Origin of the sequence: Mycolicibacterium chlorophenolicum (assembly GCF_001044235.1) — a bacterium.
Classification (GTDB): domain Bacteria; phylum Actinomycetota; class Actinomycetes; order Mycobacteriales; family Mycobacteriaceae; genus Mycobacterium; species Mycobacterium chlorophenolicum.
Window position 1 is genome coordinate 1 of sequence record NZ_JYNL01000068.1, and the last position, 230686, is coordinate 230686.

Annotated in this window: 180 protein-coding genes, 5 tRNA genes and 3 pseudogenes (1 of these 188 cut by a window edge); 86 read left to right on the forward strand and 102 right to left on the reverse strand. The window is 68.9% G+C overall.

Annotated elements, in window-relative coordinates; all coding sequences use genetic code 11:
• Together MCHLDSM_RS28255 and MCHLDSM_RS28260 are read left to right on the forward strand one after the other, a co-directional pair.
• A partial coding sequence (locus MCHLDSM_RS28255) for an aldehyde dehydrogenase family protein (protein WP_048473143.1) occupies nt 1-408 on the forward strand: 408 nt, incomplete at its 5' end.
• A 185-nt stretch (nt 409-593) separates the two neighbouring features.
• A complete protein-coding gene (locus MCHLDSM_RS28260) occupies nt 594-1442 on the forward strand; it encodes a sugar phosphate isomerase/epimerase family protein (protein WP_048473144.1) in 849 nt (282 codons plus the stop codon).
• A 39-nt stretch (nt 1443-1481) separates the two neighbouring features.
• Here the strand turns inward: MCHLDSM_RS28260 and MCHLDSM_RS28265 are convergent, their stop codons facing one another.
• The 5 genes from MCHLDSM_RS28265 to MCHLDSM_RS28285 all read right to left on the reverse strand — a co-directional run bounded on the left by MCHLDSM_RS28265 (nt 1482) and on the right by MCHLDSM_RS28285 (nt 5961).
• Complete coding sequence (locus MCHLDSM_RS28265; RefSeq protein WP_048473145.1) at nt 1482-2255, reverse strand: sulfite exporter TauE/SafE family protein; 774 nt, start codon at nt 2253-2255, stop codon at nt 1482-1484.
• A 34-nt stretch (nt 2256-2289) separates the two neighbouring features.
• Nucleotides 2290-2703: a DUF302 domain-containing protein gene (locus MCHLDSM_RS28270; protein ID WP_048473146.1), complete on the reverse strand. Its 414-nt coding sequence runs from the start codon at nt 2701-2703 to the stop codon at nt 2290-2292.
• Between the two features lie 259 nt (nt 2704-2962).
• Nucleotides 2963-3322, reverse strand: a complete 360-nt coding sequence (gene trxA / locus MCHLDSM_RS28275; protein WP_048473147.1) for a thioredoxin — start codon at nt 3320-3322, stop codon at nt 2963-2965.
• A gap of 34 nt (nt 3323-3356) precedes the next feature.
• Nucleotides 3357-4559, reverse strand: a complete 1203-nt coding sequence (locus MCHLDSM_RS28280) for an NAD(P)/FAD-dependent oxidoreductase (RefSeq protein WP_048473148.1) — start codon at nt 4557-4559, stop codon at nt 3357-3359.
• A 22-nt stretch (nt 4560-4581) separates the two neighbouring features.
• Nucleotides 4582-5961 carry an MBL fold metallo-hydrolase gene (locus tag MCHLDSM_RS28285; protein WP_048473149.1) on the reverse strand — a complete coding sequence of 460 codons (1380 nt, stop codon included), beginning with the start codon at nt 5959-5961 and terminating at the stop codon, nt 4582-4584.
• Between the two features lie 205 nt (nt 5962-6166).
• Here MCHLDSM_RS28285 and MCHLDSM_RS28290 point away from each other — a divergent pair, with 205 nt between their 5' ends.
• The 4 genes from MCHLDSM_RS28290 (at nt 6167) to MCHLDSM_RS28305 (ending at nt 9167) form a co-directional block, all read left to right on the forward strand.
• On the forward strand, nt 6167-6757 hold the full coding sequence (locus tag MCHLDSM_RS28290) for a rhodanese-like domain-containing protein (RefSeq protein ID WP_048473150.1): 591 nt from the start codon (nt 6167-6169) through the stop codon (nt 6755-6757).
• A 5-nt stretch (nt 6758-6762) separates the two neighbouring features.
• Nucleotides 6763-7635, forward strand: a complete 873-nt coding sequence (locus tag MCHLDSM_RS28295) for a sulfite exporter TauE/SafE family protein (RefSeq protein ID WP_048473379.1) — start codon at nt 6763-6765, stop codon at nt 7633-7635.
• 58 nt (nt 7636-7693) lie between these two features.
• Complete coding sequence (locus tag MCHLDSM_RS28300; RefSeq protein WP_048473151.1) at nt 7694-7963, forward strand: metal-sensitive transcriptional regulator; 270 nt, start codon at nt 7694-7696, stop codon at nt 7961-7963.
• 118 nt (nt 7964-8081) lie between these two features.
• Nucleotides 8082-9167 carry a YncE family protein gene (locus MCHLDSM_RS28305; protein ID WP_048473152.1) on the forward strand — a complete coding sequence of 362 codons (1086 nt, stop codon included), beginning with the start codon at nt 8082-8084 and terminating at the stop codon, nt 9165-9167.
• A 5-nt stretch (nt 9168-9172) separates the two neighbouring features.
• Here the strand turns inward: MCHLDSM_RS28305 and MCHLDSM_RS28310 are convergent, their stop codons facing one another.
• A complete protein-coding gene (locus MCHLDSM_RS28310) occupies nt 9173-11350 on the reverse strand; it encodes a glutamine synthetase III family protein (RefSeq protein WP_048473153.1) in 2178 nt (725 codons plus the stop codon).
• A 192-nt stretch (nt 11351-11542) separates the two neighbouring features.
• Between MCHLDSM_RS28310 and fdhD the strand changes: the two genes are divergently transcribed.
• Nucleotides 11543-12367, forward strand: coding sequence for a formate dehydrogenase accessory sulfurtransferase FdhD (fdhD, locus tag MCHLDSM_RS28315; RefSeq protein ID WP_048473154.1), 825 nt, complete (start codon nt 11543-11545; stop codon nt 12365-12367).
• Between the two features lie 72 nt (nt 12368-12439).
• On the opposite strand, the gene clpX is transcribed toward fdhD, so the two are convergent.
• Entirely contained in the window at nt 12440-13720 is a 1281-nt protein-coding gene (gene clpX / locus MCHLDSM_RS28320) for an ATP-dependent Clp protease ATP-binding subunit ClpX (protein ID WP_048473155.1), read from the reverse strand.
• Nucleotides 13721-13983: 263 nt separating this feature from the next.
• On the opposite strand from clpX, the gene mmuM reads away from it, so the two are divergent.
• On the forward strand, nt 13984-14865 hold the full coding sequence (gene mmuM, locus MCHLDSM_RS28325; protein WP_234714229.1) for a homocysteine S-methyltransferase: 882 nt from the start codon (nt 13984-13986) through the stop codon (nt 14863-14865).
• Between the two features lie 6 nt (nt 14866-14871).
• Here mmuM and MCHLDSM_RS38640 read toward each other — a convergent pair whose 3' ends face one another.
• The gene (locus MCHLDSM_RS38640; protein WP_048473381.1) at nt 14872-15156 is read right to left on the reverse strand and encodes a hypothetical protein; all 285 of its coding nucleotides are present in this window, start codon (nt 15154-15156) and stop codon (nt 14872-14874) included.
• Nucleotides 15157-15291: 135 nt separating this feature from the next.
• Between MCHLDSM_RS38640 and MCHLDSM_RS28335 the strand changes: the two genes are divergently transcribed.
• The gene (locus MCHLDSM_RS28335; protein WP_048473156.1) at nt 15292-15735 is read left to right on the forward strand and encodes a TIGR03618 family F420-dependent PPOX class oxidoreductase; all 444 of its coding nucleotides are present in this window, start codon (nt 15292-15294) and stop codon (nt 15733-15735) included.
• 6 nt (nt 15736-15741) lie between these two features.
• On the opposite strand, the gene MCHLDSM_RS28340 is transcribed toward MCHLDSM_RS28335, so the two are convergent.
• From MCHLDSM_RS28340 to MCHLDSM_RS28360, 5 genes are all read right to left on the reverse strand, one after another.
• Nucleotides 15742-17118 carry a vanadium-dependent haloperoxidase gene (locus tag MCHLDSM_RS28340; RefSeq protein WP_048473157.1) on the reverse strand — a complete coding sequence of 459 codons (1377 nt, stop codon included), beginning with the start codon at nt 17116-17118 and terminating at the stop codon, nt 15742-15744.
• A 142-nt stretch (nt 17119-17260) separates the two neighbouring features.
• Nucleotides 17261-17920: an ATP-dependent Clp protease proteolytic subunit gene (locus MCHLDSM_RS28345; RefSeq protein WP_048473158.1), complete on the reverse strand. Its 660-nt coding sequence runs from the start codon at nt 17918-17920 to the stop codon at nt 17261-17263.
• Nucleotides 17917-18528 (reverse strand): ATP-dependent Clp protease proteolytic subunit, encoded by a 612-nt coding sequence (locus MCHLDSM_RS28350; RefSeq protein WP_082162111.1) that lies wholly within the window; start codon nt 18526-18528, stop codon nt 17917-17919. The genes MCHLDSM_RS28345 and MCHLDSM_RS28350 overlap by 4 nt, the downstream gene beginning before the upstream one ends.
• Nucleotides 18529-18643: 115 nt before the next feature.
• The gene (gene tig / locus MCHLDSM_RS28355; RefSeq protein WP_048473159.1) at nt 18644-20098 is read right to left on the reverse strand and encodes a trigger factor; all 1455 of its coding nucleotides are present in this window, start codon (nt 20096-20098) and stop codon (nt 18644-18646) included.
• Between the two features lie 40 nt (nt 20099-20138).
• Nucleotides 20139-20215: transfer RNA gene (locus MCHLDSM_RS28360), tRNA-Pro, on the reverse strand.
• A 149-nt stretch (nt 20216-20364) separates the two neighbouring features.
• On the opposite strand from MCHLDSM_RS28360, the gene MCHLDSM_RS28365 reads away from it, so the two are divergent.
• A tRNA-Gly gene (locus MCHLDSM_RS28365) sits at nt 20365-20438 on the forward strand.
• A 26-nt stretch (nt 20439-20464) separates the two neighbouring features.
• On the opposite strand, the gene MCHLDSM_RS28370 is transcribed toward MCHLDSM_RS28365, so the two are convergent.
• Both MCHLDSM_RS28370 and MCHLDSM_RS28375 read right to left on the reverse strand, forming a co-directional pair.
• Nucleotides 20465-21217: a glycoside hydrolase family 16 protein gene (locus MCHLDSM_RS28370; RefSeq protein ID WP_048473160.1), complete on the reverse strand. Its 753-nt coding sequence runs from the start codon at nt 21215-21217 to the stop codon at nt 20465-20467.
• 31 nt (nt 21218-21248) lie between these two features.
• Nucleotides 21249-21500: a hypothetical protein gene (locus tag MCHLDSM_RS28375; RefSeq protein WP_048473161.1), complete on the reverse strand. Its 252-nt coding sequence runs from the start codon at nt 21498-21500 to the stop codon at nt 21249-21251.
• Between the two features lie 165 nt (nt 21501-21665).
• Between MCHLDSM_RS28375 and MCHLDSM_RS28380 the strand changes: the two genes are divergently transcribed.
• Both MCHLDSM_RS28380 and MCHLDSM_RS28385 read left to right on the forward strand, forming a co-directional pair.
• A complete protein-coding gene (locus MCHLDSM_RS28380) occupies nt 21666-23135 on the forward strand; it encodes a DHA2 family efflux MFS transporter permease subunit (RefSeq protein WP_048473162.1) in 1470 nt (489 codons plus the stop codon).
• Nucleotides 23132-23884 (forward strand): dihydrofolate reductase family protein, encoded by a 753-nt coding sequence (locus tag MCHLDSM_RS28385; RefSeq protein WP_048473163.1) that lies wholly within the window; start codon nt 23132-23134, stop codon nt 23882-23884. The genes MCHLDSM_RS28380 and MCHLDSM_RS28385 overlap by 4 nt, the downstream gene beginning before the upstream one ends.
• Here the strand turns inward: MCHLDSM_RS28385 and MCHLDSM_RS28390 are convergent.
• Together MCHLDSM_RS28390 and MCHLDSM_RS28395 are read right to left on the reverse strand one after the other, a co-directional pair.
• Nucleotides 23881-25317 carry an APC family permease gene (locus tag MCHLDSM_RS28390; RefSeq protein ID WP_048473164.1) on the reverse strand — a complete coding sequence of 479 codons (1437 nt, stop codon included), beginning with the start codon at nt 25315-25317 and terminating at the stop codon, nt 23881-23883. The two genes, MCHLDSM_RS28385 and MCHLDSM_RS28390, sit on opposite strands and share 4 nt — an antisense overlap.
• A 40-nt stretch (nt 25318-25357) precedes the next feature.
• Nucleotides 25358-26455: an alcohol dehydrogenase catalytic domain-containing protein gene (locus tag MCHLDSM_RS28395; RefSeq protein ID WP_048473165.1), complete on the reverse strand. Its 1098-nt coding sequence runs from the start codon at nt 26453-26455 to the stop codon at nt 25358-25360.
• 113 nt (nt 26456-26568) lie between these two features.
• Between MCHLDSM_RS28395 and MCHLDSM_RS28400 the strand changes: the two genes are divergently transcribed.
• From MCHLDSM_RS28400 to MCHLDSM_RS28405, 3 genes are all read left to right on the forward strand, one after another.
• Entirely contained in the window at nt 26569-28017 is a 1449-nt protein-coding gene (locus MCHLDSM_RS28400; protein ID WP_048473382.1) for a PucR family transcriptional regulator, read from the forward strand.
• A gap of 137 nt (nt 28018-28154) precedes the next feature.
• On the forward strand, nt 28155-28325 hold the full coding sequence (locus MCHLDSM_RS38265; protein ID WP_156455025.1) for a hypothetical protein: 171 nt from the start codon (nt 28155-28157) through the stop codon (nt 28323-28325).
• A gap of 3 nt (nt 28326-28328) precedes the next feature.
• Complete coding sequence (locus tag MCHLDSM_RS28405) at nt 28329-29150, forward strand: hypothetical protein (RefSeq protein ID WP_048473166.1); 822 nt, start codon at nt 28329-28331, stop codon at nt 29148-29150.
• Here the strand turns inward: MCHLDSM_RS28405 and MCHLDSM_RS28410 are convergent.
• From MCHLDSM_RS28410 to MCHLDSM_RS28440, 7 genes are all read right to left on the reverse strand, one after another.
• Complete coding sequence (locus MCHLDSM_RS28410; RefSeq protein ID WP_048473167.1) at nt 29147-30835, reverse strand: cation:proton antiporter; 1689 nt, start codon at nt 30833-30835, stop codon at nt 29147-29149. The genes MCHLDSM_RS28405 and MCHLDSM_RS28410 overlap by 4 nt on opposite strands.
• Before the next feature lie 42 nt (nt 30836-30877).
• The gene (locus tag MCHLDSM_RS28415; protein ID WP_048473168.1) at nt 30878-31678 is read right to left on the reverse strand and encodes an Fpg/Nei family DNA glycosylase; all 801 of its coding nucleotides are present in this window, start codon (nt 31676-31678) and stop codon (nt 30878-30880) included.
• Between the two features lie 2 nt (nt 31679-31680).
• A complete protein-coding gene (locus MCHLDSM_RS28420) occupies nt 31681-32154 on the reverse strand; it encodes a ribose-5-phosphate isomerase (RefSeq protein ID WP_048473169.1) in 474 nt (157 codons plus the stop codon).
• A 15-nt stretch (nt 32155-32169) separates the two neighbouring features.
• Complete coding sequence (locus tag MCHLDSM_RS28425; RefSeq protein WP_048473170.1) at nt 32170-33129, reverse strand: isopenicillin N synthase family dioxygenase; 960 nt, start codon at nt 33127-33129, stop codon at nt 32170-32172.
• Nucleotides 33126-33569, reverse strand: coding sequence for a nucleoside deaminase (locus tag MCHLDSM_RS28430; RefSeq protein WP_048473171.1), 444 nt, complete (start codon nt 33567-33569; stop codon nt 33126-33128). The genes MCHLDSM_RS28425 and MCHLDSM_RS28430 overlap by 4 nt, the downstream gene beginning before the upstream one ends.
• Complete coding sequence (locus tag MCHLDSM_RS28435; RefSeq protein ID WP_048473172.1) at nt 33566-34957, reverse strand: purine-cytosine permease family protein; 1392 nt, start codon at nt 34955-34957, stop codon at nt 33566-33568. The genes MCHLDSM_RS28430 and MCHLDSM_RS28435 overlap by 4 nt, the downstream gene beginning before the upstream one ends.
• A gap of 65 nt (nt 34958-35022) precedes the next feature.
• Nucleotides 35023-35631: a mycothiol-dependent nitroreductase Rv2466c family protein gene (locus tag MCHLDSM_RS28440; protein ID WP_048473173.1), complete on the reverse strand. Its 609-nt coding sequence runs from the start codon at nt 35629-35631 to the stop codon at nt 35023-35025.
• A gap of 93 nt (nt 35632-35724) precedes the next feature.
• Here MCHLDSM_RS28440 and pepN point away from each other — a divergent pair, with 93 nt between their 5' ends.
• Both pepN and MCHLDSM_RS28450 read left to right on the forward strand, forming a co-directional pair.
• Nucleotides 35725-38310: an aminopeptidase N gene (gene pepN, locus MCHLDSM_RS28445; RefSeq protein ID WP_048473383.1), complete on the forward strand. Its 2586-nt coding sequence runs from the start codon at nt 35725-35727 to the stop codon at nt 38308-38310.
• A gap of 96 nt (nt 38311-38406) precedes the next feature.
• Nucleotides 38407-38796, forward strand: a complete 390-nt coding sequence (locus MCHLDSM_RS28450; RefSeq protein ID WP_048473174.1) for an HNH endonuclease — start codon at nt 38407-38409, stop codon at nt 38794-38796.
• A gap of 17 nt (nt 38797-38813) precedes the next feature.
• On the opposite strand, the gene MCHLDSM_RS28455 is transcribed toward MCHLDSM_RS28450, so the two are convergent.
• The 3 genes from MCHLDSM_RS28455 to MCHLDSM_RS28465 are packed head-to-tail and all read right to left on the reverse strand — an operon-like array spanning nt 38814 to nt 40201.
• A complete protein-coding gene (locus tag MCHLDSM_RS28455; RefSeq protein ID WP_048417758.1) occupies nt 38814-39290 on the reverse strand; it encodes a DUF5130 domain-containing protein in 477 nt (158 codons plus the stop codon).
• Complete coding sequence (gene ctaJ / locus MCHLDSM_RS28460) at nt 39277-39510, reverse strand: aa3-type cytochrome oxidase subunit CtaJ (protein ID WP_231508425.1); 234 nt, start codon at nt 39508-39510, stop codon at nt 39277-39279. The genes MCHLDSM_RS28455 and ctaJ overlap by 14 nt, the downstream gene beginning before the upstream one ends.
• A 25-nt stretch (nt 39511-39535) precedes the next feature.
• Nucleotides 39536-40201, reverse strand: a complete 666-nt coding sequence (locus MCHLDSM_RS28465) for an HNH endonuclease (RefSeq protein WP_048473175.1) — start codon at nt 40199-40201, stop codon at nt 39536-39538.
• A gap of 158 nt (nt 40202-40359) precedes the next feature.
• Here MCHLDSM_RS28465 and MCHLDSM_RS28470 point away from each other — a divergent pair, with 158 nt between their 5' ends.
• The 3 genes from MCHLDSM_RS28470 (at nt 40360) to MCHLDSM_RS28480 (ending at nt 44625) form a co-directional block, all read left to right on the forward strand.
• Nucleotides 40360-41517 (forward strand): catalase family protein, encoded by a 1158-nt coding sequence (locus MCHLDSM_RS28470; RefSeq protein WP_048473176.1) that lies wholly within the window; start codon nt 40360-40362, stop codon nt 41515-41517.
• 78 nt (nt 41518-41595) lie between these two features.
• Complete coding sequence (locus tag MCHLDSM_RS28475; protein WP_048473177.1) at nt 41596-44190, forward strand: helix-turn-helix transcriptional regulator; 2595 nt, start codon at nt 41596-41598, stop codon at nt 44188-44190.
• A gap of 45 nt (nt 44191-44235) precedes the next feature.
• On the forward strand, nt 44236-44625 hold the full coding sequence (locus MCHLDSM_RS28480; protein WP_048417754.1) for a globin: 390 nt from the start codon (nt 44236-44238) through the stop codon (nt 44623-44625).
• Nucleotides 44626-44642: 17 nt separating this feature from the next.
• Here the strand turns inward: MCHLDSM_RS28480 and MCHLDSM_RS28485 are convergent, their stop codons facing one another.
• The 5 genes from MCHLDSM_RS28485 to MCHLDSM_RS28505 form a co-directional block, all read right to left on the reverse strand.
• Nucleotides 44643-45284 carry a DUF8185 domain-containing protein gene (locus tag MCHLDSM_RS28485; protein ID WP_048473178.1) on the reverse strand — a complete coding sequence of 214 codons (642 nt, stop codon included), beginning with the start codon at nt 45282-45284 and terminating at the stop codon, nt 44643-44645.
• Nucleotides 45281-45643 (reverse strand): acyl-CoA thioesterase, encoded by a 363-nt coding sequence (locus MCHLDSM_RS28490; protein ID WP_407661903.1) that lies wholly within the window; start codon nt 45641-45643, stop codon nt 45281-45283. Before MCHLDSM_RS28490 ends, MCHLDSM_RS28485 begins: the two co-directional genes overlap by 4 nt.
• Before the next feature lie 50 nt (nt 45644-45693).
• Nucleotides 45694-50568, reverse strand: coding sequence for an NAD-glutamate dehydrogenase (locus MCHLDSM_RS28495; protein ID WP_048473180.1), 4875 nt, complete (start codon nt 50566-50568; stop codon nt 45694-45696).
• Between the two features lie 88 nt (nt 50569-50656).
• Nucleotides 50657-52330, reverse strand: coding sequence for an energy-dependent translational throttle protein EttA (ettA, locus tag MCHLDSM_RS28500; protein WP_048417750.1), 1674 nt, complete (start codon nt 52328-52330; stop codon nt 50657-50659).
• Nucleotides 52331-52417: 87 nt separating this feature from the next.
• Nucleotides 52418-52882 (reverse strand): single-stranded DNA-binding protein, encoded by a 465-nt coding sequence (locus MCHLDSM_RS28505; RefSeq protein WP_048473181.1) that lies wholly within the window; start codon nt 52880-52882, stop codon nt 52418-52420.
• A gap of 169 nt (nt 52883-53051) precedes the next feature.
• Between MCHLDSM_RS28505 and MCHLDSM_RS28510 the strand changes: the two genes are divergently transcribed.
• A complete protein-coding gene (locus tag MCHLDSM_RS28510; RefSeq protein WP_053083116.1) occupies nt 53052-53948 on the forward strand; it encodes an allophanate hydrolase-related protein in 897 nt (298 codons plus the stop codon).
• On the opposite strand, the gene MCHLDSM_RS28515 is transcribed toward MCHLDSM_RS28510, so the two are convergent.
• The 4 genes from MCHLDSM_RS28515 to MCHLDSM_RS28530 are packed head-to-tail and all read right to left on the reverse strand — an operon-like array spanning nt 53945 to nt 61464.
• A complete protein-coding gene (locus tag MCHLDSM_RS28515) occupies nt 53945-55963 on the reverse strand; it encodes a bifunctional copper resistance protein CopD/cytochrome c oxidase assembly protein (RefSeq protein ID WP_048473182.1) in 2019 nt (672 codons plus the stop codon). The two genes, MCHLDSM_RS28510 and MCHLDSM_RS28515, sit on opposite strands and share 4 nt — an antisense overlap.
• Before the next feature lie 34 nt (nt 55964-55997).
• Nucleotides 55998-58346: a glycerol-3-phosphate 1-O-acyltransferase gene (locus MCHLDSM_RS28520; RefSeq protein ID WP_048473183.1), complete on the reverse strand. Its 2349-nt coding sequence runs from the start codon at nt 58344-58346 to the stop codon at nt 55998-56000.
• Nucleotides 58343-59932: an HAD-IB family hydrolase/lysophospholipid acyltransferase family protein gene (locus MCHLDSM_RS28525; RefSeq protein WP_048473184.1), complete on the reverse strand. Its 1590-nt coding sequence runs from the start codon at nt 59930-59932 to the stop codon at nt 58343-58345. Before MCHLDSM_RS28525 ends, MCHLDSM_RS28520 begins: the two co-directional genes overlap by 4 nt.
• A 26-nt stretch (nt 59933-59958) precedes the next feature.
• Complete coding sequence (locus MCHLDSM_RS28530) at nt 59959-61464, reverse strand: wax ester/triacylglycerol synthase family O-acyltransferase (protein WP_048473185.1); 1506 nt, start codon at nt 61462-61464, stop codon at nt 59959-59961.
• A gap of 75 nt (nt 61465-61539) precedes the next feature.
• On the opposite strand from MCHLDSM_RS28530, the gene MCHLDSM_RS28535 reads away from it, so the two are divergent.
• Nucleotides 61540-61613: transfer RNA gene (locus tag MCHLDSM_RS28535), tRNA-Arg, on the forward strand.
• A gap of 92 nt (nt 61614-61705) precedes the next feature.
• On the opposite strand, the gene MCHLDSM_RS28540 is transcribed toward MCHLDSM_RS28535, so the two are convergent.
• Complete coding sequence (locus MCHLDSM_RS28540; protein WP_048473186.1) at nt 61706-64369, reverse strand: CocE/NonD family hydrolase; 2664 nt, start codon at nt 64367-64369, stop codon at nt 61706-61708.
• A gap of 244 nt (nt 64370-64613) precedes the next feature.
• On the opposite strand from MCHLDSM_RS28540, the gene MCHLDSM_RS28545 reads away from it, so the two are divergent.
• Both MCHLDSM_RS28545 and MCHLDSM_RS28550 read left to right on the forward strand, forming a co-directional pair.
• Nucleotides 64614-65348: a dienelactone hydrolase family protein gene (locus tag MCHLDSM_RS28545; RefSeq protein ID WP_053083117.1), complete on the forward strand. Its 735-nt coding sequence runs from the start codon at nt 64614-64616 to the stop codon at nt 65346-65348.
• Nucleotides 65349-65457: 109 nt separating this feature from the next.
• The gene (locus MCHLDSM_RS28550) at nt 65458-66798 is read left to right on the forward strand and encodes a PE-PPE domain-containing protein (protein WP_234714230.1); all 1341 of its coding nucleotides are present in this window, start codon (nt 65458-65460) and stop codon (nt 66796-66798) included.
• Nucleotides 66799-66801: 3 nt separating this feature from the next.
• On the opposite strand, the gene MCHLDSM_RS28555 is transcribed toward MCHLDSM_RS28550, so the two are convergent.
• Nucleotides 66802-67305, reverse strand: a complete 504-nt coding sequence (locus MCHLDSM_RS28555) for a DUF2505 domain-containing protein (protein WP_048473187.1) — start codon at nt 67303-67305, stop codon at nt 66802-66804.
• A gap of 410 nt (nt 67306-67715) precedes the next feature.
• On the opposite strand from MCHLDSM_RS28555, the gene MCHLDSM_RS28560 reads away from it, so the two are divergent.
• The 8 genes and pseudogenes from MCHLDSM_RS28560 to MCHLDSM_RS39915 all read left to right on the forward strand — a co-directional run.
• Nucleotides 67716-70688: an MMPL/RND family transporter gene (locus MCHLDSM_RS28560; RefSeq protein ID WP_048473387.1), complete on the forward strand. Its 2973-nt coding sequence runs from the start codon at nt 67716-67718 to the stop codon at nt 70686-70688.
• Between the two features lie 11 nt (nt 70689-70699).
• Nucleotides 70700-71542: a class I SAM-dependent methyltransferase gene (locus MCHLDSM_RS28565; RefSeq protein ID WP_048473388.1), complete on the forward strand. Its 843-nt coding sequence runs from the start codon at nt 70700-70702 to the stop codon at nt 71540-71542.
• A 505-nt stretch (nt 71543-72047) separates the two neighbouring features.
• Nucleotides 72048-72269 (forward strand): MbtH family protein, encoded by a 222-nt coding sequence (locus MCHLDSM_RS28570; RefSeq protein ID WP_048473188.1) that lies wholly within the window; start codon nt 72048-72050, stop codon nt 72267-72269.
• 189 nt (nt 72270-72458) lie between these two features.
• Nucleotides 72459-78716, forward strand: coding sequence for a sulfolipid-1 biosynthesis phthioceranic/hydroxyphthioceranic acid synthase (gene pks2, locus MCHLDSM_RS28575; RefSeq protein ID WP_048473189.1), 6258 nt, complete (start codon nt 72459-72461; stop codon nt 78714-78716).
• Between the two features lie 15 nt (nt 78717-78731).
• Nucleotides 78732-84476, forward strand: a 5745-nt coding sequence (locus tag MCHLDSM_RS38645) for a non-ribosomal peptide synthetase (protein WP_048473389.1), incomplete at its 3' end; no start/stop codon positions are given.
• 78 nt (nt 84477-84554) lie between these two features.
• Nucleotides 84555-87712: pseudogene (locus MCHLDSM_RS40700) on the forward strand (condensation domain-containing protein); the annotation flags it as partial.
• Nucleotides 87709-99813: non-ribosomal peptide synthetase (locus tag MCHLDSM_RS39910; RefSeq protein ID WP_234714231.1), on the forward strand; the 12105-nt coding region annotated here is incomplete at its 3' end. The pseudogene MCHLDSM_RS40700 and the gene MCHLDSM_RS39910, both read left to right, overlap by 4 nt.
• Before the next feature lies 1 nt (nt 99814).
• Nucleotides 99815-110035, forward strand: a pseudogene (locus MCHLDSM_RS39915) (amino acid adenylation domain-containing protein); the annotation flags it as partial.
• Here the strand turns inward: MCHLDSM_RS39915 and MCHLDSM_RS28595 are convergent.
• Nucleotides 110002-111702 carry an AMP-binding protein gene (locus MCHLDSM_RS28595; RefSeq protein WP_053083126.1) on the reverse strand — a complete coding sequence of 567 codons (1701 nt, stop codon included), beginning with the start codon at nt 111700-111702 and terminating at the stop codon, nt 110002-110004. The pseudogene MCHLDSM_RS39915 and the gene MCHLDSM_RS28595 overlap by 34 nt on opposite strands.
• 114 nt (nt 111703-111816) lie before the next feature.
• Between MCHLDSM_RS28595 and MCHLDSM_RS28600 the strand changes: the two genes are divergently transcribed.
• The 7 genes and pseudogenes from MCHLDSM_RS28600 (at nt 111817) to MCHLDSM_RS28635 (ending at nt 118507) form a co-directional block, all read left to right on the forward strand.
• Nucleotides 111817-112410, forward strand: coding sequence for a class I SAM-dependent methyltransferase (locus MCHLDSM_RS28600; RefSeq protein ID WP_048473192.1), 594 nt, complete (start codon nt 111817-111819; stop codon nt 112408-112410).
• 84 nt (nt 112411-112494) lie between these two features.
• Nucleotides 112495-113352, forward strand: an 858-nt coding sequence (locus MCHLDSM_RS39920; RefSeq protein ID WP_268782310.1) for a DUF222 domain-containing protein, incomplete at its 3' end; no start/stop codon positions are given.
• Nucleotide 113353: 1 nt separating this feature from the next.
• Nucleotides 113354-113947: pseudogene (locus tag MCHLDSM_RS39925) on the forward strand (HNH endonuclease signature motif containing protein); the annotation flags it as partial.
• 139 nt (nt 113948-114086) lie between these two features.
• The gene (locus MCHLDSM_RS28620; RefSeq protein ID WP_131722705.1) at nt 114087-116309 is read left to right on the forward strand and encodes a hypothetical protein; all 2223 of its coding nucleotides are present in this window, start codon (nt 114087-114089) and stop codon (nt 116307-116309) included.
• A 34-nt stretch (nt 116310-116343) separates the two neighbouring features.
• Nucleotides 116344-116949 carry a class I SAM-dependent methyltransferase gene (locus tag MCHLDSM_RS28625; protein WP_048473196.1) on the forward strand — a complete coding sequence of 202 codons (606 nt, stop codon included), beginning with the start codon at nt 116344-116346 and terminating at the stop codon, nt 116947-116949.
• A gap of 39 nt (nt 116950-116988) precedes the next feature.
• Nucleotides 116989-117741, forward strand: coding sequence for an acyl-[acyl-carrier-protein] thioesterase (locus MCHLDSM_RS28630; RefSeq protein ID WP_048473197.1), 753 nt, complete (start codon nt 116989-116991; stop codon nt 117739-117741).
• Nucleotides 117742-117754: 13 nt separating this feature from the next.
• Nucleotides 117755-118507 (forward strand): enoyl-CoA hydratase, encoded by a 753-nt coding sequence (locus MCHLDSM_RS28635; protein WP_048473198.1) that lies wholly within the window; start codon nt 117755-117757, stop codon nt 118505-118507.
• A 37-nt stretch (nt 118508-118544) separates the two neighbouring features.
• On the opposite strand, the gene MCHLDSM_RS28640 is transcribed toward MCHLDSM_RS28635, so the two are convergent.
• The 3 genes from MCHLDSM_RS28640 to pdhA are packed head-to-tail and all read right to left on the reverse strand — an operon-like array spanning nt 118545 to nt 121787.
• Nucleotides 118545-119684 carry a dihydrolipoamide acetyltransferase family protein gene (locus tag MCHLDSM_RS28640; protein ID WP_048473199.1) on the reverse strand — a complete coding sequence of 380 codons (1140 nt, stop codon included), beginning with the start codon at nt 119682-119684 and terminating at the stop codon, nt 118545-118547.
• Nucleotides 119681-120718, reverse strand: coding sequence for an alpha-ketoacid dehydrogenase subunit beta (locus tag MCHLDSM_RS28645; RefSeq protein ID WP_048473200.1), 1038 nt, complete (start codon nt 120716-120718; stop codon nt 119681-119683). Before MCHLDSM_RS28645 ends, MCHLDSM_RS28640 begins: the two co-directional genes overlap by 4 nt.
• A 1-nt stretch (nt 120719) precedes the next feature.
• Nucleotides 120720-121787, reverse strand: a complete 1068-nt coding sequence (gene pdhA / locus MCHLDSM_RS28650; protein WP_048473201.1) for a pyruvate dehydrogenase (acetyl-transferring) E1 component subunit alpha — start codon at nt 121785-121787, stop codon at nt 120720-120722.
• 325 nt (nt 121788-122112) lie between these two features.
• On the opposite strand from pdhA, the gene MCHLDSM_RS28655 reads away from it, so the two are divergent.
• Nucleotides 122113-122793, forward strand: coding sequence for a hypothetical protein (locus MCHLDSM_RS28655; RefSeq protein ID WP_234714232.1), 681 nt, complete (start codon nt 122113-122115; stop codon nt 122791-122793).
• 7 nt (nt 122794-122800) lie between these two features.
• On the opposite strand, the gene MCHLDSM_RS28660 is transcribed toward MCHLDSM_RS28655, so the two are convergent.
• The 5 genes from MCHLDSM_RS28660 to MCHLDSM_RS28680 are packed head-to-tail and all read right to left on the reverse strand — an operon-like array spanning nt 122801 to nt 128794.
• Nucleotides 122801-123619, reverse strand: a complete 819-nt coding sequence (locus tag MCHLDSM_RS28660; protein ID WP_048473202.1) for an HpcH/HpaI aldolase/citrate lyase family protein — start codon at nt 123617-123619, stop codon at nt 122801-122803.
• Nucleotides 123616-124104, reverse strand: a complete 489-nt coding sequence (locus MCHLDSM_RS28665; protein ID WP_048473203.1) for a MaoC family dehydratase — start codon at nt 124102-124104, stop codon at nt 123616-123618. Before MCHLDSM_RS28665 ends, MCHLDSM_RS28660 begins: the two co-directional genes overlap by 4 nt.
• Nucleotides 124101-125261, reverse strand: a complete 1161-nt coding sequence (locus tag MCHLDSM_RS28670; protein WP_048473204.1) for an acyl-CoA dehydrogenase family protein — start codon at nt 125259-125261, stop codon at nt 124101-124103. The genes MCHLDSM_RS28665 and MCHLDSM_RS28670 overlap by 4 nt, the downstream gene beginning before the upstream one ends.
• Complete coding sequence (locus tag MCHLDSM_RS28675) at nt 125258-127240, reverse strand: acetyl/propionyl/methylcrotonyl-CoA carboxylase subunit alpha (protein WP_048473205.1); 1983 nt, start codon at nt 127238-127240, stop codon at nt 125258-125260. The genes MCHLDSM_RS28670 and MCHLDSM_RS28675 overlap by 4 nt, the downstream gene beginning before the upstream one ends.
• Before the next feature lie 3 nt (nt 127241-127243).
• The gene (locus MCHLDSM_RS28680; protein ID WP_048473206.1) at nt 127244-128794 is read right to left on the reverse strand and encodes a carboxyl transferase domain-containing protein; all 1551 of its coding nucleotides are present in this window, start codon (nt 128792-128794) and stop codon (nt 127244-127246) included.
• A gap of 97 nt (nt 128795-128891) precedes the next feature.
• Between MCHLDSM_RS28680 and MCHLDSM_RS28685 the strand changes: the two genes are divergently transcribed.
• On the forward strand, nt 128892-129503 hold the full coding sequence (locus MCHLDSM_RS28685) for an SACE_7040 family transcriptional regulator (RefSeq protein ID WP_048473207.1): 612 nt from the start codon (nt 128892-128894) through the stop codon (nt 129501-129503).
• A gap of 10 nt (nt 129504-129513) precedes the next feature.
• On the opposite strand, the gene MCHLDSM_RS37475 is transcribed toward MCHLDSM_RS28685, so the two are convergent.
• The 3 genes from MCHLDSM_RS37475 to MCHLDSM_RS28695 all read right to left on the reverse strand — a co-directional run bounded on the left by MCHLDSM_RS37475 (nt 129514) and on the right by MCHLDSM_RS28695 (nt 131831).
• Nucleotides 129514-129669, reverse strand: a complete 156-nt coding sequence (locus tag MCHLDSM_RS37475; RefSeq protein ID WP_109777828.1) for a DUF6131 family protein — start codon at nt 129667-129669, stop codon at nt 129514-129516.
• 35 nt (nt 129670-129704) lie between these two features.
• The gene (locus tag MCHLDSM_RS28690) at nt 129705-129917 is read right to left on the reverse strand and encodes a hypothetical protein (RefSeq protein WP_048419522.1); all 213 of its coding nucleotides are present in this window, start codon (nt 129915-129917) and stop codon (nt 129705-129707) included.
• Between the two features lie 87 nt (nt 129918-130004).
• Nucleotides 130005-131831 carry an alpha/beta hydrolase family protein gene (locus tag MCHLDSM_RS28695; protein WP_048473208.1) on the reverse strand — a complete coding sequence of 609 codons (1827 nt, stop codon included), beginning with the start codon at nt 131829-131831 and terminating at the stop codon, nt 130005-130007.
• A gap of 134 nt (nt 131832-131965) precedes the next feature.
• On the opposite strand from MCHLDSM_RS28695, the gene MCHLDSM_RS28700 reads away from it, so the two are divergent.
• Entirely contained in the window at nt 131966-132757 is a 792-nt protein-coding gene (locus tag MCHLDSM_RS28700) for an MmpS family transport accessory protein (RefSeq protein WP_048473209.1), read from the forward strand.
• Here the strand turns inward: MCHLDSM_RS28700 and MCHLDSM_RS28705 are convergent.
• On the reverse strand, nt 132754-134073 hold the full coding sequence (locus MCHLDSM_RS28705) for an MFS transporter (protein ID WP_048473210.1): 1320 nt from the start codon (nt 134071-134073) through the stop codon (nt 132754-132756). The genes MCHLDSM_RS28700 and MCHLDSM_RS28705 overlap by 4 nt on opposite strands.
• 25 nt (nt 134074-134098) lie before the next feature.
• Here MCHLDSM_RS28705 and cmrA point away from each other — a divergent pair, with 25 nt between their 5' ends.
• Complete coding sequence (gene cmrA, locus MCHLDSM_RS28710) at nt 134099-134905, forward strand: mycolate reductase (RefSeq protein WP_048473211.1); 807 nt, start codon at nt 134099-134101, stop codon at nt 134903-134905.
• 75 nt (nt 134906-134980) lie between these two features.
• Here cmrA and MCHLDSM_RS28715 read toward each other — a convergent pair whose 3' ends face one another.
• Nucleotides 134981-136579, reverse strand: coding sequence for a helicase HerA-like domain-containing protein (locus MCHLDSM_RS28715; protein ID WP_048473212.1), 1599 nt, complete (start codon nt 136577-136579; stop codon nt 134981-134983).
• An 81-nt stretch (nt 136580-136660) separates the two neighbouring features.
• Here MCHLDSM_RS28715 and orn point away from each other — a divergent pair, with 81 nt between their 5' ends.
• From orn to MCHLDSM_RS28730, 3 genes are all read left to right on the forward strand, one after another.
• The gene (orn, locus tag MCHLDSM_RS28720; protein WP_048473213.1) at nt 136661-137308 is read left to right on the forward strand and encodes an oligoribonuclease; all 648 of its coding nucleotides are present in this window, start codon (nt 136661-136663) and stop codon (nt 137306-137308) included.
• A gap of 28 nt (nt 137309-137336) precedes the next feature.
• A tRNA-His gene (locus MCHLDSM_RS28725) sits at nt 137337-137409 on the forward strand.
• Between the two features lie 130 nt (nt 137410-137539).
• Entirely contained in the window at nt 137540-137821 is a 282-nt protein-coding gene (locus MCHLDSM_RS28730; protein WP_048473214.1) for a hypothetical protein, read from the forward strand.
• Nucleotides 137822-137876: 55 nt separating this feature from the next.
• Here MCHLDSM_RS28730 and MCHLDSM_RS28735 read toward each other — a convergent pair whose 3' ends face one another.
• Nucleotides 137877-139097, reverse strand: coding sequence for a L,D-transpeptidase (locus MCHLDSM_RS28735; protein ID WP_048473215.1), 1221 nt, complete (start codon nt 139095-139097; stop codon nt 137877-137879).
• Between the two features lie 157 nt (nt 139098-139254).
• Here MCHLDSM_RS28735 and MCHLDSM_RS28740 point away from each other — a divergent pair.
• From MCHLDSM_RS28740 to MCHLDSM_RS28750, 3 genes are all read left to right on the forward strand, one after another.
• Nucleotides 139255-139330 (forward strand) — tRNA-Lys (locus tag MCHLDSM_RS28740).
• Nucleotides 139331-139415: 85 nt separating this feature from the next.
• Nucleotides 139416-140645, forward strand: coding sequence for a serine hydrolase domain-containing protein (locus MCHLDSM_RS28745; protein WP_048473216.1), 1230 nt, complete (start codon nt 139416-139418; stop codon nt 140643-140645).
• Nucleotides 140646-140765: 120 nt separating this feature from the next.
• The gene (locus tag MCHLDSM_RS28750) at nt 140766-141371 is read left to right on the forward strand and encodes a Rossmann-fold NAD(P)-binding domain-containing protein (RefSeq protein ID WP_048473217.1); all 606 of its coding nucleotides are present in this window, start codon (nt 140766-140768) and stop codon (nt 141369-141371) included.
• A 12-nt stretch (nt 141372-141383) separates the two neighbouring features.
• Here MCHLDSM_RS28750 and htpG read toward each other — a convergent pair whose 3' ends face one another.
• From htpG to MCHLDSM_RS28765, 3 genes are all read right to left on the reverse strand, one after another.
• The gene (gene htpG / locus MCHLDSM_RS28755) at nt 141384-143315 is read right to left on the reverse strand and encodes a molecular chaperone HtpG (protein ID WP_048473218.1); all 1932 of its coding nucleotides are present in this window, start codon (nt 143313-143315) and stop codon (nt 141384-141386) included.
• A 69-nt stretch (nt 143316-143384) separates the two neighbouring features.
• Nucleotides 143385-144128 (reverse strand): MspA family porin, encoded by a 744-nt coding sequence (locus MCHLDSM_RS28760; protein ID WP_048473219.1) that lies wholly within the window; start codon nt 144126-144128, stop codon nt 143385-143387.
• A gap of 94 nt (nt 144129-144222) precedes the next feature.
• A complete protein-coding gene (locus tag MCHLDSM_RS28765) occupies nt 144223-144600 on the reverse strand; it encodes a hypothetical protein (protein WP_048473220.1) in 378 nt (125 codons plus the stop codon).
• A gap of 341 nt (nt 144601-144941) precedes the next feature.
• Here MCHLDSM_RS28765 and MCHLDSM_RS38655 point away from each other — a divergent pair, with 341 nt between their 5' ends.
• Nucleotides 144942-145112, forward strand: a complete 171-nt coding sequence (locus MCHLDSM_RS38655) for a hypothetical protein (RefSeq protein WP_168439985.1) — start codon at nt 144942-144944, stop codon at nt 145110-145112.
• Between the two features lie 5 nt (nt 145113-145117).
• On the opposite strand, the gene MCHLDSM_RS28770 is transcribed toward MCHLDSM_RS38655, so the two are convergent.
• Nucleotides 145118-145342 (reverse strand): DUF3618 domain-containing protein, encoded by a 225-nt coding sequence (locus tag MCHLDSM_RS28770; RefSeq protein ID WP_048419554.1) that lies wholly within the window; start codon nt 145340-145342, stop codon nt 145118-145120.
• A 105-nt stretch (nt 145343-145447) separates the two neighbouring features.
• Here MCHLDSM_RS28770 and bcp point away from each other — a divergent pair, with 105 nt between their 5' ends.
• A complete protein-coding gene (bcp, locus tag MCHLDSM_RS28775) occupies nt 145448-145921 on the forward strand; it encodes a thioredoxin-dependent thiol peroxidase (RefSeq protein WP_048473221.1) in 474 nt (157 codons plus the stop codon).
• Here bcp and MCHLDSM_RS28780 read toward each other — a convergent pair.
• From MCHLDSM_RS28780 to MCHLDSM_RS28810, 7 genes are all read right to left on the reverse strand, one after another.
• Nucleotides 145898-146275 carry a hypothetical protein gene (locus MCHLDSM_RS28780; RefSeq protein ID WP_053083123.1) on the reverse strand — a complete coding sequence of 126 codons (378 nt, stop codon included), beginning with the start codon at nt 146273-146275 and terminating at the stop codon, nt 145898-145900. The two genes, bcp and MCHLDSM_RS28780, sit on opposite strands and share 24 nt — an antisense overlap.
• Before the next feature lie 172 nt (nt 146276-146447).
• On the reverse strand, nt 146448-147842 hold the full coding sequence (locus MCHLDSM_RS28785) for an MBL fold metallo-hydrolase RNA specificity domain-containing protein (RefSeq protein ID WP_048473222.1): 1395 nt from the start codon (nt 147840-147842) through the stop codon (nt 146448-146450).
• A 63-nt stretch (nt 147843-147905) separates the two neighbouring features.
• Nucleotides 147906-149246 carry a dipeptidase gene (locus MCHLDSM_RS28790; RefSeq protein ID WP_048473223.1) on the reverse strand — a complete coding sequence of 447 codons (1341 nt, stop codon included), beginning with the start codon at nt 149244-149246 and terminating at the stop codon, nt 147906-147908.
• Nucleotides 149247-149267: 21 nt separating this feature from the next.
• Complete coding sequence (gene acpS / locus MCHLDSM_RS28795; protein ID WP_063840659.1) at nt 149268-149660, reverse strand: holo-ACP synthase AcpS; 393 nt, start codon at nt 149658-149660, stop codon at nt 149268-149270.
• A 22-nt stretch (nt 149661-149682) separates the two neighbouring features.
• The gene (locus tag MCHLDSM_RS28800) at nt 149683-158937 is read right to left on the reverse strand and encodes a type I polyketide synthase (RefSeq protein ID WP_048473224.1); all 9255 of its coding nucleotides are present in this window, start codon (nt 158935-158937) and stop codon (nt 149683-149685) included.
• A 558-nt stretch (nt 158938-159495) separates the two neighbouring features.
• Complete coding sequence (locus tag MCHLDSM_RS28805) at nt 159496-160221, reverse strand: DUF1906 domain-containing protein (RefSeq protein WP_048473393.1); 726 nt, start codon at nt 160219-160221, stop codon at nt 159496-159498.
• Nucleotides 160222-160309: 88 nt separating this feature from the next.
• Nucleotides 160310-161041 carry a MerR family transcriptional regulator gene (locus tag MCHLDSM_RS28810; protein WP_048473225.1) on the reverse strand — a complete coding sequence of 244 codons (732 nt, stop codon included), beginning with the start codon at nt 161039-161041 and terminating at the stop codon, nt 160310-160312.
• Between the two features lie 353 nt (nt 161042-161394).
• Here MCHLDSM_RS28810 and MCHLDSM_RS28815 point away from each other — a divergent pair, with 353 nt between their 5' ends.
• Nucleotides 161395-162651 (forward strand): MFS transporter, encoded by a 1257-nt coding sequence (locus tag MCHLDSM_RS28815; protein WP_048473394.1) that lies wholly within the window; start codon nt 161395-161397, stop codon nt 162649-162651.
• Here the strand turns inward: MCHLDSM_RS28815 and MCHLDSM_RS28820 are convergent.
• A complete protein-coding gene (locus MCHLDSM_RS28820; protein WP_048473395.1) occupies nt 162648-163871 on the reverse strand; it encodes a low temperature requirement protein A in 1224 nt (407 codons plus the stop codon). The two genes, MCHLDSM_RS28815 and MCHLDSM_RS28820, sit on opposite strands and share 4 nt — an antisense overlap.
• Before the next feature lie 105 nt (nt 163872-163976).
• Between MCHLDSM_RS28820 and MCHLDSM_RS28825 the strand changes: the two genes are divergently transcribed.
• Nucleotides 163977-164693: an IspD/TarI family cytidylyltransferase gene (locus MCHLDSM_RS28825; protein ID WP_048473226.1), complete on the forward strand. Its 717-nt coding sequence runs from the start codon at nt 163977-163979 to the stop codon at nt 164691-164693.
• Here the strand turns inward: MCHLDSM_RS28825 and MCHLDSM_RS28830 are convergent.
• The 6 genes from MCHLDSM_RS28830 to MCHLDSM_RS28855 all read right to left on the reverse strand — a co-directional run bounded on the left by MCHLDSM_RS28830 (nt 164659) and on the right by MCHLDSM_RS28855 (nt 171203).
• On the reverse strand, nt 164659-165330 hold the full coding sequence (locus MCHLDSM_RS28830) for an IspD/TarI family cytidylyltransferase (RefSeq protein ID WP_048473227.1): 672 nt from the start codon (nt 165328-165330) through the stop codon (nt 164659-164661). The two genes, MCHLDSM_RS28825 and MCHLDSM_RS28830, sit on opposite strands and share 35 nt — an antisense overlap.
• Before the next feature lie 21 nt (nt 165331-165351).
• Complete coding sequence (locus MCHLDSM_RS28835; protein WP_048473228.1) at nt 165352-165939, reverse strand: hypothetical protein; 588 nt, start codon at nt 165937-165939, stop codon at nt 165352-165354.
• On the reverse strand, nt 165936-166769 hold the full coding sequence (locus MCHLDSM_RS28840) for an Rv1363c family protein (RefSeq protein WP_048473229.1): 834 nt from the start codon (nt 166767-166769) through the stop codon (nt 165936-165938). The genes MCHLDSM_RS28835 and MCHLDSM_RS28840 overlap by 4 nt, the downstream gene beginning before the upstream one ends.
• Before the next feature lie 128 nt (nt 166770-166897).
• Nucleotides 166898-168394, reverse strand: coding sequence for a FadD3 family acyl-CoA ligase (locus tag MCHLDSM_RS28845; protein ID WP_060937601.1), 1497 nt, complete (start codon nt 168392-168394; stop codon nt 166898-166900).
• A 10-nt stretch (nt 168395-168404) separates the two neighbouring features.
• Nucleotides 168405-169595 carry an amidohydrolase family protein gene (locus tag MCHLDSM_RS28850; RefSeq protein ID WP_048473231.1) on the reverse strand — a complete coding sequence of 397 codons (1191 nt, stop codon included), beginning with the start codon at nt 169593-169595 and terminating at the stop codon, nt 168405-168407.
• Between the two features lie 63 nt (nt 169596-169658).
• Entirely contained in the window at nt 169659-171203 is a 1545-nt protein-coding gene (locus MCHLDSM_RS28855) for an AMP-binding protein (protein ID WP_048473232.1), read from the reverse strand.
• An 82-nt stretch (nt 171204-171285) separates the two neighbouring features.
• On the opposite strand from MCHLDSM_RS28855, the gene MCHLDSM_RS28860 reads away from it, so the two are divergent.
• From MCHLDSM_RS28860 to MCHLDSM_RS28890, 7 genes are all read left to right on the forward strand, one after another.
• Nucleotides 171286-172014, forward strand: a complete 729-nt coding sequence (locus tag MCHLDSM_RS28860) for an enoyl-CoA hydratase/isomerase family protein (protein ID WP_048473233.1) — start codon at nt 171286-171288, stop codon at nt 172012-172014.
• A gap of 59 nt (nt 172015-172073) precedes the next feature.
• The gene (locus tag MCHLDSM_RS28865; protein ID WP_174545791.1) at nt 172074-172529 is read left to right on the forward strand and encodes a Zn-ribbon domain-containing OB-fold protein; all 456 of its coding nucleotides are present in this window, start codon (nt 172074-172076) and stop codon (nt 172527-172529) included.
• On the forward strand, nt 172526-173680 hold the full coding sequence (locus tag MCHLDSM_RS28870; protein ID WP_048473234.1) for a thiolase family protein: 1155 nt from the start codon (nt 172526-172528) through the stop codon (nt 173678-173680). Before MCHLDSM_RS28865 ends, MCHLDSM_RS28870 begins: the two co-directional genes overlap by 4 nt.
• Before the next feature lie 81 nt (nt 173681-173761).
• On the forward strand, nt 173762-174517 hold the full coding sequence (locus tag MCHLDSM_RS28875) for a hypothetical protein (protein WP_048473235.1): 756 nt from the start codon (nt 173762-173764) through the stop codon (nt 174515-174517).
• Nucleotides 174514-175239 carry a hypothetical protein gene (locus MCHLDSM_RS28880; RefSeq protein ID WP_048473236.1) on the forward strand — a complete coding sequence of 242 codons (726 nt, stop codon included), beginning with the start codon at nt 174514-174516 and terminating at the stop codon, nt 175237-175239. The genes MCHLDSM_RS28875 and MCHLDSM_RS28880 overlap by 4 nt, the downstream gene beginning before the upstream one ends.
• Nucleotides 175236-175823 (forward strand): cytochrome c oxidase subunit 3, encoded by a 588-nt coding sequence (locus tag MCHLDSM_RS28885; RefSeq protein ID WP_048473237.1) that lies wholly within the window; start codon nt 175236-175238, stop codon nt 175821-175823. The genes MCHLDSM_RS28880 and MCHLDSM_RS28885 overlap by 4 nt, the downstream gene beginning before the upstream one ends.
• A gap of 4 nt (nt 175824-175827) precedes the next feature.
• The gene (locus MCHLDSM_RS28890) at nt 175828-176112 is read left to right on the forward strand and encodes a cytochrome C oxidase subunit IV family protein (RefSeq protein WP_322788658.1); all 285 of its coding nucleotides are present in this window, start codon (nt 175828-175830) and stop codon (nt 176110-176112) included.
• Here the strand turns inward: MCHLDSM_RS28890 and MCHLDSM_RS28895 are convergent.
• Nucleotides 176100-176723, reverse strand: coding sequence for a TetR/AcrR family transcriptional regulator (locus MCHLDSM_RS28895; RefSeq protein ID WP_048473397.1), 624 nt, complete (start codon nt 176721-176723; stop codon nt 176100-176102). The two genes, MCHLDSM_RS28890 and MCHLDSM_RS28895, sit on opposite strands and share 13 nt — an antisense overlap.
• 136 nt (nt 176724-176859) lie before the next feature.
• Here MCHLDSM_RS28895 and MCHLDSM_RS28900 point away from each other — a divergent pair, with 136 nt between their 5' ends.
• The 3 genes from MCHLDSM_RS28900 (at nt 176860) to MCHLDSM_RS28910 (ending at nt 179143) form a co-directional block, all read left to right on the forward strand.
• Nucleotides 176860-178149 (forward strand): cytochrome P450, encoded by a 1290-nt coding sequence (locus tag MCHLDSM_RS28900; protein ID WP_048473239.1) that lies wholly within the window; start codon nt 176860-176862, stop codon nt 178147-178149.
• Between the two features lie 123 nt (nt 178150-178272).
• On the forward strand, nt 178273-178728 hold the full coding sequence (locus MCHLDSM_RS28905) for a hypothetical protein (RefSeq protein ID WP_048473240.1): 456 nt from the start codon (nt 178273-178275) through the stop codon (nt 178726-178728).
• Nucleotide 178729: 1 nt separating this feature from the next.
• Nucleotides 178730-179143, forward strand: coding sequence for an Rv2576c family protein (locus MCHLDSM_RS28910; RefSeq protein WP_048473241.1), 414 nt, complete (start codon nt 178730-178732; stop codon nt 179141-179143).
• Nucleotides 179144-179147: 4 nt separating this feature from the next.
• Here MCHLDSM_RS28910 and MCHLDSM_RS28915 read toward each other — a convergent pair whose 3' ends face one another.
• On the reverse strand, nt 179148-179543 hold the full coding sequence (locus tag MCHLDSM_RS28915) for a hypothetical protein (protein ID WP_407661902.1): 396 nt from the start codon (nt 179541-179543) through the stop codon (nt 179148-179150).
• A gap of 177 nt (nt 179544-179720) precedes the next feature.
• Here MCHLDSM_RS28915 and MCHLDSM_RS28920 point away from each other — a divergent pair, with 177 nt between their 5' ends.
• The gene (locus MCHLDSM_RS28920; protein WP_053083124.1) at nt 179721-180230 is read left to right on the forward strand and encodes an Rv2253/PknI dimerization domain-containing protein; all 510 of its coding nucleotides are present in this window, start codon (nt 179721-179723) and stop codon (nt 180228-180230) included.
• 37 nt (nt 180231-180267) lie between these two features.
• On the opposite strand, the gene MCHLDSM_RS28925 is transcribed toward MCHLDSM_RS28920, so the two are convergent.
• Genes MCHLDSM_RS28925 through MCHLDSM_RS28980 form a run of 12 tightly spaced genes read right to left on the reverse strand, consistent with a single transcriptional unit; the run spans nt 180268 to nt 194927 of the window.
• The gene (locus tag MCHLDSM_RS28925; protein WP_048473242.1) at nt 180268-182019 is read right to left on the reverse strand and encodes an MCE family protein; all 1752 of its coding nucleotides are present in this window, start codon (nt 182017-182019) and stop codon (nt 180268-180270) included.
• A complete protein-coding gene (locus tag MCHLDSM_RS28930; RefSeq protein ID WP_048473243.1) occupies nt 182019-183413 on the reverse strand; it encodes an MCE family protein in 1395 nt (464 codons plus the stop codon). Before MCHLDSM_RS28930 ends, MCHLDSM_RS28925 begins: the two co-directional genes overlap by 1 nt.
• Entirely contained in the window at nt 183410-184879 is a 1470-nt protein-coding gene (locus MCHLDSM_RS28935) for an MCE family protein (protein ID WP_048473244.1), read from the reverse strand. The genes MCHLDSM_RS28930 and MCHLDSM_RS28935 overlap by 4 nt, the downstream gene beginning before the upstream one ends.
• Nucleotides 184879-185961, reverse strand: a complete 1083-nt coding sequence (locus MCHLDSM_RS28940) for an MCE family protein (protein WP_048473245.1) — start codon at nt 185959-185961, stop codon at nt 184879-184881. The genes MCHLDSM_RS28935 and MCHLDSM_RS28940 overlap by 1 nt, the downstream gene beginning before the upstream one ends.
• Nucleotides 185961-186986 (reverse strand): MCE family protein, encoded by a 1026-nt coding sequence (locus MCHLDSM_RS28945; protein ID WP_048473246.1) that lies wholly within the window; start codon nt 186984-186986, stop codon nt 185961-185963. The genes MCHLDSM_RS28940 and MCHLDSM_RS28945 overlap by 1 nt, the downstream gene beginning before the upstream one ends.
• Nucleotides 186983-188131, reverse strand: coding sequence for an MCE family protein (locus MCHLDSM_RS28950; protein ID WP_082169137.1), 1149 nt, complete (start codon nt 188129-188131; stop codon nt 186983-186985). Before MCHLDSM_RS28950 ends, MCHLDSM_RS28945 begins: the two co-directional genes overlap by 4 nt.
• Before the next feature lie 47 nt (nt 188132-188178).
• On the reverse strand, nt 188179-189036 hold the full coding sequence (locus tag MCHLDSM_RS28955) for an MlaE family ABC transporter permease (RefSeq protein ID WP_048473248.1): 858 nt from the start codon (nt 189034-189036) through the stop codon (nt 188179-188181).
• Nucleotides 189037-189045: 9 nt separating this feature from the next.
• Entirely contained in the window at nt 189046-189855 is an 810-nt protein-coding gene (locus MCHLDSM_RS28960) for an MlaE family ABC transporter permease (protein ID WP_048473249.1), read from the reverse strand.
• Nucleotides 189845-191014 (reverse strand): thiolase C-terminal domain-containing protein, encoded by a 1170-nt coding sequence (locus MCHLDSM_RS28965; RefSeq protein WP_048473250.1) that lies wholly within the window; start codon nt 191012-191014, stop codon nt 189845-189847. The genes MCHLDSM_RS28960 and MCHLDSM_RS28965 overlap by 11 nt, the downstream gene beginning before the upstream one ends.
• Entirely contained in the window at nt 191011-192186 is a 1176-nt protein-coding gene (locus MCHLDSM_RS28970; protein ID WP_048473251.1) for an OB-fold domain-containing protein, read from the reverse strand. Before MCHLDSM_RS28970 ends, MCHLDSM_RS28965 begins: the two co-directional genes overlap by 4 nt.
• Nucleotides 192187-192225: 39 nt before the next feature.
• Nucleotides 192226-193434, reverse strand: a complete 1209-nt coding sequence (locus MCHLDSM_RS28975; protein WP_048473252.1) for a CaiB/BaiF CoA transferase family protein — start codon at nt 193432-193434, stop codon at nt 192226-192228.
• Nucleotides 193434-194927, reverse strand: a complete 1494-nt coding sequence (locus MCHLDSM_RS28980) for an aldehyde dehydrogenase family protein (RefSeq protein ID WP_048473253.1) — start codon at nt 194925-194927, stop codon at nt 193434-193436. The genes MCHLDSM_RS28975 and MCHLDSM_RS28980 overlap by 1 nt, the downstream gene beginning before the upstream one ends.
• 269 nt (nt 194928-195196) lie before the next feature.
• On the opposite strand from MCHLDSM_RS28980, the gene MCHLDSM_RS28985 reads away from it, so the two are divergent.
• The 4 genes from MCHLDSM_RS28985 to MCHLDSM_RS29000 are packed head-to-tail and all read left to right on the forward strand — an operon-like array spanning nt 195197 to nt 198407.
• Nucleotides 195197-195898 (forward strand): SDR family NAD(P)-dependent oxidoreductase, encoded by a 702-nt coding sequence (locus MCHLDSM_RS28985; protein WP_048473400.1) that lies wholly within the window; start codon nt 195197-195199, stop codon nt 195896-195898.
• 17 nt (nt 195899-195915) lie between these two features.
• Nucleotides 195916-196776, forward strand: a complete 861-nt coding sequence (locus MCHLDSM_RS28990; RefSeq protein WP_048418191.1) for a mycofactocin-coupled SDR family oxidoreductase — start codon at nt 195916-195918, stop codon at nt 196774-196776.
• Between the two features lie 12 nt (nt 196777-196788).
• Entirely contained in the window at nt 196789-196983 is a 195-nt protein-coding gene (locus tag MCHLDSM_RS28995) for a ferredoxin (RefSeq protein ID WP_048473254.1), read from the forward strand.
• A gap of 41 nt (nt 196984-197024) precedes the next feature.
• Complete coding sequence (locus MCHLDSM_RS29000) at nt 197025-198407, forward strand: cytochrome P450 (RefSeq protein ID WP_048473255.1); 1383 nt, start codon at nt 197025-197027, stop codon at nt 198405-198407.
• A 91-nt stretch (nt 198408-198498) separates the two neighbouring features.
• On the opposite strand, the gene MCHLDSM_RS29005 is transcribed toward MCHLDSM_RS29000, so the two are convergent.
• Genes MCHLDSM_RS29005 through MCHLDSM_RS29030 form a run of 6 tightly spaced genes read right to left on the reverse strand, consistent with a single transcriptional unit; the run spans nt 198499 to nt 204952 of the window.
• Nucleotides 198499-199710, reverse strand: a complete 1212-nt coding sequence (locus MCHLDSM_RS29005; RefSeq protein WP_048473256.1) for a DUF1214 domain-containing protein — start codon at nt 199708-199710, stop codon at nt 198499-198501.
• Nucleotides 199710-200483, reverse strand: a complete 774-nt coding sequence (locus tag MCHLDSM_RS29010; protein WP_048473257.1) for a sugar phosphate isomerase/epimerase family protein — start codon at nt 200481-200483, stop codon at nt 199710-199712. The genes MCHLDSM_RS29005 and MCHLDSM_RS29010 overlap by 1 nt, the downstream gene beginning before the upstream one ends.
• Nucleotides 200476-201645: a sulfotransferase family protein gene (locus tag MCHLDSM_RS29015; RefSeq protein WP_048473258.1), complete on the reverse strand. Its 1170-nt coding sequence runs from the start codon at nt 201643-201645 to the stop codon at nt 200476-200478. The genes MCHLDSM_RS29010 and MCHLDSM_RS29015 overlap by 8 nt, the downstream gene beginning before the upstream one ends.
• Nucleotides 201642-202769 (reverse strand): LLM class flavin-dependent oxidoreductase, encoded by a 1128-nt coding sequence (locus MCHLDSM_RS29020; RefSeq protein WP_048473259.1) that lies wholly within the window; start codon nt 202767-202769, stop codon nt 201642-201644. The genes MCHLDSM_RS29015 and MCHLDSM_RS29020 overlap by 4 nt, the downstream gene beginning before the upstream one ends.
• Before the next feature lie 11 nt (nt 202770-202780).
• Nucleotides 202781-203956, reverse strand: coding sequence for an acyl-CoA dehydrogenase family protein (locus MCHLDSM_RS29025; protein ID WP_048473260.1), 1176 nt, complete (start codon nt 203954-203956; stop codon nt 202781-202783).
• On the reverse strand, nt 203957-204952 hold the full coding sequence (locus MCHLDSM_RS29030; RefSeq protein WP_048473261.1) for an acyl-CoA dehydrogenase family protein: 996 nt from the start codon (nt 204950-204952) through the stop codon (nt 203957-203959). It lies immediately after the preceding gene.
• Nucleotides 204953-205190: 238 nt separating this feature from the next.
• Between MCHLDSM_RS29030 and MCHLDSM_RS29035 the strand changes: the two genes are divergently transcribed.
• The 4 genes from MCHLDSM_RS29035 to MCHLDSM_RS29050 are packed head-to-tail and all read left to right on the forward strand — an operon-like array spanning nt 205191 to nt 208773.
• Nucleotides 205191-206291, forward strand: coding sequence for an amidohydrolase family protein (locus tag MCHLDSM_RS29035; RefSeq protein WP_048473262.1), 1101 nt, complete (start codon nt 205191-205193; stop codon nt 206289-206291).
• 26 nt (nt 206292-206317) lie between these two features.
• Entirely contained in the window at nt 206318-207472 is a 1155-nt protein-coding gene (locus tag MCHLDSM_RS29040) for an amidohydrolase family protein (RefSeq protein ID WP_048473263.1), read from the forward strand.
• Nucleotides 207473-207865: a Rieske (2Fe-2S) protein gene (locus MCHLDSM_RS29045; RefSeq protein ID WP_048473264.1), complete on the forward strand. Its 393-nt coding sequence runs from the start codon at nt 207473-207475 to the stop codon at nt 207863-207865. It abuts the gene before it with no gap.
• Nucleotides 207862-208773: an alpha/beta fold hydrolase gene (locus MCHLDSM_RS29050; RefSeq protein WP_048473265.1), complete on the forward strand. Its 912-nt coding sequence runs from the start codon at nt 207862-207864 to the stop codon at nt 208771-208773. The genes MCHLDSM_RS29045 and MCHLDSM_RS29050 overlap by 4 nt, the downstream gene beginning before the upstream one ends.
• Nucleotides 208774-208781: 8 nt before the next feature.
• Here MCHLDSM_RS29050 and MCHLDSM_RS29055 read toward each other — a convergent pair whose 3' ends face one another.
• Complete coding sequence (locus MCHLDSM_RS29055; RefSeq protein WP_048473266.1) at nt 208782-209258, reverse strand: hypothetical protein; 477 nt, start codon at nt 209256-209258, stop codon at nt 208782-208784.
• A gap of 47 nt (nt 209259-209305) precedes the next feature.
• On the opposite strand from MCHLDSM_RS29055, the gene MCHLDSM_RS29060 reads away from it, so the two are divergent.
• From MCHLDSM_RS29060 to MCHLDSM_RS29095, 8 genes are all read left to right on the forward strand, one after another.
• Nucleotides 209306-210586 carry an NADH-ubiquinone oxidoreductase-F iron-sulfur binding region domain-containing protein gene (locus MCHLDSM_RS29060; RefSeq protein ID WP_174545795.1) on the forward strand — a complete coding sequence of 427 codons (1281 nt, stop codon included), beginning with the start codon at nt 209306-209308 and terminating at the stop codon, nt 210584-210586.
• A gap of 8 nt (nt 210587-210594) precedes the next feature.
• The gene (locus tag MCHLDSM_RS29065; RefSeq protein WP_048473402.1) at nt 210595-210888 is read left to right on the forward strand and encodes a ferredoxin; all 294 of its coding nucleotides are present in this window, start codon (nt 210595-210597) and stop codon (nt 210886-210888) included.
• Nucleotides 210885-212540: a thiolase C-terminal domain-containing protein gene (locus MCHLDSM_RS29070; RefSeq protein WP_048473267.1), complete on the forward strand. Its 1656-nt coding sequence runs from the start codon at nt 210885-210887 to the stop codon at nt 212538-212540. The genes MCHLDSM_RS29065 and MCHLDSM_RS29070 overlap by 4 nt, the downstream gene beginning before the upstream one ends.
• 47 nt (nt 212541-212587) lie before the next feature.
• Complete coding sequence (locus tag MCHLDSM_RS29075) at nt 212588-213421, forward strand: alpha/beta fold hydrolase (RefSeq protein WP_048473403.1); 834 nt, start codon at nt 212588-212590, stop codon at nt 213419-213421.
• Entirely contained in the window at nt 213421-214242 is an 822-nt protein-coding gene (locus MCHLDSM_RS29080; protein ID WP_048473268.1) for an NAD(P)-dependent oxidoreductase, read from the forward strand. The genes MCHLDSM_RS29075 and MCHLDSM_RS29080 overlap by 1 nt, the downstream gene beginning before the upstream one ends.
• Complete coding sequence (locus tag MCHLDSM_RS29085) at nt 214239-215030, forward strand: NAD(P)-dependent oxidoreductase (protein ID WP_048473269.1); 792 nt, start codon at nt 214239-214241, stop codon at nt 215028-215030. Before MCHLDSM_RS29080 ends, MCHLDSM_RS29085 begins: the two co-directional genes overlap by 4 nt.
• Nucleotides 215031-215148: 118 nt before the next feature.
• Complete coding sequence (locus tag MCHLDSM_RS29090) at nt 215149-216351, forward strand: cytochrome P450 (RefSeq protein WP_048473270.1); 1203 nt, start codon at nt 215149-215151, stop codon at nt 216349-216351.
• Nucleotides 216348-216548, forward strand: coding sequence for a ferredoxin (locus tag MCHLDSM_RS29095; RefSeq protein ID WP_048418206.1), 201 nt, complete (start codon nt 216348-216350; stop codon nt 216546-216548). Before MCHLDSM_RS29090 ends, MCHLDSM_RS29095 begins: the two co-directional genes overlap by 4 nt.
• 10 nt (nt 216549-216558) lie before the next feature.
• On the opposite strand, the gene MCHLDSM_RS29100 is transcribed toward MCHLDSM_RS29095, so the two are convergent.
• The 3 genes from MCHLDSM_RS29100 to MCHLDSM_RS29110 are packed head-to-tail and all read right to left on the reverse strand — an operon-like array spanning nt 216559 to nt 218322.
• Nucleotides 216559-216843, reverse strand: a complete 285-nt coding sequence (locus MCHLDSM_RS29100; RefSeq protein WP_048418207.1) for a DUF1330 domain-containing protein — start codon at nt 216841-216843, stop codon at nt 216559-216561.
• 16 nt (nt 216844-216859) lie between these two features.
• On the reverse strand, nt 216860-217051 hold the full coding sequence (locus MCHLDSM_RS29105) for a ferredoxin (protein ID WP_048473271.1): 192 nt from the start codon (nt 217049-217051) through the stop codon (nt 216860-216862).
• Nucleotides 217048-218322 (reverse strand): cytochrome P450, encoded by a 1275-nt coding sequence (locus MCHLDSM_RS29110; RefSeq protein ID WP_048473272.1) that lies wholly within the window; start codon nt 218320-218322, stop codon nt 217048-217050. Before MCHLDSM_RS29110 ends, MCHLDSM_RS29105 begins: the two co-directional genes overlap by 4 nt.
• Before the next feature lie 136 nt (nt 218323-218458).
• Here MCHLDSM_RS29110 and MCHLDSM_RS29115 point away from each other — a divergent pair, with 136 nt between their 5' ends.
• The 5 genes from MCHLDSM_RS29115 to MCHLDSM_RS29135 all read left to right on the forward strand — a co-directional run bounded on the left by MCHLDSM_RS29115 (nt 218459) and on the right by MCHLDSM_RS29135 (nt 223373).
• Nucleotides 218459-219262: an Emopamil binding protein gene (locus tag MCHLDSM_RS29115; RefSeq protein ID WP_048473273.1), complete on the forward strand. Its 804-nt coding sequence runs from the start codon at nt 218459-218461 to the stop codon at nt 219260-219262.
• 54 nt (nt 219263-219316) lie between these two features.
• On the forward strand, nt 219317-219964 hold the full coding sequence (locus MCHLDSM_RS29120) for a TetR/AcrR family transcriptional regulator (protein ID WP_048473274.1): 648 nt from the start codon (nt 219317-219319) through the stop codon (nt 219962-219964).
• Between the two features lie 18 nt (nt 219965-219982).
• On the forward strand, nt 219983-221281 hold the full coding sequence (locus MCHLDSM_RS29125; RefSeq protein WP_048473275.1) for an acyl-CoA dehydrogenase family protein: 1299 nt from the start codon (nt 219983-219985) through the stop codon (nt 221279-221281).
• 95 nt (nt 221282-221376) lie between these two features.
• On the forward strand, nt 221377-222402 hold the full coding sequence (locus tag MCHLDSM_RS29130) for a phosphotransferase family protein (protein ID WP_048473276.1): 1026 nt from the start codon (nt 221377-221379) through the stop codon (nt 222400-222402).
• 5 nt (nt 222403-222407) lie between these two features.
• Nucleotides 222408-223373: an NADPH:quinone oxidoreductase family protein gene (locus tag MCHLDSM_RS29135; protein ID WP_048473404.1), complete on the forward strand. Its 966-nt coding sequence runs from the start codon at nt 222408-222410 to the stop codon at nt 223371-223373.
• A gap of 2 nt (nt 223374-223375) precedes the next feature.
• Here the strand turns inward: MCHLDSM_RS29135 and MCHLDSM_RS29140 are convergent, their stop codons facing one another.
• Together MCHLDSM_RS29140 and MCHLDSM_RS29145 are read right to left on the reverse strand one after the other, a co-directional pair.
• A complete protein-coding gene (locus MCHLDSM_RS29140) occupies nt 223376-223876 on the reverse strand; it encodes a hypothetical protein (RefSeq protein ID WP_048473277.1) in 501 nt (166 codons plus the stop codon).
• Nucleotides 223873-224523, reverse strand: a complete 651-nt coding sequence (locus MCHLDSM_RS29145; protein WP_048473278.1) for a TetR/AcrR family transcriptional regulator — start codon at nt 224521-224523, stop codon at nt 223873-223875. The genes MCHLDSM_RS29140 and MCHLDSM_RS29145 overlap by 4 nt, the downstream gene beginning before the upstream one ends.
• 178 nt (nt 224524-224701) lie before the next feature.
• Between MCHLDSM_RS29145 and MCHLDSM_RS29150 the strand changes: the two genes are divergently transcribed.
• A complete protein-coding gene (locus MCHLDSM_RS29150; RefSeq protein WP_048473279.1) occupies nt 224702-225589 on the forward strand; it encodes a phytanoyl-CoA dioxygenase family protein in 888 nt (295 codons plus the stop codon).
• A gap of 12 nt (nt 225590-225601) precedes the next feature.
• On the opposite strand, the gene MCHLDSM_RS29155 is transcribed toward MCHLDSM_RS29150, so the two are convergent.
• The 5 genes in view from MCHLDSM_RS29155 to MCHLDSM_RS29175 are tightly spaced (at most 24 nt apart) and all read right to left on the reverse strand, a layout consistent with a single transcriptional unit that may run on beyond the window.
• Complete coding sequence (locus MCHLDSM_RS29155) at nt 225602-226750, reverse strand: acyl-CoA dehydrogenase family protein (protein ID WP_048473280.1); 1149 nt, start codon at nt 226748-226750, stop codon at nt 225602-225604.
• Between the two features lie 15 nt (nt 226751-226765).
• Nucleotides 226766-227911: a thiolase family protein gene (locus MCHLDSM_RS29160; protein ID WP_048473281.1), complete on the reverse strand. Its 1146-nt coding sequence runs from the start codon at nt 227909-227911 to the stop codon at nt 226766-226768.
• Nucleotides 227912-228712: an enoyl-CoA hydratase/isomerase family protein gene (locus tag MCHLDSM_RS29165; protein WP_048473282.1), complete on the reverse strand. Its 801-nt coding sequence runs from the start codon at nt 228710-228712 to the stop codon at nt 227912-227914. It abuts the gene before it with no gap.
• Nucleotides 228705-229931, reverse strand: coding sequence for a CaiB/BaiF CoA transferase family protein (locus MCHLDSM_RS29170; protein WP_268782337.1), 1227 nt, complete (start codon nt 229929-229931; stop codon nt 228705-228707). Before MCHLDSM_RS29170 ends, MCHLDSM_RS29165 begins: the two co-directional genes overlap by 8 nt.
• A gap of 24 nt (nt 229932-229955) precedes the next feature.
• A protein-coding gene (locus MCHLDSM_RS29175; RefSeq protein ID WP_048473406.1) for an acyl-CoA dehydrogenase family protein crosses the window boundary here: on the reverse strand, nt 229956-230686 show its 3' portion. 436 nt of this gene lie beyond the right edge of the window; only the last 731 of its 1167 coding nucleotides appear in the window; its start codon lies off the right edge, out of view — the gene reads right to left on this strand; the stop codon is at nt 229956-229958.

Sequence of the window (230686 nt, forward strand, 5' to 3'; positions counted from 1 at the left end):
TTCTGGCTCGGCCCCACCCTGCTCGACCAGGTCACCCCCGACATGAGCGTCTACACCGACGAGATCTTCGGCCCCGTCCTGTCGGTCGTGCGGGTGGAAACCTACGACCAAGCCCTGGCACTGATCAACTCAAACCCCTACGGCAACGGCACCGCCATCTTCACCAACGACGGCGGCGCGGCCCGGCGCTTCCAGAACGAAGTCGAAGTCGGCATGGTCGGCATCAACGTCCCCATCCCCGTCCCGATGGCCTACTACAGCTTCGGCGGCTGGAAAGCCTCCCTCTTCGGCGACAGCCACGCCCACGGAATGGACGGCGTCAACTTCTTCACCCGCCAAAAAGCCATCACCGCCCGCTGGCTCGACCCCAGCCACGGCGGCATCAACCTCGGCTTCCCCACCAACTGAGCTCNGACGGCGTCAACTTCTTCACCCGCCAAAAAGCCATCACCGCCCGCTGGCTCGACCCCAGCCACGGCGGCATCAACCTCGGCTTCCCCACCAACTGAGCTCATCCCGCGAGCGTGCGTGTCTGCACAAGACACGCCGCTCGGGGGCGACAGTTCGCGCACGCTCGTCACGGAGGCCATGCGATGGCAGAACCCACACTCGTCGCCACGGCATGGACCAGCGCCGGCGACACCTCACCGATGCGGAGCCCGGCGACCAGCCCGGTGCCGATCTCTGACCGCATCGACGCCATCGCTGCGGCCGGCTACACCGGCATGGGCCTGATCGCCGATGACATTGCCGCCGTGCGTGATTCGATCGGCCTCGCGGCACTGCGCGACATGATCGCCGACGCGGGCCTGACCCACGTCGAGATCGAGCTGATCGAACGATGGTGGGTTCCGCGCGGCGACGCGGGCAACACCTACGCCGTCCGGGATCTGCTGCTCGACGCCGCCGAGGTGCTCCAGCCGACATTCATCAAGATCGGTTCGCGGACCGGTCCGGCGTTCACCGACCTGGACCACCTCGTCGCGCCGCTGCGCGAGCTGGCCGACCAGGCTCGGCAGCGGGGTACACGCCTGGCCATCGAGACGATGCCGTTCTCCGGCCTCGCCACCGTCCCGATGGGCGCCCAATTGGCGCACATGACAGGGCATTCCGGGGTCGGCCTGCTCGTCGATTCCTGGCACGTGTTCCGGGCAGGCACCCCGCTGACCGAGCTCGACGCCGCTCTGCCCGGGGAGATGGTCTTCGGCGTGGAACTCGACGACGCCGCAGCCGAGGTGGTCGGCACGCTGTTCGAGGACACCGTGAACCATCGAAAGCTCTGCGGCGAGGGCACGTTCGACCTTTCCGGACTCATCGACCTGCTGCGCGGTAAGGGCTTCGACGGACCGTGGGGCGTGGAGATCCTGTCCGAGTCGTTCCGTGTCCTGCCGGTACGCGAAGCCCTTACGTCGGCTGCCGAGACGGCGCTCGCTGTCCTCTGATGCTCGGCGTAGAGGTGCATGGGGCGCATTCCGATGGCGCTAGTGGATGAACACGGTGTCGACGAGCACGTAGGCCGCCACGGCGAAGACAAGGTAGGCGAACCACCGCTGGAGCCGCTGAGTGTCGAGCTTGGTGCCGTAGTGGCCCGCGACCAGCGACCCGATGATGGCGGTGCCGACGAATGCCCCGGTGATCGTCGAATCGATGCCGGCCGCACCCAGATGCGAGATCACTCCCGCGGCGGAGTTGACAACGATGACTAGCAACGAGGTGCCGATCGCGATCGGTATCTCCACGCCGAGCATCAGCACCAGTGCCGGAACGATCAGGAAACCGCCGCCGACGCCGAACAAGCCCGTCAGCAGGCCGACGAGGAATCCCGCGGGGATCGATCGCGGGGCGCAGCGACGCCAGTTGATCCCGGCGTCTTCCACCCTGCAGGCGGTTCCCGTGTCCCCCTTGGCCTGCAGCATCCGGATCCCCGCCACGACCATCACCAGCGCGAAGCCGGTCAGCAGAACCGGTTGCGGGAGATGCCTGCCGATGGCGGTGCCGAGGAAGGTCGCCGGGATGCCTGCCGCGGCGAAGATCGCGGCAAGCCGCCACTGTACCTGGTGTGCAAGCACTTTCGGGACGGCACCGACAGCGGAGGCGATACCGATCACAATGAGGGAGATCGGAATCGCCTGGCCGATATCGAGGCCCAGAACATAGACCAGTGCCGGCACGGCGAGAATGGATCCGCCACCGCCGAGCAGACCCAGCATCACGCCGATCACGGCACCCAGCGCGAGGGCGATCCCGATGGTCATCGCCGACCCTCTACGAGCACGTCCGGGGCCGTGATCACTCCTTCGGCGAAGACAAGGACAGTGCGTCGATGGCGGCGTGCAACCTGACCGCGGCGTCGTCGGCGACCTCACGCAGACCGGGTTGGTCGGCGACCTGGACCATGATCTGAGGGTCCATTGCGTCGACGATCACCACGCCGTCTCGCTTCGGGTCCGAGCGCACCACGACGTTGCAGGGCAACAACAGGCCGATCTGGCGGTCCACATCGACCGCCCGGTGGGCCAGCGCAGGATTGCACGCGCCGAGGATCAGGTAGTCCTCCATGTCCTCGTCGAGCTTCGCCTTCAGCGTGGCCTTGACGTCGATCTCGGTGAGCACTCCGAAACCCTGCTGGGCAAGCGCTTTCCGGGTCATTTCCACAGCCTCCTCGAAGGAGGCACGCAGTGTGGTGGATATCGCCAGTGTCATTGTCGAATTCCTTTCCAGGTTCTTGCGTCTGAGGTCAGCCTGCGCGTGTTCGCCAATCACGTGGCGCGAATGGCGAGCGCACCGGTTGTCATGTCTGTTTCCTTTCCTGTCGATCGTCGCCGGGAAAGCCCAGCTCGCACGTACATCTCTGGGCTGGGGGTATCGAGCGCATCACGTCATCGACGTGTTCACCGCAACCGGCCCAGCCGGTCATTCCACACCGGGGGCACTTCTGGGGGTAGCACACGGGATCTCCCTGTCAGCTCTCGGCGGCGATCTTCGCGTGCACGTCGGCCATGTCGAGCGCCTTGACCCTGGTGATCAGGTCCTCCAGCGCCGCCGCCGGCATCGCGCCCGGTTGGCGGTAGACAAGCACGCCGTCGCGGAAGGCCATGATCGTCGGGATCGCCTGAATCTGCAGCGCTCCGGCGATTTCCGGCTCCGCCTCGGTGTCGACCTTGGCGTGGATGACGTCGGGGTGTGACGTCGCCGAGCGGTCGAAGACCGGAGCGAAGGCGCGACACGGCCCACACCACGACGCCCAGAAGTCGACCACGACAACGGAGTTGTCGGCGATCGTGGATTCGAAGTTCGATGTTGACAGATTGACTGTTGACATTGCGGAGTCCTTTCTCTGTGCCGCAGTTGGCCTGTCAGGCAAGGCCCTTGAGCATCAGGTTCCAGTACATGAACGGGAGCCCGTACTTCTTGAGATACCAGTAGGCCCGGTGCGGCTTGGTCGGGTCGAGCACCGGGAACGAGGGCTCCAGGTTGAGGTCGTAGTCGAACTCCGCGAGCAGCATGGCGTGCGACGACGTGACGATCGGGCACGACGAGTACCCGTCGTACGACGCACGCAGCGGTTGGTTCGTCAGGACTGCGTCGATGTTGGCCACGACCACGGGAGCCTGCTTGCGGATCGCCGCCCCGGTCTTCGAGTTCGGCGACGAACCGGCGTCGCCGAGGCTGAAGACATTGGGGTAGCGCACATGCTGCATGGTGTGCTTGTCGATCTCCACGTAGCCGGCCGCATCGCCGGTCGACAACGGACTCGACTTGATCCAGTCCGGAGCCGACTGGCGTGGCACGGCATGCAGCACGTCGTACGGCAGCATCGTGTCGGTGCCACCGCCGCCGACGCTGGTGATGCCGACCTTGTGCGACGCCGCGTCGACGGAGGTCATCTCGGCCTCGGTGTGCAACGTGATGCCGTAGTCGGCGATGACCTTGTCGAGGCTGTCGGCGATGGCGGGAATTCCGAAGGGGCGTGCGCCCGGCATGACCAGGTGGACGTCGATATCCTTCAGTACGCCCTGCTTTCTCCAGTAGTCCGACGCCAGATACGCGATCTTCTGCGGAGCCCCGGCACATTTGATCGCCCCCGATGGCACCGTGAACACCGCGGTGCCGGACCGTAGGGTGCGGATGTAGTCCCAGGTGCGCGGCGCGAGATCGAACCGGTAGTTCGACGACACGCCGTCGCGACCCAGGGCGTCCTCTAGCCCCTCGGTGCTCTTCCAGTCGAGCTGGATGCCGGGGCACACGACCAGCACATCGTAGGCGTAGGTCGCCCCGTCGGTGCACGTGACCGTGTTGTTGTCGGGATCAAAGGCGCTGGCGCCATTCTTGATCCATGTCGCGCCTTTCGGCATCACCGAGGACTCGGGCCGCTCGGTCGACGAGGCCTTCGCCTGACCTCCGCCGACGAGCGTCCACAGCGGCTGGTAGTAGTGCGCACTCGACGGCTCGATGATCGCGACATCGGAGTAGCCCTTGCGAAGCAGCCGCGCCGCGACGGTGATGCCGGCGGTTCCACCGCCGACGATCAGGATCTGGTGTTTGGCCTTGGTGATCATCTACGTGTCTCCTGTAATCGAGTCAGGCGTTCTGGGTGGCTTCTGCCCAGGCGCCATAGCCGCCCAGGATGTCGCTGACATCGGTGAAGCCGTGTTGGCGCAGCAGGCTGGCCGCGACCGAGGACCGGTAGCCTCCGGCGCAGTACACGACGGTCGGCGTGGTGGGGTCGAGTTCACCCAGCCGGGCGGGCAACTGGCCCACCGGGATCGGGATCGCGTTCGGGATGGCGCCGGCCTCGACCTCGCCGGGATTGCGGACGTCGACGATCTGCAGTGCGGTGATCTGCGCCGCGCGTTCGTCAAAGGCCTTGGCCGTCAGTCGCGATGCCACCTGGACGTCATCGCGATTCTCGAACATCACCTCGAAGGGCTTGTCGAGGTAGCCGATGACCCGATCGAAGCCGATGCGGGCGAGCCGGTTCTTGCCTTCCAGCTCCTGACCGGGTTCGGTGAACAGCACGATGTCGACGTCGGAGGGCAGGACGGAGCCGGCGAACTCGGCGTAGCGGCCTTCCAGACCGATGTTGACAGCGCGGCGTAGGTGCCCCAGGGCGAACTCCTCGGGCGTACGGCCGTCGACCAGCACGGCGCCGCGGTCGATTGCCGCGAGCACCTCTGGATAGGTCATCGCGGGCGGCATCTTGGTCTCATCGAGCAGTTCGCGGTCCTTGCGGTTGAGGATCGCGTCGTAGACGAAGTAGCCCGGTGCCGGTGGCTGACCCTCGGTGACCAGATTCATGAACGTGGCCTTGTCCGGGGCGCGCAGCGCGTAATTGGTGGCCTTCTGGTCGCCCATCGTGGACCACAACTCGGTGGACAGGTTCTTGCCGCACGCCGAGCCCGCACCGTGCGCGGGGTACACCCGGGTCGCGTCGGGCAGGGTCATCAGCTTGTTGTGCAGTGAGTCATAGAGTTTGTCGGCCAGTTCCTCACGGGTGAACCCGATCGAGGCCAGCAGGTCGGGCCGGCCGACGTCGCCGATGAACAGCGCGTCGCCCGTCAGCACGCCGTAGGGCACCTTGTCGCGAGGGTGCTCGTAGACCACGATGCTCAGCGACTCCGGGGTGTGTCCGGGGGTATGGCGGAACTCCAGCGTGACCTCGCCCAGCGAGTAGATCTCGCCGTCCGCGACACCCATCGACTCGAATTCGGTCTCAGCGACGGAGGAGAAGACGATCTTCGCGCCCGTGGCCTTGGCCAACTCGAGGTGACCGGAGAGGAAGTCGGCGTGAAAGTGGGTCTCGATCACCAGCTCAATGGTCAGACCCAGCTCTCTGGCATCGGCCAGATACTCGGACACGTCGCGCTGCGGGTCGACAACGACTGCGCGCTTGGTGGTTTCGTCGGCGATCAGATACGACGCGTGCGACAGACAATCCAAGTAGTACTGGGTGAACTTCATGTCCTCAGTCCCTTCATTCGGTGCGGTAACGCCATCCTGGCATATACCCCTACGGGTATGTCAACTACCCCTGGGGGTATCTGATTCCTCGCTTGACAATACCCCACGGGGTATGCCTACCATCTCAATCGAATATACCCCCGGCGGTATCTAGGACCCTAGAGGCTTTCGTCACCGCCGGCCAGCTGGAAGGACCCTCATCGCCATGACGACCACCGCAACGATCGATTCGCAGAACCTCAGCGAGCGCCTGTGTTCAGCCGCGCCACCGCGGGTCTTGGACGTGCGGACACCCGGTGAGTTCGAGACCGCGCACATCGCGGGTGCCTACAACGTGCCGCTGGACTTGCTGCGCGAGCACCGCGACGAGATCATCAAGCATCTCGACGACGAGGTAGTGCTCGTGTGTCGCTCCGGGCAGCGCGCCGCGCAGGCCGAGGAGTCGCTGCGCAACGCCGGCCTGACCAACGTGCACATCCTCGACGGCGGGATCGTGGCGTGGGAGTCCGCCGGTTTCGCGGTCAATCGCGGCACTCCACGCTGGGATCTCGAGCGCCAGGTCCGCCTGGTCGCCGGCTCGATCGTGCTGACCAGCATCCTGGGCAGCGTTGCCGCGCCTAAGCTCAAGTGGCTCGCGGCCGGCGTCGGCGGCGGGCTCACCTTCGCCGCACTGTCCAACACCTGCGCGATGGGCATGCTGCTGGCGAAGCTGCCTTACAACCGCGGCGCCACCTGTGACGCTCCGACGGTTGTCGCCCAGCTCATCGGGTCGCCCGTCGCTCAGAAGGTCGGGTGACCGCCATGATCGCGTTGACCGTTGCCCTGGCCGTCTTCGTCGGCATTGCCTTGGGCCTCCTCGGCGGCGGCGGTTCGATCATGACCGTCCCGTTGCTCGCCTACGTCGCCGGCATGGACGCCAAACAGGCGATCGCCACCTCGCTGCTGGTGGTCGGCGTGACCAGCGCAGTCGGCGCCGTCTCACACGCCCGCGCCGGCCGGGTGCAATGGCGCACCGGCCTGATCTTCGGGGCGGCGGGCATGGCCGGCGCCTACGCCGGCGGTCTGCTGGCCCGCTTCATCCCGGGCACGGTGCTGCTCATCGGCTTCGCCGTCATGATGATCGCCACCGCCATCGCGATGCTCCGTGGCCGCAAGAATGTCCACGCCGCCGGTGGCGCACACCGGATGCCGATACCGAAGATCATCGCCGAGGGCCTCGTTGTCGGCCTGGTCACCGGCCTCGTGGGCGCCGGCGGCGGATTCCTGGTGGTGCCCGCACTGGCCCTGCTGGGCGGGCTGCCCATGCCGGTCGCGGTCGGCACCTCGCTGATCGTCATCGCGATGAAGTCGTTCGCCGGCCTGGCCGGCTACCTGTCCAGCGTGCACATCGACTGGGGTGTGGCCCTTGCCGTCACCGCCGCCGCCGTGGTCGGCGCTCTCATCGGCGCACGCCTGACCGCGATGGTCGACCCCGACGCGTTGCGGAAAGCCTTCGGATGGTTCGTCCTGGGAATGTCTTCGATCATCCTGGCGCAGGAAATCCACCTAGCCGTCGGTATGGCCGCTGCTGCGCTGACAGCCGTTGCCCTGGCGATGTACCTCGCCTGCAACCGAACTGGATTCTGTCCGCTACGCCACCTGGTGGCGAACCGCCCCGCCAGCGCGCCGGCATGAGCACCGGGGAATACCCCCGCGGGTACCATGGCTATAACGCGTGAAAGGAGAGACGCTCATGGTTGGTGACGAAGACAGCATCGGCGCAGTGCTCAACAGGCTGCGCAGGGCACAGGGACAACTCGCCGGCGTCATCTCGATGATCGAGCAGGGGCGGGACTGCAAGGACGTGGTCACTCAACTGGCCGCGGTGTCCAGGGCCCTCGACAAGGCTGGTTTCAAGATCGTGGCTACCGGCTTGCGGGAATGCATCACCGGTGAAGGCGCCGACGGCGCGAAGCCGATGACGGAGGTCGAGCTCGAGAAGCTGTTCCTCGCGCTGGCCTGACATCGACCCCGCAGAGTGTCACCACGCGGACCCCGCGAGCGGCCGTGCCCGGTTTCGGCTTTCTTACGACACCCTCTGCGGGGAGTCCGCGACCGCCTGATCGGGTAGACCCGACACCATGATGTATCGGCTGCTGCTCGCCCTGGTCCTTCTCGTCAGCGGGTGCAGCGGTCAGGACGTGGACCAGGCGACCCCGTCCACCACCCCGTCCGCGCCGGTCAGCACGCCGACCACGACAGGCCTCATCCCACCGGGCGCCCCGACCGAGGGCACCCGCCCGCCCACCGACAGCCTGCCGCCCGCCGCCGAACCCCGGTCGGCGCCCGCGCCGCAGCAACCGCCGCCGGGCCGGCTGGTTCCGGTCGGATCCGCACCCGAGGGTGTCGTCGTCGACGCCGTGAGCCGCACCGTGGCCGTCGCCACCCGCAAACCCGACCAGCTGGTGCTGATCAACGCCGACACCGGTGAGATCACCGGACGCACTCCCCTTCCGGGCGTGGCCCGGCACCTGCAGCTCGCCAAACCCGGCGGCCCCGTTCTGGTCCCGGTGGAGAGCGCGAACGCGCTGGTCCGCGTCGAGCTACCCGGCGGCCGCGCGGAGTCGCAGATCATCACCGGCACCGTGCCGCACGACGCGTCCGAGGCGCCGAACGGAACGGTGTTCGTCGCCAACGAGCTCGGTGGCACCGTCACCGTGCTGCGCGGCGACGACATCGTGAAGGTCTTCACCGACAGCGTCCAGCCCGCCGGCATGGCGCCGGTGGGTGACCGGATGGGCATGCTCGACGTGCGCAAGAACGACCTGACGGTGTACGACGCCGAGAACCTGACCATCGTCGGAGCCACGCCCGCCGGCGATGGACCGACCCATCTGGTGGCCGACAAGCACGGCCGCTACATCGCCGCGGATACGCGCGGCGACGCGGTCCGCGTATTCGACACGCAACCCCGCCAGATCGGCGAGATCGCCCAGCCCGGCGGTCCGTACGGCATCACCTACGACCCGACCCGCGACATCCTCTGGGTCGCGTCGTCGGGCACCAACGAGGTCATCGGCTACGACATGGCCGAGCCGACACCGCGCGAGGTGAAACGCATTGCCACGGTGCAGAATCCGTACACCGTCGGGGTCGATGCCAAGACCGGTCGGCTGTTCGTCGCCGGCGTGACCGCCGGCGTCGTGCAGATCATCGACCCCGGCTGAGCGACTCACAGGATGTAGAGCATCTCCTGGTACGTCGGCAGCGGCCACAGGTCGTCGGCCACCACGCCCTCGAGCGCGTCGGCGGCGGCACGCACCGCGTCCATCGCCGGCAACAGCACCTTCTGCGCATGCGTGGCCTCGTCGAGCGCGGACTCGGCGGAGTGGTCCGCAAGCCCCGCCTTCAGCGACCCCAGCGCGGCGGTCAACTCCGCGATCGGCGCTGAAACCGCCTCCAGGAGCGTGGTATCCGCGGCCACGCCGGCTGCTTTCAGCGTCGCCACGTTCTGCGCGAGCTCCGTCTGATACCGCACCGCGGCGGGCAGGATCACCGTGGTGCCCAGCTCGAGGGCCAGCTTCGCCTCGACGCCGATCGTCAGCGCGTACTGCTCGAGACGAACTTCGTAGCGGCTGTGCAGTTCCCGCTCGTTGAACACCCCGTACCGCTCGAACACCTCGACCGCCTCGGGCTTGATCAGCTCGGGAATCGCATCGAGGGTCGTCTTCAGGTTCGGCAGGCCCCGCTCGGCGGCCTCGATCTGCCAGTTCTCCGAGTAACCGTCGCCGTTGAACACCACCGCGCCGTGATCGGTGATGATCTCGGTCAGCAGCTTCTGCACGGCCTGGTCGAAGTCCTCGCCGTCGCCAACGGCCTTCTCCAGCGCCGTCGCCATGTAATCCAGCGAGTCGGCCATGATCGTATTGAGGATGATCATGGGCACGTTGATGGTCTGACCCGATCCGGGCGCGCGGAACTCGAACCTGTTGCCGGTGAACGCGAACGGGCTGGTGCGGTTCCGGTCGCCGGGATCGGTGGGCAGCTCGGGCAGCGTGTCGACGCCGATGATCATCGACCCCTTGCCCTTCGACGACGTCGCCGCCCCCTTGGCGATCTGCTCGAACACATCGGCCAGCTGCGCGCCCAGGAAGATCGAGATGATCGCCGGCGGAGCCTCGTTGGCGCCGAGCCGGTGGTCGTTGGTCGCCGAGGCCACCGACACCCGCAGCAGACCCGCGAACTTGTGCACGGCGCGGATCACCGCGGCGCAGAACACCAGGAACTGGGCGCTCTCGTGCGGGGTGTCGCCGGGCACCAGCAGGCTGCCGAACTGCGCGTTGCCCATCGAGAAGTTGACGTGCTTGCCCGAGCCGTTGACCCCGGCGAACGGCTTCTCGTGGAAGAGGCACTCCATGCCGTGCTTCTTGGCGACGTTGCGGAAGATCGTCATCAGCAGCTGTTGGTGGTCGGCGGCGATGTTGGCCCGCTCGAACATCGGCGCGATCTCGAACTGGCCGGGAGCGACCTCGTTGTGCCGGGTCTTGGCGGGGATGCCGAGCTTGAACAGCTCGCGCTCGGTGTCCATCATGAAGCCCAGCACCCGCTCGGGCACCGAGCCGAAGTAGTGGTCGTCGAACTCCTGGCCCTTCGGCGGCTTGGCTCCGAACAGGGTGCGGCCCGCGTTGATCAGGTCGGGCCGGGCGAGGAAGAAGTGCCGGTCGACCAGGAAGTACTCCTGTTCCGGACCGCAGAACGACACGATGTTGTCGAAGTCCTTGTGCCCGAACAGCTTCAGGATGCGCTCGGCTTGCGTGCCCATCGCCTGCTGGCTGCGCAGCAGCGGGGTCTTGTAGTCCAGGGCCTCCCCGGTCATCGACACGAACACCGTCGGGATGCACAGCGTGTTGCCGTTCGGGTTCTCCAGGATGTAGGCGGGACTGGTGACGTCCCATCCGGTGTAACCGCGCGCCTCGAAGGTGCTGCGCAGACCGCCGGACGGGAAGCTCGACGCGTCGGGCTCGCCCTGGATCAACGTCTTGCCCGCGAACTCGGCCAGCGTCTGCCCGTCGGAGACCGGCTCGAGGAAGCTGTCGTGCTTCTCGGCGGTCAGTCCGGTCATCGGGTAGAAGACGTGCGCGTAGTGCGTCGCACCCTTCGACAGTGCCCAGTCCTTCATCGCCGAGGCGACCGAGTCGGCGACCGCCGGGTCGAGCTTGGCGCCCTTCTCGATGGTGGCGACCACGGACTTGTACACCGACTTAGGGAGCCGCAGCTGCATCTCCGCCTTGGTGAACACGTTCGACCCGAACACCTCGCCGGGCGCCTCGGCCGGGTCGAAGCTGATCGCCGGCGGGACATACGCTTCGACATTGTTGATCGCCTGCAGGCGTACCGAGTTACCGCTCAATGGACTTCCTTATCCGCTGCGTCGTCCGCATCTGTTTCACGGACGATTGACCGGCCAACAGTAGGAACACTGAATGCCGATCCTGTTACGTGCGCGTCAACGCCAGAATGCGGAGATGACGGACGGGGCGTCGTGGCCGTCCCGCGGTGAACAGACCACAATGGGACAGATGTCCGAGCGAAAGCGATTTCCGTGGGCCGGGTGACGGCGCGCCGACGGGTGCACCACGTGACGGCCGACAGCACGGCCGCGCGCCCCGAGACCCTGGTCGTCGAGGAACCGCTCGAGATCCGCGTCGACGGCCGTGCGATCACGGTCACGATGCGCACCCCGGGGTCCGACGTCGAGCTGGCGCAGGGCTTCCTGCTCACCGAGGGCGTCGTGACGCGACGGGAGGACATCGCCTCGGTGCGGTACTGCCGCGGCGCCGACGACACCGGGGTCAACAGCTACAACGTGCTCGACGTGACGCTGACGCCCGGCGTCGCCGCACCGGAGGTCGACCCGACGCGCAACTTCTACACCACGTCGTCGTGCGGGGTGTGCGGCAAGGCGTCGCTTGAAGCCGTCCGGCTCGTCAGCAAGCACGCTCCCGGCGACGACCCGTCGAGTATCACCGCGGAGACACTCTCGGCGATGCCGGACGCGCTGCGCAGCCGGCAGAAGGTCTTCGCCGCCACCGGCGGCCTGCACGGCGCCGCCCTGTTCGACACCGACGGGGTGCCGCTGGTCGTGCGCGAGGACATCGGTCGCCACAACGCCGTCGACAAGGTCATCGGATGGGCGCTGGAGCAGCATCGGATTCCGCTGGGCGGAACGGTGCTGCTCGTGAGCGGGCGGGCGTCGTTCGAACTGACCCAGAAGGCCGTGATGGCCGGCATCCCGATGCTTGCGGCGGTGTCGGCGCCGTCGTCACTGGCGGTGGATCTGGCCGCCCAGTCCGGCGTGACGCTGGTCGCCTTCCTGCGCGGCGACTCGATGAACGTCTACACCCGGCCCGACCGCGTCAAGAGCTGACGACGAAAGTGCACTGGCGGTCGTCAGTCTGCTGACTGAACGACCGCCAGTGCACTCTCGCGGTGGTGAAACTCAGGCGGTCTTGTCGCGGCGCTCCGGGCGCTGCGGCTTACGCGGCACGATGGTCGGCAGGACGTTGTCCTCGACGGTCTCCTTGGTGACGACCACCTTGGCGACGTCGTCGCGGCTGGGGATGTCGTACATCACCGGCAGCAGGACTTCCTCCATGATGGCGCGCAGACCGCGGGCACCGGTGCCCCGGTGGATCGCCTGATCGGCGATGGCCTCCAGTGCGTCGTCGGCGAACTCCAGCTCCACGCCGTCCATCTCGAACAGCCGCGTGTACTGCTTGACCAACGCGTTCTTCGGCTTGGACAGGATCTGCACCAGAGATTCCTTGTCCAGGTTGGTCACCGAGGCCACGACCGGCAGACGGCCGATGAACTCCGGGATCAGCCCGAACTTGATCAGATCCTCGGGCATGACCTCCGCGAAGTGGTCCTGCGTGTCGATCTCGGCCTTCGAGTGCACCTCGGCACCGAAGCCCAGGCCGCGCTTGCCGACGCGGTCGGAGACGATCTTCTCCAGCCCGGCGAAGGCCCCGGCCACGATGAACAACACGTTCGTCGTGTCGATCTGGATGAACTCCTGATGCGGGTGCTTGCGGCCGCCCTGCGGCGGCACCGACGCCTGCGTGCCCTCGAGGATCTTCAGCAGCGCCTGCTGCACACCCTCGCCGGACACGTCGCGGGTGATCGACGGGTTCTCGCTCTTGCGGGCGATCTTGTCGACCTCGTCGATGTAGATGATGCCGGTCTCGGCGCGCTTGACGTCGTAGTCGGCCGCCTGGATCAGCTTGAGCAGAATGTTCTCGACGTCCTCACCGACGTAGCCGGCTTCGGTGAGTGCGGTCGCGTCCGCGATGGCGAACGGGACGTTGAGCATCTTGGCCAGCGTCTGCGCCAGGTAGGTTTTGCCGCAGCCGGTCGGGCCGAGCATCAGGATGTTGGACTTGGCCAGCTCCACGGGCTCCGAGCGCGAGTCGCGGCTCTTCTCCCCCGCCTGGATCCGCTTGTAATGGTTGTAGACCGCCACGGCCAGCGTGCGCTTCGCGGTGTCCTGACCGATGACGTAACCCTCGAGGAAGTCGCGGATCTCCGCCGGCTTCGGCAGCTCGTCGAGTTTGACGTCGTCGGCGTCGGCCAGTTCCTCCTCGATGATCTCGTTGCACAGGTCGATGCACTCGTCGCAGATGTAGACGCCCGGTCCCGCAATGAGCTTCTTCACCTGCTTCTGGCTCTTTCCGCAGAACGAGCACTTCAGCAGGTCACCGCCGTCTCCAATGCGTGCCATGGTGCTGGGGTCCTACTTCCTGTTGCTGTCGCTGATCGATCGATTCGGTGGGTCGCACCGCAACATTCCCGACGCTACCCGCATATTCCGGCGCCGTGCGACCGATGAGGTCGAATAGCGTCGCTGATATTCATGTGTGGTGGCGACAACATATCGCCTGTTCTCGTGCCGACGGTCCTGGAACGCACCACCGTGTCTCTGGCGTGTCGCCGCCGTTACCCGAACGAGAGTACCCACCTGCGCTGGGGACGTACGGTGACGTCGTGAATCTCCCCCCGCTGCACGACGCGGTGCTGGTCAGCGACGGTGGCCTGGCCACGGAACTCGAGGCGCGCGGGCACGATCTCTCGGATGATCTGTGGTCGGCGCGGCTGCTCCTCGATGCCCCCGAGGAGATCGTCGCGGTGCACACCGCGTTCTTGCGCGCGGGCGCCCAGATCGCGACGACGGCGACCTATCAGGCGTCGTTCGACGGGTTCGCGTCCCGCGGCATCGACCGGCCGACCGCCCGGATGCTGCTGCGCCGCGGCGTGGAGTTGGCCCGGTCGGCGCGCGACGCGGTCGGCCGAGGGTGGGTGGCCGCATCGGTCGGCCCCTACGGCGCCGCACTGGCCAACGGCGAGGAGTATCAGGGCCGCTACGGCCTGACGGTGGCGCAGCTGCGCGACTGGCACCGGGAGAGACTTGAGATCATCGCCGACGCCGGTCCGGATCTGCTGGCGGTCGAGACCATCCCCGACGTCGACGAGGCCGAGGCCGTCACCGCTCTGCTGCGGGACGTGGGGCTGCCGGCGTGGCTGTCGTACACGATCGCCGGAGACGCCACCCGCGCGGGCCAACCGCTGGCCGACGCGTTCGCCGTCGCCGCCGACAGCCCCGAGGTCGTCGCGGTCGGCGTGAACTGCTGCGCACCCGAGGACGTCCTGCCCGCGGTGAGCATCGCGGCCGAGGTGACGGGAAAACCCGTCGTCGTCTACCCCAACAGCGGCGAGGTGTGGGACGGACCGCGCCGGGTGTGGACCGGCTCGTCGAGCTGGCAGCCCGGACTGGTGCCGCAGTGGGTGGCGGCCGGCGCCCGCATCATCGGTGGGTGCTGCCGGGTGCGGCCATCAGACATCGCCCGCATCGCCGACGACGTCGGCTAGCGATGGTCAGCGGCCGGGTCCGAGGGGACCCGGTCCGACCGGTCCCGGTCCGACGGGTCCGGGACCCACCGGGCCGACCACGCCGCCCACGCCGACCGGACCGACCGGTCCCACAACGGGATTCGCCGGGTCGACGTACACCGTCACCGGGGCGCACTGATGGATCGCGGCTTCCCAGTAGGTGCCCTCGGGGCACACCGGGTCCTGCGCCTGCGCGACCGCCGGCGCCGACAGCGCTGCGGCTGCCGCAGCGATCGCAGCGACCGCGCCCGATCTGACCTTCCCCGTCATGACACACCCCTTGCCGTGAAGATGATCGCTCGCCGTCTTGACAACGGTGTCGAACTCCAGCCTGACACGCACGGATGGGGTTGCGCGGCCTTTTGCTGCGGTCCGACCGGCAGCGCTGCGTCGTACCCTGCGACCATGACCACACTGACCGACGCCGTTGCGCTCGCGCGGGAGGACAACGGCCTGGCCGTCGTGTCGACGTTGCGGGCGGACGGCACCATCCAGTCGTCTCTGATCAACGCCGGCGTCCTCGCTCATCCCGCGACCGGCGAACCGGTGCTGGCCTATGTCACCTACGGCAGGGTCAAGCTGGCCAACCTGCGGGCGCGCCCGCAGACGGCGGCGACGTTCCGGCGGGGCTGGCAGTGGGCCACCGTCGAGGGACGGGCCGAACTGGCCGGCCCCGACGACCCGCAGCCCTGGCTCGACTCCGAGCAGGCGCTGGCGCGCCTGCTGCGGGATGTCTTCACCGCCGCCGGCGGCACCCACGACGACTGGGACGCCTACGACGCGACGATGCGCGAACAACGTCGCGTCGCCGTCCTGGTGGCCCCGACCCGCATCTACGGCAACGGCTGAGTCCCGTCAGACGCTGCCTCCGAGAGACGCTCCGTCATTGAAGAGGTCGTGGACCTCTCGGCCGACCGCGAGACCCAGCGGCACCCCGCCGACGTTGTGCGCGGGGTTGCGGGGGATCCCGTCGAACCGCCAGTGCACGCCGAGGTAGACGCGACTCACCGAGTTCTCCCACACCGGTTCGACGAAGTTCCGGAACGTGACCGGCGTGTAGGCCCGCACCGAGCCGTCGGGGTCTGTGGAGATCCCGTTCAATTCGTCGGACACGAACGTGAACGTCTCGGCCGGGATGGGAGCCGAATTCCCCGTTTCGACGTCGAGCACGTCGGCAACCGTGATCGGGTTCGGCGCGGTGGCAAGACCCAAACGCAGCACCTGCATGACCGCCGCTCCGAAGGTGGCGTGACCGGACGGGTACGCGGGGAACGGTGGCGTCGTGGTACCGCGCGCAGAATTGGTCTGCGGCGCGCCCAGCGGCGCCCAGAACGGGTCGCGGTGCGGCGCGGCCTCGGCGCGGATGCCGACCACGGGACGCCACAGGTTGTTGACGTACTTGTGATGCCAGGCGTCGATACCTGCATCGGCCATCGCGACGTTCAGCACGGCGAACAGCTCTGCAGTCCGACGCAAGGGCAGCATCTTGATCGCCACGATCTCGCGGGCGATCTGGTTGTAGAGCCGCGGCGGCACGCCGAGATTGTTGGCACCGTCGTAGCCCCAGTAGACACCGATCCGTTCCTGCTCCGGCGTGCGAGACCGTCGCTGCGCCGAGCCGAAGTCCCGGACCTCCTCGAAGTCGTCCTTGTAGTCGGGATCAGTGAGGTAGTTGGTCTGACCGTTGCCGGGAAACATGTCGAGGGGCTGGTGCGCCGCACCGGCGAAGCGCGTCACATTCCCCCACACCGATCCGAGTCGCGCCTGACCCGGCGTGTAGGGGTCGGCGCGGTGCTGACCGTAGACGGGCATCGGCAGCTGCGGCGTGCTGATCGCGACGTCCGAACCGTCCCCGGCGCGCAGCGCGATGATGGCGTCGGCCACCTTCGTTCCACTGCCGAAAGCTCCGGCGTTGGAGGAGCCGACCGCATCGTCGAACATCGGCGCGTAGGCCGGATAGAGATGCTTGAGCATGGTGACCGCAGCTCCCGCGACGACGTCGTCCAGCGGTCCGCTCACAGCGACTGCGGGCTGCCCCTTTTTCGTCAGGTAGGCGGCCGCCGCGTTACCCGTGGGGTGGAGCGCGATCGCGTCATGGATGGCGAGATGCGCCATGGCCATCGCCCGCGACGTGCGGATCGGGCCGGGCTGCTGATTGTTGACGTACCCCTTGGTGAAATCGCGCCTCGACGCTTCGAGAAGAACCGAGTTCCAGTACAGAACGCTGTTCATGAGAAACCTCCCCTGAGTGGGTGGTGACGCGGATGCGTCACTCAGGGAGGACGTTATGGACGCTTAGAGACGCCGCAACGCGTAGTGCGATACCTCTTTTCAGGCTCGCACCACGCGCTGCGGACAGGTACTCGTGAAGTGATCAGACCTTCTGCGCCGAGAGCTTCCGGTACTCCAGCACCGTGTCGATGATGCCGTACTCCTTGGCCGCCTCGGCGGTCAGGATCTTGTCGCGATCGGTGTCCTTGCGGATCACCTCGGGCGGCTTACCGGTGTGCCGTGCGAGGGTCTCCTCCATCAGCGTGCGCATGCGCTCGATCTCCGCGGCCTGGATCTCCAGATCGGAGAACTGCCCCTGGATCACGCCACCGAGGGCGGGCTGGTGGATCAGCACGCGGGCGTTGGGCAGCGCCAGGCGCTTGCCCGGCGTACCGGCGGCCAGCAGCACCGCGGCGGCCGAGGCGGCCTGACCCAGGCAGACGGTCTGGATGTCGGCCCGCACGTACTGCATGGTGTCGTAGATCGCCATCAGGCTGGTGAACGAGCCGCCCGGCGAGTTGATGTACATGGTGATGTCGCGGTCCGGATCCAACGACTCGAGGACCAGCAGCTGGGCCATGATGTCGTTGGCCGACGCGTCGTCGACCTGCACGCCGAGGAAGATGATGCGTTCCTCGAACAGCTTGTTGTACGGGTTCGATTCCTTGACGCCGAAGCTCGAGTGCTCGATGAACGACGGCAGGATGTAGCGCGCCTGAGGCTGCACGCGGGGGTCCAGGGACGGGTGAATGTTGTCGGTCATTTGTCGATTCCTGCTCCCGGTCCGTCGCCGTTGATGGTCACGCTGGTGATGATGTGATCGACGAAGCCGTACTCGAGAGCCTCCTGAGCGGTGAACCAACGGTCGCGGTCCGAGTCGGCCTCGATGCGTTCGATCGTCTGCCCGGTGAATTCCGCGTTCAGGCGGAACATCTCCTTCTTGATCGAGGCGAACTGTTCGGCCTGGATGGCGATGTCCGCGGCGCCACCGGTGATGCCGCCAAGCGGCTGGTGCATCAGGATGCGGGCGTGCGGCAGTGCATAGCGCTTGCCCTTGGTGCCGGCGGCGAGCAGGAACTCGCCCATCGACGCTGCCATGCCCATCGCATAGGTCGCCACATCGCAGGGCGCGAGCACCATGGTGTCGTAGATCGCCATGCCGGCGCTGATCGAGCCGCCGGGCGAGTTGATGTAGAGGTGGATGTCCTTGGTCGGGTCCTCGGCCGAGAGCAGCAGGATCTGCGCGCACAGCCGGTTGGCGATGTCGTCGTCGACCTGGGAGCCGAGGAAGATGATGCGCTCGGACAGCAAGCGCTCATAGACCGAGTCGACAAGGTTGAGGCCCGATGAGGCGCCACGCATGTCAGTCACGACTGGATACCTGCTTTCTTCTGTGTACTTCCGACGCGGTGACCGGTCTTACGAACGACACTAACCAACGCGCGCCGCCGGGGAGTCCCCAGACGACGCGCGTTCGCTCACAGCATCACTTGGCGTCGTCGTCCTCGGCGGCCGCGGTGTCGTCGGCGGCGTCCTCGGCGGTGTCCTCGGTGACGTCCTCGGCGGTGTCGTCGTCAGCGTCGTCGGCGGCGATCTGATCGTCGTCCGCCGCCTGCTCCCCGGAGGGACCGAAGAACTCGGCGGTGTCGATCTCGGTGCCGTCGGTGTCCTTGACGGTGGCGCCGTGCACGACGGCGGCCACGGTGAGGCCGCGGCGGACGTCGGCGAACATCGCCGGCAGCTGGTTGTTCTGCTGCAGCATCTGCAGCAGCTGCTGCGGCTCGAGGCCGTACTGGCGCGACATCAGCACCAGCCGCTCGGTCAGGTCGTTCTGGCCGACCTGGATGTCGAGCTTGTCGGCGATCGCGTCCATCAGCAGCTGGGTCTTGATGGCCTTCTCCGCATTGCTGCGGTTGTCGGCGTCGAACTCCTCGCGGCTGCTGCCCTGCTCGGCGAGCGACTCGGCGAAGCGGTCCTCGTCGTGGTCGAGGCCGTGGATGGCGTTGTGCAGCGTGTCGTCGACCTGGGCCTGCACCACCGCCTCGGGCAGCGGGACCTCGACCTGGGTCAGCAGCTCCTCGATGGCCTTGTCGCGGATGGCCTCGGCCTGCTGAACCCGCTTGACGCGCTCGACCTTCTCGCGCAGGTCCGACTTCAGCTCGTCGATGGTGTCGAATTCACTTGCCAGCTGCGCGAATTCGTCGTCGAGCTCGGGCAGCTCGCGCACCTTGATCGACTTGACGGTGACGGTCACCTCGGCCTCCTGGCCGGCATGCTCGCCGGCGACCAGGGTGGTGGTGAAGGACTTCGACTCGTCCTCCTTCAGCCCGATGATCGCCTCGTCGAGACCCTCGATCAGCTGACCGGATCCGATCTCGTGCGAGAGGCCCTCGGTCTTCGCCTCGGGCACGTCCTCGCCGTCGACGGTGGCCGACAGGTCGATGGAGACGAAGTCGCCGTCCTCGGCCGGCCGGTCCACGCCGGTGAGAGTGCCGAACCGCTTCTGCAGCGCCTCGATCTCAGCGTCGACGTCCTCGTCGGTGACGCTGACGGGGTCGACGGTGATCGTCAGCGCCGACAGGTCGGGCAGGTCGATCTCGGGGCGGACGTCCACCTCGGCGGTGAAGACCAGCTCCTCGTTGTCTTCGAGCTTGGTCACCTCGATCTCGGGCTGGCCGATGGGCTGCAGCGACTCGGAGGTGATGGCCTCGCTGTACCGGGCCGGCAGCGCGTCGTTGACGACCTGCTCGAGCACGGCGCCGCGGCCGACGCGGGCCTCGAGCAGCTTGCGGGGCGCCTTGCCGGGACGGAACCCGGGCAGCCGGATCTGCTTGGCCAGCTGCTTGAAGGCGCGGTCGATGTCGGGTTCGAGCTCGGCGAAGGGCACCTCCACGTTGATGCGCACCCGGGTCGGGCTCAACTTCTCGACGGTGCTCTTCACGTTGGTACTCCTCTATTGCTTTCGTGTGATGGGGTGGAGCTGGTCGGGGTGACAGGATTTGAACCTGCGGCCTTCCGCTCCCAAAGCGGATGCGCTACCAAGCTGCGCTACACCCCGGTCGTCGCAGCCACTCACGTTATGCGCGCAGCGCCAGACCACCGGCGATCCTACGTCCTGACCTCACCGAAGCCACATCCAGATGTCGATTGGATTCGGAATGGGCGGGGCCGGTATCCTCTGCCGGTACTGTCAGCCGTGCAGCACATGCGGGCGTAGCTCAATGGTAGAGCCCTAGTCTTCCAAACTAGCTACGCGGGTTCGATTCCCGTCGCCCGCTCCACCAGGCGCCGAATCGTCGGCGCCATGTCAGTACAATCCTTGGTACGTCACCCGGCTGACGTGCAGGTGCGGCACGTGGTCAGCAGTCCCCGGCCGGTCGGGGAAGTCGAACACCCCGAGGATCAGAAACATCGGATAGTCGGGCGACTGATCGGTCGTCCGGGTCGTCACGCCGTCGATGGCGAACTCCACCGAACCGGGAGCCCAGTGCACGGAGTAGGTGTGCTCCCGCTCGATGTCGATGTCCTGCGGGTCCGCGGAGAAGTCTTCGCGCAGGGCCGGATCCCGGAACCGGTGTATCCCCTGCCCGACGGCGGCTCGGCCGTCGACCACCGAATCGCCGAAGACCTCCATCACGCAGATCTCGCCACACCGCTCGGGCTGGTCCTCGAGCCCGACCATCCATGCCGAGAACATCGACCGCGGGCTCAGCTGCGCCGAGCAGGTGACCGAGAGTGTGCCGAAATGCGGAACGAAGCCGAGGACGGTCGGCTGCTCCTCGCGCACGAGCAGACCCTCCCGGAACGGCTGGGGTGCGTCGGTCGAGCCGACCGGCCCCGAGCGGTTCGCGCTCTGGATCGCCGACACCCGCAACGGTCCGTCGTGCAGATCGGCACACCACAGTCCCTGCGTGGATGGGATGAAGAGATCGAGACCCTCGGGTCCCACGTCGTAGGTCGCCGAAGCCTCGGCGTGTGAACTCCACGCGGGCAGGTACGACGTCGTCCAGACAGCGACGTCGAGGTCGGTGAAGCGTTTGTCGAATTCCGCTGCCGCCATGGCCGGACACTAACCACAGCCACCGACATACTCAGGTGTCCCCGAGGTCGTCCTTCCCGATGTCGGTGGGCCGATCCCCGGCCGACACCACCTCCGCGGCGCCCGTCCACCGGTCGCTGGCCGCCGTGTGGATCGCGGCGTTGGCTTCCGCGGTCTCGCGGTCGGCGTACGGCGGTTCGATGGGTTTGCGTTCGCCGTCGACGACGTGCACGACCATCCAGCCACGATCGGTCTGCTCCACCTCGATCGTGACGGACTGCGGATTGCCCTCAGGGATACTCATCTCTGCCGCATACCCCCCTGCGACCTGCACGAAAAGCAATTCACGCCGGCGCCAATTCTGCTATTTGTTAACTCGCCTACGAAAGACGTCGCGCTGCGTGCGACGACCCCTCCGCGACTGCTTCCGTCGGTGCGGGAGGGGGCGCGCGGTGGACTGCGGGATGCGATGACCGCCGGCGGGGAACGTCAGCTGTTCCTGCCGTTGTGGGTGATGATGGTGGGCTTCCTGCTGGTCGTGGTCGACGCCACCGCCATCGCCGTCGCCAGCCCGGTCATCCGGGAGACCTTCGGCGTCGATCACCACTCCGTCATCTGGGTGAGCAGTGCCTACCTGCTCGCGTTCGCGGCGCTGCTGCTGCTCGGCGGCCGACTCGGTGACCGGTACGGGCCCAGGAACCTCTACCTGCTCGGGCTGGCCGTGTTCGCCGCGGCGTCGGTCTGGTGCGGTCTGTCCACGTCGATCGACATGCTCATCGTGGCCCGTCTCGTCCAGGGTGTCGGCGCCGCGCTGATCACGCCGCAGATCCTGACCACCATCACCCGCACCTTCCCGCCCGAGCGGCGCGGTGTCGCGATGGCGGTCTGGGGCGCCACGGCCGGCGTGGGCATGTTCGCGGGACCGCTGGTCGGCGGCGTGCTCGTCGACACGTGGGGGTGGCCGTGGATCTTCTTCGTCAACGCACCGGTCGGCGCGGCCGGGGTGATCTCGGCCGCCGCTCTCATCCCTGCGACCCCCGGCCGGCGGCATCACCTGGACCTGCCGGGTGCGCTGCTGTCCGCGGTCGGCATCGGTCTGCTGGTGTTCGGCCTCCAGGAGGGCCAGCACGAGGGCTGGTCCCTGCCGATCTGGGGCGTGATCGCCGGCGGCACGGTGCTGATCGCCGCGTTCGTGTCCTGGCAGGCGGTGCAGCGCGACGAGCCACTCATCCCGCTGAGCCTCTTCCGGCATCGCGACTTCGTCCTGTCCAACGCCGGGATCGTGCTGGTGAGCGTCGCCTTCGTCGCATTCGCGGTTCCCCTGATGTTCTACCTGCAGGAGGTCTGCGGACTGCCGCCGACGCGCGCCGCGCTGCTGGTCGCCCCGATGGCGATCGCCACCGGCTTGCTGGCCCCCGTGGTCGGGAGGATGGTCGATCGCTCGCAGGCGCGGCCCATCGTCGCCGCGGGCTTCCTCGCGTTGGCCGTGGGACTGCTCTGGCTCTCGCGGGAGATGACCCCGGCCACCCCGGTCTGGCGGCTCCTGCTCCCGCTCACCGTGATGGGCGCCGCAGGGGCGTTGACGTGGGAACCGTTGTCGGTCATCGCCTCTCGCACGCTGCCGCCCGAGCTGGCGGGCGCGGGGTCGGCGATGTGCAACACCTCGCGGCAAATCGGTGCGGCACTCAGCAGTGCAGGCGTCGCGGCACTGATGACCGCACTGCTGGGCAGCGAGCCTTCGGCGATCGCCGGGCCGGCCGGCGGCGCGGCGGCACTGTCGGGCTCGGCGCGCGCGTCGTTGGCCGCCGCGATGGCCGAGTCGATGCTGTTGCCGGCGTCTGCCGCGGCGTTGGGTGCGGCGACGGCGCTGTTCCTGACCGGCCGAGCGCGATCCGATCTGGGTTACCGGTTCCGAAGGGATGTGAGCGTCGCACCATGACCGCCGTTGCCAGCACTCCTGGACCGACGCTCCACACAGCGGAGTCACTCGACGACGACGCGCTGCGCACCCTGCTCGCCTATCCCGAAGGCCTGCGCGCCCCGCTGCTGCGGGCGAACTTCATCGCCAGCATCGACGGCGCGGTCACGTTCGACGGCTCGGGACGCAAGCTGGGCACCGCCACGGATCGGCGGGTGTTCCGACGCCTGCGCGACGTCGCGGACGTGGTGCTCGTCGGCGCCTCGACTGCTACGGCGGCGCCCTACGTCGACATGAGCATGAGCATCGAGGCCCAGGCTTGGCGGCTGGCCCACGGGCTGCCTCCGATCCAGCCTGTCGCGGTCGTGTCCGGTCGCGGAGTGGTGCCGCCGGCCCTGCTCCACGCGACCGTGCCGCCGATCGTGCTGCTCTCCTCCGGGGCAGATCGGGATGCCCGAGAGGCACTTCGGCAGTCGGCGGCACGCGTCGTCGAACTCCCTGGGCCACAGGTCAGTTCCGCCGCCATCCGTACGGCACTGGGTGAGATGGGACTGCTGCGGGTGCTCGTCGAGGGCGGCCCGACGCTGTTCTCGCGCCTGGTGGCCGACGGTGAGATCGACGAACTCTGCCTGACCACCAGCCCCATGATGGTGGTGGGCCCCGCCCGTCGAATCGCGGCATCCGAACGCCACACCCCGGTGCCCATGGTGCGCCGCGGCATCCTGACCGGCGACGACGGCACCGTCATCATCCGGTGGGCGCGGGCCTAACCGACACCGTCGAGCGCGTCCGTCTCGGTCTTGCCGATCCTGCCGATGACCTCGGGCCGTCGACGCGCCAGCACCAGGTACCACGCCAGGGCCGCGGCGATCGTGACCAGGAACAGGTACGGGATCACGTTGAGCGGAAAGGCCGGCTGCGGATAGACGTTGGCGAAGAACGTGTACGCCATGGCCACCACGGCCACGATCGCGGCCACCCACACCAGTCGATTCGGCTCAGCGGTGCGCCGGGTGTAGACGACGCAGGCGATGGCGACGAGCGCGTAGGCGACCATGTAGCCGTAGGTGCCGTAGGTGTCCACCCACACCACGATGTTCATCGGCGCCACGCCCGCGGCGAGCAGGATGATGTCCAGCACGATGGCGGCGGGCCCGGCGATGAGCAGCACCCGGTGTGGGGTGAGGTGGCTTTCGTGGGTGCGGCCGAACCGGTCCGGAACCACACCCTCCTTGCCCATCACGTACACGATCCGGCCGACCACGTTCAGCGGGGCGACGACCACCGCGAAGAACGACGCGCCGACGCCGAAGATCAGGATGGGGGTGAACCAGGAGGGCATCCCGATCATCTCCGAGATGTCCTGCAGAGGGTTCGCGCTCTCGGCCAGCTTGTCCTGCAGCACCGCGATCTGGGTGTAGGCGGCGAAGACGTACAGCACGCCGACGACCAGGGCGCTCCACATGATCGCCCGCGGAATCGCGGTGTACGGGTTGCGGGCCTCCCGGCCCAGCGCGTCAGCCGAGGAGAAGCCGACGAAACCGAGGATGCCGAGCACCATGCCGGTCGCGACCCCTTGCAGCGGAACGTCGGTCAGGGAGAACTGCGCCGGGTCCCACGCCGCCGGGCCGGCCCACACCAGGGCGAGGACGAGCAGCACGGTGATGATCGACACCGAGATCAATTCCAGCGTCAGTGACACGCGCGCAGAGAGTCGGATGCCGCGAATGGTGAACAGCGTGGCCAGCCCGCCGAGCACGATCGCCAGCAGGATCTGCCAGACCACGCCGGTTGCCGGAACGCCGAGCAGATTGAGGAAGTCGTTCATGTAGGAGACCGCACCGCCCAGAGATCCGGCGGTGATCCCCCAGCACCCGACCAGCAGCGCCACTCCCGCGAGATAGGCGCCGAACGGGCCGAGGCCTTTGGCGACATAGGTGTACAGCGATCCCGCCGAGGCGTTGCGCCGGGCGAAGACCACCACGCAGTAACCGACGGCCAGGATCGCCACCGTCGCCAGAGCGAACGACAGGATGGTGCCCTTGCCCGCGGACAGGTAGATCGCCGCCGCGGTGAAGGCGATGACGGCGCTCGGCGCGATGTTGGCGATGGCCTGGGCCGCCAACTCGGGTCCCGACATCACGCCGTGCCGTAGGCCGGCGTCCCGGGTGGTGTTCGTCGACGTGTTGGGTGAAGCGGTCATGAAGGACTCCGGCTCGAAAGTGGTTTCTGGTGAATGCTTTTCAGGGAACGAGCAGGGTGCGCAGTGCTTCGCCCGACTCCAGGTCGGCGAAGGCGGCCGCAGCCTCGTCGAGCGGCCGGCGCGCCCAGATGAGCGCGTCGAGCTTGAGCTGGCCGTCCATGTAGCGGTCGACCAGTGCGGGGATGTCGATCGACGGCCGTACGGATCCGTAATTGGACCCGAGGATGCGCTGATCGGCTTCGGCGAGAACCAGCGGTTCGAACGACGCCTTGGCCCCGGTCGGGGGAAGCCCGACGACGACGGCGGCACCGCCCAGACCCAGCATCCGGATCGCCTGTTCGGTGGTGCCGGTGTGCCCGAAGGCGTCGAACGCGTAGTCGACACCATCTGGGATCAGTTCGCGCAGTTGCTCTTCGGCGTCACCATGGGCAGCGTTGATGCGATCGGTCGCCCCGAACTGGGTCGCCAACCGGGTCTTGTCGTCGCGCACGTCGATCGCGACGATCCGTTCGGCCCCGGCGAGCTTGGCGCCTTGGATGACATTGAGTCCGACGCCGCCGCAACCGATGACGGCGACGGTCGCCCCGGGTTCGACGGCGGCGGTGTTCAGCACCGCGCCGACGCCGGTGGCCACTGCGCAGCCGACGACCGCGATGATGTCCAGCGGCGCATCCTCGCGGACCTTGACAGCCCCGGATGCGGGCACGATGACCTCCTCGGCGAACGAGGACACACCGAGGTAATGGTGCAGCGGTTGGCCGCCCATCCGCAGGCGCGAGGTGCCGTCGAACAACGTTCCTTTGGGGGCGACGACGGTCGCCACTTTCTGGCACCTGGCCTCGTGACCGGACCGGCAGTAGCGGCATTCGCCGCACGGCGGCACCCAGGACAGCACGACGTGGTCTCCGACGGCGAGGGTGGTGACGCCGTCACCCAGTTCGGTGACCACCCCGGAGCCCTCGTGGCCCATCACCAGAGGAGCGGGGGCGTCCCACTCTCCGCGTTTGACGTGCAGGTCGGAGTGGCACACCCCGGCCGCGGCGATCCGGACCCGGACCTCGCCGGCCTTGGGGCCGTCGAGATCGACGTCTGCGAACTCGATGGCGGTGGCGGGATCACGAAACACGACGGCTTTCACAGCACTCCTCGGACGTAGCGAACGCCACGAATCGTATGAATCGGGAACCTGCGGCGGCAGTGGCAATAGTTGTGGATCTGAGTGAAAGATCCACCAACTCGTACACTGCGCGGGTGGTCTATGACGTGCGAGCGGTTGCCGAGTACCTGGGCGGGGACCTGGCCGTCGGGAGCATCGACGCCGCGGCGCCGGTGGAGTCGGTGATCGTGCTCGACGACCTGGTCGTGCCCAGTTCCCCGGGTCACGCCACGCTGACGGTCGGGCCGTCCTCGATGTGGATCGAGGCGGTCGCCCACGGCCGGCAGCCTCTTGCCGGTTGCGTCGCGGTGATCGCGGACGGATCTGTCGATCGGGCCACCCGCGACGCATTGACCGATCGGGTGACGGCCGTGCACGTGCCCGGGCAACTCAGCGAGGTGGTGTATCCGAAGTTGACCGCGCTGATCGCCGGGGATCAGGCCGCCGAGGACCGACGGGTGACCACCGGCATCAAGGTGCTCACCCAGGTTGCCCGCCGCGGCGGGGTCGTGGCGGTGGTCGCCGAACTCGCCCATCGCATCGACGGATGGGCGGTCCTGCTCGATGCTCGCGGCGAGGTGATCACGACAGCCGGCGCGGGCAGCCTGCATGTGCGCGACGCCGTCGCGGCCGCCCTCGGCCGACGGGTCCGGATCCGTCATCCCGGGCTGCAGATCCACCCCGTCGGGCAGGGCGAGGACGTCAGTGCCCATCTGGTGATCGGCGCCCGCGGGTCGACCAGCCGAAGCCGGGATCTCGCGTCGCAGGTCGCCGCGCTGTTGGATCTGGTGCTGCACACCGCCGACCACCCCAGAACGGAACGGCTGGGCCGTGAGGTGATGATGTCGACCCTGTTGCGTGGCGGCCCCGACGCGAGGAACCTGTTGCGGCGCTGGGGAGTTCACGAACCCTCCTTGACGGCGTTCGCGGTCGCTTCCCGGTCACGGGCAATCGATGCCGAGCGGCTGGGCATCCGTTGGCTCGACGAACTCGGCGCCGTCCACGTGCTGTCCGCCGAGAAGGGTCGCGTGGTCGGCTTCATCGGCGACGAGCAGGCCGACGATCTCGCCCTTCTGGTCGAAGGCCTCGCCACGGAGGCGGGCATGCCGTTGCGCCTGGGCCTGGGCTCACCGGCCAAGGTGGAGAGGCTGGCAGGCTCCGCCGCAGAGGCCAGGCAGGCGCTCGAGATCGCCGTCGTCGATTCGCGGCCGGTCGTCTGGTACCGATCCCTGACGACGGTGTCCAACGTTCTCGACCAGCTCGACGAGAGCGCGACCGCCCGCATCGCGGCGGTACTCGACCCGCTGCGCGACGACGCCGGCCGGCACGGGCCGCTCACCCGCACCCTCGAGGTGTATCTGTCCGAACACGGCGCCTGGGGGGCCACCGCCGCTCGACTGCAGATCCACCGGCAGACGTTGGCCACGCGGATCCGCCGCGCCGAGGCGCTCACGGGTCTCTCGATGTCCAGTCCCGACGATCGAGCCGCGGCCTGGCTGGCCATCCGGGCGTTGAAGAGTCCCGGTTCGGTGCCGCGAGACTGACCGCGACACATGCCTGTACCTGATCGAGAGGGGCAAGGTATGCGTCTGTCGTCACAACGGCAGCCCACCGCGACAACCCACCCCACAAAACGGTTGCATAGCAAAGGATTCCATGTTGCGCACCGGGCGGTGCGATGGTGGAGTTCCGTGAGACCGACGGCACCAATCAGTGCGGGCTCGACATCTCCGGGGAATCCCCGCTCATCGACGAACTCGCCGAGATCCCCGCGCACGCGCGGCCGGCCACCGCGACCACCGACCCCTGCAAACGTATCCGGGGGCAGCCGGTTGCTGTCGGTACGCTGTGAGCCATGGAAGGCGTACTTCTCATCCTGATCGTGATCGTCGTCGCGGCCATCGGCATCGCCGTGTACGCGTCGTCGAAGGCGTCCGGTCAGCGCAACGCCGCGTCGCTGGCCGACGCGAAGGCCGACGCGCGCCGGCTCATCGAACGGCTCGGCGGTCAGGTGTTCGCGTTGAGCGGAACCGACGACGCGTCCAAGCAGGCGCTCGCCGACGCCTCGGAGCGCTACACCGCGGCGTCGTCACAGATCGAGCAGGCGACGACGGTGCGTCAGGCGGCGCTCGCCAAGGAGAGTGCCATTGAAGGGCTCTACTACGTCCGCGCGGCCCGTACGGCGCTGGGCATGGATCCGGGGCCGGAGCTGGAGTCGCTGGCCGGGCAGCGCACGGCGGGGGCGGTGACCGAGGACCGCAGGGTCGAGTTCGACGGTCGGCAGATCGAGGCGTCCCCGACGCCCTCGCCACGCACCCCGAACTACTACCCGGGCGGGCGCGTGGCTGGGCGGCCCGTGCCGGCGGGATGGTATTCCGAACCCTGGTGGAAACCGGCACTGGTGGCGGGCGCCTGGGGCGTCGGCTCAGCCCTGCTGTTCAGCGCGATGTTCTCGGGGATGTCCGGAGTCGGTTACGACGCACAGGCTTTCGAGAACGGCTACGGTGACGGTTTCTCCGAGGGATTCGAGCAGGGTCAGCTCGACGGCGGCGGGGACGCCGGTGGCGGGGACGCCGGTGGCGGCTGGGACGGCGGTGGCTGGGACAACGGCGGCGGCGACTGGGGCGGTGGCGGCGACTTCGGCGGCGGAGACTTCGGCGGCGGCTTCGACTTCTAGAAGCGGCTCTCCAGTCGCGCGGACACCCCGGCCTCCTGCAGGTCGAGGCGCTCCAGCATGGCCCGCACCGCCTCGTCGTCGATCGTGCCGTCGTCACGCTCGGCGATGAGGGCAGCCCGCTGGGCCGACAGCACGTCGCGGTACAGCTGGGCGAACACCTCGGCGCGGGGCGTGTGCGTGTCCGGGTCGGGCATCGCGTCGGCGTCCTGGGAGTGCCGCTCTACGATGCCGCGGATCTCGGCGAGCACCCGCGGATCCAGTCCGGCAGGAGGATTCGCGCGGAACGCGGCGAGCACCTCCTCGGCGGCGTCGTGCACCACCCGCTCGGCCTTCTCGGTCTCGGCGACGGTGTAGGCCTGCTCGTCGTCCGATGACAGATCGAGCGGGCGGATCAGCAGCGGCAGCGTGGCCCCCTGCAGCAGAAGCGTTCCCACACTCACCACGAACGCGATCGCCTGGATCGTCGCCCGTTCGGGGAACGGCTCCCCCACCGACGTCGTCGCCGGGATCGCCGCCGCCGCAGCCAGCGTCACCACGCCGCGCATGCCGGTCCACGACACCACGACGTTCTCCTGCCAACTCAACGCGCGGTTGTCGATGCGCGAACGCCACCGCGGCGGAACGGCGCCGCGACGGCGCGTGCCCAGCGCGCCGCGACCGCCCTGATCGGGAATCGGTACGCTGAGCCGTTTTTCGACCTGACGCGACAGCACTCCCCTGCCGAACATCGCGAACACCGACAGCGGCCGGATGACGAGCACGATCACCAGGACGACGACGGATGCCACGGCCACCTCGACCAGCGATTCGTGGGCCTCGCGCAGATCCTCGAGGACGAAACGCAGATGCAGACCGATGTAGGCGAACACGAACGCCTCGAGCAGCACGTCGACCGAGTTCCACACGTACCGTTCCTGCAGGCGGGTCTGATATCCCGCGTCGACCGTGCCGCTGCCGACCACGAATCCGGCGACCACGACGGCCAGCACCCCGGAGGCGTGCACCTCCTCGGCGACGAGAAACGCCGCGAACGGCACCATCAGTCCCTGCACGGTTTCCAGCGCCGGATTGGCCAGCCGGCGCCGAATCCACAACGTCACGTACCCGAGCGCGGCACCGATCAGCGGACCCAGCACCGCGCTGTAGCCGAACAGCAGCACCGGGTTCTCGATGAAGGTGTGGCTGCCCGCGACCTGCGCGACCGCGACCGAGAACAACGCCAGCGCCGCCGCGTCGTTGATCAGGCTCTCCCCGGTCAGGATCGACATCACCTTTTTGGGCAGGCCCAGCTTGCGCCCGACCGCCACCGCAGTCACCGCGTCCGGCGGCGCCACGATCGCGCCCAGCACCAGCGCGGTGCCGAAGGTCAGCGGCACCACGACCAGCCACGAGGACACCAGCGCGACGGTGAACGCGGTGACGACGACCAGACCGACGCCGAGCCCGAGGATCGGTTTGATGTTGCGTAGGAACGTCGGGAACGAGAAGTCCAGCGCCGCGGAGTACAGCAGCGGCGGCAGCACCACCGACAGCAGGATGTGCGAGTCGAGCTCAGGCGCCTCGAATCCCGGCAGAAAGGACACCGCGATACCGACGACCACGATGATCAGGGCGGGCTCGAGTCCGCGCCGGTGCGCCACGGCGGTGACGACGATCGCTCCGACGACGACCAGGATCAGTTCCACCCGGCGATTCTCCCGGCTCCGCCGCCGGATCGCCCGCCGGACTCAGCTCTGGCAGGTGGGACACCAGAACAGGTTGCGCCCTTCGAGCACCTCGGTCCTGATCGGGGTGTCGCAGATCCGGCACGGGTCACCGGCGCGACGGTAGACGTAGGTGCGCGGGCGGCGCCGCCCGTAGGACGGCATACCGTGGTCGTCCTCGGGCCGGATGGTGATGATGCGCCCCTTGCGCACGCCGACGTTCATCAGCTCGACCAGGTCGGTCCACGCGTCCCCGAACTCGCCGTGGGCCATCTGCGTGCCGGGCCGGTGCGGGTCGATGCGGTGCCGGTAGAGCAACTCGTTGCGGTAGACGTTGCCGACTCCCGCAATCACGCTCTGATCCATCAGCAGCGCCCCGATCACGCGGCGCGACTTGCTGATCCGGGTCCACGCCGAGCTCGGATCGGCGTCCTTGCGTAACGGGTCGGGGCCCAGCCGGGCCAGGATCTCCGACACCTCCGCCTCGGTGACGATCTCGCAGGCGGTGGGGCCGCGCAGATCGGTGCCGCGTTCGGTGCCGATGATGCGCATGCGTACCTGCCCGACGGGTTCGGGCACCCCCGCGTCGACGGTGAAATCGGTGAACTTGCCGTAGAGGCCCAGATGCACATGGACGATGCGGGCGCCGCTGTAGTGGTGAAACAGGTGCTTGCCGTAGGCGCTGGCCTTCTCGAAGACGTGGCCGTTGACCGCGTCGGCGCCGTCGATGAACCGGCCCTGCGGACTGCTCACCGATACCCGCTGGCCCCGGAACATCCGCTGATGTTGCCGCGCCAACCGGTGCAGCGTGTGGCCTTCGGGCATCCCTAGGCGCCGGGCACCGGTGGGGCGATGTGCGTCTTCTCGAACTCCGACAGGATGTCGATGCGCCGCTGGTGGCGGGGAGCCTCCGACCACGCGGCGGAAAGGAACGCGTCGACGATCGCGAGCGCCTCTTCGGTGGTGTGCATCCGGCCGCCGATGCCGATCAGCTGCGCGTTGTTGTGTTCGCGGGCCAGCGCGGCTGTCTCGGTGCTCCACGCGAGTGCGCACCGGGCGCCGGGCACCTTGTTGGCGGCGATCTGCTCACCGTTGCCGGAGCCGCCCAGCACGATGCCCAGGCTGCCCGGATCCGCGACGGTGCGCTCGGCCGCCGCGATGCAGAACGCCGGGTAGTCGTCCTCGGCGTCGTAGCCGAACGCCCCGCAGTCGACGGGCTCGTGCCCGGCCGCCGTCAGGTGCTCGATGACGGCCTGCTTGAGCTCGTATCCGGCGTGGTCGGCCCCGAGGTAGACGCGCATGGCCGATACGGTAGCTCAGGCCACGGTGATCGCGTCCAGCCGTTCCTTGATGAACTCCGACGACGTCACCGGCGCCAGCCCGGCCACCTTCCCGACCGGCGGCTGCAGCGGCGTCACCACCGCGTCGTGGTTGGCCTCGTAGAAGTAGATGAGCGAGACCAGGTCCTCTTCGGGGGCGTGCGGCTGCGGCGGGAGCACCCGGTGCCGGCCCGACGGCCAGCGCCGCCCGCTCCAGTACTCCAGCAGGTCGCCGATGTTGACCGTCAGCGCCTCCGGGTCGTAGGGGGCGTCCTCCCAGCCCGCGGCGTCGGAGTACACCTGCAGGCCGCCGGCGCCGGGTTCGCGGTCCAGGATCGTCACCGTGCCGAAGTCGGTGTGCGGACCGATCCGGAACTGCCCGGGCTCGGGATCGCCGACGACGCTGACGGGCGGGTAGTGGTTGATGTTCATCGTCCACGTCGGCCGGCTCGCCATCGCCGCGAACGGATTCGCCGGCAGGTGCAGCGCATGGGCGAACAGAGCGAGCAGCTCGTCGGCGACGCGCCGCATCTGTGCGGTGTACCGGTCGACCAGGCGCTGCAGCGCGGGCACCTCGGCCGGCCACACGTTCGGCGCGAACCAGATCCGGTCGACATCGGGGTCGCCCGTGGCGGTTTCGGCGCCCAGGCTGAAGCTCTCCTTCAGATCCGGCGGTGTCTCGGTCCCCTCGGCGTACCCGTTGGCCTCGGCACCGGGCCCGATCCACCCGTGACCGCCGACCGGCACCGCGTAGCGGTCCTTGACCGACCCGGGCAGCGCGAAGAACTCCCGGGCGGCGGCCCGCACGTCGCGCGCGAGCGCGGGGTCCACACCGTGTCCGGTCACCAGGATGAAACCGGCGCGCTGCAGCCCGGCGTCCACGTCGGCCGCGACGGCGTCGGCGGCGGCCCCGCCTTGGCGCCACCGCGAAAGATCGATGCCGGCAATCACACTCATTCGCCGATGTCCTCCGCCCACAGATCCGGATGCGCGCCGATGAAGTCGGTCATCATCGCCACGCAGCGCTCGTCGTCGAGGACGGTGACCTCGACGCCGTGCTCGGCCAGCCACTCGTGCCCGCCGGTGAACGTCGCGCTCTCCCCGATCACCACCGCCCCGATGTTGAACTGGCGCACCAGTCCACTGCAGTACCAGCACGGCGACAGCGTGGTCACCATGACCGTCGACCGGTAGCCGCGCTGACGGCCCGCGTTGCGGAACGCGTCGGTCTCGGCGTGGATCGACGGATCGTCGCGCTGCACCCGCTGGTTGTGCCCGCTGCCCAACAGTGTGCCGTCGGCGGAGAACAGCGCCGCTCCGATCGGAATACCGCCTTCGGCCAACCCTTTTCGGGCTTCGTCGACGGCGACGTCGAGCATGGACTGCGGTGAGGTCATCGACTCTGCGTGACGATCGCGGGGCGGCACAGCACCCAGTATGCGGCCCCGGCCAACACGAACCCGACGAAGAACGTGATGTCGCCGAGCGCGGGCACCGCGGCCGCGACGAAGCCGACGAACTTCTCCTGGTTGGCGAACAGCAGCACCGACACCACCAGCCCGATCGCGAACGCGGCCAGCCCGCCCCAGTTGGTGTACGAGCGGTCGTAGAGCAGATGTGCGACGGGTCGCCCGCGGCGCAGGTACTGATCGGCGAACATCACCCCCAGCCACGGCCCCACCCAGTACGCGATGATCAGCAGGAAGGCCTCGTAACTGTGGGCGGCGTCGGGCAGCGCCCACCATGCGACGAGGAATCCGGCGATGCCGAAGAACACTGTCACCAGCGCGCGGGCGACGTGCGCGGGCAGCTTGATGCCGATGGTCACGAACGCCATCGCCCCGGAGTAGACGTTGATCGCGTTGGCCGCGATCGCCCCGACCGCGATGGCGAGCAGGGTCGCCTTGGCCAGCGGCGAGGCGAGCTCGGCGGTGAACGACCCCGTCGGGTCGGCGAGCGAGGCCTCGCCCGTCGTCACCGACGCCGCGCCCACCACTTCGAGCACCACGCACGCGGTGAACAGCCCTGCGGCGGCGAAGAATCCGGTGCGCGCGGGCGACACCGTCTTCGGCAGATACCGGGTGAAGTCGGCGGCGTACGGCGTCCAGCCCGCGGCGTAGCCGAACGACGTACCGACCGTCAGCAGGAACCCACCGAGACCGCCCACGCCGTCGGCGGCGGGGGCGGCGTTGCCGAGGTCGGCATGGGCGAAGATCGCCACCGACGCCGCGATGAAGATCACCGCGAGCACCGGGAAGGAGTACTTCTCGAATGCCTGCACCAGGTTGTGCCCGAAGAACGCCAGCACCGTCTGCGCGGCCACGATGATCACCAGGCCGGCCAGCGGCCCGAAACCGAACAGCGTCGAAAGGGCGAACGCTCCGCTGACGCTGTTGGTGGCGAACCAGCCGACGCCGGCGGTGACCGACATCAGCACCGCCGGAACGGCGTTGCCCTTGAACCCGAAAGCCAAGCGCGCCAACACCATCTGCGGCACCCCGTGCAACGGGCCGCGGGCGGACAGCACGTAGTGGGCGATCGCGCCCAGCCCCGTGCCGATCACCACGCCGGCGACCGCCTGCCAGAACGTCATCCCGAACGCGAGCACCGCGAGCATGCCGACGAAGATCGTCGCGAACTCGAGGTTGGGCGACGTCCACGTCCAGAACAACTGGCTGGGCCGGCCGTGGCGGTCCGCTTCGGCGATGTACTCGTTGCCGCCGGGTTCGACGGCGACGACCCGGTCCCGGTAGGTGCCGTCGGTGCTGCGTTCGGTGACTGTCACCGATCTACGGTGGGGGCGCCGCGGTCAACGCGCAACCGGACGAAACCCCCCGGAAACAAACGGGCTCAGTCGAACGTGGGCGGTTCGGTGCGGGAGCGCTTCAGTTCCCAGAAGTGCGGGTACGACGCGAAGATCACCGACGCGTCCCACAGCTTGCCGGCCTCCTCGCCGCGCGGGATCTTCGACAGCACGGGCCCGAAGAACGCCACACCGTTGACGTGGATCGTCGGGGTGCCCACGTCGTCGCCGACGGCGTCCATGCCCTCGTGGTGGCTCTTGCGCAGCGCCTCGTCGTAGGCGTCGGACTCGGCGGCGTCGGCGAGTTCGGCAGGCAGGCCGGCCTCGGCGAGCGACTCCGTGATCACCTGGGTGAAGTCCTTGTTGTCCTGGTTGTGGATCCGCGTGCCCATCGCCGTGTACAGCGGGGCGAGCACCTCGGGGCCTTTGCTCTGCTCGGCGGCGATGGCGACCCGCACCGGTCCCCACGCCTTCTTCATCATCTCCAGGTACTCCTCGGGCAGGTCCCTGCCCTCGTTGAGCACGGCGAGGCTCATCACATGAAAGTTGACCTCGATGTCGCGGACCTTCTCCACTTCGAGGATCCAGCGCGAGGTGATCCAGCACCACGGGCACAGCGGGTCGAACCAGAAATCGGCGCGGGACTTCTCGGTCATGGGATCTCCTTGTCGAGTCGGTGACAGACGTCAATACGGCTCAACCCATGACGCCCGTCCTGTCTTCCCGGGTTGAGACTAATGTTGACGGGCGTGGCCCTTCCTAATCTGACGCGCGACCAAGCCGCCGAACGCGCCGCCCTGATCACCGTCGACAGCTACCGCGTCACCCTCGATCTGACCGACGGCGACGGTGCGCCGAGCGAGACGACGTTCCGGTCGGTGACGACCGTCGAGTTCGACGCGCTCGCCGGCGCCGACACCTACCTCGACCTCGCCGCCGACACGATCCGCAGCGCGACGCTCAACGGCGCCGACATCGACGTGTCGGGCTACGACGAGTCCACCGGCATCCCGCTGACCGGGCTGGCCAAGCACAACGTCGTCGTCGTCGACGCGGACTGCCGCTACTCCAACACCGGTGAGGGCCTGCACCGCTTTGTCGACCCGGTCGACGACGAGGTGTACCTGTACTCGCAGTTCGAGACCGCTGACGCGAAGCGGATGTTCGCCTGCTTCGATCAGCCCGACCTGAAGGCGGCGTTCGACATCACGGTCACCGCACCCGGGCACTGGGAGGTGATCTCGAACGGCGCCACCACGGACGTCACCTGGGACGGCAAGGCCAAGCAGCACACCTTCAAGGCCACCCCGCGGATGAGCACCTACCTGGTCGCCCTGATCGCCGGCCCGTACGCCCGCTGGGACGACGTCTACTCCGACGACCACGGCGACATCCCGCTGGGGATCTTCTGCCGCAAGTCGCTCGAAGAATTCATGGACGCAGATCGCCTGTTCACCGAGACCAAACAGGGATTCTCCTTCTACCACAACAACTTCGGCACGCCGTACGCATTCGGCAAGTACGACCAGCTGTTCGTGCCGGAGTTCAACGCGGGCGCGATGGAGAACGCGGGAGCGGTGACGTTCCTCGAGGACTACGTGTTCCGCTCCAAAGTCACCCGGTACTCCTACGAGCGCCGCGCCGAGACCGTGCTGCACGAGATGGCCCACATGTGGTTCGGCGACCTCGTCACCATGCAGTGGTGGGATGACCTGTGGCTCAACGAGTCCTTCGCGACCTTCGCGTCGGTGCTCTGCCAGGCCGAGGCCACCGAGTACACGCAGGCGTGGACGACGTTCGCCAACGTGGAGAAGTCGTGGGCCTACCGGCAGGACCAGTTGCCGTCGACCCACCCGGTGGCCGCCGACATCCCGGACCTGCACGCCGTCGAGGTGAACTTCGACGGCATCACCTACGCCAAGGGCGCCAGCGTGCTCAAGCAACTGGTGGCCTACGTCGGGCTGGACGCGTTTCTCGCCGGCCTGCGCGACTACTTCCGCGACCACGCCTTCGGCAACGCGACGTTCGGCGATCTGCTTGGCGCGCTGGAGAAGTCGTCGGGCCGCGACCTGTCGGGCTGGGGTCGGCAGTGGCTCAAGACCACCGGGCTGAACACCCTGCGGCCGGACTTCGACGTCGACGGTGACGGCGCGTTCACCCGGTTCGCGATCGAGCAGGGCGGCGCGAAGCCCGGGGCGGGCGAGACCCGCGTGCACCGGCTGGCCGTCGGCATCTACGACGACGACGCGTCGGGCAAGTTGGTGCGGGTGCACCGCGAGGAGCTCGACGTCGAGGGCGCGACGACGGAGGTGCCGGGGCTGCGCGGAGTGTCGCGCGGCAAGCTGATCCTGGTCAACGACGACGACTTCACGTACTGCTCGCTGCGCCTGGACCCCGACTCCCTGCAGACCGTGCTCGCGCGGATCGCCGACATCGCCGAACCGCTCCCCCGCACGCTCGCGTGGTCGGCGGCCTGGGAGATGACCCGCGACGCCGAACTGCGTGCCCGCGACTTCGTCGCCCTGGTGATGAGCGGCCTGCACGCCGAGTCGGAAGTCGGTGTGGCGCAGCGCCTCCTGCTGCAGGCGCAGACCGCGCTGGGGTCGTACGCCGATCCGCAGTGGGCCGCCGAGAACGGTTGGCCCGCCTTCGGGGACAAGCTGCTCGACCTCGCCGGCGAGGCCGCACCCGGGTCGGACCACCAGCTGGCGTTCGTCAACGCGCTGTGCACGTCGGTGCTCTCCCCGAATCACGTCGCGGTGCTGTCGACGCTCCTCGACAACGAGCCGGCCGCGGTGAACCTGGAGGGACTGGTGGTCGACACCGACCTGCGCTGGCGGGTGGTGACGGCGTTGGCACGCGCGGGCGTGCTGGACGCCGACGGCCCGGAGACGCCGCTGATCGACGCGGAAGCTCAGAACGACCCGACCGCGGCCGGGCGGCGGCATGCCGCGGCAGCGGCCGCGGCGCGCCCGCAGGCAGCGGTGAAGGAGTCGGCCTGGCAGCAGGTGGTCGAGGACGACACGCTGGCCAACATCACCGCGCGGGCGATCATCGGCGGCTTCGTGCAGCCCGGCCAGGGTGAGCTGCTGGCGCCGTTCCGGGACCGCTTCTTCGGCGCGATCTCGGGGGTGTGGGAGCGACGGTCCAGCGAGGTTGCCCAGACCGTGGTGGTCGGGCTGTATCCGTCGTGGGACATCAGCGCCGACGCGCTCGAGGCGGCCGACGGGTTCCTGGCCGACCCGGAGGTGCCGCCGGCGCTGCGCCGGCTGGTGCTCGAGGGCCGCGCCGGCGTGGAGCGCTCGCTGCGGGCGCGGGAGTTCGACGCCCGCTGACCCTCTCCGCGAGCGAGCGTGTGTGCACGCGACACGCCGCTCGCGGGCGGCAGTTCGCGCACGCTCGCGGCGCCCCAGCGCGCTTAAGCTACCGCGGTGGCGGTCAACAGTCGCAGGACCAGAGCGGCGCGCAGGCGCAAACGCCGGGTCGCGGCCGTCGTCAACGACCTCACCGACGCGCAGTGGACGGCGATCAAGGCCGCCTGGAACGGGTGCGCGTACTGCGGAGCAACCACCGGAACGCTGCAGCGCGACTGCGTGATGGCCATCTCGCGCGGCGGCCGCTACACCGTCGACAACGTGGTGCCCGCGTGCGGGGCGTGCAATGCCAGCAAATGCAACGACGAGGTCACCGGCTGGCTGCGCCGCAAGCGACTCGACGAGCGGCTGTTCCTCGAGCGCTACGTGCAGATCCGCGCCGACCTGATCGCCGCGGACGCCGAACGTGCAGTCACGGTAGTCGCCGAGTCGCCGCAGCTACCGTGAGTGCACTCTCGCGAAGGTCAGCGGGGTGAGACGCCGGCCGACAGCACGCGGATGCCGCTGATCAGCCCGTCGATCAGGTTGCCCTCGCGGAACGATGCCGCCGCGGCCGACACCCCCAGCGGGGCCGCCTCTTCGATGCCGCGGCCCTTGACCTGCGAGCCGTAGACCACCTCGATCGCGCGCTGGTTCGGTGACACGGCGAGCAGCACCGCGTTGTCCGGAGTCGGGACCCGGCCCAGGATCGCGCGCGCCGACGCCGCGGTGTCCTCCCCCAGATCGCCGATGTACACCGCGAAGCGCGCCTGGGCCGACCGCGACCCGTACTTCAGCGCGTTGTCGAGGACCACCAGCTGCTTGGTCGGGAACGGGTAGTGCACCGACAGCTCGCCGGGCTCGGTGACCCCGGAGATGCGTCCGCTCGCGGTGACCACCGAGCCGTACGGCAGCTCGGCGAGGTCGTAAGCGCCTGCCCGGGTGATCTCACCACTTGCCACTTGCGCCGCCTCCGATCGTCAGGTGTGAACCGTGGCCACCGTGGCCGTGATCTGCCGGCTCGTCGGCCGCCCACAGGATGGGGTCGTGCGTCCACGTCTCCGCGATGTTGTACGTCGCGGGATGCGGGCTCTTCTTGCGGTAGATGAGCAGCGACAGCACACCGGCCAGAGCCAGCGGTATCACCAAGAAACTCGCGTGCACCAGAGCAGTGTTGTTCACGGGCAAACCGTAACGCACCGGCCGTTCAGGCCGCGCCCTCACCCAGGTATCTGACCCACGCGGGATCGAGTTCCTTGACGCTCGAGAGCAGCCGCCAGTGCTGGCCCTTGGGCGGCATCGGGGTGGCGCGCAGGCTCCAGCCCAGTTCGCTCAGCAGCCGGTCGGCCTTGCGGTGGTTGCAGGGCGAACACGCCGCCACGCAGTTCTCCCACGAGTGGTCGCCGCCCCGGCTGCGGGGAATGACGTGGTCGACGGTGTCGGCCTTGGCCCCGCAGTAGGCGCACCGGAAGCGGTCGCGATGCATGAGCGCCGCCCGCGTCATGGGCACCCGCGCCCGGTACGGAACCCGGACGTAAGTCCGCAGCCGGATCACCGACGGCACCACGATCGTCCTGCTGGCCGAGTGGATCACCGGCCCCATCGGGTCGTCGTGCACGACGTCGGCCTTGCCGCACATCACCATGATCACGGCCCGGCGCATCGGCAGCGCGGTCAGCGGTTCGAACGTCGAATTCAGCAGGAGCACCCGTCGGCGCCCCCAGATCGAGGGCTCGGCCGTCGCGGCGGGGCGGGTGTCGGGTGCGGGCACCACGCTGTGCAGCGCGCGCGCCGTCGTACTGGCTGTCGGCCCGGGAGAGCCCGTCGCGGTCCGGTGGTTCCGGTGGCCGCGTCCGTTCTTGCGCTGCGCCATACGTCCTCCGACCGACAGTCCACCATGGATCCCTTCCGACCGCACGACAATTCTCGTCGTGTTCGCAGGTCAGTCCGATGAACATCTCGTGACCGCACGCCGGGGACAGGTAGCCGATTACTCATGCCGACCCGGCGCGACGCCGTCAGACTGTGCCCATGACCGCCGGGGGAACCAACATCGATGACAGCGACTACGTGCGGTATCGGCCGGCTCTGGCCGTCGTCCCCCCCGGCGAGGAGGAGCTGATCTCCAAGCTGGTCCGCGATCTGCGCACGAACAACCGCTACCAGTTCGCGAAGAGCCGCATGTTCGCGAAGTACCGCAGGCACGGCCGACCCCATGCGATCCGCGACGCGCACGCCAAGAGTTGCGCCGTGCTGCACGGCGAGCTGACCGTGCACGACGCCCTCGACCCGCCGCTAAGGCAGGGCATGTTCGCCCGGCCGGGCGCCACCTTCCCGGTGATCGCCCGGATCTCACAGACCTCGGGGGCGATCCGCTCGGATCAGGTGCGCGGCGTGCGCGGCCTCGGCCTGAAGATTCTCGGGGTGACCGGTGCCAGCGGGGAACGCGCCGACGCACGCTTCGCCGACACGAACCAGGACTTCGTGTTCGTCACCGAGCCGGCGTTCCTGTTCCGCGACGCCGCGGACTACGCCAAGGCCGGGATGCGCACCGCCAGGGCGCTCACCGCACTGCCCGACGGCGGGATGCTGCTGATCAACCGGATGCTGCGGGCCGCGCGCCGGGCCAGGCAGCGGTCCGGCCGCGACCTGCCGGCCAAGCTGCGGGTGTTCGCCGAACCCAACCACCATCCGCTGCGTCAGACGTTCTACACCGCCGCGCCGGTGCGCTTCGGCGACTACGTGGCGAAGCTGCGGGTGGCGCCGACCCCGCAGACCGTTGCCGCGGCGGTTCCGGCGACGATCGAGGACGGCCCGTACGACGCCGCCTCGCGGGCCGTCGTCGCCTACTTCGCGGCCGGGGCCGCCGAATACGAGGTGGCGGCCCAGCTGTGCACCGCGGGCATGCCGATCGAGGACGCCACCGTCGAGTGGTCCGAGGACCGGTCGCCGTACCGGCCGGTGGCGACCCTCCGCTTTCCTGAGCAAACGGGATACGGGGAGGCGCTTCGCGACTTCGCCGACGACGGGCTCACGTTCAATTCGTGGCGGGGCATCGCCGAGCACCGGCCGCTGGGCTCCATCAACCGGCTCAAGTTGCGGGTGTACGAGGCGTCGAGCGAATTCCGGCACTCCCGCAACGGCACCCCCTACGTCGAGCCCGCGGACCTGTCGACGTTCCCGAAATGAGGTCCCCGGCCGTCCGCCGCGGCTAACCCCCGGCCATTAGCGAGAATTGGCGGTCGCCCGCCATTAGACTCCCATGACATGCCGCACGGTTGGCAGTTGCTCGACCGCCCCCGAGAATTCGACGCGGTCCGTTCTGCGCTGACCGGCGCCGGCTCCTACGGCGTGGTGCTGGTCGGCGATGCCGGCGTCGGCAAGACGACGCTGGCGCGCTCGGTCACCGAATCCCTGCGCTCCCAAGTGCACTGGGTGGCCTCCACCGAATCGTCGCGCAGCATCCCGCTCGGGGTGTTCGCCCACCTCGTCGGCGGCAGCTCTTCGCGCGATGCGACGGCACTGCTGGCGTCGGCACGCGAATCGCTTGTCTCACAGGGCAACAGCATTGTCGGAGTGGACGACGCCCACCTGCTCGACGAGTTGTCGGCCACGCTGCTGCACCAGATGGCCGTCGATCAGACCGGCCGCATCCTGGCCACCGTGCGCAGCGGGGAACCGGTGCCCGACGCGGTGACGTCGCTGTGGAAGGACGGCTACCTGCGCCGGATAGAACTCCAGCCGTTCACCAAGCAGCAGAGCGTCCAGCTGGTCGAGTCGGTGATCGGCGGGCGCCTCGAGGGTCTGTCGGCCGACCTGATGTGGGAGTCCTCCGGCGGTAATCCCCTGTTTCTACGGCACCTGGTGGAGGGATCCATCGACGCGGGCACCCTGAAGCGGGTCGACGACGTCTGGCAGCTGCGCGGTCCGACGGCCGTGCCGTCGGGGTTGGTGGCGCTGCTGGAGAGCCGGCTCGAGCATGCCGGCGACACCGTCCTGACCGCACTCAAACTGCTGGCGCTGTGCGAGCCCCTCGACATCGACGCGCTCACCGAACTCGCGGGCGACGCCGCCGTCGACGACGCCGAGATGCGCGGCCTGATCCGCTTCCAGCAGGACGGGCCCGTGCTCAACGCCCGCTTCAGCCACCCGCTGGTCGGCGACGTGGTGCGCAGCAAGGTGGGCCGCGCGGCCGAACGGCGGCTCAAGGGTCAGGTGGTGCAGATCCTGCGCCGGCGCGGACTCGACACCGCGGCCAGCCGGATCCGGATGGCGCAGCTGTCGATCGACAGCGATCAGCCCGTCGACACCGAACTGCTCACCTCGGCGGCCAAGGACGCGATCTACCTGTCCAACCTGCCGCTCGGAGAACGCTTGGCGCGCAGGGCGTTCGAGCGGACGGGCAGCCTCGCCGACGGTGCCCTGCTGTCCCGGGCACTGCTGTGGCAGGGCAAACCCGCCGCCGCCGACGCGATTCTGGCCCAGTTCGCCCCGGCCGACCTCGACGAGGTGCAACTGGTGCAGTGGGGTGTGCCGAGGGCGTCGACGCTGTTCTGGTCGATGAGCGAGGTGGCCGCCGCACACGAGGTGCTCGCGCTGGCCAACGAGCGGGTCCGGCATCCTGCGCTGCGGCTCATCCTGGACGCCACCGAGGCCGCAATGGCCGTGCACGAGAACCGCATCGAGGAGGGCATCGCCGAAGCGCTGCGGGTGCTCGCCGATCCGCAGGCTCCCGATCAGGCCGTCGAGTTCGCCGCATTCGCCGCCGGTCTGGCGATGCCCGTCGCCGGCCGCGGCGACGAGTTCGAACCGATCGCCGCGCGGTGTCGCGCCGAGCAGAAGACCACCGACGGCATGATCCGGGTGATGGTCCGGTACTGCGACGTGCTCGCGCTGACGCACACCGGCCAATTCGACCTGGCCGACAAGAGGGCCGCCGCCTACGCCGACTTCTCGTCGGTCGGTCAGTTCCTCGCCTGGGCCATCGCCAAGATCATGGCCGGCGCGGTCGCCACCGCCCGCGGCGACTTCCCCGAGGTCGTCTCGTCCATCGAGCAGGCCCTCGCCGCGCTGTCGGCGGAGAGCCCGCTGCCGTGGCAACTGCCGGGGCGGCTGCTGCTGGCGCGGGCCTACGCCGCGCTGGGCCGGATCGGTGAGGCCGAGCGCGTCCTCACCGACGCCGCCGAGCACTCGGGTCCGTCGATGGCGCTGCACGAACCTCAGCGACTGATCGCCCGGTCGTGGTACGCGGCCGCGAAGGGGATGGAGCGCAACGCCGTCGAACTGGCGCGCGCCGCGGCGGACAACGCCCACCGGTCCGGGCAGCACGCCTTGGAGGCCGAGGCGCTGCACCACGCGACGCGCTTCGGCGACCGCACCACCGCGGCCCGGCTCGCCGAACTGGCCGGCCTGGTCCACGGAAACCTCGCCGCGCTGTACGCCCGGCATGCCGCGGCCGTCGCCGCAGCGGACGCCGCCGCCCTGGAAGCGGTCAGCGCCGAGTTCGAGCGCGCCGGTCTGCTGCTGTCCGCCGCAGACGCGGCGGCGCAGGCGGCCCCGCTGTACGACGCCGCGGGCGATCGCCGCCGCACCAGCGAGTCCGGCGCCACGGCGCTGCGGCTCGCCGAGGCGTGCGGTGGGGCGACCACCCCGGCGATCCGGACCGCGGCGCGGCCGCTGCCGCTGACGCCGCGGGAACGGGAGATCGCCGAACTGGTGTCGGCGGGGCTGTCCAACCGTGAGGTCGCCGAGCAGCTCACGCTGTCGGTGCGCACGGTCGAGGGGCACGTCTACCGCGCCTGCTTCAAGCTCGACGTCGCCGACCGCGACGAGCTCGCCAGGGTGGTCGGCAAGAAGAGGTGACCGCCGGGTGAGCCCGGCGGGCGTGATGGACCACAATGGTCGGTGATGGATCAACAATCGTTCTATGACGCGGTCGGCGGCCACGAAACGTTCCGCACCATCGTGTCGCGGTTCTATCAGCAGGTGCGCGACGACGAGATCCTGCGGCCGCTGTATCCCGAGGACGAACTCGACGCGGCCGAGGAGCGTCTGCTGTTGTTCCTCGAGCAGTACTGGGGCGGCCCGCGCACCTACTCCGAGCAGCGCGGGCACCCGCGGCTGCGGATGCGCCACGCGCCGTTCCGGATCGGCTATCTCGAGCGCGACGCGTGGCTGCGGTGCATGCACACCGCAGTGGCCGAGATCGACGCCCAGACCCTCGACGACGCGCACCGCCAGGAGTTGATCGCCTACCTGGAGATGGCTGCGCAGTCGATGGTCAACTCGCCGTTCTGAGCGTCGCGAGCGAGGCGTCAGTGCAGCACGACGGCGGGGTTGCCACGCCTGCGGTAGACGCTGCCGAACCGCGCGTCGATGCGCAGCCACGCCGGTGTCGTGCGCACCCGCACCACCTCGTCGGCGGTGTCGGGCACGAAACCCATCGCAGTCAGCGTGAACACACAGCGCATCGGGATGCCGACGGTGTCCAAATCGGTGACGACGTCGACGACGTCCTGGTCGAGCAGCGACGGCGGCGGTCCGTGTGCCCCCGAATGCTCACGGACCAGCGCGGTGCCACGCTGCGCGAGCGCGAACACCTCGCGGGCGGGCACATCGTCGAGGTGGACGAATCCGGCCTCCGGCGGCAGCGCACCCCGCCACGCGGAATCCATCGCGAAGCCGGGGTCGACGTGTCCGTCCGCATCCATGGCCGCCAGCCCGGCCAGCAGGGCGTCGGCCCCGGCGCACAGGTCGGCGGGCCGCAGCCGGCCGCGCACCACCCGGCTCGCGAGCACGTCGAAACCGGTGGACACCCACGCCGCCACCAGTCCCCCGGCGCGCTCCCGTAGCCGCACCACCGCGGACTCGTCGGCGCGGCGAGCGCGTTCGGTGAAGGCGGCGAGGTCGTCGCGGTGGCCGCCGTCGACGTCGAGCCAGATCCCGCGCTCGCTCATCGCGCCCAGTGCTGCAGGTACTCCCGCTGTTTCGCCGAAAGTCGTTGCAGCCGTTGTTCTTCGATGTGCACCGCGGCCAGCTGCGTTTCCGCGACGACCGCCGGGCGGGACTCGGGCGGCGCGCCGACCGACCGCACCTCGTAGCCGATGGTGAAGTCCACCGCCCGGACCCGCTTGGACCACATCGTCACCTGCAACGGCGAGTCGATCAGCCGCAGCTGCGCCTTGTAGGAGATCTGCACCTCGGCGATCAGGAGCCCGATCGTGGTGATCTCCTCACCGAACGGCTCGCGCAGGAACGGGATTCGGGCCTCTTCGAGGATCGTGACCATCGTCGCGTGGTTGATGTGCTGGTACATGTCGATGTCCGACCAGCGCACATGAACCGGCGCCGTGAAGCCCTGAACCGTCACCCGGATGTTCCCGTCCCACTCGTCCTGGTCATGCTGCGGATCTGGCGGGCCGCCACCGACAGCGTCGCCAGGTCGTGCTCACCGCTTTCGTACAGTTCGGTCAACGTCCGGCGGGCGCGAGTGACCCGGTTGGTGTTGGTCATCTCCCACTCGGAGATCTTCTCCTCGCCGTTCTCGTCGGGCTCACCGACGGCCAGCACGTCGAAGCTCAGTGCCCGCAGCGAGCCGTAGATGTCGTCACGAATTGCCAACCGCGCCAACGAATGCCACCGGTCCTCCCGGGAGAGCCGCGACACGGCGGTCAGTAGACCGTCGGTGCCCAGGTGGTCCATCAGTGCGAAGTAGGCATCGGCCACCTCGGCGGGATCGCGGTCGACGATGTCGGCGATGTCGATGACGTCGAGCAGGCTGAACTGGTAGAGCCCCGTCGCGACCTGGTACGCCAGGTCTTCAGACGCGCCCTGGGCGCTGAACTCCCCCGCCTCCTTCAGCACGATCGCCCGGTCGTCCCCGCGCAGCCACTCCGACATCCGTGGGGTCAGTGCGGTCACCTTCTCGGCGAACCGGTTGATCTCGGCGCCCACCGCCAGCGGCTGCGGACGGTAGTTGAGCAGCCAGCGCGATGCGCGGTCGATCAGCCGGCGAAGGTCGAGGGTCATCCGGTCGGTCACCGCGACGGACACCCCGTCGACGCCGGCGGCCCGGATGCGCCGCCACACCTCGCCCACCCCGAAGATCGCGTCGACGGCCACGAAGCTGCGCACCGCGTCGACCGCCGAGACACCGACGTCCTCGGCGACCCGGTAGGCGTAGGAGATGCCCGCGGTGTCGACGACGTCGTTGACGAGCATGGTCGCCACGATCTCGCGACGCAGCTGGTGTGAACGGATCTCGGTGGCGAACCGGTCCCGCAGTGTGGTCGGGAAGTACGACGGCAGCCGGGAGGCGAACACCTCCTGATCGGGCAGATCCCCCGCCAGCAGGTCGTCCTTGAGCGCCAGCTTCACGTGGGCCATCAGGGTCGCCAGCTCCGGAGAGGTCAGCCCGATCCCGGCCTCCGTCCGGCGGCGGATCTCCTTCTCCGAGGGCAGCGCCTCGAGCTCGCGGTTGAGGCCACGCTCGTCGACGAAGTCCTTGATCATCCGGGCGTGCACCGACAGCATGCTCGCCGCGTTCGCGCGGCTGGTGCCCATCAGGTCGTTCTGACTCTCGTTGTCCGCCAGCACGAGTCGGCCGACCTCGTCGGTCATCGACAGCAGCAGGTCGGTCCGGTCCTCGGTGGTGACCTTCCCCGCTGTCACCAGCGAGTCGATCAGGATCTTGATGTTGACCTCGTGGTCGGAGCAGTCGACACCGGCGGAGTTGTCCAGCGCGTCGGTGTTGACGCGCCCGCCGACGAGTTCGAACTCGATGCGGCCCAGCGACGTGACGCCGAGGTTGCCGCCCTCGCCGATCACCTTGGCGCGCACCTGGTTTCCGTTCACCCGCACCGCGTCGTTGGCGCGATCGCCGACGTCGGACTCGGTCTCGGCCTTGACGTAGGTGCCGATGCCGCCGTTGAACAGCAGGTCGGCCGGCGCCTTGAGGATCGCCCGGATCAGGGCGGGCGGCGTCAGCTCGGTGACGTCGTCGTCGATCCCCAGCGCCCTGCGCGCTTCGGCGCTGATCGGGATCGACTTCTGCTCGCGGCTGTAGACGCCGCCGCCGGCGCTGATCAGCGAGGTGTCGTAGTCCTCCCAGCTGGAGCGCGGCAGGTCGAACAACCGCTTGCGCTCCTGCCAGGACGTCGCGGCGTCCGGATCGGGGTCGATGAAGATGTGCCGGTGGTCGAAGGCGGCGAGAAGGCGGATGTGCTGCGAGAGCAGCATGCCGTTGCCGAAGACGTCGCCGCTCATGTCACCGACGCCGACGACGGTGAACTCCTCGCTCTGGGTGTCGATGCCCATCTCGCGGAAGTGCCGCTTCACCGACTCCCAGGCGCCCTTGGCGGTGATGCCCATCGCCTTGTGGTCGTAGCCCACCGACCCGCCGGAGGCGAACGCGTCACCGAGCCAGAAGCCGTAGGACTTGGCGACGTCGTTGGCGATGTCGGAGAAGGTGGCGGTGCCCTTGTCGGCGGCCACGACGAGGTAGGCGTCGTCGCCGTCGCGCCGCACGACGCCCTCGGGGACCACGACCGCGCCGGTGGACATGTCGACGTTGTCGGTGAGATCGAGCAGGCCGGCGATGAACAGCCGGTAGCAGGCCACGCCCTCCTCGCGGGTGGCGTCGCGGTCCACGGCAGGGTCGCCCGTCGGCGCCGGCGGCCTCTTCACCACGAAGCCGCCCTTCGCCCCGACGGGGACGATCACGGCGTTCTTGACCGCCTGCGCCTTGACCAGTCCGAGGATCTCGGTGCGGAAGTCCTCGCGGCGGTCCGACCAGCGCAGCCCGCCGCGCGCCACGAAGCCGAATCGCAGATGCACGCCCTCGACGCGCGGCGAGTAGACGAAGATCTCGAATTTCGGCCGGGGCAGCGGCAATTCGTCGATCAGCTCCGGATTGAGCTTGAGCGACAGCACGTTGCGGGCGCGCGCCGAGTCCGACCGGGTGACGAAGTAGTTGGTGCGCAGGGTGGCCTGGATCATCGAGGCGAATGCCCGCAGCACCCGGTCGGTGTCGAGGCTGACCAGCGCGTCGATGTCGGCGGCCACCGCGGCGGCCGCGGCCTGCGCGTCGCGCCGGGTGGCGTCGCTCTGCTGGTCATCGGTGGGACTGAACAGAGCCTCGAACAGCTCGACCAGCGAGCGTGCCGTTCCGGCGTTGTCGTTGAGGACGTCGGCGATGTGGGACTGGCTGTAGGAGAACCCGGCCTGCTTGAGGTACTTGGCGTAGGCGCGCAGGACGGCGACCTGCTGCCAGGTCAGCCCGGCACGCAGCACGAGTTCGTTGAAGCGGTCGATCTCGGAGTTGCCGTGCCAGATCGCGGTCACGGCGTCGGCGAAGCGCTGCGCGGTGGCCTCGCGCTCGGCGCCGGGCGGGGTGACCGGGATGCCGCGGTGCGGTGACACCTTGAACTGGTAGATCCACACCGGCAGCCCGTCGGGCCGGGTCACCGTGAACGGCCGCTCTTCGAGCACCGTCACCCCCATCGACTGCAGCATCGGCAGCAGCCGGCTCAGCGACGCCGACTGGCCGCCGAGATACCAGATCAGGTTGGAGATGCCGTCGACGGCGGTGCTCTCGGTGTCGTCGAGCACCAGCTTGACGGTGTTGTCGTCGAGCTCCTCGATGATCGCGATGTCGGTGAGGGCGTGCAGCGGCGTGACGGCCTGCTTGTACACCTCGGGGAAGGCCGCGGCGTAGTGCTCCGCGATGCCCTGGTCGATCGACGCCGTACGGACCGCGCCGAGCATCCGGTCGGCCCACGTGCGCGCGGCCTCGGTGAGCAGATCCTGGATGCGGGACTCGTTCGCATCGGACACATCGACGCCCTGGGGGCGGGAACCCTCGGGCAGACGCACCGTGAAATGCACCAGCGCCCATGGCGATTCGCTGACCCGCGCGGAGTAGTCGATGCTGAGACCGCCCAGTTCGCGGACCAGGATGTCCTGCATCTCCAGGCGCACGGCGGTCGTGTAGCGATCACGGGGCAGGTACACCAGGCAGGACACGAAGTGGGCCAGCGGGTCGGCCCGCATGAACAGCAGGGTGCGCCGGCGCGAGCCCAGGTCGACGACGGCCATCGCCATGTCGAGGAGTGCGCGGGCGTTGAGCGCGAACAACTCCGAGCGCGGGATCGTCTGGATGATGTCGAGCAGCAGCTGGCCGGGATGGCTGGGATCGCGGTGCGCCATCGCCAGCGCGTCGTTGACCCGGCGGGAGATCAAGGGGATCTCCTGCACGTTGGCGTTCATCGCCGCCACGGTGAACATGCCGACGAAGCGGTGCTCGATGGCCGCGGAGTCGTCGCCGCCGTCACCGGGCTGCTCACGCACCACCACGATGTGCGGGTATGCGCCGTATCGCAGGAAGCTCGGGATCGTCGCCTGCGCCAGCGCCAGAAGCTCGTCCTTGTTGGTCAGCTGCGGCAGCACATCCTGGCGCAGGCGCAGCACGCCGAGCCGGCTGCCCGCGTCCACGGTGGCCTCCCCGTCACGCACCGGACAGCGCTGATAACCCAGCAGCACGAAGTGCCCGTCGGCCAGCCAGCGCAGCAGCGCCGCGACGTCCTTGCGGTCCGGACTGGGGAACCGGCGACCGGTGTCGCTGTCGAGTTCGGCCGCCAGGCTGCGCAGCATCGCGGCCATGCTCTCCGAGTCCAACGCCACCTGGCGCGCGTCGGCGAGCACCCGCGGCAGCAGCCGCTCGGCCTCGGCGAGGGCGCGCCGGTCCACCGCGCTGGACAGCTGCACGTGCACCCAGATCTCGTCCACGCCGTCGCCGAAGGTGGCCTGCGATGACGGGACGATGTCGAGCAGCTCCCCGCCCGCACCGCGGCGCACGCGGAACATCGGGTTCATGATCGCCTTGTAGGCCACACCGACTCGGTGCAGCAGCACCGTCACCGAGTCCATCAGCATCGACGCGTTGTCGGTGATGACCTGCAGCGCCGGACCGAACCCGCCCGGCTCGTCGGCGCCGTAGACGGCGACCAGGGTCGCGCCCGCCGACCGTTGCCGGCCCAGCCGGTACTGCGCCTCGATCAGCGCCGTACCCGCCGGCGAGCTCTCCGCGGGCCGCCGCAACGGTCCGGTCACGGCGCCCTCGGAGCCCGGGGCGCCGCCGTGCGGACCCCGATAGGTCTCCAGGTATGCGGGAAGCAGGCGGTCGACCACCTCGGGGGTGACGTCCTGCTCGGTTTCCCCGATTGCACCGGGTTTCAACGACATGCGCCGCTCCTACTCACACTGCGTACCGGCCGCCGTTGGCTGCGACCGGCCGCGCTCGGCGGTCGGTCACTTGGTCCGCACGACGAGACTATCCCCGCGTGAGCTTGCGGTGGGTCACCCTGTGCGGACGGGCCGCTTCGGCGCCGAGCCGCTCGATCTTGTTCTCCTCGTAGCCGCCGAAGTTGCCCTCGAACCAGAACCATTTGGCCTCGTTGTCGGTGTCGCCTTCCCAGGCCAGGATGTGCGTGCACGTGCGGTCGAGGAACCAGCGGTCGTGGGAGATGACCACCGCGCAACCGGGGAACTGCTGCAGCGCGTTCTCCAGGGAACTCAGCGTCTCGACGTCCAGGTCGTTGGTGGGCTCGTCGAGCAGCAGCAGGTTCCCGCCCTCTTTGAGCGTGAGCGCCAGGTTCAGCCGGTTGCGCTCACCGCCGGACAGCACGCCCGCGGGCTTCTGCTGGTCGGGTCCCTTGAACCCGAACGCCGACACGTAGGCCCGCGACGGGATCTCGTTCTGGCCGACCTCGATGTAGTCCAGCCCGTCGGAGACGACCTCCCACACCGTTTTCTTCGGGTCGATGCCCGAGCGGCTCTGGTCGACGTAGCTCAGCTTGACCGTCTCGCCGATCCTGACGGTTCCGCTGTCGGGCTGCTCGAGGCCGACGATGGTCTTGAACAGCGTGGTCTTGCCCACGCCGTTGGGCCCGATGACGCCGACGATGCCGTTGCGCGGCAGCGTGAAGGACAGGTCCTTGATCAGCTGCCTGCCGTCGAATCCCTTGTCGAGGTGTTCCACCTCGACGACGACACTGCCCAGCCGCGGGCCGGTCGGGATCTGGATCTCCTCGAAGTCGAGCTTGCGGGTCTTCTCGGCCTCGGCGACCATCTCCTCGTAGCGGCCGAGGCGGGCCTTGTTCTTGGCCTGGCGGGCCTTGGCTCCCGAGCGCACCCACTCCAGTTCGTCCTTGAGCCGCTTCTGCAGCTTGGCGTCTTTGCGCCCCTGCACGGCGATCCGCTCGGCCTTCTTCTCCAGGTACGTGGAGTAGTTGCCTTCGTAGGGGTAGGCGCGGCCGCGGTCGAGTTCGAGGATCCACTCGGCGACGTTGTCGAGGAAGTACCGGTCGTGGGTGACGGCCAGGATCGCGCCCGCGTACTCGGCGAGGTGCTGCTCGAGCCAGAGCACGCTCTCTGCGTCGAGGTGGTTGGTGGGCTCGTCGAGCAGCAGCAGGTCGGGCTTGGACAGCAACAGCTTGCACAGCGCGACCCGGCGCTTCTCGCCACCGGACAGGTGCGTCACCGGCTCGTCGGCGGGCGGGCAGCGCAGCGCGTCCATCGCCTGCTCGAGCTGGCTGTCGATGTCCCACGCGTCGGCGGCGTCGAGCTCCTCCTGCAGCGCGCCCATCTCTTCCATGAGCTCGTCGGAGTAGTCGGTCGCCATCAGTTCGGCGACCTCGTTGTACCGATTGAGCTTGGCTTTGATCGGCACGCCTTCTTCGACGTTCTCGCGGACGGTCTTCGTCTCGTCGAGCTGGGGCTCCTGCATGAGGATGCCGACCGTGGCACCGGGGGCCAGGAACGCGTCGCCGTTGTTGGGCTGGTCCAATCCGGCCATGATCCGCAAGACGCTCGACTTACCGGCCCCGTTGGGGCCGACGACGCCGATCTTCGCGCCCGGAAGGAAGTTCAGGGTGACGTCGTCAAGGATGACCTTGTCGCCGTGCGCCTTGCGGACCTTCCGCATCGTGTAGATGAATTCGGCCATGCCTGTGATGTCGCCTTTCTCCGGTCTTCGCGATCTGCGATAGTCCGGAGCCCATCCTAGGCGTGGCCGCGCCGGCGTTGCCCGGCGCTAGGCGGACAGCGGCAGCCCGACGGTCTCGGCCCCGGCCTGGGGCTCGTCCGGCTCGTCCTCCGCGGCGGCGGTGTCCTCGGTCGAGGCGCCCGCGGCCTGTTCGGGATGCCTGCGCTTGTCGATGCGGGCGATGCACCGCGCCAGGTCTGGCCCGACGTTGGTGGCCCGGATCTCCAGCGAGGACCGCCGGTTGCCGTCGCGGTCCTCGTACTCGCTGGTGTACAGGGTGCCGACGACGATCACCGCATCCCCTTTCCCGAGGCCCGCACCGACGCCGGTGACCAGGCGGCCCCAGCAGTTGACCGTGGCGTACAGCGAGTTGCCCGGCTCCCAGCTTCCGTCCGCGGTGCGCCTGCGCGAGTTGCTCGCGACGCGGAACTTGAACAGCTCCTGGTCGCCGACCCAGCGGCGCTCCGGAGCGGTGACGATCGTGCCGACGATGGCGATGGGGGTCTCGAACATGACGGTTCCTCTTTCTCGTGTGGCTGCGGCCCGGGCACGGCGCCCGGGCCGTCGGTGACACCGCCATTGAGCGCCGCGGCGCCGACAGCGGGGCCGCGGCAGCGCCCGTCGGGCCGCGGCCCTGGGGATGAATCGCGCATTGGGGATGACGGCCGCCTAGGTTGAGCGGGTGACCGCCGACCAGACCTCGCTGCCCGGGGTGCGCGTCCTCACCGGAGCGCACGTGCCGCCCGGGGCTGTCGGCATCACGCCCACCACGGCCGCCGATCGCATCACCGTCCTGGCGCCCGACCTCGTCACGGCCAACCGCGCGATGGCCGTGGTCGCCACGCAGGCCGCGGCGACGGGCTGGCCCGCCGACGTCCGGTTCGCCGCGCCGCCGCGACCCGTGATCGCTGCGCCCGACGCGCTGTCCGACGCCGTGCGGCAGGCGATTCCCGACGCCACGGTGGTCGCGGCGCCCGACGACGGCGGGCGGCTTCCCGACGGGGTCGACGCCGTCCTGGCGACCGCCCGGCCCTGCGGCGACCCGTGCGGCGCTGCGGTGTACACCGCGCACTTCGCGGTGCTGGCCCGCCCGCACGACGACGCGGTCGCGCTGGACGTGGCCGCAGCGCTGACCGGGTGCACGATCGACGATGTCTGGCCGCTCACTGTCGCCGATCCGCAGGAGCTGGTCGTGTTCGGCGCGCACCTGCTCGGCGGCCCGCTGACCCACCAGCTCACCGACCGGGGCGCCCGCTGGGCCGGCGAGGTGACGACCGCCCCGCGCTACCGGATGACGGTGCTGCCGTCGACGCCGGCCAAACCGGCGGTCAGCCGTGTCCCCGACGGCACGGCCGGAGCGGCGCTATACGGGCAGCGGTGGCTGATGTCGGCGGCGGCGCTGGGGCGGTTCCTCGCGGCGCTGCCGGCACCGATGCAGCTGGGCAAGGTCGAGTTCGCCGACGGCTCGTGGCGGACCGCGTTCAGCTGCGACGCCGCCGCGGCCGGCGGAACCGACATCAGCGGATACGGCGGCTGGCCCACCGCGATCGCGGCCGGCGCGGTGCCGGGGTGCGGCTAGCCGCCTGCGCGGTCCCGGCGCGCCAACTCGGCGAGCATCGCGTTGTAGGCGGCCAGGTCGGCGTCGTCGTCGCGGTCGGCGGCGCGGTCGAGCCGGCGCGCGGTCCGGTCGTCGCTGCGGCGCCACTGCACGAACAGCGCGATCAGCACCACGACCAGCGGCACCTCGCCCGCGGCCCACGCGATCGCGCCGCCCAGGCGCTGATCCCCGAGCAGGTCGGTGTGCCACGGCAGGGCCAGCGAGCGGTAGAAGTCACCGCCGATCGCGGTGTTGGTGCCCATCAGCACGACACCGAAGAACGCGTGCAGCGGAAGTGACGCGAACACCATGCCCAGCTTGGCGATCGGTGGCAGCGGCCGCGGCGTCGGGTCGATGCCGATCACCACCCAGTAGAAGAGGTAGCCGCTGAGCAGGAAGTGCAGGTTCATCGCGAGGTGCGCGGCGTGACTGCCGACCACGGCGTCGAAGATGCCGCCGAAGTACAGGCCGTAGAACCCGACGATGAACAGGGCGGTGGCGACGAACGGATTGGTCAGCACCCGGGAGAACCGCGAATGCAGTGCGGCCAGCAGCCATTCCCGCGGGCCGGGCGGCTCGTTGCGGCCGGCGGTCGGCAACGCGCGCAGCGCCAGCGTCATCGGGGCGCCGAGCACCAGCAGGATCGGCGCCAGCATCGACAGCAGCATGTGGGCGATCATGTGCATGCTGAACATCGCCGGCATGTAGCGGCCGATCCCCGACGACGTCGCCAGCAGCAACACCAGACACCCGAGCAGCCACGCCACGACGCGCCCGATGGGCCACGCGTCGCCGCGACGGCGCAACCGGTGTACCGCAGCGAGGTACACGACGGCGAACACCAGAGCCGCGGTACCGAACACCAGGTCGAACCGCCAGTCGAACAGCAGCCGCGCCGCCGTCGGCGGACCGTCCAGGTCGTAGCCGATCTCGACGGCGGGGATCGACAGGTCGACAGAGCGCGGTGGCGGTGGCGGGGTACGTCCGAGCGCGACGGCGATGCCGAAGGTCAACCCGAAGACGACCGCCTCGACGAGCGCCAGCCGGATCAGCGCTGCGCGCGCGTTCGCATCGTCGGCCAGCGCGGCGATCCCGCTGCGCCGCTGCCGCCACCCCAGGAACCCGAGCGTGACCAGGGCGACGATCTTGGCGAGCACCAGCCACCCGTATCGCGTCTGCACCAGGTCCTCCGGCCGCATCCGCACGAGCGCGTTGAGGACGCCACTGAGCACCATCGCCACGAAGCACCACAGCGCCACCGCCGAGAACCGGCGCGCCGCCAGGTACCCGTGTTCGCCGCCCCGCAGCGCATGCGCCAGCAGGGCCAGCAGTCCCCCGGCCCACACCGCACCGGCGATCAGGTGCACGAGAAGGCTGTTGGTCGCGATGTCGTGCGCGCCGCCGGAGGACGAGTGACCGGTGAGCGCGAGCGGCAGCAGCGTCGCCAGGGACCCGGCGAACAGCACCGGCGTCCACGACCACCGCAGCACCGGGATGCTCACCACAGTCACCACCGCGGCGAACAGCGCCGTCCACCGCCAGGCTCCCGCGATGTCGATGAGGTCGGCGACCGACCAGATGTCGCCGGGACTCAGCCGCGACGACAGGGGCTGCCCGCTGATGTCGGAGACGGTGAGCGGCACCATCAGCACAGCGCAGACGGTCCAGATCCCCGCGGCCGCCGTGCCGGTGCGCAGCGCCCGATAGCCCGCGACGTCGAGCACGCCGTTGGCCTGCGGCGGCACCATGAACGCCGCGAAGAGGAGCGAACCGGTGGCGATCACCGCGGCCAGCTCACCGGCCGCCTTGACGAACGGCAACCCGTGGGTGGTGACCGGTCCGGGGTCGGGCAGTCCGGTCGCGGTCAGCGCCTCGGCCAGCGACAGCGCGGACAGCCCGGCCGCGGTCAGCCCGGCGAGCACGGCGACGCCGTAGAGCAGTGGCCACACCGATGCCCTGCGCACGCCAACCGTGGCGGGTCGGCCGGTGAGAGTCATCCCTCCAGCGTATGACCTCTGCGGGCGGAGCTCCTCAGACCGTCGGCTTGCGCAGCTCGCGACGACTGCGCTCCCGCGCGACGAACTGCCTGCGGGCCGTCCGGTCGACGGTGTTCATGTCGGCCAGGATGCCCCGCAGTTCGCCGCGGAAGTTCCTGCGCCGGTCCTCGAGGTCCGCGGCGGGTTCGAGCAGATGCTGGTCGGCCGCGACCTGCCGCGCGGTGGTGAACAGCAGCGCCGACACCGACTCGTTGCTCTGCACCCGACCCTGCGCGACGTACTGCCTGCCCAGCCCGAGCGCCTTGGCCGTCAGATCCTTCTCGGAGATGTCGGCCGGTGCGTCGAGAAGGGCATCCGCGACGATCTGATAGGCCTCGAAGAACGGCCGCAGCAGCGGGCCGGCGATCGTCGGGCGTTTGGCCCGCAGCAGCGCGTCGAGCCGGTCACCGCCGGCGGCGACGTCGCTCTCCCAGTCCTCGTGCCAGGACATCTCCTCGGCGACATGCGCGCGGAAGGCCGCCGAGTCGGCGAAGTAGAACTCGAACTTGAGCAGGTCGCGCAGCCGCATCACCTGGCTCCAGAACGCGTCCAGCCGATCGCTGTCCGTGCGAGCGGCATAGGCGAGGGCGAGCTCGACCAACGAGGTCTCCAGGAACGCGTCGATCAGTGAGTTCCGGTAGAAGGCCGCCTCGAGCTCGTCCTGCGGCGCGATGTACCAGACGGTCTCGCGGCCGCCGTCGACGCGGGTGACCGGGTGTCCACCCGACAGCGCGTCCAGCGCGGCGCGGACGCCGTCGGGGGTGCGTAACCGCAACGCGCTGTTGGTCATCGGGGTCTGCTTGCGCTCGAGGTAGTCCAGCGAGTCCTGCAGGGTGTGGTGCAACTGGTCCAGTGTCAGCGCGACCCCGCGGGTGGACAGCAGCAGCGCCGAGACGAGCCCTGTCGCGTTCACCGGCGTCACCTGCACGATGCGCCACGCCACCTCGAACGCCATCTTCTGCAGCGCAAGGCGTTTGGCCGCCTCGTCGGTGGTCATCGGGCCGTGCGGCTCGCCGAGGTACTCCCGCATCGACACCGCCTGCGGGAACCGGACGTAGATCTTGCCGTAGTTGCGCTCGCCCTGGGCGCGGATGTAGTTGACCAGCCAGGACAACCCCTCCGGGGTCTTCTCGCCGCCTCGGGCGTACGAGGCGTACTCGGCGGTCTCGTGCAGCTGGTCGAAGCTGATCGACACCGGCTGCAGCAGGATGTCGTCGCTGCGGCCGTCGAGGTAGGCGTCGGCGACGTAGGCGAGCAGACCGAGCTTGGGCGGCAACATCTTTCCGGTGCGCGACCGGGTGCCCTCGATCGCCCACGACAGGTTGAACCGCTTCTCGACGATGTAGCCGACGAACTGGCGCAGCACGAACTTGTACAACGGGTCGTCGAGCTTGCGGCGCAGGAAGATCACGCCGGAGCGCCGCATCAGCGGCCCCATGGCGCCGAACGACAGGTTGATGCCGGCGAACGTGTGCACCGGGGGTAGCCGGTTCTCCTGCATCGCGACGGGCACGATGACCCCGTCGAGGTAGGACCGGTGGGAGAACAGCAGGACGGCCGGGTGGGCTTCCAGCGCATGGCGCATCGCCTCGACCTCGGTGCGGTCGTAGTCGATGTTGGGGTCGAAGCCGCGGCTGAAGATGGCCCGGCCCAGCGACGGGATCAGGTCGACGGAGAACCGGCTCCAGCCGGTGCCGAGTTCGTCGAGCATCTCGCCGGCCTGCTCGACGGTGGCGCCGGGGATCTTCTCCAGGCCCTCCCGGAAGCGGGCCGAGGAGAGCACCTCGGGTTTGATCAGCCGCGGGGACTTGTACTCCGGACCGAGCAGCCGCAGCTCCACCCTCTCGATCGCCAGGATCGCCCGGCGTAGTACGAATCGGGCGAATTCCCTGGGGTTTTCGGCGGTGGTGTTGTCGCTCCAGTACTGCCGCAGTTCGGACACCTTGGCGGGTTCGCCGGCGACGACGCGGGCGCGCGAGGGGTCGCGTTTGAGAATGCTGTGCTGCAGGATCTTCGGCGGGCAGTACGTGTCACGCCCCGAGATGAGCGCGACCACCTTCGAGCGCGTCGGCAGTCCACCGGGCACCCAGAACACGCGCACCGGGACGACGGAGCGGTCGTCGTCGGCGTCGAGCATCTCCACCAGCTGAGCCAGCACCCCCGGCGGCGGGTCATCGTCGGCCGGCAGTCTGAGGACCTCGATCTTGGAGTCGGGGTGTTCGTCCCGCTGCCGGTGCAGCCAGTCGCTGAGCAGCTCCTCCTCGGCCGGTGACGACACCGAGGCGAGCACGAGGGTGTCGTCGACCGCGGTGAAGGCGGTGATGTCGTCGGCGCGGACTTTCATGGCCGGCCCTTCGCGGGCGCCTTCTTGGCCGCGGTCGTCTTCTTGGGGGCGGCCTTCTTGGCGGCGGCTTTCTTCGCCGGTGTCTTCTTCGCGGCCTTCTTGGCCGGGGCCTTCGCCGCCTTCGTGCGCTTGTACAAGTCGGGCTCCGGCAGGGTGTCCTGCGGCCAGTCCTTGAGGGTGTCGAGGTAGAGCTGCCGCACCTCGGCGATGCGCTCGTCGAGGTTGTCGTGCGTCCAGCCGTCGACCGGAATCGGCGGGTAGACAACGACATCCACGGTCCCGGGATTGAACGTGCTGGAGTCGCGCGCGGCGATCACCTCCGCGTTGCGGATGACGATCGGCACGATCGGGATGCCCACCGACATCGCGATCCGGAACGGGCCCTTCTTGAACTCGCCGACCTCGGTGGTGTCCAGCCGGGTGCCTTCGGGGGCGATCAGGATCGACAGGCCCTTGCGCGCCAGGTCCTCGACCTTCTTCAACCCCTCGACGGCCTTGCGCGGATCGTCACGGTCGATGAAGGCGGCGTCCATGATCTTGCCCATCGTGCCGACGATGGGGTCGTTCTCGAGTTCCTTCTTGCCGACCGAGGTGAAATTGTCACTGACGAGCCTGCCAGCGATGAGCGGGTCGGCCTGGTTGCGGTGGTTGAAGATGAACACGGCGGGGCGTTGCGCGGTCAGGTTCTCCTCGCCGAGCACGTTCAGGTTGATCCCGATGGTGTTGAGCAGGGTCCTGCCGAACACCGAGGTGAAGAAGTTCACCCCGCTGCGCCGGTTGCGCGCCAGCAGCCCCACCCCGAGCGCGCCCCACGCCACCGGCACCATCGTCGCGATCCCGGCCGCGGTGCGCAGCTGCGACACCGGGCTCGCCCCGCTGCGACTGCTGAAGCGCAGGATGGGCCAGCCGCGCTTGGCGGCGACCGCGGCCATCTTGCCCGCGGGATTGGTCGGCCGGGGATTGCCGACGAGGTACATCAGCGCGACGTCCTCGTCGCCGTCGGCGTAGAAGTAGCTCTGCGACAGGTCGACGCTGTTGGCGGCGGCGAACTCCTGCACCGCGCGGGCCTTGCCCGGCCCCCAGATGATGGGCCGCTCCACCTCGCCGGTGATCAGTCCGTTCTCGTCGGTCTCGAACTTGTTGCTCAGCACGTTGTCGATCCCCAAGAAGCGAGCGACGGGTTCGACCTGGACGGTCAGCGCGGAGGAACTGAGGACGACGGTGTGGCCGCGGGCCATGTGCGCGCGGACCAGTTGACGCATCTCCGGATAGATGCGACCGACGATCTTCTGCACGAACAGCCGCTCGGCGAGTTCGTCGATGTCGTCCACCGAGTTGCCGCGCAGCATCCGGGCGCCCTTGCCGATGAGGTCCTCGAATTCCGAGCGCCCCAGCTGATGGTTGAGGCCGGCCTGCACCATGCCGATGAACTCACCGACGGACATCTGCCGGCGCCGCAACCGGTCCTGCGTCATGACGACGCCGGTGAATCCGGCGACCAGAGTGCCGTCGAGGTCGAAGAACGCCCCGACCTGGGGACCCTCCGGGCTGGCCTCGATCTCGGCGACCGACCCGGGGAGACGCATCTGAGGGCTGCCGGCCGTATTCGGTGTCACTGTGCGGCACTTCCGTTCGTCGAGGTGGCAGGGGACGTCGAGGTGGTGGAGGACAGAGCGGACGACTCGTCGGTGAAGGTCGCGGGCACGGCCCGGCCGTCACCGCCCAGGGCGAGGACTTCGTCGAAACCGGCGAGCAGACACCGGGCCAGCAGCGCCGGATCGGTGATGGCCGCGCGGTCGTAGCGGGTGGTGATCGTGCAGTAGCCGGACCGCGAGATCAGCACGACCATCATCGCGACCCCGGGCAGCGGCCCGAGCCCGTACTGCCGCAACACCTTCGCTCCGGCGATGAAGGTGTCCCCCGCGTACACGGGCACGTTGCTAGCCTGAACGTCGGAGTTCACGATGGAGCCGGCCATCGACTCCAGCACGCTGTCGGGCAGCAGGGAGACGACGGGGGCGATCGCGCCGACCATGTCGAGCGCGCGCTCGTCGCGCTTGCGCGTCATCTGGGTCCTGATGTTGCGGATGCGCACCGCCGGGTCGCTCAGCCCGATCGGCGCGGCGAGGTTCACCCCCGCGAAGCGGTTGCCGCCCGCCGGGTCCGCCTCGGACCGCAGGTTCACCGGCACCGCCATCGGCAGCGTGTCCACCGGAACCCCCTTGGCCTGGTGGTAGCGCCGCAGCGCGCCGCACAGCCCCGCCAGGTAGGCGTCGTTGATCGAGCCACCCGCGGCTTTCGCGGCGCGGTGCAGGGCGCCGAACTCGATGTCGATGGCCTCGCTGCGGCTCGACAGGCTGCGCCGGCGCAGCAGCGGCGAGGGCGGGGCCACCGGACCGATGACGCGGGCGCCCGACATCGCGTAGTCGATGACGCTGCCCAGCCGTGAGACCGGGTCCCGCACGACGTGCCCGACCGCCTGCGCGGCGCCGAAGAGCGCGTCGCGGACCCCGCCGGCGATGGTGCCGGGCAGCCGGTTGAACCCTTGGCGCATCAGATCATTGGGCGACAGGTCGGCCGGGATGGGCAGCGGCGCGGTGTCCTGCGGCGGCGGATCGCGTTCCAGGTCGTACAGGTTGGCGAACATCTCGACCCCGCCCACGCCGTCGGTGACGGCGTGGCTGAGATGGACCATCAACGCGGCCTGTCCGTCGTGCACCCCTTCGATCAGCGTGGCGGTCCACAGCGGGCGGGAGATGTCGAGCGGCGACTGGGCGGCCACCTCGGCCAGATCCATCACCTGGCGCAGGGTGCCCGGTTGCGGAACGCGCACGCGGCGCAGGTGGAAGTCGAGGTTGAAGTCGGGGTCGACCACCCAGCGCGGCGCGGCCGTCGGCAGCGTCGGGGTGACGACCTTCTGCCGCAGCCGCAGGACTTTGCGGGAGGCGTTCTCGAAGCGGGCGCGGAAGGTGTTCCAGTCGGGAGTCGTGTCGAGCAGTTCGACGGTGAGAATGCCGGAGCGGGTGCGCGGGTTGGCTTCGCCACGGTGCAGGATCTGATCGAGGGGACTGAGTTCCTCCGGGAGTCCGGCAGCGTCCACTTCCGGCGCATTGCTCATGGGCACCACGCTAGTCGGCCGCTCCGAGACGCGGAGCGGCTTTAGGGCCTGCGCGCGATACACTCGCCGGGCGTTGCCTCCGTAGCTCAGTCGGATAGAGCAAGAGCCTTCTAATCTCTAGGTCGCAGGTTCGATTCCTGCCGGGGGCGCTTTCCTCTCACGGACACATCGAGTGTGCGGAAATTGACGGCCGCACTCGCGATTCACGTCAATATCCGCACACTCGGCGCGCTCTGTCGTGTCAGACCGCCATGGGCAGAGGGTTCGGTCCCTGGTTGGTGCCCTGCGACGTCGTCGGCAACGACACCTCCACGCTCTTGATGTTGACGAACCCGAACTGGGTCAGGTTCAGGAACGGGGTTGCGGTGGTGAAGATCTGCAGCTCCAGGTCGCTGGCCGGGGTCATCGTGTAGGCGATGTCCTCGAGGTCGATCTCCACCTGCTGGTCGCGCCCGTTGAGCGTGACCGGCACCGGCGAGACGATGTTGCCGACGACCAGTCCGGTGCTCTTGTCGAGGACCTGGGCGTAGATGTGCCGGCTGGTGCCCAGGCCGCTGTAGTCGATCACCACGTGCGGCGCGCCGACGACGTTCGCCTCCCCCGACGCCGGATTGTTCAGCTTGATGGTCACGGCGTTGGTGGCCTCCGAACCGTTGCCGTACGAGTAGGGGGCCGGAGCCAGCGGCCCGGGACCCGATCCGCCGATGATCGGGATGATCGGCAGCGTCTTGCCGATGTTCCACGTCGTCGACGGCACCTTGCTGATGGCGTCGTAGAAGTCGTCGGCGGTCGGCCGCACGGTCGAGGTCCAGCGGTCGCCGTTCTGGTCGGTCCACTCGAAGGCGTTCGGATCGGCCGGGATGAGGTCCTTGACGTAGGTCTGCATCCATTTGACGGATTCGGTTAGCGTCCACACGCTGTCGGCGGTCCCGTTGCCCTGCCCGGGCAGGCAAGTGCCGTGGCCGCCGCAGAACCAGATCAGCTTCACGTTCGGGTTGTCCGCGAGGTAGCCCAGGTTGACGATCGACTGGTGCAGCGGGAACAGCACGTCGACGGTGCCCTGGAAGATCAGGGTGGGCGCGGAGATCCCGCGTACCGTCTGGCCCGGCCCGCTGTTCTGCAGCAGCTGGATCTGGCTGGGGGTCAGAACGCCCAGTGTGGCGCCGGTCAGGATGCCGCCGTAGATCTGCGGGTTGATCCTGGCCCTCGTCTCCACCAGTCCGAGCAGCAGAATGGCCGAGTACGTGGTCCGGAACGCGTTGTGCGGGTACAGCGAGTCCGGCAGTGTGTTCCAGGACCACCCCGGGGCGATCGCGTCCACCCGGTTGTCCCCCGCGGCGGTCACCCACTGGATGCCGCCGCCGTAGGACACGCCGACCATGCCCATGGTCGGGTCGTTCGCCTTGTCCAGTTCGACGCCGTTCTGGGTCGCCACCCAGCTGATCAGCTCCGACACGTCCTGGCCCTCGTACTGAGGGCTGTCGAGTTGCAGGACGCCGCCGGAGGCGAATTCGCCGCGCGGGTCCCACGTCACCACGTTGTAGCCGAGCGAACGGAACGATGAGACGAACGGGTCGGCGGGGTCGGTGGCGCCCGCCTGTGCCAGGCCCGGCCCATTGAAGATCGTCTCGAAGCCGGGATTGCCGTCGATGTCGGGGAAGTTCGTGTCGATCGCCGGGAAGAAGTTGGTGCTGATCTGGGTGCCGTCCCACGAGGTGACGAACGTCGTATAGGCGACCGGGGTGTCCGTCACGCCGCGCAGGTCGTCGATGTTGACCTCGATGTTCTGCAACTCCGCGGTGCCGAGCAGACCCGAGAGGACGTTGGCCTGCTGCAGGGCCTGAACGATCGGAGTGATGAGTGTCCCCCCGATGATCGGCAACCCGGTGATGGCGTCGGTGAACTTCGTGTTCTGCGCGACGAGCACCGAGAAGGTCTCGATTCCCGACGGGCCGTTGCTGGTGTTCTCGTCGGCGAAGGGCAGGAAGCGGAAGGCGCCGGTCGTGGCGTCGAGGGTCAGCTTGCCGCCCTTGCTCGGGCCGTCCTTCAGTGTGTAGACCGAGCCGTCCGGGGTGGTGCAGGCGGGGCCGCTGACGGTGCAGCCGACGATCACCCCGGCGGCGACGTCGACCGAGTAGGGCGGGATCGCCAGGGTCTGCACCTGTGCCGCTTCGCGCCGCGCGCCGGCTAGTAGGACGAGGTCGGATAGCGATCCGCCGATCGGCGCGCTGCCGTTGTTCGAGGAGTCCGGGTCCAGCACGCGGTTCAGCGCGGCCAGGAGTCCGCCCACCACCGTCGTGCGCGGCGCGGCCGGCGCGGAGACCTGGGTGTCGTCGGTGACGAGTGCCCCCGGCGGCGTCCACAGAGAGGTGACGGTCTTCGGCGCCGCCTCCGCCTCGCGGCCCGCGACCACCCGCGGGCTCTTCAGCCAGGCCAGACCGCGGGCCCTCTCGACCGACGGCGCCGCGGCACTGGTGTCCGCAGCCTCCGTCGATGCCGACGAATCCTGTTGCGCCGGTGCGGATTCCTGCTCATCGGCGGATTCGCGATGCTTGCGGCGGTCGCTGGGCCGGGCGGCGGGCGCATCGGCTTCGGCATCGGCTTCCGAGTCGGCACGGTCGGCGGCGCGCTTCTCACGCTCCGCGGCAACCCGGTCGACGATGTTCTTGACCGTGTCGGCGAGCGACGTGCGGTCGGTGGTGCGGTGCTTACCGAGCGGCTGCCTGTCGAGGGTCACCGTGTCGTCACGCGTCGACGAAGCCGGCGAGCCGGCGTCGACCGACGACGGAGCCGACGTGTCCGTGTCATCGGCGTAGGCCACGCCCTGGCCCGTGAGGATGGCCGTTCCGACGCCCAGGGCAATCGCCAACCCGCCGACCCGACCGACATAACTTGCAGCACTCATGACTACGCCCTCCGTCAGCAACACTCGAAACGGGGCAGACACTACGCCGAGACCGCGATGATCAATGCCGATTCGGGCAATCGACTTATGACGGCGTCAATTGTCCGAGGCTGCCACTTGCGCCGCGCGCACACGTGCACCGCCGCAACGTCATTGGCGCCGACGGCGTCCGGACTGACGACGTGGTTACGCGGGCAGTGAACGCCCCTGTCCACGGCATCCGTTTCATGGAAGCGTCGGCCGGGTGGCTGTGATCAACACTTCGCTCCGGCATGACATCGACGGCACCTCTTACGACGCGGTGCTCGCGCACGACGACTCCCGCACGGCAGCGCAGACCGTGCTCGTCGTTCACGGGATGGAGGGCCGCAGCGACCTGCAACTGGAGTTCGCCGGCGCGCTGACCGAGTGGGGCTACCAGGCTGTTGCCGTCGATCTCTTCGGCGAGGAGGTGACCCGCGGCGGCATGGACGCCACCGGTGCCGAGATGGCCCGCTTTCTCGACGACCGCACCGCGCTCGCGCAGCGACTGGCCGCCGTGTTCACCGCGGTGACCGCTGCTCCGCAGGTCGCAGGCACGCAGCTGGCGGCGATCGGGTTCTGCTTCGGCGGCCTGTGCGTGCTCGACCTGGCGCGGGCGGGCCATCCCCTGGCCGGGGTCGCGAGCTTCCACGGACTCCTGACCCCGCACCCGACGCTCGGGCAGCGCGACGTCCACGCGCGGGTGCTGGTGCTGCACGGCTGGGACGATCCGTTCGCGCCGCCGGAGGACGTCGTCGCGCTGGGCCGGGAGTTCTCCGGCCGCGGGATCGACTGGCAGCTGCACGCCTACGGCGACACCGCCCACGCGTTCATGGCGCCGTGGGCCGACGACCCGTCCCGCGGCATCCTCTACAGCGAATCTGCCTCGCGGCGGGCCTGGACCACCCTCGGCCACTTTCTGCAGGAGTGCTGGGACACCGACGCCGCAGCACACTGACGATGCGTTGCCACGAATGCACCCCGCCGCGCTACTCTGCTAGGGACGTGACGGGGAGGCTACGTTGACCAGGGGCAAATTTCGTGGGGCGGCTGTGGGGGTCACGGCCGTGGGTATCGCGGCGGCCGTCGGGGGTGTCGCGGCCACCCAACCGGCATCGATCGCGGCACTGTCGGTGGACCTGGCCGCGCTCATCGTCGTCGGGAGTTCCACGCATCCGGACGGCGCCGGCAACGAGGACTTCTTCGGGGGCCTGTTCAACCAGGCTCCCTACAACCCGGGCGGCCAGCCCGGGCCGGACCTGATCCCGATCGACTTCCGCGGTGGCCCGGCCGCCATCGGCCAAGCGCTGCAAGCCAACTCAGGCGAGGACAACGCGGTGCTCGCCTCGGGGTGGGGTGCCGCCAACGCGAGCCTGGTGCTGTCGTCGTTCGACCGGCGGAACGACCCGGCGCTGCCCAAGACGGTGTTCGTGCTCGACAACAACGTCTCCCGCCCCGACGGGGGCTTCGGCACCCGGTATCCGCTCTTCGCGCTCATCGGGGTCAACCCGTTCCCGACTCCGACGGACACCGCGGCGGCCGCGGTGATCGACATCGCCTATCAGTACAACTACAACTCGAACGCCCCCGCCGACCTGTTCAACGTCCTCGCCCACGTCAACTCGCTGGTGGCCTACCTCTACGGGTATCGGGACCAGTCCGAGATCGCGCTGCCTGTCGGCGCCGACGGCACACCGTCCGTCTCGTGCGGCAGCGCCAACACGTGCGCGGTGCTGGCCAGCGGTCAGGTGCAGCCGTGTCAGGACGCGCGCTGCCAGTCACCCGCCGAGGACCGCGTCACCGCCTACGTCACCACGCGGGGCAAGACCACCTACGTCACGTACACCACCGATCAGCTGCCGTTGGCGCGGCTGATCCGCGACGTGGTGCCGTTCGGGAACACCATCGCCGATCTGACCGAACCCATGCTGAAGCTCCTGGTCGATTCGGCCTACTACGACGGCAATCCCATCCCGTCGGACCCCAGCCGCTACCGACCCGCACGGTTGATGCCGTCGATCGGCGAGCTGCTCACCACGGCCGCCAAGATGCCGGGCGCACTGCGCGAGGGCGTGGAGGCGGTATCGGAGCACGGGGTGCGGCCGGCCGTCGAGCACCAGGACCTCGCACCGGCCGCGCGGACCGAGCAGCGCCCCGACGACTCCGCCGAGACCGCCCAGGTCACAGACGAGACGGACGCGACCGACGAGAAGCCCGCGAAGCGCACCGCCGACCGCACCGTCAGGCGAGGCAAAGCCGTTGAGCGCGAGAGTGATTCGGAGAGCGCTCACGACGGTCCGGCCGACGTCGACGGCGGGAAGCCCACCGAGTCCCGCCCGACTGAGCCCACCCGTGACAGCGCCGCGCCGGCTGTCAGCTCGTCGTCCGCGGCGACGACCGGGGACTGACCCTCAGGAATTCTGGCTGATCCACTTCGCGGTGAAGCGCTGGATCACCGAGAACTGGGGAACCATCAGCCGGCCGATCATCCCCTCGATCTTGCCACCCACCAATGGCACCTTGAAGTCCACGGTCGCAGTGCATTTCAGCCGCGACCCCTGATCGGCAGGGGTCAGCACCGCGATCCCCCGCCCGGAGCCCGGCGCGCCATAGGTGACGATGCCGACGTCCCCGTGCACGAGTCCGTCGTCGGCAGGGCTCCACGTCTCCTCCTGCACCACTCGCCAGTTGCGGGGAAAGAACTTCTTCAGCGCGGTCGGCAACCCGTCGGGATGCAGGTCGTGCAGGATGACCACCGACACCGACCCGTCGGGTCCCACGTCGAGCGCATCCAGCTTGCCCATGCCGCCGAACGCCTTCATCCGCGCCCGCCAGTACTCCTCCTGCGAGAACGCCCAGTAGATCTCGTCGACGCTGGCCTGCGAGTCGACCGAGAAATCGATCGAGCGCGTCACGGCCCCACCGCGCCGATGCCCGCGCCGCGCACCGCGGCGCCCCCGACAGATCCATCCACCATGCACTCCGCCGTTTCCGACTGCCCACAGACGACATCTCGTCGCGAAGAAACGGTACTCCAAAACCACGATTCCTGACATCAACGTCAAAAAACGGATTACCCTCGCGGCATCACATGAGCACGTCTGCGCTGGATGTGGCCCACAATTGGAGAGCGGGCAGGGGCGCGGCAAAAACGTTGTGTTCCAACGGGCTTCACCCCGGGACCCATGCTCGAACCTGAAGAGAGGCACCGGGGGTGGGTGAAGGGGCCCATGATCTAGTCGTCGCCGACGCCGCACCGGGTACCGCCCGCGGCGGCGGGATCTTCGGCCGGGTGGGCGACGTGGTCGTGCGGTGGCCGTGGATCGTGATCGCCGTCTGGATCGGCCTCGCGGTCGTGCTGCCGCCGCTGTTCCCCACCCTGGTGGAGGCGACGCAGAAGCAACCGGTCTCCCCTCTCCCCGCCGACGCACCGTCGATCGTCGCGACGCAGCAGATGGGGGCGGCCTTCGACGAGTCCGGCTCGGAGAACGTCCTGCTGGTGCTGCTGACCGACGAGCGCGGCCTCGGCAAGTCCGACGAGCAGGTGTACGGCACCCTCGTCGACCGGCTGCGCCGCGACAACGAGCACGTGGTGATGATCGAGGACTTCGTCAGCACGCCGGCGCTGCGCCCCGGGCTCACCAGCGAGGACGGCAAGGCCTGGCTGATGCCGATCGGGCTGGCCGGCGAATTGGGCTCCCCCGAGTCCTACGACTCCTACACCCGGGTCGCCGACGTCGTCAGGCACACCGTCGAGGGGTCGACGCTGACCGCCAATCTGACCGGTCCCGCCGCCACGTTCGCCGACTCGCTCGATGTCGGCACGCGGGATCAGGTGAAGATCGAGGCCGCGATCATCGCGTTGCTGCTCGCGATCCTGCTGATCATCTACCGCAAACCCGCGACGATCATGCTGCCGCTGGTCACCATCGGCGTCTCGCTGGGCATCGCACAGGCCGCCGTGGCCGGCGCCGCCGTCCTCGGACTCGGGGTGTCGCCACAGACCATCACGCTGCTCAGCGGCATGATGGCCGGCGCAGGCACCGACTACGCCGTCTTCCTGATCAGCCGCTACCACGACTTCGTCCGCGCCGGACAGACCTCCGACGACGCGGTCCGCAATGCCCTGGGATCCATCGGCAAGGTGATCGCCGCCTCCGCGGCCACCGTGGGTGTCACCTTCATGGCGATGACCTTCGCCCGCCTGGAGCTGTTCGCGACGATCGGCCCCGCGCTCGCCATCGGGATCGCGGTCGCCTTCCTCGCCTCGGTGACACTGCTCCCGTCGATCATCGTGCTCACCGGACGCCGCGGGTGGGTGGCCCCGCGCCGCGACCTCACCTCCCGGTTCTGGCGCCGCTCGGGGATCCGCATCGTCCGGCGCCCGGTCACCAACCTGGCCGCCAGCCTCACCGTGCTGATGCTGCTCGCCGGATGCGTGCTCTTCGTGAAGTTCAACTACGACGATCGCAAAGCGCTGCCCGACAACGTCGAGAGCTCCGTTGGGTACCTGGCGCTGGACCGCCACTTCCCCGTCAATACGACCATCCCCCAATACCTTCTGGTCCAGTCGCCGCGCGACCTGCGCACCCCGAAGGCGCTCGCCGACCTGGAGCAGATGGCGCAGCGGATCAGCCAGCTGCCCGACATCGCGGCCGTGCGCGGCATCACCCGGCCGAGCGGAAAGCCCCTGAAGGAGGCGAGCACCACCTTCCAGGCCGGCGAGGTCGGCTCGAAGCTGGACAACGCCTCCAGCCTGATCCGGGACAGGACGACCGATCTGGACAAGCTCGCCTCCGGGGCCGATCAGCTGGCCGACGGACTGAAGACGTTGCGCGAGCAGGTCACGAAGCTGATGTCCGGCCTGACCGGGATCCTCACGACGATGCAGACCATCCAGAATCAGTTCGGCGGCGCGACGACCCTCGGGCAGCTGGGTGACCCGCAGCTGGTGAGCAACATGCGGGCGCTGGGCGACTCGATGCAGGCGATCTTCGGCGACATGACGAAGAACTTCGCGTGGATCGATCCCGTGGTCATCGCGCTCGACGGCAGCCCCTACTGCAACGACACCCCGCTCTGCGTCAGCGCGCGCGACCAGTTCCACCGGGTGCAGGCCGCACGCGACGACGGCAGCCTGCAGAAGCTCGTCGACCAACTCCAGTCGAGCGGGCCGGCGTCGACCCTGACCCAGACCGTGACCAAACTCAGCCAGTCGATGAAGTCGCTGACAGGGTCGATGGGTTCGCTCGGGCTCGGCGGAGCCGGCGGCGGGCGCGGACAGTCACCGCTGGGCAACCTCGGGGGCATGCAGGAAGGTCTCAAGTCACTGGCCGATGGCGGCCGTCAGGTCGCCGACGGCGTCGCACAACTGGTGGACCAGACCAAGAAGATGGGCACGGACCTCGGCGACGCGTCGACGTTCCTGCTGACGATGCGCAACAGCGCAACCTCCCCGTCGATGGCCGGCTTCTTCATCCCGTCGCAGGTGCTCGACTCGGACGACTTCAAGAAGGCCGCCACCTTCTTCATCTCCCCCGACGGACACGCGGCGCGCTACCTGATCCAGACCGACCTCAATCCCTTCGGGACCGACGCGATGGATCAGGTCATCGCCGTCACCGACACCGCCCGGGGCGCCCAGCCGAACACCGAACTGGCCGACGGCTCGATCTCGATGACCGGGTACCCGGCGACGCTGCGGGATGCCCGTGACTACTACGACCACGACATGCGGTACATCGTCATCGTGACGATCGCCGTGGTGCTGTTCATCCTGATCGCGCTGCTGCGCGCGATCGTCGCACCCGTCTACCTGATCGCGTCGGTGATCCTGTCCTACCTGGCCGCCCTGGGCCTGGGCGTGGTGACCTTCCAGTTCCTCCTCGGCCAGGAATTGCACTGGAGCGTACCGGGGTTGACGTTCATCATCCTGGTGGCGATGGGCGCGGACTACAACATGCTGCTGATCTCGCGGATCCGCGACGAGTCCCCGCGCGGCATGCGCTCGGGCGTGATCCGGACCGTCGGCGCCACCGGGGGTGTGATCACCGCCGCCGGCCTGATCTTCGCGGCGTCGATGTTCGGCCTGCTGTTCGCCAGCATCAGCACCATCATCCAGGCCGGGTTCGTCGTCGGCACCGGCATCCTGCTGGACACGTTCCTGGTCCGGACGGTCACGGTGCCCGCGATGGCAGTGCTCGTGGGACGGGCGAACTGGTGGCCGTCGCGGTGGCGGCCGCGGCCGCCTGCGTCACGGGCGCGCCAGGACCCGGTGCCGGTTCCCGATCCGGTGTGAGCGAGGAGGCCATCGTGGCGAACAAGGTGGATTTCACCGGCGTGCAGTGGAAGTCGGTGGAGTGGACCAATTTGTGTCTGCTCTACCTCCGGGCCCATGAGAGCAAGCTGGCCCGGCCGATCCTGGGCGACCATGTCGCCGCTCAGGACATCGAGCGCATCGACTACGACTTCCCGCGGATGCACCGGGCACTGCACCCGGACACCAACCAGTTCATGGTGGCCCTGCGCAGCGCGCAGTTCGACGCGATGATCGACGTGTACCTTGACCGCCATCCGGAAGCGTTGGTGCTGCACCTCGGGTGCGGATTGCACAGCCGCGGGCTGCGGATGGCACGGCCGGACGGTGGTCCGTGGTACGACGTCGATCTGCCCAACGTCATCGCACTGCGGCGGCAGTTGCATTCCGAGACCGAGCGATACCGGATGGTCGGCTCGTCGGTGACCGATCCCCGATGGGTCGAGGAACTGCCCGTCGGAGGCCCGGTGCTGATCGTCGCCGAGGGGCTGCTGATGTATCTCACCCTCGACGAGGTAGCCGCGCTGCTGCACCGACTGCTCGACCGTTTCGACAGTGGCGAGCTGATCGCCGACTACCTCTCACCGTGGGGTCCGCGGATGTCGAAGATCTTCACCGCCGGTCTCATCAAGTGGGGCACCCGGGACGGCGCGGAGGTCATCCGGGCGGAACCGCGGCTGAAACCGGTCGACAGCAGCCCCATCATGGCTGGGCACGAGAGGATTCCGCTGTCTCGGCAACGGTTGCTGTACCGACTGCAGTACGCCCTTCCCGCGGTCCGCGAGTACGACCGCATCTACCGCTACACGTTCGACAACAGCCCCACCACTAGATGATCTAACGAATTGCGCTGTGCGCCAGCGACACCCGCCGGAATTAGCCCGTTGTCTCCAATATTTCTGTCACACAGCGCGTCTCATCGATCGCCGCGCGAAGTGACCGGCGCCACGGCCCCGGGGGCGGTTAGCCAGCGGGGGACGACGGGCAGGGCGCCGACCCATCGGCCCAGCACGGTGTGCGCGCGGGCGGGTCCTCTCCGGCCGACCCGTCGGGCGTCGCTGAACACCCGAGATGCGGGCGGAATTCGGCGTCGTGCGGCGAATTCCGCAAACCGCTTCCCCGGCCCGGTCCCGCCCTCCGGGAGCCGGTCGCGCCGCCGCCTGAGCCTTGCCTCACCTGGATCTCCTGTCCTGGACACAGTCCAGTTCTTGAGGACGCAAGATGTCCGGCGGGTCACGTCTCAGCGAACTTCCTGTCCTTTTCCTGAAACTCCGTACCGGCACCGCCTCCTGCAGTAACGTTCCCGTCAATTGATCCCTCGAGGGGAGGTCGAACGAGTCGATGAGCACCAATCCGTTCGACGACGACAACGCCGACTTCGTCGTCCTGGTCAACGACGAGGAACAGCACAGTCTGTGGCCCGTCTTCGCCGATGTGCCCGACGGCTGGCGCGTCGTGTTCGGGGAGGCCGAGCGCGCGGCGTGCCTGGAGTACATCGAAGCGAACTGGCCGGACATCCGGCCGCGGAGCCTGCGCGAGAGGCTCGCGAACACCACGGGCTGAACTGCTCGGCCGACTGAAATGGGGGCTGTCGGATGGGGCTTCATCATCGGGGAAGCCGGGCACGTCCGCCGACACGACGACAACGAGATAGCGCACCTCTCCCGGGATCGGGTCACCCCGGGAAACCGTCACGCGCACAGAGGCGTCCGCGCGACGGTCACCGACCCGTCGACGCAGGAGTGATCAGCGGTGGATGACTCGGGTGGTGCGGTGTCGATCGCCGTCATCGGAATGGCGTGCCGGCTGCCGGGCGGCATCGATTCGCCCGAGCGCCTCTGGGAATCGCTGATGCGCGGCGACGATCACGTCACCGAGATCCCCGCCGACCGATGGGACGCCGAGGAGTACTACGACCCCCAGCCCGGGATCCCCGGCCGATCAGTGACGAAGTGGGGCGGATTCCTCGACGACGTCGCGGGATTCGATCCCGAGTTCTTCGGGATCAACGAGCGCGAAGCCACCGCGATGGACCCCCAGCACCGGCTGCTTCTCGAGATCTCCTGGGAGGCGATGGAGCACGCCGGGATCACCCGCGAGATGATGACCGATTCGCTGACGGGTGTTTTCGTCGGGCTCACGCACGGCGACTATCAACTGCTGGCCGCCGATGCGGACGCCGTCGAGGCGCCCTACGGTTTCACCGGCAGCAGTTTCAGCCTGGCCTCCGGGCGGATCGCCTACGCGCTGGGATTGCACGGCCCCGCGATGACGGTCGACACCGCGTGTTCCTCCGGCCTGACGGCGGTGCATCTGGCGTGCCACAGTCTGCTCGACGGCGAGAGCGACCTGGCGCTGGCCGGCGGCGCCGCGGTGACGCTCGACCCCCGCAAGTTCGTCGCCGGCTCGGCCGAGGGCATGCTCTCCCCGACCGGGCGGTGCCACGCCTTCGACGTCGCGGCAGACGGATTCGTCTCCTCGGAGGGCTGCGCGGTCCTGCTGCTGAAGCGACTGCCGGACGCCGTGCGCGACCGCGACCGCGTCCTGGCGGTGATCCGCGGCACCGCAGCCAACCAGGACGGCCACACCGTGAACATCGCGACCCCGTCAGCCGCCGCGCAGGCCACCGTGTACCGCAGGGCGCTCGCCGCCGCGGTCGTCGACGCCCGCACCGTCGGGATGGTCGAGGCGCACGGGCCGGGCACGCCCGTCGGTGACCCGATCGAGTTCGCGAGCCTGGCCGATGTGTACGGCGTCGAGAACGCCTGTGCCCTGGCGTCGCTGAAGACGAACTTCGGACACGCCCAGTCAGCCGCGGGCGCACTGGGTCTGATGAAGACCGTGCTCGCCGTGGGGCACGGCGTCGTCCCCCCGAACCTGCACTTCACCCGGCTGCCCGACGCGATGGCGCGGATCGACACGAAACTGTTCGTGCCGCAGCAGATCACGCCGTGGCCGGTCGGTGGTGACCATCCCCGCCGGGCGGCCGCGTCGTCCTACGGGCTGTCCGGAACCAACGTGCACGCGATCATCGAGCAGGCCCCTGACCAGGTGCCGGCGCGGGAGTCCGGGCCGCGGCCGGGTGAGCGTCTGTTCCCGCTGTCCTCGACGTCGGCGGACGAATTACGCCGTACCGCAGAGCGGTTGGCGAACTGGCTGGCGACCCACCGGGACGTCGACCTGGCCGACCTCGCGTACACGTTGACCCGGCGCCGCACCCACCGTCCGGTCCGCACGGCGGTGATCGCCCGCGGCAGCGACGACCTGATCCGGGCACTGTGCGACGTGGCCGACGGCGACACGCCCTACCAGCCGGCCGTCGGGCAGGACGACCGCGGACCGGTGTGGGTGTTCTCCGGCCAGGGCTCCCAGTGGGCCGGCATGGGCAGCGAACTGCTGGCCACCGAACCGGAATTCGCCGCCACCGTGGCCGCTGCCGAACCGTTGATCGCCCGCGAGGCCGGATTCTCGGTGACCGAGGCGATCACCGCCCCGCAGACGGTGACCGGTATCGACCGCATCCAGCCCGCGCTGTTCACGATGCAGGTGGCGCTGGCCGCCACGATGCGCGCGCACGGTGTCCGCCCGGGCGCGGTCATCGGTCACTCGCTGGGCGAGGTCGCCGCAGCCGTCGTCGCAGGCGCCCTCGATCTGGCCGACGGTGTGCGCGTCATCTGTCGTCGGTCGCGGCTGATGTCCCGCATCGCCGGCGCCGGTGCGATGGCCGCCGTGGAACTCCCTGCGCAGCAAGTGCTCTCCGAGTTGGTCACCCGCGGCATCGACGACGCCGTGGTGGCGGTCGTGGCGTCTCCCCAGTCCACCGTGATCGGAGGCGCCACCCAAACGGTGCGCGAGCTGATCGCGGCGTGGGAGTCGCGCGAGGTGATGGCCCGCGAGATCGCCGTCGACGTGGCGTCGCACTCACCCCAGGTCGATCCGATCCTCGACGAGCTCACCGCGGCGCTGGCCGACGTCGGCCCGAAAGACCCGGAGATCCCCTATTACTCGGCCACCCAGTACGACCCTCGCGAGCACCCTGTCTGCGACGCCTCCTACTGGGTGGACAACCTGCGCAACATGGTCCGCTTCGCACCCGCGGTGCAGGCGGCGCTCGAGGACGGCTTCCGTGTGTTCGCCGAACTCTCGCCGCACCCCCTCCTCACGCACGCCGTCGAGCAGACAGCCCGTGGATTGGACATGGCACCGGCCGCGCTCGCCGCGATGCGCCGCGACCAGTGCCTGCCACACGGGATGCGGGCGTTCCTCGGGGATCTCCACAGTGCGGGCGCCGCCGTGGACTTCGCCGTGTCGTGCCCGGACGGTCGCCTGGTGGACGCGCCGCTGCCCACATGGACGCACCGCCGCCTGATGTTCACCCGAGGCACCCAGGAGTCACCGACGCACGGCGGCCGCACGCTCTCGGTGCACCCGCTGCTCGGCGCGCACGTGCAGCTGCAGGAGGAACCCGAGCGCCACGTCTGGCAGGGCGAGGTCGGCACAGCCGCGCAGCCGTGGCTGGCCGACCATCGGATCCGTGACGTGGCGGTGCTGCCGGGCGCCGCGTACTGCGAAATGGCGCTCGCGGCGGCCACCGCCGTGCTGGGCGACGCCGTCGAAGTGCGGGACCTGCGCTTCGAGCAGGCCCTCCTCTTGGACGAGCAGACCACGGTGGGCGCCTGCGCGGTGCGTCGCTCCGACGACGTCGCCGAGTTCTCCGTGCAGACCCATCAGGGCGGCGAGCAGGCACGGCAGGCCACCGCGACCCTGGCCGTCAGCACGGCCGACGCGCCACCGCCGCACGACCTCGGCGCGTTGCGCGCCGCCCACCCGGACACCGAGGACGGGGCGTCGGTGCGCGCGCGGCTGGACCGGCGCGGGGTGCACTACGGGCCGGCGTTCGGCGGGCTGACCGCCGTGCACCGCAGCGAGGACCGGTCCACGGTGCTCGTCGAGGTCGCTCTGCCCGGCGCGATCCGCTCCCAGCAGGATGCCTACGGCATCCACCCCGCTCTCCTGGACGCCTGTTTCCAGTCCGTGGCGGCCCATCCCGAGGTCGCCGCCCTCGGCGACGACGTGCTCGCGCTGCCGCTGGGCATCCGCCTGCTGCGGGCCGGCGGACCGGTCCGCAATGCCCGCTTCTGCCTGGTCCACGTCACGCGCGTGGACGGTACCGGGGTCGACACGGACCTGGACGTCCTCGATGACCGCGGCGCCGTGCTGCTCACGGTCCGCGGACTGCGGCTGGGCACGGCGCTGTCCGAGGCCGGCCACGCCGAGAAGGTGTTCGCCGAGCGGCTGCTGACCATCGAGTGGCGCCGCCGCGAGCTGCCCGAACCCCCGGCGGGCAGTGTGGGGAGTTGGGTGCTGATCAGCACCGCCGCCGACGATGCCGTCGCGGGCGCGCTCGCCGATGCGATGAAGGCCCAGGGGGCGCACTGTGTCCCGATGTGCTGGCCGCTGCGGGACGACCACTGCGAGCACCTCGTTCAGCTGGCCGCCCACCTCCGCGGCGGCGCCATCCGCGGCGTCGTCGTCCTCACCGGGCCGGCGGACCAGCCCGCAGACCGGACGCCGGAACGGGGCCGCGACCACGTCGCGCACCTCACCCGGATCTGCCGAACCCTGTCGGAGGTCCGTGACGATGCGCCGCGCCTGTTCGTCATCACCCGCGCCGCACAGACCGTCGTCCCGGGCGACGTCGCGAACCTCGCGCAGGGCGGGCTGCGCGGCCTGCTGAGGGTGATCGGCACCGAGCATCCGCATCTGGGGGTCACGCAGATCGACGTCGACGAGGCCACCGACTCCGGGCAGCTCGCCCGGCACCTGATCGGCGGATCCGACGAGGACGAGACCGCGTGGCGGGACGGCGCCTGGTACGTGGCGCGACTGTCCCGCACGCCGCTGCGCCCCGACGATCGCCGCACCGCCGCGGCCCACGTCGACCGCGACAGGATCGGCCTGGCCATCCGCACACCCGGCGATCTGGAGTCGCTCGAACTCGTTTTCGCGGAACGGATTCCGCCGGGCCCGGGACAGATCGAGGTCGCGGTCACCGCGTCGAGCATCAACTTCGCCGACGTTCTCGTCGCGTTCGGTCGCTACCCGGCCTTCGACGGGCGGCTGCCCGCTCTCGGAACCGATTTCGCCGGCATCGTGTCGGCGGTCGGCCCCGGGGTGACCGGCATCGTGGTCGGCGACCGCGTCGGCGGTCTGTGCGCGGACGGCTGCTGGTCCACCTTCGTCACCACCGACGCCTGCCGTGCGGTCCGACTTCCCCAGGGCCTCACCGAAACGCAGGCCGCCGCGTTGACCACCGCCCACGCCACCGCCTGGTACGGACTGCACGAGCTGGCCCGGATCAGAGCCGGGGACAAGGTGCTGATCCACTCGGGCACCGGTGGCGTCGGTCAGGCAGCCATCGCGATCGCCCGAACCGCCGGTGCGGACATCTATGCGACCGCCGGTAGCGAGGAGCGCCGGGAGATGCTGCGCACCAGCGGAATACGTCACGTCTATGATTCCCGCAGCCTGGATTTCGCCGACCAGATCCATCGCGACACCGACGGGTACGGCGTGGACATCGTGCTCAACTCGGTGACCGGTGCCGCACAGCGGGCGGGACTGGAGCTGTTGGCGTTCGGTGGACGGTTCATCGAGATCGGCAAGCGTGACATCTACGGTGACACCCGACTGGGGCTGTTCCCGTTCCGGCGCAACCTCGCCTTCCACGCCGTCGACCTCGGCCTGCTCGCCTTCAGTCATCCCGACCGGTTCGCCGATCTGCTGCGCACCGTGTATCAGCGCACCGCCGACGGTGTGTTGCCGATGCCGCAGAGCACGCTGTTCCCGCTCGCCGACGCCGCGACCGCGCTGCGCATGATGAGCGGCGCCCGCCACACCGGCAAGCTGGTGCTCGACGTGAGAACGCCTGCCCACCACCAGGTCACCGTGCCGCCGGGTCAGGCGCGCGTCGTGCGCGCCGACGGTGCCTACGTCATCACCGGCGGTCTCGGAGGGCTGGGTCTGTTCCTGGCCGAGCAACTGGCGGCAGCCGGCTGTGGCCGCCTGGTGCTGTCGTCGCGCTCGCAGCCGACGCCCGAGGCACAGGAGGTGGTCGAGCGGCTCCGAGCGGCGGGAACCGAGGTCGCGGTCGACTGCGGTGACATCGCCGCCCCCGCGACCGCACGGCAGCTGGTGGCGACGGCGACGGCCACCGGGCTGCCCCTGCGGGGGGTGCTGCACCTGGCGGCTGTGGTCGAGGACGCCACGTTGGCCAACATCACCGACGAGATCATCGACCATGACTGGGCACCCAAGGTGTACGGCGCGTGGCACCTTCACGACGCCACCGCCGCCGAGCCGCTGGACTGGTTCTGCTCGTTCTCCTCCGCCGCGGCACTCGTCGGCTCTCCGGGGCAGGGCGCCTATGCGGCGGCCAACAGCTGGCTGGACGCCTTCACCCACTGGCGTCGGTCGCAGGGGCTCCCGGCGACCTCGATCGCCTGGGGCGCCTGGGCGCAGGTGGGCCGGGCCGTGGAGTTCGCCGAGAGATCTCAGGCCGCCATCGCCCCCGACGAGGGTGCCTACGCCTTCGACACGCTTCTGCGCCATGACCGCGCCCACACCGGCTACGCACCGTTCGCGGACAGTCCATGGTTGACCGTGTTCGCCGAGCGGAGTCCCTTCGCGGAGGCCTTCCGCGCAGGCGCGGCAGGGGTCACCGGCTCGAGCGAGCTGCTCGCCGAGCTCGAGCAGCTGCCTGTCGACGAGTGGCCGGCCAGGCTGCGGCGCCTGATCTCCGAACAGGTCGCCCTGATCCTGCGACGCGGCGTCGACCCGGACCGGCCGCTGTCCGGCTACGGCCTGGACTCGCTCGGTGCACTGGAACTGCGTACCCGCATCGAAACGGAGACCGGAATCCGCATCTCGTTCACCGACGTCACCACCATCACCATCCGGGGTCTCGCCGACATGCTCTGCGGCACATTGGCGTCCGCGGAAGCGGCCTGAGATCGAGGGGCGCCGATGACGCACGACGACCTGCCGCTCACCCGCGGTCAACTCGACATCTGGCTCGCTCAGGAGACGGGGCGTTTCGGCACCGAGTGGCAGCTCGGTCTGTTCGTCGAGATCGACGGCCCGGTGCAGCGGGGACCGCTCGAATGGGCGATTCGCCGCGTCGTGAAGGAAACCGAACCGATCAGGGCGACGTTCACCGAGCGCGATGGACGCGTCTCCCAACAGGTCGTCGATCAACCGCCCGCGCAGCTCGTTTTCCACGACCTCACCGCCGCAGCCGATCCCGCCGGGGAGGCCTTCGCCATCGCATCGCAGATCCAGCGCACACCGATGCCGTGGAGCGGTCCGCTGTTCTCGTTCGCGTTGTTCAAGACCGGTCCCGCTGCGTTCTACTGGTTCTCCTGCTGCCACCACATCATCGCCGACGGGTTCGGTATCGCGCTGATGGGCCATCGCATCGCCGCCGTGTACTCGGCCGTCGTCTCCGGCTCACCGATTCCGCCGCCCTTCTTCGGATCGCTGCGCGACCTCGTCGACATCGAGGAGGCATACGTTGCCTCCCCGGACTACCGCGAGGACGCCGCCTTCTGGGCCGAGCACATGCCGGCCGACCCCGAACCGGAATGGCCGCCCGATGACGAGAGCACCGCCGTCGATCCCCGCCCCTCCGCCCCGATTCCCCTGGACCGCAGGGTGCTTCGCGGGGTGCACGATCTCGCACGGGCGTGGCGGCTGCCTCGGTCGTCGATCATCACCGCCGCCTGTGCGCTGCTGGTCCGGAGCTGGTCGGGCGGTGGTTCCGAGGTGGTGCTCGACTTCCCGGTCAGCAGGCGCGTCGACGACCGGTCCAAGGCACTGCCGGCCATGATGTCCGGTGTCGTCCCGCTGGTCCTGCCGGTGCCGCCCGGTGCGACCGTGGCGGAGTTCTGCACCCTGGTCGACACCCGGATCACCGAGGTGCTGGCGCACCAACGCTTTCCGGTTCAGGGCCTCGCCGGGCGGGTCGCGGTGAACTTCATCCCGTCGGTGTTCACCCTCGATCTCGGCGGCGTCAGCGCGTCCGCGTCGTACACCAGCTCCGGTCAGATCCGCGGGTTCGGATTGTTCTTCTCGGCGGCCGGTGACGACCTCTGTCTCAGCACGGCGGGCGCCGGGCACCCGCTGGCGAACCGGGACGTGGCGGATCTCGCGCGCGGCATGCAGAGGCTGTTGACCGCGATGATCGCCGATCCGGACGCCACGCTGTCGTCTGTCGATGCGGCCGGATGGGCGCGGGAAGACGATCCGGACCGCTGGAGCAACCGCCGGATCCTCACCGAAACCGCTGCGGCGGCGACCATTCCCGATGCGTTCGCCGCCCAGGTCGCGCGCACCCCCGATGCGATCGCACTGACCGGCGACGGCCGGGCGTGGACGTACCGCGACGTCGACGACGCGGCGAATCGCTTCGCCCAGGTGTTGTCCGCGCACGGCGCCCGTCCCGGTGAGTGCGTGGCACTGCTGATGAACCGCTGCCCGCAGGCCGTGGTCGCGATCGTCGCGATCCTCAAGACGGGGGCGGCCTACCTGCCCATCGACCCCGCGCATCCACAGTCGAGGCTGGAGTTCATGGTCGGCGACTCCGCTCCGGTCGCCGCGGTCACCACGACGGCGATGGCGCCGCGGTTCGCCGGTTGCGGACTGCCGGTGGTCGATGCCGACCACCCGTGCGCGGGCGACCTGCCGTGCGCACCGCTCACCGGGCCGGCCCCCGACGACGTCGCTCACATCATCTACACCTCCGGAACCACCGGTGTGCCCAAAGGCGTTGCCGTCACGCATCACAACGTCACGCGGCTCTACGACAGGATCGACGTCGGCACGGACCTGTGCGCCGATCAGGTGTGGACGCAGTTCTTCTCCTACGCGTTCGACTTCTCGGTCTGGGAGATCTGGGGCGCCCTGCTGCACGGCGGGCGGCTCGTGGTGGTCCCCGAGTCGGTGGCACGGTCGCCCAACGACTTCCAGGCACTGATGACCCGCGAGCACGTCACGATGCTGGCGCAGACACCGTCGGCGCTGGCGGCTCTGAGCCCGGACGGCCTCGCGTCGGTATCGGTGTTGGTCGGTGGCGAGGCATGCCCCGCCGAGGTCGTCGACCGCTGGGCGCCGGGCCGGAATCTCACCAACGTCTACGGTCCCACCGAGACCACCATCTTCGCGTCCGCCAGTACACCCTTGGCTCCCGGTTCGGGCGTGCCACCGATCGGGGCACCGGTGTCCACCGCGGCGCTGTTCGTGCTCGACGGGTGGCTGCAGCCGGTACCGGTCGGTGTGGTCGGCGAACTGTACGTCGCCGGCCGCGGCGTCGGTGTGGGATACGTTCGGCGGCCCGGCCTGACCGCGTCGCGGTTCGTGCCGTGCCCGTTCGGCCGCCCCGGGGACCGGATGTACCGCACCGGGGACCTGGTGCGGTGGGGCGCCGACGGCCAGTTGCACTACCTCGGGCGGGCCGACGATCAGGTCAAGATCCGCGGGTACCGGATCGAACTCGGCGACATCCAGGCAGCGCTGGCGACGCTCGACACGGTCGCCCAGGCCGCCGTCGTCGCCCGGGAGGACCGCGCCGGCGACAGGCGGCTGGTCGCCTATGTCGTCGAATCCCGTGCCGGTGCGGTGGATCCGGGATCCGTACGGGCCGCACTCGCCGACCGGCTCCCGCCGTACATGGTGCCGGCCGCCGTCGTCGTGCTCGACACCCTGCCGTTGACGGTCAACGGGAAGCTCGACACGCGCGCCCTGCCCGCCCCGGAGTATGCCGACGGCGGGTTCCGCGCCCCCGCCACCGCGGTCGAGGAGATCCTCGCCGGCATCTTCGCCGACGTGCTGGGCGCGGCCAGGGTGGGAGTGGACGACTCGTTCTTCGATCTCGGCGGCGACAGCATCCTCGCGATGCGCCTCGTCGCGAGCATCAACAGCTCACTGGACGCCGCGCTCGCGGTGCGCGACCTGTTCGACGCCCCCACGGTCGGGCTGCTCGCGCCCCGGCTCGGCGCCGGCGCCGGCGGACGCCCGGCTCTGGTCAGAGCCGCGCGGCCGGACGTGATCCCGCTGTCCTTCGCGCAGAGCCGGTTGTGGTTCCTGAACCGCTTCGACGCCGGGGACGCGACCTACAACATGCCGATCGCGCTGCGCATCGACGGAGCACTCGACGTGGCCGCGCTGCGCGCCGCGATGTCCGATGTGGCGGCCCGCCACGAGCCCTTGCGCACCGTCTTCCCCGACACCGACGGCGTGCCGCGCCAGCAGGTGATCCCGCCGGAGCAGGCCGACATCGGGTGGGAGGTCGTCGACGCGGCAGGGTGGACGCCGGCCCGGCTCGATGCGGCGCTGCAGCGGGCCGCGGCTCACGTGTTCGATCTCACTCGTGAGATTCCGCTGCGCGCCACCGTGTTCCGCATCGACGACACCGAGCACGTCGTCCTCGGGGTGGTCCATCACGTGGCCGCCGACGGGTGGTCGGTCGGTCCGATGCTGGCCGACCTGAGTCAGGCCTACGCCAGCCGGTGTGCGGGCGCGGCGCCCGGATGGGCCGAGTTGCCGGTGCAGTACGTGGATTACACGCTGTGGCAACGGGAGCTGTTCGGCGACCTCGACGACGCCGAGGGCGTGATCGGGCGGCAGGTGGCGTACTGGCTGGATGCGCTGGCAGGGATGCCCGAGCGGGTCGCGCTGCCCACCGACCGGCCGTACCCGGCGATCGCCGACGGCCGCGGCCAGACCGTGGCCGTGGAGTGGCCCGCGCAGGTGCAGCAGCGGATCCGGGACGTGGCCGCCGAGCACAACGCCACCGCCTTCATGGTGGTGCAGACCGCGCTCGCGGTGCTGCTGTCGCGGCTGAGCGCGAGTACCGATGTGGCGGTGGGCTTCCCGATCGCGGGACGCGACGAGCCCGCGCTCGACGATCTGGTCGGTTTCTTCGTCAACACGCTCGTACTCCGGGTCGACCTGGCCGGGGACCCCACGATCGCCGAGGTGCTCGACCAGGTCCGCCAGCGCAGCCTGGCCGCCTACGAGCACTCCGACGTGCCGTTCGAGGTGCTCGTCGAACGGCTCAACCCGGCGCGGACGCTGAGCCATCATCCCCTCGTTCAGGTGGCGGTGTCCTGGCACAACGTTCCCGGACCGGCCGATTCCCCCGCCGCCGGACTGACCCTGGGCGATCTCGAGGTGAACCGGTTGCCGGTGGACACGCACACCGCGCGGATGGATCTGTCGTTCTCGCTGTCGGAAAGATTTTCCGACAACGGGGATCCACAGGGCATTTCGGGCACGGTGGAGTTCCGCACCGATGTCTACGACTCCAACACCGTGACCGCGATCGTCGACCGCCTGCACCGCGTGCTGACCGCGGCGATCACCCATCCGCAACAGCGCGTGTCGGCCGTCGACATCCTCAGCAGCGCAGAGCGCGTACACCTCGGCATCGCCGGCAACGTCGCGGCGCTGCGCGGGCCCGGTGATGACGCCACCTCGGTGCCGGAGCTCTTCGCCGCGCACGTCCGACGGACCCCCGACGCGGTGGCCCTCACCCACGGCCCGCGGTCGGTGACCTTCCGCGAGCTCGACGATGCAGCGAACCGGTTGGCGCACCTGCTCATTGCCCACGGGGCGGGGCCCGGCCGCACGGTGGCCGTGCTGTTCGACCGCTGTGCCGACGCCGTTGTCGCGATGGTCGCGGCACTCAAGACCGGCGCCGCCTACCTCCCCCTCGATCCGGCCCACCCCGACCGCCGGCTGCGGTTCATGATCGACGACAGCGCTCCGGTCGCCGCGATCACCACCGCGGCGCTGAGGGCCCGGCTGTCCCGCACCGACCTCACCGTGCTCACCCTCGACAACACGGACCTCGGCGGGCAGCCCGGCACGCCGGTGTGCGCGGCCACCGGCGATGACATCGCCTATCTGATCTACACCTCCGGTACCACGGGAACGCCGAAGGGTGTCGCGATCACGCATCGCAACCTGGCCCACCTCGCCGAGTCCTCCCCGCCCGAGCTCGGCCCCCACCAGGTGTGGACCCAGTGCCACTCCTACGGATTCGACTTCTCGGTGTGGGAGATCTGGGCGGCGCTGCTCGGCGGCGGACGACTCGTCATCGTCGACGAACAGGTCGCAGCCTCACCGCCGGAATTCCACACGCTGCTGAAGAACGAGCGCGTCACGGTGCTGACCCAGACCCCGTCGGCGATCACCGCGCTATCAACCGACGGGCTGGACGGCGTGGCGGTGCTCCTCGGCGGGGAGGCCTGCCCAGCCGACGTCGTCGACCGCTGGGCTCCGGGCCGCGTGCTGATCAACGCCTACGGTCCCACCGAGGGCACCGTGTACGCGTCCATGAGCGCACCGCTGAGCGCGGGGTCGGGGCCGGCGCCGATCGGTGGGCCCGTGCCAACCGCTGCCGTCTTCGTGCTCGACGATCACCTCCGTCCCGTGCCGCCCGGTGTGACCGGCGAGCTGTACATCGCCGGGCAGGGCGTCGGGGTGGGCTATCGCCACCGCGCCACTTTGACCGCAACCCATTTCGTGGCCTGCCCGTTCGCGCCGGCGGGCAGCCGCATGTACCGGACCGGCGATCTGGTCAGCTGGGGACGCGACGACCAGCTGCGCTACCACGGCCGCGCCGACGACCAGGTCAAGATCCGCGGCCACCGCATCGAACTCGGCGAGATCCAGAGCGCACTCACCGCGTTCGACGACGTCGACCAGGCCNCGGCCGCGCCGACGACCAGGTCAAGATCCGCGGCCACCGCATCGAACTCGGCGAGATCCAGAGCGCACTCACCGCGTTCGACGACGTCGACCAGGCCGTCGTCCTCGCCCGCGACGACGGACCCACCGGCACACACCTCGTCGCCTACCTCACCGGTACCGCCGACCCGGCCGCGGTGCGCGCCGCGCTGGCCGACCGACTGCCCTCCTACATGGTGCCCGCCGCCGTCGTCGCCCTCGATGCCCTGCCCCGCACCGTCAACGGCAAGCTCGACACCGATGCGCTTCCGGCGCCGGGCCATTCGTCCGGCGAGCACTACCGGTCTGCCGGCGATCCCGTCGAGGACACGTTGGCCCGCATCTACGCCCGGGTCCTGGGGCTCGACCGGGTCGGGATGGACGATTCGTTCTTCGACCTCGGCGGCGACAGCATCCTCTCCATGCAGGTGGTCGCCCAGGCCCATGCCGCCGGGCTGCGCTGCCGGCCCCGCGACATCTTCGTCGAACAGACCGTGGCCCGCCTGGCCCGCGTGATGGAGAGCGTCGACGGTTCGTCGGGGCCGATCGACGACGGCACCGGTGCGGTGCCGGCCACCCCGATCATGCGGTGGCTCCACGGTGTGCCGGGGCCGACACGGGAGTTCAACCAGACCATGGTGGTCCAGGCGCCTCCCGGCGTGAGCGTCGACGACGTCGTGGTCCTGCTGCAGGCGCTGATCGACCGCCACGGCATGCTGCGCGCCCGCCTCGAGGGCGACGGGACGCTGACAGTCCCCGAACCGCAGACCTTCGACGCCGCCGAATGCCTGTGCACCGTCGCGGAATTGACCGACCACGCGCTCGTCTCCGCACGGGCGCAGTTGGACCCGGCGGCCGGCGCCATGGTCCGCGCGGTGTTCGCCTCCCCCACCGGCGAATTGGCTTTGGTGGTGCATCATCTGGTGATCGACGCGGTGTCCTGGCGGATGCTGCTCGAAGACCTCAACATCGCCTGGGCACACCACCGCACCGGACACCCCGCCACCCTGCCCATCACCGGCACCTCGTTCCGCACCTGGGCGTCGGTGCTGGCCGAACACGCCGCCTCCCCGACGGTCACCGCCAACGCCGCTGCATGGCAACGGGTTCTGGACACTGCGCCGGTTCTTCCGCCACCCGACCCCACGACCGATACCTACGCGCGGGCCGGCCGGCTCACGACGGCCCTGGACAGTCGCACCACCCGCAATCTGCTGACCGAGGTGCCCGCGGCGTTCCACGCCGGGATCACCGACATCCTGCTGATCGCGCTGGCGCTGGCCTGCACCGAGTTCACCGGGCGCCGCGCACCGATCGCCATCGACGTCGAAGGCCACGGCCGCGACGACACCCTCGCCCCCGACCTCGATCTGTCCCGCACCGTCGGATGGTTCACCACCACCCACCCCGTCGCCCTCGACACCGACGGCCTGACCTGGCAGCAGATCAGCACCGGCGACGCCGCCCTGGGCCCGATCATCAAGCGCGCCAAGGAACAGCTGCGCGCCCTCCCCGACGGGCTCACCTACGGTCTCCTGCGCCACCTCACCGACACCCGGCCGCTGCGCGGACCCGAACCCACCCTGGGCTTCAACCATCTGGGCCGCACCAGCCGGCCCGGCGCCGCCGAACTCGACGACCAGTGGCACCCCAGCACCACCGGCATGCCGTTCACCGCCGCCGCAGCCCGGATCCCGATGCCTCTCGGCCACACCCTCGAACTGACCACCGCCGCCGTCGACACCTCCACCGGACCCCGGCTCGACACCACGTGGACCTGGGCTCGATCGGCGCTCGGCGACAACGACATCCAGCGCCTCAGCCGGCTCTTCACCGACGCACTCACCGGCATCTGCACCCATGTCCGCCGCGGCGGCGGCGGTCTCACCCCCTCCGACATCAGCCCCGCGGTCCTCACCCAACAGCAGATCGACATCCTCGAACACCGTCACCGCCTCCAGGACATCCTGCCGCTGACCCCCATGCAGGAGGGTCTGCTGTTCCACGCCAACAGCGCCCCGGCCAACGCCGACGACGTGTACGCGATGCAGCTGGAACTCACCGTGAAGGGCGCCCTCGAACCTCGCAGGCTGCGCGAGGCGGTGGACACCGTGCTCGATCGGCACCCGAACCTGGCGGCGCGGTTCTGCTCTCAGTTCGATCGGCCGGTGCAGCTCGTGCCCGCCGACCCCACCGTCCCCTACCAGTACGTCGACCTGTGCGGTGACATCGCAGATCCGGTCGCCCTGGAGTCGGAGATCCGGCAGCTCTGCGCGGCGGAGCGGTCCGCCGTCTGCGACCTCGCCCACGGCCCCTCGTTCCGCGTGGCCGTGATCCGCACCGCCGCCGAGCAGCACCGGATCGTGCTGACCAACCACCACATCGTGGTCGACGGCTGGTCGCTGCCCGTCCTCGCGCGCGACCTGTTCGCCACGTACTACGGACACCGTCTCCCCGCCGCCGGTTCGTTCCGGCGCTTCGTCACGTGGCTCGCCGATCGCGATGACGCGGCCGCGCGCCAGGCATGGCGCGAGGTGCTCGACGGTGTCGAGACACCCACGCTGGTCGGCCATCCCGACCGGCTCGGGCTGGGTCCGCGCGGAACGACCTCGATCCGGATCACCGGCGAGACCACGTCGGCGCTCAACGATCTGGCACGTTCGTGCCACACCACCGTGAACACGGTGCTGCAGGCGGCCTGGGCGCAACTGCTGATGTGGCTGACCGGTCAGCACGACGTGGTGTTCGGCACCGCCGTCTCCGGACGCCCGACCGACGTCCCCGGCGCGGATTCGATGGTGGGCCTGTTGATCAACACCGTGCCGGTGCGGGCCCGCATCGACGCCGACACGACGATCGCGAGCCTGCTCGAGCAGCTGCAGGAGGCACACACCCGGACCCTCGACCACCAGCATCTCGCGCTCAGCGACATCCACCGCGCCACCGGACACCGCAGGCTGTTCGACACCATCCTCGTCTACGAGAACTATCCGATGGACACCGCAGCGCTGTTCGGGGGCAAGCTGGCCGTGACCGAGATCGCCACCCGCGAGTTCAACCACTACCCCCTGGCGATGATCGCCCAGCCCGGCGAACGGCTCGGTCTTCGCATCGAATTCGACACCGGCGTGTTCGAGCCCCACAGCATCGAAGCGCTGACCAAGCGGTTCAAGCGGGTGCTGACCGCCATGACCGCGGTGCCGGGGCATTCGTCGTGACGGCCGACCCCACCCGCCGACTGCTGTCGATCGACCTCCTCGACGACGACGAACATGCCGACCTCGACGAGTGGGGTCACCGGTCCGTCCTCACCCAGAGCGCGGCCGCAGTCTCGATCCCGGAATTGTTCGCCCTGCAGGTGGCGCGACGCCCGGCCGCCCCGGCACTCACCGGCGGTGCCCGGTCGTGGACCTACCGGGAGCTGGACGAGGCGTCGAACCTGCTGGCGCACCGCCTGATCGGGTCCGGTGCGGGTCCCGGGCAGTGCGTGGCCGTCCTGATGGAACGCTCGGCGCACGCCGTCATCGCGATCCTCGCGATCCTCAAGGCCGGTGCCGCCTACCTGCCGATCGATCCCGCCCACCCGACGGCGCGGGTCGAATTCATGGTCGCCGATGGCACGCCGGTCGCCGCGGTCACCACCGACGATCTGGCCGGACGGTTCGCCGACGCGGGGCTTCCGGTCGTGCGCGTCGACGACGCCACGTTCGACGGCGGTCCCGCGCCGGCTCCGGCCGGGTATCCCGCGCCCGACGACATCGCCCACATCATCTACACCTCGGGAACCACCGGGACACCCAAAGGTGTTGCGGTGACGCACGCGAATGTGACACGGCTGTTCGACCGCATCGACGTCGGGATCCCGATGTCCCCGGATCAGGTGTGGACACAGTGTCATTCGTACGCGTTCGACTACTCGGTGTGGGAGATGTGGGGCGCGCTGTTGCACGGCGGACGACTCGTCGTGGTACCTGCGGACGTGACGGCCGCACCGCAGCAGTTCCACGCGGTACTGGTCGCCGAACAGGTCACGGTGCTGAGCCAGACGCCGACGGCGTTGACCGCGCTGTCCTCCGACGGCCTGGACTCGGTCGCGGTGATGGTCGCCGGCGAGGCCTGCCCACCGGAAGTGCTGCGGCAGTGGGCTCCCGGGCGCACGATGATCAACGGCTACGGCCCCACCGAGACCACGGTGTACGCCACGATCAGCGCACCCCTGACACCGTCGGCGACCGTGGTCCCCATCGGCGCACCGGTGCCCGGTGCCGCGCTGTTCGTCCTGGACCGCTGGATGCGCCCGGTGCCGGCCGGCGTGGTCGGCGAACTCTACGTCGCCGGCCGGGGTGTCGGCGTCGGCTATGTGCGCAGGCCGGCGTTGACGGCGTCGCGGTTCGTGGCCTGCCCCTTCGATCCCGCCGGGCGGATGTACCGCACCGGCGATCTCGTCCGGTGGGGCGCCGACGGTCAGCTGCAGTATCTCGGCCGTGCCGACGATCAGGTCAAGATCCGCGGCTACCGCATCGAACTGGGCGAGGTGCGCGCGGCGCTGGCGGACCTCGACGGCGTCGAGCACGCGGTGGTCATCGTCCGCGAAGATCAACCGGGGACCAAGCGACTCGTCGGCTACGTGACCGAATCAGGCTCCACACCGGTGGATCCGACGGCGCTGCGCACCGCGCTGGCCGATCGCCTCCCGCCCTACATGGTGCCCGCCGCGGTGGTGGTGATGGACACGCTGCCGATGACCGTCAACGGCAAGCTCGACACCGGCGCGTTGCCCGCTCCCGACTTCCGCGACCACGACACCTACCGCGCCCCCGCCACGGCGGTGGAGGAGACACTGGCCGGATTGTTCGCGCGCATCCTGGGGGTGCCGCGGGTGGGCAGGGACGACTCGTTCTTCGACCTGGGCGGCGACAGCATCCTGGCGATGCGTCTCGTCGCCGCGATCAACAACGCGCTTGACACCGACCTCCCCGTGGGTGCCCTGTTCGACACCCCCACCGTGGCCCGGCTGGCCCCCACCCTGACGAGTGCGTCCGGCAACCGGATGCCGTTGCGGGCCATGGACAGGCCGGCAGTCGTCCCGCTGTCCTTCGCCCAGCGGCGGATGTGGATCATCGACCAGTTGCAGGGCCCGTCGCCGGTCTACAACATGGCCGTCGCGCTGGAACTGCGGGGCCGTCTCGACACCGGCGCGCTGGCCGCCGCCGTCGACGATGTGATCGCCCGCCACGAGTCACTCCGCACGGTGTTCCCGGACACCGACGGCGTGCCACGCCAGCAGGTGCTGGCGGCGACGACCTCGGCGGCGCGCCACTGGCACGTCGTCGACGCCGCCGGCTGGACGGAGGCCGAACTCCATCGCGCGATCGAGGAGGTTGCCGCCGGGACCTTCGATCTCGCCACCGAGATCCCGTTGCGGGCCAGGGTGTTCCGCGTCTCCGACGACCGGTACGTGCTCGTCGGCGTGGTGCACCACATCGCCGCAGACGGCTGGTCGGTCGCACCGCTGATCCGTGACCTCGGGGCCGCCTATGCCGCCCGGTCCACCGGGGCGGCACCGTCGTGGGCCGAACTGCCGGTCCAGTACGCGGATTACACGCTGTGGCAACGGTCCCGGCTGGGCGAGCTCGACGACCCGGACAGTGTGATCTGCGCGCAACTGGACTACTGGCGCGACGCGCTCGACGGCGTGCCCGAGCAGATCGCGCTCCCGACGGACCGTCCCTACCCGCTGGTCGCCGATCACCGGGGCGCGGCCATCACCGTGAACTGGCCCGCGGAGTTGCACCGGCGGATCCGGGACACCGCGGGCGCCCACCACGCCACCGGGTTCATGGTGGTGCACGCCGCGTTGGCGGTGCTGCTGTCCCGACTGAGCGGCAGTTCGGATGTGGCGGTGGGCTTTCCGATCGCGGGCCGCAACGATGCCGCGCTCGAGGAGCTGATCGGGTTCTTCGTCAACACGCTCGTGCTGCGCGTCGAGGTGGCCGGCGATCCCACGGTCGCCGACCTGCTGGCGCAGGTGCGCCGGCGCAGCCTCGCGGCCTACGAGCACTCCGACGTCCCGTTCGAGGTCCTCGTCGAGCGGTTGAGTCCCACGCGGTCGCTGACCCGGCATCCGCTGGTCCAGGTCCTGCTGGCCTGGCAGACCGACGAACTGCCCGAACGGTTCGGCCTGGGCGACCTCGACGTCGTCCAGGTGCCGGTGGCATCCCACACCGCGCGCACCGATCTCTCGTTCGCGCTGTCGGAGCGCTTCACCGACGCCGGCGAACCTGCGGGCATCACCGGCACCGTCGAGTTCCGCACCGACGTGTTCGACGCGGTGACGGTCGAGGCGATGGCGGCACGATTGCAGCGGGTGGTCACGGCGATGGTCGCCGATCCGCAGGGGCGGGTGTCGGTCATCGATGTGCTCGACAGCGCCGATCACGACCGGCTGGACCGGCTGGGTAACCGGGCGGCGCTGTGGGCGGACACCGAGACGTCGGGGTCGATCCCCGACCTCTTCGCCGCCCAGGCTGCCCGGACACCCGACGCCGTCGCGGTGCGGTTCGACGGACAGTCACTGACGTACCGCGAACTCGACGAGACATCGGATCGACTCGCCCGCGCACTCGTCGGCCGCGGTGCCGGCCCGGGAACCGTCGTGGCCCTGCTGATGCCCCGCACGTCGGCCGCCGTGACCGCGATGCTGGCGATCCTGAAGGCCGGCGCGGCGTATCTGGCCATCGATCCGGCGCTGCCCGACGGCCGCGTGGCGTTCATGCTCACCGACGCCGACCCGGTCGCCGTCCTCACCACCGAGGGGTTGCGCGACCGACTGGCCGACCGACCGGCGGTGGTGCTCGACGACATCGACACCGCAATCGTCTCGGGCGCAGCGCTTCCCCCGAAGTACGGAGACGACCTCGCCTACCTGATCTACACCTCGGGCACCACCGGCACACCCAAGGCCGTCGCCGTCAGCCACGCCAACCTGGCCCACCTCGCAGCGTCCACACCGCCGTCGCTGCCGCACAGCCCGGTGTGGACGCAGTGCCACTCCTACGCCTTTGATTTCTCCGTCTGGGAGATCTGGGCAGCCCTGCTCGGGGGCGGCGGTCTGGTCGTCGTCCCCGACGACGTGGTCGTCTCCCCCGCCGACTTCCAGTCCCTGATCCGGGACGAGCAGATCACCGTGCTCACCCAGACCCCCTCGGCGATCACCGCTTTGGACCCGGCAGCCCTGCCGCCTGTGGCGGTACTGCTCGGCGGTGAGGCCTGCCCGGCCGATGTCGTCGACCGGTGGGCGGGTGGCCGCACGCTGATCAACGCCTACGGCCCCACCGAGATCACCGTCTACGCGGCCATGAGCGCACCGCTGCGCCCCGGCTCCGGCGCCGCCCCCATCGGGGGTCCGGTGTCCACGGCGGCGCTGTTCGTCCTCGACGACCGGCTGCGCCTCGTCCCCGAGGGCACCGTCGGTGAGCTCTATGTGGCCGGACCCGGCGTCACCGCCGGCTATTTGGGACGCACCGCGTTGACCGCGTCCCGGTTCGTGGCCTGCCCGTTCGGCCGACCCGGTGCGCGCATGTACCGCACCGGCGACCTCGTCCGGTGGCGCGCCGACGGAGCACTGCAGTACCTGGGCCGCGCCGACGAACAGGTGAAGATCCGCGGCTACCGCATCGAGCTCGGCGAGGTCCAGACCGCGCTGGCCGCTCTCGACGGCGTCGGCACCGCGGCCGTCATCGCGCGCCACGACCGCCCCGGCCACCCCCGCCTCGTCGGATACATCACCGGCACAGCCGATCCCGCAGCCGTTCGGCGGGCACTCGCCGAGACGCTCCCTCCGTACCTCGTCCCCGCCGCGATCGTCGGCGTCGACGAGCTGCCGCTGACCGTCGGCGGCAAGCTCGACGTCCGCGCGCTACCCGCACCCGAGGAGATCGTCGACCAGTACCGGGCGCCCACCGACGCCGTCGAAGAGATCCTGGCGGGAATCTACGCGCAGGTGCTGGGCCGCGACCGCGTCGGCGTCGACGACTCCTTCTTCGACCTCGGCGGCGACAGCATCCTGTCGATGCAGGTGGTGTCGCAGGCCCGGGCCGCGGGCCTGCTCTGCCGGGCCCGCGACGTCTTCGTCGAACAGACGGTGGCGCGGCTCGCCCGGGTCGTCGACATCGCCTCCGCCGCAACGGAATCAGCCGACGACGGTGTCGGCCCGGTGACGCCGACCCCCATCATGGAATGGTTGCGTCACGTCGACGGGCCGACCGACGAGTTCAATCAGACGGTGCTCGTGCAGGCTCCCGCGGGCGCCGGTCGCAGCGCGGTCGTGCTGCTCCTGCAGGCGCTCCTCGATCGGCACCCCATGCTCCGCCTCCACGTCGACGACGGCGCGCTGCGGGTCCCCGATCCCGGTTCGGTGTCCGCCGGCAACTGCCTGATGACGGTCGACGTGCTCGACGGGCAGGCGATCTCGGCGGCGAGGGCACGCCTGAACCCTGCCGCCGGAGTGATGCTCGCCGCGGTGTGGGCCGACACCGCGGGCCGGCTGGCGTTGATCGTGCACCACCTGGCCGTCGACGCGGTGTCGTGGCGAATCCTGCTGGAGGACCTCAATACCGCGTGGTCCCAGCACCGCGAGGGACAGCAGATCGCGCTCACCGGCGCAGGCACGTCGTTCGCGCGGTGGGCGTCTCTGCTTTCCGGGCACGCGCGATCGGTGCTCACCGACGCCGAGGCGTGGAAGCGCGTCGAGGAGGTCCCCGCACTCCTGCCCGCGCCCGACCCGACGGTGGACACCTACGCCGGCGCCGGTCGCCACACCGCGGTGTGGGACGCCTCGCTCACCCGGCAACTCCTCGGCGAGGTGCCGGCCGCCTTCCACGCCGGCATCACCGACATCCTGCTGATCGCTTTCGCACTGGCCTGCGCCGAGTGCTTCGACAGCGGGCCCGCGGTCGGCATCGATGTCGAAGGCCACGGCCGCCACGAGGAGTTGTTCGCCGGCGTCGATCTGTCCCGCACGGTGGGGTGGTTCACCACGAAGTATCCCGTCGCGGTGCACGTCGACCGATTGCGTTGGGCACAGGTCAGATCCGGCGATCCGGCGCTGGGGACGGTGGTCAAGAACGTCAAGGAACAACTCCGGGCGCTGCCCGACGGCGTGAGCTACGGACTGCTGCGCTACCTCCAGCCCGACAGCGGGCTCACCGGCCCCGACCCCAGCCTCGGATTCAACTATCTCGGACAGATGAGCGGCCTTGGCGCCGATCTGCCCGACGGGCTGTGGCGGCCCGCCGCCGACGGCTCGTGGGCCACCGACGCCGGGTCCGCGGTACCGATGCCGCTGAGCCACAGCGTCGAACTCACCGCCGCCGCCGTCGACACAGGCGCCGGGCCGCAGCTGCAGGCCACCTGGATGTGGGCGACCTCCGTGCTCCCCGACGCGCAGATCCGACGACTCGGCGAGCTGTTCTTCGACGCGCTCGCCGGGATCTGCTCTCACGTCGCACAGGGGGGCGGCGGGCTCACCCCGTCGGACCTGCTGCCCGCCGTGCTCAGCCAGCAGCGCATCGACGAACTCGGCCGGCACCACCGCATCGCCGACGTTCTTCCGCTGACCCCACTGCAGCAGGGCCTGCTCTTCCACACCGCCGCGGCGCACGACAGCGGTGAGCGCGGCGACGTGTACGCGATGCAGCTCGACGTGACGATCACCGGTCCACTGGATCCCGAGTTGCTGCACACCGCCGTGCAGACCGTGGTGCGCCGCCACCCCACCCTGGCCGCGCTTTTCTTCGGCGAGTCCGACCCGCCGATCCAGGTGATCCCCGTCGATCCCGACATCTGTTGGCGGTACTGCGAACTGGCCGACAGGGATGAGATCGCGCAGCTGTGTGCCGACGAGCGCGCCGCGGTGTGCGATCTGACCCACGGACCGGCATTCCGGGCAGCCGTGATCCGGACCGCCACCCACCGGCACCGCGTGGTGCTCACCAACCACCACATCGTGCTCGACGGCTGGTCACTACCGATCCTGATGCGCGACATCCTCGCCGCCTACGCCGGGCACCGGTTGCCACCCGCCGGATCGTTCCGCCGGTATGTGGAATGGCTGACCGGCCGCGACCGCGACACCGCCGTCGCCGCCTGGCGCGACGTGCTCGACGGCGTCGACAGCCCGACGCTGGTGGCCCCGCCCGACCGGACCAGATCCGGACCGCGCGGGTCGACGTCGACGCACGTGAGCGACGAGACGACGCGCGCGGTCGGCGAGCTGGCGCGCCGCCACCACACCACCGTGAACACGGTGCTGCAGGCGGTGTGGGCGCAGGCGATGACGTGGCTCACCGGCCACCACGACGTGGTGTTCGGGACGGCCGTGTCGGGGCGGCCCGCCGAACTCCCCGGCGCGGACGCCACGGTCGGCCTGCTGATCAACACCGTGCCGATCCGGGCGCGGATCACCCCGACCACGACGACGACCGAGCTGCTGGCGCAGTTGTCCGACAACCACCACCGCACCTTCGACCATCAGCACATCCCCCTCGCCGACATCCACCGCATCACAGGTCAGGACCAACTCTTCGACACGCTGTTCGTGTTCGAGAACTATCCCCTCGACGCGTCGGCCATGACGGCCGTCGGCGACCTGGTGATCTCCGACGTCACCGCGCACGAGACGAACCACTATCCCCTGACGCTGCAGGCGATGCCGGGCGATCGGCTGTCTCTTCGCGTCGAGTACGACACCGAGTTGTTCGACGCGGGAAGCATCGACGCGCTGGTCGGCCGGCTGCAGCGGGTGCTGACAGCGATGGCGGCCGACCCGGCGCAGCGTCTGTCGGCGACCGACGTCCTGGCAGCCGGCGAGCGCGCCCTGCTCGAGGAGTGGGGCAACCGCGAGATCCTCGTCGCGCCGACGCCGGTCGCCGGCTCGGTCCCCGAGCGGTTCAGCGCGCAGGCGCTGGCTGCGCCGGACGCGTTCGCGGTCCGTTCCGGTGAGCACCGCCTCACCTACCGGGAGGTCGAGGAGGCGTCCAACGGGCTGGCCTGTCTGCTGGTCGAGCGCGGCGTGCGGGCGGGTGACTGCGTGGCCCTGCTGTTGCCGCGTTCGGGCCGGGCGATCGTCGCGATGCTGGCCGCGCTCAAGGCCGGCGCGTTCTACCTGGCGATCGATCCCGGACTGCCGGCGCAGCGGATCGCGTTCCTGCTCGGCGACGCCGCCCCGGCGGCAGCCATCACGAACACGTCGCTGCACCACCGCCTCGAGGAATTCACCGGCGCAAGGGTCGACATCGACGACCCTGCGGCCGCCCCCCGCGCCGAGTTCGGCCTGCCGTTACCCGCCGCCGGTGATCTCGCCTACCTGATCTACACCTCGGGCACCACCGGCACCCCGAAAGGTGTTGTCGTCACTCATGACAACGTGTCCCACCTGGCGGACAGCACCCCGGCGGCCCTGCCGGCACCCCAGGTGTGCACGCAGTGCCACTCGTACGCCTTCGATTTCTCGGTCTGGGAGATCTGGGCGTCGCTGCTCGCGGGCGGCACGGCGGTGGTCGTGCCCGACGAGGTGGTGGTCTCCCCCGCCGACTTCCAGGACCTCCTGGTGCGCCAGCAGGTGAACGTCCTCACCCAGACACCCTCGGCCGTCACCGCACTGGACCCCGACCGGTTGCCCTCGGTGGCGGTGCTGCTGGGTGGGGAGGCGTGCACGGCCGACGTCGTCGACCGGTGGGCGCCGGGGCGGGTGGCGATCAACATCTACGGCCCCACCGAGATCACCGTGTACGCGACGATGAGCGCACCGCTGCGGCCGGGCACCGGGCCCGCGCCGATCGGCGGTCCGGTGGCCACCGCGGCGCTGTTCGTGCTCGACGCGGGACTTCGCCCGGTGCCGCCGGGCACGGTCGGCGAACTCTACGTGGCCGGGCGTGGCCTCGGTGTGGGATACCTGCGGCGGCCGGGCCTGACCGCGTCGAGGTTCGTGCCGTGCCCGTTCGGCCGGCCCGGGATGCGGATGTACCGCACCGGGGACCTGGTCCGCTGGCGTTCCGACGGGCAGCTGCAGTATCTCGGCCGCGCCGACGATCAGGTCAAGATCCGCGGCTACCGCATCGAACTCGGCGAGGTGCAGGCGGTGCTGGCCGGCGTGGACGGTGTCGAGCGGGCGGCGGTGATCGCCGCGCGCGACCACTCCGGCGTCACTCGGCTCGTCGGATACCTCACCGGCACAGCAGATCCCGTCGACGTGCGGCGGCGGCTCGCGGACCTCCTGCCGTCGTACATGGTGCCGGCCGACATCGTCGCCCTGGACGCGCTGCCGCTCACCGTCGGCGGCAAGCTCGACGTGCGGGCGCTCCCGACACCCGAGCGCGTGGGCACCGCCCCCTACCGCGCGCCGCGCACGGTCACCGAGGAGATCCTGACCGCCGCATATGCCACGGTGCTCGGCCTCGACCGGATCGGTATCGACGACTCGTTCTTCGACCTCGGCGGCGACAGCATCCTGGCGATGCGCCTCGCTGCGGCCATCAGCACCGCGCTCGCCGTCAACCTGTCCGTGCGCACGATCTTCGACGCGCCCACCGTCGCCCAGCTCGCGGGTCGCCTGGCCGCTCACGGGAGTCCGCGCACACCCGTGATCCCCGTCGAACGGCCCGCGGTCATCCCGTTGTCGTTCGCGCAGAACCGGTTGTGGTTCATCGATCAGCTGCAGGGCCCGTCACCGGTCTACAACATGGCCGTCGGGCTCCGGTTGCGCGGTGCCCTCGATACCGAGGCGATGGCGGCGGCGCTCGCCGACGTCGTCGCTCGCCACGAGAGCCTGCGCACCCTCGTCGTCGCCCCCGAGGGAGTTCCCCGTCAGCTCGTCGTGCCCGTCGAGCAGGCCGAATTCGGCTGGGAGGTCGTCGACGCCACCGGATTCTCGCCCGCCGACCTGACCGCGGCGATCGAGGCCGCCGGACGCCACGCGTTCCGGCTGGAACGCGACATCCCGCTGCGGGCGACACTGTTCCGCGTCGCCGCGCAGGAGCACGTCCTCGTGGGGGTCGTGCACCACATCGCCGCCGACGGCTGGTCGGTCGCACCGCTGACGCGCGATCTCGGGGTCGCCTACGCCGCCCGCTGCCAGGGTCTCGCGCCGGACTGGCCCGCTCTGCGCGTGCAGTACGTGGATTACGCGCTGTGGCAACGCGATCACCTCGGGAGCCTCGATGACGCTGCGAGTCCGATCGGCGCCCAGCTCGCCTACTGGCGGGACGCACTGGCCGGGATGCCCGACCGCATCGCCCTGCCCACCGACCGGCCGTACCCCGCGGTGGCCGACCAGCGCGGAGACCAGATCACCTTCGAATGGTCGACCGCACTGCAGGAGCGGATCCGCGAGACGGCCCGCACGCGCAACGCCACCGGCTTCATGGTGGTGCAGACTGCGCTCTCGGTCCTGTTGTCGGCGTTGAGTTCCAGTTCCGATGTGGCCGTCGGCTTCCCGATCGCCGGCCGCACCGATCCGGCGCTCGACGAACTCGTCGGCTTCTTCGTCAACACCCTCGTGCTGCGCGTCGACCTGACCGGGGATCCGACGATCGCCGACGTGCTGGCGCAGGTCCGGCAGCGCAGCCTGGCCGCCTACGACCATCAGGATCTGCCCTTCGAAGCGCTCGTCGAGAAGCTCAATCCCGCACGGACGCTGGCCCACCATCCGCTGGTGCAGGTGATGCTGGCCTGGCAGAACATGCCCTCCGCGGGGATGGGTCTCGGCGACCTCGAGGTGAGCCAGCTTCCGGTGCAGACGCACACGGCGCGGATGGACCTGTCGTTCTCGCTGACCGAGCGATACAGCGAATCCGGCTCGCCGACAGGCATTTGCGGTACCGTCGAGTTCCGCACCGACGTGTTCGACGCCGAGACCGTCGGTACGCTCGTCGAGCGCCTCGAACGGGTGGTGACCGCGATCCTGGCCGACCAGGATCAACGCCTGTCCGACATCGATCTGCTCGACGAAGGGGACCTCACCCAGTTGGCGCAGCGCGGAAACCACGCGCTGCTCACCGCACCGGCCCCCGCGGCGGCCTCCGTACCGGAGCTGTTCGCCGCACACGTCGCGCGCACCCCCGACAGCGGTGCCGTCAGCAGCGCCGACCGAACGCTGAGCTACCGCGAACTCGACGAGGAATCGAATCGGCTGGCGCACAGGCTGATCGACGTCGGCGCCGGGCCGGGGACGACCGTGGCGCTGCTGCTGCCGCGATCGGTTCAGGCGGTGGTCGCCATGCTGGCGGTCCTCAAGACCGGCTCGGCCTATCTGCCCCTCGATCCCGCGCATCCCGATGAACGCCTCCGCTTCATGCTCACCGACAGTGCACCGGTCGCCGCCGTGACCACCGCCGAGCTACGGTCCCGGCTGGACGGTGCGGACCTCGCCGTCCTCGACGCCGACGACGGCGCAGCGGGTCCGGCGAGCCCGGTCTCGAGGGCGGTTCCCGATGACATCGCCTATCTGATCTACACCTCCGGCACCACGGGAGCGCCGAAGGGCGTGGCGATCACACATCGCAACCTGGCCCACCTCGCCGACTCCACGCCTGCCGAGCTCGGACCCCGCCAGGTCTGGACCCAGTGCCACTCCTACGGATTCGACTTCTCGGTCTGGGAGATCTGGGCGGCGCTGCTCGGCGGCGGACGACTGGTCATCGTGCCCGAGGAGGTGGCCGCCTCACCGCCGGACTTCGGGGAGCTACTGGTCCGCGAACAGGTGACCGTACTGACCCAGACCCCGTCGGCCGTCACCGCGCTCTCGGCCGACGGACTCGACGGCGTGGCGGTGCTGCTCGGCGGGGAGGCCTGCTCCGCCGAGGTGGTCGACAGGTGGGCTCCAGGACGAGTGCTGATCAACGCCTACGGTCCGACCGAAGTCACGGTGTACGCCTCGATGAGCCCCCCGCTGGCCGCGCGGTCGGGTCCGGCACCCATCGGGGCACCGGTGGCCACGGCCGCGCTGTTCGTCCTCGATCCGTGGCTGCGTCCCGTGCCGCCCGGCGTGGTCGGCGAACTGTACGTCGCGGGCCGGGGGGTCGGCCTCGGCTACGCCGGCCGCAGCGCGATGACCGCATCCCGCTTCGTGGCCTGCCCGTTCGGGGCGGCGGGCACCCGCATGTACCGGACCGGCGACCTGGTGCGGTGGCGGGCCGACGGCGCGCTGCTCTATCTCGGCCGCGCCGACGACCAGGTCAAGATCCGCGGCCACCGCATCGAACTCGGCGAGATCCAGAGCGCACTCACCGCGTTCGACGACGTCGACCAGGCTGTCGTCCTCNGCCGACGACCAGGTCAAGATCCGCGGCCACCGCATCGAACTCGGCGAGATCCAGAGCGCACTCACCGCGTTCGACGACGTCGACCAGGCTGTCGTCCTCGCCCGTGACGACGGACCCACCGGTACGCACCTCGTCGCGTACGTCACCGGTACCGCCGACCCGGCCGCGGTGCGTGCCGCGCTGGCCGACCGGCTGCCCTCCGCCATGGTGCCCACCGCCGTCGTCGCGCTCGACGCGTTGCCGCTGACGGTGAACGGCAAGCTCGACACGAATGCGCTTCCTGCTCCGGGCATTCGAGCCTCGCAGTACCGGCCGCCCACCGATGCCGTCGAGGAGATCCTCACGGGTATCTATGCCCGGGTCCTGGGGCTCGACCGGGTTGGGGTGGACGACTCCTTCTTCGACCTCGGCGGCGACAGCATCCTGTCGATGCAGGTGGTCGCGCAGGCGCGCGCCGCCGGGCTGGGCTGCCGGCCGCGCGATGTCTTCGTCGAGCAGACGGTGGCCCGCCTGGCCCGGGTCGTTCAGGCCGACGTGCGCGCCGACGCGCCGGTCGACGACGGGATCGGTGCGCTGCCGGCCACCCCGATCATGCGGTGGCTGCGCGGTGTCGACGGTCCCACCGCCGAGTTCAACCAGACCATGGTGGTCCAGGCGCCTCCCGGCGTGAGCGTCGACGACGTCGTGCTCGTCCTGCAGGCGCTGATCGACCGGCACGGCATGCTGCGCGCCCGCCTCGAGGACGACGGGACGCTGACGGTCCCCGAACCGCAGACCCTCCACGCCACCGAATGCGTGCGCACGGTCGCGGAACTGATCGAGCAGGCGCTCGTCTCCGCACGGGCAGAGCTGGATCCGGCGGCCGGCGTGATGCTGCGCGCGGTGTTCGTGGAGTCGACCCGTGAGGTCGCGTTGATCGTGCACCACCTGGTCGTCGACGCGGTGTCCTGGCGGATCCTGCTCGAAGACCTCAACATCGCCTGGGCACACCACCGCACCGGACACCCCGCCACCCTGCCGATCACCGGCACCTCGTTCCGCACCTGGGCGGCGATGCTGGCCGAACACGCCGCCTCCCCCGCCGTCGCCGCGACCGCCGAGAGATGGCGCGCTGTCCTGGCCGCCCCGCCCGCCCTATCGCCGCCGGACCCGCACGTCGACACCTACGCCGGCGCAGCGAGTGTCACGGCCACGCTGGACACCGAGACCACACGGCGGCTGCTGGGCGACGTGCCCGCGGCGTTCCACGCCGGCGTCACCGACATCCTGCTGATCGCCCTCGCACTGGCGTGCGCCGAGTTCAAGGGCAGCGGGGACCCTATCGGCATCGACGTCGAGGGGCACGGCCGCGTCGAGGACCTGTCCCCCGGCCTGGACCTGTCCCGCACCGTGGGATGGTTCACCACGAAATACCCTGTGGCCGTCCATGTTCAGCGCCCGAACTGGACGCACTTCGGTTCCGGTGGCGCCGTGGTGGGCGACGTCGTCAAACGCGCCAAGGAACAACTGCGCGCCCTGCCCGACGGGCTCACCTACGGTCTGCTGCGCCACCTCACCCCGGACAGTGGATTGGAGGGACCCGAACCCACGATCGGCTTCAACTACCTCGGCCGCGCCGGCCACCTCGGCCCCGACGACACCGACCTCTGGCGTCCGAGCCCCGACGGCATGACGAACGCCGCGGCAGCCGGGCGGATCTCGATGCCACTGGGCCACACCGTGGAACTCACCGCGGTCGCCGTCGACAGCGGTGCGGGTCCGGAGTTCACGACGACGTGGACCTGGGCCCCCTCCGTGCTGACCCACGACGACATCGGCCGCCTGAACACGCTCTGGACCGAAGCCCTCACCGGGATCTGCCTCCACGTCGGCAACGGCGGCGGCGGCCTCACCCCCTCCGACGTCGCGCCCGCCGTCCTGACGCAGGACCAGATCGACGCCCTCGAATACCGGAATCTGCTGCGCGACATCCTTCCGCTGACGCCGGTGCAACAGGGCCTGCTCTTCCACGCCCGAACCGCACGGGAGTTCGGCGTCGGAGGCGACCTGTACGCGATGCAACTGGAGATCTCCATTGCCGGGCCGCTGAACGCCGACGCGCTGCACGACGCCGTGCGCGCCGTCGTACACCGCCATCCCACGCTCGTCGCCCGGTTCGCCGACGGCTACGACCCGCCGGTCCAGATCATCGCCGCGGCCCCGGAGGCTCCCTGGCGCTGTGTCGACGTCGCCGACGAGGACGACGTCCAGCGGGTGTGCGCAGCCGAACGTGCCGCGGTCTGCGATCTGACAGACGGTGTGCCGTTCCGGGTCGCGTTGCTGCGCAGCGGTTCCGACGAACACCGGGTGGTGCTGACCAACCACCACATCGTGCTCGACGGGTGGTCGCTGCCGATCCTGTTGCAGGAGATCTTCGCCGGCTACCTCGGCCGGCGGCTACCGGCGCCACCGGTGTTCCGCCGCTTCGTCGAGTGGCTGGACGATCGCGATGCCGACGCCGCACACGCCGCGTGGCGGGAGGTGCTCGACGGCCTCGACGCGCCCACGCTCGTCGGCCCGCCCGGTCGGCCCGGAACCGGAGCCAGGGGCAGCAGCAGCTCCCGACTGCCCGAGACCACCACCGGTGCGCTGACCGATCTCGCCCGCGCCCACCACACCACCGTCAACATCGTGCTGCAGGCCGCATGGGCCCAGACGCTGGCGTCGCTCACCGGGCACCACGACGTCGTCTTCGGGACCACGGTGTCCGGCCGCCCCACCGAGGTACCGGGCGCGGAATCGATGGTGGGTCTGATGATCAACACCATCCCGGTGCGCGCCCGTCTCACGCCGGCCACGACCACGGCCGGCCTGCTCGCCGACCTGCACGACGCGCACCACCGCACGCTCGATCACCAGCACCTGGCGCTCACCGAGATTCATCGCATCACCGGCCAGGAGCAGCTGTTCGACACGCTGTTCGTGTTCGAGAACTATCCGGTCGACGCCACCGCGATGGGCGGCGTCGGCGAGTTGTCGATCACCGCCGTCACAGCGCGCGAGACGAACCACTATCCGATGACGCTGCAGGCCATGCCGGGACGTGAACTCGGACTGCGCATGGAATACGACGCCACCGTCTTCGAGCCGCCAGTGATCGACGGGGTGACGCGCCGCTTCCAGCGAGTGCTGTCGGCGATGATCGCCGCCCCGCAGCGGCGGCTGTCCTCGATCGACGTCCTGGACGCCGGCGAGCGCGACACGTTGGATCGCCTCGGCAACCGCGCCATGCTGCTGGCGTCCGGCGAGGCCACGTCGGTGCCGGCGTTGTTCGCCGCGCAGGTTCTGCGCAGCCGGGACCGGGCCGCGCTGAGCTGTGATGGGCAGATGCTGACCTACCGTGAGCTCGACGATTCCTCGAACCTGCTGGCGCACAGGCTGATCCGGCACGGTGCCCGGCCCGGGGCCTGCGTCGCGCTGCTGACCGGCCGCAGCGCCGACGCGGTCGTCGCGATGCTGGCCGTCCTCAAGACCGGGGCGGCGTACCTCGCGATCGATCCCGCCGTACCGCCGGACCGCCTGCGTTTCCTGCTCACCGACGCCGACCCCGTCGCGGTGCTGACCACCGATGCGTTGCGCGCGAGGCTCGCCGGCCACGCGCTCCCGATCCTCGACCTGGGCGAGACCGCGCCCGACGACACCGCCACCGCATTGCCCGACCCCGACCCGGCCGACGTCGCGTACCTGATCTACACCTCGGGGACCACCGGCACGCCGAAAGGCGTTGCGGTGACGCATGCCAACGTCGCACACCTGGCGGCGTCCCTCCCGGCGTCCCTGCCCGACGAGCAGGTGTGGACACAGTGCCACTCGTACGCCTTCGACTTCTCGGTCTGGGAGATCTGGGCCGCCCTGCTCAGCGGCGCCCGCCTCGTCATCGTCGACGAGGACACCGCCTCGTCCCCGGACCGGTTCGGTGAACTGCTCGCCGCCGAATGCGTGAACGTGCTGACCCAAACGCCCTCGGCGATCACCGCTTTGGACCCGCAACGGCTCGACGCGGTCGCCGTACTCCTCGGCGGGGAAGCCTGCCCGGCCGACATCGTGGACCGCTGGGCACCCGGCCGCACCCTGATCAATGCGTACGGCCCCACCGAGATCACCGTCTACGCGGCCATGAGCGCACCGTTGCGCCCCGGCTCGGGTGCCGCGCCGATCGGCGGACCCGTGGTCACGTCGGCGCTGTTCGTCCTCGACGACTGGCTGCGGCCGGTGTCCGTCGGCGCTGTCGGTGAGCTCTACGTCGCGGGTCCCGGCGTCGCCGTCGGCTACGTCGGGCGGCCTGGTCTGACGGCCACCCGGTTCGTGCCCTGCCCCTTCGCCCGGCCGGGTGGGCGCATGTACCGCACCGGCGACCTGGTGCGCTGGCGCAGCGACGGTCAGCTGGACTACCTCGGCCGCGCCGACGATCAGGTCAAGATCCGCGGCTACCGCATCGAACTCGGGGAGATCACCGCGGCGCTCACTGGGATCGACGGCGTCACCGGCGCTGCCGTCGTCCCCCGCCGCGACCAGCCCGGCGCCGCCCGGCTCACCGCCTACATCACCGGCACGGTCACCCCCGCCGAGGCCCGTGCCCGGCTCACCGAACAGCTTCCGTCGTATCTGGTGCCGTCGGACATCATCGCGCTGGAGACGTTGCCGCTCACCGTCGGTGGGAAACTCGACGTGCGGGCGCTCCCGGCGCCCGACCCGGCCGGGGGCGGCCCCTACCGTGCCCCCACCAACGCCGTCGAGGAGATCCTCGCCGCGACCTTCGCCGGCATCCTCGGCCTCGACCGTGTCGGCATCGACGACTCGTTCTTCGACCTCGGCGGCGACAGCATCTCGGCCATGCGGTTGGTCACCACGATCAACGCCGGGCTGGACACCGACCTGTCCGTGCGGACGTTGTTCGACGCGGCCACGGTCGCCCAGTTGGCACCGCGGGTGCGCACCGGCGCCGGTCGCCGGGCAGCGCTCGTGCCCGTCGACCGTCCCTCCAGGGTCCCGCTGTCGTTCGCGCAGAGCCGGTTGTGGTTCCTCGACCGCTTCGTCGGCGGGGTCGTGACCTACAACATGCCGACGGTGTTCCGGATCGACGGCCCCCTGGACGTCGACGCCCTCGGCGCGGCACTCGACGACGTCATCGCCCGGCACGAATCGCTGCGGACGGTGTTCCCCGAGGTCGACGGTGTGCCGCACCAACAGGTGCTTCCCGCCCGACCCGGCATGTGGCGGCACCGCGACCACGGCGTGGTGGCCCTGTCGGAGCCGGAAGCCGTCGGCGAGCTCACGGCGATGGCCGGTCACCGGTTCGACCTGTCGGCCGAGATCCCGATCAGGGCGCAGATCTACGCGCTCGGACCCGATCAGCACGCCATCGGCATCGTGGTGCACCACATCGCCGCCGACGGGTGGTCGATCGCGCCGCTGGTGCGCGACCTCGGGATCGCCTACGCCGGCCGGACCGCGGGCCGGCCGCCCGGCTGGGCGTCGCTGCCGGTGCAGTACATCGACTACACCCTCTGGCAGCGCGCGCAATTCGGCGATCTCGACGACGCCGACAGCCCGATCGCCGCGCAGGTGGCGTACTGGCAGGACGCGCTCGCCGGGATGCCCGAGCAGCTGAACCTCCCCACCGATCGGCCCTACCCCGCGGTCGCCGACTACCGCGGCGCGACCGTGGACATCGAATGGCCGGCGGCGCTGCAGCAGCGCGTGCGGGAGGTGGCGCGGGCGCACAACGCCACCAGTTTCATGGTCATCCAGACCGCGCTGGCGGTGCTGCTGTCCAAGATCAGCGCCAGTTCGGATGTGGCGGTGGGCTTTCCGATCGCAGGCCGGAGCGACCCGGCTCTCGAGGAGCTGATCGGGTTCTTCGTCAACACGCTGGTGTTGCGGGTCGATCTGGCCGGCGACCCGACGCTGGCCGACTTGCTCGCCCAGGTCAGACGGCAGAGCCTCGCCGCCTACGAGAACCAGGACGTGCCGTTCGAGGTCCTGGTCGAACGGCTCAACCCCGCCCGGTCGCTGACCCGTCAACCGCTGATCCAGGTCATGCTGGCCTGGCAGAACTTCGCGGGCAGTGGCGACGCGGCCGGCGGTCTGGCGCTGGGTGACCTGACCGTCTCCCAGATGGGCGCAGACACCCACACCGCACGGATGGACCTGCTGTTCAACCTGGCCGACCGGTTCACCGGGGCGGGCGAGCCCGACGGGATCTGCGGCGTGGTGGAGTTCCGCACCGACGTCTTCGAGGCGAGCACCATCCGGCGTCTGCTGACGCAGTTCGAGCGGGTCCTGACCGCATTGACCGCCGATCCGCACCACCGGCTCTCCGCCGTCGACATTCTCGACGCGTCGGACCGCACGCGCCTCGACGCATGGGGGAACAGGGCGGCGCTGACGAGGCGACCGACCGCCGCCGCGTCGCTGCCCGCGCAGTGGACAGCGCAGGTGGCCCGTACCCCCGACGCGAGCGCGGTGACGTTCGAGGGCCGGTCCGTGACCTACCGCGAACTCGACGACCGGTCGACCCGGCTGGCGCACCTGCTCACCGGATACGGAGCCGCGCCCGGCCGGGCCGTCGCCGTGCTCTTCACCCGGTCGACCGACGCCATCGTCGCCATCCTGGCGGTCCTCAAAACCGGTGCGGCGTATCTGCCGATCGACCCGGTCGTGCCCGTGGGTCGGGTCGAGTTCATGATGACCGACGCCACCCCCGTCGCCGCCGTCACCACCGGGCACCTGAGGGGGCGGCTCGACGGCTTCGACCTTCCCGTCGTCGACATCGCCGACCCCGGGATCTCCGCGCAGCCCGACACCGCCCTGCCGTTGCCCGGCCCCGACGACCTCGCGTACTTCATCTACACCTCCGGCACCACCGGAGTGCCGAAAGGTGTTGCGATCACACATCGCAACGTGACGCAACTGCTGGAGTCCCTCGATGTAAACGTGCTGCGCGGCGGGGTGTGGAGCCAGTGCCACTCCCTGGCCTTCGACGTGTCGGTGTGCGAGATGTGGGGCGCGCTGCTGACCGGCGGACGGCTGGTCGTGGTGTCGGAGTCGGTGGCCCGGTCCCCGGAGGACTTCCGCGCCCTGCTGGTCGACGAGCAGGTCACGGTGCTCAGCCGCACGCCGTCGGCGTTCTACGCCCTGCAGACCGCTGACGCCCAGAACGGCTCTGAGAGTGGGGAACTCGCTCTCGAGGCGGTGTTGTTCGCCGGCGAGGCACTCGAGCCCCGGCGGCTGCGGACCTGGCTCACCCGCCACCGGGGCCGGCCGCGGATGATCAATCTGTACGGCACCACCGAGACCACCGTGCACGCCTCCTTCGACGAGATCACCGATCGCGACGCCGAGAGCAATGCCAGCCCCGTCGGTGTGCCGCTGGCCAATCTCGCCTTCTTCGTCCTGGACGCGTCGCTGCATCCCGTGCCGGCGGGCGTGGTCGGCGACCTCTATGTCGCCGGCGAGGGCGTGGGCGTCGGATACTGGCGCCGTTCGGGATTGACGGCGTCCCGGTTCGTCGCCTGCCCGTTCGGTGTGCCGGGGAGCCGGATGTACCGCACCGGCGATCTCGTCAGCTGGAACGCCGACGGCAGGCTGCAGTACGTCGGCCGAGCCGACGATCAGGTCAAGGTGCGCGGATACCGCATCGAACTGGGTGAGGTCGAGAACGCCCTGCTGGCCTGCCCCGAGGTCACGCAGGCCGTCGCGACCGTGCACGACGCCGGATCGGGCGGTCAACTCGTCGCCTATGTCACCCTCGATGACGTGTCCGGCGCCGAGCACGACGGCGCGGTCGTCGACGAGTGGCAACAGATGTACGACGATCTCTACGACGGAGCCGCACCGCCGGAGTTCGGCATGGATTTCCGGGGCTGGAACAGCAGCTACACCGGGGAGCCTCTCCCGCTCGAGGAGATGGTCGAGTGGCGTTCTGCCACAGTCGATCAGATCCTCGCGCTGCGACCGCGCCGCGTGCTGGAGATCGGGGTGGGCACGGGGCTGGTGCTGTCGCAGGTCGCCCCGCACTGCGAGCACTACGTCGGCACCGACATGTCCGCGGTCGCGGTGAACGGCCTGCGCCGATCGCTGCAGCGCTCGGCGGTGCCGTGGCGCGACCGGGTCCGGCTGCTCACCCAGCCCGCGCACGTCACCGACGGGCTGGTGCGGGGTTCCTTCGACGTGATCGTGCTGAACTCCATCGTGCAGTACTTCCCCCACCGCGGATACCTGACCGACGTGCTGGACACCGCGGTGGATCTGCTCGCGCCCGGCGGCACGCTGTTCGTCGGCGACGTCCGCCACCACGGTCTGCAACGGGCGTTCCAGACCGGCGTGGCGCGCGCCAAGGCACCCGACGCCGATGCCGCCGAACTGCGTGAGCGTGTGCAGCGCGCGATGGTCGGCGAAGCCGAATTGCTGCTGACGCCGGAGTTCTTCACCACCTGGTCGGCACGCCACCCGTCGCTCGGCGGTCTCGATGTCCGGGTCAAACGCGGCCGGGCCGACAACGAACTCACCCGCTACCGCTACGACGTCGTCGTGCACACGCAACCGGCGCGCTCGGTCGCCGACGCGCCCACCTGGACGTGGCACTCCTGCGCGGACCTGGCCGGACTCGAGCGCCGGCTGTCGGCGGCACGGCCGAACACGGTTCGTATCACGGCGATTCCGCGCGCCGGCCTGGCGGACGATGTCGTCCTGGAACGTGGACTCACCGCCGCGTCGGCACCCGAAACCTACCCGTCCGCCGCAACCCCGGACGAGTTGCACCACCTGGCCGGCGCCCTCGGCTACGACGTCGCTGTCACCTGGGGTGACGAACCGGGCACGCTCGACGCCGTCTTCCTCGCCGGCACCGGCGGCCCCCTCACCGATGTCCACCGCCCCCGCGAGGGCATCTCGCGCCGCGCCGGCCTCTCCAACACACCGCATCTGAACACCACGATCGGCGCACTGCGCCGGCGTCTGAGCGACCGGCTGCCGGACTACATGGTGCCCGCGCACATCATGGTGGTCGACGAGTTCCCGCTGACCTCCTCGGGCAAGCTCGACCGCAGAGCGCTGCCCACACCCGTGTCGACCACGACGACCTTTGCGGCGCCGAGCAACCCGACCGAGCAGGCCATCGCCGACGTCTACGCGCAGGTGCTCGGCGTGGACCGGGTCGGGGTGGACGACTCGTTCTTCGACCTCGGCGGTGATTCACTGTCGGCGATGCGGGCGGTCGCTGCGATCAACGCCGCACTCGACACGCATCTGGCGGTCCGCACCCTGTTCTATGCGCCATCGGTCAGGAGCCTGAGCCAGCAACTGAACAGTGGCGACGCGGCGAAAGAGGTCGTCCCGCTGGAGTTCTACCGGCGGGGCAGCGGGGTGCCGCTCTACTGCATCCACGACGGCCTCGGGCTCAGCTGGTCCTACCGCACGTTGGGTGAGTATCTCGACTGCCCGATCGTCGGTATCAACCAGGTGCGCGCAGACGGCGAGCAGGAATCATCGTCGATCCGGCGGATGGCACGCACCTACGCCGATCGGATACAGGCGGTCCATCCCGGCGGCCCCTATCGGCTGCTCGGCTGGTCGTTCGGCGGCGTCGTGGCCCACGAAGTCGCGGTCGAATTGCGGCGCCGCGGTTGCCAGGTCGAGCGGCTCGTCCTTCTCGACCCCGCCTTCAGCGTCGGCCTGGTCACCGGCGGAGTGACCCTCGATGAAGACCAGGTGCTCCAGCACATCCTGCGGACCAATAGGATCGACGTTCCCGCGATGTCGGGACCGCTGACCTATCAGCGCGCCGAGCAGCTGGTGCGCAGCCACGCCGGTGCCGAGTTCCCCTTGCCGCCGCGCGAACTGCTCGATCTGATGGTGCACAGCGTCAACTGCAACCAGCACCTGCTGCGCCACTTCCGCCCCCACGATTTCGAGGGCGACATGGTGATCTTCACCGCCGGTCGCAGCACGATCGCGCCCGCAGGATCGGCGGTGTCGCGTCTGCTCGACGCGCGCACCCGGCTGGCCGCGCGCGCCAAGGTCCGTAGGTGGCGCCGTCACGTGAGGGGCACGGTCACCGCGCAACAGGTGGACTGCACACACCACGACATGCTCAACCCGGCGTCCCTGCGGCTGTACGGCAACCTGTTGCGGAAAGCTCTCGACGGTCAGAACGTCAGCCGCGCAAAGCCTTCCGACTGATAGAGCTCCACGCAACTCGCGCGCCGGACCTTGCCGCTCGTCGTGATCGGGATCGAGCCCGGCGCCACCAGCACCACGTCCTCGACGCCGACCCCGTGCGCATGAGAGATCGCCGAGGTGACCTCCTGCCGCACGGTGCGAAGCGTGTCGGCCAACTCGTCGTCGGACTGGCCGCGCCTCTTGACTTCCACGATGACGACCAGCTTCTCGGTGTTCTGGTCGAGGACGGCGATGGCCGCCGCGCGGCCGCCGGAGATCTCCCGGGTGGTCGCCTCGATGTCGTCGGGATAGTGGTTGCGCCCGCGCACGATCAGGAGATCTTTGATCCTGCCGACGATGAAAAGCTCACCGCGCGAGAGGAATCCGAGGTCGCCGGTCCGCAGCCACCCGTCGGGTGGCGTGTCCGGCGAGGCCGTGACGATCGTCGCCCCGAAGACGCGTGCCGACTCGGCTGGTCGGCGCCAGTAACCGGGGCTCACGTTGTCTCCGCGCACCCAGATCTCCCCCACTGTGTCAGGGGGCAGTTCGGCGGCGGTGTCAGGATCCACGATGCGTACGCTCGGCGACCCAGGCACGCCGTAGCTCACCAGCGGGGTACCGTCACGACACCGCACGGCGCGACCGGCCGCGAGCTCGTCGGGCTCGAAATGGACGAATTCCGTTGGCGGGCCGGGCGGATGCGCGGCAACGTATAGAACCGCCTCGGCGAGACCGTAGGCCGGCCTCACCACGGCCGGGTTCAAGTTGAAGCGGGCGAAGCGCTGCGTGAAGCGGGTGAGGGTGGCTTCGCTGACGCGTTCGGCACCGCTGAGGATGTGGAGCACGTGGCCGAGGTCGAGGCCGGCCATTTCCTCGTCGGACGTGCGCGCGGCGGCGAGCTCGAACGCGAAGTTGGGAGCGGCGGTCAACGGTTGCGGGCTGCGCGCGACCAGTTGCATCCACCGGGCTGGCCGCGCGAGAAACGACAGCGGGCTCATCACCGCTGTCGGCCAGCCGCCCATCACCCCTGCGCACAGACCCAGCATCAGCCCCATGTCGTGGTAGAACGGCAGCCACGACACCACCGTCTTCGGCATCCGGTAATCGGGCAGGATGCCCCCGACGATCTGCTTCCAGTTCGCCGCCAGGTTGGCGTGGGTGATCTCGACGCCTGCGGGAGAGCGCGTCGATCCGGACGTGTACTGCAGATATGCGGTGTCGGGCCGATCCCGACGCGCCCCGCCGGACCTGCGCGCGTCGAGATCCGCTGTGTCCAGCTCGATGACGACGGGCGCCTGCGCATCCCCCGCGGTGTAGGGGTCGACGCTGTGCGCCACCGCCGATGTGGTCAGCACCGCCGTCGGGGACGCGTCCCGCAGGACGGCGGTGATGCGCTCGTCGTGGATCCCGGCGAGCGGAACCGACAGGGGCACAGCGATGACGCCCGCCTGGAGGGCGGCGAGGAATGCGACGACGTACTCGAGGCTCTGGGGGGCGAGGATGACGGCCCGGTCACCGACCGACGTGTGCTCCTGCATGTCGATGGCGAGGTTGAGCGACCGGCGGTGCAGTTGCCCCCACGTCATCGACTCCTCGCCGTCGTCGTCATCATGGAAGGTGAAGGCGACGTCATTGGGCTGCAGGCTGGCCCGTTCACGGAGCACGGCGAGCAGCGGCGATTCCTTCACGACAGGAACACCTCCGCCCGCGGCCGGCACGACGTACCGAGCTTAGGTCAATCGCGCGGGCGCGCAGGCGGAGTCGACAGATCAGCGCGGTACGGTGCCCTCGGGGAGGAGCCCATGGCCGACTACTGGAACCACAACACCGCCTACCATCCGTGGTTGGTCTCTCTCGCCGCGACGCACCACGGTGATGTGCTCGATGTCGGTTGTGGTGACGGATTGCTCGCGCAACGCCTTGCGCCCGTGTCGCGGACGGTCGTCGGCATCGACACCGACCCCGCGGCGACGCACCGGGCGCGCGCCAGGCTGGCGGCGGTGGACAACGTGTCCGTCGTCGAAGCCGGCTTCGCCGATTACCCTCCGGCACAGTTCGATGTGATCACCTTCGTCGCCAGCCTCCACCACCTCGACCTGCGCGCGTCGCTGGTGCAGGCTCGCGCGATGTTGCGGCCGCACGGCGAACTCGCGGTGGTGGGGTTGAGCGCGAATACGACTGTGCGTGACTGGCTTTGGTCAGGTGCGTGTCTGCCTGCCGTGCGGGTGGGGTCGTGGCTGCATCGGGAACGGCGTGACGTCGGTCTGGTGGTGGCCGAGCCGCGCCACGGGCTCGACGAGATCCGGCGCACCGCCGGGGAGGTACTGCCGGGCGTGACGATCCGCCGTGCGCTGTACTACCGCTACCTGATGCGGTGGCGGAAACCGGCCGCGTGACCTCTCAAGAATGTTTGGCCACTTGCGTTTCTGCTGTCACAAATCGCGGCGGACATGTCGGTGGTTCGAACTAGTGTTCGATATATGGGGGAAGTCGCGAGCGCGGTGGAGGCGATCCGGTCGCAGATCGCGATGCTGCACGACGCCTGCGACACCCTGTCCCACCGCGAGCTGGTGGAGCTGTTGGCAGAGGTGACGACCGTGCTGCGCAGCGTCCCCACCCTGGAACATCGGGTGCTGGCGAGGCTGACCGCCGAGACCCAGCCGCGCCGGTTGGGTGAGTCGTCGTGGAAGACGGTGCTCACCACTGCGCTGCGGGTCTCTGATCGTGAGGCCAAACGCCGGCTGGCCCACGCCGCTTCTTTGGGTCCGCGGCAAGCGATGAGCGGGGAGCCGTTGGCGCCGGTGTGGGAGGCCACCGCCGCCGCCCAAGCCCGTGGCGCCCTGGATGCCGAGCATGTGGCGGTGATCGCGACCTTTCACGACAAGCTGCCCTCGTGGGTGGATGTCGGCACCCGCGCCGCCGCGGACCGCCAGTTGGCCTCGGTGGGGGCGGGCCTGAAGCCCGAGGACTTGAAGAAGGCGGCCGAGCGGTTGGCGGCGAAGATCGATCAGGACGGTCCCGAACCCACCGACGCCGAACGCGCCCGCCGCCGCGGTGTCACCCTGGGAGAGCAGCAGGCCGACGGGATGAGCAAGCTGTCGGGCTGGGTGACTCCGGAATGGCGGGCGGTCTATGAAGCCCTCGAGGCCAAACTCGCCGCCCCCGGCGCCTGCAACCCCGACGACGAGCAGCCCTGCATCGACGGCCAACCCGACGAGCAGCAGCGCCGTACCGACACTCGCAGCCCCGCGCAGCGTCGCCACGACGCCTGGCTCGCGGTCGGCCGGATGGCGCTGTGCTCCAAGAAGCTGGGCCAGCACAACGGATTACCCGTCACCNCCCGCGCAGCGTCGCCACGACGCCTGGCTCGCGGTCGGCCGGATGGCGCTGTGCTCCAAGAAGCTGGGCCAGCACAACGGATTACCCGTCACCGTCATCGTCTCCACGACCTTGCAGGAGTTGGAGAAGGGGGCGGGGGTGGCGGTCACCGGCGGCGGCTCCCTGCTGCCGATGGCCGATCTGATCCGGATGGCCGCGCACGCCTATCACTATCTGGCGGTGTTCGATCACCACACCAGCCAAGCCCTCTACCTCGGCCGCACCAAACGCATCGCCTCGCCGGCGCAACGGATCGTGCTGCACGCGCGTGACCGCGGCTGCACGAGGCCCGGCTGCACCGTGCCGGGCTACTGGTGCCAGGTCCATCACCTCACCGACTGGAAGAACGGCGGGCGCACCGACGTCGACACCACGACCCTGGCCTGCGGCCCGGAAAACCGAATGATCGAGACCACCGAGTGGACCACCCACCGAAACACCAAAGGCCAAACCGAATGGATCCCCCCACCCGACCTCGACCGGGGCCAACACCGCGTCAACGGCTACCACCACCCCGAACGCCACCTCCTGCCGGAGGACGACCAAGGACCGTAGGCGCAGAAGCGATGGTGCCCGACGTGCGGAATGCGTCACGAATGCGTCGGATCCGCGCCCCAGTGGTGTGCCGAAAGTCCCTTGCAGGTCCCGCCCTTGGGCATTAGTGCCGGCCGGCTTCCGGCGTGACGATTACTCGATGATGCCCACCATCGAGAGGAGTGGAGACATGGCTCGCAGTCCTTTGGCGAGGAAGCTCGCGCCGGGGTGGGGCACACACGCGGGGCGTGTCGGCGCCTTGGCCGCATCGTTGGGCGTCGGTGCCGCGATCTTCTGGTTGCCGGCCGTGGCATGGGCGGAGCCGAGCGGCGAAACGTCGGCCGCTGCATCGGCCGGTGCAGCGTCGGGGCACACGAGAACGGCCAGGACCTCATCGTCATCCGGCGCCGGATCCAGACAGACTGCTACGCAGAGACACCGGTCTGTGCGAGTATCGCTCGGGCACAGCGCAACCGACACCGCTGCCCCGTCGCCAGCATCCGCCTCCATCGAGTCAGGACCCCGACCGGCGATTGCCCGCAAACACCTTTTCGCGCCGCGGCCGTCATCACTGGGTACCGATCACCCCACTTCCCCAGTCGAATCGCCCCTGGCGACGTCGATGCTGGCCTATGCACGGCGGCACACCGAGAACCAAGACACGAACAGGGTTGGTATTCGCCAGAGTTCAAAGCAGACGACCGGACTGTTCACTGCAGAGCCGGCAGCCACCATCGCCGTGTCGGTCGACGGTTCACCCGCTGGTCCGGTCGCCATTGCCGGGGACGGAATCGCGTATCAGGTCACCACCCGATCCTCGTCGTCGTCAGACGTCACCCGCGTCAGCGTTCTCACTCCCGATGGACAACTGCTGGCGACATCGCGTGCGATCGCAGGCCTCCCAGAGCCGGACTGTCAGGCCGTCGGTAGGCCTGACGGATCGCTGGTCCTGGTGACCCTGAACGACAAGGAGACGTTGTCGACGATCTCGATCATCAACGGGAACGGCAGTGTCGTTCGGACCACGACCGTCCTCGGCCGGGCCGAAAGCATGACATCCAGCGCCAGCGGTGCCGTGTTCGTCGATACCTCGTGGACCATTCCGTTCTTTCCCACCGGTTACGGGGATCTCGCCACCCTGTACGTCTCTCCCCAGAACACGGTGCGGACATTTGCGCCCAGTGGTGTCACCGCAGGACCGGACGGCACGGCCTACCTGGTCTCGTCGCGCACCGGTATCCCAACGCAGATGATCCGACCCAGCGGACGCGTGCAGAGGATCGTGGTGCCCTTCGGCAGCAATGCCGGCACGGCCCCCGTGTTCGCCGGGGATGGAACCGCTTACTGGACAGTCGGTACCCCAACTCTGTTCGGCGGCGAGAAGACTCGTCTGTACACCCTCGACGACACGTTGAAGGTGACGCGAACCGTCACCGGCTTCCCGGCACGCGCGGTAGTGACTGCACAGGGGGTCGTTGTGGTGACCCAGACCGGATACCAGCAGACCGCCTATCAAGGAACGACCTACTATTCCTGGATCGCCGACAACACCGTCGTTGCGTCCCAAGCCATCGACGGAGCATCGAACAGTCAGGTGACCCCGGGCGGAACCGTGTACGCGGTGCTCGACACGCCGGCACAGCAAGTCACGAGCGTCCTCGTCATGGACAGCGGTCGAACTCGCGGCACGGTCACCCTGCCTGGAACATTGGCATCGAACGGCCCACTCGATGTCGACGGATCTGGGCCACGAGTCGGCGAACAGGGCTACGTCACCTATGAGTCCGCCGGGCGGCGGTATCTCGCCGTGCTCGATCCCGATGGCACCGTCGCGCGCACCGTGCTGCTCCCAGACGACGCTTCGTATACGAGCCCGGTCTTCTTCGGTCCTGATGGCGCGCCCTACGTCTTCCTCGCTTTCGGATATGCCCAGGGTGAAGTCGCCTCGCAACAGGTCTTGGCCGTGGCCAGTGACACCTACACACCGATGGTGTCCGGTCCGGTGAAGTATGACGATCCTCGGATCCAGTTCAGTCCGGACGGCACGGGTTACCTGTTGGGTAGTGACAACCAATCGGGGTTCATGAACGTCATCGGGTTCGATGCGCCGGGGACGACGCCGGTCGCCTTGACCGACACCCCGATCTTTGCGGGTCGGATCCTGGTCTTCGCTCCCGACGGCACCGCCTACACCTTCCTCGCGGGTATCGATGGTGTGAGTCTGTACGCGCTCTCACCGGCGGGCGCCACCGAGGTTCTTCCGCTCACCTACTTCCCACTGGTGCCTGTCGTCGTCGCACCCGACGGCACGCTGTACCTCACCGCGCACGGAGGCGGCGACAACACCGTCGTGACACTGATCCCGCCGACCGCCGTCCGCTAGGCACTGACTCGCCCCACCGAGGGACAATGTCGGCATGGTCGAGCAGAGCTTGTGGATGAGACAGGTCGAGGCCGACCCCGGGCACTCCGGCTGGTACGTCGAGCGCTTCCGGACCATGGCACGGGCAGGTGACGACCTGGACGGTGAGGCCCGCCTGGTCGACGCGATCGCCCCCCGCCGCGCCCGCATCCTCGACGCAGGCTGTGGACCCGGCCGGCTCGGTGGGTACCTCTCGCGCGCCGGCCACGACGTCGTCGGGGTCGACGTCGACCCCGTGCTCATCGCGGCCGCCGAGCAGGATCATCCCGGTCCGCGCTGGCTCGTCTGCGACCTCGCCGAACTGGACCTGCCCGCGTCCGGCATCACCGAACCGTTCGACGTCATCGCTTCGGCGGGCAATGTCATGACCTTCCTCGCCCCGAGCACCCGCGTCGCGGTCCTGGCCAGGTTGCGTGCGCATCTCGCCGCGGACGGTCGCGCGGTGATCGGCTTCGGCGCGGGGCGCGACTACGACTTCGGCGACTTCCTCGACCATGCGACCGAGGCCGGCTTCGCACCGGATCTGCTGCTGTCGACCTGGGATCTGCGACCCTTCCGCGACGACTCGGAGTTCCTCGTCGCGGTGCTGCGTCCGGCATAGGCCGAACCCCCGAGGCCGCGGACCGTAGGCTGGCCCGCGATGAGCACCCACGACGTCGACCATCGCCTGGCACCGCTCCCCGACACCGGATACGTCTACCGGACCTCGTGGCGGGTGGCGACGGGCGACGTCGGCGGCGACCTCAACCTGCGCCTGGACGGAGTCGCCCGCTACATCCAGGAGGTCGGCGCGGAGAACCTCGTCGACGCCGGCGAGGCCGAAGAACACCCCCACTGGCTGGTGCAGCGCACCGTGGTCGACGTCATCGAGCCGATCGGGTTCCCCAACGAGGTGACCTTCAGCAGATGGTGCTCGGCGCTGTCCCTGCGCTGGTGCACCATGCGGGTGGACCTCGTCGGCAGCGACGGCGGCCGCATCGAGACCGAGGGCTTCTGGATCGCGATGAACGCGAAGACGCTGACCCCGCAGCGCGCGACCGACAGCCTGCTCGCCCGGTTCGGCACCACCACCACCGAGCACCGCCTCAAATGGCGGCCGTGGTTGCAGAATCCGGACACCGTCGAAGACACGGCACCATTCGCGTTGCGCCGCACCGACATCGACCTGTTCGAGCACGTCACCAACACCGCCTACTGGCACGCCATCCACGAGGTGATGGCCGTCGCCCCCGAGGCGTGCACGCCCCCTTACCGCGCGGTGATCGAATACCGCAAGCCGATCAAGTACGGCGAAGAGGTGGTCCTCGGCTGGACCCGGCGCGGCGACGCCGTGCAGATCGCGCTGAGCGTCGGCGACGAGGTCAGGGCCGCGGCGCTGCTGCGCCCCCTGTAGCTACGCTGAGCGGATGGCCGATCTCGTACTGACGCAGGTCGTCGACCGCGTCATGCTCATCACCGTGAACGACCCCGACCGCCGCAACGCGGTCACCGCCGACAGCTCGGCAGCCCTGCGCGCCGCCGTGGACGCCGCCGAGGCGGACGAAGGCGTGCACGCGGTGATCGTGACGGGCGCCGGTAAGGCGTTCTGCGCCGGCGCGGATCTGACCGCGCTCGGCAAGGCGACCGAGGACGGGCTGCGGGTCATCTACGACGGTTTTCTCGCCGTCGCCGAGTGCACCCTGCCGACCATAGCCGCGGTCAACGGGCCCGCCGTGGGCGCCGGCCTGAACCTCGCCCTCGCCGCCGACGTGCGCATCGCCGGCCCGTCGGCACTGTTCGATCCGCGCTTCCAGAAGCTCGGCATCCATCCCGGCGGCGGCGCGACGTTCATGCTGCAACGCGCGATCGGGCCGCAGGCCGCCCGGGCCGCGCTGCTGTTCGGGATGCGCTTCGACGCCGAGGCGGCCGTCCGGCACGGGCTCGCCCTCGAGATCGCCGACGACCCGGTCGCCGCCGCCCGCGAGTTGGCCGCCGGCCCGGCGTCGGCACCGCGCGACGTCGTCGTCGCGACCAAGGCGTCGATGCGCGCCACCTTCAACCCCGGCATCACCGACATGCACCAGCACCACATGGCAGTCGACGTCGAGATCGGCCCGCAGGCCCGGTCCATCGAATCCCCCGAGTTCGCCGAGCGGCTCGCCGCCGCCAAGCGCAGGTGAGCTTACGGCGGGCAGGAGCGAAGCGACCCGGCCAATGTCACAGGTCGAGCAGCGCCGTCTGAGGCTCCTCGATCAGCGCGCGCAGCTCGCCCAGGAACGCGCCGACCTGCGCCCCGTCGGCGACCCGGTGGTCGAACGCGCACGTCAGCCGCATCGTCGACCGCGCCACCACCTCGCCGTCGACCACCACGGCGCGGGGCTTCAGCGCGCCCACCCCGAGAATCGCGGCTTCCGGATGGTTGATCACCGGAACCCCGTCGTCGAGTCCCAGCGCCCCGAAGTTGGACACCGTGAACGTCGAACCCTGCATGTCGGAGGGTGCGAGCGTGCCCTCACGTGCGGCGGCCACCAGTCGCGCCACCTCGTCACCGAGCTGACGGGTGGTCCGCTTCTGAGCGTCCGTCACCACCGGGACCAGTAGCCCGCGCGGCGCGGCCACACCGACGCCCAGGTGGATCGCCGCATGGGTATGGACCCGCGGTCCGTCGACGGTGTCGAGCCATGTCGCGTTCAGCTCCGGATGCGTGCGCAGCGCGGCGACCACCATCCTGAGCACCAGCACGAACGGTGTCACCGACGCCGCGCCGACAGAGGTGCAGTGCTCCCGCAACCGCAGCAATGCGGTGCCGTCGACGTCGACCGACGCGTTCGCGTCGGGAATCTCACGGCGTGACAACGCCATTCGCCGCGCCATCGCCAGCCGCACACCGGTCACGGGCGCATCCGGCGCCATATCGGCCGCGGAAAGTACGTCGGCGCGGGTGACGATGCCGTCGGGTCCCGATCCGTTCACGCGGTCCAGGTCGACGTCGAGGTCGGCGGCCAGTTTGCGCACCGGCGGCTTGGTACGGGCACGCCGGCGGCTTCCGTCCAGCGCATCGTCGGTGCCGTAACCCACCAGCACGGGCTTACGCGGCGGCGTGTGTTCCACGTCGGCGGTCTCGATGCGCACCAGCACCGATCCGACCGGCAGCGTCTGGCCCTCGGCGCCACCGAGTTCGGCGATCCGCCCGGCATACGGGCTCGGGATCTCCACCTCGGCTTTGTTCGTCTCGACCGTGCACAGCGTCTGGTTCAACGCCACCTCGTCGCCGACCGCCACCGCCCAACCGGTGATCGTCGCGTCCTCGAGCCCCTCACCGAGGTCGGGCACCAGGAAATCCCGCAGCGCGCTCATGGCCGGCTCATCGCGTCGTCGACGCAGTCGAGGAGGCGGTCGACGCCGGGCAGCCACAACCGCTCGAGTCTGGCCGGCGGATACGGCGTGTCGAAGCCGGTGGCCCGCAGCACCGGTGCCTCCAGATCGTAGAAGCACTCCTCGGAGATACGGGCCGCCAACTCAGCGCCGAAACCCAATGTGCGCGAACCCTCGTGCATCACCACCGCCCGTCCCGTCTTGCGCACCGACGCCGCGACGGTGTCGAAGTCGAGTGGATTCAGCGTCCGCAGATCGATGACTTCCAGACTGGTCGAACAGGATTCGGCTGCGTTGAGCGCGGTGGCGACCAGGGAGCCGTAGGTGATGACGGTGACGTCCTCGCCGGCACGGCGAATGACGGCGCGCCCGATCGGTTCGGCCGGGTTGCGGGTGTCGACGACCTCCTTGGCCCAGTAACGGCGTTTCGGTTCCAGGAAGATCACGGGATCACGCTCGGCGATTGCGTACCGCAGCAGCCAGTAGGCGTCCGACGGTGTCGAGGGAACGACGACTTTGAGCCCCGCGGTGTGCAGCCAGTATGTCTCGGTCGACTCCGAATGATGTTCCACCGCACCGATTCCGCCGAACGACGGAATCCGGATCGTCACCGGCATGTCCACATCGCCGCGCGTGCGCATCCGGTACTTGGCCAGATGGCTGACGATCTGATCGAAGGCGGGCGCGGCGAATCCGTCGAACTGGATCTCGGGCACCGGCACGAAGCCGCGGATTGCCATCCCGATCGCGATCCCGACGATCGCCGATTCAGCCAGCGGAGTGTCGAAACACCGCTGCTCCCCGTACCGTTCGGCCAGGCCCTCGGTGACGCGGAAGACACCGCCGAGCGTGGCGACGTCCTCCCCGAACACCAGCACCCGGTCATCGGCGGCCATCGCATCCGACAGCGCCCGGTTGATCGCCTGCGCCATCGACAGTGCCGGGGGCGCCGCGACCGGCGGCGGCTCAGGAGCGTCGTCGTCGAAGCCGAACGGTCTCTCGATGAGCTGGGTCATGTCACGACTCCTTCGCCAGTTCGGCCGTCAACTGGGCGCGTTGGTGCTCCAGGTCCGGGGTGATGCGGTGGTAGACGGTGTCGAACACCTCGGTGACGTCGACGTCGGGCTCGGTGAGCACGGCGTCGCGCAGCTCGCTGCGCAGCCGCTGCGCGCGGTGGGCGACGCGGTCCTCCAACCGCTGCGTCCACACCCCCTCCTGCTCGAGATACGTCCGGTACCGCGCCAGCGGATCGCGCGACCGCCAGAGGTCGACCTCGTCCGCGCTGCGGTAGCGGGTGGGGTCGTCGGACGTGGTGTGCGGCCCCATCCGGTAGGTGACCGCCTCGATCAGGGTGGGCCCTTCTCCGGCGCGGGCTCGGGCGGCCGCCTCGGCCATCACCGCGAAGCACGCGAGCACGTCGTTGCCGTCGACGCGCACGCCGGGCATGCCGTACCCGTCGGCGCGCTGGGTGATCGACGGCGCCGCCATCTGGCGGTGCATCGGCACCGAGATCGCCCAGTGGTTGTTCTGCACGAAGAAGACGCACGGCGCCCGGTACACCGACGCCAGGTTGAGCGCCTCGTGCACGTCGCCCTCGCTGGTGGCGCCGTCGCCGAGGAACGCGACGGTCACGCTGTCCTCGCCGAGGCGCTGGGCCGCCATCGCCGCGCCGACGGCGTGCAGGCCCTGCGTGCCGATTGGGATGGAGATGGGGGCGCAGCACTTGTCGGTGAAGCCGAGGCCGCCGTGCCATGTCCCCCGCCACAGCGCCCCGACCTGCGGCGGGGAGATGCCCCGCACCAGGAACGCCCCGAGTTCGCGGTACTGCGGGAACAGCCAGTCGGTCTTGCGCAGGCACGCCGTCGCACCGACCTGCGCGGCCTCCTGCCCTCGGCACGAGGCGTAGAGCGCCAGCTCGCCCTGGCGCTGGAGGTTGACGAACTCGGTGTCGAGTTCGCGGGTGACGGCCATCGACTCGTAGAGCCAGGCCAGGGTCTCCGGGGGCAGATGTCTTCGGTATCGGGTTTCCGCCGTCGGTGCGCCGTCGGGCGCGACGAGCGCAATGGGCTCACAAACACCGGCCATACCGCCTCCTAGGGTCACTGGCGGCGGATCGCGCCGTCAGTCGACTGAGGTGCTCAGCACGGAGGCGGTCGGGGCTGACCTCTGGTGGGAGGTCTGTCCGTCAGCTGCCGGGGTGTGGCGCCAACGCGACGATGTGCTCCGCCGCCGTAGTGCTGGGGCATCCACCATTATGCCGCCGAAGCCGACGACGCCTCTGCTGCGTGCGCGCCGTGTCGAGGGCGAGGCGCGCCGAATCGCGTAGTCGACTACTCGTGCCGCAGTCGTTGCGCCCGGTCAGAGTGGCGATTGCTCACCGGTCCACCCACTCCTTGGAAAGCGAATCCCGATGACCATCACCTCGATCGAGATCAGACGAGCAGCGTCGTTGTTCCTGCCGGTGTCGGGGGTGCTCGCCCTGGCCGTCTCAGCAGTGCCGGCGTCCGCCGTCGCAGAGCCGCTGCTGTACGGGCCGGACACCTGCATCCAGGGCTACGTCTGGCGCGAGGCGCGCCCCGGCGACACCGTCTGCGTGCTCCCCGCGGTCCGCGACCGCACCGCCACGGAGAACGCCCATCCCGCCTCCAACAAGGACCCCCTCGCCGGGTCCGGACCGGAGTCCTGCTCGCAGGGCTACGTCTGGCGCGAGGCCTTCGACGGCGACACGATCTGCGTCACGCCGGCCGAACGGGCCGACACCTTGGCCGACAATGCCAGCGCACAGTCCCGCAAACAGGCCAACCAGCCGGCCGCACACCAGGCCAACGGCTCACGACGGGTCGTGTTCTCCGCCGTGGGCAACGGCGAGGTGTTCAGCATCGTCACCGATCCGGACACCGGTCTGGTGCCTGATCACACGCCACTTCCGTTCACGCGGACCCTCGACATCGGTCCCGAGGTCAACATGCTCCAGGTGGTCGCCACCGGGCGAGACGCCCCGGGCCCGGGATGCTCGATCTCGATCGACGGCACCGTCGTGGCCGCTGAGCCGATCGGCGGCAGCGGGCACTGCATCTACGTGTTTCCGTGAGTCACCGTCAGCTGCCGGGGCGGGGCGCGAGCGCGACGATGCGCTCCGCCCGCCGCAGGACCGGCGCATCGACCATGATGCCGCCGAACTGGAAGACGCCCCGTTGCGTGCGCGCCGTGTCGAGGACGCGGCGCGCCCAGTCGACCTGCTCGTCGGTCGGCGCGTAGGCCGCGCGGATCACCGCCACCTGCGTCGGGTGGATGGCGACCTTGGCGTCGAAGCCGACCGCGACCGCGTCGTCGCTCTCGGCGCGCAACCCGTCGAGGTCCCTGATGTCGAGGTACACCGAGTCCAGCGCCAGCCGCCCGTAGGCCTTGGCGGCGAGCAGACTCTGCGAGCGGACATGCTGCGCGACGTCGCGGTAGCTGCCGTCCGGCCACCGGTTGGCGGTCCCGCCGGTCACGGCGAACAGGTCTTCGGCGCCCCACATGACGGCGTAGGCGTTGTCGACGCGGGCGGTCTCGGTGACGGCCAGCGCGCCCAGCGGGGTTTCGACGAGCACGATGACGTCGCGGGGTGCCAGCGAGGCGACCTGCTCGGCGGTCTCGGTCTTGGCCAGCATGACGGTGGTGTAGCCGGTCGACGCGAGGGCCTCGAGGTCCTCGGCGTGGTCCGGTGTGCCGACCGGGTTGACCCGTACGACGGTGCGTGCGGGGTCCAGCGGCGTGTCGATCAGCGCGTGCCGGGCGGCCGCGCGATCCTTCGCCGCCACCCCGTCCTCGAGGTCGAGGATCACGACATCGGCTGCCGCCGCGGCCTTTTCGAAGCGCTCGGGTCGGTCCGCCGGGCAGAACAGCCATCCGGGACCGTTGGCCCCCAGCATCACGACCCTCCGCCGGGACGCTTGCGCACCATGGTCTTTCGCGACGCCGTCGCGACGATGTCGCCGTGCTGGTTGCGGCCGACGTGACTGAAGGTCACGATGCCCTCACCCGGGCGGCTCTTGGACTCCCGCTTGTCGGTGACCTCGGTCTCGGCGTACAGCGTGTCCCCGTGGAAGAGCGGCTTCGGAAAGGCGACCTCGCCGAAACCCAGGTTGCCGACGATCGTGCCCTGCGTCAGCTGCGCCACCGACAGGCCCACCAACGTCGACAGCGTGAACATCGAGTTCACCAACCGCTGATGGAACGGCGGCAGCGCCTCGGAGAACGCGGCGTCCAGATGCAGCGCCTGGGTGTTCATCGTCAGGGTCGTGAACAGCACGTTGTCGGCCTCGGTGATCGTCCGGCCCGGCCGGTGCTGGTAGAGGACCCCGGTGTCGAACTCCTCGAACCACAGGCCGCGCTGCACCACAACTCGCTTGTCGCTCACAACCCGAGCTCCCGCGCGATCAGCATCAGCTGCACTTCCGTTGTGCCCTCGCCGATTTCGAGGATCTTGCTGTCCCGGTAGTGCCGCGCGACCGGGTACTCGTTCATGAAGCCGTAGCCCCCGAAGATCTGGGTGGCGTCGCGGGCGTTGTCCATAGCGGCCTCGCTGGCGACCAGCTTGGCGACCGCCGCCACCTTCTTGAACGGCTTGCCGGACAACATCAGTGCGGCTGCGTCGTAGTACGCCGCCCGCGCCGTGTGCGCGCGTGCCTCCATCCGGGCGATCTTGAACGCGATGGCCTGATTGGTGCCGATCGCCCGCCCGAACGCGTGGCGCTCCCTGGAGTACTTCACGCTCTCGTCCACGCAGCCCTGCGCAGCACCCACCGACAGCGCTGCGATCGCGATGCGCCCCTCGTCGAGGATGCGCAGGAAGTTCGCGTAACCGCGGCCGCGCTCACCGAGCAGGTTCTCCTGCGGCACCCGCACGTCGTCGAAGCTCAGCGGGTGGGTGTCCGACGCGTTCCAGCCGACCTTGTTGTAGGCGGGCTCGGCGGTGAAACCCGCTGTGGGAACGGGCACCAGGATCGAGGAGATCTCCTTCCTGCCCTCGTGCTCCCCGGTGACCGCCGTGACCGTGACGAGCTTGGTGATGTCGGTGCCGGAGTTCGTGATGAACTGCTTGCTGCCGTTGATCACCCAGTGGCCGTCATCCAGTTTCGCGGTCGTCTTGGTGGCACCGGCATCGCTGCCGCCGCCGGCCTCGGTCAGGCCGAACGCACCGAGCGCCTTGCCGGAGGCCAGCAGCGGCAGCCACTCCCGCTTCTGGTCGTCGGTGCCGAACCGGTACACCGGCATCGCACCCAGCGAGACACCGGCCTCCAGCGTGATCGCGACGCTCTGGTCGACCTTGCCGAGTTCCTCGAGGGCCAGGCAGAGCGCGAAGTAGTCGCCGCCCATGCCGCCGTACTCCTCCGGGAACGGCAACCCGAACAGGCCCATGTCGGCCATGCCCGCCACCACCTCGTAGGGGAACGAGTGCTCCTCGTCGTGTTTGGCCGCCACGGGTGCGACCACGCCCTGCGCGAAATCGCGGACCGTCTTGGCCAGCTGCTCGTAGTGGTCGGGCAGCGTGCCGGTGGAGAGGAAGTCGGTCATTGCTGTGGCTCCTTGGTTGCCGTGATCCGGGCCAGCACCTGGCCCACCTTGACCTGTTCGCCTGCGGCGACGAGAAGTTCGGCCACCCCGTCGACGGGTGCGGCGAGCGCATGCTCCATTTTCATCGCTTCGACCGTGACGACGACGGTGCCGGTCGTGACCGTTGCGCCGTCGGTGACACAGACCGCGACGACCGCTCCCGGCATCGGGCTGGTCAGTTCTGCGTCACCACTGTGTTCGTCGTCGGGACGCACGGGCGCCTCACGCACCTCGTCGAGCACCGTGACGCGACCCGCCGCGGCCAGCCAGATCTGCCCGTCGGCCTCGGCGACGAGGTATCGGGTGCGCAGCCCGTCGATCGCCACATCGAGCCGATCGCCGGCCAACGAGGCTGTGAGCGTTCGGGTTTCGCCGTGCTCGACCGTTGCTGTCGCGGCCTGCGGCCTGCCTGTCACCCAGACGTGATCGGTCCGCTCCCCCGCCCGCAGACGGATCGGTATCGGCGCGCGGCCGGCGATACGCCACCCCGACGGCACGTCCCAGGGGCTGCCCGGCTCCGCCGGCCAATTGGTCAGCCATCGGTAGGCCGCGGCGGCGATCAGGTCGTCCTCGCGCGCCGGCGCCGGCGTGAAATCCGGGGTGCGGCGGTCCAGCAGGCCGGTGTCCAGGCGCCCGGCTGCCACGTCGGCGTCGGCCAGCAGGAACCGCAGGAATTCGACGTTGGTGGTCACACCGAGGACGACGGTGTCGGCCAGTGCGGTGTCGAGCGCCCGCAGCGCGGCCGATCGGTCCGCGGCATGGGCGATGACCTTCGCGAGCATCGGGTCGTAGTCGCTGCCGACGACCGTGCCCCGGGCCAGTCCGGAATCCACCCGCACCCCTGGGCCGTGGGGTTCGCGCAGTGCGAGCACGGGGCCACCGGTGGGCAGGAAGCCGCGAGCGGGATCCTCGGCGTAGACACGCGCCTCCACGGCGTGCCCGTCCATCCGGATGTCCTCCTGACCGAGGGGCAGCTTCTCCCCCGCGGCGATCCGCACCTGCAGTTCGACCAGATCGCATCCGGTGACCATCTCGGTGACCGGATGCTCCACCTGCAGACGGGTGTTCATCTCCATGAAGAAGAACTCGTCGGGGCGGTCGGCGGAGACGATGAACTCGACGGTGCCGGCGCCCGTGTAGTCCACGCTGCGCGCGGTGTCGCAGGCGGCGGCGCCGATGCGCGCCCTGGTCGCGGCATCGAGCAGCGGTGAGGGTGCCTCCTCGATGACTTTCTGGTGGCGGCGCTGCAGGCTGCACTCCCGCTCACCGAGATGCACGACGGTGCCGTGGGTGTCGGCGAGCACCTGAACCTCGATGTGGCGCGGATTGAGCACGAAACGCTCCAGGAACAGCGTGTCGTCGCCGAACGCGGAGGCCGCCTCGCGGCGCGCGCTGGCGAGCGCGGCCGGCAGGTCGGCGGCGTCGTGCACCACGCGCATGCCCTTGCCTCCGCCGCCGGCGGACGGCTTCACCAGTACCGGGAAGCCGACGTCGGGCGCTCCGGCGATCAGGTCGTCGTCGGTCAGTCCGGGCCGCGAGATGCCGGGAACGACGGGCACTCCGAAGGCCGACACCGCGGCCTTGGCCGAGATCTTGTCGCCCATCGTCTGGATGGCGCTTACCGGCGGACCGATGAAGGTGATCCCCGCCGCGTTCAACGCCTCGGCGAATCGTGCGTTCTCCGAGAGGAATCCGTAACCAGGATGGACCGCCTGCGCACCGGTGCGTTCGATCGCGGCCAGCAGCGCGTCGATCGACAGGTAGCTGTCCCGCGCAGGGGCCGGTCCGAGTCGCACCGCGACGTCCGCCTCGGCGACATGGCGGGCACCGGCGTCGGCGTCGCTGTACACCGCGACCGAACGAATGCCCATGGCGCGCAGCGTGCGGATGACGCGGACCGCGATCTCCCCGCGGTTGGCGACCAGAACAGTGTCAAACATCCGTCACATCCTGAAGACGCCGTAGGAGACCGGGTCGAGCGGCGCCTGACCGGCCACCGAAAGCGCCAGTCCGACAACGGTCCTGGTGTCGGCCGGATCGATGACACCGTCGTCCCACAGCCGCGCGGTGGAATAGTAGGGGTTGCCCTGACTCTCGTACTGGGCACGGATCGGCGCCTTGAACGCCTCTTCCTCCTCGGCGGTCATGTCGCCGCGGACCGTGGCCAGCACCGAGGCGGCCTGCTCCCCGCCCATCACCGAGATCCGGGCGTTGGGCCACATCCACAGGAACCGTGGCGAATACGCGCGCCCGCACATCGAGTAGTTGCCCGCTCCGTAGGAACCGCCGATCACCACGGTGAGCTTGGGGACCCGCGCGCAGGCCACCGCGGTCACCATCTTGGCGCCGTGTTTGGCGATGCCGCCGGCCTCGTAGTCACGGCCCACCATGAAGCCGGAGATGTTCTGCAGGAACAACAGTGGCGTGACCCGCTTGTCGCACAGCTCGATGAAATGCGCACCCTTGACCGCCGATTCGCCGAAGAGCACACCGTTGTTGGCGACGATGCCGACGGGGTGGCCGTGGATCCGCGCGAACCCCGTCACCAGGGTGGTGCCGTAGTCGGCTTTGAACTCGGCGAATTCGCCGCCGTCGACGATGCGGCTGATCACCTCATGCACGTCGTACGGCACCCGCGGATCGACCGGCACGACGTCGTACAGCTCGGTCTGATCGGCGATCGGTTCGACCGTCGGGGCCACCTCCCACGGGGTGTCGGCCTTCGGCGCCAGCGTGCCGACGATGCGGCGCACGATGCGCAGCGCGTCCCGGTCGTCGTGGGCGAGATGATCGGTGACGCCGGAGACCTTGGAGTGCAGATCCCCTCCGCCGAGTTCCTCGGCGGTGACGACCTCCCCGGTGGCCGCCTTCACCAGCGGCGGCCCGCCCAGGAAGATGGTGCCCTGGTTGCGGACGATGACAGCCTCGTCGCTCATCGCCGGGACGTACGCACCACCGGCGGTGCACGAGCCCAGGACCGCTGCGATCTGCGCAATTCCCTTGGCGCTCATGGTCGCCTGGTTGTAGAAGATGCGGCCGAAGTGCTCGCGGTCGGGAAACACCTCGTCCTGGCGGGGCAGGAACGCACCGCCGGAGTCGACGAGGTACACGCACGGCAGCCGGTTCTGCGACGCGATCTCCTGGGCGCGCAGATGCTTCTTGACGGTCACCGGGTAGTAGGTGCCGCCCTTCACCGTGGCGTCGTTGGCGACGATCATGCACTCGCGCCCGGACACCCGGCCGATTCCGGCGATCATGCCCGCGCCGGGACATTCGTCGTCGTACATGCCGTCGGCGGCCAGTGCCGCGATCTCCAGGAACGGGCTGCCGGGGTCGAGGAGCCCGTCGACGCGGTCGCGCGGCAGCAGTTTGCCTCTGCCGACATGGCGTTCTCGCGCTCGTGGCGGACCACCGAGTGCCGCCGCGGCGAGCTTGGCGCGCAACTGGTCGACCAGCGCGACGTGGTCGTCGCGATGTGAGGTGCGCGCTGCCATCGTCGGATCCGCCTCAGCTCCAGTTAATGAAGACTAACCGGTGGTATGTTAATCAGGATTAACTCGCGTTGTCCACCATCGGCCCGGAGGGTGCGCCATGACCGCCACGGACGCCGGGTCCCGCCGCAGCAGGGCCAAGTCCGACCGCCGCAGTCAGTTGATCGCCGCCGCCGAGCATCTGATCGCCCAGCACGGGTACCTGGCCGTCCGGTTGGAGGACATCGGCGCGGCGGCCGGAGTCAGCGGTCCGGCGATCTACCGGCACTTCCCCAACAAGGAGGCACTACTCGCCGAGCTGCTGGTGGGGATCAGCACCCGCCTGCTTCAGGGTGCGAACGACGTGGTGGACACCACCGAGGACGTCGGCGCCGCACTCGAGGCGCTGATCGACTTCCATCTGGATTTCGCGCTCGAGGAGTCCGATCTGATCCGCATTCAGGACCGCGATCTGGGCAATCTCCCGCCGGCGGCCAAACGGCAGGTGCGGCGAGCTCAGCGGCAGTACGTGGAGATCTGGGTCGACGTGCTGCGACGGTGCCGCCCCGAGCTCTCCGAGCCGTCGGCGCGCCTGATGGCCCATGCCACCTTCGGGCTGCTCAACTCGACATCGCACAGCGTGAAGCCCGGCAGCACGAAAGCGGCCGAGGCCAACTCGCGGACCGTCCTGAGAAAGATGACGGTCGCTGCGCTGACCTCGGCCGAACGTTGACGCCGAAGCGCTAGTACCAGGCTTTCCTGCCGCCGACCGGACGGCCGACCGAACCGAGTATCCAGAACACCGCGCCGATGACGAGCAGGACGACACCGATATAGGTCAGGATCGCCATACCGAACACCAGACCCAGGATCAGCAGGATCGCACCGAGAACGATCATGGCAACTCCATTCCTCGAATCAGCCAGTCAGTGGATTACTGACTGGGTTGTGGGACCTGTGGGACTTTGCAATCCGTGACTTTCGGATTGACTCCCGCGTAGTTCAGCGGGCCCGCCACGACGGTCAGCGCGATGCTTCCGGCGGTGGCGCAGTTGGCGTCGCCGCCCGTGAAGTAGTCGCGTTGGTATGCGGCGAACACACCGATCAACAACCAGACGAGCACAATGACGCCGAGAATTCCCCGCATGCCGTGCCTCCTCCGTAATCGCGCCTACGTGACGCGCAGCAGGGTTTACCCGGGAGACAATTTCGATAAACCTGAAATCTGATCTTGTCAGGCGCCGAACGCCGCACCGAGCCAGGAGGTCATGGCTTTCAGCAGCACAGCACGGTTTTCGCGCTTGTCGATCTCGTGTCCGTCGTCGTCGAAGAGCAGCAGTTCCGCCTGCTTCCCCTGCTCGACGAGCGCGTCGTACATTTGCTGCGATTCGGTCGGCGGCACATTGGTGTCGTTGAGACCGTGCACCAGCAGCAGCGGGGCCGTGATCGCTGTGGCGCGCGGCAACGGCGACAGCTCCTCGAGCAGGTCGCGGTCGCTGACCGGGTGCCCGTATTTCGGATACGCCGCCGCGGCGATCCACTGCTCGGTGGTGCGGTACCACGTGTTGAGATCGCTCATCCCGCAGATGCTGATACCGGCGGCGAACTCGTCGGGGTGGAACGCCAGCGCCGCCTGCGTCAGGTAGCCCCCGTAGGACCAGCCGCAGCAGGCGACACACCCCTGCGGCGCATGGCCGTTGTCGACGAGGAAGCGGACCGCATCGGCGACGTCGTCGATCGCGGCGAAGCGGCGCTCCCGGTCGTCGGCGTGCATGAACGACCGTCCGAAGCCACCCGAGCCGCGCACGTTGGGCAGGAACACACAGATGCCCGCCTCCAACAGGCCGGGGAAGAACTCGTTGTATCCCGGCCTGCCCTGCCCTTCCGGTCCGCCGTGCAGGAACAACATCGCGCCGACGGTCGGCACCCCCTCCGGCGGCTGGAACAGCCAGCCGGTGAAGGACAGTCCGTCGCGAGCCACGACGGTCTCCAACGTCGGATCCGCCGAGAGAGGGCCCCTGCTCGGTTCGCGGTCGACGGGTTCCCACTCGCGGCTGCGGGGGTCGACCAGTTCGACGGTCGGCGGTTTGGCCGGACCCTCCACCGTCATCGCCACCATCGACCCGCCGGCGCTGATCGACAGCTCACTGGCGACCATGCCGGGCAACGGAATCGGCTCGAGCAGTGTGTTGTCCGCGTATTCGAGGATCTGTAACTCACTGGCGCCGTGCAGGTTCCACAGGATCGCCACCGTGGACAGGTCATCACTGACGGTGAATTCGTCGAGTTCACACCCTTCCCGCTCGGCGAGTACGTGGTAGGCGACGCCGTCGGCGGTGACCGTCACTTCGAGCAGCCGGGCGTGTTCGGCACCGTTCTCGCTGCGGATCAAGGCACGCACGTAGCCCTCGGTGCTGTTGACGTCGTAGTCGCGGGCCGGGAAGTAGAGCTTGGTCTGTTCACCTTCCGGGCCGTACCGCAACCGGCGGGGGCCGTGGTCGTCGAGGATGATCCCGGTGTCGGTGGTCGAGCCCGGATCGAAGGGCAGCAGCCCGGTCTCGGTGAGCCCGCGCAGCATGATCAGGTCCCGGTATCCGCGCGGGCCGACACGCACCAGCGACGCCCCGCACCACGCGTCCACCAGTCTGCCGCCGGACCGGCGGTCCAGCACGGTCGTCGTGCCGTCGGCGGGATCGATCAGGCACGAACTGCCCACGTTGTCCTCGCCGGTCAGGATCGCCGCGACCCGGGTGCCGTCCCAGCTGATGAGTTCCGCGGTGCCCTCCACCCCCGAGGGCCAGTGGTCGATGCGGCGCGCCAAGCGGTCGTCGGGATCGGTTGTCACGACCCAGATCTGGCTGCGGGAGCCGCCCTCGGGCGCCACCTGGCACGCCAGCCAGTGCCCGTCGGCCGAATGCAGCACCCGCGTCACCGGGCCTTCGACGGGCAACTCGACGTCCCGCGAGGAGGTGGCCCGCCACCCGCGCAGGAACCGCTGCACCGCGCGCGGATACCCGCCGTCGTCGACCAGGTGGGCGAACGCGGTGGCGTCGGGCGACATCGACGCCCCGTAGACCCGACGAACCTGCTGTGCCACGGTGCACGATTCTCACACGCTCCACCCGTCTGATGCGCTCCCGGCTGCCGCGGACCCCCTGAGCGGCCGCACAGGTACCCTGCAGCCATGAGGTGGGTATGACGGATTCACCTGACGGACGTCGTGACGAGCCGACGCAGGCCTTCGGTGGCGGGTACCCCGGCTATCCGGGCTATTCCGACCCGGCGTACGCGAGCCAGGCACCGTACGGGCAGCCCTACCAGCCGCCGCCCGCCCCGCGCCCGACCGAGCAGCTGCCCACCTACCAGTCCTACGGGTACGACCCCTACGCCACCGGCCAGTACCCGCCGCAGTACACCAACTCCTACGGCGCCGAGCCGCCCCCGCCGCCCGAGGACCCCAAGCCCCCGCGATGGCTCTGGATCGTCGCCGGGGTGGCGGTCCTGGCGATCATCGGCCTCGTGATCGCGCTGGTGATCGTCAACAGCTCCCGGCAGGAGAGCGTGATGGCACCGGCCCCGACCCTGCCCGAGCCGACCGCGACGTCGACGCGGCCCACGCCCACCACCACGTCGCGCGCGCCGCGGACCCCGGTGTTGCCGCTGCCCACCCTGCCCACCTCACCGACCACCGCGCCGCCCGGGCGCACCACCACCCCCGGTGCCACCGACACCGTCGTCTACGACGTCGCCGGCACCGGACGGGTCATCAACATCACCTATGTCGACACCGGCGGGCTGTTGCAGACCGAGTTCAACGTGATGCTGCCGTGGAGTCGCGAGGTGTCGCTGGCTCAGCCGGGTCAGGGATCGGCCAGCGTCAGCATCATCAACGTCGGTCGTGAGGTGACGTGTTCGATCACCGTCAACGGGGTGCGGGTGCAGGAGCGCACCGGCGCCGGACTGACGATCTGCGCCGCCGCCGGCTAGCGCGACGTCCGGGTGTCCGGAACGCGCACCGCCGCCACCGCGGCCAGTCCGAGGACCAGCACGACGAGCAGCCCCGCCAGGCCGGCCCGGTCGCTGTCGAAGACGTCGATGAACACCGAGAACAGCCAGGGCGCAAGGAAGGTCGCCGCGCGCCCGGCGGTCGCGTAGAGACCGAAGGTGACACCCTCCTTGCCGTGCGCGGTCATCCGCATCATCAGCGTGCGCGCCGAGGACATCGTCGGCCCGATGAACAGGCACAGCAGCAGCCCGAGGATCCAGAACGCCACGGCGCCCGACGACGCCATCAGCGTCACGCCGACCGCGATCATCGCCATCAGTGAGGTGACGATGACCTTCTTGGCGCCGACCCGGTCGTCGGCGTGGCCGCCGAGGACGGAACCGGCCGCCGCGACCACGCACGCGGCGATCCCGAACAGCAGCACGTCGGCCGCGGAGATGCCGTAGACCTGCACGCCCAGCACCGCGCCGAACGTGAAGATCCCGGTGAGTCCGTCGCGGAACACCGCGCTGGCCCCGAGGTAGTAGATGACGTTGCGGTCGCGGCGCCACTCCTCGCGGATCTGCCGCCAGATGCGCCGGTACGCGCCGAGGATCCCGATCGGCGCCGCACCGCCGGGGGTGCCGGCGGGACCCGAGATCAGCAGCGGCAGCGCGAACACCGCGAACCAGGCGGCCACCAGGAGCATCGCCGCCCGTACGTTCTGCCCGTCGGCGGCGGGCAGGTCCAGCAGGCCGCGGGTGTCCCCGGACCCGGAGACGAAGCCGACGTACACCACGATCAGGGCCAGCACACTGCCGACATAGCCTGCGCCCAAACCCATTCCGGAGACCCGGCCCGAGGTCTGCGGGGTCGACAGGTCGCGCAGCATCGCGTTGTAGGGCACCGTCGCGAGCTCGCTGCAGGCCGCCGTGCCGGCGAGCAGGATCAGGCCCGGGATCAGGTAGCGGTGGTCGTCGCGGATCAGGCTCATCGACGCGGTGAACAGCACCATGGCGCCGGTGAGCACGGCCAGCGCGCGACGCCTCCGGCCCGGGGCGTCCACCCACACCCCGGTGACGGGCGCGAACAGCGCGACCACCAGCCCGGCCACGGCGAGCGCCCGACCGAGGTAGCTCGTCGGGTTGGCGTCACCGGGCAGGTCATCGCCGACGGCGCCGGTCAGGTAGACGGAGAACACGAAAGTGACGGCGGTGGCGTTGACCGCGGTGGCGCCGAAGTCCCACAGCGCCCAGGCCGCCACCCGAGACCTCCTCGGGCCGGCGACGGAGGGCCGGACCGGAGGCGACTCGCTCATGGACGCCCACGATATAGTCCGGCGCATGCCCGTACCCGGTCCCAGCGCGGATGCCCGCGCCGTCGTCACCGGCGCGTCCCAGAACATCGGTGAGGCGCTCGCCGTCGAACTCGCCGCCCGTGGCCACCACCTGATCATCACCGCGCGACGCGAAGACGTGCTCAACGCACTCGCCGAGCGGCTGCGCGCCACCTACGGCGTCACGGTGGAAGTCCGCGCCGTCGACCTCGCCGATCCGGACGCCCGGGCAGGCTTCTGCGACGAACTCGCCGGCCGCGAGATCTCGATCCTGTGCGCGAACGCCGGGACCGCGACGTTCGGGCCCGTGGTGGCGCTCGATCCGGCCGACGAGCGCAAGCAGGTTCAGCTCAATGTCCTCGGTGTGCACGACCTGGTGCTGGCGGTGCTGCCGGGCATGGTGGCCCGTCGCGCCGGCGGCATCCTGATCTCCGGGTCGGCGGCGGGCAACTCCCCGATCCCCAACAACGCCACCTATGCGGCCACCAAGGCGTTCGCGAACACGTTCAGCGAATCGCTGCGCGGCGAGGTGAAGTCGGCGGGCGTGCACGTCACGGTGCTGGCGCCCGGCCCGGTGCGCACCGAGCTGCCGAACCCGGACGAGCAGTCGTTGGTGGAGCGTCTGATCCCCGACTTCCTGTGGATCGACACGGAGTACACCGCGAAGGTGTCGCTGGACGGGTTGGAGCGCAACAAGATGCGCGTCGTTCCGGGCGTCACGTCCAAGGCGATGTCGGCGGCCAGCGGCTACGCCCCGCGTGCGATCGTCGCCCCGATCGTCGGCGCGGTCTACAAGAAGCTCGGCGGCGAATAGCCTTCTCTACCGCCGACATTGCATTCCGGCAGCAGAAGTTCGAGTGCAGCGCTGCTGGAATGCAGTTTCGGCGGATCAGCGGCGGCGCCTGCGGCGACCGGTGCCGAAGATGCTGCGGGTGATCTCGCGTCCGATCACCGTGCCCGCCGACCGCATCGCGCTCTTGAAGGCCGGGCTGTCCATCACGGTGTCGAGGAACCCGGGTTCACGCGGCTGCGCCGGCGTGGGCATCGGCGGGAGGTCCAGCGGTGGCGGCAGGTCGATGGGTGACGGAACCTGTTGGGCCGGAGGCTGTTCGGCGACCGGCGGCGGGGGCGCCATCCTGGCCGCCAGGCGTTCGTACGCCGATTCGCGGTCGATGGTCTGGCCGTACTCGGCCTGCAGCGGGCTCGCCGCCGCGGCCGCGGCGATGGCGTCGGCACCGATGGTGTCCATCAGCGACCGCGGCGCGCGCATCCGCGTCCATGCCACCGGGGTTGGCACCCCGCGCTCGGACAGCACCGTTACGATCGCCTCGCCGATGCCCAGCGACGTGAGCGCGGACTCGAGGTCGTAGACGTCGGTCTTCGGATAGGTGCGTACCGTTCTGGTCAGCGCCTTCTGGTCGTCCGGGGTGAACGCGCGCAGAGCGTGCTGGATGCGGGCGCCGAGCTGGCTGAGCACGTCCTTCGGGATGTCGGTCGGTTGCTGGGTGCAGAAGAACACGCCGACGCCCTTGGACCGGATCAGCTTGACGGTCTGCTCGACCTGGGCCAGGAACGCCTTGGAGGCGTCGGTGAACAGCAGATGGGCTTCGTCGAAGAAGAACACCAGCTTGGGTTTGTCGACGTCGCCGACCTCGGGCAGCGTGGTGAACAGGTCGGCGAGCACCCACATCAGGAACGTGGAGAACATCACCGGCCTGGCCGCCTGGGCGCCCAGCTCGAGCAGCGAGATGACGCCGCGTCCCGACGCGTCGACGCGCAGGAGGTCGGAGGGCTCGAGTTCGGGTTCACCGAAGAACGTGTCGGCGCCTTCGGCTTCGAGGTTGACCAGTGCACGCAGGATGACCCCGGCCGTCGTCGGGGACACCGCACCGAGGGCCTTGAGTTGGGGTTTTCCCTCGTCGCTGGTCAGGTACTGGATGACCGACCGCAGATCCTTGATGTCGAGCAGCGGCAGCCCCTGCTGATCGGCCCAGTGGAAGATCAGCCCGAGCGTCGACTCCTGGGTTTGGTTGAGCCCCAGCACCTTTGCGAGCAGGATCGGCCCGAAGCTGGTGACGGTGGCACGCACCGGCACCCCCTGACCCGACGTCCCCAGCGACAGGAACTCGACCGGGAACGACGTCGGCGTCCACGCATCACCGGTGTCGGCGGCGCGCTGGGTGACCTTGCCGTCGGCGACGCCGGGCCGCGACAGACCCGACAGGTCACCCTTGACGTCGGCCATCAGCACCGGGACCCCGGCCGCGGACAGCTGCTCGGCGAGCACCTGCAGCGACTTGGTCTTGCCGGTGCCGGTCGCCCCCGCCACCAGCCCGTGCCGGTTCACTGTCGCGAGGGGGATGCGGATGCTGGCGCCGGGATCGCAGACGCCGTCGACGACGACCGCGCCGAGTTCGAGCGCCGCACCGTCCGCGCTGTAGCCGGCCGCGATCTGCTGAGCCGGACTGCCTGTCGACTCCATGGTCATGGGGGCACCCTACTTCGGCCGGACCGCGTTCCGGCGGGTGTCCGCGACCCGATCCCACCTTGGGAATTACTGTTGAGCGCTGTGCGTGACGAACTGGTGTGGATCGACTGTGAGATGACCGGCCTGGACCTCAAGTCCGACCGGCTCATCGAGATCGCCGTCCTGGTGACCGACTCGGAGCTCAACGTCCTCGGCGACGGGATCGACGTGGTGATCCACGCCGAGGAGGACGCGCTGACCTCGATGGTCGACGTCGTCACGCAGATGCACACCAAATCCGGGCTGATCGACGAGGTGCGGGCGTCCACGATCGACCTGGCCACCGCGGAGACGATGGCGCTGGACTACATTCGCGACCACGTCAAACAGGCCAAGACCGCTCCCCTGGCCGGCAACTCGATCGCCACCGACCGCGGCTTCCTCGCTCGCGACATGCCCAAGCTCGACGACTACCTGCACTACCGGATGATCGACGTCAGCTCGATCAAGGAACTGTGCCGCCGGTGGTATCCGCGCATCTACTTCGGCCAGCCGGAGAAGGGTCTGGCGCACCGCGCGCTCGCCGATATCCACGAGTCGATCCGCGAGTTGCGCTACTACCGGCAGACGGCGTTCGTGGCTCCGCCCGGGCCGTCGACCAGCGACATCGCGACGATCGCGGCCGGGTTGGGCCCGACGGCCGCCGCGGATTCGGAAACTGATTCGGTCGACAAGGGGTCCACCGGCTAGTATCGACGACGCCGCGTGAGCGGCAATGGTGGCTGTAGTTCAGTTGGTAGAGCACCAGGTTGTGATCCTGGCTGTCGCGGGTTCGAGTCCCGTCAGCCACCCCGCAGGTGGGAGGGCGTTACGCCCTCCCACCTTCTGCGTTCCAGGAGTTCTTGGGATCGGTAGCGCCGCGTCCCGCCTTGACTGTGTTCCGCACCGCAGAACCGCGGACCACAGTCGAAAGGACCTCCCATGAAGCTCGTCCCCGCCGCGCTCGAACAGCACGTCAACGGCGTCGATCGCCAGCGCGCCCTGGTGATCGGCATCAGCACCGGGCTGCTGGCCTTCTGGTCGGCCTACTGGGTGTTCTGGTCGCTCTACCTGAGCCTGACCTACGACTTCCTGTTCGGGTCGCTGATCTTCCAGGTCGTGCTCTGGGGCGTCATCGGCGTTGCCGCCGGCCTGACGTCCGCGGCGTTCGTCGGCCGCTACCTCTCGACCAGCGCTGCGGACACGCCGGGAGAACACCGCTGACCCGCGAGCCGAACGCTGCCCCGCCGGCCTCCGGCGGGGCAGACGGCGTCACGGCCTAGACGTTGGCGTTGCCCGCTTTCCACTGCTCCCACGGGATGTTCCAGTCACCGAGTCCGTCGGTGCCGGGCAGGGGCGAGCCCACCGTGTTGACGATCTCGACGATGTCGCCGCGCTTGGCGTTGTTGTAGAACCACTGCCCGTTGCTGGTGCTCACGTTGATGCAGCCGTGGCTGACATTGCTATAGCCCTGGCTGCCGACCGACCACGGCGCGGCGTGAACGTAGATGCCGCTGTAGGAGATCTGGGTGGCCCAGTCGACCTCGGTGCGGTAGCCGTTCGGCGACTCCGCCGGCACACCGTAGGTGGAGGAATCCATCACCATGTGCGCGCGGCGGTCACCGACGATGTAGGTGCCGTTGTTGGTGGGCGTGCTGTTCTTGCCCATCGACACCGGCATCGACTTGATGACCTCGCCGTTGCGCCGGACCGTCAGGGTCTTGGTGTCGTCGTCGACCGTGGTGATCACCTGGTCGCCGATGGTGAAGTTCGTCGAGACGTTCTCCTGGCCGAACAGCCCGTCGCCGAGGTCCACACCGTACGTGTCGACCGACACCTCGACCTTGGTGCCGGGCTTCCAGTATTCGGCTGGGCGCCAACGCACTTCGCGATTGCTCAGCCAGTAGAACGCGCCCTCGACCGACGGGGTCGTCTTCACCGTGATGGCCCGCTGCGCCGCGAGGCGATTGGTGATGTTCTCGTCGAACCGCACCGCCACCGGCTGCCCGACGCCGACGACCTCCCCCTCGGCCGGCAGCACGTAGGGCATCGTCAGATTCTCCGGCGAGTGCGTCTCGAACGTCATCTGGCGACTGGCGACACCGCCGAGACCGAGCGATTCCGCGGTCAGGGTGTAGCGCTTGTTGTAGCCGAGCGGTTCGGAGGTCTCCCACGTCAGGCCGTCCTTCGACAGCCGACCCTGCACGGCTTTGCCGTCCTCGTTGACCATCGACACCGCGCCGAGCACGCCGAATTCGGCGCTCACCGTCACCGGAGAGTCGACACTCACGCCCACGGCGCCGTCCTTGACCGACGACGTCAACTTGGGCACCAGCAGGTCGCCGAACGGCGTGCCCTTCTCGCTGATCACCTGTGGCGTGGCCGCTTCATTGCCGCCGCCGCACGCGGTCAGGCCCAGCGCGAGCGCGGGGACCAGCGCGACTGCCGCCAGCATGGCCATCCTGCGCCGCGCACGGGTCGCCGTGTTGACCTGCCCCATACTTCGTTCCACCTCGTCTACAGGATGTTCCCAGGATTGTTGCAGCCGATTCTACGGTGCGTTTCGACTGCTCACATGACAGCGACGTTGCGGTCCGAAGAACCAGCGACGAGGCGATTTCCGTCCTGCGGCGGGGGCCTGTTATTGTCGTCGACGCGCGCCGTTAGCTCAGTTGGTAGAGCAGCTGACTCTTAATCAGCGGGTCCGGGGTTCGAAACCCTGACGGCGCACCACCGTGAAAGCCCCGCCTCGGCGGGGCTTTCATGTTCTTCGGGCCGTTGCCCACTGCGCCGGCCCGCGCTGGTGGATGATGCGGGCATGTCCGCCGCAGGCTGCCTGGCCGTCGCAGCCTTCCTGCTGGTGGCGGCCTGCGCACCCGCTTCCGGCCCCAACGACAATTCCCCTGCGCCGCAGGATCTTTCGGGCCAGGCGGCCGCGATCAGGCGCATCGTGGACGACGCCGTGGCCACATCGCACCTCAACGCCGCGATCGTCCGCGTCACCATCGACGGCCGCGAGGTGCTGACCGACGCGGTGGGCGAGTCCCTGACCGGCGAGCCGGCGACCCCGGACATGCACTTCCGCAACGGAGCGGTGGCGATCTCGTACGTCTCGACCCTGCTGCTCCTGCTCGCCCGCGACGGCACCGTGGGGCTCGACGACAGGTTGTCGCGGTGGTTGCCCGAGGTACCGCACGCCGACCGGGTGACGCTGCGTCAACTCGCGCACATGACGTCGGGCTACGTCGACTACGTGCTCGGGAACACCGCGATGAACGACGCGATGTACGCCGACCCGTTCCGCGCCTGGACCACCGACGAACTACTCGCCTTCGCAGTCGACAAGCCACTGCTCTACGAACCCGGCACCAACTGGAACTACGCGCACACGAACTACGTACTGCTGGGCCTGGCGCTGGAGAAGGCGACCGGCCGCCCGATGTCGGACCTGCTGGCCGAGCGAGTCCTGCAGCCGCTGGGCCTGACCGACACCGTCGCATCAGAGAGTGCGGCGATACCGTCACCCGTGCTGCACGCGTTCACCTCCGAGCGGCGCGCGGCGCTCGGGATACCGCCGAAGCAACCGTTCTACGAGGAGTCCACGTTCTGGAATCCGTCCTGGACCATCACCCACGGCGCCATTCAGACGACGAACATCGACGACCTCGAGGCGACCGCCGCGGGCATCGGGTCGGGCCGACTGCTCGACCCCGCGTCCTACCGGATGATGGTGTCCACCGACCTGCGCGGCCGCACGCGAAGTCAGCCGGGGTGCAGCACCTGCGCTCCGATGACCGAGGGCTACACCTACGGGCTCGGCATCGTCATCTCCGGCGACTGGCTGCTGCAGAACCCGATGTTCAGCGGTTATGCCGCGGTGGCGGCCTACCTGCCCGCCCGCAAGATCGCGATCGCCGTCGCCACCACCTTCGCTCCCGCGGCGTTCAGCGCCGACGGTGACTACACCAACGCGGCCGAGGCGCTGTTCCGGTCGATCGGCGCCGAGCTGGCGCCCGAGGACGCGCCGCCCACACCGCCGCCGCGATAGACCGGCCCTCATCGAGAGACGCATGTCTCCTTAATGCAACCTTAAGTTGATCTTATTTTTCTTAAGATCGCGCTAGGCTGGGGCGCATCGACGATGGCTACGGCCAGACAGGAGTGCGCCATGTCTGCGACATACGAACGGGTCGTCCTGGTCAGCGGAGGATCGGGGGGCCTCGGTCCGGCGGTCGCACGGCGGATGGGCGGCACCGAAGGACACGTCGTCGTCGCCGGCGCCGACAACGACCAGACCGACGCGAGCATCGTGATGGAAACCGTGGCGGCGGACCACGGCCACCTCGACGCCCTGGTGTTGGACGCGTCGGAGTGTCTGTCGCTTCCGGGCGAGGATCCCGGCACGCTGCGCGCATTCCACGAAAGGCACCGCGCACTGGTCTCGCTGGCGATGCCCCTGATGTCCCCCGGCGCCCGCATCGTCTACGTCACCAGTCATCAGGCGCACTTCTTCCCGCACAAGGCGGTACCCAAGGGCTGCACCGCAGCGGTGGCGAGCATGCGCGCCGGCGAAACCGCCCTGTACGCGATGCGCTCACAACTCGGACGCCACGGCATCCACCTCAGCGTGGTCTCCAGCGAGAGGACCGGGAGCGGCATCCATTCCGCGACGTCCGTGCACGAGCTCACCGGTGCGGTCGTCGCCGCGGTGACCACCCGCACCCCGCCGGGCCTCGTCTGCGTCGGCGGGACGCACTACCTCATGACGGCCTGACGGTCGCCGAGCTCACAGCGTCCGGGCCAGCCGGGCGGCGAGCAGGTCGGCGAACCGCGCGGGATCGTCGAGGGCGCCACCTTCAGCCAGAAGCGCTGTGCCATACAGCAACTCGGCCGTCTCAGCCACGTCCGGGTCCTGCGCCCGCTCGCTGTGGGCCCGCCGCAGCCCGGTGACGAGCGGATGGTCCGGGTTCAGCTCGAGGATCCGCTTGGTGACCGGAACCTCCTGCCCGGACGCCCGGTAGAGGCGTGCGAGCGCCGGCGTGATGTCGAAGGCGTCGGTGATCAGGCAGGCCGGCGACTCGGTCAGGCGGGCAGACAGGCGGACGTCCTTGACGTGCTCGCCGAGGGTCTCCTTCAGCCAGCCGATCAGGTCGGCGAACTGCTTCTCCTGCTCTTCACGCTCGGCCTCGTGGGCCGACTTCTCCTCGTCGGACTCGAGGTCGACCTCGCCGCGCGCCACCGATTGCAGCGCCTTGCCGTCGAACTCGGTGACGTTCTGCACCCACACCTCGTCGACCGGGTCGGTCAGCAGGAGCACCTCGTACCCCTTGGCCTTGAACGCCTCCAGGTGCGGCGACCGCAGGATCTGTTCCCGGGTGTCGCCGGTGGCGTAGAAGATCTGGTCCTGGCCGTCCTTCATGCGCTCGACGTAACCGGCGAGCGTGGTGGACTCCTCGTCGCTGCGCGTGGAGGCGAACGAGCACACGCGCAGCAGCGCGTCCCGGTTGTCGAAGTCCGACAGCAGGCCTTCCTTGACGACCCGGCCGAACTGCGTCCAGAAGGTGCGGTAGTCCTCGGGACGCTCGGATTGCAGGTCCGCGATCGTCGAGAGCACCTTCTTGGTCAGTCGGCGACGGATCGCCTTGACCTGACGGTCCTGCTGCAGGATCTCGCGGGACACGTTGAGCGACATGTCCGACGCGTCGACGACCCCCTTGACGAAGCGCAGGTACTGCGGCAGCAGCTGGTCGCAGTCGCCCATGATGAACACGCGCCGGACGTAGAGCTGGATGCCGACGTGGGCGTCCTGGGTGAACAGGTCGAACGGGGCGTGCGACGGGATGAACAGCAGGGCCTGGTATTCGAAGGTGCCCTCGGCCTTCATCGCGATGACTTCGAGCGGGTCGTCCCAGGCGTGGGCGATGTGCTTGTAGAACTCCGCGTACTCCTCTGCGGAGACCTCGTCTTTGGATCGCGCCCACAGCGCCTTCATCGAGTTGAGCGTCTCGGCTTCGACCGTCACGGTGTCCTCGCCGCCCTCGTCGTCGGCGGGGCTGCGTCGCTCGACGTCCATCCGGATGGGCCAGGCGATGAAGTCCGAGTACTTCTTGACCAGACTGCGGATCGTCCACCCCGCCGTGTAGTCGTGCAGTTCGTTCTCGGCGTCTTCGGGCTTGAGGTGCAACGTCACCGACGTCCCCTGCGGGGCGTCGTCGACGGAGGCGATGGTGTACGTGCCGTCCCCGCTCGACTCCCAACGGGTGGCCTCGCTCTCCCCGGCCTTGCGGGTGAGCAGCTCGACCCGGTCGGCCACCATGAACACCGAGTAGAAGCCGATGCCGAACTGCCCGATCAACGCGTCGGCGTCACCGACGGTCTCGGCCTCGCGCAACTGCTGACGTACGCGCGCGGTACCCGACTTGGCCAGCGTGCCGATCAGATCCACGACCTCGTCCCGGGTCATGCCGATGCCGTTGTCGCGCACCGTGAGCGTGCGCGCCTCCTTGTCGACGTCGATGACGATGTGCAGATCGGAGGTGTCGACGTCCAGGTCCTTGTTGCGGAAGGCCTCCAGCCGCAGCTTGTCCAGCGCGTCCGAGGCGTTCGAGATCAGCTCCCGCAGAAAAGAATCCTTGTTCGAGTAGACCGAATGGATCATCAGATCCAGCAATTGCCGTGCCTCGGCCTGGAATTCGAACTGCTCGACCGTCGCGTTCATGAGACTCCCTCCTCGCTCTCGTGCTCGAATGTAGCGAGACGCCGCGGCGCCGGACCGCGGCGGGTCGGTTCAGACCTTCTTCGTCTCGCCGTAGTACGCCAGCACCGCGTCCGAGACGTCGGTCGAGCGGGTCAGCACCGCATACGAGCGGATGAACGACTCACCGACGCAGCCGTCGATCTTGATGCGGAAGCCGGCCACCATCACCCACGGGTCCGCGCCGACGAACTGCTTCTCGGTCACCTTGACCATGTTGATGATGCCCGGCTTGAGGCCCACCGTGATGCCGCCGCCCAGGTTCCCGCCCACGCCCGGCAGGACTCCCTCGGGAAACGGTGAGATGACGTCGGTGCCCAGAATGCCGAGCGACGAGTTGATGCCGGCGGTGCCCGTCAGCGAGACACCGTTGGAGGTGCTCATGTCGATCCCGCACCCGATCTGGTAGCCGACCTCGAGGACGCCCCGCGGCGGCGCGTCCTCGTCGGGACCGGACATCGATCCGGTGAAGACGCCGCCGACCTCGTACTCGCGGGACGACACCGCCGTCGTCAGCGGCGCGATGATCTTCTGCGTCTCGTCCTTGGCGCCGACCGTGAGCGTCCAACCGTCCGGGCTCTTGGTGGTCGCCGGGGGCGGTGACACCACGGCGCCCTCGGGCGGCGCGTCGACGGGCGCGGCGACCGGATCGGCGGCGGCCACGACCGGCTGCTCGGGTGTCACCGGTGCGACGTCGGGTTCGGCGGCGGCCGCCGGAGACCACAGCGCGCCGAGCAGCAACCAGCCGGCCGGCAGGGCGAGGAACGGGAGCCGCACAGAACACCTCTTCGGTCCAGCGATGGTTCGGACGTGACCTGCGAACCTACAGCGTCGCGAGGACCGACCTGCCGAAAAGTGATGAGATAACGGCTCAGCGCCGCGGCGCGCCCGGCCCCTGCTGCCCCAGCAACGGATTGGCCTGCGCGCCGGGCTGTCCGACGTGCTGCTGCTGATGCTGCTGGATGGCCTGCACGAGCGGGTTGTCCTTCATCAGGGCGCGGCGGTCGTCCTCGCTCAGCTCGTAGAACGTCCACATCGCCCAGGCGGCGGGCCGCACGTAGAGGGTGACCTTCTGCCGCTTGCGGTTGTTCTGCGGCAGCATCGCCGGGATCGGCACCACACGATCGAGGGTGACGGCGCTGACGAGCTCCTGCGCGAGTTGATCGACGTCGGTCAGATCCTGCAGCTCGTACACCGAAGCCTGATGGCTCGGTTGGGACGGGCCCTGCAGGGCGAGAAACCACGCCATCGCGTGTCTCCTTTGCTCGTGGGTCAGCCGTCAGCGTAGAGGACACGTTCGACGATCTCGCGACCCTCTCTCCCGCCGGTCACCGGTCCCGCTAATTGACGATCTTGAAAAATCTTCGCGTAAACGCACCTGACCGGCGATGGATGTGCTAGAAGTCACCACTCGGGCCACAATAGCTACGGGCGTCAACCGGGACTCACGGTAACGGCATTCAACGCGCCCGTCGAAAAGATAGCGGTTGCGCTGGGCAAAGAGCAAAGTCGGTGCTACTGTTCCGTTAGCTGTTATGCACAGGCGCCGTTCGGAGCGACCTCCGCGGCACGAAACGAGGAAATTAGCTGATGTCAGGGCTGGCGGAACCGGTGTCGCCGGAGATCGCGACAGACGACTCAGCCGAGGACACCGTCGCACCTCGCCCGGTGCTGATCCACAGCTGCAACCGGCTCGGACGCGTCGCGAACCCGCCCGGTTTCTCCCTGTCCGACTGGTTCCGCTCGGCCCGTCGTCGCTGACGGCGTCAGCGGCGAGCGCGCCGCACGGTCACGACGAGCACCAGGACGCCGACCCCCGCCAACGTGATAGCCACCGGCGGTCGCTTGACGAAGCGCACCACGCCGGCCTTCAGATCGTCGGCGAGCCGCCGCGGGTTCGCCCGCGACGCCAACGAATCGACGGTCAGGGCCAGCTGATCGCGTGCCTCGTCGATCTCGGCCTTGATGGTGTCGGGATCACGATCCGCCACGTATGCCTCCGCCTGTTTGCGCCCGCCCTTGTCTTGCCGCACTACCCTAGTTCAGCGAGCGCGCACCGCAGCGCCCGGTCACAGATCAACAGGAGACCACGACCCATGCCGCAGACACCCCGGCTCGAGGCGGGCGACACCGCGCCTGCGTTCAGCCTTCCCGACGCCGACGGCAACACCGTCAAGCTCTCGGACTACAAAGGCCGCAAAGTCATCGTGTACTTCTACCCGGCGGCGTCCACCCCGGGCTGCACCAAGGAGGCGTGCGACTTCCGCGACAACCTCGCCGAACTCAACGAGGCGGGCCTGGACGTCGTGGGCATCTCGCCCGACAAGCCCGAGAAGCTCGCGAAGTTCCGCGACAAGGAGCAGCTCACCTTCCCGCTGCTGTCGGATCCGGACCGCAGTGTGCTGCAGGCGTGGGGTGCCTACGGGGAGAAGACGATGTACGGCAAGACCGTGCAGGGCGTGATCCGCTCCACCTTCGTCGTCGACGAGAAGGGCAAGATCGAGGTGGCGCAGTACAACATCCGCGCCACCGGCCACGTGGCGAAGCTACGGCGCGACCTGTCGGTCTGAGCCGAGGTTCGGGGCGACCGCCGGATAGGTTCCCGCGCGCACCTGCGCGGCGATCGAGTCGATCCGGTCGACCGAGGCAGACCAACCACGAACCCTCTCGGTGGCCAGCCGTTCCCCGTCGCGCTCGATCTCGATCTCCCACCGCTGGAGGCCGCACAGCTTTGCGGCCAACGACAACGGCAGCAGCACCACCATGAGCGGCACCGCGATGAGCACGGAGACGAAGAGGACGTCTCTGTCGTACCGGTCCATCAGGGAGAGCTTGCCGAGGGCGTTGTCCTTGTCCAGCCTCGGCACCCACCGACGGCGCACCGTCCACGAGGCGCCGTCCGGTGACTGCACGTCCTCGGCCATGACCGCATCCTATGCGGGGCCGGCGACCCGCAGGCAGGCCTTCTCAGACGGGCGCAACTACTCCACGCCCGCGCTCGGCTTCTCGACGTGGCGCACGACGACATCCGCGCCGCCGGACGTAGTGGAGCCGAGGCGCGACCTTCCGGTCTGGGCCGCCGTCTCGGCAGCTCGGTCACAGATCAAAGCGCTGATTCATCCTGGGAACCGTGGCGGGCCAGCCGAACTGACGGTCCAGCCGGAGACGCATGGTGTCCGCGGGCTGAGGTTCGCCGTGCACGACGAACACCCGGCGAGGTGCCGTGCCGATCTGCGATGCCCACCGGATGAGCTCGTCGGCGTCGGCGTGCGCGGAGAGCATCTTCATGTTCGCGACCTGCGCGTTGACCGGGATCCACTCGCCGTGGATCCGGATGTGTCGCTCCCCGTCGGCGATCGCCCGGCCGCGAGTGCCCGGCACCTGGTAGCCGGTCAGCACGATCGTGTTGCGCGGATCCGGGGCAAACGCCTTGAGATGGTGCAAGATTCGGCCGCCGGTAGCCATACCGCTGGCTGACATGACGATCTTCGGCTCCCTGTCGGCGGAGATCTTCATCGACTCCTCGGCCTCCCGGGTATAAGTGGCCATGGCGCACATCGCCTCGTACACCTCAGGCGCCAATCGGTGATCGTTCTGGTAGGTACGCAGCAGCTCGCTGGCGTTGATCGCCATCGGACTGTCCAGATACACCGGGATCTCCGGCAACCTCCCCGTCGAGCGCAGCTGCCACAGGTGGTACAGCAGCGTCTGCGCCCGACCCACCGCAAAAGCCGGAATCACGACGGTTCCCGAGCGGTCCACCGTCGAATCGATGATCTCGGCCAGGGTGTCGGCAGGGTCGCCCCGCGCGTGCTCGCGGTCACCGTACGTGGACTCCATCACCAGGTAATCAGCCGCGGGGACGGGCTCCGGCTGCAGCATCACCGGATCGTCGAAACGGCCCAGGTCGCCGGTGAAGACGATCCGGCGACCTTCCCACCACACGTCCACAGTCGCGGCCCCGAGGATGTGGCCTGCCCGCCGGAACGTCACCACCGGTCCGTCGTCCGGCAGGGTCACCTCTCGGCCGAACGGGTGGGTCTCGAACAACTCGAGGGTTCGCCGCACGTCCTCACTGTCATAGAGCGGCAGGGCCGGATGATGTTTCGTCGCGTGATGCCTGTTGAGGAATTCGGCGTCACGCTCCTGCAGCCTGGCGCTGTCGCTCAGAATGATGTCGCTCACCGCCGCGGTCGCGGCGGTGGAGACGATGGGCCCGCGGAACCCCCCGCGTACGAGCCTGGGGAGGTAGCCCGTGTGATCGAGGTGAGCATGGGTGATGACGACCGCGTCGATGGCCGCGGGGTCTACGGCCAGCGGAGCCCAGTTGAGCTCACGAAGGTTCTTCACCCCCTGGAACAGACCGCAGTCGACCAGGATGCGTCGACCGGCGCTTTCCAGCAGATGTCGAGAACCCGTCACCGTGCTGACACCGCCCAGGCTGCGCAGCGTGAGGTCGGTACGCGACTCTGGGCCGTCACCGGTGACCATGCGGTCAGTCTCGCCGACGCAGGCGGGGTGCGGGTCAGCTTGGACGGATCGCCAGCGTCGGCGTCATCGCCGCCGGTGTGAGCCGAGCTTGTCCAGCAGCAGCGCCTCGGCGGTCGCGGCCCGCTCCAGCACACCGAGGTGCAGGCTCTCGTTGATGCTGTGCGCCTGGGTGTCCGGATCCTCGACGCCGGTCACCAGGATCTTTGCGTCCGGGAACGCGCCGGCGAACGCAGCGATGAACGGGATGGAACCTCCGACACCGGTGTCGACCGCGTCCGCGCCCCACGCCTCCCGGAACGCCTCCCGCGCCGCGTCGTACACCGGCCCGCTGGCGTCGATGGCGTACGGCTGGCCGACGTCGCCGGGCGTGACGGTGACCCGCGCACCCCACGGCGCGTGCTGTTCCAGATGACGGGTCAGTGCCGCCAGATGTTCCGCGGCGTCACCGCCCGGGGCGACGCGCATGCTCACCTTCGCCCGCGCCGACGGGATGAGCGTGTTCGACGACGTGCCGATCGGGGTGGTGTCGATGCCGATCACGGTGATCGCGGGCTTGGCCCAAAGCCGTTGCGCCACTGACCCCGACCCGATCTCGCGTACCCCGTCGAGCAACCCGGTGTCGGCGCGCACCCGCTCGGGGGTGTAGTCGACGTCGGCGGCGACGGACTCGTGCAGCCCCTTCACCGCGACGTTCCCGTCGTCGTCGTGAAGACTCGCGAGCAGGCGCACCAGAACAGTGAGAGCGTCGGGCACGACACCGCCCCACATGCCCGAGTGCAGTCCGTGATCGAGGGTCGCGACCTCGACCACGCAGTCGGCGAGCCCCCGCAGCGAGACGGTCAGCGACGGGGTGTCGGTACTCCAGTTGTCGGAGTCGGCGATCACGATCACGTCGGCGGCCAACGCGTCCTTGTGCGCGGCCAGCAGCCGCGACAGTGAGGGCGACCCCGACTCCTCCTCCCCCTCCACGAAGACGGTCACCCCGACCGGGGGGTTGCCGCCGTGCGCGCGGAAGGCCGCCAGATGCGTGGCGATGCCCGCCTTGTCGTCGGCGGTGCCCCGGCCGTAGAGCCGGCCGTCGCGTTCGGTGGGCTCGAACGGCGCGGACCGCCATGCGGTGGCGTCGCCTTCGGGCTGCACGTCGTGATGGGCGTACAACAGCACCGTCGGCGCCCCGTCCGGTGCGGGATGGCGGGCGATGACCGCGGGCGCCCCACCTTCGGCGACGATCCGGACGTCACCGAAACCCGCGTCGGACAACAGCTTCGAGACGGCCTCGGCGCTGCGCTGGACCTCCGGGCGGCGCTGCGGGTCGGCCCAGACGGACTCGATGCGCACCAGATCCTCGAGATCGGCGCGCACCGACGGGAGCACGTCGCGCACGCGCTGGACGAGATCACTCATAGCGACGAGGGTAGTGCCCCGCTACCGCTCCTCGAGGATCGCGACCGCCGCGGCGGTGTCGGCCTCATGGGTCAGCGACAGATGGATCGTCACCTCTTTGAGGTGCTCGGCGACCGCACCCGAGAGCCGGACCCGGGGACGGCCCCACATGTCGGTGACCACCTCGATGTCCCGGTGGATCGCCTCGGGCAGCACCGGCCGCTTGGAGAACCGCGACCCCGACCACGCCTTGATCACGGCCTCCTTGGCCGCCCACCGCGCCGCGAGGTGGCGCGCCGCCGACGAACTCTTGTCGGCGGCGTCGCGCCGCTCCCCCGGCGTGAACGTCTCCGCGAACACCGTGCCCGGCCGGTCCACCTGCTCGGCGAACTCCGGGATGGAAACGAGGTCGATGCCTATCCCGACGATGCCCACGGCCAGCACGCTATCTCACGGGTCACCGCTGATACACGCCGTTCTCTCCGAGTCGCGACGTCGCGTCCAGCAGCATGGCCGCTTCCTGCGCCTTCTCCGGCTGGTCGTGGTCGAAACGCCGGTCGGCGGGCCGCTCGTAGAGAGGCCGTCCGCCCGCGATCGCCGAGGCCAGCCTGCGCTGACCGGCCAGCGTGCGCTCCTGGGCCTGGGCGGTGTAGGCCGCCCGCTGCTCGGGAGTCAGCGTGGCCAGGAACGCCTGCGGGTGCACCAGCGCGATCAGGCCCGAGACGTGACCGAACCCGAGGCTGGTCACCAGACCGGCCTTGAGCGGGTACTTCTCGCCCAGCCGCAGCGTCTCCCGCGGCCACACGAAGTGCGCCGAGGTCGCCAACTCGTCGTCGACACAGTCCAGGCTGCGGTTCGGCGGGATGACGCCGTCGCGCAGGACCTGGCACAGCCCGATCATCTGGAAGACCGCGGCACCGCCCTTGGCGTGACCGGTCAGGCTCTTCTGGCTGATCACGAACAGCGGCGCCCCGTCGGACCGGCCCAGCGAGGCCGCGAGCCGCTCGTGCAGCTCGGTCTCGTTGGGGTCGTTGGCCAGCGTCGAGGTGTCGTGCTTGGAGATCACCGCGATGTCGTCGGCGCCCACGCCCAGCTTGGCCAGCGAGCGCGCCAGCACCGAGTCCCTGCCGCCGCGCCCGGCGCCCAGCGCGCCGAGACCGGGTGCCGGAATCGAGGTGTGCACGCCGTCGGCGAACGACTGCGCGTACGCGACCACCGCGAGCACCGGCAGACCCATCTTCACCGCCAGGTCACCGCGGGCCAGCAGGATCGTGCCGCCGCCCTCGGCCTCCAGGAAGCCCAGCCGGCGCCGATCGTTGGCCCGGGAGATCTTCGAATCGCTGATGCCCTTGGCGCGCATCATCTCGGTGTCGGCGGTGGCCGCCATGTCACCGAAGCCGATGATCGCCTCGAGCGTCAGGTCGTCGAAGCCGCCCGCCACGACCAGCTCGGCCTTGCCGAGGCGGATCTTGTCGACGCCCTCCTCGACCGAGACCGCCGCCGTCGCACAGGCACCCACCGGGTGCACCATCGCGCCGTAGCCGCCGACATAGGACTGCATGACGTGTGCCGCAACGACGTTGGGCAGCACCTCCTGCAGGATGTCGTTGGGCTTGCTGCGGCCCAGCAGGTTGCCGTGGTACATGGTCTGCATCGAGGTCATGCCGCCCATGCCGGTGCCCTGCGTGGAGGCCACCAGGCTCGGGTGCACCCACCGCATCAGCTCGGCCGGGGTGAAGCCCGACGACAGGAACGCGTCCACGGTCGCCACGATGTTCCACAGCGCCACCCGGTCGATCGAGGTCGCCATGTCGGGGCTGATGCCCCACACCGTCGGGTCGAACCCGGTCGGGATCTGAGCGCCCACGGTCCGCGACAGCTTGGTCTTGCGCGGCACGCGAATCTCGGTGCCCGCCTTGCGGATCACCTCCCAGTCACCGCTGTCCGGGATCGGCCGGGCCACGGTGTGCTCCGGGTCGAACTGGACGAACGCCCGCGCGTCGGCCTCGCTGGAGACCACGAACCGGAAGTCCTTGTCCAGGAACACACTGACCAGCAGCGGCGAGGCGTGATCGGGGTCGATCGCACCGTCGTCGACGAACTCACGGATGCCGCAGCGCTCGACCACGGTGTCGTGGTACCGCTCGACCAGCTCGGACTCCTCGACGAGCTCACCGGATTCCGTGTCGTACCAACCCGGTTGGGGGTCGTCCTCCCACGTGATCAGTCCGGTCGTCCAGGCCAGCTCGAGTACGCCGGCTGCGGACAGCTCGTTGTCGACCTCCATCTCGAAGCGGGTGCGCGACGAGCCGTAGGGGCCCAGTTCGGCACCGCCGACGATGACGATGAGATCGGCCGGGTCGACGTCGAGGTCGGCCCACTCCGGAGCCGGAGCCGCCGGGGCGGGACGCGGCGGGGATGGCAGTGCCGAAATCGTATGGCCGGCAGCCTCTTCCTCGGACTCCTGCTCGGCAGGCGCCGCCGTGGCGTCGTCACGGGCCTTCGCGGCCAGCTCCGACAGGTCGAGGTCGGCATCGGCCAGTCCGCCGGTCAGGTCGGCCTGCACGGGCTCCCGGGCCGCCGCGACCTTGGTCTCGACGTCGCACAGGTCGAGCAGCATGCTCGCCATCTGCTCGGTCGAGTAGGTGGTCACCCCGGCTTCTTCGACCGCATCGACGATGACGTCGTTGTGGCCCATCAGCCCGGTGCCACGGGTCCACCCGATCAGCGCGTGCGCCAGGCTGACCCGCTGCGCCCACGAGGTCTCGGCCTTCCAGCGCGACACCACCGCGTCCAGCGCGGCCTTGGCCTCGCCGTAGGCACCGTCGCCGCCGAACATGCCCCGGTTGGGCGATCCCGGCAGCACCACGTGCAGCCGGGCCGCGATGTCCCGGTCCGCACCGATGTGGGACAGCCCGGCGATCAGCCGCTGCACGGCCCACAGCAGGACCTTCATCTCCATCTCCGAACGCGCACCGGCGTCGGAGAGGTCGCCGCCCACGCGAGGCGCGGCGAAGGGGAACAGCAAGGTCGGCGACAGCGCGTCCTTGATGTGGATCGATTTGGGCCCGAGGCTCTCGGTCTGCTCGGTCCCGACCCACTCGACCAGTGCGTCGATGTCGTTGTAGGAGGCCATGTTCGCCGGCAGCACCCACAGCTTGGCGCCGAAGCACGCGTTGTCCCGGTAGAGGTTGCGGTAGAAGCCGAGCCGCGAGTCGTCGAGCTTGGACGTCGTCGCGATGACGGTCGCACCGCCGGCGAGCAGCTGAGCCACCACCGACGCGGCGATCGAGCCCTTCGAGGCACCCGTGACGACCGCGACCTCGTCGCTGTAGCAGCCCTTACCGGGGTTCTCCGCTCCCGCGGCAGCGCGGGCGTACAGCGACGCGTGGATGGTGCGTCCCGCCGCGAGCGCCTTGCCCTGCCAGTACGTCGCCTGGGTGCCGACCACGTGGCCGGCGCCCTCGAAACGCTCCGCCAGGCGAGACCACTCCGCCTCGACCTCGTCGGGCTCCATCAGCCAGATCTTGACGAGATCCTCACGGGCACTGGCCCACCGGTCGTCGAGGAGCACCGCCTTGCGGGCGTCGAACGACGGCGCCACCAGACGCGGCCAGTCCGATCCCAGTTCGGCGGTGACCAGGTCGATGAGCTCCGCGTCCGCGGACGACTCCGGCGTGACGAACGGGGCGCCCAGGCCCAGCTGATCGAGGATCGTGCGCGCCGCCGAAGCGAGCACACCGTCGGGACCGGTGACCTGCTCGGCGAACTCACCGAGCGCGGCCGAGTCGACGACACCGCCGCCGGCGCCCCCGGCCGAGGGCAGCGCCACCGACACACCGTGGCGCGCCGCCACGGCCGCCACGGCGGCGTCGATCGTCTTGTCCACGCTGGCCGCGTCGGCCAGCGCACCGTCGTGCAGACCGCCCAGCGCCCCACCGCGGACACTCGACCCCTCACGGGTGCCCAGCGCCACCTCGACGGTGACGTGCTTGGCCCAGCCCTCGCCCAGCTCCCAGGTCTTGGTGACCCGCTCGGTGAGGTAGGCCGGTCGCTTGCCCGACGGCCCGAAGACCGTCCGCAACTGGTCGTTGATCGCGTCGGCGAGCACCGGGCCGAACGGCTTGTACGTCCGGGCCAGCTTGGTGACCTGAGACTTCAGCCCGGCCAGATCCGCTTCTGCGGCGCCGTCGATCGCGCCGAGGTTCAGCTCCGATCCGAGGTCCACGAGCATCTGGTTGCGCCGCGACGACGCACCGTCGGTGATCGACTCGATGGAGTCCAGCGGCTCGATCTGGTCGATGCGGATCTTGGCCGACAGCGCGATGAGCGCCATCGTGGCGTCCGATGCGTCGAAGGTCAGATCGTCGGGCCGGGGCCCGCCGCTGGGCGCGGCGGCCGGGGCGGGCGCGGCGGGCGCCGCCTCCGCCGGGGCGGCCTCAGGTTCTGCCGAGGCGGGAGCCGGCGGGGTGTCCTCGATCTCCGGCTCGGGATCGGTGTCGGTCGCGAACAGCACCGCGGCGTCACGCTCGGCGTTGAGCACTTCGGTGGTGTTGTGCGAGTACTCCGGCAGTTTCAGCGTGTTGGTGGCCAGGCCGGCGACGGTCGGCGCGTTCTTGACGCCGATCTCGACGAAGCGCTCCACCCCGAGACCGCCTGCGGCCTCCTCGATGAACAGCAGATCCTGGGTCTCGATCCACCGCACCGGGCTGGCGAACTGCCAGGCGAGCAACTCGATGACGAGCTTGCGGCACAACTCCTTCGGACGTTCGGTACGCCACGTGTCGTAGTCGGCGAGGATCTCGTCGAGCGGCTCCGCCGGCACCAGATCGCGGATCTCCTGCACGAAGTCGCGGTCGAGGGTGAACGGCCGCGGCACCAGGTTCGGGATGTAGCGACCGACCAGCATCTCCGGATCCGCGTCGCGCGGCATCACGCGCTCCAGCGCGCGGCGGAAATCGGCGACACCGACCCGCAGCACCGAGGAGTGGAACGGCACGTCGATACCGGGCACCAGGATGAACGATCTCTTCCCGCCGCTGATCTCGCGGCGCCGCTCGACCTCTTCCTCGAGCGCCTCGAGGCCCGCGACCGTACCGGCGATCGCGTACTGCGAGCCGCGCAGGTTGAAGTTCACGATCTCGAGGAATTCACCGGTGCGCTCGGAGATCTCGGCGACGAAGTCCTTGACGTCGGCGTCGTCGAGGTCGATCTGCGAGGGCCGGATCGCGGCCAGCCGGTAGTCGGACCGGCCCTGCGCGTCGCGCGGCACGATGTCGTGCATCTTCGACCCGCGGTGGAACACCACCTCGAGCAGCGCGGGCAGTTCGTAGACACCGGACACGCATGCCAGCGCGGTGTACTCGCCGACGGAGTGACCGCACGCGATCGCGTCCTCGACGAACGCACCCTGCTCACGCATCTCGGCGACCTGCGCGGCCGCCACCGTCGCCATCGCGACCTGGGTGAACTGCGTCAGATACAGCACGCCCTCGGGATGGTGGTAGTGCACACCGGAGGCGATCAGGCTGGTCGGGTTGTCGCGCACCACGTGCAGCACCGAGAAGCCCAGCGTCTCGCGGGTGAACTTGTCCGCGATGTCCCAGACCTTGCGGGCGGCCTTGGACCGCGCGCGCACGTCCATCCCCATGCCCTTGGACTGGATGCCCTGACCCGGGAACGCGTAGACCGTCTTCGGAGCGGCCAGTTGCGCGGTCGCGGCCATCACGAGCTCGCCGTCGACCTTCGCGGCCACCTCGATGATCTCCGCGCCCCGGTCGATGCCGACCCGGTCGACACGGAATTCGATCTCGTCGCCGGGCAGCACCATGCCCAGGAAGCGGGAGGTCCAGCCCACCAGGCGCGCAGGCGGAGTCGCGCGGCCGTCGGTCGCGGTGACCGCGTGCTGGGCGGCGGCCGAGAGCCACATCCCGTGCACGATGGGGGTTTTCAGACCGGCGAGCAGTGCCGCGGCCCGATCGGTGTGGATCGGGTTGTGGTCGCCGGAGACGACCGCGAACGCGCTCATGTCGACCGGCGCGGTGACGACGACGTCGCGACGGCGCCGGCGCGGGGTGTCGGTCGCGTTGTCGGTGATGGCTCCGCCGGCGCGCGGCGGGTCCGTCAGCTCGGCGGGACCGGTGCGGCCCCGGATCGCGAACCGCTCCTCGAGCGTGGCCAGGGCGGTGCCCTCGGCGTCGGTGATCGTGACGGTGACGGGCACGACACGGCCGACCTCGGTGTCGGTCGCCGCCGAAGCCGTTGCGGTGATGGTCAATTCGGCCTTGGCCGACGGCATCGCGGCGAGCAGGTGGGCCGCGTGATCCAGGTGGACCAGGCTGAGCAGCCCCTCCACGACGGGGAAGTGGTCATCGGTGACCGCGGACCCGATGGCCGAGAACACCGCGGGCCAGCACAGGCCGACCAGGGCGTCGGGCACCAGCGTGAGGCCGGGCGCCAGCGGGGCGCCGAAGGTCGCGGTGACACCGGTGTGGTCGGCGACCTTCTCCGGGTCCCATTCGACGGTGACCGTCGCGGTGTCGTCGACGACGGCGGGAAGCGCATCCGGGCCGTCCACGCCGGCGGCGATCGCCAGCACGGCACGCATGGCCTTCGAGGCGTCCTCGACGGTGACGATCGGCATACCGCCGTCGACCGTGGTCGAGGGCAGCGTGAAGCGGATCGAGATCCAGATGTCGGACAGCGGAACACTCAGCGTCACACTGGAATCCGCGGCCAGCTCCAGCCTCGCGCCGGTGTTCGGATGGGTGGCACTGGGCTTGCCGGGCACGTCGTTGACCTGCCACTCGCCGGGCGCGCCGATGCGGTGCACCGGGTTGATCGCGGTGCGGCCGGCCCACAGCACGTCGGGCGAGTCCAGCACGACGGCCAGCGGACCGCTGACGTCGGCGCGGGCCTGCCGCCGGGACACCACCGGCACCGGTTGCGCACCGGAGTCCAGCACCCGGTCCACGATCTCCTGCTCGAATCGGTCGAGCAGGTCGCCGACCGGCTCGTCGAGGCGGGTGATGCCGGCGACCGCCTGGGTGCCCGGGATGATGCACACCTGATCGGCGGTGTAGCGGGCGTCGTGCGCCTGCCACAGGGAGTCACTGCGCCACGAGCGCCGGACGTCCTTGTCGATGACCGGCACGAAGTTGACCGGCTTGCCCGGCTTCTTGCACAGCGTCACGAAGAACGGCAGGTCGGCCGGGTGCAGCCGCACCGTCTCCGCGTCGGGGTAGCGGGTGAGCAGCGCGGCGATCGCCTGCTGCGGATCGTCGAGCAGGGCGTCGCCGTCGGCGCCGAACAGCGTCTCGATCGGGCCGAAATCCTTCTCGGACAACCGCGCCTCGGCGCGCGTGAGCATGTCGGCGAACCGGTCCCGCCAGGTGACGGCCAGCCAGGGGCTGCCGGGGGCCATGGTCTCGGCGGTGCTGTCGCCGTCGCCGATGGCCAGTTCCACGTAGCGCTGCAGCCACTGCAGATAGGTCATGTCGCCGGCGTCACCGAAGTACGGCTTGGCCGTGGCGGCCATCGCCGCGATGATCTCTTCGCGGCGCTCGGCGACCGCGTCGGCGTCACCGGCGACCTCGTCGAGCAGACGTCCGCAGCGCGACGCCGCATTGTCGATCTCGTGGATGTCGGCACCCAATTGGCTACGGCCACTGGCCATTCCGTTGATGGCCTGGCCTGCGCCGACCCAGGTGTCGGTACCGGAGGTCTCGACGAGCATCTGCTTGACGGAAGGCGAGGTGGTCGCCTCCTTGGTGGCCATCGCCGCGGTGCCGACCAGGATGCCGTCCACCGGCATGGCCGGGAAGCCGTAGGCCTTGGCCCAGTCACCGGAGAGGTACTCGGCGGCGCGCTGCGGGGTGCCGATGCCACCACCGACGCAGATGGTGATGTTGCGGTACTTGCGCAGATCGCCGTAGGTGGACAGCAGCAGATCGTCGAGGTCCTCCCAGGAGTGGTGTCCCCCGGCGCGACCGCCCTCGATGTGCACGATGACGTCGCGCGTGGGTACCTCGGTGGCGATCTTGATGATCGACTTGATCTGGTCGACCGTTCCGGGCTTGAAGCAGACGTGGGTGATGCCGACGGTGTTGAGCTCCTCGATGAGGTCCACGGCCTCCTCGAGGTCGGGGATACCGGCGGTGACGACGACGCCGTCGATCGGCGCCCCGGACTGGCGGGCCTTCTGCACCAGCCGCTTGCCGCCCACCTGCAGCTTCCACAGGTAGGGGTCGAGGAACAGTGAGTTGAACTGCACGGCGCGACCCGGCTCGAGCAGCTGGGTCAGCTCCTCGATGCGGGCGTCGAAGATCTCCTCGGTGACCTGGCCGCCGCCGGCGAGCTCGGCCCAGTGGCCGGCGTTGGCCGCCGCCGCGACGATCTTGGCGTCGACGGTGGTGGGCGTCATCCCGGCCAGCAGGATCGGCGAGCGGCCGGTGAGGCGGGTGAACTTCGTCGAGGCCTTCACCGAGCCGTCGGGCAGGGCGACCGGCGTCGGCGCGTAGCTCGACCAGGCGGGCGCCACATCGGGCGCCGCGCCGACGGTGAACAGGCTCCGCTGTCCGGCGCGGGTGGCGGCCGCCACGATGCCGATGCCCAGCCCGCGGATCACCGGGGCGGTCAGCCGGGTGACGGTGTCGCTCGGACCCAGGTCGATGATCCACTTGGCGCCCGCCGCGGCGAGGCCCTCGACCTCGGAGACCCAGTCGACCGGCTTGATGAAGATGTGCTCGGTGAGCTTGCGCGTGAGGTCACGGTCCAGGCCGGTGCGCGCCGCCCACTCCTCGACCAGATCGACGCCGTCGGTCAGGCGGGGCGTGTGGAAGCCGACCTCGACGTTGAGCTGGTTGAACACCGGGCGGAAGATGGCGCCGCCGCGCGTCTTGTTCTTGCGCTCGGCTTCCTCGCGCTCGGTGATCTTCTCGCAGTAGAGCTCGAACCGAGCCAGCTGCTCGGGGGTGCCGGTGATGACCACCGAGCGGCGGCCGTTGCGGATCGACAGCGCCGGCGCCAGCACGGTGCGCACGTCCTGGGCGAATTCGTCGAGGAGTTCGGCCATCCGCGCGGGATCGACATTGGTCACCGACACCATCGGCGATTTGTCGCCGCGGCCGACCATGCCGCGACGGCGCGACACCAGCGAGCCCGCGGCACCGATCAGCTGACCGATGGCCAGCAGCTCGGCGTCACGTGCGCCGCCCGCCTTGAGCGACTCGACGGCGGTGACGCCCTGCGAGTGGCCGGCGATGGCGACCGGCGGGTGGCCCGCCAGATCGAGTCCCTGGCGCTTGAGCGCCCGCTGGGCGGCCATCTGGGTGAGCAGGATGCCCGGGCCGGAGATGGCGGCGGTGGTGAGGTCCTTGAGGGCGGGCAGCGGCTCGTCGGCGGCCAGCGCGCGGATCCACTTCATCGGCTCGAAACCGATCGGCCGGACGACGACCAGTTCCCGGGCCAGCGGCTCGAGCAGCAGTTCCGCCTCGGCGACCAGCTGGCTGATCTCGGACTCGATCCCCGCGGAGTTGACCAACTCCTCCAGGTTCTCCAGCCAGGGGCCGCCCTGGCCGCCGAAAGCGACGGCGTACGGCTCGCCGGCGTGCAGTCGATCGACGAGTGCGTGCGCTCCCGCCAGAGGTTCGAAGGCCGGACCGCCCTCGGACTCGGAGCTGGTGGTCGCACGGTGCTGGTCGTTGATCGTCACGTGGTGTGTTCTCCTCAGTGGTGCGTTCGCGGCTCTATCAAGGGCGCGGTCGTTCGTGCTCGGGCGGGGCTCGTGTGCTCGTCGTGGGCGTCGGACGAGCCCGTCTGGGGGGCCAGTGCGATTCGGCGTCGAATCCGGCTGATCTCGCCGCGGCGCCTCGAACGCATGAGGTGCCGTGGCGGACACTGCAGCCGTACTAAGAGTGTCATAAGAGACGACCCCAGTTTCGTCCCGAAAATGGTTACTAGCGAGTTCTACGCGTGGGTAACAGAATGTTGCGTAACACCGGCCCGAACACGGCCCGATCGCTTCCGGGACAAACGTCCTGCTGGCAGGTGGTTACGGTCCAGTAAGGTAGAAGCGCAGTTCAAGGCCGCATTGTTACACAATCGTTATCTGGAAACTCGCGATCGCACTACCAGTTTCGGCGTGGCGAGCGCGCTCGACGACCTCGGCCGAACTGTATGGTCGTCATTTCGCCGAGTGGACAGGTGTTTGCTACCCAAACTTACCGATCAGTAAGTCTGTCGGCGCAGCCGGACGGGAGCCTGCTGTGCCCTAGTCCCAGGACCCGTAATTCGGCTTGAGAATGTGATTGATGTCGACGCCGATGCCCCCCACGGTGCGGGAGTCGATCTCCACCTGGTGCAGATGGGCGGCGGAATGCGCGACACGCCCGGGCGACCCCCAGTTGTGCTGCCAGAAGTACGAACCGAGCCCGTCCTGTAGGGCCCACTCGATCGTCTTCGAGTTCGCGTACACGCCGACCCGTTGGTGTCCGAGCACCCGCTCCCACCCGCGCAGGTAGGGGGCCACCTGCCGCGTGTACTGCTCGAAGGTCGGGTCGTCGTCGATGGAGGCGTAGATCGGCGCGCCGTACGACCCGCCCGCCGCGACGTGGAGTTGCCAGCCGCGCTGAGCATGCTGAATACCCGCCGGCTCACCGGCCAGCCAGTCGGCGGTGTCCTGCTTCCCGTACTGATAGCAGGACACGATCTTGAGTCCGCCCTGATAGAGGTCGCGGGCCTCGGCCAGCGCGATCGGCTTACCCAGCATCCATGCGCCGCCGGGTCGACGGTCGGACACGTAGCGGATCGCCCCCACGGCGCCGGAGGCGCGCAGATCCGCTGCGTTGATGACTCCGGCCGCGTAGTCGAGGAGGATCCCCAGAGGTGCCGCGGACGCCGACGGGGTCGCCCCGGACACCACCGCCGACAGCGCGCTCAGCCCCAGCGCAGCCGGCGCCGCGGCGGCGGCACAGCGCAGGACGTCACGTCGCGACATCGACACGTGCCACAGGCTACGACAGGAACATCACGTTTCACGTCAACGCCACTGGTCACACCTGTAACGCCTCGTCTCGGGTGGGCCGTCACCCGGTCGGCCGCTCCCAGGCGCCGGTCAACAGGATGCCGGCCGTGTAGTCCGACGCCGAGGCCACCATCAGGCGGCGGGTCGCCTGATCGAATCGCGTTGCCATCACCTTCTCCCCCAGCAGCCGGTAGTCGGCGACGACCTGCCGGAGCCGGCCCATGTCCTCGGGCTTGGGAAGGTAGCCCGGCCCCACCTCCGCCTGGTACAGCTCGACCAGACTGTCGACGAACGCCTCCGCGAGCTCGTCGAACGACTTCTCCGCGGCGTCGAGGAAGCGCAGCAGCGCACGAATGTAGCGCAGGTGATCCGGCGAGCGCGCCAGGATCTCCGCGGCGTCACCGTCGATCAGCATGACCTTCCGGCCGACCATCTCGGCCATTCCGTGCGCGATCAGCTGGCGGGCCTCGGAGGAATCCGGGTCGATGCCCAACGTCGAACGGTCGTGATGTTCGGATTCGGGTCCCAGCACGGCGCGCTGCAGGCCGAGGATGTCGGCGAGGTCCTCCCCCTGCCGCATGCTGGTGAAGAACTCGGCGATGTGGGCGGAGTTGTATCCCTTGCGCAGCAACTGACTGATCGTGTTGAGCTGCGAGAGGTGATAGTCGTCGTAGAGAGCGGAACGGCCCACCCGCCGCGGCGGGTCCAGCAGGCCACGCTCGCGGTAGGCCCGGATGTTGCGGGTGCTGACACCGGATTCCCGCGCGAGGTCCTCGAGTCGATATTCAGCCACAGCGGCACCCCCTCAACACTGCCATCGGGATACCACGTGGCGATCCACACAGTGCTCTACCACTTTAACCCCCCTGCCTACCGCGTGAGCGAAGTAATTGCGCACGATGTGCGACAGCCTACGCTTCGAATTTCATGCCGGTCATCTGCAGTGATGGAAAAAGCTCAGCAAATTTGTCGACGTGAGTGTGCGATTCCAGCCAACTTGTTTGCCGGTGACCCGGCCCGTCCGCGGTCGTGACGTCCGGCGGAACGGGTTGGCGTTCGCGGGGCCGCGTACGCGAGGATGAACGGTCCGTCCTGCATGTGGAGGACATCGCGACACTTCGTGATCTCGCACCGAGAGGTTCCACCGTGCGTCCCTGGATCGTCTGGGCGACCGGGCTTCTCGCCTACATCGTGGCTGTTCTCGATCGCACCACCTTGGGCGTGTCCGGCCTGCCCGCCGCCGAGCGGTTCGCCGCCGGCCCCGGCCTGCTGTCGGTGTTCGTCGTCCTGCAGGTCGTGGTCTACGCGGGCGCCCAGGTGCCGGCGGGACTGTTGCTGGACCGGTACGGATCACGGGCGCTGATCGTGGCGGGAGCGACGCTGATGGCTGCGGGCCAGCTGATCCTCGCCGTCACCGAGTCGCTGCCACTGGCCATCGCAGCGCGCGCGGTCGTGGGGCTCGGCGACGCGGTCACGTTCATCTCCGTGCTGCGCCTCGTGCCGCGCTGGTTCGCGCCCCGCAAGATCCCACTGGTCACGCAGCTGACCGGAATCTGCGGCCAGCTGGGGCAGGTGCTGTCCGCGGTGCCGTTCCTGGCCCTGCTGTCCGCATCGGGCTGGACCGCTGCCTACTCCTCGGCGGCCGCCTTCGGCGCGCTGGTGGTCGTGCTGGTCGCGGCGCTGGTGCGCAACGCTCCGGACGGAGTGGCCGTGACCGCGGAGACGATGGGGGTGCGCGAAACGATCGCGAGCGTCAAGACCGTGTGGTTGCGGCCCGGGACGCGGCTGGGCTTCTTCACCCACATGGGCACCCAGTTCTCGGTGACCGTGTTCGCGCTGATGTGGGGCGTGCCCTACCTCACCGTCGCCCAGGGTCTCTCGGCAGGCATGGCGGGCACACTGCTGACCATCTCCGTCGTCGCTGCGATCTGCGCGGGTGTGGTGATCGGCATCGTCACCGGTCGACTGCCGCACCGGCGGTCGCGGCTGGTGCTCGGCATCATCGCCACCAACGCCGCGGCGTGGACGGTGGTGCTCGCACTCCCCGGCCGGGCGCCGCTGTGGCTGCTGGTGGTCCTGATCGTGGTCATCTCGGTGGGCGGACCCGGCTCGATGGTCGGCTTCGACTTCGCGCGCACCTTCAACCCCAGCTCGACACTGGGTACCGCTCAGGGAATGGTCAACATGGGTGGCTTCGTCGCCTCCCTGGTGCTGATGCAGGCGATGGGGCTGATCCTGCAGGCCGCCGGCGGATTGTCGTTCGACTCGTTCCGGCTCGCGTGGACGCTGCAGTACGCCGTGTGGGCGCTGGCCGTCGTCGGCATCCTGATCACCCGGCGCAAGGCGCGTCGGCTGCTGGCCCTGCAGGACGATCGCATGCTGCTCGAAGGCATCGACCGCTAGTTGTCCAGCTCGTCGCGTCGGGACGCGCCCGCTGTGGCGGCCGCCGCGTGACGGTATCCGCGCAGCTCGTATCCCAGCACCGGGACAGCCGGCGCGAGCGTCACCACCAGCAGACAGTTGGCCATCGAGACACCGACCGCGGCCAGCAGGACCGCCAGGCCGAGGACCGCCGCGGTGAGCGCCAGCAGCAGGACGTGGAACAGCAGCACGGTGCGCGTCATCACCGCGTACAGGACGTAGATCATCGCGACGTAGACCGCGACGGGGATGACGACGGTGAGCACCGTGGCGGCAGAGCCGAGCTCGGAATGATGCTCGATGTAGTACGCCGCCGCATGCAGCCCCGCGCCGGTGGCGACGATCGCCGCGAACACCACGATGTGCAGATAGCCGAACCAGAACGAGCGCTCACGGCGCACATGCAGGATGTCGGCCTGCGGAAGAACGAAGTACGTCCACCACATGCCGAAGGTGAGGCCGATGCCCGCGACGGCGACGAACACCGCGTCGAACGACCACCCCTGGGCCTCGACCACCGCGCTCAGCGACGCCACCGTTCCGACCACTCCCTCGCCGAGCGCGATGATCGTGAACAGCCCGTAGCGCTCCACGATGTGGTGCGCGTGCCACGGCGTGCCGCCGCGGCCGAACTCGGCGAGGACGGGACCCAACATCTCGACGAGGACGAGCCCGACGACGATGACGGCCGTCACCGCGACCGACGTGTGCACGAAAATGGCGGCGATCCAACCGATCTGGGCCACGGTGATCCACCACGCGTAGGTCAGGCACGCGCGGCGCCGCGCCGGGTCCTGACGCGCGGCGCGCAGCCACTGCGCGACCATGGCCACCCGCATCACCACGTAGCCGGCGACCACCACCGCGTTGTCCACGTGTCCACCGTGTTCGATGGACGCGTACATCTGCGGCAGCCCGAGCGCCAGCACGATCACCCCGACCATCTGCAGCATGGTCGTGAGCCGGTAGATCCAGTCGTCGGTGTCGTAGGCCGAGGCGAACCAGCTGAAGTTGATCCAGGCCCAGCACACCGCGAACATCGCGAAGAAGAACGCGGCCAGGCCCGCGGCGACGTGACCGCCGGCCAGCGCGTGCGCGAACTCCGACGCCGCGATGCCGAACGCCACCACGAAGGTCAGGTCGAACAGCAGTTCCAGCGGGGTGGCCACCCGGTGCTGCTCGTGCGGGTCCCGTCCCGTCATCAACCGCACGCGGTGCACTGCGGCGTCGGCTCGATGCGGTCCTTCGGTCACCGGTGGATCCCCTTCCGTGCTGGGCGTCGACCGTACCGGAGATACTGTTCGTCCATGGGCGCCGAGGCAGTGGGAGTCGTGCTGGCCGCCGGCATGGGCACCCGGGTGGGCGCCGACGGCAACAAGGCCTATCTCCCCCTCGACGGACGCAGCATGCTGGTGTGGTCGTTGGACACCCTCGCACGCGTACCCGAGATCGCGCGCACCGTCCTGGTGTTCCGGCAGGGCGAATCCGAGCTGGCGCGCACCACGGTCGGACGCGAACTGGCAAATGCCGCTGTCGAATTCGTCGAAGGCGGGCCCACCCGGCACGCCTCGGAGTACGCCATGCTCCGCCATCTGGAGGCCGACATCGAAGCGGGCGCCGTCGATGCGGTGGTGATCCACGATGCCGCCCGCCCGCTCGCCGACGCCGCGATGTTCGCGACGGCGCTCGCGCTGGCGCGCGAGTTCGGCGGCGCGCTGCCGGCGCTGCCGGTGAACGGCCTGGCCCGGGTGACCGAGCGCGGGGTGGAGACGGTGCCCGGGTCCCTGGTCCGGGTGCAGACGCCGCAGGCCTTCCGGGCGCGCGAACTGCTCGACGCCTACCGGCGCGCCGAGCGGGACGGCTTCGAAGGCACCGACACGTCGTCGTGCATCGAGCGCTACACCGACGTCGCGGTGCGCACCTTCCCCGGCAGTGCGGCCAATCTCAAGGTCACCTATGCCGGTGACATCGGCATCGCGCACCGTCTTCTCAGGGAGAGGAACCGTTCCGCCGGTCCTCGATGAGAGCCGCGAGGAAACCCGCGTCCCTGGGCAACTCGACCCCGAGCGCCGCGGCGTCCCCGTCGACCAGTTCGATCCGCGCACCGCCGGCCAGCGCGATTTCCAGCTCGTCGCCGCGATCGGTCACCGCGCCGGCCACCGCCCGGGTGAGCACCTCGGCGTCGAAGCCGCGCGGGTACTGCAGCACCTGCAACTCGGCGCGGTCCAGTGTCGCGGTCACGACACCGTCGCGGTCGACGGTCTTGATGCTGTCGGTCACCGGCCGCGCCGGCGCCACCACCTGCGCGCCGTCGCGCAGCGCGGCCAGGACGCGCACCGCCGTGGCCGGATCGACCAGCGGCCACCCGATGTCGTGCACCAGGACGGGGGTGCCCGGGCTGCTCGTCGCGAGCGCCGCCGCCACACACTGGGCTCGTTCGCCCGGCGCGTCTGCGGTGCGCACCGGGACGTCCGAAAACCCTTCGGCGATGAGCAGTTCGCGCACCGGGACCACCAGCGAAGAGGCCGCGCCGACGACGACAGACGCGGCCTGCGACAGCCCGTGAACGATCCGCACCAGCGGCGAACGTCCGGCCACCGGCGTCAGCACGGCCGCCGACCCCAGCGAGGCCGGCAGGGGCAGGATCGCCGTCGCTGTCACGGCGCTGACGCTATACCAGCCTCACACCGGGTCGAACTTCTCGATCAGCCACGCCCCGCCGATCTTCTTCAGGCCGACCTTGACGCTGCTCGCGGCGAACGATCCGTCGGGATTCTCCTTGCTGACAGTCGTCTGGTTGATGAACAGCAGAACCTGGGCGGTGTCGGGGTGGATCTCCGACACCGCGCCCTGGACCACGTCCGCCTTGGTCTGGACCGCCTTCTGCGTGGCGGCCGGCGCGACCACCTTGGTGGTGAAATCGGTGTAGTAGCTGAGGAATTCACCGGTCAGATGGGACTTGGCCGCCGCGAAATCCTTGTCCAGACTGTCCGGGGAGTACGACAGCAGAGCCACGGTGCCCGTCTTGGCCGCCTCGAGCGCCGCACCCGTGGCGGCGGCATCGGTGGCGCGGTCCTGCCGGTACTGGGCGAAGTAGACGGCCGCGGCGGCACCGGCCGACGCGACGAGCGCGACGACGAGCACGACCGCCCCGAGGTGGCGTCGCAGCGCGGCCATCGGCCTCCTTCTGCGGGGTTCCGCAGCGGCGGGCGCAGCCTCCTCGACCACCTCGATCACGTCGTCACCCGCGGCGGTGTCATCGGCGCTCACGGGACGAACTCGACCTTCGACATCTTGATCTGTCCACCTTCCCGGACCAGGCTGACGAGCAATCGCCACGACCTGGGCTGCTCCTTGGCCCCGGAGGAGTTGGTGACCCGGGAGGTGGCGGCCACCAGCACGTCGGCGGAATCACCGGACATCGAGTCGACCGCGGAGGCGTTGACGGAAACGTCGGTGACCACCTTCGACTCCTTGGCGATCTTGACGAAGTCCCCGGCGGTGTTCTTGAAATCGTCCCGGAACTGGCCGGTCGAGTTGTCGATGATGCGGTCGACGTTCTGCTGAGCGTTGTTGAAATCCAGGGACATCAGCGTCACGACGGCCTGCCTGCCGGCGGCGGCGAACTCGGCGCGCTGCTGCTCGTCGTGCACGGCGCTGCGATGCTGGATCACCATGAAGACCGTGGCGGCGATCAGTGCGCAGGTCGCGAGCACGGCGAGCGACGCCGCGACGTAGCGCGCCACGCGACGCCACCCCGGCCGCCGGCGCGGCGCAGCATCATCGACGGATTCGGCTGCGGTCGGCTCGGCCGCCTCGGCGTCGGGCGTCTCGACGGTGTCCTCGGTCGGCTCGGCGGTGTCCGCTCCGGTCGCGGGAGCAGCAGCGGCCGCCCGGCTCTCGGCCTCGCGCCGCAGCCGGATCGCCCGCGCGCGGGCACGCGCGGCGGCAGCCATCGCCTCGGCCTCAGCGGCTTCGGCTTCGGCCTCCTCCGCCAACGCGAGCACCGGATCCACGTCCTCCACCGGGTCACTGACCGGGCACGGCTCATCGGCCCGGTCGGCGTCGATCACCGACGCGCGACGCCTGAATGACGGCACACCGACCTCCTCGTCTGCTGTGTCGCCTACCTGAGAGGCTTATGAGAATGGCATTCTTCATTTTTGCGTATGGCTGAAACCATACCCCGGCGCGAGACCTCCGGACAAAGCTCTCGACTGCGGAAATGCTATCTACGTGCTGTGCGGTTGCTCAGCGCCGATTGTTCGAGCAGCTTGTCCTTCATCACCTTGCCGGTCGCGTTGACCGGCAGCTCGTCGAGGAACTCTACCGAGCGGGGCACCTTGAAACCGGCCATTCGCTCGCGGCTCCATGCGATCAGTTCCTCGGCGCTGAGCGCAGGCCCGCCGCCGTCCGCCGACGCCGAGCGCACCACGAACGCCTTGCCAACCTCGCCCAGCCGCTCGTCGGGGACCCCGATGACCGCCGCCTGCGCAACGGCGGGATGCTCGAGCAGGAAACCTTCGATCTCGGCGGGGTAGGCGTTGAATCCGCCGACGATGAACATGTCCTTCTTGCGGCCGACGATCCGCAACCGACCGGCCTGGTCGAGGGTGCCCAGGTCGCCGGTGTGCAGCCAGCCGTCGGCGTCGATCGCCTCGGCCGTGGCGACCGGATCGTCGAGGTAGCCCTGCATCACCGTGTATCCGCGCACGAGCACCTCGCCGTCCTCGGCGATGCGCATCTCGACGCCGTCACACGCCACCCCGGCCGTGGTGGCGATGTCGGTGAACGAATCCCCGGGCCGTGAGAGCGTCACGGTGCCGGCCTCGGTGAGGCCGTATCCGGTCGCGAGCGTCTGGAAGGGGAGCTCCTCGTGCACGCGGCGCACCAGCTCGACCGGGATGTCCGCCGCGCCGGTGACGCCGGCGCGCAGGGTGCGCAGTCCGCTCTTGTCCGGGACGGCCAGCAGCGAGTGGTACAGCGTGGGCGGCCCGGGGAGCATCGTGATGCGTTCTCGGGCAATGAGTTCGACGACATGCTCGATCTCGAAGACCGGCACCGGCAGCATCGTCGCCCCGCGCAGGAACGACGCGATCAACCCGGCCTTGTAGCCGAAGGTGTGAAAGTACGGGTTGACCATCAGATAGCGGTCGCCCTGGCGCAGGTCGGCCAGGTCGCACCACTCCTCGTAGAGCCGCAGGTTCTGGGCGTGGCTCATCATCACCCCCTTCGGCCGGCCGGTGGTGCCGGAGGTGAAGATGACGTCGGAGATGTCGTCGGCCTGTACCGGGCGACTGAACGGCTCACCGCTGCCGAGGAACCCGGACTTCAGGTCGATGACGGGAACCCCCGCGGGGGCGGTGTATTCGACGCCCAGGAAGCCCTGCTGGACCAGGACCGCTTTGGCCGCGCTGCGCCCGATGACGTCCGCGGCTTCCTCGGTCTTGAACCGGGTGTTGACGGGCACCAGCACGCCGCCGGCGGTGAGCAGACCGAACGCGGCGATGATCCACTCGGCGCTGTTCGGCGCCCAGATCGCGGCACGGTCTCCGGCGCCGATGCCGAGATCGGCGAAGGCGCCTGCGGCACAACGGATCCGATCGACGACCTCGGAGAATGACAAGCGCAGCGGACCGTCGACGACGGCTTCGGCGTCGCCGAATCGGTCCGCCGCGGCGGCGACCATCTCGGGGATGGTCTGCCACCTGGCAACGTAGGTCAAGTGGGCGACGTCAGGTGGTGACCAGACGACTGAGGTTGCCGCCCATGATCTTGGCCTGATCCTCGACCGAGAGGTGTTCCAGCGCGGTGACGTAGTGGGTCGGCTCGGCCAGGCCCTCGGGATGCGGCCAGTCCGAGCCGTACAGCACCTGGTCCACGCCGATCAGATTGATCAGGTCGTCGATGCCCTCTTCGTAGAAGGGGCTGACGTAGATCCGGTTCTTGATCTCCTCGATCGGGTTGCCCAGGAACGCCTCCGGCGCCTTCTTCCACACCTCGGCCATCGAATCGAGCAGCGGGAACATCCATTTCGAGCCGGCCTCGACGATACCGACCTTCAGCTTGGGGTGCCGGAAGAGCGCACCGTGGATCACCCACGACGCCACTGCGTCCTGGATCGGGCGCCACTCGTTGAGGATGGACATCGCGTTGGTCTGGAACGGCAGCATCTCCTGCGCCGCGCCGTCCCACTCCGAGGTGTAGCGCGAGTAGCCGCTGTCCGAGGAGTGCATGCCGACGAACACGTCGTGGTGCACCACCCGCTCCCAGAAGGGATCGAACTCCGGCAGCGCGAAGGACCGCGGGCCCCGGAAGCCGGGCACCGGGGCCGGCCGGATCAGGATCGCGCGGGCACCCCGCTTGACCGCCCACTCGAGCTCCTCGATCGCCTTCTCGACGATGGGCAGCGTGATCACCGGGGTGGTGAAGATGCGGCCCTGATAGTTGAAGCCCCAGACCTCGTCGAGCCACTGGTTCAGGGCGTGGATGAGGACGTGGATCGCGACGGGGTCGTCGGAGAGCCGCTCCTCGATGAGGCTGGCCAGCGTCGGGAACATCAGCGAACGGTCGAGACCCAGTTCGTTCATCTTCTCGATGCGGGGTTCGGGTTCGAAGAACGCCGGGATGGCCCTCATCGGTTCACCGAACAGCTCGCGCTTGCTCTTGCCGTCGGGGTTGCCGAACTTGAAGTACTCCTCCCACGCACCCGGCTTGGCGACCACCGAGAACGTGGGGTTGGGGATGTAGTTACTGATCTGACCCTTGAGCGCGATCTTGGTACGCCCGTTGACCTCGACGTACTGGACGACGTCCTTGTACTCCTTCGGCAGGTACTTGGTCATCGCCTCCGGCGGTTCATAGAGGTGATTGTCCGCGTCGAAGAGCGGGAACGGTATGTCGACCTTGTGCGACAGTTGGCCCATTGAAAAACTCCTTATCCTCTCGCGAGAATCGTATTCTCATTCGCTGTCGGCCGCAACGGCCCGCTACCCCGCCGTCGTCATCCGCACGTGTTCGCGCACCAGGAACTTCTGCACCTTGCCGCTGGCGGTCCTCGGGTAGTCGTCGACCTCCATCAACTCCTCCGGCCACTTCTGCGTCGCGACCCCGGCCCGGCGGAAGTGCGCGCGCACGTCGTCGATCGACGGCATCGCGTAGCCGGCCCGGATCCGCAGCACCGCGGCGGCCCGCTCGCCCAACCGTGCGTCCGGCGCGGCGACGACGACCGCCTCGGCCACCGCGGGCATGGCGAGCAGCACCTCCTCGACCTCGAGGGCACTGATGTTCTCGCCGCCGCGGATGATGACGTCGGCTTTGCGGTCGGTGATGGTCAGATAGCCGTCCTCGTCGAGGGTTCCGATGTCGCCGGTGCGGTACCAGCCGTCCTCGTCGAACGCGCGCCTGGTCAGCTCGTCGTCGGTGTAGCCGAGGCACAGATCGGGTCCGCGGCTGTGGATCTCGCCGTCCGGGCCGAGGCGGATCTCCACCCCGGGCCGGGCATCACCGTCGGTGAACAGACGCTTCTCCTCGGGAGCGTCCGGGCGCGACCCGGTGATCGACGGATGCTCGGTGCTGCCGTAGGAGCGGAAGACGAACATCCCGAGGTCGGCCAACCGCCGGGTCAGTGACGACGGCACCGACGAGCCGCCGAGACCGACGGTGGTGAAGTGGGCGAGATGTTCGGGCCGGCAGTCGGGATGGTCGAGCAGACTGGTGACGAAGTACGGCGGGCCACCTCCGATCGACAGTCCGTCGCGCTCGATCAGCGTCAGCACCTTCGCCGGGTCCCAGACGTCGCACAGATCGATCGGCGCTGCCTCGAGGACCGGGATCAGGAACGCTCCGATCATGCCGATGAAATGCCCGACCGGGGTCGCGGTCAGTTGGCGCCCACGGCCGGGCGGGTAGTTCTCGAGCAGTTGGCGCGTCTCAAAACCCAGCGTCTGGTGGCTGTGGATCACGCCCTTGGGATCGCGGGTGGTGCCGGAGGTGAACGCGATCAGCGCGGGGCCCGACGGGTCGACCGCGGCGGTGCCCTCGAACGGCTCGTCAGCCAGGAGGTCGTCGAACGAGGCGTCGCCGACCAGGCCGACGATCGGGACGTCGGCGGCGAGGTCGGGCTGAAAGCGCATGCGGCCGAACGCCTCTGTCGTGATGAAGACGCGCGGTCGCGCGGTCGCGAGGATGTGGGCCAGCTCCTTGCGGCCGTAGAAGTGCACGATCGGGACGATGACCGCGCCGAGAAACGCCGAGGCCCAGAACGTCACGGCGGCCTCCCGCCAGTTGGGCAGCTGCAGGGCGACGACATCGCCCGGTCCGACGCCCCGGGCGGCCAGGCCCGCGGCCAGGCGGCGCGCGTCGCGTTCCACCTCCCCGCAGGTTCCCGCGTAGGGCCGGACCGCGGAATGGACGTGGAAGCCGGTGTCTCGACTGCGCTCCAGTCCCGTCGCGATGAGTTCCCCCAGGCTCTCCCCGGTCCACCACCCGTGCCGCTCGTACCGGCTGACCAGGTCAGCGGGGATACTTCGCATGTCCGTCGCGTCACCTCCCGTCCGGGAGACGATGCTATTCTCCGCCAACGAGAATGCCAATACCGTAAAGGGAGAACGCCCGATGGTGGACCTCGACATCGATGACGGTCTGGCGACCATCACCATCGACCGGCCGCACGCCCGCAACGCGATCTCTCTCGACACGATGGATCAGCTCGACGAGGCCCTCGACGGCGCCTCGGGTGCGGCGGGTCTTGTCCTCACCGGCGGCGGCGACCGGGCTTTCGTCTCCGGCGGCGATCTCAAAGAGCTCAGCGCGCTGCGCACCGAGGAGCAGGCCGCCGCGATGGCCTACCGGATGAGGTCGATCTGCGATCGGATCGCGAGCTTTCCGGCCCCCGTGCTCGCCGCCCTCAACGGCCACGCGCTCGGCGGCGGCGCGGAGTTCGCGGTGGCCGCCGACATCCGCATCGCCGCAGACGACGTCAAGATCGGCTTCAATCAGGTCGCGCTCGCGATCATGCCGGCGTGGGGCGGGGCCGAACGCCTCGTCGGACTCGTGGGGTACAGCCGGGCACTGCTGCTGGCGGGCACCGGACGCATCCTCGGCGCGGCGGAGGCCGAGCGGATCGGGCTCATCGACCAGGTGATCCCGCGTGCGTCGTTCGACGAGCAGTGGCGGCCGATCGCCCGATCATTGGCGACCGTGCCGGCCGGCCAGGTCAAGCGCGTCATGCGCGGCGTGCCGACCACCGAGGCCGTGGCGGCGTTCGCGCGCCTGTGGGCCTCCGACGAACACTGGGCTGCGGCGGACAGGGTGATGAACAAGGGCCGCCAGAACGGCGAATAACCCATACGGCCAATCCGTTCTCTCTGGACGAGAACGGCATTTCCATTTATGGTCATCGAGTGTCCACCTCGCAGCGGGCGCTGGCGCCCGAGATCTCCACCTGGCCGGATGACGACCCACAGCTCATCGGCAGCACCTGTGCCGTCTGCGGCGCCACCGCCTTTCCGCTCCAGCAGCGTTGCCCCCGGTGCAGTGCCGCCGCGATGAGCCAGACGCTGCTCCCCCGCCGGGGCACCCTGGTCGCCTGGACCACCCAGGGGTTTCCGCCGGGGCCGCCGTACAAGGGTCCCGCCGGCAAGGACTTCGTGCCGTTCGGGGTGGGCCTCGTGCAACTGGGCGAGGGCGCCGACGCCGTCATCCGGGTCGAGGGCCGGCTCACCGAAAACGAGCCCGCCAAACTGCATTTCGGCGGACGCGTCGAACTGACGATGATTCCGTTCACCACCGACGACGACGGCACCGAGGTCGTCACCTTCGCGTTCCGGCCGATCGACGACCAGGAGGCCACGGCATGACCGGTACCGCCCCCGACGTTGCGATCATCGGCGTCGGCCTGCATCCGTTCGGCCGGTTCGACAAGACCGCGATGGAGATGGGCGCCGAGGCGATCGATCTCGCGCTCACCGATGCCGGAATCAGCTGGCAGGACATTCAGTTCGGTTTCGGAGGCAGCTACGAGATCTCCAATCCCGACGCCGTCACCCGACTGGTCGGGCTGACCGGGATCACCTTCACCAACGTGTTCAACGCGTGTGCGACCTCGGCGTCGGCGATCCAGCAGACCGCGGACACGATCCGGCTGGGCAAGTACGACATCGGCATCGCCATCGGGCTGGACAAGCATCCCCGCGGTGCTTTCACCGACGATCCCGCCAAACTCGCCCTGCCGCAGTGGTACGCCGAGAACGGGCAGTTCGTCACCACCAAGTTCTTCGGGATGAAGGCCAATCACTACATCCACGAGCACGGTATCTCCCAGCGGACCCTGGCGCGGGTCGCGAACAAGAACTTCCGCAACGGCGCCCTCAACCCGAACGCGTTCCGCCGCAAGGAGATCTCGGTCGAGGAGATCCTCGACTCCCCGGTGCTCAACTACCCGCTGACCCAGTACATGTTCTGCTCGCCCGACGAAGGCGCCGCCGCGGTGATCATGTGCCGCGGCGACCTCGCGCACACCTTCACCGACACGCCGGTCTACGTGCGCGCCAGTGAGATCCGGACGCGGACGTTCGGCGCCTACGAAGTGCATGCGACCTCAGCACCGCTCGACGCGGATCCGTCTCCGACGGTGTACGCGGCCAGGGCCGCCTACGAGGCGGCCGGGATCGGGCCCGAAGACGTCGACATCGCCCAGTTGCAGGACACCGACGCGGGCGCGGAGGTCATTCACATGGCCGAGACCGGCCTGTGCGCCGACGGCGAGCAGGAGAAACTGCTGGCCGACGGCGCGACCGAGATCCACGGAAGCATGCCGGTCAACACCGACGGCGGGCTGATCGCCAACGGCGAGCCCATCGGAGCCTCCGGCCTGCGGCAGGTGCACGAGCTCGTCCGCCAGTTGCGCGGCCAGGCCGGTGACCGTCAGGTGCCGGGCACTCCCCGGGTCGGGCTGGCCCAGGTCTACGGGGCGCCCGGCACCGCGTCGGCGACCATCCTGTCCCTGTAAGGACGTCGCCCTGGAGCTTTGGTAGCCGATCGGCTACTGTCGCCGGTAGCCGATCGGCTACCGGACGCGAGGGAGGGCCCGATGCAGATTCTGGCTGCGGCAGAGGAACTTCCGAGCACCAGCGCGCTCAAGGCCCAACTGGTGTGCCTGTGGATCACCCCGGTGGTCGGGGCGATCTTGCTCATCGCCTTCGTGACGTTCCCGGGATTTCTGCCGCCGATGGCACCGGACATGTCACCGGCCGAAGTCGCGGCTTTCTACGCCGAGAACACCGCGATGATCCGGTTCAGCATGCTCACCTACAACCTGTGCGCGATCATGCTGTTGCCGTTCTTCATGCTGATCGTGGTCCAGATGAAGCGGATGAGCACCCAGACCCATGTGCTGGCCTACTGTTACCTCACCGCGGTGGTGAGCGGCGCGACACTCTTCGCACTCGCCGACATCTTCTTTCTGGTCGCCGCGTTTCGCGCGGATCGCGATCCCGAACTCGTGCAGCTGCTCAACGATCTGGCCTGGATCACCCTGGTCGCCCCGGTCGGCATGCTCGTCACCCAGAACCTGCTGCTGGCCGCTGCGGTCTTCTTCGACACCGGCTCACACGGTAGCCCCGATCCCGTGTTCCCTCGCTGGGTGGGGCACGTCGCCGTGCTCACCGGGCTGGCGATGGCGCCTGCCGCCGCGGCAGCGGTCGTCTCCACGGGCCCGCTGGCCTGGAACGGGTCCGTGTCCTTCTGGCTGCGGATCGCGGCCTTCGTCGCGTTCGTGACCGTGATGTTCGTCGTCCTGCGAAACACGCTGCACCGTCAGGCGATCGACGAAGGCATCGCCAGGTGAGCACACCGACCGACGTCCGACGAGCGACGACACGCGACCTTTGGCTGGTCTTCTGGATCGTGCCGGCCTTCTACACCGCGTTCGGGGTCGTCTTCTTCGCGCTGGCCCGGGTGATGCCGCCACCGCGACCCGACATCACCGAGGCGCAGCAGGCCGAGTTCTTCGCCGACCACGCGACCACGATCGGTATCGGCTTCGGGACGCTCGTTCTCATCGTGGGCGGCGCCGGGGTGGCCAACGGCATCGTCGCCTACCACATGAAGCGCATGACGACCGGCTCCGTGCTGGCCTACGCCTACATCGGCTCGATGGCCGTGGGCGCGCTGCCGGGATGCCTTCTCGTCGCGTTCTGTTTTCTCGCCGCGGTCTACCGGCCCGACCGCGACCCCCAACTGCTCGCGCTGCTGTACGACCTGGGCCTGCTGTCCTACGTCGGGTCGCTGGGCTGCTTCACCACCGCCTACTTCGCGTTCGCCGTCGCGATTCTCTACGACCGCAACGAGATCTTCCCGAAATGGCTTGCCTACGTGTCGATCTGGCAGATCGTCACCGAGCTTCTCGCCGTCCCGGTGTTCATCAGCACGGCGGGCCCGTTCGCGTGGAACGGCTCGATCTCGTTCTGGATGGGCACCGTGATCTTCGGCTTCTGGTTGTCGTGCGTGATCTACTTCCTCAAGCGCGCCAACGAGTGCCGATCCGCCGAGGAGGTGCCGGTGGGATGACCGAGACCACCGCGGCGCCGACGACACCCTCGACGAACGGACACCTCCCCGGTGACCGCCACATGTGGGTGATGGTGCTGGGCGACCTGCTGATCTTCAGCGCCTATTTCCTGATCTTCATGGTGCACCGGGCGATGAACCCGCACCGATTCCTCGAGGCCCAACAGCACCTCGACCTGAACGTGGGAGCGCTGAACACCCTTGTGCTGTTGACGAGTTCCTGGTTCATCGCCCGCAGCGTGGTGCGCGCCCGCAGCGGCGAGCATGAGGCTGCAGCGCGGTCGACCATGCTGGCCGGCGGGTGCGGGGTGGTGTTCGTCGCACTGAAGGGTTACGAGTGGTCGGCCATGATCGCCGACGGAAACACCATGGGCGGCAACGAGTTCGCCATGTTCTATTTCATGCTCACCGGGGTGCACGTGTTCCACGTCCTGGTCGGGCTGGTGATCATGGGAATCGTGCTGCGCGAGATCCGGATTGTGCACAAGCGGCGCCTGTCGCTGATCGAATCCGGGGCCGTCTACTGGCACATGGTCGACCTGCTCTGGGTGATCATCTTCGCCCTGCTCTACGTGATGAGGTGAGATCGTGACGACACCGACGACGAGCACCATCCGCGCGCTCACCGGGGCCTGGCCCGCCCTCTGCGCGGTCACCGTGATCTCGTGGTGGTTGGCACCGGGGCATGCCGGTGGCTCCGCGACCGCCAGCGTGCCGCTCACCGTCACCGCGGTCACCCTTGCCGTCATCAAGGGGCGGGTGATCGTGCGCAGCTTCATGGAAGTCCGCTTCGCGCCCGCATGGTTGCGCCGCGCCACCGACGTGTGGCTGGTGACGCTGTGGGCGTCCATCCTGGCGATCTACCTCTGGTGAGCCGCCGGATCTTCGACCGCCGCCGGCAACGGATCGCCCTCCAGCCGGCGCAGCCACTGCTCACAGAACGCGAACGTCTCCGCGTGCCCGGTGCTGATACCCAGGGCGCGCTCGACGACCATGGCCTGAGAAACGCTGGTGGCGAACACGGTCCACACCACCGGAGGGACCTCGGTCGCGTCGATTCCGTGCCTGCGCAGCGCCTCGGCGATCGCGGTGTTCTGCTCCTGGCGGAATCGCTCGGCGTAATAGACGATTTCGGCCCGCAGCGCCTTGCGGTGGTTGGCCAGACCCATGAACTCCATGGTCAGCCGGGTGGCCTCGGGAGCGGTGCTGAAATTCCACAGCGCCCACAGCGGTTGCTCCGACTGCAGCGCGGTGCTCAGTACGGCGAGTCCTTCTTCGGCCCTGCGCCGGAACACCGCGAGGAAGAGGTCCTCCATCGTGCGGAAGTAGTAGTGCACCAGCTGCGGCTTGAGTCCGGCCCGGTCGGCGACGCGTCGCGAGGTGACCGCCGCGTAGCCCTCCTCGATGAGCAACTGCTCGGCGGCGTCGAGGAGCACGACGCGGTTCTTCGCGTCCGGCGCCCCGATCCGGCGTGGCGATGCCACGGCGACCACCTTCCCTGCGCGTGTCGTGTTGGAACCTTGACCCTAACTCTTGCACCATGCTAAGCAAGTGCTCAGCATTTCGCGGCGTTCCCTCGGTCGAGGCTCGCGGAACACACCACTTCAGGAGGCCCGGGACATGAGCGATTTCGACACGATCGACTACTTCACCGATCCGTCGCTGGTGCCCGATCCGCACCCGTACTTCGATCATCTGCGCAACCGCTGCCCCGTGGTGCGCGAACCGAACTACGGGGTGTTGGCCGTCACCGGGTACGAGGAAGCCGCCACGGTCCTCAAGGACGCGGAGACGTTCTCGTCGTGCATTGCGGTGGCCGGTCCGTTCCCGCCGCTGCCGTTCGTCCCCGAAGGCGACGACATCACCGATCAGATCTCCGCGCACCGCCCGCAGATGCCGATGTTCGAGCACATGGTCACGATGGATCCGCCGGACCACACCAACGCCCGGTCGTTGCTCAACAGGCTCCTGACGCCGAGCCGGCTCAAGGAGAACGAGGACTTCATGTGGCGGCTGGCCGACGAGGTGCTCGACGACATCTTCGCCAGGGAGCCCGCCGGACGCTGCGAGTTCCTGTCCGCCTTCGCAAAGCCGTTCTCGCTCTTGGTGATCGCGGACCTCCTCGGCGTCCCCGAGAGCGATCACGAGGAGTTCCGCACCGTGCTGGGCGCACCCCGGCCGGGCGCCAATGTCGGTTCGCTGGACCACAGCGATCTGGTGGGCGCCAACCCGCTGGAGTGGCTGGACGAGAAGTTCATCGGCTACCTGGAGGACCGCAGGAGGGAGCCGCGCGACGACGTGCTGACCGCGCTGGCGACGGCGAAGTACCCGGACGGGTCGACGCCGCCGGTGATCGAGGTGGTGCGTTCGGCGACGTTCCTGTTCGCCGCCGGGCAGGAGACCACCACCAAGCTGCTCACGGCGTCTCTGCGCGTGCTCGGCGACCATCCCGACATCCAGGAGCGGCTGCGCGGCGACCGAACCCGCATCCCCGTTTTCGTCGAGGAGGCGTTGCGGATGGACGCACCGGTCAAGAGTCAGTTCCGCCTCGCTCGCAAGAACACGACGGTCGGCGACGTCGATGTGCCCGCTGGAACCACGATGATGGTGTGCCCCGGCGCGGTCAACCGGGATCCGAACCGCTTCGCCCATCCCCACGAATTCGATCTGGACCGCAAGAACGTCCGGGAGCACATCGCGTTCGGCCGCGGCGTGCACTCCTGCCCGGGCGGACCACTGGCCCGCGTCGAGGGCCGGGTGTCGATCGAACGGATCCTCGATCGGATGCGCGACATCGCGATCGACGAGGACCATCACGGCCCCGCGCACGCTCGTCGGTACACCTATGAACCGACGTTCATCCTGCGCGGACTGACGTCGCTGAACATCACCTTCAGCCCTGCCGGCTGAGTATCTCCCCCGTCGCGGGCTCGCTGGACCGTTCCGCCGTCACGCTTGCGCGGAGTTGTTATTCTCACTGGAGAGAATGACGCTCTCAGCTCGCCCGGTATCGAGCCCGACACGGAGGATCATGTGAAGTCGGTCGTGGCCATCGCCGCCCTGCTGGTCGCCGGTCTGGTGTCCGCGCCCAGCGCGTCGGCGATGACGCTGGGCAACTATCTGCTGCACATTCCGGACCGGCGCGACTTCCACACCTACGTCTGGTCGATGATCGCGCCGTGCCGGAACCCGGACAATTCCAAGCGCCAGGACTGCATCGACGTCGACACGCTGCCCCAGCCGATCGCCAAAGCGGTCTACAGCCAGATCGAGGCGATGCTGGCGGACAACCGCTACACGATGGTGATCGACGACCCGTTCGGGTTGCGTTGCGGCGACATCTATTACGGACCGACGATTCCCACCCACGACGTCTACACCTGGGACGCCACCTCGCTGACCGGAGAGCTCGTCTCGTCGTTCGCCGCCGGCTGCGACGGGGCCCCCGGCGGTCAGCTCACCTATCCCTTCTTCCTGACCAGGATGTGAGATGAGAGTGCGATACGCCGTCCTGCCGGTCTTGGTCGTGGCCGCCGTGAGCGCGACCGCACCGGCCACGGCGCAAGGCCCGGTGATGCACCACGTGCGCTACACCGTCACCGCCAACGCGCCGTCCTTCGCCGACATCTACTACCGCGACACAGAACCGGCGGTGTTCAGCGATTACAGCCACAACCCCTATGAGTTCAGCCCCCGCGTCGAGGCCGACGTCGCGCCCGACCGACCGTGGGTGCTCGAGACGCAACTGGCCAATCCGGACCTGTGGGCGATGGTGCTCGTGCAGAGCGGTGAGACCCGCATGTTCGACACCGCCGGCTTCAACTGCGAACTGGCCGTCGACGGTGTGGTGGTCAAGACCAACAGCGGCGCCCGGGGTGCGCTCTGCTCGATCCGGAACTGGTAACCGCTCAGGCGTCGCCGCGGCGCCACAGGCTGCGGTCGTTCATCGGCACGCACGCCAGGAACAGCCCGTCGGGCGCCTGCGCCACGGCATCCATGTAGCCGGTGCAGTCGCTGCCCTCCTCGCGGATGCCCATCATCGGCGGCGAGCGGAACCAGCGTGGTTCATAGCGGCGGGGAGAACCGCAGAACAGCAGCCGGCCCGCTCGCGTCGACACCCCGGCGACGGCGGTGCCGAACACGTAGTAGCTGGTGTTCGAGCAGTACGAACCCTGCACGACATTCGGCGTGATTCCGGGTACGCACGACGGATCGTTGCAGGTCTGCGGCTCGGCCGTGGCCTGAGGCGCGGCCAGGACTCCCAGCGCCACCAGTGACGTGGCCGCGATGACGGTCAAACGCACCTCACCACTCTCGCACATCCGGAAATGGAACTCTCGATATCGGAGAAGATTGATTCACCCTTCCTCCCGCGGCGCCCAGGGTTGTCTCGAATACCGTTGAAAGGCAACGACACCGCCGTGTAACTGTTATTCTCCGAAATCGAGAACACGCCTACCCCCGTCCCGAGGAGCTCACCCATGTCGGCGTCCAGACGCAGGGCCGGCGCCGCGGTCGTGACAGCGGCCGTCACCGCCGGTGTGCTGTTCGCCCCCCCGGCCGCGGCCGGTGAGGGCTGGGGCATCAACGGGACCTTCGCGACGTCCTCCAACGGCGACTTCGCCAAGGTGAACGAGCGGTTCCAGGACCAGCCCGGGGAGCGGTCCACCTGGACGATCAACACCGAGTGCGTCTCCCCCACCGAGTGCACCGGCACCGTCACCAGCGACGCCGGCTGGAGCGCGCCGATCTACACGACCAACGGGCTGTACTACGTCAAGCGCGTCGTTCCGAACTGGCGCTTCTGCGCGGACGGCCAGCCCGTCGAAGGGCTGCAGGTCTACAAGATCTACCCCGTCGGCTTCGACGGGCACGTCGACGCCTCCGCCGACGAGTACACCGGCGAGAACCAGACGACCGGCCCCAGCGGCTCCTGCGGTCGCAACCAGTGGCCGTCGATCCGGATGCCGTTCTACATGAAGAAGATCTGACACCCGCAACCACCGACGAGCCGGCGGACCCCCGGTGTCACATCGGCATCAGGTCCCGCCACGACGTGGGCGCCGCGGCGAGATCGGCCTGGCGGTAGAGTTTTCCGTCACTGCCCATGTACTCACCGGTGCGGGGGTTGTACTTCGCCACCGCAACCGACGGCCCCTTCCCCTGGCCACCGGTGAACGCGCTCGGCGACACGATGGGCGGCGGAGCCGGCACCGGGGTCGCGGTCGGAGGGAAATGCAGGTCGTCGGGCGAAACACCGGGTGGCACCGGGATCTCGGTCGCCTGCGGGAGCTGCGCCGGCGGCGCCGGGACGATCGCCGGATCGGTCACCTGCGCAGGCCCCGGCGGACTCACCGGGGGTGCGGTGTACAGCGGTTGGCCGGGCAGCATCGCCCCGGGATTGGTCCCCGCGAAGTTCGGTGGCGGCGAGGGCGGCGGTGCGATGTCGGGCGGCGGCGCGGTCACGCCGGGCGGCAACGGCGTGCCTTCGATCGGACCGAAGATGTTGTCGTCGGGCCGCACTCGCGAATCCGGCGGGATGCCCTGCGCGATGAGGTTGGGATCGAGCGGATACGGGCCGAGCGCGTGCTGGCGCTGTGCGATCGGCTGAAACCCGTTCGGGTCGTTGCACAGTTCGACGGTGGGCGCCCGCTTACCCGGATGGTCCATGCAGGGGTAGTTGCGAGCGCCCCGGACCCCGATCGGTGAGTCTTGCGGCAGCTTGCAGTACAGGCCGTCGGGGGTGTCGATGACCGACGTGTCGGCGGGACTGCGCCACTCCGACGGTGGCAGAAAGCCCACCGTGCACGCCGGCGGATCGCCGAGGCCCAGGGAGAAGTCGCCGTTGGGTAGCCCGGTCGGGTTGTTGGTCGGGGCGTAGGTCTGGATCTGCGCGACGAACGGCGGCACCAGGACCAGCAACTGCTCGATCGACGGGTTGTAGGTGACGCCGATCTGGCCGAACGTGGTCAGGTTGGCCAACAGGATCGGCAGCGTCGGTTTGATGTCGTTGAGCAGGCGCGACGCCTCCTGTGCGAATCCCGGACCGTTCTGCAGGATCGAGCGCACCTGGGCATCGTTGTTCGCCACCTGTTCGGTCACCCCGGCCAGGCTCGCCGCCCAGGTCCGGATCGCATCGGTGGTGCGTGCCTGGGCGTCCAGGAACGGGCCGGCGTCCTCGGTGAGGGCGATCGTCTGGTCGGACACCGCGTTGGCGTCGCGGGTGATCGTCGACGACGAGTCCAGCAACGACCCGAAGTCGTATCCCGTTCCGTTGAACGCCCGGTACGACTCGTCGAGCAACCGGCTCAGGCTGTCCTTGGGAATCGTGTCGACCAGAGAACTGAGCTGGTCGAGCATCGGGCCGACCGCCTGGGGAATGGTGGTGTTCCCCATCGCGATCACCGATCCGTTCTCCAGATAGGGCCCGGAATCGGTGCGCGGCAACAACTCCACGTACTGCTCGCCCACCGCCGACATGCTGCGCACCTCGGCCTTCAGATCCGCGGGGATCTTCGGTGAACGCTCCAGGGACATCGTCGCTTCGGCGCCGCGGTCGGTGAGCGTCACCGACGTCACCTTGCCGATCTGGGATCCGCGGTAGGTGACATTGCTGAACTGGTAGAGGCCACCGGCCGCGGGGAGTTCCATCGTCACGGTGATGCGACCCACGCCGAGCAGCATGGGGACCTGCATGTAGACGAACACCATCACCAGGACACCGACGACCGAGGCGATCGTGAAGATGATCAGCTGGTTGCGGACGAAACGGGTGAGCACTAGCCACCACCTCCGGGTACAGGGGGTTGGGCGGGCGGCGGATTCTGCTGCGGCCCATACGGTCCCGCGAAGATCTGGCCCGGGACGCCGGGGGCGGGCGGTGCGGACTGGGTCTGGATCTGTCCGCCCGGGACCGACAGGGGCGCCGGGGGGACGACCGGGAGGATCGGTCCGACATCCGCGGTGACCGGAGGCGGGGCCGACGGCACCACCACGTCGCGCGGCGGAACAGGCTGCGCCGGCGGGTAGGAGACATCACCCAGGGGCGGTCGCATGTTCGGCGGCGGGTCGATCCCGAGCTTGAGCGGGTCGTAGGTGTACTGCAGGTAGTTCGGGTCGCCCGGCGCGGGGATCAGTTGTGCCCCTTCCTGTTCCCATCGGGTGCCGAGGAAGGTGGTGCGCTTGAGCCGGGGGATCGTGAGATCGACGGTGGCGAACAGGTTGTAATAGTCGCCGCGAATCGCGCGGTCGATGAAGCTCTGGGTGAAGGGGAAGTGTGCGGCGTATTCCAGCAGCGAGTTGAGATCGGGGCCCACGTCGGCGAAGGTCTTGATGACCGGCTCGAGGTTCTTCAGGTTCTGCACCAGATCGGCCTGCGAATCGTTGACGAACTGGGTGGCGGTGTCGCTGAACGTTCCGAGCTTCTGCAGCGCGGTGGTCAGCCGTGGCCTCTCTTTGACCAGGACGTCGATGGCGGGCGGGATCCGGTCCAGCGCCCGGGTGATGTCGTCGCGTTGGCCGGCAAAGGTCGACGCGAGGCGATTGAGCGACTGGATCGACGCCACGATGTTGTCCCGCTGCGCGTCCAGGGTGCCGACGAAGTTGTCGAGTCGGCCCAGCAGATCCCGGATCTCCCCCTCGCGGCCGTTGAGCGCCCCGCTCACGTTGTGGATGACGTCCCCGATCTGGCCGAGACCTCCGCCGTTGACGACGGCCGCGAGGGCGGACAGGGTCTGCTCGGTGGTCGGATAAGTCGACGAATCGTTGAGCCCGATGGTGGTGCCCGGGGCGAGCGTGCCCTGCGGGGCCTGTCCGGCCGGCGGGTTCAACGCCAGGTGCATGGAGCCGAGCAGGCTGGTCTGTCCGACGCTGGCGACCGCATTGGCCGGGATCACCACATCAGGTTTGACGGAGATCTCCACATCGGCGTGCCAGTCCTTGACCGACAGGGAGCGCACGCTGCCCACCACGACGTCGTCGATCATCACCGGCGAATTCGGTTCCAGTGTCGCGATGTTCGCGACCTCGACGTGATACACCACAGCGTCCGAGCCGCGCCCGACCGCGCCGGGAAGCGGAAGCGAGTTCACGCCCTGGAAGCCGCACCCGCTGACCGACACCGCCACACAGGTGGTGACGACGGCGGCCCGCCGTACGAATCTCTGCGTCGTCATGCCGGGGGCGTCCCTCCTGCGCTGGGCGCCGGTGCGGGCGCCGGAGCTTCTGCGGCGAGCGGTGGGCCGCCCACCGGACCCGGCGCGGGGCCCGGTGCGGGACCGGCCGGCGCCAGCATGGAGTACACGCTGGGCGGCACGCTGGGGGGAATCACCGGCGGGGCGCCGGGGAGCAACTGCTGGGCGCCCGGCGGCGGCACGCCGGGCGCCCGCCCGGTGTAGGGCGCCGGGCCCGGCGCCACCCCGTCGTAGGCGGAGATGGCCGGCGGATCGGTCGGCGGTGCCGGTGCCCCGCCGGGGCCGCCGGGCATCAGGTTGGCCTCGGAGTAGATCAGATTGTCCGGGTTCGCCGACGGCATCAGGAACGGGGCGATCGGAAACGGCAGGTAGTTGAAGTTGAGCAGCCGCAGCGCGGGCCCGAGGTAGTCCGAGCACAGTTTCGCGGTCTCCGGGGCCGTGGTGTTCTCGATGGCGCCGATCGCGCCGCAGACGAACTGGACCGGGTTCGAGAAGTTGTTGAGCACGAACTGACCCACCGCGCTGCCCACATCGGGGTTGTAGATGTTGTAGGCGTTGGACAACGCGTTGGGCGCGATGTGCAGGAGGTTCTCCAGCTCCATCTTGTTGTCGAGCAGGTTGCCGGTCACGTTGGCGAGCCGCTGCACCTGTTCGGAGGTCTTGTCCCGGGTGCCCGCGACGAACCGCTGCACATCGACCACGGCCACCGACAGGTTCTTCAGCGCGGCATCGAGGTCCGATCGGCTGCCGTCGACGACGCTCGTCAAGGTGGCCAGCCGGTTCTGGAACATCACCACCTGCTCGTTGCTGTTCTTCAACGCCGTGACGAAGGTCTGCAGATTCTTGATGATGTCGACGACGTTGCCACTGCCTTCGGCGAGCACGCGGGCCACGCCCGAGAGTTGAGAGATGGTCTGGCGCAACTTGTCCCCGTTGCCGTCCATCGCGTTGGCCGCACTGTCGATGAACCGCGACACCGACGTCCCGTCGACACCGCTGCGCGGACCGAGGTCGGTGGACAACCGCATCAGCTGTTCTTTGACCTCGTCCCATTCCACCGGCACCGCGGTGCGCTCCAGTGGGATCACCGAGTCGTCCGGCATCGTGGGGCCGCTCGACCTGTAGGCGGGGGTCAACTGGAGGTATCGGGCGGCCACCAGGTTCGGTGCGACGATCACGGCCTTGGCGTCGACCGGTATCGGCACATCGCGGTCCACGCTGAGCACCATCCGGGTCTGCGTGCCCTCGGGGGTGATCGAGTCGATACGTCCCACCTTGACGCCCGACACGCGCACTTCGTCGCCGGGGTAGATCCCCGTGGCGGAGGTGAAGATCGCCGAGATCGTGCGGGGACCGAAGTAGGTCTGCCGGATCAGGTAGCCGCCCCCGGCGAGGAGCCCGACGGCGAGGGCCACCGCCACGATCGTCGCCAACCGCTTGCGCCCCATCAGCGGGTACCTCCGGGAATTCCGTTGTAGGGCAGCGGGAGTTCGGCACGCGGTCCCGAGGTGTCCGGCGGCTGGCCGGCGTTGGTGCCGCGCCGGAAGCCGAACGCGTAGTCGATGAACGGCTGCAGTATCTGCGCGGGCTGCAGGTTCGGCACATAGGCGTTGTAGTACGGCCCGTTGGCCAGCGTCTCGCCCTGGGCCAGGATGAACTTCTTCAGGCTCGGCAGGATCTTGGTGATGTTCTCGCGGTTGCGTTCCAGCATCGCCATCACCGAGTTGAGTCGCTGCAGGGTCGGCGCCAGTTCGGCCTCGTTGTCGGCGACCAGACCGCTGAGCTGCTGTGCGACGGCCGAGGTGTTGGCGAGTAGGTCCACGATCGCCTGCCTGCGGTCGTTGAGCACACCGAGCAGGTCATTGGCGTTGAGCAGCAACGTGTTCACCTGCTGACTGCGCTGGGAGAGCACGTCGGTCACATCGGCGGCGCTCTTGAGCAGTGCGGCCAGGTTCTCGTTGCGGTCGTTGATCGACTGGGACAACCGGCTCAGGCCGTCGAATGTCGGACCGAGTTGCGGTGCGATCTGGTCGATTGTCGACGACAACGTGTCGAGCGACTGGTTCAGCGCCGCGGTGTCGGTGCCCGCGGTGTTGGTCGTCAAGTCGCTGACGGCGTCGGTGAGGGAGTACGGCGACGACGTGCGCGAAGTCGGGATCACGTCGTGCGCGTTCAGCGTGCCGCTGCCGTCGGACTCCAGGGTGATCACCCGCTCCCCCAGCAGGGATCCCGTCCGGATGTGGGCGGTGGTCAGCGAACCCAGCGGGTACTTGCCGTCGATGGTGAACGTGACCAGTGCGTCGCCGTTGTCGAGTGCGACGTCGGTGACGGTGCCCACCTTGATCCCCGACAGCGTCACGTCGTTGCCGACGGCGATTCCGCCCGCCTCGGCGAACAGTGCCTGATGCCGGATGGACGTGGCCCACTGGACAAGTCGCTCGGGCTGCAATCCGACCGCGATGACGAGAATGATCAGCATCACGCCGATGAAACCCGCCTTGATGAGATTCGATTCTCGGTACTTGCGCATCAGGGCTCAGCGCACCTTCCGCCTTCTTGTTTGATCATGGGGAAGACCGCGGTCCGGCCCTGCAGATCGGTGACCCGGATCGACAGCCCGCAGATGTAGTACATGATCCAACTGCCGTACGAGCCCAGCCGCGCCAGTTTCCGGTAGTTCTCAGGGCCCCGCTGCAACGCCCGGTCGAGCACGATCTGATGGTCGTCGAGAAGGGGCGCCAGGCGGTTGAGCTGGTCGACGGTACCGGCCAGCGGCGGCCGCGCCTGCGTGAGAAGGTCTGTCAGAGAGGCGGTTCCGCTGTCCAGTGCGGTGATGGCCGTACCGATCGGATCCCGGTCCTGCGACAGCCCGCTGACCAGTTGCTCGAGCCTGTCGATCGCGTCCGAGAACTTGTCGCCGTCCTTGCCGATCGTGTCGACGACGGTGCGCAGGTTGTCGATCAACTGCTGCACCACGGCGCTGTTGTCCGCCAGCGTGGTCGAGAACGACGACGTCTTGCTCAGCAGTGAATCCAACGTGGTGCCCTGACCCTGGAAGATCTGCACCAGCGCCGAGGTCAGAGCGTTCACATCCTGCGGATTGAGGCCCTGCACCACGGGTCGCAGACCGCCGAGCAGCAGGTCGAGATCGAGCGCACCCGCGGTCCGTTCTTTCGGGATCTGCGCGCCCGCGGGCAGTACCCGCGTCGAGCCCGGGCCGTCGAGGAGTTCGAGATACCGGTCACCGGTCAGGTTGAGATAGCGGACCGCGGCCTTCGTGCCGGTGGTGAGCACGACGGTACGGTCGGCGTCGAACGTCACCAGGACGCTCTTGTCGTTCTGCAGTTCGATGTCATTGACGGTGCCCACCCGGACCCCGGCGACGCGGACCGAGTCGCCGGTCTTCAGCCGGGAGGCGTCACCGAAAACCGCTGAGTAGCTCGAGGTCGAGCCGCTGCGGTACTGGCTGAACGCCATGAACAGGAAGGCGGTGAGCAGGACCATCACCACCGCGAAGATCCCGAACTTGACCAGTGTGCCGGTGGTGCGCGTCATCCCGGTTGCCCGATCTGTGCGGTGTTGCGGGGCGGACCGTCCAGGGGCCCGAACAGCAACTGCTTGAGGCCGTCGGAGTTGAGCACGATGCCCTGGTTGCCGTACTGCCAGGGGTTGGCGCCCGTATCGGTGACCAGATACTTCGACCTGTTGCCGAAGCCGATGTAGGGCAGGCCCATACACTCCGGACCGCCCTTGGCTGCCACCTTCGGCAGGTTCGCCGGATAGCGGTACCGCTCGATGCCGAGCGTGAAGGCGACGTTGACCAGAACGCCGGGATCCAGCTGGGGCGGCTGGTGCAGCGTGTACTGCATGCCCTTGAGCGTGCAGTCGATGGCGGGGGCGTACCGCTGGAACACATCGGTGGTCGGAACCAGCAGGTCCAGCACGGTGCTGAAGGCGGCCCGGTTACTGCCCAGGACGTCATTGCCGATGTCGGCCAGGCCGATGGCGCTGACCAGAAACGTGTCCAGATTGTCCTGCTGGTCGACGATGCTGTCGCTCAGTGTGGTCGAGTTCTTCATCGTCCGAACGAGATCCGGTGCTGCGTCGGCGTAGGCGTTGGCGACCGGCGCGGTGAGCTCGATGTCCCGGCTCAGGCTCGGCAGGCTGGGTTCCAGCTTGGCCAACAGGGTGTTGAAATCGCTGAGCGCCTGCCCGAATTTCTCACCGCGGCCGGAGAACGCGGCCGACAGCGCACCGAGTGTCTCGTTGAGTTTGGCGGGGTCGATCTTGTTCAGCACCGAAACCAGCTGTTGGAAGACGGTGTTGGCTTCCACCATGACGTGCTGGCCCTGCAGCGTCTGGCCGGCCCGCAACGGGTCGGCCGACGGATTCGGCGGCGCGACCAGCTCGACGGACTTGGCGCCGAACACCGTCGACGAGGCGATGTCCACGCCGACGTTGCTCGGGATCAGATGCAGCGCAGAGGAGTCGATGGCGAGCTTCAGATCCGCGGTGCCGTCTGGGCGGTAGGACACCGACTGCACGGTGCCGACCTGCACCCCGCGCATCTTGACCTTGGCGTCGGGGTTCATCACCAGGCCGGCGCGGTCGGAGATCACCGTGACCCCGGCGGTGTCGCGGTAGTCGCCACGGAACAGGACGACGGCCAGCGCGACCACCGCGACGATCGCGATGATCATGCCCAGGCCGACCAGGGGTCGGAGATAGCTGCGCGTCACCTGTCCCCCTAGCCCGACAGATTGAAGTTGCCGTTGGAACCGTAGATCGACAGCGACACCAGCAGCGTCACCGAGACGACCACGATCAGCGAGGTGCGCACCGCGTTGCCCACGGCGACACCGACGCCCGAGGGACCACCGGTGGCGAAGTAGCCGAAGTAGGTGTGGATCAACAGGATCGTGATCGCCATCAGGATCGCCTGGAGAAAGGACCACAGCAGATCGATCGGGTTGAGGAACGTGTCGAAGTAGTGGTCGTAGAGACCGCTGGACTGACCGAACAGCACCGTGGTGGTGAATTGGCTCGCGACGAACGACAGGATCACCGCGATGGAGTACAGCGGGGTGATCGCGATCATGCCGGCGACGATGCGGGTCGACACCAGGTACTCGATGGGTCGGATGCCCATCGACTCCAGCGCGTCGATCTCCTCGTTGATCCGCATGGCTCCCAGTTGCGCGGTCACGCCGGCGCCGAACGTGGCGGCCAGGCCGATGCCGGCGACCACCGGCGCCGAGATCCGCACGTTGATGAAGGCCGCCAGGAAGCCGGTCAGCGCTTCGATGCCGATGTTGCCCAGCGAGCTGTACCCCTGAACGGCCAGCGTGCCGCCCGCTGCCAGCGTGAGGAAGCCGACGATCACCACCGTGCCGCCGATCATCGCCAATGTGCCCGCGCCCATCGAGATCTCGGCGATCAGGCGGATGATCTCCTTACGGAAGTGCAATGCCGCGTGGGGCACGCCGGCGATCGCCTTCCCGTAGAACATCGTGTGGTCGCCGATGCGTGACAGCGTCGCCACGGGCCGACCGGCGTAGCTCGTCAGCCGCGGGAAACGCGACCGCAGGATCGTCGTAGTGCCCATGATGTCCGCCTAACCCGTCGTCATCCGGATGCCGACGGCGGTGACGACCACGTTGATGACGAACAGCGCCATGAACGCGTAGACGACGGTCTCGTTGACGGCGTTGCCGACGGCCTTGGCACCGCCGCCGGTGATGGTCAGTCCGCGATAGCACGCCACCAGGCCGGCGATCAGTCCGAACAGCGCCGCTTTGACACACGAGATGATGACCTCGGGGACCCCGGTGAGGAGCGTGATGCCGGCGGCGAAGGCGCCCGGGTTGACGTCCTGGATGAACACCGAGAACGTGTAACCGCCGAGGATGCCGATGATCACGACCAGGCTGTTGAGCAGCAGCGCCACCAGACCTGAGGCCAGCATCCGCGGAGTCACCAGGCGCTGCACCGGGTTGATGCCCAGCACCTCCATGGCGTCGATCTCCTCGCGAATGGTGCGCGAGCCCAGATCGGCGCACATCGCCGTCGCGCCGGCTCCCGCCACGATCAGGACCGTCACCAACGGACCCACCTGCGTCACCGCCCCGAATGCCGCTCCGGCGCCGCTCAAGTCGGCCGCGCCCAACTCACGAAGCAGGATGTTGAGGATGAAGCTGACGAGCACGGTGAACGGAATGGCCACCAACAGGGTGGGCGCCAGTGACACGCGCGCGACGAACCAGCACTGCTCCAGGAACTCCCGCCACTGAAACGGCCGGCGGAAGACGAACACCACAGCATCGGCGGACATCGAGAACAATCCCCCGACCGCCTGCATCGGCCCCTTGACGCTCCGGATCTGCGCGATCCCGGGGGACCACCGTTCAGGTCCTCTACCTGCCATGGCTGCCGGATCCTTCCAGGATCGTCACGGCCGAAACCGCGGTCGGTCCGCCGATGTTGTGCGCCAACCCGATCCGCGCCCCGTCCACCTGGTTGACGGCCTCACCGCGCAACTGCTGGAACAACTCGACGCACTGTGCCACCCCGGTGGCACCCGGCGGGTGCCCTTTGGCCTTCAATCCCCCGCTCGGGTTGACCGGCAGGGAGCCGCCCATGCTGGTCTCCCCTGCCTCGAGAAGTTTGTAGCCACCCAACCTCTCAGCAAATCCGAGGTCTTCATAGCTCATCAGCTCGATGCCGGTGAGGAAGTCGTGCACCTCGGCCACGTCGACGTCGACCGGCCCCAACCCGGCCATCGCGAACGCCTGCTTGGCCGCCCGGGTGGTCGCCGGAAACGTCGTCAGGTCCGGCTTGTGCTGGTGCATGACCGAGTCCAGGCCCAGCCCCACCCCGCGGATCCATACCGGCCGGTCGGTGAACCGGTCCGCGACGTCGTCAGCGGCGATCACCAGCGCTGCAGCACCGTCGCTCTGCGGCGCGCAGTCATACATCCGGAACGGCGTCACGACCGTTGGTGCGTTCAGAGCCTGCTCCATCGTGATCTCGAAGCGCAGCCGCGCTTTGGGGTTGTCCACACCGTGGCGGTGGTTCTTGACCGCCACCATGGCCAAGTGTTCTTCAGTTGCCGGAGATTCGTGGAGATATCGGCGAACGTGCAGGGCGAATCCCGCGGGCGCCACGAGACCGAGCGGGTAATCCCAGGCCATGTCCCGCGCCATGGCCTCCCACTCCCAGAGCATGTCGGCCGAGGTGGTGTCGCGCAGTTTGTCCGCGCCCATCACCAGCGCCACGTCGAAGACACCCGAGGCGACGCCGAACAGCGCGTTGCGAAGTGCGTCTTGACCAGTGGCGCAGGAGTTCTCGACGCGGCTCACGGGCAGGTCGGGCAGCCCGAGGGTGTCGGCGAGGATTCCCGCCGGGAACCCGTCGGCGGTGCCCATCGCGCCGAACCATGCCGCCTGCAGGTCGGTCTTGGCCAGTCCCTTGTCGACCGAGTGCGCGCATTCGGCGAAGGCCATCGGAAGTAGATCCTTGATGCCGAGGGCGAAGTGCTCGGCGAACGGGGTCATCCCGGCCCCGACGATCGCGACCCTCCTCACGCCGCGGCCCGTTCCGGTTCGAACGCGTAGCCGTAGTCGGGCACTCCGGAGCGCACCGCGACCCGGCGCAGGGCCAACCGGCCACGGTCCCCGATCTCGACCGTTCCGGGGGTCGCGCCGGTGACCTTCACCAGCGCCCGCACCCCGACGTCGTCGAGTTCGACGATCACCAGCGAATAGGGGCTGCGCAGCCCCGGCACCGGGATGTGCACGGTGGTCTCGGTGTAGACGGTGCCGGTGCGCGGCAGCGGCACCAACGCGTAGTCGGTGGCCAGCGCCCCGTCCTCACCCACCCGGTACCGCGGCGGAAAGTCGAGCGTCTCGCTGTCGCTGAAAGTCCCTGCCTCCCAGCGCACCTTGGCCTCGAAGGCGCGCTCGTAGGCGGCCAGCGAGATCGGGATGTCGGCGTCGTCGGTGAAGGTGCCGGCCGGGATCGGTTGCGGTGCAGGCTCTCTGCGGTGGATCGCTGCGGTGCCGCCGGTGACGCTGATCCCTGACAGGATCGCCTGCTCGACGGCCACCAGCGGGCCGGTGGCGCCACGCTCGGCGAGAGAGGCCAGGGCGAACACGCTCGCGCTCGCCCCGACGGTCGGCAGCACGGGCGGATCCGGCAGACACAACTCAGCGGCGCGCTGGTGGTCGACCCCTGCCACCGCCACCGGGGTGTCCAACCACGCGGCGGCCAGCGAGGCGACCAGGCCGCGCTCGTGCAGCAGGCGCGGGTCGCCGTAGTCGTGCACGTCGCCAGTGGCGTTGCGGGTGCGCACCGGCAGGCTGCGCGCCACCCGCGCGGCGGTCCGCACCCGCAGCCCGTGCTCGCCGGTCACCAGGGCCGCGGCGCCCGCCGGAAACAGGTCGGCGCCGATGATCAGCGTGCGCGGACGCGCCGAGCTCAGGGCGTCGACGGTCGCCGGGGCGCCGCCGAGCCGCTCGTCGACCTCCAGCTCCGGGTCCAGCCCGAGGCCGGCCAGCAGGACGGCGGCGTTACTGCTCTCCGTCAGTGGCAGGTGTCGGCTGACCAGGACCACGCGCTCGACCGTCGTCCCGGCGTCCAGCGCTGCGCGGCCCGCCTCGACCGCCATCGTGACCACGTCCTCGTCGTCACCGGCGACCCGGTGCAGGGGCGATCCCCAGCACGGCAGGTAGGTGCCGATCGAGGCGACGTAGGGCATGGCGGGGTCTCCAGAGAGCGTGGGTCGGGGAAGCGGCGATCAGGTGACGGCGCCGGCCGTCTTGAGCTCGATGATGCGGTCCCAGTCCAGTCCGAGCTCCAGCAGGACCTCGTCGGTCTGCTCGGCGAAACCGGGGGCCGGACCGGAGCTCGGTGCGGCCACGTCGAACTGCACCGGGTTCGCGACGAGCTCGAGTTCGCCTGCCTGAACCAGGTATTCGTTGGCGCGGACTTGGGCGTCCTCGGCGGCCTGCAGCGTGTCCTGGACCGGCGCCCAGGGGCCGGCCAGCGTCGCGAAGCGTTCGCTCCACTCGGCCAGCGGCCGCTTCTTCATGGCTTCGGCCAGGAACTCGGTGGCGACCCCGGTGTTCTCGGCGATCGACTCGGCGGTCGCGAAGCGCGGATCGTCGGCCAGGTCCTCGAGGTCCATATGCGCGCACACGTCGGCCCAGAATTTGGTGGGCTGCATCATGACGAACGAGATGTACCGGTCGTCGGCGGTGGCGTACAGACCGACCAGAGGATTGATCGGCGAGCCGTGCACACCGGGCGGGAACGCCTCCATGCGCTGGCCGAGATGCTTGGTGAGCGCCACGGTGTGGCCCATGGCCCACAGCCCGCTGCCGAGCAGGGACACGTCGACGACCGACGGCTCGCCGGTGCGCTCCCGCTTGAGCAGCGCGGCCGCGATGCCGCCCGCGAGGTTGGTGCCCGAGATCGTGTCGCCGTAGGCGGGACCGGGCGGGCCGATCATTCCCGGCGTGCCGGGCGGGGTGATGGTCGCGGCGGTGCCTGCGCGGCACCAGAAGGCGGTCATGTCGTACCCGCCCTTGACCGATTCGACGCCGCGCGGCCCGAGCGCGCTGCCGCGGGCGTAGACGATCGCCGGGTTGACGGCACGGATGTCGTCGACGTCGATGCCGAACTTCTGGCGGTGGCCCGGAAGGAAGCTGGTGAGGAAGACGTCGGCGCGACGGGCCAACTCCAGCAACACCTCACGGCCCTGCGGCACCGACATGTCGAGCCCGATGCTGCGCTTGAGCCGGTTGGCGTGTTCGATGTTCGGATTGGGGTCGCCCTCGACGCGGAGCAGTCCCGTCTGGCGCAGGCCACGCTGCGGGTCTCCGGTGACGGCATGCTCGACCTTGATGACGTCGGCTCCCCATTCGGCGAGCACCGCGCCGGCCGACGGGACGAACCCGTACATCGCGACCTCGAGGACGCGGATGCCCTCCAGCGGCTTGCTCACTACTGCACCACCGTGGCGAACGTCTTGCTCTCCAGGAACTCTTCGAGGCCGGCCGTACCCATCTCCCGGCCGATGCCCGACTGCTTGTAGCCGCCGAACGGGGTGTCGGGGCTGAAGTAATTGCCACCGTTGATGGAGAACGTGCCGGTCCGGATCCGGCGCGCTACGGCCAGCGCCCGGTCCTGGCTGCCGAACACCGCACCGGACAGGCCGTAGATCGAGTTGTTCGCGATGCGCACCGCATCGTCGTCGTCGGCGTAGGAGATCACGACGAGGACCGGTCCGAACACCTCCTCCTGGGCGATCTCGCTGTCGGGGTCCACATCGGCGAGCAAGGTCGGGGTGTAGAAGTAGCCGGGATCGACCTTCTCGCCTCCGGTGACCAGGGTCGCGCCGGCCGCGACCGCGCGCTGGACCATGCCGTCGACCTTGTCGCGCTGTTTCGCGCTGATCAGTGGTCCCATGTAAACGGAGGGGTCTGCTGGATTTCCCAGGCGCACGAGACCGAAGTTGTTCTTGATCAGCTCGACGATCTCGTCCTTGTGCGCGGCGGGCACCAGCAGTCGCGAGGTGAGGGCGCAGCCCTGTCCGGCGTGGGTGACCATGCTGAACGCCGAGAACAGCGCGGCCGTGGAGAAGTCGGCGTCGTCGAGCACGATGGCCGCGGACTTGCCGCCGAGTTCGAGGAACACCTTCTTCAGTGTCTGACTGGCCGCGGCCATGATCGCCCGCCCCGTCGGCGTGGACCCGGTGAACGTCACCATGTCGACATCGGGGCTGCTCGTCAGCGCCGCTCCGACGGCGGGGTCCGCACCGGAGAGCACGTTGACCACGCCGGCCGGGATGTCGGTGTGCTCGGCGATCAACTCGCCGAGCGCCAACGTGATCAGCGGGGTGTCGGGGGCGGACTTGAGCACGACGGTGCAGCCGGCGGCGAGCGCGGGACCCAGCTTGGCCAGTGCCAGCTGGTTCGGATAGTTGTAGGCGATGATCGCGGCGACCACTCCCGCGGCTTCCTTCTCCACCCAGCGGTGGTGTTGCATGCCGCGGCTCTCGATGAGCCCGAGATCCTCGCTCAGCGGGTAGGTCTTGAGCAGATCGGCGTAGTACTTCACGATCGCGATGGGCTGGTCGAGTTGGGCTCCCTGACACAGCGCCTCGGTGGCGCCGACTTCGGCGATCGTCAGCGCGGCGAGTTCTTCGCGGTGTTCGAGCAACGCCCGGTGCAACTGCTCGAGGCAGTGGATGCGCAAGTCGACGTTGGTCGACCAGTCCGTGTCGTCGAAGGCGTGCCGCGCCGCGGCCACCGCCGCCTCAGCGTCGGCGACGGAGGCATCGGGGGCCAGACCGACCACCTCGCCGGTCGCCGGGTTGAGCGAAGGAAACGTCTGCGCCGTCTCGACGAGGCGTCCGCCGATCAGCATCCGGTGGTCAGGCCCTCCGGCCGCCGCGCTGCTGCCGTTGTCCGTCGGGACCGTGGCTGTTTCCTGCATCTTCCTCCTCCGATGAGATGCGCCGTCATCGTGATGTGGGCGTATGTGATGGAAACTGCATTCTCATCCTCGGCGAATCATACATTCGCAAGATGAGAACTCAAGAAAATGACGGGAACCGTCCCTGCCTGCATCGAGCGGTGTGACAAACGCCGCGAGAACGTCTCATCAGTGCGAACAGTGTCGCGCTGATGTCTTGCGATGTGACGCTCGGCGAGAGTACGGTTCTCGCAATTGAAAGGATGATTCTTGATGGGTGTGTGCTGCGCGTGAAGAACGCTGTCGTCACCGGTGGCGCCTCGGGCATCGGAGCCGCCATCGCGGACCGGTTGAGGGCGGACGGACTTCAGGTCGCCACGATCGACCTGAACCCCGGCGAGGCGAAGTTCTCCTATACCGCCGACGTCACCGACCGCACAGCCGTGGACGCGGCGCTGTCCGAGATCCGGGCGGATCTGGGGCCGGTCACGGTCCTCGTCAACGCCGCCGGGCTGGATCGCTTCCGGCGCTTCACCGAACTGACCTTCGAGGACTGGCAGAAGGTCATCGACGTCAATCTCAACGGCGTGTTCCACTGCACCCAAGCGGTGTTGCCGGACATGATCGAGGCCGGCTGGGGTCGCATCGTGAACATCTCGTCGTCGAGCACACACTCCGGCCAGCCCTTCATGGCGCCCTACGTGGCCGCCAAGTCAGCGGTCAACGGTCTGACCAAGTCGCTGGCGCTCGAATACGGGCCGTCCGGAATCACGGTGAACGCCGTTCCGCCCGGCTTCATCGACACCCCGATGCTGCGCAAAGCCGAGGAACGCGGCTTCCTGGGGGACACGCAGAAGCAGATCGAGGCCACGCCGGTTCGGCGCATCGGCCGTCCCGAAGACATCGCCGCCGCGTGCGCCTTCCTCATCTCCGAGGAGGCCGGCTACATCACCGGCCAGATCCTCGGCGTCAACGGCGGCCGGAACACCTAGAAAGGATCGATGCGGACATGGGACGCGTCCAAGGAAAAATCGCCTTCATCACCGGGGCCGCGCGCGGACAGGGGCGCAGCCACGCCGTGCGACTGGCCGAAGAGGGCGCCGACATCATCGCCGTCGACCTGTGTGAGGACGTCGCGACCATCGGCTATCCGATGGCGACGCCCGAAGACCTCGACGAGACAGCGGCATTCGTCGAGAAGACCGGTCAGCGCATCGTCACAGCCAAGGCCGACGTGCGCGACGCGGCCCAGCTGAGGAAGGCTCTCGAGGACGGTGTCGCCACGCTGGGCGGCCTGGACATCGTCGTCGCGCAGGCCGGAATCGCCGGGATGAAAGGCGATCCGCCGCTGCAGGCGTGGACCGATGTCATCAACACCAACCTGATCGGCACCATCAACGCGATCCAGGTGGCGCTCCCTCACCTCAAAGAGGGAGCCGCGATCGTGGCGACGGGTTCGACGGCGGCGCTGATGGACGCGCACAACAAGCCCAACCCCGGTGGCGATCCGGGCGGCATGGCCTACATGACCTCGAAAAGACTCCTCTCACAGTATGTTCACGATCTGGCGACCGAACTCGCAGTGCGGGGCATCCGGGCCAACGTCGTGCATCCGACGAACTGCAACACCGACATGCTGCAGAGCCCGCCGATGTACCGATCCTTCCGCCCGGACCTGGAGAACCCGACCCGCGCCGACGCCGAACCGGTGTTCGGCGTGCAGCAGGCGATGAAGGTCAACTTCATCGAGCCCGAGGACATCAGCAACGCGATCCTGTGGTTGGTCTCCGACGAGGCCCGCTACGTCACCGGTATGCAGCTGCGCGTCGATGCCGGCGGCTATCTCAAGTGGTACGACTACCACGTCTGAGGGAGGACACACGTGAAGGTCTCGGTTGATTCGAGCCGGTGTCAGGGGCACACGCTGTGCGCGATGATCGCACCGGATGCATTCGCGCTCAGCGACATCGACGGCACCGCCTCCCCGGTCAGCGAGGTGGTCGCCCCAGATCAGGAGGCCGCGGTACGCGAGGCGGCGCAGTCGTGCCCGGAGCAAGCCATCACCCTCGACGAGTGACCCCTCGCCGAGAGAGCCGAACAATCAGGGAGACAACAGCGTTGAGTGTCGACGACATTGCGGACGGCACTGTGGACGGTACCGCCGACGACAGCCGCAGAAAACCGACGTACCACTTCGACCGGCACACACCGGAGTACCGCCTGCAGTTCGAGAAGATCACCGAGGAGATGCAGGCCAGGTGCCCGATGGCGTGGTCGGAGACCTACAACGGGCACTGGGTGGCTTCGGGCAGCAGGGAGGTCTTCGAGCTGGCCCGCTGTCCGGCCGTGTCCAATCATCACGACATCTCCGGGGAGACGCCGTACCAGGGGATCACGATTCCCAAGGCCAGCCGCGCCACCGTCGTGCGCGGGGGCATCTTGGAGATGGACGAACCCGAGCACAGCGCCTACCGCGGAGCCCTGAACCCGTACCTGTCGCCGGCGGCGATCAAGCGGTGGGAGCCGTTCATCCACGAGATCACCCGCGCTGCACTCGATGAGCACATCGAGTCCGGCCGGATCGATTTCGTCGACGACCTCGCCAACGTGGTGCCGGCGGTGTTCACCCTGGCGATGATGGGCATCGAGCTGAAGAAGTGGAACGTCTACAGCGAGCCCACCCACGCGTCGGTGTACACCCCCGAGCACGCCCCCGAACGCGAGAAGATCAACGAGCAGCACCGCGAGATGGGTATCGACCTCATCACCAACATGATGGAGATCCGGGAGAACCCGCGGCCCGGACTGGTGAACGCGCTGCTGCAGTTGCGCATCGACGGCGAGCCCGCGCCCGACATCGAGATCCTGGGCAACCTCGGCCTGATCATCGGCGGCGGTTTCGACACCACCACCGCGCTCACCGCGCACGCCCTCGAATGGCTGGGCGAGCACCCCGGCGATCGCGACCGACTCAGCCGGGAGCGCGACACGCTGCTCGATCCGGCCACCGAGGAGTTCTTGCGCTTCTTCACCCCCGCGCCCGGCGACGGCCGGACCTTCTCCGAGGACGTCGAGGTCGAGGGGTACCAGTTCAAGAAGTTCGAGCGGCTCTGGCTGTCATGGGCGATGGCCAACCGGGACCCGTCGGTGTTCGACGAACCGAATACGGTGATCATGGACCGGAAGGGCAACCGGCACTTCAGCTTCGGCATCGGTGTGCACCGCTGCGTGGGATCCAATGTGGCGCGTACGGTGTTCAAGTCCATGCTGACCGCGGTGCTCGACCGCATGCCCGACTATGTGTGCGATCCCGAGGGCACCGTGCACTACGACACGATTGGCGTGATCCAGGGCATGCGTCATCTGCCCGCGACGTTCACGCCCGGCCCCCGCGTGGGCCCGGGACTGGACGAGACCCTGGAGAAGCTGCAGCGCATCTGCGAAGAGCAGGAGCTGGCCCGTCCCATCACCGAGCGCAAACAGGCCGCGGTCATCGACTGACGGGATTCCACCTCTTTCCCGCGAGCGTGCGTGTCTGTGGCCGACACGCCGCGAAAATGCGGGAGTTCACGCACGCTCGCGGCGAAGGCTGTCACAGCAGGGCGTAACGAGTCCGAATCGCGGTGAACCGAGCCCACATCTGTTCCATGCGCTCCCGCTCGGTGACCGTCGCAGTGTCGGCGGGCAACACCTCGGGCAGTTCCCTGCGGTTGACGAGGCGGGTGCGTATCACCGCAGGCTGACCGGTGAGCATGTGCCGATAGGTCAGGTTGCCCCGCTCGAATCCCTGGGTGTCCAACCAGTTGTGGTAGCCCGGATCGTCGTGGGTCAGGATCAGTCGGACCTTGCCGTCCCCGTCGACCTTGGTGCGGCTGGGCGTGTAGCTCACCGGGCGGTACAGAAAATCCATGCTGTTGAAGAACACGCCCATGTTCGTCAGCATCCAGAGACCCTCGTGGGCGTCGAACTCGATCACCAGCGCCTCGTCGGCGGCGAGTGACCAGTGCATGTTGGCCGCCGCGCGGCCTCTCTTCACGTCGTCGGCACCGGCGCCCACCACCGGGAACTGGTTGGGCCGGTCCGCGTCGACGCCGCCGTGAGTGAACGGATACTCGGGCCAGTCGGACATCACGCCGGTGATGAAGTCCCCCGCCCACGCGATCGCCGCCACCATCGTCTCGGCGGTCGGCAGCGGTCTGGGCGCGTCCATGTCGACCCGCTCGATCCGCAGGGTGGCAGGGCGGTCGTCCCACGAGTCGAATCCCTGCCTGATGAACAGCTTTCGCGACCCCGGGGTGGTGGGCAGCCAGTTCGGGGCCTGCCGTGGTCCGCCGACGAACACCTCGAAACGACCGTCCGCTTCCGTCACCAGTTGTTCGCCCACGAGGTTGGCCTCCGGCACGTCGCCGAACGGCTCGTGCAGCACCCCGGGGCCGTCGGGGCGCGGCCCCTGCACCGTGATGTTGAAGAACGGGGCACTTCCCCGATGTCCGACAATGCGATAGACCGATCGACCGTCGATCCATGCTTGCTGATAGGTGAAATCGGCACAGTCACCGCCCAGCTTGCGCGTCGGTCCGCAGAACTCATGAAGAGCCGGGTACCGCGGGTCGCGGGTCTCCAGCGCCAAATCGAAGGCTTGCCCCAGGTTCTGGGTCAGGAACCGCAGGGCATCGGTGCGTTGCAGCCCTGAGGTCGCGTTGTGGGCCTTGAACACCTGCTCTCCCGCAGCCAGCAGCTGGTGGCAGAAGGCCCCCCAGGCGGAGCGCAGCGCCGCGTCATCGGGACCGTCCCCGTAGGCCATCACCGTCCTCCTGCCAGTTGCGACAGCATTGCCGACACGACTTCGCAGCCACGACGGGCGGCCTGGAGGCGACCCTCACGCGTGATGCGCGGACCGATCAGCTCCAGATCGAAGCCGTGCGGGTATCCACCCGCGAGCGCCTGCGCGAGAACGGATCGGATCGGGATCGTGCCGTCGCCCGGAACTGCGCGTGCCGGCAACGCACGGTCACCGAGCACATAGTCGCTGAGCTGGATCATCTCCACACGCGGCCACGCCTGGTCCAACAGCGCGGGCAGGTGGGCCTCGGTCCAGCAGTGGAACAGGTCGACACAGATGCCGATCCCGGCCCGCTCGGCGAGCTCGATCGTGTCGCGCAACGTGTGGGCCATATGGATGTCGGCATACAGCGCGGAGGCGTTCTCGATGGCCAGTGCGACTCCGGCGTCCCTGGCCTGCTGCAGGCACGGCGCGATCGCCGAGCAGAAGCGGGCAGCGGCATCCTCCCAGCTCAACGCGCCCCGGCCGCCCGTCAGCATGTAGACCACCCGAGCGCCGACACGGGCCGCGAGTGCGATGACTCGCTGCAATGCTTCGGTCGACTCGAACAGGTGGTATACCGTCTCCACCGAATAGCCCTGCGCCGTGACGACTTCGAGGAGTCGCGGCTCCGCCAGCACCGTGTCGATCACACTCAGCCGGGTGACCCCCAGCGCCTGCCAGTGGGCGCACAGGTCATCGAACGACTCACCATGGAAGGTGACATCGTGCACCGAGATGCGCGTGTCAACCACGGGTTTCGATCTCCACCCCGAACCGGTCGCGGAAGGGCCGGAACTCCTCGTGCAGCGCAGCGATGTCCTCGCCGATCTCGGTCAGCAGCGAGGTGGAGTACCTGAACTTTCCGTGCCGATCACCTTTGTTGGCCGACAGGTATGCGCGCATGGGCTCTTCGGCGTCCTCGGTCAGGTCGCGGCCGCAGAAACGGTGATAGCGGCGGACGGTGCCGATGGGGTCGGCGATGAAATCGGTGTAGCGGACGTGCATGATCCGCGGGTCGTCGACCATGGGATGGGTCATCGTGTTGGCGATCCCGGCGCGGGTCAGCTCCAGGTGCATCTTCGTCGCGGCCTGCAGGTCGACCGGACCCACGATGCCATCGAGGATGTCGGCCATCATCATCGTGCGGGACGCGGCGACCTGAACCGGGTCGCGGTGCAACCACAGCAGGTTCGCGTCGGGGTAGGTGGCGAACAGCTCGGCCAGACGGAAGCCGTGAAAACCCTTCAGCACCCAGCGCTTCGGCGGCCTGGCGTACTGGCACTGCTGCAGCATCGCCTTGTGGATGCGGTACTGCGCAGTCGCGTCGGTGGGCAGCCCGCCGACCACCGTCTGCATGGGTACCCGCCACCATGCCGTCGGTGTCATCACGCGAAAGTCGAACGCCCAGGTGCGTTCGTCCTCGGGGAGGCCGTCACCCAACATGTCGTTGTACGGGTGACTGTGCAGCCACTTCGGCAGCTTGGCGTTGATCTCGCGCCAGTCGGCGTCGGCACGCGTCCGCCGCGAGTCGTCGTCTGCTGCCAGTCCCGGTGGCGGCGACGGATACATGACCTCCCAGAACCGCAGCGCGCGGGCGTCGGGATCGACCGACATCAGCGCATGCATCAGCGTGGTTCCCGACCGCGGTTCTCCGGTGACGAACATCGGCCGGTCGATCACCTCATCGGCGACCGGGAACCGGGTGCGATCGGCGAAGAACTCCAGCCTCGTGGTCAGCAACCAGTGACAGACATCGGCAGCCTGCCGGCGGCCGCGGGAATCCAGCCCGAGATCGTTGAGGTGCTCGACAGCGATAACGAACCGCTGCCGCAGTGTGGGATCCCCGTAGTCGATCAGTCCTGTCGCCTCCTCGGCGCGCGTCAGCATGGCCGCCGCGTCGAGCGCCGCCGTCACCGGACATCCCCACACAGCGCCAGCAACTCATCCTCGGCAGCAAGGACATTGGCAGCCGATGCCGCAGCGTGATCGAGTCCGGCCATCGCACCGTAGTCGAGGATCTTCGGTACTCGAAGGCCGGCATCGACATAGTCGGCGACGATGCGGGCCACCTGGCTCGGAGTCCCGTGCGGGACGACGGCGAGGATCATTTCGGGTTCGACGCGGCCGAGGAAGTCGACGATGCGTTCCCGGGTGAGCACGGCGGGGTCGATGTCGTGGAAACCGCGCCAATCCGATCCCATCGGATGCTCGAAACCGTTCTCGCCTAACAGCTCTGCGCTCACCTGCAGAAGGAACGACTTGACCAGCGGTGCCTCGAGCACCTCCGCCAGCGCGGCCTCGTCGCGGCCGATCACACACACCTGGATGAAGCAGGGTGTGATCGCCAGAGGATCGCGGCCCGCCCGCTCCGCGGCGTTCCGGACCGCAGCGAGCTTGGTCGCGTAATCCTCGGGCGTCCATGCCCCGGCGGGCCACCAGCCGTCGGCGTACCGGCCGGCGATCTCGAGAGACCGCGGACCGCTGGCCCCGATCCAGACGGGCGGCGGCGTGCCGTCGTAGGGTTCGGTGTCCAGGCGTGCGTGGCGCAGGCGGTAGAAGCGACCCTCGAAGTCGACCGGCCCGTCACTGTCCCACAGCAGCCGAATGACCTGCAGCGCCTCCTCGAGGCGGCTGACGGGGCGGCTGAAGTCGAAGCCGTACGGTTCGATGTTCTCGCGCTCGCCGCTGCCCAACCCCAGGATGAAGCGGCCGTTGGCGAGGTGATCGATGGTCAGGGCACTCTGAGCGAGTGAGGCCGGGTGTCGGCGAACGGTGTCGACGACGCTGGTCACCAGTGGCACGTTCTCCGTCAGCACCGCCGCCGCGGCAGCGACGGCCATGCCGTCGAGATGGCGGTGCGGGGACGGGGAAGCGATGGCCAGGTCCGTGAACTCCGGTGTCCAGATCGAGTCTGGCCAGAAGCTCACCATGTGGTCGGGCAACCAGATCGAGTGGTAGCGCCCGCTGTCCAACTGTTGCAGCCGGCTCAGATCCAGCGGCAGCGTCGTCCGCAGGAAGGCCGCCGGCTGGACTCTCACGCTCTCGGTCCCTATCGCCTCGGCAGCCCCAGCACCTGCTGGGCGATGATGTTGCGCTGGATCTCCGACGTGCCGCCCGCGATGGTGCCACCGAAGCTGCGCGCGTACCGCTCGAACCAGCTCGCGAAGTAGTGGTCGAGGTTCATGTGCGCGTAGGGTCCCGACGTCGCCGGATGGACGAGCCCGTCGGGACCGGCGGCCTCCAACGCGAGTCCCTCGACACGTTGTTCGGCCTCGGCGCCCAGCAGCTTCGGAATCGACACCGACGCGACGTCCACTTCACCGCGAGCGGCCTTGGCGATGCCCACGGATCCGAGCAGCCGCAACGCCTCGTAGTCCATGATGCTGGTGGCCAGCGCATCGCGTTCGAGGGGGGTCGTCGGCTCGAAATCGGCGATGCAGTTGGCGATCCGGTCGGCGAAGCCCAGCCACATCATCGTGCGTTCGTGGCCGAGCGAACCGTTCGCGACGCCCCACCCACCGTTGAGCGCACCGACGAGGTTCTCGACGGGCACGCGGACATCGGTGAAGAACACCTCGTTGAAGTCGAGGTTGTCCATTCCGCACATGTCGGCGAACGGCCGGCACACCACGCCGTCGAGATCGGTCGGGATCAGCAACACGCTGATTCCCTTGTGCTTGGCGGCATCCGGATCGGTCCGGACGAACGTGAGCAGGTAGTCGGCGTCATGGGCACCGGAGGTCCACACCTTCTGGCCGTTCACCACGAAATGCTCACCATCGCGAACGGCCCTGGTGCGCAACGACGCCAGATCCGACCCGGCGCTGGGTTCGCTCATGCCCAGCGAGGCGGTGCGTTCGCCCCGCAGGACCGGCACCGCCCAGCGGTGCTTCTGGTCGTCGGTCCCGAATGTCAGCAGCGACGCCGCGATGATGTTGACGCCCTGCGGGTTGAAGCTGTGGTAGATCCGGCGCCGGCACAACTCCTCGGCATGGACGAACGTCTGCAGCACAGAGGCATTGCGGCCACCGAACTCGGGCGGCTGGGCAGGCAGCAACCAGCCGTTGTCGAACAGCAGCCGCTGCCAGTCCCGTGCCCACTGCGGCATGTGCGAGACCGACCGCGGCCGCTCCACGGTCTGGGCGGCCGACGGGGTGTGCTCGTCGAGGAACGCGGAGAACTCCGCGCGGAACTCCTCGACGTCGGAGTCGAAGGCCAGCTGCATCTAGAGATCCCTCCCGTATTCGTCGGCGATCATCGCCCGGTGCTCCGCGGCCCCGCCCAGCATCAACTCGCCGGCCTTCGCGCGCTTGAGCGCGAACTGCAGATCGTTCTCCCACGTGAAGCCCATGGCTCCGAAGAGTTGTATGCCGTGGCGGAACACCAGCGACTGGCACTCCCCCGCCGACGCTTTGGCCATCGCGGCCGCGAGCCGCCTGCGCGGGTCGTCGGCGGCGATGGTCAACGCCGCGAAGTACATCAGCGCGCGTGCCCGCTCGATGGCGACGAACATGTCGGTCGCCTTGTGCTGCACGGCCTGGAACGTGCCGATCGCGACACCGAACTGCTGGCGACTCTTCGCGTGGTCCACGACGAGGTCGAGGACGCGCTGGCACGCCCCGACCATCGTGGCGGCCATGCCCATCAGCGCCAGGTGGCGGGCGCGCTCGGTGTCCGCCGTCAGCCGCTCGGAGTCGGCGACACGGACCCCCGGCAACGTCACCTCGGCTACGTGCAACACCGGGTCGAAGACATCCACACGGCGGGTGGTCACCTGCTCCGCGGCGACGAGGAAGACCCCGGCCGGGGTGAGGACGGCGAGGCGGTCCGCACGATCGCCGTCGAGGACGAACCGGTCCGTCCCGGTCAGCACCCACCCGTCGACGTCGCGGACCGCGGTGACGCCCGAGTACACCGCCGCGCCCGCCCGCTGTGGATCGAAACGATCGCCGACCAGGGGGGCGAACTGCGTCAGGGTGGAGAGAAACGGTGTCGGGTCGGTTGCGCGACCCATCTCCTCGAGCACGATCGCGAGCTCGACGGCATTGGCAGGGTCGGTCAACTCGGTCCAGCCGGCGTCGCAGTAGCCGGCCCACAACGGCGCCGGATCGACGCCGTTCTCGGCGATCTCACGGATCAGCGTGGCCGGGCACTGCTTGGCGACCGCGTCGCGCACGGTCTCCTGCCACAGTCGTTGATCGGCGTCGAATTCCAGCAGCATGCAGCGCCTCCGAGCTCGTCACGGTCAAGCGAGAATATCATTCTCTTTAGACGTTGTAACCGTTCTCCCGCCACGGGCATCCCGTTCCGCCGCCAGGTCCGTCACGCATCCCGCCACGTATCCGCTGACCTGCGGAGAAAGTAAGCGATGTGTACTGAGAACATAATTCTTGCCAATGAAGAACAAGGATCTACACTGGCTTCATGTCCGGTGCCGATACCTGCCGCGGTGAGCGCCCGTGATCGATCTCAACGACGGCACGCAGACAGTCAGTGTCCCCGTGATCGATGCCAGCGTGCACATCTTCTTCGGGTCGAACAAGGACCTGCGGAAGAACTTCCTCCGCGAACCGTTCAGCAGCCGCGGCTTTCCCGATTACGAGATGGATTGGTACGGCGCGCCGGGCGGCGAGTACGCCAAGGGCACGCAGGGCGCTGACGGGCAGTACCCGGGCTCCGATGTCGCCACCGTCGCCGAGCACCTGTTCACCGACCGCGGCGTCGACGTCGCCGTGCTGCACCCGATGACGCGGGGCATCATGCCCGACCGGCATCTCGGCACCGCGATCGCGGCCGCGCACAACGAGATGATGGTGACACGGTGGCTGGAGCACGACGAGTACGGCGCCCGGTTTCGCGGCACGATCCGGGTGAATCCGGACGACATCACCGGCGCACTGCGCGAGATCGAGAAGTACCGCGATCATCCGCGCGTCGTGCAGATAGGCGTCCCCCTGCAGTCGCGAGAACTGTACGGAAAGCCGCAGTACTGGCCGCTGTGGGAGGCGGCCGTCGACGCCGGCCTACCGGTGGCGGTGCACATCGAGGTCGGCAACGGGATCATGTTGTCCCCCACACCGTCTGGGGCAGCGCGCACCTACGAGCAGTACCTCGGTTTCATGTCGCTGAACTACCTGTATCACCTGATGAACATGATCGCCGAGGGCGTGTTCGAGCGATACGACGGCCTGAAGATGGTGTGGGCCGACGGCGCGGCGGACATGTTGACGCCGTTCATGTGGCGGATGGACTGCTTCGGCCGCCCCCATCTCGAGCAGACCCCCTGGGCGCCGAAGATGCCGAGCGACTACCTTGCCGGGCACACGTATTTCATCTCCAGCGGTCTGGACGGCCCCGGTGACGTCGAGTACGCCGGCGAGTGGCTCGATTTCACCGGCAAGGACCGGATGACGATGTTCGGCTCCAGCTATCCGCACTGGAACATGCAGCAGCCGACATTCGCGTCGGCCTTGACCGGCGAACAACGGATGCGGCTCTGCTGGCGCAACGCCGCGGAGCTGTACGGCATCGACGTCGCGGCCGACGCGCTCGCGCACTAGGCAGTGGCAGGACAAGGAGGCTTCCCATGACGGTAACGGCCGGCACGCAGGCCCGGGACCGCGTCCCCCCGACCGAACGCATCGCCGTGCGGTGCGTCGACTCCGACGTGCACCCGATGCCGCGCCGCGGGGAGCTCGTCGACTACATCCCGGAGCCCTGGCGTAGCCGGTACTTCCTGTCGCACCCGCGCGGGGAAGCGATCTACTACGACGCCCCCGACTATGCGCACTCCTACGCGATGCGGGTGGACTCGTTCCCGCCCGACGGGGAGTTCGCCTGCAGCGACCCCGATCTGGCCCTCAAACAGCTGATCATGGAGGCCGGCTCGGACATCGCGATCCTCGAGCCGACGCATGGCGAGATGCGGCTGCCCGAGGCCACCCACGCCATGTGCGTGGCCACCAACCAGTGGCTGGCCAACCACTGGCTGGACTCGCGCAACAACTGGCACGAGCGGTGGCGCGGTTCGATCTGCGTCGCGATCGAGGAGCCGGCGCTGGCCGCCGCGGAGATCGAGAAGTGGGCCGGCCACCCGTACATGGCGCAGGTCCTGATCAAGGCGGAGCCGCGCCCGTCGTGGGGGGATCCGCGTTACGACGCGATCTGGGCCGCCGCGGTCAAACACGACATCACCGTCAGCTGCCACCTGTCGCGTGGCTACTACGAGACGCTCCCGTTCCCGCCTGTCGGCATCCCGAGCTACAACCACGATTTCATGGTCACCTACTCGCTTCTGGCGGCCAACCAGGTGATGAGCCTGATCTTCGACGGCGTGTTCGACCGGTTCCCCACGCTGCGCATCGTGTTCGTCGAGCACGCCTTCACGTGGATCCTGCCGCTGATGTGGCGGATGGACGCCATCTACGAGAAGCGCAAGCGCTGGGTCGACATCAAACGCAAGCCCAGCGAGTACGTCAAGGACCACATCAAATTCACCACCCAGCCGCTGGACTATCCCGAGGACAAGACGGAACTCACCAGGGCGCTGGAATGGATGGAATGCGAGAAGATCCTGTTGTTCTCCAGCGACTACCCGCACTGGACGTTCGACGATCCGCGCTGGCTGGTCAAACACCTGCCCGAGCACGCCCGCGAAGCGGTGATGTTCCGCAACGGCATCGCGACCTACAAGCTGCCGGACACCGTGCCGGTGCTCGAGGGCCAGGTTCGGGTCTTCTAGGTGACCGAGGCACAGAAATCGCCCCGCCTGGCCCAGGGGCGTGAACACGTGGTCGCGACCGTCGACGAGATCCCGCCCGGCACCCACAAGCTCGTGCCGATCGGCCGCCACGGGGTGGGGGTCTACAACGTCAACGGCACCTTCTACGCGATCGCCAACTACTGTCCGCACGAAGGCGGTCCGCTGTGCTCCGGTCGGGCACGGGGCCGCACGATCGTCGACGAGGACGTGCCCGGTGACGCCGTGATGGTCCGCGACAAGGAGTTCATCTACTGTCCCTGGCACCAGTGGGGTTTCGAGCTCGCGACCGGGACCACGGCGGTCAAACCCGAGTGGAGCATCCGCACTTATCCGGTACGGGTGGTCGGCAACGATGTGCTGGTGCAGGCATGACGACCCTCAAGGTGGCCGGGCCGACGCTCAAGCGCGGCGAGAAGCTCTTCGAGGTCAACGGCGGCCGCGTCGTCTACGAAATATTGGGCAAGCAGGGTGATTTCATCGCGTTGACCCCCGGCGGACGGTTCAGCAAGGACATCGAGGGGCTGCGGCCCCTGGCGCAAGCGCTGGTCAAGGGCGGGTACCGCGTGCTGTTGTGGGACCGGCCCAACTGCGGGAAGTCCGACGTGCAGTTCTACGGACAGAGTGAATCCCACATGCGCGCCGAGACCCTGCACGCCCTGATCACCGGCCTGGGTATCGGACCGTGCATCCTGGCCGGCGGGTCCGGGGGTGCCCGCGACTCGATGCTGACCGCGATGCTGTATCCGGAGATCGTCCGGAAACTCGTGGTGTGGAACATCGTCGGCGGCATCTACGGCACGTTCGTCCTCGGTTCCTACTACATCGTGCCCAGCATCCTCGCGGTCCGCGGCACCGGGATGCGCGGAGTGGCCCAGGTCGGCGAGTGGAAGGAACGGATCGCCGAGAACCCCGCGAACCGGGACCGATTGCTGTCCTTCGACGCCGACGACTTCCTCAAGCTGATGTTGCGCTGGCTCAACGCGTTCGTCTCGAAGCCGGGGCAGACGATCCCGGGCGTCGACGACGAGATGTTCGACAACATCGGAGTCCCGACGCTGATCATCCGCGGCGGCGAGAACGACATGGACCACCCCAAACGCACCTCGCTCGAGGTCAGCTGCCTGATCAAGGGTTCGACGCTGATCGACCCGCCCTGGCCCGAGGATGCCTGGGAGCGCGCCGCCGAAGCGCGGGCATCAGGAAAGGTGAAGCGCTTCAACATGTTCGACACCTGGGTGCAGGCCGCGCCCGCGATCCTCGAGTTTCTGGGGCGTCGATGACGGCGCGCTCAGTCGGTCGTGACGATGTGGACCTCGCAGTTGGTCGAGGCCTCCAGGGCGGTGTGCAGGCGGCTCTCGGGGACACGCATCACGTCGGCCTTGCGCAGCGTCACCGTGAGGATGTCCCACCCGTCGGAGCCGGGCTTGCGGTCGAGGTGGCCTGTCACCCCGAAGCCGGCCAGCACGCCGAGGGCGTCCTCGTCGGTGCCGTGGCTGACGAACGTCAGCACCCCGGCCACCGGCTCGGTGCCGAAAGCACGCGCGCACAGGGCGATTCCCGTCGCCTGCAGGGCGGCCGCATCGGTGCCCGTCATCAGGATCTCCACTTCGCGCCGTTTCGGCGGCAGGCCGGCGAGGTCGTTGTCGATCACCTGCAGCCCCGCGGTTTCGGCGAGTTCGGTCAGTGCGGCCATCCCGGAGCGCAACTGCTCGGCCGAGAGGGTCCCGTCCGGATCGACTCCGATCCGGACCACCGCGGTTCGCATGAGCCGAAGCGTAGCCGGGCGTGCAGGAGGTCTGGATGAGCACGGCGATGAACACCGAACTCACGGTTTCTGCCTGGCCCGGGCTGACACCGCGGCTGCTGCGGACCGCGGCGGGTCGGGAGACGCTCGACGAATACCGCAGCGCCGGCGGCTACCAGGGAATCGCTGATCCCGCCGCACTGCTCGACGACATCGGCCGCGCCGGTGTACTGGGCCGCGGCGGCGCGGCGTTTCCGATGGCGGTGAAGCTGACGACGGTCCGGGACGCATCGCTGCAGGGCCGCGACACGGTGCTGGTGGCCAACGGCGAGGAGGGCGAGCCGGCGTCGATCAAGGATCGCTGGCTGCTGCGCCATCGGCCGCATCTGGTGCTGGACGGTCTGCGGATGTCCGCGCGCATCATCGGCGCCCGGCACGCTCACGTGTATGTCTCGGATCATGCTGCTGCACAATCGGTCTCCGATGCACTCGACGAGCTGGGCGCCGACGGACTCGACGGGGTGACCGTCGGGGTGCGCACCGTCGAACCCGGTTACGTCGCCGGTGAGGAGACCGCCGCGGTGCGCGCGATCAACGGCGGTCCGGCCAAACCGACGGACAAGCCGCCGCGTCCCTACGAGCAGGGCGTCGGCGGCCTGCCCACGGTGGTCAGCAATGTCGAGACGCTCGCGAACCTGCCGTTCGTCGTCACGCACGGCGCGGCCGCGTACCGGGAGTGCGGGACGCAGCGCTCCCCCGGCACCTTCTTGGCGACGCTGACCGGCGGTGGCCGCGGACCGGGACTCTATGAGTTGCCGTTCGGTGTGCCGATGACCGACGTGCTGGACCTGCACGGCATTCCGCACGACCGCGTGCGCGGAGCCCTGATGGGCGGCTACTTCGCGGGCCTGCTGGACCGCCGGGTGCTGGACTGCACGGCCGATCACGACTCGCTGCGCGCGCACGGCAGCGGCCTGGGGTGCGGCGCGGTGTCGGTGCTCATCGACGAATGCCCCGTGGCGGTCGGGGCGGCGGTACTCGCGTACTACGACCGCGAGAACGCCGGGCAGTGCGGGTCGTGCTTCAACGGCACCGCAGCGATGGCCGCCGCGGCGACGGCGCTGCGCGACGGGACGGCCGGCGCCGAGGATCTCGAGCGCCTCGAGCGGTGGTCGGTGGTGCTGCGGGGTAGAGGCGCATGCGCGACGCTGGATGCGGCCACCAACATCGCCGCGAGCATGCTGGCGATGTTCGCCGACGACGTCGCACGACATCTCGACGGTCGCTGCCCGGACTGCGCTGCAGCGGCCTACACCGCACGGCGCCCCTTCGAGGTGGAGGCACTGTGACAAACAGACTGCGGATCAAGCTCGACCGGACGCTGTGCGACGGCTTCGGCATCTGCGCCAGGCACGCACCGGAGTACTTCTCGCTCGACGACTGGGGTTATGCGGTGCTCGTCGGTGACGGCGACATCCCCGAGCCCGACCGGGACGCGGTGCAGCGTGCGCTGATGGACTGTCCCGTGCACGCCATCATGGAGCTCACCGAGCGCCGCCCGGATGACGCGCACATCGCCGAGGTGAGCGAGCCCGATCTGGAGCACTTGAAGGTGGGCGACAACGAGGCGGAGTGGGGATTCACCCGATGAGTGGTGACACCCGGATGCCGTTGCCGCAGTTGACGTTCGACAACGAGTTCTTCTGGACGTCGGGCGCCGACGGGATTCTGCGCATCCAGCAGTGCCGGGCGTGCTCGGCGTTGATCCACCCACCGCAGCCGGTCTGCAGGTACTGCCGCGGTCGAGACATGGGAGTGCGTGAGGTCTCGGGTACGGCGGTGCTGTCGGCCTTCACCGTCAATCACCGCTTCAGCATCCCGGGGCTCGCAGCGCCGTACGTCGTCGCCCAGGTGGCGCTGACAGATGATCCCCGGATTCGGTTGACCACCAACATCATCGACGCCGCCGCCGATGAGCTCGAGATCGGCCAGCTGGTCGAGGTCGTGTTCGAGCAGAACGACGACGTCTACCTGCCACTGTTCCGGCCGGTGTCCCCGAAGCAGTTCGGCGCCGAGCCGGCCGACGAGATCGCGCCTGCGGATTTCGGTTCAAACGTTCGGCCGATGGCGCGCACGGAGAAGTTCGAGGACAAGTCGGCGATCACCGGCATCGGTGCGTCACGGCTGGGCCGGCGGCTGATGGTGGCGCCGCTGTCGTTGACGATCGAAGCCTGCGAGGCGGCCGTCGCCGATGCCGGGCTGACCTTCGCCGACATCGACGGCCTGTCGACGTATCCGGGACTGGACGTCGCGGGTATGGGCGAGGGCGGCGTCACCAAACTCGAAGGGGCGCTGGGCCTACGGCCGACGTGGATCAACGGCGGCATGGACACCTTCGGGCCGGGCGGTTCGGTGATCGCGGCGATGATGGCCGTCGCCACCGGCATGGCCCGGCATGTGCTGTGCTTCCGCACCCTGTGGGAGGCGACGTTCGGGCAGTTGGTGAAGGAGGGCCGGCTCACGCCGCCCGGCGGTGCCCGTACCGACAGCTGGCAAATGCCGTTCGGCGCGGTGTCGGCCGCACACACGCTGGCGCTCAACGCGCAGCGGCACTTTCACCGCTACGGCACCACCCGCGAGACGCTCGGCTGGATCGCGCTGAACCAGCGCGCGAACGCCGCATTGCATCCGACGGCCATCTACCGGGATCCGATGACGATGGAGGACTATCTGGGCGCCCGGATGATCACCACGCCATTCGGGCTCTACGACTGCGACGTGCCGTGTGACGGCGCGGTCGCGGTGGTCGTCTCCGCCGTCGACACCGTCGCCGACCGGCCGAAGCCGCCCGTGTTCGTCGAGGCGGTGGGCACCCAGATCATCGAGCGCACCGACTGGGACCAGACCACGCTGACCCACGAGCCGCAGGTGCTCGGTCAGGCGGCTCACCTGTGGACCCGGACATCATTGCGGCCGGCCGACGTCGACGTCGCCGAACTCTACGACGGCTTCACCTTCAACTGCCTGTCCTGGCTGGAAGCGTTGGGGTTCTGCGGTATCGGCGAGGCCCGGGACTTCCTCGACGGCGGATCGGCCATCGCCCGCGACGGCGCCATCCCGCTGAACACGCACGGCGGCCAGCTCTCCCATGGACGCACGCACGGTATGGGGCTGGTACACGAGGCGGTGACACAGCTGCGCGGCGAGGCCGGCGAGCGTCAGGTCGACAACGCCCGGGTCGCCGTGGTCAGCAGCGGCGGGCTGACGCCCAGCGGAGTCATGCTGCTGCGGGCGGGCTCGTGAGCGCCTCCGATCCCACCCGGCGCGTCGTCCTGGTGGACGGCGTGCCGATGTCCGGGCTCGCTGTGCAGGTGGCCGATCCCCGCGCGGTCGTGGTCGCGGTGCACGGTGGCGCGACGTCGTCGGCGTATTTCGACTGTCCGGGCCGACCCGCACTCTCCCTGCTGCGAGCCGCTGCCGCGCAGGGGTTTTCGGCGATCGCCCTGGACCGGCCCGGCTACGGCGCCTCGGGTCTGTACGCCGACGGGTTCGCCGACCCGGCGCTGCGCGTGGCCGCCGCGTCCGGCGCGGTGGACGCGATGCTCGGCGCAGCCACGCGGGGTGCGGGACTGTTCCTGGTCGGTCATTCAGCCGGATGTGAGCTCGCGCTGCGGATGGCGACCACGCACCCGGAGGTGATCGGCGTCGAACTCGCCGGCACCGGGTTGCGCTACACCGACGCCGCCCGCGACGTCATCAGCGAGGCCTCGGTGACCTCACGACCGGCCGGGCTGCGCGACCTGCTGTGGCAGCCCACCGACCTGTATCCCCCCGAGGTGAAGACCGGCGCGTTGTCCGCGCCCGGAGCACCCTACGAAGGTGAGGTCACGGCGAACTGGCCGCGACGCGACTTCCCGGCCACCGCCGCCCAGGTCCGCGTCCCGGTGCAGTTCAGCGTCGCCGAGCACGAAAGCGTCTGGGAATCCGGCCCGGAATCCGTCGCGGCGATCGCGGCGCTGTTCACCTCGGCACCGCGCGTGCGGATCAACGAGATGTCCGGCAGCGGGCACAACCTGAGCGTGGGGCACAACGCCGACCAGTACCACGCAAGGGTGCTGTCCTTCGCCGGAGAATCCCTCGCGGCCCGTTGCGGTCGCGACCCCGACCATGTGGAGGCGAGTTGATGCGCGTCGGTTTCATCGGATTGGGCAGCCAGGGCGGGCCGATGGCGAGGCGCATCGCCGAAGGCGGGTTCGACACCACGCTGTGGGCACGACGCCCGGCCAGCCTGGAGCCCTACGCCGACACACCGGCCCGCACCGCAGCCACCCCGGCCGAGCTCGGCGCAGCCAGTGACCTGGTGTGCTTGTGCGTCGTCGGGGACGACGACGTGCGTGAGGTGCTCGGCGGCGAGAGCGGCGTACTGGCCGGCATGGCGCCGGGCAGTGTCGTCGCGATCCACAGCACCGTCCACCCCGACACGTGCCGCGAGATCGCCGAACAGGCTGCCGCACAGGGTGTCACGGTGATCGACGCCCCGGTCAGCGGCGGGGCGCCCGCCGTGGAGCAGGGCACGCTGATGGTGATGGTGGGCGGTGACGCCGAGGTGGTAGAGAAGGTGCGTCCCGTGTTCGCCACGTACTCCGATGCGATCGTGCATCTCGGCGGACTCGGCAGCGGGCAGGTCGCCAAGATCCTCAACAACCTGTTGTTCAGCGCCAACCTCGGCGCGGCGATGAGCACCCTCGAGCTCGGTGACGCGCTCGGCATCGCGCGCGACCGGCTCTGCGAGGTGCTGCACCGCGGGTCGGCGACGAGCAAGGCGATCGGCAGCATCACGATGTTCGGCGGCACGCTCGACGGGCTGGCCCCGATCGCCGGCGCCCTGCTGCAGAAAGACGTCCGGCATGCTGCCAGCCTCGCGGCGCACGCGGCGGCGCCCGAGGGCACGGTGTTCGCCGACGCGGACAACGCGCTGCGACTGATGGACCATCCGCGGTCATGAGGGTCGGTTTCGTCGGCGCAGGGCGCATGGGCTCTCCGATGGTGGAACGCCTCGTCGGGGCCGGCCACGACGTGGTCGTCCTCGGCCGCACCGACGAGAAGCGTTCTGCCGCTGTCCGGCTCGGCGCGCACGCTGTCCGGGACATCGCCGGGGTCGCCGACGGGGCGGACGCGGTGGTGGTGTGCGTGTTCACCGACTCCCAGGTCGCCGAGCTGTGTCTGGACGGCGAACTGGTGGCGGGCATGTCCCCCGGCGCGGCGCTGGTGCTGCACACCACAGGAAGCCCCGCCACGGCGCGGTCCATCGCCACCCGCTTCGCCCATGTCGACGTGGTCGACGCCCCACTCAGTGGCGGTCCGCACGACATCGCGGCGGGCCACGTGACCGTCTTCGCCGGCGGCAGCGACGACGCGATGACGCGCGTGGCACCGCTGCTCGGCGCCTACGCCGACCCCATCGTGCATGCCGGCGCCACGGGCGCCGGCCAGCTGGTCAAGCTCGTCAACAACACGGTCTTCGCAGCGCAGATCGGGCTCGTGGCCGAGGGGGTGCGGCTGGGCAACCGGCTCGGCGTGGAGGAAGGCCGCCTGCTCCAGGCGTTGACGCACGGCAGCGCGCAGAGCCGCGTGCTGTCGTTGATCGCGGCGGCGGGTTCGGCGGACGCGTTCATCGCCGGCGTCGGCGAGTTCCTCGGCAAGGACGTCGCCGTCGTGCGCGCCACCGTCGCCGAACTCGGCGGCGACCTCGGTGGGCTCGACGCACTGGTGGACGCGGGGGTGCGGGCATGACGCGCGGTTGCCGGAAAACCGCGGATTTCCGGGGCGGGGTGGCGCATACTGGAGCCGTTACATTCAGCCAGCCCTTCGTAACGTTACCGGCTCTGAGGACAGCGCCGAGGAGGACGCAGTGACCACACCCCGGTTGGTGTTCAACCCGGTTTCCCAGGATTACTTCGACAATCCGTACGAGATCTACCGGCGGATGCGCGATGAAGCACCCCTCTACTACGACGAAGAGGAGGACTTCTACGCGCTGACCCGGCACGCCGACGTGGCGGCGGCATTCAAGGATCACGAGGCGTTCTCGTCGGCGCGCGGCTGCGACCTCGGCATGGTGCGCTCCGGCGAGGTGCCGCAGAAGTCGATCATCTTCATGGATCCGCCGGACCACCGGCACATGCGCAGCCTGCTGAACAAGGCGTTCACCCCCCGCGCGATCCAGTCCCAGCGCGAGACCGTCGTCGAGCTCGTCCGGCACTACCTCGCCGAGGCCGACCCCGACCACTTCGACGTGGTGCAGGACTTCTCCGGGCCGTTCCCGGTGGAGGTCATCACCCGAATGGCCGGGGTGCCCGAGGACTTCCGTCAGCAGGTCCGGCACTGGATCGACACCAGCCTGCACCGCAAGCCCGGCCAGATCGACATGGACGACGAGAACATGCAGGCCACCATCGACTCCGGCATGTACTACTACGGGCTCGTCCAGGAGCGCCGCAAGAACCCGCAGGACGACATGATCAGCCGCCTGATCGCCGCCGAGATCCCCGGCGAGGACGGCAGCCTGCGCAAGCTCGACGACATCGAGATCACCGGTTTCACCACGCTGTTGGGCGGCGCCGGCGCCGAAACGGTGACCAAGCTCGTGGGCAGCGCCGTCGTCGAATTCGCCCGCCACCCCGAGCAGTGGCAGAAGCTGCTCGAGGACCGCAGCAAGATCCCCGACGCCGTCGAGGAACTCCTGCGCTACGTGGGGCCGGTGCAGTACAACGTCCGCTACAGCCTCAAGGACGTCGAATTACCCAGCGGCACAGTGCCTGCGCACAAACCCGTGTTCCTGATGGGTGCGGCCGCCAACCGCGATCCGCGGGCCTTCGACGACGGCGAGACGTTCGACATCGACCGGGACCGCACCCAGGCGCAGAACCTCGGTCTGGGCTACGGCATCCACAGCTGCCTCGGCGCCGCGCTGGCCAGGATGGAGACCGCGATCGCGCTCGAGCATCTGCTGGACTTCATGCCCCGGTTCGAGGTCGACTTCGACGGTCTTGCGCGGGTCAGCATGCAGAACGTCGCCGGCTACCACCACGTTCCGGTCACGGTGCTGCGATGAGCCGCAAGATCGAGGTCGACTTCGGCCTGTGCGAGAGCAACGCGGTGTGCATGGGCATCATCCCCGAGGTGTTCCAGGTCGACGACGACGATTACCTGCACGTGCTGACCGACGACGTGACCCCGGAGAACGAACAGCAGATCCGGGAAGCGGTCCGGCAGTGCCCCCGGCAGGCGATCGCGATCGTCGAGAAGTAGCCGATACCGGCTAGAAGCCCGAGAGGATGACGCCGTTGCAGTCCGCCGCGGCGTGACGCAGCGCGACCGCCTTCTGGTAGGCCTCCGAGTGATACCACTCCTTGGCTGCCTCGACCGATTCGAACTCCAGGAGCACGGTCTGGCTGCCGTGCCACTGGCCCTCGATCGTCTCGGCCTTGGTGTCGAACGCCAGCACCGTGGCGCCGGCCATCGCCTTGCTCGCGAGCTTGCCGTACTCCGCCATCCCGGCGGGATCCTTGACGTCCTCGGTGATGACGATGTAACCCTTGGGCACGGAAATGCTCCTGTCCTCAGTCGGTTTCGCTGATAGCGCGCTCGGGGCAGTTCTCGACAGCCTCGCGCGTGGCGGCTTCGTACTCGACGGGGATCTCACCCGGCATGGCGACGGCCCAACCGTCGTCGGTCATCTCGAAGACCTCGGGGCACAGAGTCAGGCACATGCCGTGCCCGGCGCAGCGATCCTCGTCGACGGTGACTCTCATACGACGTCGAACTCCACGTGCAACTCGGTGAGCCCGCGCAGGATGTAGGTCGGGATGTAGCTGTAGCGGCGGTCGCCGGCGGGCCCGTGGTCGCTCTCGGAGATCCGGATGTCGCTGGTGCGGTCGAGCAGTCGCTCCAATCCGACCCGGGTCTCCGCGCGCGCCAGGGGTGCGCCCGGGCAGCTGTGGATGCCGCGGCCGAACGCCAGATGCTGACGGGCGTTCTTGCGCTCCGGGTCGAACGTGTCGGGATCGGAGAAGCGACGCGGATCCCGGTTGGCCGCACCGTTGATCACCATGACGGTGGTGCCGGCGGCCAGCGACTGCTCGCCGATCGTCGTCGGCACCCGCGACAACCGGAAGTCGCCCTTCACAGGGCTTTCGATCCTCAGGCACTCCTCGATGAAGTTCGGCAGCAGGCTGCGGTCCCGGCGCAGCGTCGCCTGCACGTCGGGACGGTCGCCGAGGACCTTCAGCGCTGTGCTGAGCAGCCGAACCGTGGTCTCCTGGCCGGCCGAGAAGACGTTGGTGGCCACCCGCACCACGTCGCCGACCTCGGGTAGCGAGCCATCCGGGAACGTGGCGGTCGCCAGTCCTGTGAGCACGTCGTCGCGCGGGTCGGCCCGACGGTCCTCGACGTAAGTCGCGAAAACCTCGTAGAGATGTTCCAGCGGAGTCTTGTTCATCGTCTTGTCGGCATTGCCCACCGCGCTGCCGTGGGTGCCACGGGCCAGTCGATCGAGCAGATCGTCACGGTCCTCGTCGGGAACGCCGAGCAGGTCGGCGATCACCCGCAGCGTGAACGGACCGGCGAATCCTCCGATGAACTCGCCGCGGCCGGGCGCCAGGAAGTCGTCGAGGATGTCGTCGGCGAGCTGCCACATCGCATCCTCGTTCTCCTTGAGTCGCTTCGGCGTGATCAGCCGCATCAGCAGCGCGCGGTGATCGGTGTGCGTGGGCGGGTCCAGCGTCGGAAGCTGATCGCTGAAGGGGATCTCGTCGCGATGCTCGATGATCACGTCGGTGACGTCGTCGCCCTCCAGCGGAACCGGGAAGCCGGGGAACGGCCCGGTCACCGAGATGCACGAGGAGAACGTCTCGGCGTCGTTGTAGACGTCGACGGCCTCCTGCCAGCCGGTCACCATCGTGACGCCGTAGTGATTCTCGCGGCTCACGGGACACTTGTCGCGCAGGGCCTTGTAGAACGGGTACGGGTCGTCGGTGAGCCGCCTGTCCCGGAAGAAGTCGACTGCCGTGAGGTCCTCGGCCATGCCTGCTCCGTTCGCTGATCTCGCCAAGAGAGAATGTGATTCTCATCTTTGCGCATAAGGTTTTCACATACGTCCTGTGGCGTCAACGAGGGCGGTCGGCAGGACACCGAGATCACTTCGCCAGTGGAGGCAGCTGATGGACAACGACTCGCCAACGCGGACAGAGCAGGAACCCGAGTTCGCCCGCCCCTGGGCGCGGCACCGATTGAGGATCTACGTCGCGACGGCCGGCTTCACAGGGTTCGTGTTCGTGGCGATGACGGTCGGCGTCGCCCTCGGCCTGATCGCGCCGACGTTCACCGCCGACATCGTCGCGAACCTGCTGTTCGGCATTCCCGTCATCCTGCTGCCTCTGGTCCTGCTGTGGGACGCACCCGGCGAGCAGCGCTCCCGACTGGACAGGGCCGCGGAACTGACGTTGTTCTGGCTTCCCTACAGCGCGGCCAGCCAGATCGGGTACGAGCTCGTGTTCCTGATCGGCCATCCGCTCGGGCTGTGGGAACCCACCAGCGACCCGGGGTGGAAGTGGCTGTGGTGGCAGTACGGGCTCGCCGACACCCGCTACACCAGTGGCAACCCCTGGACCTTCGCCCTGGAGGTCGTCGGCGTCCTCACCGGCATCACGGTGTTCATCGTGTGGACCCGGTTGATCCGGCCCGGATTGCCGTTCGAGTCTCGAATCCGTTGCCTCTGGCTGGCTTTCACCGGAGTCGCGGTCATCTACAGCAGTACGGCGGTGTACTTCCTGGCGGAGGTGGGTTCGGGCTTCGACGACATCGGCCAAGGACCGTTCGGGTTGTGGTTCAAGTTCATCGGGGAGAACCTTCCGTTCATCGTCCTGCCGCCCTTCGTGCTCTACGCGATTCACCTGCAGGTCGACTTCCTGACTCGCCGCGCCGGGGTGCCCACGGCGGTCAGCACGCAGAGCCGGCCCGCGTAATTGGACATCGGTCAACTATTGGCTCTTGCGCTATGACCTGTTAAATTCCGATCTATGACCGCCAAAACGGGGGTGACGAACGCTGGCTCTGGTCAGCGTCGGGCCTCGTTTCAACGCGCGCGGTCACACGAGACCAAACGCATGCTGGTGCAGGCGGCCATGGCGCTGTGGCGGACCAAGGGCTACGCGGTCACCACGGTCGCCGACATCTGCACCGCGGCAGGTGTGTCGAAAGCGTTGTTCTACTTCTACTTTCCGCGCAAAGAGGATGTGCTGTTCGAGGTGGGGGTGCTGTCCACGCAGTCGGCGTGCCGCACCATCGGCGCGATGCTCGACAAACCCTACGAGATCGACGCTGTCCTGCGCGCGGCGCTCACCGCGTTCGAGCGGTCGATGGCGCGCAATCCGCCCGAGCTGATCATCGAGACCATCCTCGAGGGCTACCGGCACGAGCACCGCATCCTCGCCGCCGGCGACCCGCCCGACGTGGAGGCCGACATGTTCGGCGAATTGTTCCGGCGCGCACAGGCCGACGGCAAGATCGCCCCCGACGTGGACATCGCGCACCTGGCCTATCTGGCGCAGACGCTCGTCAGCGAGGGGGCCCGACACTGGGCGGCCGGCGCTTTCGGGGGCCGCTCGTTCGCCGACGTCGTCACCACCGACATCTGCACGGTCATCACCGGATCCCAGAGACCCTGACGCAGGCGAGGAGGCCGCATGTGGGACTTCGAGACGGACCCCGACTATCAGCAGCTGCTGGACTGGGCGGACGAGTTCGTCCGAGACGAGGTCGAGCCGCTCGACCTGATCTGGCCGCACCTGCAGTTCACGCCGTTGACGCAGACGCGTCGCAAGGTCGTCGACCCCCTCAAGGAGCGGGTGCGGCAGAAGGGACTCTGGGCCACTCATCTCGGACCGGAACTCGGCGGGCAGGGCTACGGCCAGCTGAAGTTGGCGCTGCTCAACGAGATCCTCGGCCGCTCGCAATGGGCGCCGGTGATCTTCGGATGCCAGGCCCCTGACACGGGTAACGCCGAGATCATCGCGCACTACGGCACCCCGGAGCAGAAGGAGCGCTATCTGCGCCCGCTGCTCGACGGGGAGCTGTTCTCCAGTTACTCGATGACCGAACCCCAGGGCGGGGCCGACCCCACGCAGTTCACCACCAGCGCGGTCCGCGACGGGGACGACTGGGTGATCAACGGCTGGAAGTACTTCTCCTCCAACGCCAACACCGCGTCGTTCCTCATCGTGATGGTCGTGACGAACCCCGACGTGAGCCCCTATCAGGGCATGTCGATGTTCCTGCTCCCGACGGACACCCCCGGGGTGAACATCGTCCGCAACGTCGGCCTGCACGGCGAACGCGACGGCGAGGGCAGCCATGCGCTGATCCATTACGACAATGTGCGCGTTCCGGATTCGGCATTGCTGGGCGGCGAAGGACAGGCGTTCGTCATCGCGCAGACACGGCTCGGCGGTGGCCGCATCCATCACGCCATGCGCACCATCGGGCTGGCACAGAAGGCGATCGACATGATGTGCGAGCGGGCGCTGAGCCGCCAGACCGCGGGCAGCCTGCTCGCCGACAAGCAGGCCGTGCAGGCGTATGTCGCTGACTCGTACGCGCAACTGAAGCAGTTCCGGCTGATGGTGCTCTACACCGCGTGGGAGATCGACAAGTACAACGACTACAAGAAGGTGCGCAAGGACATCGCCGCGGTGAAGGTCGTGATGCCGACCGTGCTGCACGACATCGCCTGGCGGGCCATGCAGGTGCACGGCGCGCTCGGCGTCACGAACGAGATGCCGTTCCTGGGCATGGTGACCGGTGCCGCGGTGATGGGACTGGCCGACGGCCCGACCGAGGTGCACAAGACGACGGTGGCCAAGCAGGTGCTGCGCGACTACACCGCCAGCACGGACGTCTGGCCCTCGGAGTGGTTGCCGCGCAAGCGCGATGCGGCGCGCGAACGGTTCGCGGAGTACCTGGAGGCGGAAGTCGGAAACCAGTGAGCGACGCTTGCGGAGCGAACCAACAGGTGATGAGCGACGCTTGCGGAGCGAACCAACAGGTGATGAGCGACGCTTGCGGAGCGAACCAACAGGCAATGAGCGAGACCGAACTGGACACAGAGCGACTGACCACGTGGATGGACGAGGCAGCCCTGCCCGGCAAAGGTGAGCCGTTGCAGGCCCGGTTCCTGTCCGGCGGTACCCAGAACGTCATCTACGAACTCACCCGCGGCGACGCACGGTGCGTCCTGCGGATGCCACCGACGGGTGCTCCCCCGGACCGGGACACCGGCATCCTGCGTGAGTGGCGGATCATCGAGGCGCTCGACGGCACCGAGGTGCCGCACACGAAGGCGGTCGGCGTCTGCGAGGACCCGTCGGTGCTGGGTCGGCCGTTCTACCTGATGGGATTCGTCGACGGCTGGTCACCGATGGACACCCACGGCCGCTGGCCGGAGCCGTTCGACAGCGACGCCTCTGCTCGGCCGGGCCTGAGTTACCAACTGGCCGAGGGTATTGCGCTGCTGTCGAAGGTCGACTGGCGCGCCAGAGGGCTGCAGGACCTCGGCAGGCCCGACGGCTTCCACGAACGCCAGGTCGCACGGTGGATCGGCTTTCTGGAGCGCATCAAGAAGCGCGAGCTGCCCGGCCTGGAGGTGGCGACGGCGTGGCTCAAGGAGCACAAGCCGCTCGACTTCATCCCCGGCCTGATGCACGGCGACTACCAGTTCGCCAACGTGATGTACCGGCACGGCGCCCCCGCACAGCTGGCCGCGATCGTCGACTGGGAGATGGGCACGGTGGGTGATCCGAAGCTCGATCTGGGGTGGATGGTGCAGAGCTGGCCCGGCGATGACGGTCAATCCGACATGACCTATGTGGACATGCGGGGCATGCCGTCGCGCGACGAGGTGGTCGCGCACTATGCGGCGGTGTCGGGACGTCAGGTCGACGACCTGGATTACTACCTTGTGCTTGCCAAGTGGAAGTTGGCCATCGTGCTCGAGCAGGGATTTCAGCGCGCCGGCGACGACGAGAAGTTGCTCGCCTTCGGACCGGTGGTGACGGATCTGATGACCTCGGCCGCCGAGCTCGCCGAAACCTCCGACTATCGGGGATGACGCCGGTGCGTGCCGCGGTCTGTCCGGCGTTCGGACCCCCGGAGGTCGTCCGTGTCGAGCACCGCGACATTCCCACGGCCGGCCCCGGCCAGGTCGGCGTCCGCGTGCACGCGGCGGCGGTCAACTTCCCGGACGTGCTCCTCATCGCCGACTCCTACCAGGTGAGCATCCCGCCGCCGTTCGTCCCGGGCAGCGAGTTCGCCGGTGTCGTCGACGAAGTCGGTTCGGAAGTCGACGTTGTCGCGGTCGGTGACCGGGTCACGGGAACCGGGATGGCCGGCGCGTTCGCCGAACGCGTCGTGGTGGACGCGGCGGGTCTGGCGGCCGTGCCCGACGGTCTGGACCTGTTCACCGCGGCGGCCTCCGGTGTCGCCTACCGGACCGCCGCGCACAGCTTGCGTTCGATGGCGCGCGTGGGCGTGGGCGACCAACTGGTGGTGCTCGGGGCGGGCGGCGGCGTCGGCCTCGCCGCGGTCCAGCTGGGCGTCACGCTCGGCGCCCAGGTCACCGCCGTCGCATCGTCACCCGAAAAACTCTCCGCTGCAACCCGTTACGGCGCCCACCACGCGATCGATCACCGCGTGGTGGACCTGCGGTCGGCGCTGCGGGAGGTGATCCCGGGCGGTGCCGACGCCGTGCTCGATCCCGTCGGGGGTGGATTGAGCGAACCGGCGCTGCGCAGCCTGCGCCGGGGCGGCCGGTTCGTCACCGTCGGATTCGCCTCCGGCACGATCCCCCGCATCCCGCTGAACCTGGTGCTCGTGAAAGGGGTTCACGTACTGGGTTTCCAATTCCAGGACGTGCCTGCCGAGGAGTTCGCACGCACCGAGCAGGAATTGCGCACGCTGCTGGCGGATCGTCGGGTCACGCCACACATCGGAGCGGTGTACTCCCTCGACGAGACCGTGGCCGCGCTGCGCCACGTGGCCGAAGGCCGGGCCGTCGGCAAGGTGCTCATCGACCTGCAATGAATTCAGCTGGCGGGCACCAGATCCGCCGCGACGGAGGCCATCATGCCGCAGCAGAAGATCTCGGAGCGCGCCACCGATTCTCCCGGAACCCCGGCCGCGGCCAGAGCCTGGGCCTTGAACGCTCGGGCGGCGGCGCTGAGCCGGTGCTCGACGACGTCGACGCTGCTGTCCAACTCGGATGGGCGGTGTTCGCCCCAGAGCGTCACCTCGGTCGCTCCCTGGGCCAGCGCGCCGAGCACGCCGGCGCGGACGCGTTCGTCGCGGCCGAACAGGTCGCCGGCCACCGCGACGGTCTGCGGGTGGGGGCGCAGTTCCCAGGACTGCAGCACCGATTCCAGATCGGCGGTGTCGGCGCCGAGGATCTCCAGCGGACGGACATCGTCGTCGTTGCCGACCAGGACGGTGACGTCCCAGCCGGCGGTCACCCGGTCGTAGACCCAGCCGCCGGCGAACCGCACCGCGTCGAGCACGGTGGGCGTGACGATGTCGAGTCGGTATCTCATGTCGGTGTGGCCTCCGATCGCGTCGCCGCCAGATCCCGACCCAGCGATTCTGCGTACTCCGTGAACACCTCGGTCAGCGGGATTGCAGGATCGAGCAGCCATAAGGTCTCCATTCCGTTGATGAAGGCGAGAATCTCCGTGGCCTTGGCGGCCGCGTCGACGTCGGGGCGATAGCGGCCCGCCCGCTGGCCGCGCTCGATGATCTTCCTGATGATGTCGACCGCGGCGCGGTACCGGTTGTGCAGGCGGTCGTGCAGCGGGGCGTCCGGGGCGATGTTCTCGGCGAGCAGGACGGTGAATGTGCCCACGAGTTCCGGGGCACGCTCGAAGCGCTCGGGAACGCGCATCAGCTCAGTGATCAGGTCGCCGGAGCGGTCGGCGTGCGCATCGTCGTCGGCGTCACGCGCATCCAGCACCGCGTTGAGGAGTTGCTCTTTGGACGCGAAGTGATGCAGCAGCCCGGCTGAAGTCACGCCCGCCTCCCGGGCGATCTGCGCCAGCGATGTGGACCGCCATCCGTTGCGCGCCAGCAGACGCTCGGCCACCGCGAGGATGCGTTGCCTGCGGTCCTCGCCCTTGGCGAACAAGGTCGCATAGGGACGTCTGGGCGAATCCAGATCGGACCCGGCGGACTGCGCGGCGGACACTCATCTCCTCGGCTCGAACCAACCTAGTGAACACACAGTAGGTAGGTTTGCCGGATGTGACAAGGGTCTCAGCGAAATTGGTTTCGATCGCCGTCACCGATGCCGCCGTCGCGCGCCGTAACGCCAGCGTGACGCCGTTTTACCAGATCAACACATCGCTCCGGAAATACTTGATGGCATGCCCGCACTGCAGCATGTCGCCGCCACGACACCTCCGGACGAGATCGCCGACCGCCTCCGGACCGACGGATACGTCATCGTCGACGATCTCGCCCCTGCCGGGTTGATGGACACCATCTCCGACGAACTCGCACCGCATGTCGCGGCGACCCCACTGGGCTACAACGCCATGATCGGCCAGCGAACCCGCCGCACCGGCGCACTGATCGCCCGGTCACCCGCCTGCCGGACACTCGTGCAGGATCCGACGGTCCTCGGCGTGTGCGGCGACTTCCTCGGCCACGCGTCGGCGTTTCAGCTGATGTTGACCCAGGTGATCTCGATCGAGCCGGGTGAGTCGGCGCAGGCGCTGCACCGGGATCAGAACGCGTTCGACTTCTATCCGTTTCCCGACGATTACCACGTGCAGTGCAACACGCTGTGGGCCCTGTCGGACTACACGGCCGAGATGGGCGCCACCCGCGTGGTGCCCGGAAGCCAGAGCGGCGGGAAGAAGCCCACCGACTACTCCGATGCCGACTGCCTTCAGGCCGAGATGTCACGCGGCTCGGTGCTGATCTACACCGGCAAGATCGTGCACAGCGGGGGCGCCAACCGCTCGCAGCAGGTGCGCCGCGCGATCAACGTCAACTACTGCGTGGGCTGGGTGCGCCAGGAGGAGAACCAATTCCTCTCGGTTCCACCCGAGGTCGCACGCACCCTCGACGACGACCTGCTGAGGTTGATCGGCTATCAGGAGGGCGCCTGGGCGATGGGCTATTTCCGTGATTTCGAGGATCCGCTGCGCGCCCTGCGCGGTGACGCGATCGGGTACGGCTTCGACGGCAGTCGACTGGCTGGTGACGCCGGCGCCGCGTTCACCGATCAGCTGACCCACAGCGAGTGACGCGCACAATCTTCACAGCCCAAGCGATTTGGCGATGATCACCTTCATCACCTCGCTGGTGCCCGCGTAGATACGGGCCACCCGCGCATCGGTGTACAGCCGTGCGATCGGGTATTCCATCATGTAGCCGTACCCGCCGAACAGCTGCAGGCAGCGGTCCACGACACGCTGCTGCATCTCCGTGCAGAACAACTTGACCCGGGCCGCGTCGGCACCGGAGAGCTCACCGTCGACGTGCAGCGCGACGGCCCGGTCCAGCATCGCCTGCGCCGCCTCGACCTCCGTCGAACAGGCGGCGAGCTCGAACTTGGTGTTCTGGAACGACGCCACCGGCGTGCCGAACGCCGTGCGGTGCTGCGTGTAATCGATGGCCGCGGCGATCGCCGAACGAGCCTGCGCCACCGAGCCGACAGCCACCGTCAGCCGCTCCTGGGCCAGGTTGTGGCCCAGGTAGCCGAACGCCTCGTCCACTTCGCCGAGCACATTCGCCGCAGGCACCCGCACGTCGACGAACGACAGTTCGGCGGTGTCCTGCACCTTGCAGCCCATCTTCTGCAGCTCGCGGCCACGGGTGAAGCCGTCCATGCCGTCCTCGACGACGAGCAGGGTCAGCCCCGCGCGGCGGTTGTCCGGATCGGTCGACGTACGCGCGACGACGATCACCAGGTCGGCCTGCATCCCGCCCGTGATGAAGGTCTTGGCGCCGTTGACGATGTAGTCGTCCCCATCCCGGACTGCGGTGGTGCGCATGCCCGCGAGATCGGACCCGGTGCCGGGCTCGGTCATCGCGATCGCGGTGAGCAGGGTCCCTGCCGCCAGCCCGGGAAACCAGCGCGCCCGCTGCTCGTCGTTCGCATAGTGCAGGAAGTACGGCAGGATCACCTCGAGTTGAGTGCGCACCGTGGACAGCGTGACGAGCGCGCGGGCCGCCTCCTCCTGCAGCACCACGTTGTAGCGGTAGTCCGACTGGCCGCCGCCGCCGTACTCCTCGGGAATGGACACCCCCAGGATTCCCAGCTCCCCCATCCTCTCGAAGACCTCGCGCGGCATCCGCCCACCCTGCTCCCACTGCGGGTAGTGCGGCACGACCTCCTTCTCCACGAAGTCGCGCGCGAGCTCCCGGAACGCCTCGTGGTCCTCGGTGAACAGATCTCTGCGCATCCGCGTCGTCCCCCGTCAGCTCACGAGCTCGACGACGGTGGCGTTGGCGGTACCGCCGCCCTCGCACATCGTCTGCAATCCGTAGCGAATTCCGTTGTCGCGCATGTGATGGATCATCCGCGTCATCAACACCGCCCCGGACGCGCCGAGCGGATGTCCCAGTGCGATGGCGCCACCCAGCGGATTCAATTTCGCCTCGTCGGCACCCGTGTCGGCCAGCCAGGCCAGCGGAACCGGCGCGAACGCCTCGTTGACCTCGAACACACCGATCTCCGACACGTCGAGGCCGGCCTTGTGCAGCACCTTCTCCGTCGCCGGAATCGGTCCGGTCAGCATCAGTTTCGGGTCCGCACCGGTGACAGCACCCGCGCGGTAGCGCGCGAGCGGGGTCAGGCCGAGCTGCACCGCGCTCTCGGCGGTCATCACCAGCAGGGCCGCAGCCCCATCGGAGATCTGCGAGGAATTGCCGGCGTGGATGACGCCGTCGTCGGTGAACGCGGGCTTGAGGCCGGCCAGCTTCTCCACCGTCGTGCCGCGCCGGATCCCCTCGTCATCGGTGACGACACCGCCCTCGGTGACGACGGGAACGATCTGATCGGTGAACGCGCCCGCGTCCTGGGCGGCTGCGGCGAGCTCGTGCGAGCGGGCCGAATACTCGTCCAGCCGGGCGCGCGAGAAGCCCCACTGCTGCGCGATCATCTCCGCCGAGATGCCTTGATTGAACGAGAAATCGTCGTAGCGGGCAAGTACTTTCGGCCCGTAGGGCATGCCGGTGGCACGTGCGGCGCCCAGCGGCACGCGGCTCATCACCTCCACTCCCCCGGCGACCACCACCTCCTGCTGACCCGACATCACCGCTTGCACGGCGAAGTCGAGCGCCTGCTGGCTGGAGCCGCAGGCCCGGTTCACGGTGGTGCCGGGGATGTGCTCGGGCCACCCCGCGGCGAGCACCGCGTAGCGGCCGATGTTGCTGGACTGGTCGCCCACCTGGGACACGCAGCCCCAGACGACGTCGTCGATCACGTCGGTGTCGACCCCGGTCCGCTCGATCAGTTCGTTGAGCACCAGTGCCGACAGGTCGGCCGCGTGCTGATCGGACAGTCCCCCGTTGCGCTTGCCGACCGGTGTGCGCACTGCTCCCACGATCACCGTTTCTCGCATCTACCTCTGCTCCTCGTCGTCGTACAACGCCCACGCCCCACTGAACTGCGGGTCGCGTCTGGTCGCGAACGCGGCATACGCCTCGCCCGCATCAGCGGTGGCGAAGTTGCCCGGTTGCGCCCGGGCCTCGTTGGCCAGTGCCTGTTGCAGTGTCGCCGTCGCGCCGTCGTTGAGCAGCGCCTTGCTCTGCGCCAGCGCGAACGGCGGCCCGGCGGCGAGCCGGTCGGCGAGATCGTCGACGAACACGTCGATCTCGTCATCGGGCGTGACCCAGGTGACCAATCCCAGGGCGTGCGCCTCCTGCGCATCGATCATGTCGGCGAGCAGAACGAGGCGCTTGGCCTGTTGCAGGCCGACGATCCGCGGGAGTAGCCACGACCCGCCGAGGTCGACCGACAGCCCGCGCTTGGCGAAGATCTGGCTGAACCGGGACTGCGGGGTGGCGACGACGAGATCGCAGCCGAGCGCCAGATTCCAGCCTGCGCCGACGGCGATGCCGGTGACCTTGGCGATGGTCGGTACCGCGAGCTCGTGCAGCGCCAGCGCCACGTCGGTGAGACGGTCCAGCTTGTGCCGCGGGTGGACCTTCTCGCCGGTCGCGATGTCGGCTCCGGAGCTGAACGCGCCGCCCGCGCCGGTCAGCACCAGCACCCGAACATGGGGGTCACGCTTGACCTGCCGGAGCGCGTCGGCCAGCTCCAGCCACAGCCGCGCGTCCAGCGCGTTGCGGCGCTCGGGCCGGTTCAGGGTCAGCGTGCGTACCCCGTCGCGGTCGGCGCACAGCAGGACGTCGTCACTCATCGGCGGGTCCGATCGCCCCCTCGGCGCGCAGCCGCGCGAGTTCTTCGGCCGTGACTCCCAGTTCGGTGAGCACCGCGTCGGTGTGCTCACCGAGGTCGGGTATCGCGCCCATCGGCTGTTCGAAGTCGCTGATGACCGGTGGCGGCCGCAGCGCGGGGATGTCGCCCTTCGGGCTCGCCACGGTCCGCCACCGGTCCCGGGCGCTCAGCTGGGGATGGACCACGACCTCGCTGGGTTTGTTGAACCGGGAGTTGCCGATTCCCGCGTCGTCGGCCGTCTTCTGGATGTCGGCCAGATCGTGTCGCGCACACCAGGATCCGATCGCGTCGTCGAGAATCTGCCGGTGGGCGCAGCGGCCGGGATTCGTCGCGAACCGGGCGTCCGCGGCCAGATCGGGGCGGTTGATGATCTCCCGCGCCACCCGCTGCCATTCGCGGTCGTTGGTGGTGCCCAGCACCACGGTGTGACCGTCGCGGGTGGGGTATGCGCCGTAGGGCGCGACGGCCGGCGAACCGACGCCCAGCGGCTCCTGGTCGATGCCCGAATGCTGGGTGTAGGTCAGCGCGTAACCCATCACGTCGGTCATCACGTCGAACAGACTCAATTCGACCGACGGCGCCGGACCAGGCCGCGGCCGCCGCTCGCGCCGGTACAGCAGCGTCACGATCGACATCGCGGCGTACAGGCCGGTGGTGAAATCGGCCATCGCGGGTCCCGGCTTGGCGGGCATGCCTGGCGAGCCGGTGATCGCGCACGACCCCGACTCGGCCTGCACCAGGAGGTCGTACGCGCGCTTGTGGGAGATCGGGCCGCCAGGCCCGTATCCGTCGATCTCGACCGGGATGACGTCGGGGTGGCGCTCAGCGAGATCGGCGGGCGCCACGCCCAGCCGTGCCGTGGCGCCGGGCGCCAGGTTGGACACGAACACGTCGGCATGGTCGAGCAACCGGTGCAGCAATTCCCGGCCCGCAGGCGATTTCGTGTTCAGCGCCACCGATTCCTTGCCGCGGTTGCACCACACGAAGTGGGCGGCCAGACCGGCCGGGCCGTTGACGACGTCGTCGTAGTGGCGGGCGAAGTCACCGCCGTCGGGATTCTCCACCTTGATGACGCGGGCGCCGAAGTCGGCGAGGACGCGGGTGCACATCGGCGCCGCGACAGCCTGCTCCATCGCGACCACGGTGACACCGGCCAGCGGCGCGGCAGTCGGAGTTGACACGCGTTCAGATAACCACGGACGGCATCAGTAGCTGCGCGGGAGGCCGAGCACGTGCTCGCCGAGGAAGTTCAGGATCATCTCCTGACTGACCGGCGCGATCTTCATCAGCCGCGCTTCGCGGAAGTATCGCGCGACGTGATACTCCTCGGAGTAGCCCATGCCGCCGTGCAGCTGCAGCGCCCGGTCGGCGGCCCCGAAGCCGGCATCGGCGCACAAGTATTTGGCCGTATTCGCTTCACGCCCACAGGGTTTGCCGTTGTCGTAGAGCCAGGTGGCCTTGCGCAGCACGAGTTCGGCGGCGTCGAGCCGGGCCAGGGAGTCCGCCAGGGGGAACTGCAGGCCCTGGTTCATCCCGATCGGACGGTTGAACACGTGCCGCTCGTTGCCGTACGTGACCGCCTTCTCCAGCGCGACCCGGCCGATGCCCAGCGCCTCGGCGGCGATCAGCATCCGCTCCGGATTCAGGCCGTCGAGGATGTACCTGAAGCCCTGGCCTTCCTCCCCGACGCGGTGGGCGACCGGCACCATGAGGTCGTCGATGAACAGCTCGTTGGAGCTGACCGCGTTGCGGCCCATCTTCTTGATGGGGCGGATGTCGACGTGCGCGCGATCCAGGTCGGTCAGGAACAGCGTCATGCCATCGGTCTTCTTGGCCACCTCGTCATACAGCGTCGTGCGGGTCAGCAGCAGGATCTTCTCCGACTCCAGTGCCTTGGAGATCCACACCTTGCGGCCGTTGACGCGGTAGTGGTCGC

Coding starts and splice junctions, on each gene's coding strand:
- MCHLDSM_RS28475 (WP_048473177.1), top strand. CDS start 41,596: ATGCCGCACGGTTGGCAGTTGCTCGACCGCCCCCGAGAATTCGACGCG.
- MCHLDSM_RS28270 (WP_048473146.1), bottom strand. CDS start 2,703: ATGACACTGGCGATATCCACCACACTGCGTGCCTCCTTCGAGGAGGCT.
- MCHLDSM_RS29160 (WP_048473281.1), bottom strand. CDS start 227,911: ATGCGAGAAACGGTGATCGTGGGAGCAGTGCGCACACCGGTCGGCAAG.
- pdhA (WP_048473201.1), bottom strand. CDS start 121,787: ATGGCCGGTGTTTGTGAGCCCATTGCGCTCGTCGCGCCCGACGGCGCA.
- MCHLDSM_RS28940 (WP_048473245.1), bottom strand. CDS start 185,961: ATGCGCAAGTACCGAGAATCGAATCTCATCAAGGCGGGTTTCATCGGC.
- MCHLDSM_RS29030 (WP_048473261.1), bottom strand. CDS start 204,952: ATGCTGCTGGAATTCGACGCCGATCAACGACTGTGGCAGGAGACCGTG.
- ettA (WP_048417750.1), bottom strand. CDS start 52,330: ATGGCCGAATTCATCTACACGATGCGGAAGGTCCGCAAGGCGCACGGC.
- MCHLDSM_RS28600 (WP_048473192.1), top strand. CDS start 111,817: ATGGCCGACTACTGGAACCACAACACCGCCTACCATCCGTGGTTGGTC.
- MCHLDSM_RS28425 (WP_048473170.1), bottom strand. CDS start 33,129: ATGAGTGTGATTGCCGGCATCGATCTTTCGCGGTGGCGCCAAGGCGGG.
- MCHLDSM_RS28465 (WP_048473175.1), bottom strand. CDS start 40,201: ATGGCGCAGCGCAAGAACGGACGCGGCCACCGGAACCACCGGACCGCG.
- MCHLDSM_RS28375 (WP_048473161.1), bottom strand. CDS start 21,500: ATGAGTATCCCTGAGGGCAATCCGCAGTCCGTCACGATCGAGGTGGAG.
- MCHLDSM_RS29095 (WP_048418206.1), top strand. CDS start 216,348: ATGAGCCGCAAGATCGAGGTCGACTTCGGCCTGTGCGAGAGCAACGCG.
- MCHLDSM_RS28525 (WP_048473184.1), bottom strand. CDS start 59,932: ATGCGTCTCCCCGGGTCGGTCGCCGAGATCGAGGCCAGCCCGGAGGGT.
- MCHLDSM_RS28285 (WP_048473149.1), bottom strand. CDS start 5,961: ATGAAGTTCACCCAGTACTACTTGGATTGTCTGTCGCACGCGTCGTAT.
- MCHLDSM_RS28490 (WP_407661903.1), bottom strand. CDS start 45,643: ATGTACCAGCACATCAACCACGCGACGATGGTCACGATCCTCGAAGAG.
- MCHLDSM_RS28570 (WP_048473188.1), top strand. CDS start 72,048: ATGAGCACCAATCCGTTCGACGACGACAACGCCGACTTCGTCGTCCTG.
- MCHLDSM_RS28340 (WP_048473157.1), bottom strand. CDS start 17,118: ATGAACAGCGTTCTGTACTGGAACTCGGTTCTTCTCGAAGCGTCGAGG.
- MCHLDSM_RS28630 (WP_048473197.1), top strand. CDS start 116,989: ATGAGCACCCACGACGTCGACCATCGCCTGGCACCGCTCCCCGACACC.
- MCHLDSM_RS38640 (WP_048473381.1), bottom strand. CDS start 15,156: ATGACGGGGAAGGTCAGATCGGGCGCGGTCGCTGCGATCGCTGCGGCA.
- MCHLDSM_RS28805 (WP_048473393.1), bottom strand. CDS start 160,221: ATGTCGCGACGTGACGTCCTGCGCTGTGCCGCCGCCGCGGCGCCGGCT.
- MCHLDSM_RS28945 (WP_048473246.1), bottom strand. CDS start 186,986: ATGACGCGCACCACCGGCACACTGGTCAAGTTCGGGATCTTCGCGGTG.
- MCHLDSM_RS28390 (WP_048473164.1), bottom strand. CDS start 25,317: ATGACCGCTTCACCCAACACGTCGACGAACACCACCCGGGACGCCGGC.
- MCHLDSM_RS29080 (WP_048473268.1), top strand. CDS start 213,421: ATGCGCGTCGGTTTCATCGGATTGGGCAGCCAGGGCGGGCCGATGGCG.
- MCHLDSM_RS28515 (WP_048473182.1), bottom strand. CDS start 55,963: ATGACTCTCACCGGCCGACCCGCCACGGTTGGCGTGCGCAGGGCATCG.
- MCHLDSM_RS28370 (WP_048473160.1), bottom strand. CDS start 21,217: ATGGCGGCAGCGGAATTCGACAAACGCTTCACCGACCTCGACGTCGCT.
- MCHLDSM_RS29005 (WP_048473256.1), bottom strand. CDS start 199,710: ATGGCCTACGGGGACGGTCCCGATGACGCGGCGCTGCGCTCCGCCTGG.
- trxA (WP_048473147.1), bottom strand. CDS start 3,322: ATGTCAACAGTCAATCTGTCAACATCGAACTTCGAATCCACGATCGCC.
- cmrA (WP_048473211.1), top strand. CDS start 134,099: ATGCCCGTACCCGGTCCCAGCGCGGATGCCCGCGCCGTCGTCACCGGC.
- MCHLDSM_RS28855 (WP_048473232.1), bottom strand. CDS start 171,203: ATGCGAAGTATCCCCGCTGACCTGGTCAGCCGGTACGAGCGGCACGGG.
- MCHLDSM_RS29150 (WP_048473279.1), top strand. CDS start 224,702: ATGCCCGCACTGCAGCATGTCGCCGCCACGACACCTCCGGACGAGATC.
- MCHLDSM_RS28415 (WP_048473168.1), bottom strand. CDS start 31,678: ATGCCCGAAGGCCACACGCTGCACCGGTTGGCGCGGCAACATCAGCGG.
- MCHLDSM_RS28640 (WP_048473199.1), bottom strand. CDS start 119,684: ATGAGCGCGCTGCGGGATTTCCTGGTGCCCGACCTCGGTGAGGGGCTC.
- MCHLDSM_RS28750 (WP_048473217.1), top strand. CDS start 140,766: ATGTCTGCGACATACGAACGGGTCGTCCTGGTCAGCGGAGGATCGGGG.
- MCHLDSM_RS28300 (WP_048473151.1), top strand. CDS start 7,694: ATGGTTGGTGACGAAGACAGCATCGGCGCAGTGCTCAACAGGCTGCGC.
- MCHLDSM_RS28505 (WP_048473181.1), bottom strand. CDS start 52,882: ATGTTCGAGACCCCCATCGCCATCGTCGGCACGATCGTCACCGCTCCG.
- MCHLDSM_RS28970 (WP_048473251.1), bottom strand. CDS start 192,186: ATGCCCTACGTCGCCTCGATCGGCACCTACCTGCCGTGCTGGGGATCG.
- MCHLDSM_RS28680 (WP_048473206.1), bottom strand. CDS start 128,794: ATGGCAGCGCGCACCTCACATCGCGACGACCACGTCGCGCTGGTCGAC.
- MCHLDSM_RS28780 (WP_053083123.1), bottom strand. CDS start 146,275: ATGGCCGAGGACGTGCAGTCACCGGACGGCGCCTCGTGGACGGTGCGC.
- MCHLDSM_RS29115 (WP_048473273.1), top strand. CDS start 218,459: ATGGACAACGACTCGCCAACGCGGACAGAGCAGGAACCCGAGTTCGCC.
- MCHLDSM_RS28260 (WP_048473144.1), top strand. CDS start 594: ATGGCAGAACCCACACTCGTCGCCACGGCATGGACCAGCGCCGGCGAC.
- MCHLDSM_RS29120 (WP_048473274.1), top strand. CDS start 219,317: ATGACCGCCAAAACGGGGGTGACGAACGCTGGCTCTGGTCAGCGTCGG.
- MCHLDSM_RS29055 (WP_048473266.1), bottom strand. CDS start 209,258: ATGCGAACCGCGGTGGTCCGGATCGGAGTCGATCCGGACGGGACCCTC.
- MCHLDSM_RS28980 (WP_048473253.1), bottom strand. CDS start 194,927: ATGCAGGAAACAGCCACGGTCCCGACGGACAACGGCAGCAGCGCGGCG.
- MCHLDSM_RS29165 (WP_048473282.1), bottom strand. CDS start 228,712: ATGAGTGACGACGTCCTGCTGTGCGCCGACCGCGACGGGGTACGCACG.
- MCHLDSM_RS28990 (WP_048418191.1), top strand. CDS start 195,916: ATGGGACGCGTCCAAGGAAAAATCGCCTTCATCACCGGGGCCGCGCGC.
- MCHLDSM_RS28850 (WP_048473231.1), bottom strand. CDS start 169,595: ATGGGCCAACTGTCGCACAAGGTCGACATACCGTTCCCGCTCTTCGAC.
- MCHLDSM_RS29110 (WP_048473272.1), bottom strand. CDS start 218,322: ATGGCCGAGGACCTCACGGCAGTCGACTTCTTCCGGGACAGGCGGCTC.
- MCHLDSM_RS29130 (WP_048473276.1), top strand. CDS start 221,377: ATGAGCGAGACCGAACTGGACACAGAGCGACTGACCACGTGGATGGAC.
- MCHLDSM_RS28440 (WP_048473173.1), bottom strand. CDS start 35,631: ATGACCGAGAAGTCCCGCGCCGATTTCTGGTTCGACCCGCTGTGCCCG.
- MCHLDSM_RS28860 (WP_048473233.1), top strand. CDS start 171,286: ATGGTGGACCTCGACATCGATGACGGTCTGGCGACCATCACCATCGAC.
- MCHLDSM_RS28280 (WP_048473148.1), bottom strand. CDS start 4,559: ATGATCACCAAGGCCAAACACCAGATCCTGATCGTCGGCGGTGGAACC.
- MCHLDSM_RS28885 (WP_048473237.1), top strand. CDS start 175,236: ATGACCGAGACCACCGCGGCGCCGACGACACCCTCGACGAACGGACAC.
- htpG (WP_048473218.1), bottom strand. CDS start 143,315: ATGAACGCGACGGTCGAGCAGTTCGAATTCCAGGCCGAGGCACGGCAA.
- MCHLDSM_RS29025 (WP_048473260.1), bottom strand. CDS start 203,956: ATGCAGCTGGCCTTCGACTCCGACGTCGAGGAGTTCCGCGCGGAGTTC.
- MCHLDSM_RS28785 (WP_048473222.1), bottom strand. CDS start 147,842: ATGGTCACCGGTGACGGCCCAGAGTCGCGTACCGACCTCACGCTGCGC.
- MCHLDSM_RS28380 (WP_048473162.1), top strand. CDS start 21,666: ATGACCGCCGGCGGGGAACGTCAGCTGTTCCTGCCGTTGTGGGTGATG.
- MCHLDSM_RS28405 (WP_048473166.1), top strand. CDS start 28,329: ATGGAAGGCGTACTTCTCATCCTGATCGTGATCGTCGTCGCGGCCATC.
- MCHLDSM_RS29075 (WP_048473403.1), top strand. CDS start 212,588: ATGTCCGGGCTCGCTGTGCAGGTGGCCGATCCCCGCGCGGTCGTGGTC.
- MCHLDSM_RS28295 (WP_048473379.1), top strand. CDS start 6,763: ATGATCGCGTTGACCGTTGCCCTGGCCGTCTTCGTCGGCATTGCCTTG.
- MCHLDSM_RS28790 (WP_048473223.1), bottom strand. CDS start 149,246: ATGAGTGATCTCGTCCAGCGCGTGCGCGACGTGCTCCCGTCGGTGCGC.
- MCHLDSM_RS28875 (WP_048473235.1), top strand. CDS start 173,762: ATGCAGATTCTGGCTGCGGCAGAGGAACTTCCGAGCACCAGCGCGCTC.
- MCHLDSM_RS29070 (WP_048473267.1), top strand. CDS start 210,885: ATGAGTGGTGACACCCGGATGCCGTTGCCGCAGTTGACGTTCGACAAC.
- MCHLDSM_RS28825 (WP_048473226.1), top strand. CDS start 163,977: ATGGGCGCCGAGGCAGTGGGAGTCGTGCTGGCCGCCGGCATGGGCACC.
- MCHLDSM_RS38655 (WP_168439985.1), top strand. CDS start 144,942: ATGTCAGGGCTGGCGGAACCGGTGTCGCCGGAGATCGCGACAGACGAC.
- MCHLDSM_RS28635 (WP_048473198.1), top strand. CDS start 117,755: ATGGCCGATCTCGTACTGACGCAGGTCGTCGACCGCGTCATGCTCATC.
- MCHLDSM_RS29060 (WP_174545795.1), top strand. CDS start 209,306: ATGAACACCGAACTCACGGTTTCTGCCTGGCCCGGGCTGACACCGCGG.
- MCHLDSM_RS28335 (WP_048473156.1), top strand. CDS start 15,292: ATGACCACACTGACCGACGCCGTTGCGCTCGCGCGGGAGGACAACGGC.
- MCHLDSM_RS28870 (WP_048473234.1), top strand. CDS start 172,526: ATGACCGGTACCGCCCCCGACGTTGCGATCATCGGCGTCGGCCTGCAT.
- MCHLDSM_RS29155 (WP_048473280.1), bottom strand. CDS start 226,750: ATGCGCAGAGATCTGTTCACCGAGGACCACGAGGCGTTCCGGGAGCTC.
- MCHLDSM_RS28935 (WP_048473244.1), bottom strand. CDS start 184,879: ATGGGGCGCAAGCGGTTGGCGACGATCGTGGCGGTGGCCCTCGCCGTC.
- MCHLDSM_RS28345 (WP_048473158.1), bottom strand. CDS start 17,920: ATGACCGACAACATTCACCCGTCCCTGGACCCCCGCGTGCAGCCTCAG.
- MCHLDSM_RS28735 (WP_048473215.1), bottom strand. CDS start 139,097: ATGGGGCAGGTCAACACGGCGACCCGTGCGCGGCGCAGGATGGCCATG.
- MCHLDSM_RS28820 (WP_048473395.1), bottom strand. CDS start 163,871: ATGACGGGACGGGACCCGCACGAGCAGCACCGGGTGGCCACCCCGCTG.
- MCHLDSM_RS28910 (WP_048473241.1), top strand. CDS start 178,730: ATGAGAGTGCGATACGCCGTCCTGCCGGTCTTGGTCGTGGCCGCCGTG.
- MCHLDSM_RS28950 (WP_082169137.1), bottom strand. CDS start 188,131: ATGATCATCGCGATCGTCGCGGTGGTCGCGCTGGCCGTCGTCCTGTTC.
- MCHLDSM_RS28700 (WP_048473209.1), top strand. CDS start 131,966: ATGACGGATTCACCTGACGGACGTCGTGACGAGCCGACGCAGGCCTTC.
- MCHLDSM_RS29050 (WP_048473265.1), top strand. CDS start 207,862: ATGACGACCCTCAAGGTGGCCGGGCCGACGCTCAAGCGCGGCGAGAAG.
- MCHLDSM_RS29105 (WP_048473271.1), bottom strand. CDS start 217,051: ATGAGAGTCACCGTCGACGAGGATCGCTGCGCCGGGCACGGCATGTGC.
- MCHLDSM_RS28480 (WP_048417754.1), top strand. CDS start 44,236: ATGGATCAACAATCGTTCTATGACGCGGTCGGCGGCCACGAAACGTTC.
- MCHLDSM_RS28930 (WP_048473243.1), bottom strand. CDS start 183,413: ATGACGACGCAGAGATTCGTACGGCGGGCCGCCGTCGTCACCACCTGT.
- MCHLDSM_RS28730 (WP_048473214.1), top strand. CDS start 137,540: ATGAAGCTCGTCCCCGCCGCGCTCGAACAGCACGTCAACGGCGTCGAT.
- MCHLDSM_RS28670 (WP_048473204.1), bottom strand. CDS start 125,261: ATGACCGACTTCCTCTCCACCGGCACGCTGCCCGACCACTACGAGCAG.
- MCHLDSM_RS28620 (WP_131722705.1), top strand. CDS start 114,087: ATGATGCCCACCATCGAGAGGAGTGGAGACATGGCTCGCAGTCCTTTG.
- MCHLDSM_RS28305 (WP_048473152.1), top strand. CDS start 8,082: ATGATGTATCGGCTGCTGCTCGCCCTGGTCCTTCTCGTCAGCGGGTGC.
- MCHLDSM_RS28690 (WP_048419522.1), bottom strand. CDS start 129,917: ATGCGGGGAATTCTCGGCGTCATTGTGCTCGTCTGGTTGTTGATCGGT.
- MCHLDSM_RS28675 (WP_048473205.1), bottom strand. CDS start 127,240: ATGTTTGACACTGTTCTGGTCGCCAACCGCGGGGAGATCGCGGTCCGC.
- MCHLDSM_RS28385 (WP_048473163.1), top strand. CDS start 23,132: ATGACCGCCGTTGCCAGCACTCCTGGACCGACGCTCCACACAGCGGAG.
- MCHLDSM_RS28420 (WP_048473169.1), bottom strand. CDS start 32,154: ATGCGCGTCTACCTCGGGGCCGACCACGCCGGATACGAGCTCAAGCAG.
- MCHLDSM_RS28715 (WP_048473212.1), bottom strand. CDS start 136,579: ATGACCATGGAGTCGACAGGCAGTCCGGCTCAGCAGATCGCGGCCGGC.
- MCHLDSM_RS28900 (WP_048473239.1), top strand. CDS start 176,860: ATGAGCGATTTCGACACGATCGACTACTTCACCGATCCGTCGCTGGTG.
- MCHLDSM_RS28485 (WP_048473178.1), bottom strand. CDS start 45,284: ATGAGCGAGCGCGGGATCTGGCTCGACGTCGACGGCGGCCACCGCGAC.
- MCHLDSM_RS28530 (WP_048473185.1), bottom strand. CDS start 61,464: ATGAGCAATGCGCCGGAAGTGGACGCTGCCGGACTCCCGGAGGAACTC.
- MCHLDSM_RS29125 (WP_048473275.1), top strand. CDS start 219,983: ATGTGGGACTTCGAGACGGACCCCGACTATCAGCAGCTGCTGGACTGG.
- bcp (WP_048473221.1), top strand. CDS start 145,448: ATGCCGCAGACACCCCGGCTCGAGGCGGGCGACACCGCGCCTGCGTTC.
- clpX (WP_048473155.1), bottom strand. CDS start 13,720: ATGGCACGCATTGGAGACGGCGGTGACCTGCTGAAGTGCTCGTTCTGC.
- MCHLDSM_RS28685 (WP_048473207.1), top strand. CDS start 128,892: ATGACCGCCACGGACGCCGGGTCCCGCCGCAGCAGGGCCAAGTCCGAC.
- MCHLDSM_RS28960 (WP_048473249.1), bottom strand. CDS start 189,855: ATGGCAGGTAGAGGACCTGAACGGTGGTCCCCCGGGATCGCGCAGATC.
- MCHLDSM_RS28625 (WP_048473196.1), top strand. CDS start 116,344: ATGGTCGAGCAGAGCTTGTGGATGAGACAGGTCGAGGCCGACCCCGGG.
- MCHLDSM_RS28470 (WP_048473176.1), top strand. CDS start 40,360: ATGACCGCCGGGGGAACCAACATCGATGACAGCGACTACGTGCGGTAT.
- MCHLDSM_RS29085 (WP_048473269.1), top strand. CDS start 214,239: ATGAGGGTCGGTTTCGTCGGCGCAGGGCGCATGGGCTCTCCGATGGTG.
- MCHLDSM_RS28290 (WP_048473150.1), top strand. CDS start 6,167: ATGACGACCACCGCAACGATCGATTCGCAGAACCTCAGCGAGCGCCTG.
- MCHLDSM_RS28695 (WP_048473208.1), bottom strand. CDS start 131,831: ATGTCGCCCGACGCCACCGCGTTCGCCCACCTGGTCGACGACGGCGGG.
- MCHLDSM_RS29040 (WP_048473263.1), top strand. CDS start 206,318: ATGACGGTAACGGCCGGCACGCAGGCCCGGGACCGCGTCCCCCCGACC.
- MCHLDSM_RS28705 (WP_048473210.1), bottom strand. CDS start 134,073: ATGAGCGAGTCGCCTCCGGTCCGGCCCTCCGTCGCCGGCCCGAGGAGG.
- MCHLDSM_RS28265 (WP_048473145.1), bottom strand. CDS start 2,255: ATGACCATCGGGATCGCCCTCGCGCTGGGTGCCGTGATCGGCGTGATG.
- MCHLDSM_RS28955 (WP_048473248.1), bottom strand. CDS start 189,036: ATGGGCACTACGACGATCCTGCGGTCGCGTTTCCCGCGGCTGACGAGC.
- MCHLDSM_RS28520 (WP_048473183.1), bottom strand. CDS start 58,346: ATGAAAGTCCGCGCCGACGACATCACCGCCTTCACCGCGGTCGACGAC.
- MCHLDSM_RS28745 (WP_048473216.1), top strand. CDS start 139,416: ATGTCCGCCGCAGGCTGCCTGGCCGTCGCAGCCTTCCTGCTGGTGGCG.
- MCHLDSM_RS37475 (WP_109777828.1), bottom strand. CDS start 129,669: ATGATCGTTCTCGGTGCGATCCTGCTGATCCTGGGTCTGGTGTTCGGT.
- MCHLDSM_RS29140 (WP_048473277.1), bottom strand. CDS start 223,876: ATGAGATACCGACTCGACATCGTCACGCCCACCGTGCTCGACGCGGTG.
- MCHLDSM_RS28765 (WP_048473220.1), bottom strand. CDS start 144,600: ATGGCGTGGTTTCTCGCCCTGCAGGGCCCGTCCCAACCGAGCCATCAG.
- MCHLDSM_RS28655 (WP_234714232.1), top strand. CDS start 122,113: ATGACCATCACCTCGATCGAGATCAGACGAGCAGCGTCGTTGTTCCTG.
- MCHLDSM_RS28920 (WP_053083124.1), top strand. CDS start 179,721: ATGTCGGCGTCCAGACGCAGGGCCGGCGCCGCGGTCGTGACAGCGGCC.
- MCHLDSM_RS28495 (WP_048473180.1), bottom strand. CDS start 50,568: ATGTCGTTGAAACCCGGTGCAATCGGGGAAACCGAGCAGGACGTCACC.
- MCHLDSM_RS28430 (WP_048473171.1), bottom strand. CDS start 33,569: ATGACCTCACCGCAGTCCATGCTCGACGTCGCCGTCGACGAAGCCCGA.
- MCHLDSM_RS28645 (WP_048473200.1), bottom strand. CDS start 120,718: ATGACCCAGCTCATCGAGAGACCGTTCGGCTTCGACGACGACGCTCCT.
- MCHLDSM_RS28540 (WP_048473186.1), bottom strand. CDS start 64,369: ATGAGTGCTGCAAGTTATGTCGGTCGGGTCGGCGGGTTGGCGATTGCC.